This window comes from Gluconobacter cerinus, assembly GCF_025961355.1.
In the GTDB taxonomy this organism is placed as follows: domain Bacteria; phylum Pseudomonadota; class Alphaproteobacteria; order Acetobacterales; family Acetobacteraceae; genus Gluconobacter; species Gluconobacter cerinus.
Map to the genome: position 1 here is coordinate 1,777,861 of NZ_JAOQNM010000001.1, position 179,640 is coordinate 1,957,500.

160 protein-coding genes, 3 tRNA genes, 1 other RNA gene and 1 riboswitch (2 of these 165 cut by a window edge) are annotated in these 179,640 nt (G+C 56.3%); of the genes, 92 read left to right on the forward strand and 72 right to left on the reverse strand.

The window, feature by feature from the left end; genetic code table 11:
* The 5 genes in view from bioD to M2305_RS08225 are tightly spaced (each overlapping or abutting the next) and all read right to left on the reverse strand, a layout consistent with a single transcriptional unit that may run on beyond the window.
* Positions 1 to 373, reverse strand: partial view of a dethiobiotin synthase gene (gene bioD / locus M2305_RS08205; protein ID WP_264649085.1) — the 5' portion only. It extends 278 nt beyond the left edge of the window; only the first 373 of its 651 coding nucleotides appear in the window; its start codon is at positions 371 to 373; its stop codon lies off the left edge, out of view.
* Positions 370 to 1,140 carry a methyltransferase domain-containing protein gene (locus tag M2305_RS08210; RefSeq protein ID WP_264649086.1) on the reverse strand — a complete coding sequence of 257 codons (771 nt, stop codon included), beginning with the start codon at positions 1,138 to 1,140 and terminating at the stop codon, positions 370 to 372. The genes bioD and M2305_RS08210 overlap by 4 nt, the downstream gene beginning before the upstream one ends.
* Positions 1,133 to 1,759, reverse strand: coding sequence for an alpha/beta hydrolase family protein (locus M2305_RS08215; protein WP_264649087.1), 627 nt, complete (start codon positions 1,757 to 1,759; stop codon positions 1,133 to 1,135). Before M2305_RS08215 ends, M2305_RS08210 begins: the two co-directional genes overlap by 8 nt.
* Positions 1,756 to 2,937 carry an aminotransferase class I/II-fold pyridoxal phosphate-dependent enzyme gene (locus M2305_RS08220; protein WP_264649088.1) on the reverse strand — a complete coding sequence of 394 codons (1,182 nt, stop codon included), beginning with the start codon at positions 2,935 to 2,937 and terminating at the stop codon, positions 1,756 to 1,758. The genes M2305_RS08215 and M2305_RS08220 overlap by 4 nt, the downstream gene beginning before the upstream one ends.
* The gene (locus M2305_RS08225; protein WP_408871466.1) at positions 2,934 to 4,253 is read right to left on the reverse strand and encodes an adenosylmethionine--8-amino-7-oxononanoate transaminase; all 1,320 of its coding nucleotides are present in this window, start codon (positions 4,251 to 4,253) and stop codon (positions 2,934 to 2,936) included. The genes M2305_RS08220 and M2305_RS08225 overlap by 4 nt, the downstream gene beginning before the upstream one ends.
* Before the next feature lie 159 nt (positions 4,254 to 4,412).
* On the opposite strand from M2305_RS08225, the gene M2305_RS08230 reads away from it, so the two are divergent.
* Positions 4,413 to 4,616, forward strand: coding sequence for a hypothetical protein (locus M2305_RS08230; RefSeq protein ID WP_046900711.1), 204 nt, complete (start codon positions 4,413 to 4,415; stop codon positions 4,614 to 4,616).
* A gap of 6 nt (positions 4,617 to 4,622) precedes the next feature.
* On the opposite strand, the gene M2305_RS08235 is transcribed toward M2305_RS08230, so the two are convergent.
* A complete protein-coding gene (locus tag M2305_RS08235) occupies positions 4,623 to 6,077 on the reverse strand; it encodes a protein adenylyltransferase SelO (RefSeq protein ID WP_264649089.1) in 1,455 nt (484 codons plus the stop codon).
* A 343-nt stretch (positions 6,078 to 6,420) separates the two neighbouring features.
* Between M2305_RS08235 and M2305_RS08240 the strand changes: the two genes are divergently transcribed.
* The 6 genes from M2305_RS08240 (at position 6,421) to M2305_RS08265 (ending at position 17,379) form a co-directional block, all read left to right on the forward strand.
* A complete protein-coding gene (locus M2305_RS08240; RefSeq protein WP_408870819.1) occupies positions 6,421 to 8,643 on the forward strand; it encodes a peptidase domain-containing ABC transporter in 2,223 nt (740 codons plus the stop codon).
* A 3-nt stretch (positions 8,644 to 8,646) separates the two neighbouring features.
* Positions 8,647 to 10,104, forward strand: coding sequence for an HlyD family type I secretion periplasmic adaptor subunit (locus tag M2305_RS08245; RefSeq protein ID WP_198942053.1), 1,458 nt, complete (start codon positions 8,647 to 8,649; stop codon positions 10,102 to 10,104).
* 63 nt (positions 10,105 to 10,167) lie between these two features.
* Positions 10,168 to 11,940, forward strand: coding sequence for a tetratricopeptide repeat protein (locus tag M2305_RS08250; protein ID WP_264649090.1), 1,773 nt, complete (start codon positions 10,168 to 10,170; stop codon positions 11,938 to 11,940).
* Between the two features lie 6 nt (positions 11,941 to 11,946).
* Positions 11,947 to 14,901, forward strand: a complete 2,955-nt coding sequence (locus tag M2305_RS08255) for a glycosyltransferase (RefSeq protein WP_338085668.1) — start codon at positions 11,947 to 11,949, stop codon at positions 14,899 to 14,901.
* A gap of 172 nt (positions 14,902 to 15,073) precedes the next feature.
* A complete protein-coding gene (locus M2305_RS08260; RefSeq protein ID WP_264649091.1) occupies positions 15,074 to 15,997 on the forward strand; it encodes a hypothetical protein in 924 nt (307 codons plus the stop codon).
* A 146-nt stretch (positions 15,998 to 16,143) separates the two neighbouring features.
* Positions 16,144 to 17,379: a glycosyltransferase family 4 protein gene (locus tag M2305_RS08265; protein ID WP_264649092.1), complete on the forward strand. Its 1,236-nt coding sequence runs from the start codon at positions 16,144 to 16,146 to the stop codon at positions 17,377 to 17,379.
* A gap of 16 nt (positions 17,380 to 17,395) precedes the next feature.
* Here the strand turns inward: M2305_RS08265 and M2305_RS08270 are convergent, their stop codons facing one another.
* Entirely contained in the window at positions 17,396 to 18,532 is a 1,137-nt protein-coding gene (locus M2305_RS08270) for a glycosyltransferase family 32 protein (protein WP_264649093.1), read from the reverse strand.
* Between the two features lie 218 nt (positions 18,533 to 18,750).
* Between M2305_RS08270 and M2305_RS08275 the strand changes: the two genes are divergently transcribed.
* Positions 18,751 to 19,161 carry a hypothetical protein gene (locus M2305_RS08275; RefSeq protein ID WP_211506645.1) on the forward strand — a complete coding sequence of 137 codons (411 nt, stop codon included), beginning with the start codon at positions 18,751 to 18,753 and terminating at the stop codon, positions 19,159 to 19,161.
* A gap of 45 nt (positions 19,162 to 19,206) precedes the next feature.
* Here M2305_RS08275 and M2305_RS08280 read toward each other — a convergent pair whose 3' ends face one another.
* The 3 genes from M2305_RS08280 to M2305_RS08290 form a co-directional block, all read right to left on the reverse strand.
* A complete protein-coding gene (locus M2305_RS08280; RefSeq protein ID WP_264649094.1) occupies positions 19,207 to 20,433 on the reverse strand; it encodes a glycosyltransferase family 32 protein in 1,227 nt (408 codons plus the stop codon).
* A 163-nt stretch (positions 20,434 to 20,596) separates the two neighbouring features.
* A complete protein-coding gene (gene dps, locus M2305_RS08285) occupies positions 20,597 to 21,136 on the reverse strand; it encodes a DNA starvation/stationary phase protection protein Dps (RefSeq protein WP_046900719.1) in 540 nt (179 codons plus the stop codon).
* A gap of 59 nt (positions 21,137 to 21,195) precedes the next feature.
* Entirely contained in the window at positions 21,196 to 23,715 is a 2,520-nt protein-coding gene (locus M2305_RS08290; RefSeq protein ID WP_408871468.1) for a glycosyltransferase family 2 protein, read from the reverse strand.
* A gap of 266 nt (positions 23,716 to 23,981) precedes the next feature.
* On the opposite strand from M2305_RS08290, the gene pstC reads away from it, so the two are divergent.
* The 6 genes from pstC to M2305_RS08320 are packed head-to-tail and all read left to right on the forward strand — an operon-like array spanning position 23,982 to position 29,315.
* Positions 23,982 to 24,950 carry a phosphate ABC transporter permease subunit PstC gene (pstC, locus tag M2305_RS08295; RefSeq protein WP_046900721.1) on the forward strand — a complete coding sequence of 323 codons (969 nt, stop codon included), beginning with the start codon at positions 23,982 to 23,984 and terminating at the stop codon, positions 24,948 to 24,950.
* On the forward strand, positions 24,947 to 25,819 hold the full coding sequence (gene pstA / locus M2305_RS08300) for a phosphate ABC transporter permease PstA (protein WP_211511124.1): 873 nt from the start codon (positions 24,947 to 24,949) through the stop codon (positions 25,817 to 25,819). The genes pstC and pstA overlap by 4 nt, the downstream gene beginning before the upstream one ends.
* Before the next feature lie 17 nt (positions 25,820 to 25,836).
* Positions 25,837 to 26,607 (forward strand): phosphate ABC transporter ATP-binding protein PstB, encoded by a 771-nt coding sequence (gene pstB, locus M2305_RS08305; protein ID WP_283092261.1) that lies wholly within the window; start codon positions 25,837 to 25,839, stop codon positions 26,605 to 26,607.
* A 6-nt stretch (positions 26,608 to 26,613) separates the two neighbouring features.
* Positions 26,614 to 27,333: a phosphate signaling complex protein PhoU gene (phoU, locus tag M2305_RS08310; RefSeq protein WP_086633432.1), complete on the forward strand. Its 720-nt coding sequence runs from the start codon at positions 26,614 to 26,616 to the stop codon at positions 27,331 to 27,333.
* The gene (locus M2305_RS08315) at positions 27,330 to 28,052 is read left to right on the forward strand and encodes a response regulator (protein ID WP_046900725.1); all 723 of its coding nucleotides are present in this window, start codon (positions 27,330 to 27,332) and stop codon (positions 28,050 to 28,052) included. The genes phoU and M2305_RS08315 overlap by 4 nt, the downstream gene beginning before the upstream one ends.
* A 3-nt stretch (positions 28,053 to 28,055) precedes the next feature.
* A complete protein-coding gene (locus M2305_RS08320) occupies positions 28,056 to 29,315 on the forward strand; it encodes a sensor histidine kinase (RefSeq protein ID WP_215766709.1) in 1,260 nt (419 codons plus the stop codon).
* A 61-nt stretch (positions 29,316 to 29,376) separates the two neighbouring features.
* Here the strand turns inward: M2305_RS08320 and M2305_RS08325 are convergent, their stop codons facing one another.
* Complete coding sequence (locus M2305_RS08325) at positions 29,377 to 30,792, reverse strand: amino acid permease (protein ID WP_264649096.1); 1,416 nt, start codon at positions 30,790 to 30,792, stop codon at positions 29,377 to 29,379.
* A 169-nt stretch (positions 30,793 to 30,961) separates the two neighbouring features.
* A complete protein-coding gene (locus tag M2305_RS08330) occupies positions 30,962 to 32,203 on the reverse strand; it encodes a transglycosylase SLT domain-containing protein (RefSeq protein ID WP_264649097.1) in 1,242 nt (413 codons plus the stop codon).
* Between the two features lie 63 nt (positions 32,204 to 32,266).
* Here M2305_RS08330 and M2305_RS08335 point away from each other — a divergent pair, with 63 nt between their 5' ends.
* Genes M2305_RS08335 through M2305_RS08355 form a run of 5 tightly spaced genes read left to right on the forward strand, consistent with a single transcriptional unit; the run spans position 32,267 to position 37,528 of the window.
* Positions 32,267 to 32,740, forward strand: a complete 474-nt coding sequence (locus tag M2305_RS08335; RefSeq protein WP_046900729.1) for a flagellar basal body-associated FliL family protein — start codon at positions 32,267 to 32,269, stop codon at positions 32,738 to 32,740.
* On the forward strand, positions 32,740 to 33,846 hold the full coding sequence (gene fliM / locus M2305_RS08340; protein WP_244974386.1) for a flagellar motor switch protein FliM: 1,107 nt from the start codon (positions 32,740 to 32,742) through the stop codon (positions 33,844 to 33,846). Before M2305_RS08335 ends, fliM begins: the two co-directional genes overlap by 1 nt.
* An 18-nt stretch (positions 33,847 to 33,864) precedes the next feature.
* Positions 33,865 to 34,368 carry a DUF6468 domain-containing protein gene (locus M2305_RS08345; RefSeq protein ID WP_264649098.1) on the forward strand — a complete coding sequence of 168 codons (504 nt, stop codon included), beginning with the start codon at positions 33,865 to 33,867 and terminating at the stop codon, positions 34,366 to 34,368.
* Between the two features lie 5 nt (positions 34,369 to 34,373).
* On the forward strand, positions 34,374 to 35,093 hold the full coding sequence (locus M2305_RS08350) for a MotE family protein (protein ID WP_264649099.1): 720 nt from the start codon (positions 34,374 to 34,376) through the stop codon (positions 35,091 to 35,093).
* Positions 35,093 to 37,528: a hypothetical protein gene (locus M2305_RS08355; protein WP_264649100.1), complete on the forward strand. Its 2,436-nt coding sequence runs from the start codon at positions 35,093 to 35,095 to the stop codon at positions 37,526 to 37,528. The genes M2305_RS08350 and M2305_RS08355 overlap by 1 nt, the downstream gene beginning before the upstream one ends.
* Before the next feature lie 5 nt (positions 37,529 to 37,533).
* Here the strand turns inward: M2305_RS08355 and M2305_RS08360 are convergent, their stop codons facing one another.
* Positions 37,534 to 38,190 carry a TetR/AcrR family transcriptional regulator gene (locus tag M2305_RS08360; protein WP_232309175.1) on the reverse strand — a complete coding sequence of 219 codons (657 nt, stop codon included), beginning with the start codon at positions 38,188 to 38,190 and terminating at the stop codon, positions 37,534 to 37,536.
* Between the two features lie 115 nt (positions 38,191 to 38,305).
* Here M2305_RS08360 and M2305_RS08365 point away from each other — a divergent pair, with 115 nt between their 5' ends.
* The 5 genes from M2305_RS08365 (at position 38,306) to M2305_RS08385 (ending at position 47,073) form a co-directional block, all read left to right on the forward strand.
* Positions 38,306 to 39,514 (forward strand): efflux RND transporter periplasmic adaptor subunit, encoded by a 1,209-nt coding sequence (locus M2305_RS08365; RefSeq protein ID WP_264649101.1) that lies wholly within the window; start codon positions 38,306 to 38,308, stop codon positions 39,512 to 39,514.
* A 6-nt stretch (positions 39,515 to 39,520) separates the two neighbouring features.
* Entirely contained in the window at positions 39,521 to 42,697 is a 3,177-nt protein-coding gene (locus tag M2305_RS08370) for an efflux RND transporter permease subunit (protein WP_264649102.1), read from the forward strand.
* A complete protein-coding gene (locus M2305_RS08375; RefSeq protein ID WP_264649103.1) occupies positions 42,694 to 44,148 on the forward strand; it encodes an efflux transporter outer membrane subunit in 1,455 nt (484 codons plus the stop codon). The genes M2305_RS08370 and M2305_RS08375 overlap by 4 nt, the downstream gene beginning before the upstream one ends.
* A 12-nt stretch (positions 44,149 to 44,160) precedes the next feature.
* Entirely contained in the window at positions 44,161 to 44,502 is a 342-nt protein-coding gene (locus tag M2305_RS08380) for a hypothetical protein (RefSeq protein ID WP_046900735.1), read from the forward strand.
* A 354-nt stretch (positions 44,503 to 44,856) separates the two neighbouring features.
* On the forward strand, positions 44,857 to 47,073 hold the full coding sequence (locus M2305_RS08385) for a TonB-dependent receptor (protein WP_211498681.1): 2,217 nt from the start codon (positions 44,857 to 44,859) through the stop codon (positions 47,071 to 47,073).
* Positions 47,074 to 47,137: 64 nt separating this feature from the next.
* Here M2305_RS08385 and pnuC read toward each other — a convergent pair whose 3' ends face one another.
* Genes pnuC through M2305_RS08400 form a run of 3 tightly spaced genes read right to left on the reverse strand, consistent with a single transcriptional unit; the run spans position 47,138 to position 51,211 of the window.
* The gene (gene pnuC, locus M2305_RS08390; RefSeq protein WP_086633420.1) at positions 47,138 to 47,698 is read right to left on the reverse strand and encodes a nicotinamide riboside transporter PnuC; all 561 of its coding nucleotides are present in this window, start codon (positions 47,696 to 47,698) and stop codon (positions 47,138 to 47,140) included.
* Entirely contained in the window at positions 47,689 to 48,831 is a 1,143-nt protein-coding gene (locus M2305_RS08395) for a phosphotransferase enzyme family protein (RefSeq protein WP_264649104.1), read from the reverse strand. The genes pnuC and M2305_RS08395 overlap by 10 nt, the downstream gene beginning before the upstream one ends.
* 4 nt (positions 48,832 to 48,835) lie before the next feature.
* Entirely contained in the window at positions 48,836 to 51,211 is a 2,376-nt protein-coding gene (locus M2305_RS08400) for a TonB-dependent receptor (RefSeq protein WP_264649955.1), read from the reverse strand.
* An 83-nt stretch (positions 51,212 to 51,294) separates the two neighbouring features.
* A riboswitch (TPP riboswitch) is annotated at positions 51,295 to 51,427 on the reverse strand.
* A 138-nt stretch (positions 51,428 to 51,565) separates the two neighbouring features.
* Here M2305_RS08400 and M2305_RS08405 point away from each other — a divergent pair.
* From M2305_RS08405 to M2305_RS08415, 3 genes are all read left to right on the forward strand, one after another.
* Entirely contained in the window at positions 51,566 to 53,647 is a 2,082-nt protein-coding gene (locus tag M2305_RS08405; RefSeq protein WP_264649105.1) for a S46 family peptidase, read from the forward strand.
* A 118-nt stretch (positions 53,648 to 53,765) separates the two neighbouring features.
* The gene (locus M2305_RS08410; protein ID WP_211508271.1) at positions 53,766 to 54,995 is read left to right on the forward strand and encodes an MFS transporter; all 1,230 of its coding nucleotides are present in this window, start codon (positions 53,766 to 53,768) and stop codon (positions 54,993 to 54,995) included.
* Positions 54,992 to 55,573: a YdcF family protein gene (locus M2305_RS08415; RefSeq protein ID WP_264649106.1), complete on the forward strand. Its 582-nt coding sequence runs from the start codon at positions 54,992 to 54,994 to the stop codon at positions 55,571 to 55,573. Before M2305_RS08410 ends, M2305_RS08415 begins: the two co-directional genes overlap by 4 nt.
* Here M2305_RS08415 and M2305_RS08420 read toward each other — a convergent pair.
* Positions 55,567 to 56,826 (reverse strand): AGE family epimerase/isomerase, encoded by a 1,260-nt coding sequence (locus tag M2305_RS08420; protein ID WP_264649107.1) that lies wholly within the window; start codon positions 56,824 to 56,826, stop codon positions 55,567 to 55,569. The genes M2305_RS08415 and M2305_RS08420 overlap by 7 nt on opposite strands.
* Before the next feature lie 161 nt (positions 56,827 to 56,987).
* Here M2305_RS08420 and rpe point away from each other — a divergent pair, with 161 nt between their 5' ends.
* The 4 genes from rpe (at position 56,988) to M2305_RS08440 (ending at position 61,790) form a co-directional block, all read left to right on the forward strand.
* Complete coding sequence (gene rpe / locus M2305_RS08425; protein ID WP_264649108.1) at positions 56,988 to 57,662, forward strand: ribulose-phosphate 3-epimerase; 675 nt, start codon at positions 56,988 to 56,990, stop codon at positions 57,660 to 57,662.
* On the forward strand, positions 57,662 to 59,329 hold the full coding sequence (locus tag M2305_RS08430) for a heparinase II/III family protein (protein ID WP_264649109.1): 1,668 nt from the start codon (positions 57,662 to 57,664) through the stop codon (positions 59,327 to 59,329). Before rpe ends, M2305_RS08430 begins: the two co-directional genes overlap by 1 nt.
* A 10-nt stretch (positions 59,330 to 59,339) precedes the next feature.
* The gene (locus M2305_RS08435; protein ID WP_264649110.1) at positions 59,340 to 60,458 is read left to right on the forward strand and encodes a glycosyltransferase family 4 protein; all 1,119 of its coding nucleotides are present in this window, start codon (positions 59,340 to 59,342) and stop codon (positions 60,456 to 60,458) included.
* 105 nt (positions 60,459 to 60,563) lie between these two features.
* A complete protein-coding gene (locus M2305_RS08440) occupies positions 60,564 to 61,790 on the forward strand; it encodes an SMP-30/gluconolactonase/LRE family protein (RefSeq protein ID WP_264649111.1) in 1,227 nt (408 codons plus the stop codon).
* A gap of 19 nt (positions 61,791 to 61,809) precedes the next feature.
* On the opposite strand, the gene M2305_RS08445 is transcribed toward M2305_RS08440, so the two are convergent.
* The 4 genes from M2305_RS08445 to tyrS all read right to left on the reverse strand — a co-directional run bounded on the left by M2305_RS08445 (position 61,810) and on the right by tyrS (position 65,412).
* On the reverse strand, positions 61,810 to 62,415 hold the full coding sequence (locus M2305_RS08445) for a response regulator transcription factor (protein WP_211500537.1): 606 nt from the start codon (positions 62,413 to 62,415) through the stop codon (positions 61,810 to 61,812).
* Positions 62,412 to 63,536 carry a sensor histidine kinase gene (locus tag M2305_RS08450; RefSeq protein WP_264649112.1) on the reverse strand — a complete coding sequence of 375 codons (1,125 nt, stop codon included), beginning with the start codon at positions 63,534 to 63,536 and terminating at the stop codon, positions 62,412 to 62,414. Before M2305_RS08450 ends, M2305_RS08445 begins: the two co-directional genes overlap by 4 nt.
* Positions 63,533 to 64,078, reverse strand: coding sequence for a hypothetical protein (locus tag M2305_RS08455; RefSeq protein WP_264649113.1), 546 nt, complete (start codon positions 64,076 to 64,078; stop codon positions 63,533 to 63,535). The genes M2305_RS08450 and M2305_RS08455 overlap by 4 nt, the downstream gene beginning before the upstream one ends.
* 83 nt (positions 64,079 to 64,161) lie before the next feature.
* Positions 64,162 to 65,412: a tyrosine--tRNA ligase gene (gene tyrS, locus M2305_RS08460; protein ID WP_211498592.1), complete on the reverse strand. Its 1,251-nt coding sequence runs from the start codon at positions 65,410 to 65,412 to the stop codon at positions 64,162 to 64,164.
* A gap of 189 nt (positions 65,413 to 65,601) precedes the next feature.
* Between tyrS and M2305_RS08465 the strand changes: the two genes are divergently transcribed.
* Positions 65,602 to 68,391 (forward strand): TonB-dependent receptor domain-containing protein, encoded by a 2,790-nt coding sequence (locus M2305_RS08465; RefSeq protein ID WP_264649114.1) that lies wholly within the window; start codon positions 65,602 to 65,604, stop codon positions 68,389 to 68,391.
* A 114-nt stretch (positions 68,392 to 68,505) separates the two neighbouring features.
* On the opposite strand, the gene M2305_RS08470 is transcribed toward M2305_RS08465, so the two are convergent.
* The 6 genes from M2305_RS08470 to M2305_RS08495 form a co-directional block, all read right to left on the reverse strand.
* Positions 68,506 to 70,725, reverse strand: coding sequence for a pyrroloquinoline quinone-dependent dehydrogenase (locus M2305_RS08470; protein ID WP_264649115.1), 2,220 nt, complete (start codon positions 70,723 to 70,725; stop codon positions 68,506 to 68,508).
* Positions 70,725 to 71,105, reverse strand: coding sequence for a glycerol dehydrogenase (locus M2305_RS08475; RefSeq protein ID WP_264649116.1), 381 nt, complete (start codon positions 71,103 to 71,105; stop codon positions 70,725 to 70,727). The genes M2305_RS08470 and M2305_RS08475 overlap by 1 nt, the downstream gene beginning before the upstream one ends.
* 87 nt (positions 71,106 to 71,192) lie before the next feature.
* On the reverse strand, positions 71,193 to 72,749 hold the full coding sequence (locus tag M2305_RS08480; RefSeq protein WP_264649117.1) for a carbohydrate porin: 1,557 nt from the start codon (positions 72,747 to 72,749) through the stop codon (positions 71,193 to 71,195).
* Between the two features lie 279 nt (positions 72,750 to 73,028).
* Positions 73,029 to 74,447, reverse strand: a complete 1,419-nt coding sequence (locus M2305_RS08485; protein ID WP_264649118.1) for an ABC transporter permease — start codon at positions 74,445 to 74,447, stop codon at positions 73,029 to 73,031.
* Positions 74,448 to 74,449: 2 nt separating this feature from the next.
* The gene (locus M2305_RS08490) at positions 74,450 to 75,319 is read right to left on the reverse strand and encodes an ABC transporter ATP-binding protein (RefSeq protein WP_264649119.1); all 870 of its coding nucleotides are present in this window, start codon (positions 75,317 to 75,319) and stop codon (positions 74,450 to 74,452) included.
* Positions 75,320 to 75,423: 104 nt separating this feature from the next.
* A complete protein-coding gene (locus tag M2305_RS08495; RefSeq protein WP_064274695.1) occupies positions 75,424 to 76,089 on the reverse strand; it encodes an alpha/beta hydrolase in 666 nt (221 codons plus the stop codon).
* Between the two features lie 137 nt (positions 76,090 to 76,226).
* On the opposite strand from M2305_RS08495, the gene M2305_RS08500 reads away from it, so the two are divergent.
* Positions 76,227 to 77,318, forward strand: coding sequence for a cysteine desulfurase family protein (locus tag M2305_RS08500; protein WP_264649120.1), 1,092 nt, complete (start codon positions 76,227 to 76,229; stop codon positions 77,316 to 77,318).
* Here the strand turns inward: M2305_RS08500 and M2305_RS08505 are convergent.
* Positions 77,315 to 77,479 carry a hypothetical protein gene (locus tag M2305_RS08505; RefSeq protein WP_203547852.1) on the reverse strand — a complete coding sequence of 55 codons (165 nt, stop codon included), beginning with the start codon at positions 77,477 to 77,479 and terminating at the stop codon, positions 77,315 to 77,317. The genes M2305_RS08500 and M2305_RS08505 overlap by 4 nt on opposite strands.
* A gap of 93 nt (positions 77,480 to 77,572) precedes the next feature.
* Between M2305_RS08505 and M2305_RS08510 the strand changes: the two genes are divergently transcribed.
* Genes M2305_RS08510 through M2305_RS08525 form a run of 4 tightly spaced genes read left to right on the forward strand, consistent with a single transcriptional unit; the run spans position 77,573 to position 80,800 of the window.
* Complete coding sequence (locus tag M2305_RS08510) at positions 77,573 to 78,721, forward strand: cysteine desulfurase family protein (RefSeq protein ID WP_264649121.1); 1,149 nt, start codon at positions 77,573 to 77,575, stop codon at positions 78,719 to 78,721.
* A gap of 17 nt (positions 78,722 to 78,738) precedes the next feature.
* Complete coding sequence (locus M2305_RS08515) at positions 78,739 to 79,053, forward strand: ferredoxin family 2Fe-2S iron-sulfur cluster binding protein (protein WP_046900759.1); 315 nt, start codon at positions 78,739 to 78,741, stop codon at positions 79,051 to 79,053.
* A gap of 5 nt (positions 79,054 to 79,058) precedes the next feature.
* On the forward strand, positions 79,059 to 80,141 hold the full coding sequence (gene mnmA / locus M2305_RS08520; protein ID WP_046900760.1) for a tRNA 2-thiouridine(34) synthase MnmA: 1,083 nt from the start codon (positions 79,059 to 79,061) through the stop codon (positions 80,139 to 80,141).
* A gap of 2 nt (positions 80,142 to 80,143) precedes the next feature.
* Positions 80,144 to 80,800 carry a glutathione S-transferase family protein gene (locus tag M2305_RS08525; RefSeq protein ID WP_211498583.1) on the forward strand — a complete coding sequence of 219 codons (657 nt, stop codon included), beginning with the start codon at positions 80,144 to 80,146 and terminating at the stop codon, positions 80,798 to 80,800.
* Between the two features lie 14 nt (positions 80,801 to 80,814).
* On the opposite strand, the gene M2305_RS08530 is transcribed toward M2305_RS08525, so the two are convergent.
* A complete protein-coding gene (locus M2305_RS08530) occupies positions 80,815 to 81,003 on the reverse strand; it encodes a hypothetical protein (RefSeq protein WP_046900762.1) in 189 nt (62 codons plus the stop codon).
* Between the two features lie 181 nt (positions 81,004 to 81,184).
* Between M2305_RS08530 and M2305_RS08535 the strand changes: the two genes are divergently transcribed.
* From M2305_RS08535 to M2305_RS08545, 3 genes are all read left to right on the forward strand, one after another.
* Positions 81,185 to 82,270 (forward strand): DNA topoisomerase IB, encoded by a 1,086-nt coding sequence (locus M2305_RS08535; RefSeq protein ID WP_264649122.1) that lies wholly within the window; start codon positions 81,185 to 81,187, stop codon positions 82,268 to 82,270.
* Between the two features lie 149 nt (positions 82,271 to 82,419).
* Positions 82,420 to 83,673 carry a cation:proton antiporter gene (locus tag M2305_RS08540; protein ID WP_046900764.1) on the forward strand — a complete coding sequence of 418 codons (1,254 nt, stop codon included), beginning with the start codon at positions 82,420 to 82,422 and terminating at the stop codon, positions 83,671 to 83,673.
* 60 nt (positions 83,674 to 83,733) lie between these two features.
* On the forward strand, positions 83,734 to 84,198 hold the full coding sequence (locus tag M2305_RS08545) for a hypothetical protein (RefSeq protein WP_232309178.1): 465 nt from the start codon (positions 83,734 to 83,736) through the stop codon (positions 84,196 to 84,198).
* 17 nt (positions 84,199 to 84,215) lie between these two features.
* Here M2305_RS08545 and M2305_RS08550 read toward each other — a convergent pair whose 3' ends face one another.
* Both M2305_RS08550 and M2305_RS08555 read right to left on the reverse strand, forming a co-directional pair.
* Complete coding sequence (locus tag M2305_RS08550; RefSeq protein WP_264649123.1) at positions 84,216 to 85,160, reverse strand: SMP-30/gluconolactonase/LRE family protein; 945 nt, start codon at positions 85,158 to 85,160, stop codon at positions 84,216 to 84,218.
* A 140-nt stretch (positions 85,161 to 85,300) separates the two neighbouring features.
* Entirely contained in the window at positions 85,301 to 86,233 is a 933-nt protein-coding gene (locus M2305_RS08555) for a hydrogen peroxide-inducible genes activator (protein WP_086633398.1), read from the reverse strand.
* Between the two features lie 145 nt (positions 86,234 to 86,378).
* Here M2305_RS08555 and M2305_RS08560 point away from each other — a divergent pair, with 145 nt between their 5' ends.
* The 6 genes from M2305_RS08560 (at position 86,379) to M2305_RS08585 (ending at position 91,887) form a co-directional block, all read left to right on the forward strand.
* Positions 86,379 to 87,110, forward strand: a complete 732-nt coding sequence (locus M2305_RS08560; protein WP_211508288.1) for an SDR family oxidoreductase — start codon at positions 86,379 to 86,381, stop codon at positions 87,108 to 87,110.
* A gap of 119 nt (positions 87,111 to 87,229) precedes the next feature.
* Positions 87,230 to 88,354: an adenosine deaminase gene (gene add / locus M2305_RS08565; RefSeq protein ID WP_264649124.1), complete on the forward strand. Its 1,125-nt coding sequence runs from the start codon at positions 87,230 to 87,232 to the stop codon at positions 88,352 to 88,354.
* A gap of 167 nt (positions 88,355 to 88,521) precedes the next feature.
* The gene (ahpC, locus tag M2305_RS08570) at positions 88,522 to 89,085 is read left to right on the forward strand and encodes an alkyl hydroperoxide reductase subunit C (protein WP_046900770.1); all 564 of its coding nucleotides are present in this window, start codon (positions 88,522 to 88,524) and stop codon (positions 89,083 to 89,085) included.
* 98 nt (positions 89,086 to 89,183) lie between these two features.
* Positions 89,184 to 90,746: an alkyl hydroperoxide reductase subunit F gene (gene ahpF, locus M2305_RS08575; RefSeq protein ID WP_264649125.1), complete on the forward strand. Its 1,563-nt coding sequence runs from the start codon at positions 89,184 to 89,186 to the stop codon at positions 90,744 to 90,746.
* A gap of 35 nt (positions 90,747 to 90,781) precedes the next feature.
* On the forward strand, positions 90,782 to 91,444 hold the full coding sequence (locus M2305_RS08580; protein WP_264649126.1) for a LysE family translocator: 663 nt from the start codon (positions 90,782 to 90,784) through the stop codon (positions 91,442 to 91,444).
* 110 nt (positions 91,445 to 91,554) lie between these two features.
* Entirely contained in the window at positions 91,555 to 91,887 is a 333-nt protein-coding gene (locus M2305_RS08585; protein WP_064274707.1) for a YegP family protein, read from the forward strand.
* Positions 91,888 to 91,950: 63 nt separating this feature from the next.
* On the opposite strand, the gene M2305_RS08590 is transcribed toward M2305_RS08585, so the two are convergent.
* Positions 91,951 to 93,054, reverse strand: coding sequence for a helix-turn-helix transcriptional regulator (locus tag M2305_RS08590; protein WP_264649127.1), 1,104 nt, complete (start codon positions 93,052 to 93,054; stop codon positions 91,951 to 91,953).
* Positions 93,055 to 93,182: 128 nt separating this feature from the next.
* Here M2305_RS08590 and M2305_RS08595 point away from each other — a divergent pair, with 128 nt between their 5' ends.
* The gene (locus tag M2305_RS08595; RefSeq protein WP_264649128.1) at positions 93,183 to 94,868 is read left to right on the forward strand and encodes a Hint domain-containing protein; all 1,686 of its coding nucleotides are present in this window, start codon (positions 93,183 to 93,185) and stop codon (positions 94,866 to 94,868) included.
* A gap of 58 nt (positions 94,869 to 94,926) precedes the next feature.
* Here M2305_RS08595 and acnA read toward each other — a convergent pair whose 3' ends face one another.
* Both acnA and M2305_RS08605 read right to left on the reverse strand, forming a co-directional pair.
* Positions 94,927 to 97,617 (reverse strand): aconitate hydratase AcnA, encoded by a 2,691-nt coding sequence (gene acnA, locus M2305_RS08600; RefSeq protein WP_264649129.1) that lies wholly within the window; start codon positions 97,615 to 97,617, stop codon positions 94,927 to 94,929.
* 32 nt (positions 97,618 to 97,649) lie between these two features.
* Positions 97,650 to 98,672, reverse strand: a complete 1,023-nt coding sequence (locus M2305_RS08605; protein WP_264649130.1) for an isocitrate/isopropylmalate dehydrogenase family protein — start codon at positions 98,670 to 98,672, stop codon at positions 97,650 to 97,652.
* 107 nt (positions 98,673 to 98,779) lie between these two features.
* On the opposite strand from M2305_RS08605, the gene M2305_RS08610 reads away from it, so the two are divergent.
* Positions 98,780 to 99,712: a LysR family transcriptional regulator gene (locus M2305_RS08610; RefSeq protein ID WP_264649131.1), complete on the forward strand. Its 933-nt coding sequence runs from the start codon at positions 98,780 to 98,782 to the stop codon at positions 99,710 to 99,712.
* Here M2305_RS08610 and M2305_RS08615 read toward each other — a convergent pair.
* Positions 99,709 to 100,791, reverse strand: coding sequence for a zinc-binding metallopeptidase family protein (locus M2305_RS08615; protein ID WP_264649132.1), 1,083 nt, complete (start codon positions 100,789 to 100,791; stop codon positions 99,709 to 99,711). The two genes, M2305_RS08610 and M2305_RS08615, sit on opposite strands and share 4 nt — an antisense overlap.
* A 39-nt stretch (positions 100,792 to 100,830) precedes the next feature.
* Positions 100,831 to 101,679 (reverse strand): transglutaminase family protein, encoded by an 849-nt coding sequence (locus tag M2305_RS08620; protein WP_264649133.1) that lies wholly within the window; start codon positions 101,677 to 101,679, stop codon positions 100,831 to 100,833.
* 261 nt (positions 101,680 to 101,940) lie between these two features.
* On the opposite strand from M2305_RS08620, the gene M2305_RS08625 reads away from it, so the two are divergent.
* Complete coding sequence (locus M2305_RS08625) at positions 101,941 to 103,413, forward strand: circularly permuted type 2 ATP-grasp protein (protein ID WP_202207186.1); 1,473 nt, start codon at positions 101,941 to 101,943, stop codon at positions 103,411 to 103,413.
* A gap of 26 nt (positions 103,414 to 103,439) precedes the next feature.
* Positions 103,440 to 104,438: an alpha-E domain-containing protein gene (locus tag M2305_RS08630; RefSeq protein ID WP_264649956.1), complete on the forward strand. Its 999-nt coding sequence runs from the start codon at positions 103,440 to 103,442 to the stop codon at positions 104,436 to 104,438.
* Between the two features lie 76 nt (positions 104,439 to 104,514).
* On the opposite strand, the gene M2305_RS08635 is transcribed toward M2305_RS08630, so the two are convergent.
* The 8 genes from M2305_RS08635 to M2305_RS08665 all read right to left on the reverse strand — a co-directional run bounded on the left by M2305_RS08635 (position 104,515) and on the right by M2305_RS08665 (position 110,607).
* Positions 104,515 to 105,423 (reverse strand): hypothetical protein, encoded by a 909-nt coding sequence (locus M2305_RS08635; RefSeq protein WP_264649134.1) that lies wholly within the window; start codon positions 105,421 to 105,423, stop codon positions 104,515 to 104,517.
* 540 nt (positions 105,424 to 105,963) lie between these two features.
* Positions 105,964 to 106,428, reverse strand: a complete 465-nt coding sequence (locus M2305_RS16295) for a DUF6538 domain-containing protein (RefSeq protein ID WP_338085669.1) — start codon at positions 106,426 to 106,428, stop codon at positions 105,964 to 105,966.
* Positions 106,429 to 106,522: 94 nt separating this feature from the next.
* A tRNA-Leu gene (locus tag M2305_RS08640) sits at positions 106,523 to 106,608 on the reverse strand.
* Positions 106,609 to 106,615: 7 nt separating this feature from the next.
* Positions 106,616 to 107,299 carry a M48 family metallopeptidase gene (locus M2305_RS08645; RefSeq protein WP_264649135.1) on the reverse strand — a complete coding sequence of 228 codons (684 nt, stop codon included), beginning with the start codon at positions 107,297 to 107,299 and terminating at the stop codon, positions 106,616 to 106,618.
* Between the two features lie 4 nt (positions 107,300 to 107,303).
* Positions 107,304 to 107,792, reverse strand: a complete 489-nt coding sequence (locus M2305_RS08650) for a YcgN family cysteine cluster protein (protein ID WP_046900785.1) — start codon at positions 107,790 to 107,792, stop codon at positions 107,304 to 107,306.
* The gene (locus M2305_RS08655; protein WP_211509020.1) at positions 107,789 to 108,220 is read right to left on the reverse strand and encodes a hypothetical protein; all 432 of its coding nucleotides are present in this window, start codon (positions 108,218 to 108,220) and stop codon (positions 107,789 to 107,791) included. The genes M2305_RS08650 and M2305_RS08655 overlap by 4 nt, the downstream gene beginning before the upstream one ends.
* Positions 108,217 to 109,404 (reverse strand): extracellular solute-binding protein, encoded by a 1,188-nt coding sequence (locus M2305_RS08660; RefSeq protein ID WP_249196953.1) that lies wholly within the window; start codon positions 109,402 to 109,404, stop codon positions 108,217 to 108,219. Before M2305_RS08660 ends, M2305_RS08655 begins: the two co-directional genes overlap by 4 nt.
* Positions 109,405 to 109,446: 42 nt before the next feature.
* Positions 109,447 to 110,607, reverse strand: coding sequence for an ABC transporter ATP-binding protein (locus M2305_RS08665; protein ID WP_264649136.1), 1,161 nt, complete (start codon positions 110,605 to 110,607; stop codon positions 109,447 to 109,449).
* An 86-nt stretch (positions 110,608 to 110,693) separates the two neighbouring features.
* On the opposite strand from M2305_RS08665, the gene M2305_RS08670 reads away from it, so the two are divergent.
* From M2305_RS08670 to M2305_RS08720, 11 genes are all read left to right on the forward strand, one after another.
* Positions 110,694 to 110,972, forward strand: a complete 279-nt coding sequence (locus tag M2305_RS08670) for a hypothetical protein (RefSeq protein WP_046900788.1) — start codon at positions 110,694 to 110,696, stop codon at positions 110,970 to 110,972.
* Positions 110,973 to 111,054: 82 nt separating this feature from the next.
* A complete protein-coding gene (locus M2305_RS08675; RefSeq protein WP_046900789.1) occupies positions 111,055 to 111,489 on the forward strand; it encodes a hypothetical protein in 435 nt (144 codons plus the stop codon).
* Positions 111,490 to 111,660: 171 nt separating this feature from the next.
* The gene (locus tag M2305_RS08680; protein ID WP_007284708.1) at positions 111,661 to 111,855 is read left to right on the forward strand and encodes a DUF1656 domain-containing protein; all 195 of its coding nucleotides are present in this window, start codon (positions 111,661 to 111,663) and stop codon (positions 111,853 to 111,855) included.
* 12 nt (positions 111,856 to 111,867) lie between these two features.
* Positions 111,868 to 112,779 (forward strand): HlyD family secretion protein, encoded by a 912-nt coding sequence (locus M2305_RS08685; RefSeq protein ID WP_046900790.1) that lies wholly within the window; start codon positions 111,868 to 111,870, stop codon positions 112,777 to 112,779.
* A 1-nt stretch (position 112,780) separates the two neighbouring features.
* Positions 112,781 to 114,286 carry an efflux transporter outer membrane subunit gene (locus M2305_RS08690; RefSeq protein WP_211498695.1) on the forward strand — a complete coding sequence of 502 codons (1,506 nt, stop codon included), beginning with the start codon at positions 112,781 to 112,783 and terminating at the stop codon, positions 114,284 to 114,286.
* Between the two features lie 50 nt (positions 114,287 to 114,336).
* Entirely contained in the window at positions 114,337 to 115,305 is a 969-nt protein-coding gene (locus M2305_RS08695; protein WP_264649137.1) for an alpha/beta hydrolase, read from the forward strand.
* 49 nt (positions 115,306 to 115,354) lie between these two features.
* The gene (locus M2305_RS08700; RefSeq protein ID WP_167386127.1) at positions 115,355 to 115,513 is read left to right on the forward strand and encodes a hypothetical protein; all 159 of its coding nucleotides are present in this window, start codon (positions 115,355 to 115,357) and stop codon (positions 115,511 to 115,513) included.
* A complete protein-coding gene (locus tag M2305_RS08705) occupies positions 115,510 to 116,421 on the forward strand; it encodes a DnaJ C-terminal domain-containing protein (protein ID WP_099211842.1) in 912 nt (303 codons plus the stop codon). Before M2305_RS08700 ends, M2305_RS08705 begins: the two co-directional genes overlap by 4 nt.
* Before the next feature lie 2 nt (positions 116,422 to 116,423).
* A complete protein-coding gene (locus tag M2305_RS08710) occupies positions 116,424 to 116,573 on the forward strand; it encodes a hypothetical protein (protein ID WP_167386128.1) in 150 nt (49 codons plus the stop codon).
* 34 nt (positions 116,574 to 116,607) lie between these two features.
* Positions 116,608 to 118,116: a peptide MFS transporter gene (locus M2305_RS08715; RefSeq protein WP_264649138.1), complete on the forward strand. Its 1,509-nt coding sequence runs from the start codon at positions 116,608 to 116,610 to the stop codon at positions 118,114 to 118,116.
* Between the two features lie 194 nt (positions 118,117 to 118,310).
* A complete protein-coding gene (locus M2305_RS08720) occupies positions 118,311 to 119,858 on the forward strand; it encodes a carbohydrate porin (protein ID WP_046901006.1) in 1,548 nt (515 codons plus the stop codon).
* A gap of 83 nt (positions 119,859 to 119,941) precedes the next feature.
* On the opposite strand, the gene M2305_RS08725 is transcribed toward M2305_RS08720, so the two are convergent.
* Entirely contained in the window at positions 119,942 to 122,191 is a 2,250-nt protein-coding gene (locus tag M2305_RS08725) for a TonB-dependent receptor (protein ID WP_264649139.1), read from the reverse strand.
* 170 nt (positions 122,192 to 122,361) lie between these two features.
* Positions 122,362 to 123,930, reverse strand: coding sequence for a carbohydrate porin (locus M2305_RS08730; RefSeq protein ID WP_086633364.1), 1,569 nt, complete (start codon positions 123,928 to 123,930; stop codon positions 122,362 to 122,364).
* Positions 123,931 to 124,230: 300 nt separating this feature from the next.
* On the opposite strand from M2305_RS08730, the gene M2305_RS08735 reads away from it, so the two are divergent.
* Entirely contained in the window at positions 124,231 to 124,887 is a 657-nt protein-coding gene (locus tag M2305_RS08735) for a POTRA domain-containing protein (RefSeq protein ID WP_264649140.1), read from the forward strand.
* A 13-nt stretch (positions 124,888 to 124,900) separates the two neighbouring features.
* Here M2305_RS08735 and M2305_RS08740 read toward each other — a convergent pair whose 3' ends face one another.
* Genes M2305_RS08740 through M2305_RS08750 form a run of 3 tightly spaced genes read right to left on the reverse strand, consistent with a single transcriptional unit; the run spans position 124,901 to position 127,498 of the window.
* Complete coding sequence (locus M2305_RS08740; protein ID WP_099211850.1) at positions 124,901 to 125,509, reverse strand: DUF1643 domain-containing protein; 609 nt, start codon at positions 125,507 to 125,509, stop codon at positions 124,901 to 124,903.
* Positions 125,510 to 125,535: 26 nt separating this feature from the next.
* Complete coding sequence (locus tag M2305_RS08745; RefSeq protein ID WP_211498701.1) at positions 125,536 to 126,081, reverse strand: peroxiredoxin; 546 nt, start codon at positions 126,079 to 126,081, stop codon at positions 125,536 to 125,538.
* Between the two features lie 31 nt (positions 126,082 to 126,112).
* On the reverse strand, positions 126,113 to 127,498 hold the full coding sequence (locus M2305_RS08750; RefSeq protein ID WP_211501639.1) for a lytic transglycosylase domain-containing protein: 1,386 nt from the start codon (positions 127,496 to 127,498) through the stop codon (positions 126,113 to 126,115).
* Between the two features lie 209 nt (positions 127,499 to 127,707).
* Between M2305_RS08750 and M2305_RS08755 the strand changes: the two genes are divergently transcribed.
* The 3 genes from M2305_RS08755 (at position 127,708) to M2305_RS08765 (ending at position 129,670) form a co-directional block, all read left to right on the forward strand.
* Positions 127,708 to 128,589: an ABC transporter permease gene (locus tag M2305_RS08755; RefSeq protein ID WP_046900800.1), complete on the forward strand. Its 882-nt coding sequence runs from the start codon at positions 127,708 to 127,710 to the stop codon at positions 128,587 to 128,589.
* A 1-nt stretch (position 128,590) separates the two neighbouring features.
* The gene (locus M2305_RS08760) at positions 128,591 to 129,373 is read left to right on the forward strand and encodes an ABC transporter ATP-binding protein (protein ID WP_046900801.1); all 783 of its coding nucleotides are present in this window, start codon (positions 128,591 to 128,593) and stop codon (positions 129,371 to 129,373) included.
* A gap of 78 nt (positions 129,374 to 129,451) precedes the next feature.
* Positions 129,452 to 129,670 (forward strand): hypothetical protein, encoded by a 219-nt coding sequence (locus tag M2305_RS08765; RefSeq protein ID WP_046900802.1) that lies wholly within the window; start codon positions 129,452 to 129,454, stop codon positions 129,668 to 129,670.
* A 34-nt stretch (positions 129,671 to 129,704) separates the two neighbouring features.
* Here M2305_RS08765 and M2305_RS08770 read toward each other — a convergent pair whose 3' ends face one another.
* From M2305_RS08770 to ssrA, 3 genes are all read right to left on the reverse strand, one after another.
* On the reverse strand, positions 129,705 to 130,097 hold the full coding sequence (locus tag M2305_RS08770; RefSeq protein WP_046900803.1) for a VOC family protein: 393 nt from the start codon (positions 130,095 to 130,097) through the stop codon (positions 129,705 to 129,707).
* Positions 130,098 to 130,197: 100 nt separating this feature from the next.
* Entirely contained in the window at positions 130,198 to 130,770 is a 573-nt protein-coding gene (locus M2305_RS08775; RefSeq protein ID WP_046900804.1) for an SspB family protein, read from the reverse strand.
* 91 nt (positions 130,771 to 130,861) lie between these two features.
* Positions 130,862 to 131,187: a transfer-messenger RNA gene (ssrA, locus tag M2305_RS08780) on the reverse strand.
* Positions 131,188 to 131,270: 83 nt separating this feature from the next.
* Here ssrA and thyX point away from each other — a divergent pair.
* Positions 131,271 to 132,182: an FAD-dependent thymidylate synthase gene (gene thyX, locus M2305_RS08785; RefSeq protein WP_046900805.1), complete on the forward strand. Its 912-nt coding sequence runs from the start codon at positions 131,271 to 131,273 to the stop codon at positions 132,180 to 132,182.
* A gap of 480 nt (positions 132,183 to 132,662) precedes the next feature.
* Here the strand turns inward: thyX and M2305_RS08790 are convergent.
* The 3 genes from M2305_RS08790 to M2305_RS08800 all read right to left on the reverse strand — a co-directional run bounded on the left by M2305_RS08790 (position 132,663) and on the right by M2305_RS08800 (position 134,151).
* Positions 132,663 to 132,737: transfer RNA gene (locus M2305_RS08790), tRNA-Thr, on the reverse strand.
* Between the two features lie 68 nt (positions 132,738 to 132,805).
* Positions 132,806 to 132,964, reverse strand: a complete 159-nt coding sequence (locus tag M2305_RS08795) for a hypothetical protein (RefSeq protein ID WP_167386129.1) — start codon at positions 132,962 to 132,964, stop codon at positions 132,806 to 132,808.
* Positions 132,961 to 134,151, reverse strand: a complete 1,191-nt coding sequence (locus tag M2305_RS08800; RefSeq protein WP_264649141.1) for an Mrp/NBP35 family ATP-binding protein — start codon at positions 134,149 to 134,151, stop codon at positions 132,961 to 132,963. Before M2305_RS08800 ends, M2305_RS08795 begins: the two co-directional genes overlap by 4 nt.
* Before the next feature lie 117 nt (positions 134,152 to 134,268).
* Between M2305_RS08800 and M2305_RS08805 the strand changes: the two genes are divergently transcribed.
* From M2305_RS08805 to M2305_RS08820, 4 genes are all read left to right on the forward strand, one after another.
* Positions 134,269 to 135,804, forward strand: a complete 1,536-nt coding sequence (locus M2305_RS08805; RefSeq protein WP_211498703.1) for a Do family serine endopeptidase — start codon at positions 134,269 to 134,271, stop codon at positions 135,802 to 135,804.
* 30 nt (positions 135,805 to 135,834) lie between these two features.
* A complete protein-coding gene (locus M2305_RS08810; RefSeq protein ID WP_264649142.1) occupies positions 135,835 to 136,587 on the forward strand; it encodes a glycosyltransferase family 25 protein in 753 nt (250 codons plus the stop codon).
* Between the two features lie 45 nt (positions 136,588 to 136,632).
* Positions 136,633 to 137,703 carry an FUSC family protein gene (locus tag M2305_RS08815; RefSeq protein ID WP_249195447.1) on the forward strand — a complete coding sequence of 357 codons (1,071 nt, stop codon included), beginning with the start codon at positions 136,633 to 136,635 and terminating at the stop codon, positions 137,701 to 137,703.
* A 123-nt stretch (positions 137,704 to 137,826) separates the two neighbouring features.
* The gene (locus M2305_RS08820) at positions 137,827 to 139,284 is read left to right on the forward strand and encodes a mannitol dehydrogenase family protein (RefSeq protein WP_264649143.1); all 1,458 of its coding nucleotides are present in this window, start codon (positions 137,827 to 137,829) and stop codon (positions 139,282 to 139,284) included.
* 80 nt (positions 139,285 to 139,364) lie between these two features.
* On the opposite strand, the gene M2305_RS08825 is transcribed toward M2305_RS08820, so the two are convergent.
* On the reverse strand, positions 139,365 to 140,249 hold the full coding sequence (locus M2305_RS08825) for a LysR substrate-binding domain-containing protein (RefSeq protein ID WP_264649144.1): 885 nt from the start codon (positions 140,247 to 140,249) through the stop codon (positions 139,365 to 139,367).
* Positions 140,250 to 140,356: 107 nt separating this feature from the next.
* On the opposite strand from M2305_RS08825, the gene M2305_RS08830 reads away from it, so the two are divergent.
* Positions 140,357 to 141,427, forward strand: a complete 1,071-nt coding sequence (locus tag M2305_RS08830; protein ID WP_264649145.1) for a YeiH family protein — start codon at positions 140,357 to 140,359, stop codon at positions 141,425 to 141,427.
* Here M2305_RS08830 and M2305_RS08835 read toward each other — a convergent pair.
* The gene (locus tag M2305_RS08835; RefSeq protein ID WP_046900812.1) at positions 141,424 to 142,254 is read right to left on the reverse strand and encodes a TerB family tellurite resistance protein; all 831 of its coding nucleotides are present in this window, start codon (positions 142,252 to 142,254) and stop codon (positions 141,424 to 141,426) included. The two genes, M2305_RS08830 and M2305_RS08835, sit on opposite strands and share 4 nt — an antisense overlap.
* 107 nt (positions 142,255 to 142,361) lie before the next feature.
* Here M2305_RS08835 and M2305_RS08840 point away from each other — a divergent pair, with 107 nt between their 5' ends.
* Positions 142,362 to 142,730: a hypothetical protein gene (locus M2305_RS08840; protein WP_046900813.1), complete on the forward strand. Its 369-nt coding sequence runs from the start codon at positions 142,362 to 142,364 to the stop codon at positions 142,728 to 142,730.
* Positions 142,731 to 142,735: 5 nt separating this feature from the next.
* Here M2305_RS08840 and M2305_RS08845 read toward each other — a convergent pair whose 3' ends face one another.
* Both M2305_RS08845 and queG read right to left on the reverse strand, forming a co-directional pair.
* On the reverse strand, positions 142,736 to 142,960 hold the full coding sequence (locus M2305_RS08845; protein WP_099211866.1) for a ribbon-helix-helix domain-containing protein: 225 nt from the start codon (positions 142,958 to 142,960) through the stop codon (positions 142,736 to 142,738).
* Positions 142,957 to 144,021: a tRNA epoxyqueuosine(34) reductase QueG gene (gene queG, locus M2305_RS08850; protein ID WP_264649146.1), complete on the reverse strand. Its 1,065-nt coding sequence runs from the start codon at positions 144,019 to 144,021 to the stop codon at positions 142,957 to 142,959. Before queG ends, M2305_RS08845 begins: the two co-directional genes overlap by 4 nt.
* Positions 144,022 to 144,130: 109 nt before the next feature.
* On the opposite strand from queG, the gene M2305_RS08855 reads away from it, so the two are divergent.
* The 4 genes from M2305_RS08855 to M2305_RS08870 all read left to right on the forward strand — a co-directional run bounded on the left by M2305_RS08855 (position 144,131) and on the right by M2305_RS08870 (position 148,482).
* Positions 144,131 to 145,039: a PhzF family phenazine biosynthesis protein gene (locus M2305_RS08855; RefSeq protein WP_264649147.1), complete on the forward strand. Its 909-nt coding sequence runs from the start codon at positions 144,131 to 144,133 to the stop codon at positions 145,037 to 145,039.
* A 75-nt stretch (positions 145,040 to 145,114) separates the two neighbouring features.
* On the forward strand, positions 145,115 to 146,659 hold the full coding sequence (locus M2305_RS08860) for an adenosine deaminase family protein (RefSeq protein ID WP_264649148.1): 1,545 nt from the start codon (positions 145,115 to 145,117) through the stop codon (positions 146,657 to 146,659).
* Positions 146,656 to 147,747 (forward strand): purine nucleoside permease, encoded by a 1,092-nt coding sequence (locus M2305_RS08865; protein ID WP_264649149.1) that lies wholly within the window; start codon positions 146,656 to 146,658, stop codon positions 147,745 to 147,747. Before M2305_RS08860 ends, M2305_RS08865 begins: the two co-directional genes overlap by 4 nt.
* Before the next feature lie 126 nt (positions 147,748 to 147,873).
* Entirely contained in the window at positions 147,874 to 148,482 is a 609-nt protein-coding gene (locus M2305_RS08870) for a nitroreductase family protein (RefSeq protein ID WP_264649150.1), read from the forward strand.
* A 50-nt stretch (positions 148,483 to 148,532) separates the two neighbouring features.
* Here M2305_RS08870 and M2305_RS08875 read toward each other — a convergent pair whose 3' ends face one another.
* From M2305_RS08875 to mazG, 7 genes are all read right to left on the reverse strand, one after another.
* Positions 148,533 to 149,591, reverse strand: a complete 1,059-nt coding sequence (locus tag M2305_RS08875; RefSeq protein ID WP_264649151.1) for a purine-nucleoside phosphorylase — start codon at positions 149,589 to 149,591, stop codon at positions 148,533 to 148,535.
* 67 nt (positions 149,592 to 149,658) lie between these two features.
* The gene (gene tgt, locus M2305_RS08880; RefSeq protein ID WP_264649152.1) at positions 149,659 to 150,825 is read right to left on the reverse strand and encodes a tRNA guanosine(34) transglycosylase Tgt; all 1,167 of its coding nucleotides are present in this window, start codon (positions 150,823 to 150,825) and stop codon (positions 149,659 to 149,661) included.
* Positions 150,822 to 151,865, reverse strand: coding sequence for a tRNA preQ1(34) S-adenosylmethionine ribosyltransferase-isomerase QueA (gene queA, locus M2305_RS08885; RefSeq protein WP_264649153.1), 1,044 nt, complete (start codon positions 151,863 to 151,865; stop codon positions 150,822 to 150,824). Before queA ends, tgt begins: the two co-directional genes overlap by 4 nt.
* Positions 151,866 to 151,979: 114 nt before the next feature.
* Positions 151,980 to 152,471, reverse strand: coding sequence for an OsmC family protein (locus M2305_RS08890; protein WP_264649154.1), 492 nt, complete (start codon positions 152,469 to 152,471; stop codon positions 151,980 to 151,982).
* A 54-nt stretch (positions 152,472 to 152,525) separates the two neighbouring features.
* On the reverse strand, positions 152,526 to 154,955 hold the full coding sequence (locus M2305_RS08895; RefSeq protein WP_264649155.1) for a membrane-bound PQQ-dependent dehydrogenase, glucose/quinate/shikimate family: 2,430 nt from the start codon (positions 154,953 to 154,955) through the stop codon (positions 152,526 to 152,528).
* Positions 154,956 to 155,052: 97 nt separating this feature from the next.
* The gene (locus tag M2305_RS08900; protein ID WP_264649156.1) at positions 155,053 to 155,841 is read right to left on the reverse strand and encodes an SDR family oxidoreductase; all 789 of its coding nucleotides are present in this window, start codon (positions 155,839 to 155,841) and stop codon (positions 155,053 to 155,055) included.
* A gap of 53 nt (positions 155,842 to 155,894) precedes the next feature.
* Positions 155,895 to 156,680: a nucleoside triphosphate pyrophosphohydrolase gene (gene mazG / locus M2305_RS08905; RefSeq protein WP_264649157.1), complete on the reverse strand. Its 786-nt coding sequence runs from the start codon at positions 156,678 to 156,680 to the stop codon at positions 155,895 to 155,897.
* Between the two features lie 187 nt (positions 156,681 to 156,867).
* Between mazG and argC the strand changes: the two genes are divergently transcribed.
* The 7 genes from argC to M2305_RS08940 all read left to right on the forward strand — a co-directional run bounded on the left by argC (position 156,868) and on the right by M2305_RS08940 (position 164,144).
* Positions 156,868 to 157,773 (forward strand): N-acetyl-gamma-glutamyl-phosphate reductase, encoded by a 906-nt coding sequence (gene argC / locus M2305_RS08910; RefSeq protein ID WP_264649158.1) that lies wholly within the window; start codon positions 156,868 to 156,870, stop codon positions 157,771 to 157,773.
* A 75-nt stretch (positions 157,774 to 157,848) separates the two neighbouring features.
* Positions 157,849 to 157,932: transfer RNA gene (locus M2305_RS08915), tRNA-Leu, on the forward strand.
* Positions 157,933 to 157,987: 55 nt separating this feature from the next.
* Complete coding sequence (locus tag M2305_RS08920; protein ID WP_264649159.1) at positions 157,988 to 159,145, forward strand: phosphoserine transaminase; 1,158 nt, start codon at positions 157,988 to 157,990, stop codon at positions 159,143 to 159,145.
* Positions 159,142 to 160,281, forward strand: a complete 1,140-nt coding sequence (locus M2305_RS08925) for an ATP phosphoribosyltransferase regulatory subunit (protein ID WP_099211890.1) — start codon at positions 159,142 to 159,144, stop codon at positions 160,279 to 160,281. The genes M2305_RS08920 and M2305_RS08925 overlap by 4 nt, the downstream gene beginning before the upstream one ends.
* Positions 160,282 to 160,334: 53 nt before the next feature.
* Entirely contained in the window at positions 160,335 to 161,624 is a 1,290-nt protein-coding gene (locus M2305_RS08930; RefSeq protein WP_046900827.1) for an adenylosuccinate synthase, read from the forward strand.
* A 91-nt stretch (positions 161,625 to 161,715) separates the two neighbouring features.
* Positions 161,716 to 163,686: a protein kinase domain-containing protein gene (locus M2305_RS08935; protein ID WP_264649160.1), complete on the forward strand. Its 1,971-nt coding sequence runs from the start codon at positions 161,716 to 161,718 to the stop codon at positions 163,684 to 163,686.
* Positions 163,683 to 164,144, forward strand: coding sequence for a hypothetical protein (locus M2305_RS08940; protein ID WP_211497385.1), 462 nt, complete (start codon positions 163,683 to 163,685; stop codon positions 164,142 to 164,144). Before M2305_RS08935 ends, M2305_RS08940 begins: the two co-directional genes overlap by 4 nt.
* 14 nt (positions 164,145 to 164,158) lie before the next feature.
* On the opposite strand, the gene ftsY is transcribed toward M2305_RS08940, so the two are convergent.
* A complete protein-coding gene (gene ftsY / locus M2305_RS08945) occupies positions 164,159 to 165,124 on the reverse strand; it encodes a signal recognition particle-docking protein FtsY (protein WP_046900830.1) in 966 nt (321 codons plus the stop codon).
* Between the two features lie 450 nt (positions 165,125 to 165,574).
* On the opposite strand from ftsY, the gene M2305_RS08950 reads away from it, so the two are divergent.
* Positions 165,575 to 165,760, forward strand: a complete 186-nt coding sequence (locus tag M2305_RS08950; RefSeq protein ID WP_264649161.1) for a hypothetical protein — start codon at positions 165,575 to 165,577, stop codon at positions 165,758 to 165,760.
* Here M2305_RS08950 and M2305_RS08955 read toward each other — a convergent pair.
* Together M2305_RS08955 and dapF are read right to left on the reverse strand one after the other, a co-directional pair.
* Positions 165,757 to 166,962: a MiaB/RimO family radical SAM methylthiotransferase gene (locus tag M2305_RS08955; protein WP_264649162.1), complete on the reverse strand. Its 1,206-nt coding sequence runs from the start codon at positions 166,960 to 166,962 to the stop codon at positions 165,757 to 165,759. The genes M2305_RS08950 and M2305_RS08955 overlap by 4 nt on opposite strands.
* A complete protein-coding gene (dapF, locus tag M2305_RS08960; RefSeq protein ID WP_099212028.1) occupies positions 166,959 to 167,732 on the reverse strand; it encodes a diaminopimelate epimerase in 774 nt (257 codons plus the stop codon). The genes M2305_RS08955 and dapF overlap by 4 nt, the downstream gene beginning before the upstream one ends.
* An 86-nt stretch (positions 167,733 to 167,818) precedes the next feature.
* Here dapF and M2305_RS08965 point away from each other — a divergent pair, with 86 nt between their 5' ends.
* Both M2305_RS08965 and M2305_RS08970 read left to right on the forward strand, forming a co-directional pair.
* Entirely contained in the window at positions 167,819 to 168,469 is a 651-nt protein-coding gene (locus M2305_RS08965) for a class I SAM-dependent methyltransferase (RefSeq protein WP_174694804.1), read from the forward strand.
* Between the two features lie 124 nt (positions 168,470 to 168,593).
* On the forward strand, positions 168,594 to 170,417 hold the full coding sequence (locus M2305_RS08970; protein ID WP_174694805.1) for a DEAD/DEAH box helicase: 1,824 nt from the start codon (positions 168,594 to 168,596) through the stop codon (positions 170,415 to 170,417).
* Between the two features lie 63 nt (positions 170,418 to 170,480).
* Here the strand turns inward: M2305_RS08970 and M2305_RS08975 are convergent, their stop codons facing one another.
* Together M2305_RS08975 and M2305_RS08980 are read right to left on the reverse strand one after the other, a co-directional pair.
* Entirely contained in the window at positions 170,481 to 171,359 is an 879-nt protein-coding gene (locus M2305_RS08975; protein WP_086633337.1) for a PPK2 family polyphosphate kinase, read from the reverse strand.
* Positions 171,349 to 172,104, reverse strand: a complete 756-nt coding sequence (locus M2305_RS08980; RefSeq protein WP_099211920.1) for an SDR family NAD(P)-dependent oxidoreductase — start codon at positions 172,102 to 172,104, stop codon at positions 171,349 to 171,351. Before M2305_RS08980 ends, M2305_RS08975 begins: the two co-directional genes overlap by 11 nt.
* Before the next feature lie 70 nt (positions 172,105 to 172,174).
* Between M2305_RS08980 and M2305_RS08985 the strand changes: the two genes are divergently transcribed.
* The 4 genes from M2305_RS08985 (at position 172,175) to M2305_RS09000 (ending at position 175,559) form a co-directional block, all read left to right on the forward strand.
* Positions 172,175 to 172,759, forward strand: coding sequence for a YqgE/AlgH family protein (locus M2305_RS08985; protein WP_046900835.1), 585 nt, complete (start codon positions 172,175 to 172,177; stop codon positions 172,757 to 172,759).
* 50 nt (positions 172,760 to 172,809) lie between these two features.
* Complete coding sequence (grxB, locus tag M2305_RS08990; RefSeq protein WP_264649163.1) at positions 172,810 to 173,466, forward strand: glutaredoxin 2; 657 nt, start codon at positions 172,810 to 172,812, stop codon at positions 173,464 to 173,466.
* A gap of 124 nt (positions 173,467 to 173,590) precedes the next feature.
* The gene (locus M2305_RS08995; RefSeq protein WP_264649164.1) at positions 173,591 to 174,982 is read left to right on the forward strand and encodes a M20/M25/M40 family metallo-hydrolase; all 1,392 of its coding nucleotides are present in this window, start codon (positions 173,591 to 173,593) and stop codon (positions 174,980 to 174,982) included.
* Positions 174,983 to 174,998: 16 nt separating this feature from the next.
* Positions 174,999 to 175,559 (forward strand): hypothetical protein, encoded by a 561-nt coding sequence (locus M2305_RS09000; RefSeq protein WP_264649165.1) that lies wholly within the window; start codon positions 174,999 to 175,001, stop codon positions 175,557 to 175,559.
* Here M2305_RS09000 and M2305_RS09005 read toward each other — a convergent pair.
* Positions 175,556 to 177,757, reverse strand: a complete 2,202-nt coding sequence (locus M2305_RS09005) for a S9 family peptidase (RefSeq protein ID WP_264649166.1) — start codon at positions 177,755 to 177,757, stop codon at positions 175,556 to 175,558. The genes M2305_RS09000 and M2305_RS09005 overlap by 4 nt on opposite strands.
* Before the next feature lie 186 nt (positions 177,758 to 177,943).
* Between M2305_RS09005 and M2305_RS09010 the strand changes: the two genes are divergently transcribed.
* A complete protein-coding gene (locus M2305_RS09010; RefSeq protein ID WP_215751030.1) occupies positions 177,944 to 179,023 on the forward strand; it encodes an aldo/keto reductase in 1,080 nt (359 codons plus the stop codon).
* Positions 179,024 to 179,112: 89 nt separating this feature from the next.
* Positions 179,113 to 179,640, forward strand: the 5' end (the start) of a protein-coding gene (gene clpB / locus M2305_RS09015; RefSeq protein ID WP_264649167.1) for an ATP-dependent chaperone ClpB. Its footprint extends 2,073 nt past the window's final position; only the first 528 of its 2,601 coding nucleotides appear in the window; it begins with the start codon at positions 179,113 to 179,115; its stop codon lies off the right edge, out of view.

Genomic DNA, 179,640 nt, shown 5'->3' on the forward strand with positions numbered 1-179,640 from the left:
GTCGCTGCATGAGATCAATCATCATCATGTCGCTTCGGACGGGCACCATCAGGCCGCCCGCACCCTCAACGACAAGGGGCGCTTTGACGGCGGGAAGAACAAGACGTCCGGGATTGATTGTAACGTTTTCCAGCGCCGCCGCTGCGTAGGGCGCGAGAGGGGCCTGAAGAGCATAGGCTGGAGGAATAATCCGATCAGGCGGAAGGACAGCCAGAGCTTTGACGGTAGAGGTATCGCCTGCTTCGTCAGAAAGACCCGTTTGAAGCGGCTTCCAGTACGTCGCAGTCCAGGCTTTCGTCAGGATCGCACTGACAAGCGTCTTGCCGATTTCGGTGTCCGTACCGGTGACGAACACACCGCGAAAGCTGTTCATGGCATATCCTTCCTGAAAATTCCGATCCCCAAGGCGTAGGTGACGCTGGTGTGCTCTTTGTCAAAACAGGACATGGCGCGCCTGAGTGCGTGTACTCCCGCAGGAGTGCTTCCTTTGCTAGGGAGAGACGCGCCGATCTGCTGTAATCTGCGGAGGAATGTTCTGGCGTTTGGGACCGGATCTTGCATGTTTGCGGTATGCCATTGGCCGTGCCCTCCAGAGGGCCATTCCTGCTGAAGCATGGGGGCGCCGGGATAGGATGGAACGCCGCACGGGGCGTCTGTCTTCTGGCAAGCTGAGCGCCACTCTTTCAAGCTCCCCTCAAGGAGCGTTGCAATCATCAGAGTGCCACCCGGCGCCAGTAAGCGGCAAAGACGTTCGAGCCCCTTGCTGCGGTTTTCAAACCATTGGAAGCACAGGCTCGATGCGATCAGGTCAAATGGTCCCGTCGCATCCGGGCGCTCTCCATCCATGACCTTGAAGGCGATGTTCTTCTGCCCGTGAAGGCGCGATCTGGCGCGTGCGAGCATAGTCGGGGCGAGATCGGTGGCGAGAATAGCGCCGTTGGGGAAGTCTCTGGAGAGATGCTCTGTGAGGAAACCCGTGCCACACCCGAATTCGAGAATATGGGCAGGCTGAGTCTCGGTCAGGTCAGCGACAATTCGTTCGGCCAGAAAAGCGGCGCAACGGCGCTGGATATCTGCCGCAGCGTCATAGTCCTCCGCCTCATCAAAACGGGTGACGATCTGGCGTTTGCGCTCATCCATGCTGTTCGACCTGACGCAGCACAAAATCAGCACAGAGTTCAGGCTGTTCGAGAGGCAGCAGATGGCCGCCTTCAACCCTTTTACCTGGAACACTGAAACCTGCCTGGGCAGGAGGGAACGGATCTGACAGTCCTGTCATCCAGTGAAGCTGGTTCCCCCAGCGGGTCGCTGCATTGCGTTCATCGTTCTGAATCAGGTGTTCCAGACCCTGATTCAGAACGGCCGTCACGGGATCTGACGGAATGGGTTTGTCCGTTCCGCATCTCTGGCGGAAATCGTTCAGGACCGTTTTAGGGGAGCGTTGCAGCTGGCGCTTCATTCTTTCCAGAACGCGAAGGGGCACGCCTTCCGGAAAATCGTTGCTCTCAGAAAACCGTCCAAACCCATTGAACATTATGAGCCCCAGGCATCCGGGAAGATCCTGTCCCAACAGGTCCAGTGTTCCTGCGGAATGGCCGATCGCCAGATAAGGTTGCTCCGGTTTAGGGGCTGCGTAATGGCATCCGAAATATCCCTTATCCACGACGGACGCTTTGAGGCTGGGAAGGCGCTGAAGCATTGGGTCCCAGAAAGACGCGTCAAATCCCCAGCCATGAACGAGATAAAGGGAGACAGTCATGGCGTGTGCTCACATGCCAGCCGGGTAACGGCCTCGCCCAATTGAGTAATCTGTGAGTCTGTCAGTCCAGCGTGCAGGGCCAGACGCAATCGTGCCGTTCCCTGAGGCACGGTTGGGGGTCGAATGGCTACGGTGAGAAAACCTTCGTTTTCCAATGCCCTGGCAACATCAAGCGCTCGTTGGGATTCACCGATCAGGACCGGCACAATCTGCGTAGACGACTCTGCTGTCGAAAGACCAGCCGCGTTCAAAATCGTTCGAAGGTGGCCTGACTGACCCAGCAGTGTCTGCCGTTCACGATCCATCGTCGGAATAATGTCTAGTGCGGCATCAATGGCTCCCAAGACAGCCGGCGGAAGGGCCGTACTATAGATAAAGCCTGAAGCGTGATTGAGCAGATAGTCACAGAGAGGCCTGGAGCCCGCGATATAAGCTCCCATTCCCCCAAGGGCTTTGCTGCATGTGCCCATTGTCAGATCAGCCAAACCGCCGGAAAGCCCATGCCCATGGGCTCCAAGAACGCCCGTGGCATGGGCTTCATCAACATACAGGAACGCATCGTAGAGATCGGCCAGAGCGCGCAGGGCGGGAATGTCTGCGCGGTCCCCATCCATGGAAAACACGCTCTCTGTTACGATCATCCGCAAGCCAGGCTCGGTGGCTTCCCGTTTGAGCAGTGTCTCCAGATGCGCAAGATCATTGTGGCGAAAACGATGCTGTCGGACGCCCGCTGCTGCACATCCGTGATGGAGGCTGGCATGGTTCAGCCGGTCAGCAAAAACCAGCATGGGATGACCAGTCCGAGCGGTCGAAAGGGCGCACAGGGCAGGGACCACCGAGGCATTGGCTTGCCAGCCCGATGCAAAGAGCAGCGCGGCCTCATATCCTTTGAAGCGCGCCATCTTCTGCTCGACAGCCTGATGGATTTCCAACGTTCCACTCACAAGACGGGACGCCCGTGCCCCCGTTCCAAAGCGCAAAGCCCAGTCAGAGGCACGTTCTTTGAGCAGCGGGTGGTCGGCAAGGCCCAGATAATCATTTGAGGACACATCAATCATGCGACGGCTGTCTCGCAGGATGGTCTGTCCGTCCCGTGTGACCGGACGCAGTGTTCGCCGTGTTCCCGCAGTCTCGCGGTCGTGAAGAGCGGATGTGAAATGGGCGTCAAACAGGCTCATGCGTTGTTCCGGAGAACAGTGACAATGCTGGCTGTCAGAAGAGACAGATCTTCCTCGCTAATCGTGAATGCTGGCGTCAGATACACAATGTTCCGGAAGGGGCGGATCCATGTCCCTTGGTTCACGAACGCGCGGCGCAGGACGTCAGGGTCTGCAATGTTTTCCAGTTCTACCACGCCGATTGCACCTAGCACGCGAACATCTTTCACGCCTGGAAGTCCGCGGCATGGTTCCAGCTCCCGATGGAGTTGAGCTGAGATGCGAGCAACCTGTTCCAGTCTGGGTTCCTGTTCGAACAGATCCAGTGACGCATTCGCCACGGCGCAGGCCAGTGGGTTGGCCATGAACGTCGGCCCGTGCATGAGAGCCTTGCCAGCTTCCGTGGAGAGAAACGCTTCGAAAACGCCTCGTCTCGCCACGGTTGCAGCCAGGGCCATCGTCCCGCCGGTCAGGGCCTTGGAGAGAGCAATAATATCGGGGACGATCTCAGCCTGCTCGCAGGCGAACATCGTTCCGGTTCGGCCAAAACCGGTAAAAATTTCATCCAGAATGAGCAGAAGGCCGTATCGGTCACACATGCTGCGAAGGCGCTGCAGAACGTCCGGGCTATGAAGCAGCATGCCGCCTGCCCCCTGAACCAGCGGCTCCGTGACGATGGCGGCTACTGTATGCCCTTCAGCGTCCAGCAGGGCTTCAAGTCTGGCCGTGCTGTCATCATCAATTGGAAGGTCCGCAAGGATCTGGCGGGGAAGAACGCCCGCGAAAAGGCTGTGCATGCCCTCTTCCGGGTCGCAGATGGACATCATGCCCAGTGTGTCCCCGTGATAGCCGCCCCGGAAAGACAGCATCTTTGTCCGGCCATGCGTGCCACGGTTGATGTGATACTGAACTGCCATCTTGACGGCGACTTCCATCGCCACCGAGCCGGAATCTGTAAAAAACGTGCGTTCAAGATCGCCGGGCAGAAGTTCAGCCAGACGTGCTGCCAGACGCCGGGCCGGTTCGTGAACCATGCCCCCGAACATTACATGAGGCATGTCGCTGGCCTGCCGAACCAGTGCCTGCTGAATGTGAGGGTGGCTATAGCCATGGCAGGCAGTCCACCAGGCAGCGACTCCATCCACGAGTTCGCGCCCGTCTGACAGCGTAATCCGGCTTCCGGACGTGCGGATGGCTTCCACAGGAAAAGGAGCCGTCTGCATCTGGGTGTAGGGCAGCCAGAGATGGGGAAGGTCGGCAGCGGACCGGTTCGCCCCGGCGGATGATGATTTGCAGGACATGCCAGCGTTTTCCCGCATGGCTGGAGGCAAGTCCATCCCCCCGGTCATGATGCTGTCACAGGTTATCATAAAAAGGTCACGCTCTAACGGGAAACGATCTGGCATGAACCCCGTTATTGCAGCGCCCTGGCTGGTGTCAGTGGCGTGGAAAGATAGGTTCTTCCTGGGGCGGAAGGGCAACTGAGGTCAAGACTGATGCTGAATTCCAAGGTTATTCATGTGAACGGCGTGTTTCTGGGCACGGCCATCATGAATCGTGGGATGGATACTCTCCGGTTCTACGCAACGCATGAAAGCGTACGCGCACTTCACAACACCTGCATGCCGGATCTTCTGGCTCTGTACTGTCAGGTCAGACGCCTGTTCAACAACAGTCGCCTGACATTTCAGCCAGCCTGAAGATTTTCAGGTCCCACAGAACGTATTGCGGACATGTTCGTTCGAGGTTGGTGGCAGATCGAGCCCATCATCGGCGTCCTCGAACGGGCGAGCGAGAGCCGCGGCGAGCTGGTGGAAGAGGGTATAATCCCCTGTTAGTGCGGCTTTGATGGCTGCTTCAATCCGGTGATTACGGGGAATAATGCGAGGATTGCTTACCTGCATGAGCGCAAAACGCGCGTCAGCCGTTTGATCTTCCGTATCCAGTCTTTCTTTCCAGCTTTGTAGCCACGCAGTGGCAGCTTCCCTGTCTTTGAACTGAGTCAGAAAAGCTGTGGCGTCGTCTGTGCGGGCCACGGTGTTCAGGTGCCGGAACGTGAGCGTAAAGTCCGCCTCGTCACGATGCATCATGGTTAAAAGACGGGAGATAAGGGTCGTATCCGTCCGACCTTCCGAGAACAGGCCGAGCTTTCGACGCCATCCGGAAAGATAAGCCTCCCCGAAAATGCTGTCGAAACGGCTCAGCGTGTCTGTCGCAAGGCTGACTGCGTGATCAGTATCAGCATCAATACATGGCAAAAGTGCTTCCGCCAGACGACCTAAATTCCATAGCGCCATATCCGGCTGTTGCCCGTAGGCATACCGGCCATTCTGATCAATGAAGCTGAAGACTTTTCCGGGGTCGTAGCCATCAAGGAAGGCGCAGGGGCCAAAGTCGATCGTTTCTCCGGCAATGGACATGTTGTCGGTGTTCATGACGCCATGAATAAATCCGACCAGCATCCATTGGGCAATCAGCCGAGCCTGGCGGTCAATGACAGCATTTAAAAGCGCCAAGGCTCGGTTGGGGCTGTCTGCTAGCTCAGGATAGAGTCGTTCGATGACATGATCTACGAGGAGCGTCAGGCCCTCCCGATCCTGGCGTGCAGCGAAGAACTGGAATGTCCCGACCCTGACGTGCGTAGAGGCGACCCGTGCAATTACGCCCCCCGGCATAAGCGTCTCTCGAATGACGTTCTCACCTGTCGTAAGGGCTGCAAGCGCACGTGTTGTGGGAATGCCGAGTGCGGCCATGGCCTCGCTGACCAGGTATTCCCGTAAAACAGGCCCCAAAGCCGCATGGCCGTCTCCCCGACGGGAAAATGGCGTAGGGCCTGATCCCTTGAGGTGCAGATCCCACACTTTGCCCTGTTTGTCCGTCAGTTCTCCGACCAGCATTGCGCGGCCGTCCCCGAGCGAAGGAACAAAATGCCCGAATTGATGCCCGGCATAGGCCATCGCGACTGGTGACGCTCCGTCAGGGCGCTGACCCTGGCTCAGGAAAGCAAGACCCTCTTTCTGGTGAAGCCAGTGACTATCGAGCCCGAGACGTGTGGCGAGCGGTTCGTTAAGGGCAACCAGTTGCGGATTACGAAAGGGGCGGGGGGCCAATGCGCTCGAAAAGCGCTCGGGCAGGGAGGCATAATGCCGGGAGATCTGCATGCAACATCCTTGTGTGCCCGTGTGACAGAGCTTCGAGAGATAGGTTTCCTGATGGAGAAAGAAAAGAAATCAAGAAATTTTCCGGTCACTCATTGTTCGGAAAACATGGGCATCCGGATGCAAAGATGTGAGGTCACAACAGTTCAACCAACAGTTGTTGGTTTTATCTTTATGTAAACCTAAGCAGATTCGATCTGGGAGTGACTGTATTTTGTAAAGATTTTTCCGTTCGCGAAGACAGGGGGAGGTGACGGAAAAGACAGTATTCTCTATTCATGAAATATGAACGGGCATTTCTGCCTTTGATGCCGCCTGTGCGGGACCACAGCATAGAGGACGTTTCGTGGATCAAACCCAGCGCGTGTCTGGCCCCGGAAGGGACGTAAGCCCGGCAGTCATCCGACTATATGCCGCTTTGGCTGCAGCCCGGTTTCATGGGCTTGAACTCGATATCCGAGATTTTGCTGCGGAGCCTGGGGAGAACACACCGTCTCCCGCATCTCTTGCGCGCTGGCTGAACGAACAGGGCGCGGTTGCCAAGGGAATGCGTCTGAAGTGGCGCTACCTTTTGCGCCTGCAGAATTCTCCTCCTGTTGTTCTGATGTTCAAGGACGGCTCGGCCGGCCTCATGGTGGCGACAAACCCTGAAAAAGGCGTTGTCTGGCTCCGTGATCCGATGGGAGGGGATGGCGACACGCCAATCCCGGTAGATGAGCTCCGTCTGTCGCAGGTTTGGACAGGCGATGTGCTTCTCGTAAAGCGCCGTCGTGATGAATCCGAGGCTGATGCCCGGTTTGATCTGCTCTGGTTTGCCAAGATGGCAATGCGAGAGAAGAAGATCCTTCGGGACATCGCTTTTGCATCCATGATCCTGAGTATTCTTCAGATCTTCCCGGCTCTGATTGTCATGCAGGTGTTGGATCGCGTCGTAAATTACCATTCCATGGCGACGCTGGTCTCGTTGTCGTCTTTTGTGTTGATTCTGACGTTCTACGAAATTCTTCTGACGTATGCGCGGCGGGAACTGTCTCTTGTCCTCTCGTCCCGGCTGGATGCAAGAATTTCGCTGCACGCTTACAATCGTCTGCTTGCCCTGCCGCTTGAATTCTATGAACGCGAGCAGACGGGTGAAATTCTGGGACGCTTTGTTGCGGTCTTCAAAGTCCGTGACTTTCTCACTGGCCAGTTGATGTCCACAATGCTGGACCTCTTCACACTGGTTGTGATTCTTCCGGTTCTTTTCTTGCTGAGTTCGACACTAGCTTGGCTGACGCTCGCTTCTGCAGGTTGTATCGGCCTGATCGTGGTTCTTTTCCTGCCTGCTGTGACGCGTGTTATGGGGCGGCAGATCCGCGCTGAGATGAGTCGTGGATCGACCCTCTATGAAACGGTCGCTGGTATTCGAACCGTCAAGACCCTTGCGCTGGAATCGACCCGTCGCGAAGAGTGGGATCAGAAAACGGCTGAGGTGGTTCGCTGGAAGCTGGCAGCGGGACGTATGTCCAACTGGCCGCAGACGCTTGTCATGCCGTTTGATGCGTTCATCAACCGTGGTGTGATCCTTGTTGGTGCGTATCTTGTGCTAACCAATGCAAGCAACATGCAGGCCGGTTCACTGGCAGGCTTCATGATGCTGGGTGGACGTGTCGCAGCCCCTCTGGTGGGGCTGGCGAAGTTGATGGAAGCCATCAATGAAGTAACGGTCTCGCTGGTTGAGGCGGGTGCAGTGCTTAACCAGCCGACCGAAACGAAGGCTCTGACGACAGGAATGCGGCCCCGGATCAAGGGTGCCCTCTCCTTCATGGACGTCAACTTCTCCTATCCGGGGTCGACTACGAAGGCTCTGGATAATGTAGCGTTCGAAGTTCCTGCCGGCACCATGCTTGGGCTGGTGGGACGTTCAGGTTCGGGTAAATCGACCGTTACCCGTCTCTTGCAGGGTGTCAGCCGCAATTATACCGGGTATCTGCGTCTGGACGGTGTAGACCTGCGTGAAATCAATCTGACCCATCTGCGCCGTTCTTTCGGTGTGGTTCTGCAGGATAACTTCCTGTTCCGTGGAACAGTGCGTGATAACATCACAGCAGGCCGCCCAGGCCTGACGATTGACGATGTCGTTCGTGCTGCTCGTCTTGCAGGAGCCGAGGAATTTATCGAAAGAATGCCGGCCGGGTATGATACCTGGATTGAAGAAGGCTCCACCAATATCTCTGGTGGTCAGCGACAGAGACTGGCGATTGCCCGTGCTGTCATTTGTGATCCGAAACTGATGATTCTGGACGAAGCAACGTCGGCGCTCGATCCGGAATCCGAAGCGCTGGTGAATGCCAATCTTCAGCGGATTGGTAAGGGGCGCACGATGGTGATCGTCTCCCATCGCCTTTCTTCCCTTGTGAACTGCCATCAGATCGCTGTGATGGACAGAGGCAAGCTCATGGATATCGCACCGCATCATGTTCTTCTGGAACGCTGCGAAATCTATCGCACGCTCTGGATGCAGCAGAACCGTCATATGAATGCTTCGGCGTCTCCAGATGATGCAGACCAACTGGCCGAAGGAGAATAAGACATGAGCTCCTCCGACATGATCCCGAACAACGACCAGTCTCCTGAAGAGAATGGTAGTGAAAACTACACCAGCCATGTTCCGCGGACGGCAACAGATCCGTTTGCTCCGCAGGGCATGCCTATTGCGCTGCTGGAGTTTCATTCTCCGACGGCTGGCTTGGTCAATCTGCCCGCCACGGCATCTGCACGTTACACAATTTGGCTGATTGGAGGCCTGTTCCTCGCGTGTCTGGCCGGAATGGCTTTGTTTCCGCTCAATCGAATTGTCAGCACGACGGGACGTCTGGTTTCTACCCAGCCGACCATTGTTGTTCAGCCACTGGAAACGTCGATTGTTCACTCGATTGATGTTCAGGTCGGCGATTTTGTGAAGAAAGGCCAGGTGCTCGCACATCTGGACCCGACCATCACGAAAGCTGACATGACCAATATGGCCGAGCAGCGAGATTCATATCAGGCTGAACTGGATCGTCTGAAAGCAGAAGCTGACGATCAGGACTACCATGTTGATACGTCAAACCCTGCATCTGTTCGGCAGGGTGCAGCTTTCCTGCGTCGTCGCAATGAATATCGCGCCCATATCCAGAATTACGATCAACAGATCGCTGGCTTGCAAAGCGATATGCAGGGATACCGTGCCAACGCAGCCATGTATGCCAGCAAGATGCGGGTCGCCGATGAAGTTCTGAAAATGCGGCAGCATGAGCAGGCGGATCAGGTTGGATCACGTCTCTCCACGCTTGCCGCGCAGAACGACATGATGGAAGCAGAGCGGGCCGAAATTTCTGCCCAGCAGAACGCCAATTCTGCCGAAAACAAGCTTGCAGCCATGCGGGCGGAACGCGACAGCTACATCGAGAACTGGAAGGCGCAGGTCTACACGACCCTGACCGAGACCCAGCATCATCTTGATGAATACAACAGCTCCTACGAGAAAGCGCGTCTGCGGCAGGACCTGATTCTGCTGAAGGCACCGGAAGATGGCGTTGTCCTTACGATTGCAAAGGCATCCATTGGCTCTGTCCTTCAGTCGGCTGGTCAGTTCATGACGCTTGTCCCCACGGGGTATGGCGTTGAAATGGAATCTGTGGTTCGCGCCTCTGACGCGGCCTTCATCAAAATCGGTGATCATGCTCTCGTAAAGTTTGCTGCATTTCCTTTCACCCAATATGGCGGTGCTGAGGCAACTGTGCGGGTTATCAGCGCAGACTCCTTCGATAAGTCCAGCGCTGGAGCGGGAGGTGATGCCAGTGCGGTTTCCGGTGGCGCCAGTGATGAGGTCTATTACCGGGTCCGTCTCCGGATTGATCGTTACACGCTCCACGGGCAGCCAGATTTCTTCCATCCGGCACCTGGTGTTCCGACGACAGCTGATATCGACGTTGGAAAGCGGACCATTCTCCAATACCTCTTCAGTCGTCTAACACCGACCCTGACAGAAGGTATGAGAGAGCCATAAGGCTGAGAAAACGCCCGGCCAGTCCGGGCGTTTTACATTTTTGCCGTACCCGAGTTGAGCAACATGACATTCAAGCGCCGCATTACGTCTCTCCTCTCTTCCAAAGGAAAGCTGGAGCAGGCGATCCATTTGATGGAGACGGGGGAAACCGTTCGTGGTTTCGCTCTGTTGAGCCGTATGGCAGCTCAAGGCGACATGGAGGCGTCCTTTCGCGTCGGGCGGGCCTATCTGGACGGAGCTGGTGTTCCACCCAGTCTGGAAGAAGGTGCTCGCTGGATTCTGGGCGCTGCAGAAGCCGGTCATGTCGAAGCGACTTTTGTGCTGGCCACGCTTTATACCGTTGGTCTTCCCGAAGGCTTCGAAATTCGGGCACAAACGGCAGGACTGGATCTTTCTGCCCGGCCCGTCTCAGGAGAAAGGCACCCTGATTTTCATCAGGGCCGTCACTGGGCACAGGTCGCCGCAGATGCGGGTTCGGCCGATGCTCAAGCTTTGCTGGGCTATATTCTCACGAATGGCCCGGAAGACCTGCGTGATCTTCCTCGTGCTCGTGCTTTGTACGAACAGTCTGCTGCAGCCGGATGCTCTCAGGGCCATCTGGGGCTGGCACTGGCTATTTTACATTCAGCAGAGACGGAGGATGCCCGGAAGATTGCGGCATCCCATTTGAAAGAGGCAACCAAGGGCGGTTTAGGCACTGCCTTCGACATTCTTGGTCGCATGAGTGAGGCCGGTGCAGGTGTTCCACAGGATATGGGGGCTGCTGCGCGCTATTACCGTCAGGCTGCTGAGCGCAACATCGTCGGCGCACAGGCACGCTATGGCCTGTTTTTGTTGGAAGGCGTTGGCGTTGAGCTGCACTATGGGCGGGCTGAAACGTGGTTGCGCCGTGCTGCCCTGAATGGAGATGCAGAGTCTGCTGCGCTCTTGGGGGACCTTTATGCCAAGGGCGGAGAGCTGCCACCCAATCTTATGGAGGCGGCGAGCTGGTATCGGCTGGCTGCAGAGCAGAAACACGGTGGGGCAGCTCGCGCCCTTGGATTGCTTTACCTGACTGGGAATGGTGTCCACCGAGACCCGGATGTGGCGACGCACTGGTTTCGTGTAGCCTCAGAATCAGGAGACCATCATGCCGATGCAGATTTCGGGAATCTGATTTTGACGGGCGCGTCAGCGACAGATGATCAGAAGCAGGCCCTTAAGGAACGTTTCGAGCGCGCTGCCGAAAAGGGTGATCTGGTTGGTGCCTTTAATCTGGGCGTATGCTTTGCAGAAGGGGTCGGCAGCACGCAGGATGTAGCGGAAGCAGCCCGCTGGATGCAGAAAGCCACGGATGGCGTTGTGAATGCGCAGTTCTGGTACGGACGGATGTTGTTGGAAGGGCGTGGCGTTCAGCCCGACCCGACACAGGCAATGCACTGGATGGAAAAAGCTGCCGATGCAGGGATGGCTGAAGCTCAGGTCGCCGTTGCGCAGCTTCTGGTCACGGGGCAAATCAATGGTCGGCGTGACCATGCGCGGGCTTTGAGTCTTTACCAGGCAGCAGCAGACAGCGGAAATACAGACGCAATGTTCTCATTGGCTGCAATGTATGGCGGCGGTCATGACGTTGAAGAGAACCGGCCAGACGCACAGAAATGGTTTCGAAAGGCGGCCCAGCGGGGAAATGGCCTGGCGCAGCTGATGTTGGGCCGATATCTGGTGCGTGGCATTGCGGGTGTGACGGATCTCGTTGAGGGACGGAGCTGGCTGGAACGCGCCAAGGCTCAGGGCATTCAGGACGCTGAAGCCGAACTTATTAATCTCGATGATGCCCGCGCCGACGAGGACGATTGATTTTACGTGTCTTCTGACAAAGAGCGCCCGGATCTGACCGGTACGACCTCCCGCGCGGCTTTTGGTGGGTACGGTCACGAAGTTACAGATCAGGAAAGGGCAGAGTGGCGGGACGTCATGAACGCCCGGGCGCAGACGGCTTTCAGACGTGGTCAGGAGGCAATGCAGACCGGGCGTTTGCAGGATGGCCTCTTCTGGCTCGAACGGGCCGAGCGCATGACCCGTCAGAGCCCAAATGTGACATGGGCTCTGGCGCTGGCTTATTTGCAGGTAGGCCGGGTCGCTGAATGTCTCATTCGTATGGAGCAGTTGTATCACGTCTTTGGACTGCGTGAGGCTGCCTTCCTGTCAGTCGTGTGTCTGGTCAGACAAAACCGGACAGAAGAAGCGGCGTCCCGTATGGGGCAAACCCTGTCACGTTTTCACATCCTGCCAGAGCTTCGGGAGCTTGCGACGCAGCTTTCGATACAGAGTGGACTGGCGGGCTGGTGCACGGCTTCAAATGGCGGTTGGGTCGACGTTCACGCATCTGGAATTTGCCGTGTTCTGCTAGATGGCGTGGCCGTTGGGCGCGGGGTCAGTGGGCGTCACACTCTACCTTACGGGTGGCAGAAGGGCCGCCGTCTGGAGGTTCGGTCAGGTCGAAAGCATGTTCTAGGCAGTCCGATCGACATTCAGGCATTAACGCGCTGTGAGTCTCTTGTGCAGGCAACAGCCAACGGTCTGGACGGTTGGATATGGTATCCGGCCGAGCCTGATCATGTGCCGTCCCTTCGACTTTGGGACGGAGACGTTTTGCAGGTTCCGGCCCCGGCGACGAACGTGGATAGTGACGTTCCCCTTTCAAGGCCTCGTGTCTTTGCCATTCCAAGGAATGCGCTGCCAGCTGGGGATAACGGCCTTCTGATGGTCGAGGATGAACATGGGAGGCCGTTGTTCGGTGCACCAGTTGATCCGATGATTGGACAGCTTCTGGAAGGAGATAATAATCTTCCAGCGCGCTTGTCCCCCACTCCGGTTGTGCCGTGGAACCATCGTCCGGCTTATGATCGGGTAAGCCCCGGATGCGCGATTGTCATTCCGGTCTATCGTGACAAAGCGGGGACGCTCTCCTGTTTGCAAAGTGTATTGAAAACCGTCCCTGCGGATGTTGATGTCATTGTGGTGGACGATGCCACACCAGAGCCTGCCTTGGCTGCGGCGTTGGATGATCTTGCTTTAAAAGGGCAGATTACTCTTATCCGCCACGCCAGAAATCTTGGTTTCCCCACCTCCGCGAATGATGGAATGCGGGCAGGGGCCGGCCGGGATATTATTCTCCTAAACAGCGATACCATTGTGTTTCCCGGATGGGTCGAGCGTTTGCGCGCTCGTCTGACCACGACGGATGTTGGCACACTGACACCCTTTTCGAACGATGCCAGTATCCTGTCCTATCCGGCAGTTGACCAGACGAACGACGTTCCTGACAAAGCTGAGGCCAGAGAGCTAGATCGTTTGTGCGCGCGTCAGTTTTCCACGGATGCCGCCCAGATAGACCTTCCGACAGGCAATGGCTTTTGCATGGCTATTACGGCGGACTGTCTGGCTGAAACAGGCTTATTTCGCGAAGATCTGTTTGGCCAAGGATACGGGGAGGAAAACGACTTTTGCCTGCGAGCGTCGGCTCTGGGTTTTCGTCATTTTCCTGCACCTGATGTGTATGTCGCCCATGTGGGGTCAGTGTCTTTCGGAAGCAGCCGCAAGGCGCTGATGGCGCGAAATCTTGATATTTTGAATGCCCTGCATCCCGGATATGATGCCGTAGTTGCTGCTTTTCTGAAGTCTGACCCGCTTTTGGAGCTCCGCAGAACGCTGGATGTGGATCGTCTGGCGCAACGCCGAGGTAACCGGCCGTCAATTTTACTTATTCAACATGATGCTGGCGGTGGCGTAGGGCGTGCCGTTCATCACAGAGCAGTCGACTTTGAGCGGCAGGGCCTCTTGCCTCTCGGGTTGCGGCCGACGGAGCAGGGCTGCCTGCTAGAGTGTTTGTCGGACGAGACGGAGACTTTTCCCAATCTGAAATTCAAGCTGCCGGAAGAGCTTCCATTTCTTGTGGATGTCCTGTCTCGGCTTGGTGTGCAGAAAGTGGAGTGGCACCATCTTGTCGGTCATGCGCCCTGCATTCGAACGCTGCATCACGCGCTGAACGTTCCGTATGATATCTTCATTCATGATCATATCTGGTTCTGTCCCCGTATTTCGCTTCTCAATGGGGAAGGTCGATATTGCGGGGAACCGGATGTCGCTGGATGTGAAGCCTGTGTCTCACGCTGGGGAAGCTATCTTGGGGAAAATATCACCGTCCCCGAGTTGATTGAGCGATCTGACCGGGAGTTTCGTGGCGCAGGGCAATTACTGGTGCCGTCACGAGATACGGCACAGCGCCTGTCACGCCATTTTCCTGGTATGGATTTCCGTGTCACACCCCTGGAAGACGATGTCGCTCGGCTGGCCAATCTGCCTGCGAAGACAATGATTGTGCCGGGCCGCCCATTGCGAATCTGTATTGTCGGTGGGTTGAGTCAATGGAAGGGCTATGACGTTGTTCTGGCAATGGCCCATCATGTTGCAAGAATGCCCGTCCAGATCGAGTTGATACTTGTAGGACATACGCCAGATGATGAAGCTTTAATTGCAGCTGGCGTCAAAGTTACAGGAGAGTACCGGGAGGATGAGGCTGTCAGCCTTGTTCAGAAGCAATATGCCGATATAGGCCTTATTCCTTCTATTGCGCCTGAAACCTGGTGCTATGCACTGGGGTTATTATGGAAAAGCGGCTTGTCTGTGGTGTGCTTCGATATCGGTGCGCAGTCAGAGCGTGTGAAACGTAGTGGTCGCGGGGGCGTCATGCCCTTGGGTATGCCTGTTGAGTTAATGCTGGCTTTTATTTTGCGTTGCTGGCGCGAGGGAAGTTGAGATGAACGGGTTTACGCTTCGACTGGAAAGAGTAAAATATAAAACAGGAACAGAGCAGATCATCCTTCCTGAAGACAGCTCATAGACTGGTCCTCCAGTTATGGAGTGTCTGGTGTAGCGCGGACCTGAAGATTTTTTTCCTCCCGATAGACGGGAACAAGTGGAGTAGGGAATGTCAAAGACGGCTGAAGCACCGACGCAGAATCGGGTCATTGACCTCAAGGCTGGTGCTCACATGATGGTGCTGGATGCAGGTATCTTCTGCATCTTCCATGCCGCCGGGCAACCTGCACCGGGTCCTGCCGGTCTGCCTGGCGTCCGTATCTCCCGCGCACCCGGGACGCCCGCTGGCATCGTAACAGTCAGCACCTTTGAGGAAGATGGCTGGATCGGTGCATCCAATGGTGCTGCTCTGGTCCGCGTGACGCGTGGCCCTGCTGCTGTTCTGGTGACGACGTATCAGGAGCCGAATAGCCAGGCCGAAGCTCCCAAGATTCAGGTCGCTCAGCTCGCCGGTCCTACGTCGACAGCTCCTGCTGCTGTTGTTGCGGCCGAATCTGCAGTGGCTCCTGCACCGGCAGCAGCAGGCGTGGCAGAGATTTCTGCCCATGTTCAGCGTCAAGGCGACGTCGCTGCTCCGATCGGGGAATGGATGGGCACGCCGGGCAGTCAGGCGTGGATCGAAGGTTTTGCCATCGCTCCGAAAACCAGTATTCCGACGTCCGACATCGAGTATCAGGCTGTTCTCGGTAAGGGATGGCTCTCCCCTTGGTCCGAAGGCGGTCAGTACTGTGGTTCCCGTGGAATGGCACTGCCAATTCTCGGACTGCGTGTGCGGTTGAAGGGCGAGTCAGCGCAGACGCATCATGTGCGCCTGTCTTCCACGTTCACGGATGGCACACGTCTGGGCCCTGTAGACGGAACGGATGCACTTGAAGCAGACAGCCTTGCTCCGCTTGAGGCGTTCTTGCTTGAAATTATTCCGAATGATGCCGCCGAAGAGGCTTCGGTAAAGGCACCCTCAAAGGCCGCTGCGAGCAAGGCTACAAAAACAACCAAGGCGCCTGCCAAACGCAAGGCAAGCTCTGCAGACTGAATTGAGTAGAGGCTGTTCACTCCCCGGAGTGAGAACAGCCTCTACGGGCTCTTGCACATGACAAGGGTCGCTTCATACGGCACCTGAGGTCTTTTGTTATTTAGACCTCTTAGGGGCTAGATCTTCTCCAGCAGCCGGGATTTGGTGTGCGCTTCCTTTTTGTTCATCAGAATTTTCCCGGCCAGTTCTTACATTTCGTGCGTCACCTGCATGAGCAGGGTGGCCATGAAATTGTTTTCATTTCCGAGGCGAACGCGGGGGAGGTGCCTGGAGTCAGGCGTGTCATCTATCGGGTGCCTCGTTTGCCATCCTCATCCACGCATCCCCATCTCAGAGAATTTGAATACGGGATACTCCGAGCAGAAGCCGTTGCGACCGCTGCTAAAACCCTCAAGCAGTTAGGGTACGAGCCTGACATCATCATCGGGCACCACGGCTGGGGAGAGCTCCTGAACCTTGGAGATGTTTTTCCGGGGTGTCCGATACTCGGATATTTCGAGTTTTTCTATCACGCCGACCGGAACGATGTTGGGTTTGACCCTGAGTTTCCGTCCAGCCCGGACCTTGCGGCTGCGGTACGAATCAAGAATTCGATCAATCTACAAGCTCTTTCCCAGACCAATGGCTACGGTCAGACGCCAACGCAGTTTCAGCGATCAACTTATCCGGCTTGGGCACAGGAAAAAATTTCGCTTCTGCGCGAGGGTGTAAACCTCGATCTTTGCAAGCCAGAGCCACAAGCTCGGAAGCGCAATCTCGTCATTAATGGCGTCAAGATTGGTCCACGGGATGCTCTTATTACGTATGTCGCGCGTAATCTGGAGCCCTATCGCGGTTTTCACTCTGTAATGCGTGCCCTGCCTCGTATTCTTGCTGAACGTAAAGATGCTCATATCATCATGGTGGGCGGTGATCAGGTAAGCTATGGCGCTCCTCCGCCAGGGCGGGGAAGCTGGCGTGAAATCCTGCTCAAGGAACTTGAGGGCCAACTGGACCTCAGCAGAATCCACTTTGTGGGCAAGGTTGCCTATGACGACTTCCGAGCCCTGTTGAAGCGCTCAGATGCGCATCTATATCTGACATATCCATTCGTTGCGTCCTGGTCCCTGAGAGAGGCCATGGCAACGGGCTGTCCGATTGTTGGAAGTGATACAGCACCTGTCAGCGAGTTTATCACAGATGGCCTGACAGGGCGGCTAGTACCGTTCCTTGAGTCGGATCGTATTGCGGATGTGGTTCTGGAACTGCTCGAAGACCGCAAGCAGGCGCGTCGTCTGGGGCAGGATGCGCGCCGCTATGCTGAAGCTGAGTTGTGTCTACAGGGTTACCTGAAGCGCTATGACGCTCTGGTGCAGGAAATCGTCAGCGGGCACCACCGCTGACGATACAGTCAGTTTCTTACTGACTGTGCCAGGATGCGTTACCTTTATAATGCACCTCATACTCTTCAACGAAGTCATTGAAACGGGCTTGGTCATCTATCCGAAGCACGGGAAGCTGTGCCTTGAGTTCCAGGCTCTGGAAGAGCGCCCGGCTCACGGCACGGTTCAGAACGCCTGGGCCGGTCTTGAAGGCAATGTAGAGGCCGGGATGACGGAACATGTTGGCCCAAGCCGTCATCAGGGCATTGGCAATGACCGGATGCGAGGCAGTCGCTCCAAAAAAATCATTGTGGAGGACGTAGTTGTCGGTGGTGAACAGCTGACAAGTCGTTGGAATGGTGGCGAGGGCATTCCATTCTTCATCAGACTTGATGCGTAGGTCGGCATCAATCCACCAGCCGCCTTTTGCCAAAATGACGTGCAAGCGCAAGAGATCAGCGCCTTCTGCCGGGTGACGGACCTGCTGGAAAAGGTCGGATGCTTCCTTTCCGTAGTGGTCGTACAACCACTTGGTCGCTGTTTCCCGTGTGAAGATCGTAAAGCGATCTCCGAGCATGTTCTGATGGTATTCAATATTCTCGCTGATCTCTACCGGCGGGTTAGCGTCCCAGTACATGTAGAGGTGATGGGGTATTTGAGGCTGCGACTTTGGAAAGCCGTCTTCACCGAAAGAGCGGATCCAGCGGAGAGCGATTTCAAGATAGAGTCGATCGATTTCTTCGCCTGAGTGAAACTCCTCGAAGCAGTTTCCGATCAGTTTCAGGCTTTCATCGAAATTATTTTCACGCCAGGCCGCCCGAATTCCGCGGATATAATTTGCCTGCGGGAACGAATATTTTTCTAATTCAAGTATTTCTTCTTCAGGAAGCGTTTCACTGGCTTTGAGAAGGCATAGGAGCCGAACTTGTAGAAGTGATTGTGGTAAAGGATATTCTGTTTGGCTCTTGCTGTGCAGATCCAGGGCGCGTCTGTAGAAAAATGAAGCTTCTTTAACGTTGCTGTGGATATGGAGAATATTTGCGATGGCAAATGAATGCTCTACCGTATCTGCGCCATGTTTCTCGAAATATGCGAGGGCTTGTCCGTCACCTGCGAGGGTTGCCGCTGTGATGGACGGAGCATTATCGGATTCATGGTCAATATTCTGAGTCATCAATACCACTTGCGCGAATGTGTGAGCTAATCCGTAGCTTTGTCTCCTTGCAGATAGGACTACTCTGAAGCCAGGCGCAATAGGATCTTCAATTTGATTATATCTAAGACGTGCAACTCACATTTCCTGTGATCCTCAGGCATGCTATTTTCCAAACCCAATAAAATGGCGGCAATCCTCCGGAATGATAGATTCGGGGGCATCAGGGAGAAAATTTTATGTCTGGCGAAATGCTTCCTGGCCTTGCGGTCTTGGTTGAGGGCTGGGTCATCAAGAAAGATGCAACGCTGGCTCCTCAGCGCATGACCAGCGACGATATTCAAGATCTGGCCAAGGCGACCGTCGAAACCTTGAAAGAGCGTGCTCTGGGCGATGTGGAAAACGGCTGGGGCAGCTTGCAGACATTAACGGGTGGCTGGGTTGTGCAGCGCGAGCGAGGCAAAGTGCCCACCCCGTTGGGAAAAGAAGATTTTCGGAAGTTTGTGATGCTGGCGCTTGAGGGAATGGCTCAGCAATCTTCAGGCGCGTCTGTTCTGAGCGATGATGTCGATGACGTGTCTCTTGAAGATGAAGCACCGTCCCTGGATGCTTTTCGCTTTGCCAGAGAGCATCTCCAGCGCTGCCTGTGAAGGAAACCTGGCCCCGGAAGAATATCTTTCGGGGCCAGTAGGCCCTCAGGCTGTGTACCAGGAAGGCAGCTGGGTTTTGTAAGGTGTATCGAATTCTTCAATCATGTCGTTGAAGACGTGGTGGTCGAAGATTTCAATGGATTTTGCCGGTGTCCGGCCCTTGAGGGACCGATGGGCAATCCGGTTCAGTGCACGGTTAAAGATGCCTGGACCGGTTTTGTAGGCAATGAAAAGCCCTTGGTGCAGATAGCAGTTCCGATATAGGGACAGCAGGCAGTCCGTCAGGACGTCGCTGTTAGCAACAGATCCGAAAAAGTCATTATGAACGACTTGGTTGTGCGTGAGGAAGAAGGCTGAACCTTCCTTGCGCTCTGCCATGAACTGTAGCGCTGCATCGCTCTTCACGCGAATATCAGCATCTAGCCACCAGCCACCAAGGAGCTGGATGACGTGCACCCGTAGAAAATCAGCAGCCTCAGCTGGGTGGCGGGCACTCAGGAACAGTGTGCGGGCTTCAATCCCGTAATTGTCGTAAAGCCACTCAGCAGCTTCTTCCTTATCGAAGGTTTTGACTTCAAAGCTGGAGATCGCTTTGTGATAGTCAAAATTCTTCTGGATTTCTGCTGGCGGATTTTTATCCCAATAGAGAAACATCTTCCGTGGAATACGATTATAGATATCGTCGCCCTGCGGAGTTGCTGAAAATACAGATGGGGAGGCTCTAAGCGCGACTTCCAATGCGACAGAATCAACTTCTTCGCCCGTATGGAATTCGTCGTAAGCATTACCCATAATGTTCAGGGCATCACGTGGTGGCGTTCCACGCCAGGCGTGGGATGTCCCATCGATATAGTTTGCAAACGGGATATTCAGGCTGCGCAGCTCAGCGAGTTCATGTTGCGGAACAGGCTGGCCTGCCTTGAGCAGGCAGAGAAGTCGGACCTGCAAAAGGGATTGTGCCAAAGGATACTGCGTGGGAGACTTGGAGTGCAGTTCAAACGCACGGCCGTAATATGTTGCGGCTTCGGCTACGCTGCGGTTGGTGTGCAAAATATTGGCAAGCGCAAAAGCATGTTCAACAGTGTCTGCGCCATGCTGTGCGAGATATGCCGCAGCCTGAGGGTCCGGTAGTTCTGCTGAAGCGGGCGCCGGTGACGCTACAGGTTCTTCGGCGGCATTGGAAGGTGGCGTATCTTCTTCTCTCAAGGCTTCCCATTCGGACAGATCCCAAGCCGCGCTGTCTTGGTGTGTCGTTTGATCTTCGGAAGTCATGCCTATTGTCCCGCTTCAGGAAAGTCGTGATCAAGGCTCACCTCAGGCGGCGCCTTTTGTGCCTTTATTGGTAATCGCGATATTGTTGAGGGGCAAGTGCCACAATAAAAAACGGAGCGGCCCAAGACCGCTCCGTTTTCAGGCTCAGTAATGCAGGCGCGTATTAGGCGCGCTTGCCTTCGTGGTCACCATCACGCATCTGGCCGGTCGGTTCCTGCACGTGGGCTTCCAGGAACCACAGGTGCTTGTCCAGACCACGGGAAACCTCGGTGAAAAGGTCGGACGTGTCATCGTCGCCTGCTTCGTCCGTGATCTTGATGGCTTCACGCACGTTGTTTGCAACAGTGGCGTAGCGATCAATCAGAGCGGCAATATGGTCTGCAACCCGGTAGATGTCGGTCGGGTATGGCTTGCAAGATGAATTCTTGGAGACATCCTGCACAGTCCCATATGCCGTGCCACCGAGCTGCGTTGCACGCTCTGCTGTTGTGTCCACAAAATCGTCAATGCTGGTACGGAAGCCATCCAGCATTTCGTGGACACCGATGAACTGTGGTCCCTTGAGGTTCCAGTGTGCCTGCTTGGTGATCAGGGCAAGATCAATCAGATCGGCCAGACGGGCGTTAAGCGTTTCGATTGAAACGCTTTTCGTGTTGTCCGCTGTATCGTTCTGCGTGACATGGCGATTGGACTTGGTGGCCATGATAGGTCTCCTGCAAGAGGGTTCGTTATCCGGATAAACGCCGAAACCTCAATTTGGTTTCACAGTGTTTCCGGATCCACAAGATCGAAAAATGGCTGCTGATCTACTGTAAAGTAGCGAGGATATGACGGATCCCGTTCGAAAAGTGGATTGTCACTCCAACGAGCCAGCATGGTCTGGGTTTCATGAAAGAAGCGGGCTTCATGTTCCGGGCGATCATCGCTACCCCGGGACAGGCTTTCATGATGATAGGCCACCACTTCTGCAGAGAAGATGATTCGATAACCCGCATCACGAATTTTCAGGCAAAGATCGACGTCATTATAAGCGACTGTCAGTTCTTTTTCGTCGAAACCACCAATTTCATGAAAGACGTCTGACCGGACCAGCATCGCTGCTGCCGTGACGGCGGTGACTTCATGTGAAAGCATGGTGCGTCCAATGTAACCATATTCCGTCACTGGATCACCACGGTGAACATGAGCGCCTATGCCCGCTGGCCCGACGATCACGCCCGCATGCTGGATCGTATCGTTCGGATAGAGGAGCTTCGCGCCGACTGCTCCGATATCTGGCGCGGCGAGGGCTTCTCCGATGGCAATATGAAGCCAGTTGGAATGTTCAACGAAAACATCGTTGTTCATGAACATCAGATAGTCGGCGCTGGTCTGTTCAACAGCAAGGTTGTTGAGGCGTGAATAGTTAAAGGGTTCCTCAACTGTCAGGACTGACACACGCGGGTGCTTCTGTATCTCGCTGATGAAATCAATCGTTTCATCCTCGACTGACCAGTTGTTGACCAGAATGATATCAAAATTTTTGTATGCGGTTTTATTGAGGAGGGCATCAACACACTGACGCGTGGTTTCAACCTGATCTTTGAACGGAATGATAATGGTGACTTTTGGGGCTTTTTTTGTCAGCCACTCAACGCCATAGAGTGTAAGCCCACGGATTGAAGAGACTTTGGCTTTGATCTTTCGGCGTTTGAGATGGTCATGCACACACCGGACGCCTGCTTCGATGGCATAGGTCTTGTTGGCGACATTAACGGCTGTGGAATTGGGTGTTTTACGCCAGTGATAGAGAACTTCGGGAACGTGATGAATTTCTGAAGGGGACAGGATTTCCGTTGCCCGCAGAACGAAATCATGGTCCTGCGCGCCATCGTAGTCTGACTTCAGGTGGCCGATCTTACGCATGGTTTCTGCTTCAACCATCGTCAAATGACAGATGTAGTTGCAGCCCAGAAGATAACGATAATTGAAATCGGGTTTGAGGTTAGGTTCCAGGAAATATCCGGCCTGATCGATCTTGTCTTCGTCCGAATAAAGGAGCTTGGCCCCTGTCTCCAAAGCCGCATGAACCATCACTTCAACGGCGACATCGACCATGAGGTCATCATGGTCAAAAAAGACCACATAATCGCCTAGGGCCGCATCCATTCCGGCATTTGTTGCACCCGAAATGCCTGCATTTTTCGCGAGCGGCACAGCGCGGATGCGCTGGTCTGCTTTGCAGAACTGCTCAATGACGGCAGTCGTCTGTGCGCATTTCCCGGCATCATCAACGATGAGGAGTTCCCAATTCGAATAGGTCTGAGACAGGACTGAATTGAGGGCTGCTTCAAAGTCGCTTTTTAAGGGCCGATAGGTCGGACAAAGAATGGAAACCAGAGGTTCAGTGCGGGTGCTGCCCTGGAGTTGACGCTGTTTGGCGACGCGCTCTCTCAAAAGAGGGTAGTATTTATGTGCCCAGCGATTGTAATCGCCAAGGTTATAGCCGCGTCTCGGAACAAGATCCCTGACTTCCTGACGCAATTCAGAAAGCTTCCGGTGGAGCCCGTCTATGGTTCCCAGAAGGTCAACGAGGCGTGTTTCCAAAGCATCGTCAGCAAGGGACGTGATAAAAGGACTTCCGTTTAGCTCGGTCCGGTCCGGAAGGGTGACAACTTGGAATTTGTGCGGCGCGCTCCCCCGAAGCCGTTGAGGAATGGGAATTTCGAAACCGCAGTTCGGGTCGCATCCTAGAACGGCTGCGACATCTCCTCGATATCGGTCTGCTCTGGTTTGCGCCATTGGAACACCGTCAACAATGACGGAGATCATGCATCGACCGTGCTGCTCGGCGCCCGGCTTATCAGCACAGAGAATCCAGCCCCGAAGCGCGCCCTGCTTCACGCCATCAACAAAGCTTTGATACTGGGGTAGAAATTTTTCAGAAAAATGAATGGTGGCGGCCGGGGGCGCTTCAGGGGTCGCGGAGTCAGTTAATGGGAGAGCTGAGCGATCCGGAAACCGAATGGAAAATTCGTGACGTTTGCCGTCGATAAATTTTTCAGGGACGGAAAATTCGAACCCGACTTTTGACGTTGGGAGCTGAAGGGCAGCCTGAACATCTTGTCGCTCTTGATCGCATACGATCTGCATGACTTCTTGTTGGTCAATCAAGACGTGAAGCAGGACCAACCCTTGTCCACGACTATCTACTGCCCAGCCGCGAGCTTTGCCGTTCTCGAACTGATCAAGATGTCCAGTAAAAGGGCCGAACGTAGTTGGGAGTGATTGCTTCAACGCCACTGGATTCCTGCTCCGTTCTATGTCTTCGTATTTTACCGAAAGACAAAATTAAGGCCTACTTTCTGGCATGTTAAATCAATTGCCGAAATGGGTCTTGGTGATCTGATTTCGCATCGGGCGAAAAAAATGTGTCGCGAGTGACATAAATCTTTCATGCCCTGCCTGGTCCACGCCGGTTGTCCTTCTGGGTTGGGACGGCTAATGCACGGAAGTGGCGGCATCTGCCGTCAGTGTGCACCAGTTATCACAGCCAGAGCCTTTGACGCATGACACTTGCCCCAGCCAGGCAACCCGAAAAGGTTTCCGTTTCCGAACATACGGAAAAGCGGAGTAACGCAGATACCGCATTTCAGGCGGTGGTCGGTGGATGCTCTCTGCTGGTCCTGATTGTCCTCGGTGGCCTTGTTGTGTTGATGGGTGTTGGTGGGCAGGACGCTTTCAAGACATTCGGTCTTGGGTTCGCGTTTCGGGATGTCTGGAATCCAGTTTCCAACGAATATGGTGCCTGGGCTCCTCTGTTTGGTACAATCATCAGCACTTTGATTGGTGTGCTGATTGCGACGCCACTGGCATTCGGAACGGCCTTCTGGCTGACGGCCATCGCTCCTCCAAAAATTTCGGCGATTGTCGGAACGGCTGTTCAGCTTCTAGCTGCAGTGCCGTCCATCATCTTTGGTATGTGGGGCTTCTTTACGATCGTGCCTTTCATGGCGCGGCATGTGCAGCCCTTTATGATGCACCATTTCCGGCATGTTCCCGGCATCAATATGCTGATCCATGGTGCGCCTTTCGGAACCGGCCTGATGACGGCGGGTCTTGTTCTGGCCATGATGATCGCGCCTTTCATGACGGCGGTCATGCGGGATGTTTTTAGCGCCATGCCCGGTATGCTTCGTGAAAGCGCCTACGGGTTGGGAGCAACGCGCTGGGACGTGATGTGGAAGGTCGTCGTGCCCTGGTCCCGGTCGGGCATGATCGGCGCTATTGTTCTGGGTATGGGACGCGCTCTGGGTGAAACCATGGCCGTGACATTCGTGATCGGAAACGTGACAGCCGTCGGCTGGTCTTTGTTCGCCCCGCGAAGCACAGTGGCCTCTCTCATTGCACTGCAGTTTCCGGAAAGCCCGGCCGGGTCGCTTCGTTTGTCTTCTCTGCTGGCACTGGGTTTCATTCTCATGTTGCTGTCGTTTGCCAGTCTGTCTCTGGCCCGGATGCTGAGAGGGGATAGCAAATGAGCAATATGACTACGCTTTCTCCCGGCTGGGCTCCCAATCCTTGTGGCGCGCGTCGCCGCCGGAAAGATCGTGTCGCGACTATTCTTGGCATGATTGCGGCGGCCATTCTCGTGCTGGTTCTGACGTCCATTCTCTGGACGCTTCTGGCGCGCGGTATCGTTGGCCTGTCCGCGGGTGCTCTTTTCAAGCCCATGGGCCCACCAGGTTCTGGAGGCGGTCTGGCTAACGCTATTCTTGGTAGCGTGATTCAGACGGCGATGGCCCTTGCTATGGCCACCCCCCTAGGGCTGGGTTGCGGCATCTATCTGTCCGAGTATGGCTCCAAGCAGAACCGTTTTGCCTCGTGCGTACGCTTTGTTTCTGATGTGCTGATGTCTGTCCCGTCCATTCTTGTGGGACTGTTCGTCTATCAGGTTCTGGTGGCGCCGTTTGGGCACTTCTCTGCCTTTGCGGGCTCTGTGGCCCTCGCCATTCTTGCTGTGCCCATCATTGTGCGCACAACGGAAGATATGCTGCGTCTCGTGCCGGTCTCGATGCGCGAAGCCGGAGCGGCGCTGGGTGCAACGCGCTGGCGCGTTACCCTTTTTCTCTGTCTGCGTTCGGCTAAAACCGGCGTTTTGACAGGTATTCTTCTGGCTCTGGCCCGTGTGAGTGGTGAGACGGCTCCCCTGCTGTTTACATCACTCGGTAATCAGAACTGGTCTTTCAGCCTGAACCACCCCATGGCTAGCCTGCCGGTGACAATCTACCAGTATGCAGGTGCATCTTACGACGACTGGGTACAGCTTGCTTGGGCTGGTGCTCTTCTGGTGACACTGGGTGTTCTGGCCATCAATATTGCCGTTCGTTTTTCGGCCCGGCGCGGATGACTTTACAGGATTTCAAAATGAACGAGACCAAGCCGCAAGTGGCCCTCGCCGTTCGCAATCTGAACTTCTACTACGGGCAGAACCATGCCCTGCACGATATCAGCATCGACTTTCCCGCCCGGAAAGTGACGGCGATGATCGGCCCCAGCGGCTGTGGCAAATCCACGCTTCTGCGGATCTTCAACCGTATGTACGATCTCTATCCGGGACAGCGTGCAACGGGAGAGGTGATTTTCGACGGTCGCAATATTCTTGAAACCGGGCTGGACCTGAACATCCTGCGCGCGCGGATCGGAATGGTGTTCCAGAAGCCGACACCGTTCCCGATGTCGATCTATGATAACATCGCTTTCGGTGTGCGCCTCCATGAGCGCCTGAACAAGGCTGACATGGATGTGCGTGTGCAAGACGTGCTGACACGTGTTGCCCTATGGAACGAAGTGCGGGATCGCCTGAACGCGCCGGCTGCGGGTCTCTCGGGCGGTCAGCAGCAGAGGCTTTGTATCGCACGTTCCATTGCGACCCGCCCTGAAGTTCTGCTGTTGGACGAGCCGACGTCCGCGTTGGATCCGATCTCTACCGCACGTATTGAAGAACTGCTGGACGAGCTCAAGGAAGAGTTCACGATTGCGATCGTGACGCACAACATGCAGCAGGCAGCACGGTGTGCTGATCAGGTTGCTTTTTTCTACATGGGACGGCTGATTGAAGTGGACGCGGCAGACCGCATCTTCACCAATCCAAAGCAGCAGCAGACCCAGGACTACATCACCGGAAGATTTGGATAATCCGCCATGGCTGACAGATCTCATATCGTCAAAAGCTACGAGCAGGAGCTGGGTCAGCTCCGGTCCATGATGTCCCAAATGGGTGGCATCGTAGAAAATCAGGTCGCGTTGGCGCTTTCGGCCATCGCAGACCGGAATGAGGAAGCTGCCGATGCCGCAGCCCGTCAGGATCCGGACGTAGATGAGCTGGAACGAGAAGTCGAAAGTCTCGCCATTCGCCTCCTGGCCCTGCGAAGCCCGATGGCCAGCGATTTGCGTGAGATCGTTGCAGCACTGAAAATCACTGGCGATCTGGAACGTATCGGCGATTATGCCTCGTCCATCGCGCGTCGGTCTCTCCGTATTCGTGGCGCTGACGGGCAGATTTCGCTCTCAGGTCTGCGGAGCATGGGACGTCTGGTGCAGGACAATCTGCGCCGGTCTATCGATGCGATCACGCAGCAGGATTCCAACCGGGCCATGGAAGTCTGGCACGCCGACCGCGCGGTCGATGAGTACTACACCGCGCTGTTCCGTGAACTCGTAACGTACATGATGGAAGATCCGCGAAACATCCGTGCCTGCACGGAGCTTCTGTTTATTGCAAAAAATCTCGAACGGATTGGTGATCACGCCACCAATATCGCCGAGCGCGTGTTCTACGCAGTGACCGGAGACAACCTGCCAGCTGTTCGTCCGCGCGGTGCTCCAGCAACTGCCGATACTTCAGAACAGCCAGACCGGTGAGCGGAAGCACCCAAATCAGGGCAAAAGGCCTTATCCTCGTTGTCGAGGACGATCCTGCTTTGCTCCTGATGATGCGATATAATCTCGAGCAACGGGGTTATCGTGTCGAATCTGCGGCCGACGCTGAGACCGCACTTCAGTTCCTCGAAACGGCGCGTCCAGACGCTGCTGTTCTGGACTGGATGCTCCCGGGGATGTCGGGGCTTGATCTGTGCAGGCGTATTCGCAGCAACCCGATCCTGCGCGATCTTCCGGTTCTGCTGCTGACAGCGCGGTCAGGCGAGCAGGATGCGATCCGCGGGCTGGATACAGGCGCGGATGACTACCTGATCAAACCCTGTAGCGTTGACACTCTGGATGCCCGCCTGCGTGCTCTGCTGCGGCGACACCAGTCTTCTTACGACGTGCTATCTTTCGCGGATATTACGCTGGATCCTGAAACCCATCGGATTGAACGGGCAGGCCGTCTGCTGTCACTTGGGCCAACGGAATATCGTCTTCTGGATCTGCTGATCCGGAATCCCCGCAAGGTTTTCTCCCGGGAAGATCTTCTGCGGCGGATCTGGGGACAGAATATCCATGTGGAAATTCGCACGATCGACGTGCATATCCGCCGGCTTCGCAAGGCAATCAATGGCCCGAATGAGCCGGATCTGGTGCGCACTGTCAGGGCTGCGGGTTATGCTCTGGATGACGGTCCTGTCACGGATGGACTTTGACGGGTGAGGGCTGAAAGCCTGGCAGCCGTCTCTCATGAAGGTCTGCCTTTCTGGGCAGGTCTTGTTCTTGTGGGAGCCGCGGTTGCCGGGTGGGGATGTGCATTTCTGGCCTTCCGGCGACCGGCATTACCCCTGCCGGTACTGACGGAACATTCAGCCCTGCCATCCGCAGTGCCAACGTCCGAGACTGCGCTCCCTATCGAGATTTTCCCTGGCAGTGTTCTTCTGCTGGACCGTTTGGGGGCAGTTCTTCAGGCGAACGAAGAAGCACTCACACAGTTTGGCGATAGTGTTGGCGCTATTCTCCGTCACCCTGCCGCGCGTTCCGCTCTTTCGGCCGCATTGCGGGTTGCTTCTGACAGCGCAGATGACCTGCCTTCGATGTGCTCGACGACGTTTACGCTGGACGTTCCTGTCCCGCGTACGCTTCACCTGTCACTCAGACGAATTCCTGCCCAGCATGACCGGCATACACGCGTGCTTGTCATGCTGTCGGATCGGAGTGAAGCACAGGTTCTGGACAGGATGCGGATCGATTTCGTAGCCCATGCCAGTCATGAGCTCCGCACGCCTCTGGCCTCTCTGAGTGGCTTCATTGATGCCCTGCGCACCGGTGGAAGCAGCATGAATGAAGGGACGCGGCAGCAGTTTCTCGATATCATGGCCCAGCAGTCTGCTCGGCTGAAACGCCTGATTGATCGGCTGCTTTACCTGTCGCGCGTGCAGGCTCACGAACATCAGCGTCCCCGTGATCTGGTGGAAGTCGCGGATCTGATGGCCATTGTGCTTGGCGAAGTGGCGCCCCGGTTTGATGAGCCGGGATGTTCCCTGAACCTTGCCATTGAGGATGACCTGACGATCCGGGCCGATGAGGATGAGATGGTTCAGGTGCTTTTGAACCTGATCGAAAATGCCTTGCGATATGGCCGTGAAGAAGGGCGGCCGTTTGCTGTGACGCTGTTCGCCCGACGGGCCCCTGAACGGGATGACCGCTGGCCTGAAGAAGGGGGCGTCCTGCTTGGAGTGGAAGATAATGGTCGCGGCATGGAAGCGCATCATCTCCCGCGGCTGACAGAACGATTTTATCGGGTGGTGGACAAGGTGGAGCCTGCCAAGCAGGGCACGGGCCTCGGCTTGTCTATCGTTCGGCACATTCTTGATCGACACGGCGGGAGACTCAGGGTCGCGAGTGCGCCGGGGCGCGGTACGACGTGCCTTGTGTGGCTTCCGCCTGTGGGCGCATTGCCCGCCGAGAATTCCTGATTTCAACCTGAGCCCATAAAAAAAAGCGCCCCGGTAAGGAGCGCTTTTTTTTTAGTCGAACTCAGTGGGCTTTTCGGGTGCGCGCCAGAAGAAGCCATCCACCTACGAGGATAAGGCCGATGAGCGGAATGGCGCCAATGGTGATTGTGCCATCCGGATAGTCGAAAGCCATCATCAGAAGAACGAATGCCAGAAACCCCAGTGTTGCCCAGTTGGTATAGGGGGCACCAGGCATGGCAAAAGTTGTCGGAGCGATTTCGCCACGATTAATAGCTGATCGCAGGCGAAGCTGGCACAGCAGAATGAAACCCCACGTGCTGATGATTCCGATGGCCGAGAAGTTCAGAACCACTTCAAACACACGGGACGGGATCAGATAGTTCAGGCCAACGCCCACCAGATAGACAGAAAGCGTTGTCAGAATGCCCATGTAAGGCACGGAGCTCTTGTTCATCTTGGAGAGCATCTGAGGGCCAGATCCCCCAAGGGACAGAGCACGCAGGACGCGGCCCGTGGAGTACAGGCCTGAGTTGAGGCTGGACAGAGCCGCAGTCAGGACAACGATATTCATGATCGTGCCAACACCCGGAATTCCAAGTGCCTGAAAGAACGTCACGAACGGGCTGACGCCAGCATGATAGGCTGTCCATGGCAGCAGGCAGACGAGCAGGGCAACCGAGCCAACATAGAAGAGACCGATACGCCAGATGACGCTGTTCACAGCACGCGGCAGAATTTCACGCGCATCATGGCATTCGCCAGCGGCAGTGCCGATCAGTTCAATGGCCGAGTAGGCAAACACCACACCTTGCAGCAGCAGAAAAACTGGCATGATTCCATGTGGGAACAGGCCACCGTTCTCTGTGATCAGATGAAGGCCGGTGGTGTGCCCGGCCACTGGCATCCGGCTCCCGAGAATAAGGGTTCCCGCGATGAGGAATGCGGCAAGCGCCACGACCTTGATGAGCGAAAACCAGAACTCCATCTCACCGAAGTAGCGGACGCCAATCATGTTCATCGTGCCAACGATGCTGAGAGCGCCAAGAGCAAAAACCCATTGGGGGACGTCCACGAAAACGGCCCAGTAGTGCATGTAAAGGGCGACAGCGGTGATATCGACGATACCCGTCATGGCCCAGTTAAGGAATGAGAGCCAGCCCGCAGCATAAGCGGCTTTTTCGCCAAGAAATTCGCGGGCATAGGTCACGAAGCTACCGCTGGTCGGGCGGTACATGACCAGTTCTCCGAGGGCACGGAGAATCAAGAAAGAGAAAACGCCACAAACGGCATAGATCAGCGCAAGGGAAGGACCGGCAACCTGAAGGCGGGAGCCAGCACCAAGGAACAGTCCGGTTCCGATGGCGCCACCGATGGCGATCATCTGAACGTGTCGACGACCAAGATCCTTGTGATACCCTTCCTCGCTGATGACATCTTCCGATGGTGGAGTGTGATCGTGAGCAGGGCTGGTCGTCATCTGCGCATCCTGAGGGCCGGGATCGGCGTGGTGAATCAATGTCTGGACGTGGGTCACCTACACTTCGTGCGTGGCTGGTATGTCCAATCTGCATGGGAACATACGGCAAAGTCTGCCCATTGCCAACGAGCATTGAGTTTCCTTACGGAAATTAAGACTTTTGAGACATTTAATGTCCGGGTGGGACCGCCATGCAGGCCATTCCCTGGGCTGTCAGACTGCTACAGGCACTGGCCGCGCCAGCCCGACTGATGCCAGCAAGACGGGCTCTATAGAAGCGTGTCCCGTGCGACAAAGTAGGCTGGACCTGAATTTGCGAGGCCTGAAGCGGAGAGAATGCAGACTGGCGGGCCATATTCGCCGCAAACCGGGCTTGCCCGGGATTCGCGAAGGCTCCGACCTGGATACCCCAGTCTCCGTAAGTTCCAGGAGCGCGATAGCTGACGGCGGTGGGTGTCAGGCTTGCAGAGGAATGGGATGTTCGAGGTGGTGTGGGAATAACCGGCGCGGGCGGCAAAAGCGTGCTGGCCACGGTCGATTGTTCGACCGTGGCGGTCGGGGGTTCAAGTTGACGGTTGGGGGCCGACACCGGGGTACAGGCCATGCTCGGGTCATAGGCGGCGTCTGGGTCACACGGGCCGAGCGGGGGAAGGTCCGGCGGCATCGTATCTGATGGTACGGAAGTAATGTGCCGTCTGGACCAGGCTTTCTGGACGCTCTGTTGTGTTGAACCGTACTGCCCTGAAGGCTGCGCCATGGCCAGTTGTGTGCTGGTATCAGGCGCCTCTGCGACTTCCATGGGAGATGCGTTCAGTTGCTGTGACGACGCGTAGGCTGCCAGTGGACCCGTCATGGCGATCTGTGTGCCAAGATGCGGCGTGATACTTGCGATGTAATTGACAGTTTCGTTGGGGAGCGCCCGACCTTGATAGAGGTAATCCTCAAGGCGTTGTGGTCCGGCATTGTAAGCTACCAGAAATGCGGGAGCTCCGTATTTGCGAGACAGTATTTTGATATATCCGGTTCCCGCCATGATGTTGTCATGCGGCTCATACGGATCAGAACCCAGCCCGAACCGGCCCTGCATTTCAGCATAGGTCTGCGGCATGAGCTGCATCAGGCCCATGGCTCCGGCGCTGGACGTGATGGGTTGGCCATTCAGATACTGGTGTCCCCCCGATTCCTGGTGAATGACCGCTCTGATCCAGGCTTCGGGAATCGAGAAGCGACTGGCAGCCTGCTGAATGTATGGCCCCCAGGGATCACTGGCTGTGCCGGGGGCTTTGTAAGCGCCGTTTGCTGCATAATATCGATTGTAGGGCGAGGGTTGGGAGGCGCATCCGGCGAGCAGGATTCCCGTCAGGCAAAGGCTTCCAGCATACAGGGCAAGGGGCCTTTTCCGAGGCGTCATAAACCCAATGTTAATCTTTTGCTCAGATGATGCCGTTTGTCCGAAAGAGAAGGCAGACAGGCAGTGACGACGGAGACTCCGGAACTTGAGATCCCGGCGAAAGCTGGCGGAAAACGCAGGATTATCCTGATCGCAGCAGTGCTCTGTGCCATGCTGGCTGGAGGCGGCGTATTCGCCTGGCGGCATTTCCAACATCCTGCGTCCCGTCCCGTAAAAGCGGCGTCCCAGCCGATATCCTTGACACTCATTACCATCCCGACGCTGGTGTCCAACCTCGATACCGGAGATGGCAGGGCGCGTTATGTCCGGATCAGTGCGCGCCTTCAGGTTGAAGACAGCAAAGATACGGCAAAAATCGGGCCGCTCATGCCTCAGATACAGGATGCCTTCCAGACCTGCCTGCATGGGATGCGCCCGGACGAGCTAACCGGAGCGGGAATTTATCGTCTGCGGGAAACCATGTTGGCGCAGATTTCCAATATTCTTGCTCCCTTGTCCGTGCGTGATCTCTTCTTCGTGGAAGTGCTGGTGCAGTGATGCCAGACGCACAGAAGGCGACGTCGGAAGGTGATGCAAACGATGCGCCGATGCCACGTTTTGCCCTTTCAATGGATGATCTTGGTTTTTCAGAGGATGACGGTGCGGACCGGATTCTGAACCAGGACGAGATTGATAGTCTCTTCGGTAGCGACGCCCACGTGAGCGGTGGCGGCGAAGGAAGTGGTCTGGAAAAACTGCTGAGCACGTCGTTCGTCTCTTACGAGCGGCTCCCTATGCTTGAAGTGGTTTTTGACCGCCTCGTCCGGATCCTCACGACCAGCCTACGGAACTTCACCAGCGATAACGTTGAAGTCTCAATGGATCGCCTGGCCTCCCAAAGGTTTGGAGATTATCTGGAGAATGTTTCTGGGCAATCCATGTTCGCCGTCTTCAAAGCGGAGGAATGGGACAATTACGGGATTCTCGTTCTCAGTTCGTCCCTTGTTTACAGTGTCATTGATGCATTGCTGGGAGGGCGTGATCGTGTTCGTCCTCACGGCGATGGGGAGAGGCGCGCAGAAGGCCGACACCATACGGCGATCGAGCGCGCGCTGGTCGAGCCTCTGATCCGTGTGATCCTCTCGGATCTCTCCATGAGTTTTAGCCCTTTGTGTGCTGTGAATTTTCGTTTTGAACGGCTGGAACTGAATTCCCGCTTTGCGACTATTTCCCGGGCGGCAAATGGCGTGGTGTTGGCGCGATTTGGCATCGACATGGATGGGCGCGGCGGGGATGTGGATCTCATTCTGCCGCATGCAACGCTGGAGCCTGTTCGGGAAATTCTGCTGCAGCAGTTCATGGGTGAAAAGTTTGGCCATGACGGCATCTGGGAAAGTCATCTTGCCCAGGAGCTCTGGAATACGGACGTCACGCTCGATGCCGTCCTGGAAGAGCAGAGCATGAATCTTCAGGACATCATGTCCCTCTCGCCGGGCGAGATGCTGGTGCTGCGCCGTGATCCTGCGGCTCTCGTTCAGCTGCGCTGCGGTGGAAAAACGATTTTCCGGGGTCGGGTTGGCAAAAAGCAGGGTCATGTCGCGGTTCGTATTGAAGAAAATCTTATTGGCGGAGGGGCCGGTGATCGCCCTTCTGCGTACAGCTGAAAAGGCGGAGCAGTTTCCATGGACAGGTTCCAGATCGTACTTGAAGTTGCTCTGTCAGCCCTGCTGCTGATTACGATTTTCTACAGCCTTTATCTTGGCCGAGCGCTATCGGTCATCCGTCGAAACCGGGGAGAGCTGGATGCTCTGATTGCGAGTTTGCAAAGCAGTAGTCAGCAGGCTCAGTCTGGTATCGACCATCTGCGTCAGACAACTGAAATGGTTGGACGGTCGCTTGGTAAAACGGTGGAGAGCGGAAAGAGTCTCAAGCGTGAACTGACGATGCTTTGTGAACGATCAGAAGCTGTTGCTCAGGTCTTGGAAAAAACAGCCTCAATCGGTCGTCCCGCCAATTCGGAGCCTCTCAGGGAGGCAGACGCGCCGGATATGGAGGGCCCTCGTTTTTCTGCCCGTCTCAGGACAGATGAAGGACGATGGGGGTCACCCAGCACATTGAAAACGCCATCCGGTAAGACTGCGGCAGAGCGTGAGCTGCTGCGTGCCCTTCGTCAGAAGCAGGTGTAACGCTCATGCTCTTTCGCTTGCTGCACATTGCCTGTGGTTTGATGATTATTCTGCTGGGTGTGAAGGTTTACGATCTGGTTGGGTATGTCGATGCCTCAACGGATTCATCGTTGATGTCGTCTGCCATGGCGCAGCCGGCCGCGACGCAAGTTGCCCCTAAAGCTGCTGCTGACGAGGCTGCGAGCAAACGAGCCGATGCAGAGGACGGGAAGCCTGCTCAACAGAAGGCCTCCTCCTCGGACCTTTGCAAGTCAGGGGGCTGCCAGGGCGCATTGTCTCCGACAGGCACGGTGGACGCTATAACTCCTGACCCTACACTGAAAGCAGAGCTGGCTGCACGGCAGGAGGAACTGGATCGCAAAGCTGCGGCGTTGGAAGATCGGCAGCGACTGGTGGATGCGGCAGAAGAAGAGCTGCAACGTCGGATGACCGCACTCCAGACATCCCGTTCGCAGTTTGAAGAGACAGCACGACATTCAGACGAGCTTCTGAACCAGGATGCGGAAAGACTGGTCAGGATTTATGAGGCGATGAAGCCTGTCGATGCGGCCGCTATTTTCAATATTCTTGATCTGCGGGTTGGCGTGGGTCTTTTGAACCGTATGAGCCCGCGGAAGGCTTCAGCGATCATGGAAGCCATGTCTCCACAAAGAGCCATTCTGGCGACGCAGCTTCTTGCCAATGCTCATGCGCATCCAGGTATGCATATCGGGGATAACGGGTGATGTTGGCGCGGGGCTGCCTCTTCGCTCTGGCCATGCTGCTGCTCTCACAAAACGCAGTAGCTTTGCCGCCAGATGCAAGTGCGCTTCTTCCCTCAGGGTGGTCATTCCTGAACGATCCATCTCCACTTTTATCCAGCCAGGAAAAAGCTAGGGCGTCGGTCGGGCGTACGGATTTCAGTGCGCGGCCTGTCATGCAGGCGAATGAGGGCGTCGTCCCATCCGCAACTGGATTGTGGTTGCCTCTGGGGGAAATGACGCCCGTTGCCGCGTTTCAAAATGGCAGGCGTCTCCTAATCGTTGCTGCCGGTCGCCATGTCATCGACACCGCAGGGCTAACGAATGTTGCTCCATTCGAAGGTGTATCTGCTCGCATTATGGCGGATGTGACAGCTGTCAGCATCCTGTGTCCTGAAGGATCCAGTCCATTAATAAGACCCGTCGGGCATGGCTGGACGGTGTCTTTCGGACGTCAATCAACCCCATCCCCAGATGTTATGTTGTTAGGGCAAGATGAGGGTGCTCTGACCTTCACGCCGCCTCGGGAAGACGGGGCTCTATTTGTTGTCACGTTTCGAGACCCGGATTCGGGCCGGCGGCTGTTACTCGGTCTCTCACGGTCCGGTTCTGTCTCAGGTGTTTTGATCCGGCGGGGAGCAGGTTTTGAGGTTCGTCCTAGCCTGATGGGGTTGGTCATTGCCGCAGATGCCGATGCAATTGAGCTCAGGCAAAACGGAAAGCAGTTCTTTCTTGATAGAGTTGGCCCCACCCATACTCCGCTGCTTGCTGGAGGAAAAGTTGCTGCTTATGGGGCTTCGGATGCCGGGGTAGCGTTGGCTGGCAGCCCACCGGAAGGTTTGCGGGAGAGTGTGCGTCGCGCTCAAATTGCGGCGGCCATGGCATCAGCGGGCCAGCGTTTTGATGCGCGGATCCGGCTGGCACAGGCAGCGGCAAGGCTAGCTAATGGTGCGTTGGTTTCACAGGTTCTGCAGGTAGCACTGGAAGATCAGCCTGAAGGGAGCACCCGCAAAGATGTACGAAGGCTGAGACAAATTTCGGCTGTGCTAAATGGCCGCGCGGATCCGTCTCTGTTGTCAGAGGAAGAAGGGGCAACACCGGAGGATCAGTTTTGGCGAGGAATGGTACGCGCGCAGCTCCCCATTACGGGAAAAGGCCCTGATGTCGATGTACAGCGCACCCGCACGGCCAGGTTGATTGCGGCGGGACTACCTTCTGTATCGGGATATTCTCAGCCTTTGCGGCATCGTCTGCTGCCGATGGCTGCAGAGTGGGTTGCGCGGTATGGCACAGCAAAAGATCGGGGCGTTCTCTTATCTCTTCCCTCGGTACCGGAAACCGTTCTTGCACGTGCCTTAGCAGCAGTTGAGACACATGCGTTGGATGCAAGAGGGCAGCTTGAGACGCTCGCTCATGATCCTTCTCCTATGGTGTGGCCGATTGCCAGCGAAGCTGCTCTTCGCTTCGATCTTGAAAAAGATGCATCACCCGCGAAAGCAATTGGTGAACGTGTGGATGGTCTTATGCCTGCCTTTAGAATGGTTGGAAGGGAGCGTGAGGCACGACTGCTGAGTATTGATGCGTTCATCAAAGGGAAAGAATGGCGCGCCGCTCAACAGGGCGTGCAAGACGGGCAGGCTGTTTATGGGAAAGCTGGTTTTCCTGGTCATGACAGGTTGCTCGTTATTGCCCGTGGGTTCGCAGAACAGAAAGACATTCAAGCGAAGAGTGCTCTTGCTGAGGTCGAACTGTTGAAAGCAGCAATGACAATTGAGCCGAATGACCCGACATTACAGGCTTATTTTCTGAAGGCTCTGGAGCGTCGATATGCTGTGCTAGGCCTCCCGGAGGCTCAGCGGACGGTATTGCGTAGTCTTCTTCAGAACCAGCAGGGACCTGAACATCAGGATACTATGGTGAAGCTGGTTCGTCTGGATCTTGATGCGAAAGACCTGAGCGCTGCACTCCATGATTTACCGGCGGAAAACCCCGCCGATGTATCTGTGCTGCCGGGAGGTCAGCCAGAAGCATTAGAGGTATCGTTGCTTCGTGCTGAAGTCGCGCGTGAGCAACACGATTTGCCTAAAGCTGAGCGCTACCTCACAGGCCGGACAGAGACACAGGCATTGAAAATGCGTGCGCAGTTGATGGAGCAGGCGAAGGACTGGGTTGGCGCAGTTTCTGCTCTAAAACCTGTCATCGATGCAGCCTGGACAGGGCGTAAAGAGGCTTCAGCTCTGTCGCCGGATCTGGAAGCGTTGGTTCTGGAGCTGGCTGGCGATGCCTCAAGGGCCCATGATGATACCATCCTATCTGCTCTGAAAAGGCAGTATGGTTCTCTTATGGAGCGTTCGGCGTCCGCAGGGGTTTTTAAGCTTCTGGTTGGTGAAAGTTTGGCCAAGTTGCCTGCCGGTGGATAAGGCCCTTAGGTGCTATGCGCCTTGAGAAAGGTCTGTATGCCGTATGCGATGAACTGGACCAGGTTTTCGCCTTCTTTGGGCGGCTTGCAATGTGTCAGATGCGCCAGTAGCGGGCCACCCAGGGTCATGCTGAAAAGCAGATCTGCCGCTTCTTCAACGTTCTCGATATGGAGATGGCCGGCCTCGGCCTGTTTGGTCAGCCACTGCTGAACGGGGAGGGCCCGTCCGGAAAGATGAAACAGGTCTGTCACGATTTGTCGTACGGCAGGATTTCGCGTGGTTTCCGTGATGATGGACTTCAGAAGGCCAAGGCGCTCTTCATTTAGGAGTTGCTCCGCGAGGAGCGTCATCATCATCTGGAGCTGTTGGGGAAGAGGGTCTGTTTCAACCGGGGTATATGGAAGCGGAGCGAAAAGCCGCTCTATGATAAGGGTCTCGAAAAGAGATTTTTTAGACTCGAAAAACTGGTAGAGCGTCTTTTTGGACATTCCGGAGCATGCGGCAATGCTGTCCATGGACGCTGCATGATATCCATGAGTCGTGAGCATTGAACTTGCAGCATTCAGGATCCGCGTCTTGCGCTCTACGTCATCCACTGAACCGTTATGATCGCAGCACCGCAGCTTGCGGGTATCGGGTAGGGCGGAAGTGGGACTGTTCAAGATCAACTCCGGGATTATTCGTACCGGCCGAATTGACGTTCATCAAAGAAACCGGCTAGTTTCCGGAACAACTGGAAACTGCGTGGTTTCTGTATCACAGGATAGCGGCTGTATCATGCCTTCTTTTCAGAAAACATTTTGGATGTCGTCCGCGACTGTCGTCTTGGAGAAAGGTCAGATGCGCCGTCAGGCCAAAACAATGATCCCTTTGCTGGCAGCCGTGCCTTTCTTGGTTGCTGGCTGTCAGAAAAAAGCCGCCGCTCCGCAATTGCCGCCACAGCCTGTTGGCGTCATGACGCTGCAAACCCAGCCGGTTACGCTGGAGACGTCTCTTCCCGGCCGAACGGATGCCTATGAACAGGCGCAGATCCGTCCGCAGGTGAATGGTGTGATTGTCTCGCGTGACTTTGAGCAGGGTGCGGACGTCAAAAAAGGGCAGCAGCTGTTCCAGGTTTATATTGCGCCGTATCAGGCTGCTTATGACCAGGCCAAGGCCCAGCTCATGAATGCTCAGGCTGTTGCCACGCGCGCGGCTGGTCAGCTTCGTCGTTATGCGCCGCTGGTCAAGGCGCATGCTGTCAGCTCACAGGACTATGACAACACGCTTGCAACGGCCCGCGAAGCTGAAGCGCAGGTTGCTCAGGCGAAAGCCAATCTAGAGGCCGCCGAAGTCAACCTGAATTACACTCATGTCCGCGCCCCGATTGATGGCCGTATCGGCCGTACGCTTTACACGCCGGGTGCGTTGCTCACGGCAGGGCAGACGCAGCCGATCGCAGTCGTGACGCGGCTTGATCCGATTTATGTGGACGTCAATCTGGCGGCCTCTGATATGCTGCGTCTCAAGCATGAACTGGCAACGGGGCAGGTCGAGCGTAAAGGCGATGATGCCGCTGCTGTGGGTCTGAAGCTGGAAGATGATTCAGATTATCCCCAGCGCGGCAAGCTCCAGCTTTCGGAAGTCACGGTCGATCCTGCAACGGGAACGCTTGTCATGCGAGCTGTTTTCCCGAACCCGGATCATCTGCTTCTGCCGGGAATGTTTGTGCATGCCCATATCCGCGAAGGTATCGATCCGAACGGCATTCTGGTGCCGCAGGTGGCTGTCCAGCGTGACTCGAAGGGCAATCCTTTCGTGATGACCGTTGATGTCGAAAACAAGGTGCAGCAGCGCCCGATCCAGACGACCCGGACGATTGGAAAGGACTGGCTGGTGACGGGCGGCGTCAAGGCTGGCGACAAGATCATCGTAAACGGTCTGCAGAAGGTTCAGCCGGGTGCGAAGGTCGCACCTCAGGAAGTTCCTGCGGGAAAGGCTGAGTAACAGCACATGACGCTCTCACGCTTTTTCATTGATCGGCCGATCTTTGCATGGGTGATCGGGCTGATCATCATGCTGGTTGGTGGCGTTGCCATCACCCGCATGCCGATTGCCCAGTATCCCAGCATCGCACCGCCGCAGATCGCCATTTCTGTCATGTATCCGGGTGCTTCGGCGGAAACCGTGAATAACACGGTTGTCCGTCCGATTTTGCAGCAGATGTATGGTCTGGATCATCTCGAATATCTGTCTGCCTCGTCCTACGCGAGCGGACAGATGGAAATCGATCTGACCTTCGAGCAGGGCACCAATCCTGACATTGCTCAGGTTCAGGTTCAGAACAAGCTCCAGCTGGCGCAGCCGCGTCTGCCGTCTGAAGTGACAGCACAGGGTCTGGGTGTCACGAAGGCGACCAAGAACTTCATGATGGTTCTGGCCTTTATTTCCGAAGACGGAAGCATGTCCGGCCAGGACATTGCCGATTATGTGGCGTCCAATATCTCTGATCCGCTGTCGCGTGTGTCAGGTGTGGGCGATCACACACTGTTTGGCTCAGAATACGCGATGCGTATCTGGCTTGATCCGTCTCGGCTGTATAATTACGGCCTGACGGTCGGCGATGTGCAGTCCGCCATTCAGGCCCAGAATATTCAGGTTTCGTCCGGTGAGTTGGGCGGTTTGCCCGCTAAAAAAGGCATCGGATTTGACGCAACGGTTATTGGTCCGACGCGTCTGAGTTCGCCTGAAGAATTTAACAAAATTCTGCTCAAGGTTCAGCAGGACGGCAGTCAGGTTCGCCTGAGCGACGTGGCCCGTGTCGAGCTTGGTGCACAGAGTTACGCTCTCGGTTCCGTCTATAACGGTCATCCTGCATCTGCGATGGCTTTGAAGCTGGCGCCGGGCGCCAATCAGCTTCAGACGGAAGCCGCAGTCCGTAGCCGAATGACAGATCTGCAGCGCTATTTCCCGCATGGTCTGAAGCTGGTTTACCCGCTTGATACGGAGCCGTTCATTACGCTCTCTATCAAGGAAGTTATCGAGACGCTGGTTATCGCCATCATTCTCGTGTTCTTCGTGATGCTGATCTTCCTTCAGAACTTCCGTGCCACGCTGATCCCGACGATTGCTGTCCCGGTTGTTCTTCTGGGCACGTTCGGGCTGCTGTCCGTGATGGGATACAGCATCAATACGCTGACCATGCTGGCTATGGTTCTGGCTGTCGGTCTGCTCGTGGACGATGCGATCGTCGTTGTTGAAAACGTCGAGCGTGTGATGACGGATCAGGGCCTGTCTCCCAAGGAAGCTGCTCGCCAGTCCATGGATGAGATTTCCGGTGCCCTGATTGGCATCGTGCTGGTTCTGACGGCTGTGTTCCTGCCGATGGCCGCCTTCGGTGGTTCTACCGGTGTGATTTATCGCCAGTTCTCCATCACCATTGTTGCCGCCATGTGGTTGTCTGTTCTGGTGGCTATGGTTATGACGCCGGCACTCTGCGGGTCCATGCTGAAGCCTACCCATAAGGGCCATGAGCGTGGTCCGGCAGCTTGGTTCAATCGTAATTTTGACCGCCTGACCAATGGTTATCTGAGCGGTGTGAAGTGGCTGATCCGCGCGCCTGTTGTCAGCATGGTTGTCTTTCTGCTGCTGACCGCCGGTGTGGTGTTTCTGTTCAATCGTGTGCCTGGCGGGTTCCTGCCTGACGAAGATCAGGGGATCATCTTCGGGCAGGTCACGATGCGGAATAACGCAACGCAGGAGCAGACCGCTGCCGTCAACAAGAAGATCACGGATTACGTCCTGAAAAATTATGGGGACTACGTCCAGTCAGTCTTCACGATGAACGGCTTCAGTTTTGCCGGGCAGGGTCAGTCTGCGGGTGCATTCTTTATTCGAATGAAGCCGTGGGATCAGCGCCCCGGTGCTGCCCATACGACGATGACCGTGTCCCGTGAAATCATGATGCATTTCTGGATGGATCCGGATGCGCAGATCTTCGCAGTCAACCCCCCAGCCGTGATGGAACTGGGTAACGCTACCGGTTTCGATCTGGAACTTGAAGACACAGGCCATCTGGGTCACGCAGCACTGCTGGCTGCGCGTAATCAGGTGCTGATGGAAGCAGCTAAAAATCCGCTGCTTCAGGCTGTTCGTCCGCTCGGCATGGAAGATGCGCCGCAGTTCAAGCTGGACCTCAACCGTGAACGTGCAAACGCACTTGGGCTGACCAACGCTGACATCAACACGACGCTGGAAGGTGCTCTTGGCTCCATCTACGTCAACCAGTTCATGCGTGATGACCGTGTGAAGCAGGTCTATATTCAGGGTGAACCCTGGGCGCGTATGACGCCGGAAGATCTGAACCGCTGGTACGTCCGCAATACGACGGGCACGATGGTTCCGTTCAATGCCTTCGCTTCCGGTACGTGGGAAAGCGGCCCGCAGAAGGTCGAAGACTACAACGGCATGAACTCCTACGAGATTCAGGGGCAGCCTGCCGTTGGGTCCAGTTCCGGTCAGGCTATGAGCGAGATGGAAAAAATCCTCGCCAAGCTGCCACGTGGCATTGGGTATGAGTGGACGGGTCTGTCCTACGAGCAGCTTGCATCCAGTGGTTCAACGGGGCCGCTTTATGCTCTGGCCGCTATCGTGATCATGTTCTGTCTTGCCGCGCTTTATGAAAGCTGGGCCATTCCGTTTGCGGTGCTTCTGGTGCTGCCACTCGGTGTGCTCGGAGCGATTGCCGCAACGCTGGGCCGTGGCCTTTCCAACGACGTTTACTTCCAGGTTGGTCTGCTGACGACAGTTGGTCTGTCTGTGAAGAACGCGATCCTGATTGTGGAATTTGCCAAGGCTTTCTTTGAAGAAGGGCAGTCTCTGGAAGAGTCCGTGATTGAAGCCGGGCGTGAACGTCTGAGGCCAATTCTCATGACGTCCATTGCGTTCGTCTGCGGTGTGTTCCCACTTGCGATCGCAACGGGGGCAGGCTCTGCTGCACGTGTGGCCATCGGCACCTGCGTGGTTGGCGGCATGCTGTCTGCAACCTTGCTCGCGATTTACTTCGTGCCGGTATTCTTCGTGGTGGTTCTGCGTCTGTTCCGTGTGGTCCGGATCCGGGACCGGAAGGACGCTTATGCCCATCTGGATAATAAGGCGACACCTGCCATTGAAGGGGAGCACGGCGCATGAAGGCCCGTCTTGGATTTGCCGCGCTGCTGATGCTTTCCGGCTGCAACATGGCTCCCAGATATCATCAGCCGACGCAGGCTGTGCAGAATTCTTACCCGCAGGATACAGGCGCTAAGAACGTCTCTTCGGTGGCCAAATCCTATAATCTGGGATGGGAAGATTTCTTCACGGACCCTCGTCTGAAAGCTCTGGTCCAATTGGGGCTCAGGAATAACCGGGATTTAGCCGCTCAGGCAGCGGCTATCACGGTGGCTCGTGGGCAATATGAAATTCAGAACGCATCCCTGTTCCCGATCATCACGGCCGGCGGGCAGGGCATGTTCATGGCGCCGTCAAGCACGGCAGGCTTCTCTTTTGCGCCAGGGCTTGGGACGAGCGTTTCGACCCTGCGGCTTTATCAGACGTCCATCGGCTTCTCGTCTTACGAGGTGGATCTCTGGGGCCGTATTCGCAACCTGACGAAGCAGCAGGCCGAGACGGTTCTGAACAGTGTCGAGGGCGCCCGAAACGTTCTGATTACGACGGTCTCGCAGATTGGCACGACCTACATTCAGTGGCTTGCGGATCGGGAACAGCTTCGCGTTACACGCGACACCCTGAAGTCCCAGCGGGATACGCTGCGCCTGACGCAGCTTTCCTACGACAATGGCGAGACAGATGCCCTGACGCTTGCGCAGGTCAAGACGCAGGTCGAGCAGGCTTCTGCGTATGAGGCGCAGTATTTGCGTGCCGTAGCGGATGACGAGCATGGTCTTCAGGTTCTGGTGGGTGTGCCGTTGCCTGCCGATCTGCCGCCGCCAGCACCATTTGGTGCTCAGACGATGATCAGTGATCTGCCGGAAGGGTTGCCGTCGGATCTTCTGGCCCAACGCCCCGATATTGTCGCGGCGGAGCACACTCTGATTGGTGCCAATGCAAGTATTGGTGCGGCGCGAGCAGAGTTTTTCCCGAAGGTCACGCTGACGGCGTCTGAAGGGACAAGCTCCCTGCAGTTTCGCAAGCTGTTTACGCCGGGTGCCGAGACATGGTCGGTCTCGCCTTCCATCAGTCTGCCCATTTTCACCTGGGGGCAGAGTGAGGGAAATCTGCTGATGGCGAAGGGGCAAAAGCTCCAGTATGCCGCACAGTATGAGAAAACTGTGCAGACAGCCTTCCGGGAAGTGTCTGACGCGCTTACGGCACGTGAGACCTACACGGCGCAGCAGCAGCATATGCAGTCGCTCGTTGACCAGTCACAGAAGGCCTATGATCTGGCGAAGATGCGATATGATGCAGGGATCGACAGCTATCTGACGACGCTTGAGCAGCAGAGAACGCTTTATCAGGCTCAGCAGAATGCCATTCTGGTTCAGGCTGCCCGATTCCAGAATCTTGTCACGCTTTACCGTGCGCTTGGCGGTGGGTGGAGCCAGAAGACGGTTTCGCCTACAGTGCCCGCCGCAACGCACTGACCGGAGAGCATCATGCGCAGGATCCTGACTACCACTTTGGCCGTTCTAGCCCTGACGGGCACGGCTGTCGCGCAGGATGCCGATGGTGACGGGCCCAAGAAGCCGAGCATGCACGAGCTGTATCATAGCTCTTCGCTGCCCCGGAGCCATGCTGACTTCAGTCGCTTCAAGTATCGCCCGCCAGGAGACAAGGTGGTTGAACAGCCGGATGCGTTTCGGCTGCTTTTCCGCACCCGTGACGGCCAGCCGGATGGTTATGCCGAACGTCGTGGTGATGCCGTGATCTACTATGATCGGTATGGCAAAGTGACGCATGTCCAGCCGCTCGCGCCGGACGATGAAACGCCGAACTGATCTGTTTCTTCGACGACTGTTTTAGAAAGCCCCGCCCTGTTTTCAGGTGCGGGGCTTTTTTTTGTTCGCAAGGAAATACGGGCTTATTCCGCTTCGCTCGTGACGAGGTTTGTCGGAAATGAGAAACACTTCATCAAAAACTAGTTGAGAATGTTTCTCATTACCAATATAGGGGTTTCGAAATGTAAAGTTGTTTATCTGAATGAAGAGGTTCCGGTGACTGGTTCGCTGCGCACACACATCACGTCTCTTTCAGTTGCCGGTACGCTCCTGATGTCTTCGCAAGGCTATGCCGCTGCACCTGTGAAGCATGAGAAAAAACCAGATCGCAAACCGGAGTCATCAACGCGGCATCTGGAAGATACTGCGGGTGTTGAAGGGGCGGATGTCGAACATCTGACAGTTCAGGGGCATGGCTTTAACACCATGCATCAGTCTCTTGGGCTGTCCCGGATGCCGCAGGACGTGATGCACACGCCGCAGAACATCAATGTCGTGCCGCAGGCCCTGATGCAGCAGCAGAATGTCAAATCTCTTGATGAAGCTCTGAGAAATGTGCCGGGCGTAACAACGTCCATCGGGGAGGGCGCTGGCGGCATGAACGGGGATCAGTTCCTGATCCGCGGTTTTCAGGCCCAGAATGATATCTATGAAGATGGACTGCGGGACTTCGGTGTCTATTCCCGCGACTCATTCAATTTCGAAACTGTGTCCGTCATCAAGGGGCCGTCTTCCGAAGTGTTTGGGAATGGCACGACGGGCGGTGCCATCAATATGGTGACCAAAACTCCTGGTTTGAAAAATCACTATTCGGCTGATTTTTCAGGCGGTTCAGGCAGTTATTATCGCGGCACATTGGATGTGAACCAGAAAATCAATGACTCTACGGCCTTCCGTATTACGGGAATGGGCGATGAGCATAATGTTGTGGGACGAGATTATATCTTCTCTCATCGCTGGGGTGTTGCTCCGTCTCTTGCATTCGGGATTGGCAAGAGAACAACGCTTGTTCTGCAATACATGCACCAGCAGGAAAACTCCGTGCCTGATTTCGGTGTTCCGGTTGTCACGAAACCGGGGGCAAAGTACGGGCAGCCTATTACGGAATACGGTATCCGCCGGACGAACTGGTACGGCACGGATAACGACCAGAACGCCACAAATTCCAACATGGAAACAGCGCGATTCAGCTTCAAACTGAACAGGCATGTCACGTTCTATGATGATTTGCGGGGTGGTGAGTATTACCGGTCTTTCGCGGCTTCAAAAGCGACCTGCGATACGACGTGTGTGAACAACTACTTCAACGGGGATGCGTCAAAGGCGCTCGTTGCACGGTCCGGGCCAGTGGGTGCGGGGGCGGGCACAGGAACCGGCACCTACATGGCGCCGCTGCCGTATGAGCAAACGAGCTGGTCTGTGCAGAATGTCGGCTCAATGGTTGCCGACTTCCATACAAGCTTTCTCCGGCATCAGGTTGTTGCCGGGTTTGATGTCGAACGCGTCAATGATGTTCGCTCACAGTCGACGTATCTGAAGCCAAAACCGTATGCGAACCTCGTTAATCCGAAGGGAAATGTCGGCAATCTTGATCTGGTACCGGGTGATATGAACCCGGCCGGTCTTGTGTCTCTGGGGTCACTGGGGGCGAAGTCGCATAGCAATGGCTACGGGTTCGATACGGGTCTGTTCTTGTTCGATCAAATCTGGTTCACCAAGTGGCTTTCTGTGAAAGGGGGCTTCCGCTGGGATCGTTGGCAAACGAGCTACAACCTGACGGGAGGCAATGTCGCGAAGAACCCCGATCAGCATTTTCATGACGTGACGGGTGTGTTCAATCCGAATGCCAGCCTCGTTGTCACGCCGGACGACCATCAGACTTATTATTTTACCTGGGCCAATTCCACGACCCCGATGGGAATGTACGTCACCAATGGGTCTGTTCCCATCCGTCCGGGGACCAATTCTTTTGCCAGTCCTGAGAAGGCTCAGCTTTATGAACTTGGCGCCAAGTACAGCATTCTGCATGACCGGTTGGGTCTGACGGCCTCCTTGTTCCGTCTGGACAAAGGGAATGCATTGAACGCTGATCCCGTGACCGGTGAAATTCAGGGCTCTTCTGACCGGCAGCGTAATCAGGGTCTGGAATTGTCCGTCGGCGGTGTCATTCTGCCGGGCTGGAACGTGTCCGCGACCTATGCCCTTTATGATAGCAGCACGACGTCTTCTGCGACCAAGGCGAACCGCGGCAAGAATGTTCAGTATGTGCCACACAATCAGGCAACCCTCTGGTCAGCGTACAGCGCTTTCCCGGACAAGCCCTATAACCTGACAGTCGGTGGTGGGCTGACCTGGCGTGAGCATGTCTGGCTCGATACCGCCAATACTCTGCGTGCTCCGGCCAATCTGGACTTCAGTGCCATGATTTCCCATCGCTTTAACCGGCACTGGAAAATCTCCATGAATGGCTACAATCTTGCCAATAAACTCAATTACCAGAGCCTTTTCTCGAACCGTGCGACCCCCTCTGCAGGGCGTATGTTCCTGGGCGAAGTCAGCGTTGCGTATTGAGCGGCCAGGTTTTCGATTTGGAGCCAGCGCTTGGCGTAATGGGAAAACGCATTTTGTTTTCCCATTACGCTTGGGAGGCTTTTTGCCATTTGCGCAGTCCATGAACCGCCAGAACGACGAATATCGCGTAAAGGGCAGCTGTCGGGTAAAGGTCGCGACTGACGAACATGGCAACGTAAGCTGTGTCGATCACGATCCAGCAGGCCCAGCTGATCGTATGCCGCCGCGCAGCCCAGATCTGTGCAACCAGACTGTAACTGCTGAGCAGGGCATCAGCCACGGGGGTGGGATCGTCTGTAAAGCGAGCCAGACAGAAAGCCCACAGTCCGCCCCCAAGTGCGCCGATCAGAAGGCCAAAGAGTAACCCGCGTTCCGAAAGTGGCCGAATATGCAGGGTCTCATCCCCCTGCGCACCGTCTTTCATCCAGCGCCACCACCCATAGAGCAGGCAGCCACAGAATACGGCCTGAAGGCAGGCGTCGGCGTAAAGATGGGCTTTAAAAAACACCAACCCGTATAAGAGAGCGGCAAGAAGAGAGAGTGGCCAGCAAGCCATAGTGCGGCGTGCCGTCAGCCACACGCCGATGGCACTCAGAAGGGCCGCGATGAGTTCCGTCAGGGACATGCGGCAATGGCATCCAAAGTTTCGCGGAGCCAGTTCAGAAGGTGTTGACCGTCACGGCCTGCAAACCAGTGTGCATGCCCTAAAAGATAGTCTGCGTAGGCGACATGGGCTGATGCCTCATCCTGAACAAGCGTGCTGTAATACGCGACCTCAGATAATGCGAATTCGACATGAACAAGCGGCAGGAACGCAACGACCAGTTCGCGTTCTTGCGGAGTGAGGGGACGAACCCTGTGATAGCCCGCTAACAGGGCGCTCAGCTGGCTCCACGAGACAGCAAAGTGTGAGGACAGCCAAGAGATGGCAGTGCGCTCGATCGCCACTGCGAGATCGTACGCAGCGCAGGTGAGATCAGACATACCAAAATCAAAGATCCCGCAGATTTCGGCGTCTGGAGTGGCGGACGTCCAGAACTGGTTAGATGGATGCCAGTCTCCGTGTCCCCAACAGGGGATAATCTCTGTCAGGAGTGGTCGCAGTTTTGCGTGGAAAGGTTCCAGGATACGTAGGATCTGCTGCCAAGCCTCTGGATTGAGCGTCGTGTTGAGGCCCGGTTGAGACGCAGCCCAATGACGGAGGCCAGTCTCAAGATCGGGGTTGGTAATAGCGTTGAAGCTGGATAGCAAAAGCCGATCAGGCCGGGCGGGGGCGGCGTAATCTGTTGCAGCCAGATGAAGACGTGCGAGTGTGCCTCCTGCGGCATGCGCATGTTCTGAACAAAGAAACGGCTCCCAGGACTGAACATCTCGATAGAGATCCAAGCCGGGTAAGGGAGGGAAAACCTCATAAACCCAACCATGATCTGTCAGAGCGCAGTGTTGTTCCCGCGTTGTAAGCGCCGCAGTGACGGGTAAGCCATGGTGGCTAAGATGCGCCATGAAAGCATGTTCTTCCGTCAGGGCGTTCTGATCGCGCAAGCGTGGATCATGACGCTTCAGAAAAAGCATCGTGCCGTCGGTAAGGCTGATCAGGGCTGTCGCGGAGAACGGGCGTTGTCCATGCCACAGAACAGTTTCCGGAACGGCGGTAATGGAAAAAAACGCCAGAACACGTTTCGCCTCGGCGAGCGTTAGCGGCGGCCAATGCCGTTCGGCCTGCACACCCTTGACGCCGAACTGTCCGAGAGAGGTCACGAGTTCAGAAGCCTGTGGACGCTGTGAACAGAGCTGCGAAACCGCCGCCGATATAATAACTCGGGGCGCTTCCGCTGATCGTGCTGCCGTAAATGCCAGTCGTGTCCTTTGCGTTCAGGGTCGGGCTGGCAACGCCGGACAGGGAGCGCTCATTGGTGATGTTGATGAAGTTCAGGCGCAGGGTTGGCTTATGCAGGCGAGACAGATCACCGAAGCGATAGCCGACGGAAATATCGCCGGTCGTTCGGTCTGACATCCGCTCATCATTCATGAACGTTGCGTATTGGTGCCCCGTGTAATGCAGGGTGGCCACGCCGAAGATATGCCCGTCATCGTAGCTGATGCCAGCAGCGGCTTGAAGCGTCGGGCTGCGAACGGCGATTTTACCTTTGGTCGGCAGAAGATCGCCGCCGGAGGCAATGTTGTTATCAATGGTGGCGTGCAGATATTCGCCCGAGACGTAAGGGCTGAAGTGGTGCCAGGGGCGGAGGCCGATTTCCACATCCACACCGCGGGAGGTCTGGCCTCCGGCATTCATGGTCGTCTGGATGATGGAGCCGTTCTGGGAGGCCAGCGTTGAGATCTGGCGGTTGGTAAAGTTGTAGTTGAACAGCGTCAGGCTGCCGATGATCCATTGTCCCGTGCGGCGATATCCCAGTTCTTCGGAAATGGAATATTCGTTGCGGACGTCTGCGCTGCCTGTCGTCGCGAGTGCACCGGAGGTTGGGTCGTAGGTGTTGTAAAGTGCCGTCTGGTCCGGTGCGCGGAAATTGGTCGTGGCGTTGAAGAAAATCTGGTTCTGCTCATCAATGCGCCAGCGGACGCCAATACGCGGCAGAGGCTCCATGCTGTTGGACGCCACGCGATACTGAGGGCCGGGAACATTGTTCGTGCCAGCGCGGCTCATCATGACTGCCTTGAAACCCGCTTCGATGGTCAGACGATCATGCAGGAGCGAGATATGATCGCCCACATAAAGTGCGTTGGTCTGGGAAATGGTGTGGAAGCTGCCGCCCAGCAGTTTCTGCCCGTTCGCAAGATGGATCAGGCTACTGCTGTTTTCCGCCCAGATATCGCCTGAGGCGCCGGTGGCAGAAACGGTTGTGAAGGGCTGCTGCTCGTTGTCGTCTCCGTAATCGTACCAGTAACCGAGGACGAAATCGTTCCAGCCAGTTTTGTAATGCAGGGTTGAATTGAATCCGGAGCGATAACTGCGTTGCGTGTAGTTGGCACGCACGACAGCGGTTCCATCCTGTGCATTGGGCAGCGTGAGCGTGTCACTCAGGGGCTGAGTGCCGTTATAGAGACCGGTTTCCGTCAGTGTGGAGCCGCCCGGAACGTTTCCATAGGCGAACTGTGCGTAGGGTGTGACGTCCAGCGAAAGCTGATGCGTCAGATGCAGATGGACGGGTGCGCCTGCATAGAAGGTGCGTTCCGGCGCGCGCCACAGACGCCAGTAATTGACGGCATTGTCTGCGTTGGAGGCGTCATAATGGCCTGCAAGGTTGTTCGCGCCATGGATGCCATCGGCTTTCCAGCTTTCCATCGTGACCTGCGGATAATAGCTGGTGACGGTGGTGTTGAAGGAGCCAATGAGACTGGCGCGGTTGCCCTGGCCCCATTCCTTCAGGAATTTGAAATCGACATGCTGGCGTTTGTCCCGCCCCGGTCCGCGCCAGTTGTTGCTGGCGCTGTGGGAATAGGACACAAAGCCACGAATGCCGGAATTGCCGATGTTGCCCGTTTCAAGGCGAATGAATTCGCGATTGGTGTCAAAGGAGCCATAGGAGACGCTGGCGAAACCCCCGGCCTTCTGTGACGGATCGAGAAAGGACAGGCTCATCAGCCCCCCAGCGGCGTTCAGGACAGGGCTGTCCAGATCGGCCGACCCTTGGGCAAGTGCGACCTGACTATAATTCTCGCTGTCAGCGAACTGGCTCGGATATCCGGAATAATAGGCGACATCGTTCAGTGGTGTGCCTTCAAGCACATAGCCGATGGCATCATTGTTCAAGCCGCGAACGGTCAGGTTGGTGTTGGGCGAAAAGCCGAATGGGTCGGATGTGGCAACATTCGCACCGGGCAGCATGGAGGCGAGCTGATAGGCCGTCACCATTGGGGGCTGCTTGTCCATGTAGTCACGGCTGACTGTGCTGATAGAGCGCACGCTGTTTTCCGGTCGGATCAGTCCGCCGCCGGGCTGATGTCCGGGTGCGCTGTCAGAAACGCGGTGGACAGTAATGTGCTCGGCCTTCGGGGCGATGGACGCAGGCGGGGTAAGGGCTGTGGTGTCCGCCGCGCGCACTGTACCGGCACAAACGGTCAGGCCGAGCAGGAAGACAGGAACCTGGCGGGATTTGCGCGCAAATACGGTGGTCATCATGGTGCTGTCCCGCCTGCAATACTGCGATCCCCACATGCGCAGCGTGGACGACGAGAGACACCGAAAATCCAGTCTGTGGATCTGTCAGTAGCCACCATCCCTCCGCCAGCATGAACTGGATCAGGTTCTATGGGTCACTGCGCTGGTATGGCTTTAAAGCGCATACCCTCAGCAGTCTCTCAGCCCTTTGTCAGGGCACCCCAAGGTGAAGAAGCACTCCTTCATGGGCTGCGAGAGAATGTCAATAAATTCCGTAAGGCGTGGGGGGATCAAAATTTCGTCGGGAGGGATGGAGCGGCGATGCAGAGCAGGATAGAGTATTGTTATAAGATAACATTTTTAGGATCTGTCATGCGTGTTGTGAAGCGCTTGTTGCCTGCTCTGCTGATTGCCAGCACGGCCCTTGGTTCAGCTCAGGCCGAGGAAGGAATGTGGACGTTCGACCATCTGCCAGCCCGTCAGTTGAAGCAGCAATATGGCTTCGAGCCTTCGGCTGAATGGATCAACCACGTCATTCAGTCTTCAGCACGTCTGGCAGAGGGATGCTCGGCGTCTTTTGTCTCTGGTGATGGATTGGTGATGACAAATCATCATTGTGCCAATACCTGCCTGACCGACCTATCGGACAAGACGCACGATTATTTTCATGATGGTTTTTCGGCGGCAGATGTTTCCAAAGAGCCGCAATGTCCGGGTATGGAGCTGGATCGTCTGGATCAGGTGAAAGACGTGACAGGCCGTGTCGCTGATATGACCTCAGGCAAGCACGGTGCGGATTATGCAAAGGCGCTTCAGGCTGCCAGTAGCGTTCTGACGAAGGAATGTGCGGGCGGAGATGCAACACACTGGCGGTGTGATGTCGTGACGCTCTATCACGGTGGTCAAACTGCGCTCTATCGCTATCGTCGGTATCAGGATGTGCGTCTTGTGATGGCGCCGGATCAGGATATCGCATTCTTTGGCGGCGATCCGGACAATTTTACCTTCCCACGGTATGATATCGACCTGTCGATGTTGCGGGTGTTTGAGGACGGTAAGCCGGTCCACACACCTTTCTTCAAGTTTGATCCGAAAGGGCCAAAAGCAGGAGAGCTGGTGTTCACGTCTGGTAATCCGGGGCGAACGCAGCGGTCTCTTCCGGCCAGTGCATTGACGTTCCAGCGGGACGTTATCCTGCCAACCATCATTGGGGTGTATTCTACCAGTGAAGGGGCGCTCTGGCAGTATTCACGTGAAAGCAAGGAACATCTGATTGAAGCGCAAAATACGCTGTTCGGCGTTCAGAACGGCCTGAAATCTCTGTCGGGCACCGTGAAGGCTCTGCGGGAACCCGGCGTGATGGAAAAACGTGAAGCGGAAGATCGCGCTCTTCAGGCCTGGATTGATGCGGATGCCGAACGCCGCAAAATCTATGGCGAGCCGTTCAAAAAAGTGGAGGCTGCACTGGCCATACAGCGCCAGTCTTACGTCCATGACTTTGCCATTGCCCGTACAGTTCATGGCCTGCTGGGTGATGCTGTCATGCTGGTATCAGCCGCGCAGGAGAGACAGAAGCCGGATGCCGAGCGTCGTGCGGGCTACCACGATGCCGAACTGGCTGAACTTGAAGCTGAAATTTCTGCCAAAGTGCCCGTGCATGTCGATCTGGAAACCATGACGCTGGCTCTGGGCATGACCACGATGCGTCAGATGCTGGGTGAGGATGATGCTGCCGTGCATCTGGTTCTCGGCACAAAAAGCCCGGATGAACGCGCTGCGGAGCTGATGCAGGGAACGAAGCTTGCTGATCCTGCGCAGCGCCTTGCGTTGTATAAGGGCGGTGCAAAGGCCATTCAGGCTTCTACGGACCCGATGATTGTTCTAGCCCGTCAGTTGCAGCCGGTTCTGGATGTGATCCGCAATCGAAGCCGTGATCAGATCGAAGCACCAATGCATGAAGCCCAGGGTGCGATTGCCCGTGCCCAGTTTGCGCGCGCGCAGGCAGAAGGACAGGCAGATACGCTTTATCCGGATGCTACATTCTCACCAAGACTGTCTTACGGCACCGTCAAAGGTTGGCAGGATGGTGCCAAGACGGTTGCGCCCTTCACAAATTTTGCCGGGATGTACAAACATGCGACCGGGAGCGATCCGTTCCGCCTTCCGCAGGTCTGGCTTGATGCGAAGCCTCATCTGACACTGTCCACGAATCTCGATTTTGTTTCGACGAATGATATTGTGGGTGGAAATTCAGGCTCCCCGGTCATTAACCGGCAGGGCGATGTGGTGGGCCTGATTTTCGACGGTAATCTCGATAGTCTGGCTGGCGATCTTTATTACGATGGCGAGCGCAATAGAGCGGTTTCGACGGATACGAGCGCTATCATGGCTGCACTCAAGACCGTCTATCATGCCGATGCCCTTGCTCAGGAACTGGAACAGGGACACCTGTAATCATGATGTGAGGGTCATTCCTGCGGAATAACCCTCGACATCCAATGTAAGATTCCTGACAGTGGGTGGATGCCAGTCTGTCCGTCTTCCTGTTGTTTTCAGCCTGGAGTGTCCCCTGATGCTGGGTGACACTTTCCGCTCTCTGGGGCGGCGCAATTATCGTGTCTGGGTCTGGGGAGCACTGTTCTCCAACATCGGAACATGGATGCAGTTCACGACGCAGGACTGGCTTGTTCTCACTGAATTGACCCATCACGATGCCATGGCCATTGGCATCGTGATGGCCCTCCAGCTTGCTCCACCTCTTTTGCTTATGCTCTGGACCGGACTGATTGCAGACCGGGTTGAGAAGCATCGATTTCTGCTTTTTACCCAAGGTGCTTTGGGTGTGCTGGCTGTTGCACTAGGCCTTCTCGTCGTTACGGGATCGGTTCGTCTCTGGCAGGTGGATCTGTTTGCTTTCCTGAGTGGCTGTGTCGCCGCGTTTGACAGTCCTGTTCGTCAGACATTTGTCGGTGAGTTGGTGGGAGAGACTGACCTTCCAAATGCCGTGGCCATCAATTCCATGTCTTATAACGCTGGACGGATGATCGGGCCTGCGGTGGCAGGGTTCTGTATTGCGGAAATTGGTTCAGGCTGGTCGTTTGTTTTAAACGGGCTTTCGTTTTTCGGCGTCATGGGCTCTTTGCTCTTTATTCGCCGTGAAGACCTGTTTCGGCATGCCAGGGCGAGAGAAACCGAGCGCAATGCCCTGACCAGCGGATTGCGCTATGTCTGGGCGCGCGAAGACCTTCGGACGATTCTGATTATGTTGTTCATTATCGGAGCATTTGGTCTCAATTTCCCGATCTTTATTGCAACCATGGCAGTTGGTGTGTTTCACGTCGGCGCGCATGGCTATGGAATTCTGAATTCGGCCATGGCTGTTGGCACCATTCTGGGTGGCTTTCTGGCAGCAGGCCGTAAAAAGGCAGATTTTGACGTTCTGCTGAATGGTTCATTGATTTTTGGTGTGGGTTGCCTGTTGGGAGCATTGGCTCCGACATACTGGCTTTTTGCCTGCACGTTGCTTATTACCGGCGTATCATCTCTGACATTTACAGCCACCAGTAACAGCTTCATGCAGCTTTCGAGCGACCCATCCATGCGAGGGCGCGTGCTGGCCATCCGGTTTGCTGTTTTTGCGGGATCATCCCCATTCGGTGCCCCTGTTGTGGGATGGGTTGCCAATTATTTTGGACCGCGGTGGTCCCTGGGGGTCGGAGCGCTGTCGGGCTTTTTGGCGGCAGTGGTGGCGTTGTTATACATCCTGCGCATGCGGGAGCAGCAGGGCGAGAAGCACTCGTGACCGTTCGCTGGGGAAAGCGGATTGCGGCAGCGGCGTTGGCTGGCGGTATTGTATGTACGATTTGGTGTGCATGCGTTGCCGTAACGGGTATGCGTGCTTCTGCCAGCCCCGCAGAAATGGGCGTCATTTTCGGCACAGCCGTCACGGATGCGGGCGTGCCAAAGCCAGCTTTGCAGGACCGTTTGGAAACCGGATTGTCACTCTGGAAGGAAAAGCGCGTTCGGGAACTGATGGTGAGTGGAGCTGTAGAAACTGCCAATCATCAAGATGAAGCTGAAATCATGGCGCACTGGCTGGAAAATCACGGTGTTCCGGCAGAAGCGATCATTGTTGATTCACAGGGAAATAATACCTGGCTGACGGCTCTGCATGTTGCGCAGGAAGCGCCGGAAGGGGCAGTCGTCGTTTCGCAGTGGTTTCATATTATGCGGGCAGAATGGGCATTGCGGCATGCTGGCGTGAAAGATGTGTCAGGCGCGTATCCAAAAGTCTTTCGGCTGCCAGAGCTCTACTATCTGTTCCGGGAGGCCGTGGCGCTCCCGGTTTACTGGGTGACGAAACCGACCCCTGCTCAGTAGGGCACACCTATCTGTTCGATCGCTGTTGCGAGTGACGGAGCCAAGGGCATCATCGGTGCCAGCGTGGACTGGTAGGCATGGTAAAGGTCGCCTTTACCTTTGTAGATATGTTCTGTCGGCTCGCCTTCTGGGCTCACTTCGTTGAACCAGCTGCCAAAATCCCGATCAATCAGGGTTGTGTCGATATAATCCCAGATCGTGCGATACCAGTGCTCGTAATGGGGATTTCCCGTGCGCTTATACAGGTTGATTGCCGCCGTCAGAGCTTCTGCATGAGCCCAATGGACGCGGGAAGGCACATGGGATTTGTGATCCCAGTCAATTGTGTAAACCATTCCGGGAAGACCATCGACGTTCCAGCCTGACTTCATTCCGGTCTCGAAGAGCGCCTGTGCATCATGAAGCATCCAGCCCGGGGCTGTTTCGCCTCTGCGGAGTAGAGCTGCCTCCAGTTTCACTATCAGGTGAGACCATTCGACAAAATGACCCGGTGTCATGCCGTAGGGGCGTAGATCGTCCGTAGGTTTGTCTTCATGATAATTCTGCAGCAGATCCCAATTTCGGTTGAAGTGCTCGGGCATTGCGAAGCCCTGTTGTGGGGCCAGTTCATGCACAAACCGGGTGACGATCCGCAGCGCGCGGCGCAACCACTTCACATCACCTGTAACATCCGCAAGAGCCATGAAGGCTTCTGTGGAATGCATGTTACTGTTGGCCCCGCGATAGTTTTCTTCGTCTGACCAGTCGTCTGCGAAGCTCTCGCGCATGACGCCTTCGTCTTCAGACCAGAAATGCGTCTCGATCTGATGGATGGCATCCTTGAGAAGTGCGTTTGCACCTTCCACACCGATCAGAACAGCAGAGGACGCGGCAAGTGCGACGAACGCATGCAGATAGGCCTGCTTGCGCTCATGAGGCTGATCCGCGAAGTGGTTCCAGCCTCCGTGCTGTTGGTCCCGAAAGGATGTCATGAGCGCATTCACGCCATGTGCGACGAGCGGCGCGCTTCCTGGAATGCCCTGGAGTTCCGCAGTCGCATAAGCGTGAACGCACCGTGCAGTCAGGGTTGCTTCTGCCTTGGCGCCTTCAGGAAGGTGACCTTCCATATCCAGTCCTGCGAAACCCCCGTCGATACAACCTTCCTTGCTGAAATCCAGCAACCGACGGCCCTGCATTTCGAGCCAGGCCCGGTGAGATGGTCGGCGGATCCAGGCGTCTCTACTAAGCAGAATAGGGGAGAGGCGATCGGTCATAAAAACTCCATACTACGGTGGTAGTAGTCAGACAGTCTGATGAGGACGCATCAGCAGCGGTTGGGTTCCTGAGAGCCTCGTCGGCGGTACTCGCTCACGAACGCGCGGGGATGTGCGGAACTGTCTTGCGTCTGGAGGTTGCTTTGCCGATACATAACAACATGACAGAACGATCCCCGATCATTGTCGCCCCCAGCCTGCTGGCTGCCGACTTCGCCCGTCTTGGAGATGAGATTGCATCCATCTCCCGCGCGCCCTGGTTACATCTGGATGTAATGGACGGTCATTTCGTGCCGAATATCTCGTTCGGTCCTGGGGTGATCTCGGCCTTGCGAAAGCATACCGATGCGAAGTTCGACGTGCATCTGATGATCGATCCAGTGGATCCGTATCTGGAAGCAACAGCCAAGGCTGGCGCGGATCACATTACGGTGCACGTGGAAAACGCCCCCCATATTCACCGGACGCTTCAGACCATCCGTGCGCTTGGTTGCCGCCCGGGAATTGCGATCTGTCCGGGGACGCCGCCAGAAGCACTGTCAGAGGTGCTTGATCTGGTAGACATTATTCTGGTCATGACAGTGAATCCCGGGTTTGGCGGCCAGAGCTTTCTGGAGAGCCAGTTACCAAAAATCCGAATCCTGTCGCGCATGATTGAAGACAGTGGCCGTGATATCGTGCTGGCGGTTGATGGCGGCATTGACCCAGTCACGGCACCAAAAGTGGTGGCTGCCGGTGCGCGGATGCTGGTGGCAGGGTCTGCCGTCTTTGGTAAGCCGGACCGTGATTCAGCCATTCATGCACTTGAAGGCCCGTTCAAGGAAGACAGCGCCTGATGCCCATTCGTCGCTGGATTCAGGACGCACGACTTTCACTCGCACGACTGCCCGTTGGTGGCGGAACTTCAGAGGGACCGGTTTATATTTATCGTGACCCGTGGAAAGGGGACGCCGAGCAGGGCGCTCGCCTTGTCGCGGGTCGCTTTCGGTTTGAGCGGCAGGACTACGATCTGCCGCGCGGAAAGTGGGAACGTGGCCCTTGGCCGGAACCTGCAAAACGGTGGCTGCAAAGTTTTGCATGGCTACGGGATCTGCGCGCATTAGGCAGTGACGATGCCCGTATGACGGCCCGCGCGCTTGTCGCGGACTGGGTATCGCATCCTCCAACGGATCCGTTGGTCAAGGATGCCTGCGTAACAGGTGCGCGCCTCTCATCCTGGCTGGCAAACCACGAATTCTGCCTGGCTTCGGCGGACCGTAAACTTCAGCAAAAAATCATGGATCGGATGTTGGTAGAGGGACGGACCATTGCCGCCCTTTTGCCGCTGGAACCGCAAGGCTGGCGCGGGCTGACGGCCTTGCGTGGCCTGCTTGCTGCGGCTCTGGCTATGCCGGATCACAGCGGGTTCATGACGCGCTTCCTGCGTTACCTTCCAGCGGAAATTGAACGTCTGATTCTTTCCGATGGGACGGTTGCTGAGCGGTCTCCGGAAGCACAATATCAGACGGCGCGTGAGCTTGCAGAAATGTCCGTCATGTTCCGCACAGCGCATTCGAGCGTGCCGCCCTTTATTGATGTGGCCCTAGACAGAGTCTGTCCGGTGTTGCGTGCCATGCGTCATGGTGATGGTGGTCTGGCTGTTTTTAATGGTTCCAACGAGCGTTACAGCGCGATGGTGGAAGATGTTCTGGCGCAGGGATCAAGGCAGAAGCTGATTGCGCCCGCCATGCATCAGGGGAAATTTACCCGGCTGGCTCTCGGAAAGTCTCTGCTGATTGTGGATAGCGGTGCGCCTCCACCGACCAGTTATGATCAGGCAGCGCATGCTGGCACGTTGTCTTTCGAGTTTTCAAACCAGCGGCATCGTCTTTTCGTTAATTGCGGCAGTGCGCAGGTGGGGGCATGGGCGCAGGCGCTGAGGGCCAGTGCAGCGCATACGGTTCTGGTCGCGGATGGTCTGTCGTCCTCAGACTTCGGGCCTGACGGACATGTCACGCGGCGTCCGGCGCATGTCACCTGCGAGCACCAAAGCAGTGGGGAAGCCCATTGGCTGGATCTGTCTCATGACGGGTATCATCCGCCGCTTGGAATGAAGTGGACGCGACGTCTTTACCTTGGGGCGGACGGAGAAGACCTGCGCGGGCAGGAAGTGCTTGAAGGTGAGCGCGAAACGCCGTTCGCCCTGCGGTTCCATATTCATCCGGACGTACATGTCACACGGGACGACGAAGATATCATTCTTCAGGTGGGCGGCATGATCTGGCGCTTCCGTCAGAAGGGCGGCATGCTACTGCTCGAAGATGACGTCTATCTGGCGCGCGGCCGGCGTGAAAAGACCAAGCAGATCGTTATCGCTTCTCTCAGGCGCGTTGTTCCTACGGCGGAAGAGACAGCCGAGAATGGTGGAGAAGCGCAGGAAAGTGCCAAACCTGCGGCACCCTCAAAACCACTTCAGGTTGTCTCCCAGACAGTCACCTGGCTTCTGGAACGTATCCCGGAATAAAGGTGCTGTTGTGAAAATCCTTGAAATCACAAATGTTGATTTCTCCCTCCGCCAGTTCCTGTTTCCATTAATGAAGGCGCTTCGTGCCGCCGGGCATGAGGTTCAGGGGGCCTGTGCGGAAGGTCCACATCTGGCGCCAGTACGGGCAGACGGGTTTGTCGTTCATGCCGTGCCGATGGCGCGGTCATTTTCACCGGTTGCGCAGCTTCGCGCATTTGTCGCGCTGATCCGGCTTATTCGCCGGGAGAAGCCGGACGTCGTGCATGGACATATGCCTATCAGTGGCATTCTGGCGCGGTTTGCTGCGCGTCTTTGTGGTGTCAGGATCATTGCCTACACCTGTCATGGCTTCCTGTTCAATCAACCTGGATCTTTGGCACGCCGGTTGCTCTCCGTTGTTCTGGAATGGGCTGCAGGTCGGATCACGGATCTGTACATGACCGTCTCTGTTGAAGAGGCACGGGACGCACGACGCCTGCACCTGAATGCGCATCCTGTTGCTATTGGTAATGGCCGTGACCCCAAGCGCTATCATGCCAACCCCTTGGTGCGAGCCCGTATCCGTAGGGAGTTGGGTGTTCCGGAAGATCGCCCCGTGGTTATCGTGGTTTCGCGACTGGTGCGCCACAAAGGCCATCCCGAACTTCTGCGAGCCATGGAAGATGTGCCAGGAGCTGAACTCTGGGTTGTGGGGGAACGGCTGCCATCTGATCATGGCGATGCCCTCGGGCCCGCGTTTGACAGAGCCAGACAGCTTTTGGGCCCGCGGTTGCGGATGCTGGGTTATCGGGAAGATGTGCCAGATCTTCTTGCCGCCGCAGACGTGTTTGCGCTTCCAAGCCACTTTGAAGGGCTTCCCATGTCCGTCATTGAAGCGATGCTGACGGAATTGCCTGTGGTGGCGACCAATGTTCGCGGTCCACGAGAACAGGTCGTGGATGGACAGACCGGCTTTCTGGTGCCTCCCGGCCTCTCTGCGCCATTGGCCCGGGCGTTGAGAACAGTGACACAGGATCTGCCTCTGGCGCGCGCTATGGGAGAGCGCGGGCGTCAGCGCGCAGTTGCGTCCTATAGCGAAAAACGGATCATGGACCTCGTGGTACGTCTGATCGAGGCTGAAGCGCGGTAGACGTTTTTCTCGAAATTCTCTGGTATTTCCTGGTTATTCCGAAATTTTGATTTTCGCCTTTTAGGATAACAACGAGAATAGGCACGTTCTATTTGGAGAGGGACGATGTCTGACGAAACGAGTGTTCAGACTGACGGGAATAGCCGGTCAGGTGTTCTTCTGGCGCGCCGCGCGGTTCTATCGGGGGCGGCGGGGCTGGTCTGTCTTGGTGCCGCCAAAGCCAAAGCGACTCAGCCTCAGGGGGCAGTAGAGCCGCCGAGTGTTATCAGCCAGCCACCTAGAGTGTGGGGCGAGAAAGCAGGCCCCAGTTATCTGCCCGATCCTGACGTGATTGCAATTGATCCCTCGTTCCGTGATTTGACGTATTTCGCGGCCCCCATTCGTCGCGTGTGGGATCAGGGCGGTTGGCTGGAAGGCCCTGCATGGAGCAGTGAAGGGCGCTTTCTGGTTCTCAGTGATGTTATTCGCTCCCGTGCGCTACGCTATATTTGGGAAACCGGAGAAATCACGGATTTTCGCCCCGATGGCTATGCAGCCAATGGGAACTGTTTTGATTTCGATGGTCGGCTTGTTGTCTGTGAAGATTTTTTCCGGCGCGTCGTGCGGTGGGAGCACGACGGAAGTGTTAAGGTTCTCGCGGATAAGTTCGAAGGGAAAGGGTTAAATTCCCCCAACGATGTTGTGCCTCACCCCGACGGGAGCTTGTGGTTCACGGACCCCGGTTACGGCACGAATATTACGGAAGGTCATGCGGATGAACCCGGGGGGCCCACCAATCCGGACGGAAAAATTCGCTGGAATATTGGCCGTGAACTGACGGGTGAAATTGGCGGGACCAAACGACAGAGTGACCATGTCTTTCGCATCGCCCCGGATGGAACGCTTCAGGCTGTTTTGCAGGAAAAGGATCTACTTGATCCGAACGGGCTGTGTTTTTCTCCCGACTACAAAAAGCTTTACGTCGTTTCGACGCCTAAAGGGCCGGGGCAGAAATCGGGTGGCGATCAGGCCATCCATGTCTATGACGTGAATGGCAGCAGCCTTACCAACGGGCGTATTTTTGCGGACATGAAGCTGAATGGTGCGCAGATGAACCCGGATGGCATTCGTGTGGATGTATTCGGGAACTTGTGGTGTGGCGCGTCGGGGCCACTCGGCTTGTGCGGGGTGTTCGTTTTTAATCCGGCGGGCAAGCTCATTGGTCGGCTTCGCTTACCGCAGGGGTGCTCAAACCTGACGTTCGGTGGCCCGAAACGCGACCATCTGTTCATGTGTGCAGCCGGGTCATTGTTTGTGCTGCAGGTTGGCGTGCAGGGATTTGCGCCCTCCTGAACCGTCGTTGCGGCTGGGGTTAGAGCCAGCCGTTCTGCCGGGCGACGCGCCCGGCTTCAATCCGGTTACGGGCATCGAGTTTCTGAACAATTTCCGAGAAGTAGTTACGGACTGTCCCGGCGGACAGGGAGAGCTCTTCGGCAATCTCCTTGTTCGTGCGCCCGGCTTCAGCCAGACGGAGCATAGACCGTTCGCGGTCTGACAACGGGTCGGGCAGGGCATCCCAGACAGATTCTGCCAGATCTGATGCAATGGCCCGTCCCCCGGAAGCGACTTTCCGAATAGCGTCTGCAAGTTGCGTAATCGGGGCATCCTTGAGCATGTATCCCCGCACGCCTGCCTGAAGGGCACGGCGCAGATATCCGGCACGGCCAAAGGTCGTCACGATCATGACACGGCTTGGAAGGCCCTGCTCCCGAATTTTTTCTGCCAGTTCAATGCCTGTCATGTTCGGCATTTCGATGTCTGTGATGATGACATCCGGGCGCAGGTCGGCCGCGAGCTGGAGCGCCCGTTGTCCATCTGGTGCGCGCCCCACGATCTGAATGTCTTCTTCAAGGCCAAGAAGCGCTTCAAAAGCATCCAGAAGCATGGCTTGGTCTTCGGCCAGAATAAGGCGGATCATGGGGTAATACTCGCTGTGAGTCGGAGGCCGCTGGAGGTATGGCTTAGCATTAAGGAACCACCCGCAGCAGCAAGACGTGTTCTCATGCCACGAAGGCCGTTCCCTTCCTGCGGAGGAGCCGGAGACCGGCCTGACTGCTGGGCGCCATCATCTTCAATGCGAATGGCACAGGGTTGCCCCCCAGCATCACAGTCAAAACTGATGGTGCAATGTCGCGCACCGGAATGACGGATCACATTCGTGACGGCCTCTCGCAATGCCATCGCGAGAACGCTGCTTTGTGGGTGATCTTCGAGACGTTCAGCGTGATGGATGGTCAGACTGATGGACGCTGCTTCAAGCGCCTTGCGGGCGCGCTCCAACTCATGCTGAAGGGACGCACCATTCATGCCGGTGACGGCCTCGCGGACTTCTTTCAAAGACGTCCGGGCAATCTGCGTGATGTCCTGAAGTTCCCGCTGTGCGCGGTCAGGGTGCGTTTCGAACAGGCGGTTGGCTAACTCGGCTTTGACTGAAATGACCGTCAGGGAATGGCCCAGAAGATCATGTACGTCCCGGGCGATACGCTCGCGCTCTGCTGTGGCGGCCAGAGTCCGGATTTCGTGTTGTGCCTTGCGGAGTTGCAGGTTTTGCAGGCCCAGCTTCCACTGCATCCACGTCCCGATATAGGTGATGATGCTAAAGAAGGCTCCGATGCTCGCGTGGAGCATGGATTTGTCCTGAAGCCAGACAAACGCGAACAGGGCGATCTGCAAACATACAATTGTCAGGACAGCTTGCCGCATCTGCCTGAAACAGGCGCACATGGCGGTGGCATAAATATTGAAGACCAGCCAGTCGCCCTGCGTCCATGCGGTCGCAAAGCCGATAAGGGCCGTGAAGATAATCTCTGGCAGCCCATAATACCGGTCATTGCGGTAAGGTGCGAAATACAGCAGCAGGAAAATGCCTGTTGCCCCAGCAGAAAACAGGGCTGCCGGGAGGGTAGGTGCTCCATGGATCAACCAGGGAATAGGGTAGATCAGAAGATAAACGAGATAAGAGACCCGATACCGGTTGAAGCTCGGCCAGTTGTCTTCCTTGTTTCCAGGAAGCGGGATGAAGGTCTCTATTTCTGTCATGAGGGCAAGGCGTTCTTCGGCAGAAAGGACAGGGTTCCGGAATTGCGCAGACGGATAACGGCACCGACCCAGATGGCCAGAGCAGTTCCAAAGCCTGCGACTTCAAGATGTAGCGGTTCTGGCAGCAGGAAAGAAAGAGCTGACACGCTGACAATCACAAAACCCATGATGACGTGAATGGGTTCGTGCATCGCGCGGCCCATAGGGATGTACGAAAGGCCAATAATGCATCCGAGCAGCGGGTAAAGCAGTTCCGGATGATGCGTGCTGCGGACGGAGGTAATCATTACAGTAATGGCAATGATGCGCATGATCTTTACACGGCGCAGCAGGGCCGCGTCCCAAATGCGCTCGGGGCGACACTGGATCAGGTCGCGTCTGGTAAACCCGGCAAGCAGGACTAGCGTGATGACAGCGATCGGGATGGCCATGGCCATTGTGGAGACATGCGCTGCCATGGCACCGCGTGCTGCCCAGACGACGGCGAACAGCAGTCCGGCGGCATCGGTGGAAAGAGCTTTCCAGTTTTTCTGATTTGTCACGACCGCGGACTCCACTGTTTCGGAAAGATTATGACACAAGCCATGATCCGAAACAGTGAAGGACGTCATGACATCTGTCAGATTCAGACCGGACGGATAAGAATGTGCTTCTTCTTGCCGGACGAGACCTTCAGCGTGCCTTCGCGTAAATCCTCAAGGGTGAAGGTCTGGTTTTCATCGGAAATGACGACGTCATTGACGCGGCCACCACCGCCACGGATCAGCCTACGGGCCTCCCCACCACTGGCGGCCAGTCCAGCCTCCTGAAATACGCGGAACGCCGGAAGACCTTCGGCCAGCATATTGGCGGGAAGATCGATTTCCGGAAGAGCGGCCGTTGTGGAGCCCTGTTCGAAGACCTTGCGGGCCGTCTCGGCTGCCTCTTCCGCAGCCGTGCGTCCGTGACAGATAGCCGTGGCTTCCGTGGCAAGGATCTTCTTGGCTTCGTTGATGTCTGCCCCTTCAAGGGCGCCCAGACGTTCGCATTCTTCCACAGGTAGATCCGTGAAGAGTTTGAGGAAGCGGCCGACATCGGCGTCTTCCGTGTTGCGCCAGAACTGCCAGTAGTCAAAGACCGAGCGCTTCTCGGCACGGAGCCATGTGGCGCCCTGTGCAGACTTGCCCATCTTTACGCCGGACGACGTGGTGACGAGAGGCGTGGTGAGACCAAACACCTGCTTGCCATCAGTACGACGTGTTAAATCGATACCGGCAACAATGTTGCCCCACTGGTCCGAACCGCCCATCTGAAGCACCGCACCATGGCGACGGTTCAATTCACGGAAGTCGTAGGACTGAAGGATGGAATAGTTGAACTCCAGGAACGTCAGGCCCTGCTCACGGTCCAGACGCTGCTTCACGCTCTCGAAAGACAGCATACGGCTGATGGAGAAATGAACGCCGACGTCCTGTAGCAGGTTGATGTAGGACAGTTTGTCCAGCCATTCCGCATTGTTGGCGAGGATTGCACCGCTGGATGGGTCTTCATCGCTGAAGGTGATGAACTGACGCAGGGACTGCTCAATGCCAGCGATGTTGTGCGCGATGGTCTCGTTCGTCATGAGCGAACGGGCTTCGTCACGGAAAGACGGATCACCAATCTTTGCCGTGCCGCCACCCATCAGGGCAATCGGGCGATGACCATGCTTCTGCAACAGGCGCAGCGCCATAATGGACATGGCATTGCCGACATGCAGGGAGTCTGCAGTTGGGTCGAAGCCTACATAGGCAGTAATCGGTCCAGCCAACATGGCTTCATCGAGGGCGTCGAGGTCGGTGCACTGGAAAATCAGGCCGCGTGCCTGGGCTTCGAGAAGGAACGGACTCTTTGGCATGGATCGGTCTTGCTGCTGCGCTGTCGGAAAAGGGGAAGGTCTGTCTATCATAACATCGCGCAAAGCACGACCGTGTGCCCCATGACACTGGACGCAACAGGATGGTCATTGTTTGTCGCTTGAATGACGGCACCGTCGGTCACTAGAGATATGTTATATCGTAACATAATGTCTGAGTGTGTATCCTCCATGTCTGTCCGCCCTTTTCGGAAAGCTGTTCGTCCTTTTTATCCGGCTCTGATTGGCAGCATGATGTGGAGCCCTGTCGTCTTTGCAGATGACCGGACAGAGACCCTCAAGTCCTCGAAGTCCGAGGATATTGTTGTAACGGGATCTTATCTTGGAGGGGCAGGGAACAAGACCGCCAATCCGGTTCAGATCATTTCTGCGAAGGATATTCAGAAAACTTCGGCCATTTCTCTTGGAGACTATCTGACACGTCTGCCCTCTGTCGGCTCATCAGGAACACCCAATACCCGCACGAACGGCGGTGGGGGTGTGTCCTGCACAGACCTGCGCAATCTGGGGCAGGGGCGTGTTCTGATCCTCATTGATGGCAAGCGCACGGCGATGAATGCTGGCTCGGAATGTGTGGATCTCAATGCCATCCCCGTGCAGCAGATCGACCGGATCGAAATCCTGAAGGATGGGGGGTCCGAGCTTTATGGAGCGGATGCTGTCTCAGGCGTCATCAATATCCGCCTGAGACATGATCTGACGGGAGGAAACCTGACGATCAAGGGCGGCATCACACAATATGGAGACAGTCGATCCGGGCTGATTTCTGGTTACAAGGGCTTCAATTTCGATCATGGCCGCGGCAACGTCACCCTGTTTGGTCAGTACGATACGACTGGACCGATTTCTTCACGGGGTCGACGATGGGCTGCGCTGCCGCAGAACGACAATCCGGCTTCTGGAGCGCCAGGTTTTGGCTCCTCCATTATCCCATCAGGCGTGGCGTTTAACCCGGTGACAGGCAAGCGCATGGTCCCTGACGGCAATGGCAGTTTTCGGGCCTTTCAGTCTTCGGATCTGTATAACTTCGCTGAAGGCTCAATGCTCCAGAACTATCATCAGAATGCGGCCTTGTCTGGTGATGCCCATTACGATCTGAACTCACACATCACGCTGTATTCCAACGTTCGTTACAGTCACACTACGGCGTCCCGGCAGCTTTCCCCATCTCCTGTGCAAGGGAGCATCCCGCCTTCCAGTCTTCCGTCTTCCTGGATCATTCCAGCGGATAGCCCTGATAATCCATGGGGTAAGGATTACGCTGTGACGAAGCGGATGGAAGATGTCGGATACCGGCAAAATGACTTTGCTGTGGATACCTGGACGGTCATTGGTGGTGCCAAAGGACGCATTGTCGGGGACTGGCAGTATGATGCCTCCATGACTTACGGCGTCAGTCAGTTGACGGCACAGACGCAGAATATGGTCAACTATCGCCACCTGCTGGAAACGACCGGCACGGAGCAGCTCGATCCGTCCAGTTCGTCGAGTGCGGTGCGATATAATCCGGATATCTGTGTGGCAGCGTCAGGATGCGTTCTGCAAAATCCGTTCGCGCCGTATTCGGAGCAAGCCGCGAATTACGTCCGGTTTACGCAGCGCGATCACGCTGATTACCAGATGCGAGATATCAATCTGCGCTTTCATAACAATCATGTTCTGAGCCTGCCATACCGTCACGGCGGTCAGATCGGTCTCGCATTCGGGATGGAACACCGGAGCGAGCAGCTTAGCTACAAGCCTGATCCCGTTGTGGAGCGTGGGGACTCAACGGGCGCAACCACGGCTTATACGGGTGGCGGTTTTCATGTGACGGAAGGGTATGTCGAAGGGAAAATCCCGCTTCTCGAACATGCTTTTCTGGCCCGGGATCTGACTGTGGATCTTCAGGGCCGTATCTCGGCCTATAATACATTCGGCACGACGAAGAACTGGAAGGTGGGGCTGCACTGGGCGCCTGTTCAGGACATAGCTTTCCGCGCGACGCTGGGAACGTCCTACCGGCAGCCAAGCATCTACAGTCTCTACGGTGGTCGGACGCTGAGCTATCCGTCTGCGTCCGATCCATGCAGCCAGGCGGGAGCTTACGGTGCGCGGGCTGGGACGGTTCGGGCAAGGTGCCTGTCTGAAGGGATCAACCCCGAGACGTTCAGTTCGGCGTTCGTGGGGCAATTGCCCACCCTGTCGGGCGGAAATGCGGCTCTAAAGCCAGAAACGGGCCGTACCTATACAATCGGAACAGTCGTCACACCCCACTGGGTGCCGCATCTCTCGCTATCCGTAGAATACTGGCACTATACGTTGCAGAACATGATTTCAGCACCGGGCACGCAGTATATTCTGGACGGATGCTACACGGGAACGGAGCCCCAGCTTTGCTCGCTGGTTTCGCCACGGTCCACAAGCGGGCAGCTTACGGCGATTTCTGCCGTTCAGCAGAATCTTGGTGGCCTGCGGACGAACGGTCTGGATATCGACCTGACATACCGGATGCGTCTGGGGCGGCAGGATAGTCTGTCTCTGTCCGAAAATTATCAGCAGTTGATCGGGTATTTCCAGCAGTACACACCCGGTGGGGCATGGCGGAATTACACGGGGCGACTGCTCTATCTGTCTGGCAGCGGGATGCCGCGTGAGCGGAGCTACACTACGGTCAGCTGGCAGCATGGCGCATTCAGCCTGACCTACATGGTGCAGTATATTGGCGGGATGCACTGGAATGACGGCACGAACGATCTGGCACCGCAGACGGCGGGGCGTACGCGCTCACCGGGCGTTTTCCTTCAGGATGTGACGGTGGGATATCGGGCAGGACGCTGGGCGGTCAATACGGGCATCAACAACCTGTTCAACAGGCAACCGCCTTTCGTGGTGGACGGGGCTTCCAATACGGCTGTGGCGCAATATTCGGGCTTTGTTCCGGGCCGCTACGTGTTTGCGCAGGCAGGTGTGGATTTCTGAAAAACATAAAAGAGAGGCGTCCGCGTGTGACGCCTCTCTCGTTTCAGTCCGGGTATTCAGTCTGGACTGACCTGCCCATACTCAGTTGTACAGGCAGGGGTTTGCGTAAGTTTTTCAGTGCTTGATGGCATCTGGCAGAGCGTAAACCACAAGCTGGTCCGTAACCGGTGTCATCATGAAGTGATGTCCCCCTGCCATGATGGCAACGTACTGATGTCCGTTGGCTTCGTAGGTCATCGGGTTGGCCTGACCGCCACCCGGGAGCACCGCGCTCCACACGACCTTACCGGTGTGCTCGTCAATGGCACGGATCTGGTTATCCGTAGCCGCTGCAATGAACACCAGACCACCAGCCGTCACGACAGAACCGCCATTGTTCGGTGTTCCAATCTCCCAGGGAAGGCCTGTCGGCAGACCCCATGGACCATTGGCACGCGCTGTTCCCAGTGGATGCTGCCACAGCACTTTCTGACCGTGCTTCATGTCGATCGCCGTGATCATCCCGTAAGGCGGCCGATGGCACAGCATCTTGGTGAACGGGTCCCAGAAAGGGGCAATGGCGATCGCATAAGGTGTGCCTTCCATCGGGCCATTCCCTTCAGCCGCCCCGGCACCCGGTTTATAATGCGGATCATCAATCGGCATCAGCTTCAGCGCATCTGCTTTCCGGCGGGTGATGAGCTGGGCATACATTGGTGATGCATTCCAGTTGGCAATCAGGATGCCGGTGTTTGGGTCGTAGGACATGGAGCCCCAGTCACTGCCTCCATTGTTGCCGGGATACATGATCCAGGGTTTGTCCAGACTTGGGGCCGTGAACTCACCGTCATAATGCGCGCTGCGGAATTTGATCCGGCAGTAGAGCTGATCGATCGGAGACATGCCCCACATGTCTTTTTCGCGAAGCTCTGGCATCCGAAGGGCAGGCATGCCGACAGACCAGGGCTGCGTCGGCGCGCGGCTGTCACCGGGCACATGTCCTGCTGGAGCAGGGCGCTCCTCCACGGGCAGGATTGGCTTGCCCGTCCTGCGGTCCAACACAAAAGTCTGGCCACGTTTGGTTGGAACAATCAGAGCCGGAGCCAGCATGCCGTCTGGCCCCCGAAGGTCCATCATTGTGACCTGAGAACCCATGTCATAATCCCAGACATCCTTGCGGGTCGTCTGATAGACCCAGCGTGGTGAGCCTGTCTTGACATCGAGCGCAACGATCGACGTAGAAATGGCATTTTCTGCCGGACTACGCAGCCCGCTGTAGTAGTCGCCACCAGCATTGCCAGTCGGGACGTACACAAGGCCCTGTGCATTATCTCCGGTCATGGCCGCCCATGAGTTCGGCGTACCGCGGCTATAGTGGCGATTGCCCGTTGGCTGGCTGTGATCGTCAGGATTGCCAACATCCCAGGCCCAGACGAACTTGCCGCTTTCAGCATCGTAACCACGGATCACACCAGACGGTGCCCAACGACGCTGACCATCCAGCACTTCATGATTGACGACGACAATACCGTTAACCACAGGCGGCGGAGCCGTTATGGCCACGAAGCCGGGGACGGATTCACCCATGCCCTGCATCAGATTGATCTGTCCATTATGGCCAAACGCGGGGCAGAATTCACCTGTTGCCGCATCGACGGCCACGAGGCGCATATCCAGTGTGCCTTCAATGATGCGGTTGTGGCAGGGCTGACCCTCTGGCACGACAGCAGAAGTGAAATACGTCACACCCTTGCAGGCTGCCGTGTAGGGGATGGACTCGTATTTGACGTTCAGATTACGGCGCCAGATCTCTTTTCCAGTCACCGGGTCCAGCTTCATCATGTCGTTCTGAGCTGAGCACATGTAGAGGCCGTCACCCACCTTGATGGGTGTGGTTTCAGCCGCCCATTTGTTGGTCTGGCCCGGACGTGGATAGCTGCCCGTATGATAGGTGAATGCAACCTTCAGGTTGTTGACCGTCTCGGGGGTCAGTTCTGTCAGAGGCGAATAGCGCGTTTGGTTATCGTCACGGCCATAGGCCGGCCAGTCTCCATGCGCCGGGCTTGCACTCTGCTGGGGTGCCATGGATGGAATTTCGGAAATGTCGATTGATCCGATATCCGGCAGGTTTGCAGCATTGACGCCCGGAGCCTGCGGGGCATACGGAGAGGGTCCGGCAAAATAGCTTGAATCCGCCGGTGTGTTTTCCTTGGGTTCGTCGGCGTTGCCCGGGCCGGGAATAGTCGCCGAAGGTGGCCCCCCAGAGCCTGCGGGAGCGAACTGAGCGTGTGCTGCGAGAGGTGAACAGGCGAGCGCGAGGCCTGCGGCTGTTGCGAGAAGGTGAGACCGACGCATCAGACGGCTCCTCTGAGTGTACGGCGGGATTCCAGGCGGCGAAGGACCGGAATGGTCAGGACCACCAGAATGCCAAGAATGGTCGGACCGAAAGCGCGCGGCAGAAGGTCAATCGGGCTGACCCCGACTTCCCACAAGGACCAGACCCATGTGTAGGCCAGGGCGCCGAGGTACAGGAACGCGCCGAGCGTGCGGCCCATCACCATGAACACCCCGCTGGCAACCAGCACGATCCCGCAAATGACGTAGTAAACAGAGCCGCCCAGCATCGCGAGGTCAGCCCCCATGATGACAAAGATCAGGCCCACAAGAAGAATAACGACCCCCAGAAGCAGCGTCAGCCACTCCGTCAGAGGCTTCGTGCCGTTACGGACAGGCATGGACGTGTTCTCCGGTAAGGGATGTGCTGTTTCTGCCGCAAGAATTGATTTTGGAATGATTCATGATCCCGGTTTCCATATGTGGTCTCAGAAAGTAATTCCGGTTTCGAAATCCAGTATCAGTGGATTTTTGTACCGGTTGGTCCCGCCTGTGCTCCAGATGTACTGGGCACCAGGGCGGATCAGCAGCCATGGTGTGGGGCGCCATCCGTAGTTCAGTTCGATGGCGTGTTCGCCACTTGGGCGGTAAAGACCGGTGGCGCCATTTTTCTGAAGTTCGGCGACCCAGTTGGCCATCTTGGCGTTCACCCAGAGGAACTTCATGCCGAGGCTAACTGTGTCATCGGGGCGATTTTTGAACGTGCCTTTGCGTGTCAGGCCCCAGTCGACGAAGTATGGTGCGATGGCCGTTCTTGGATCACCCCAGGTGAAGGACGCAAAAAACGATGTGCCGCGATGCGCATCCCCTGCGTCGCGCTGGATCATGCGATCGAACTGGAACCATCCGCCAAAGCGTCCCCTGACTTTCGCTGTTGGCGCACTAACTAGATAGTTACTTGGAATTTCAAACATTCCATATTGGGAGTACACATTGTTGACCTGTGACGTATCCCAGTATCCGCCGATCTTGACGTTGGTCTGCAGGGGGCCACTGTAATCGTCTTTTCCGCCCTGATGCCAGACAAGCTGGAAGGGCAGAAAGGTACCGGTGGCGCCGTGCAGGTTCATCTTCCACCCGTTATGGGTGTTTCCAATTGTCGGATCAGCAGAATAGACGCCAAACTGAATGGAATAATGGTTGTTTCCGGCAGGGTAGAATTTCACCCATGCTCCGGGGTGGGCCGTTGGATAGTATCCATAGCCTGAGTTGTAAGCGATGGACTGTGGCATGCCGCAGATGGCATTGGTCTGGAACTGACAGTAGTTGTTCATGCCCCAGTATATGGACCATGTTTCGAAGTCGGTTTCAGAGTTGATTTCGCCGATCGTCGTTGAAACGTAGCGGTTCCAGTTCATCTCCCAGGACAGCAGAGACAAACGCACTGTGGGAGAGCCATAGATTTCCTGCGGACTGTTCAGCGCAGGAAGTTTTGCACCAAGGCCCTGTCCCGCGCGGGACGTCACGATGAAGTGGAACAGGCCGATGCTGTAGCCTGTGAGCTTCTTGAGATCGAAATCAAAATTCAGGCCGATTTCGTGTGCGTACCTCACATTCTGGGACTTGCCCCCCATCGGGTTGCCAGCAGAATCCTGAAAATAATGGCCCGTGATGTTCATGCCCTTGTCTGTCAGCCATGGGCGCCAGCCGCCCCAGTCCCCGGTCATGGTGCTTTGCTTCATCCAGTCATGCAGACTGGCGGGAAGAAAGGACTGATCCGTTGTTATCGGCTGGGCAAAGTCGTTCACGCCAGGTTGGGATGGTGTGACGGTTACGGGCTTGGGAGCAGGACGGATTGTCTTGATACGGCTTTTTGCATTGCTCCTGTAGCGAAGGGCAGCATGTTCCGAGGTTGTTCGCTCATCCTCGGATACGGTTGCGGTGGAAGATTGCGCCCGTGCAGTGCCTGTGGTGAAGGCAAATCCTGACGTAATGGCGCAGACCAGTCCCAGCGATTTGACCCATTGTCTCTCGAACGGCTGCATATTCTCAACGGCCGGGCGGGCCGTGTCCCAACTCTGCTTAAGTAACGGACCGTTCCGTTACATGAACATGAATCTATCTCACGAGACGGACGAGGCCTGGGAATGACAAAGAAGAGAGAAGTTTTACAGACGCTCTTTCTGTGATTTCGAAGAAAGGGTTCTATTTGTTTTCATTAATGTTTTTCTTGGAAAGACCGCCAAAATCCATTTGAGCGGTCATAATCCGAAAGCAGGATCACGCTTGCGTGTCCCCCGCGTAAGCCCTGCCTGGTGAAGGTCTTATTCGGTTTCGTAGGGCCAGTCTGCCTTGCTGAGACTGCGAGGCGCAAGGACATAGGCCACGCAGCCCAGAGCTATGGAAAGTCCTGCAATTACGCCCGCAATGCGTGTCCCCATAATGAATGGGTTGCAGGTTTGCAGAAGGAAGATTGGAATGAAATTGAAGGCATAAACAACGCCCTTCCAAGGATTTCCGCTCACCAGAAAAGGAAGAGCCCCGCAGAGGGCAAAGCCAAGCGCCAGCCCCATAAATTCCAGACTGAACACCAGAGTGTCGCGCAGGGCGAATGATGTAATCAGGGCGTATGGAATGATCAGGCTGAGAACACGCAGTGGTATCGTGACGGACAGGCGGGAAAGCTTTGCCGAAAAGACAGACCGGACAAAGGAAAGACGGTCGCCAAAACGCCCGGTAATCAGCAGGAGAGGCCAATGCTGCCGTTGGGTAAGCCAGTTGTCGCTAACGGCGATCATCGCGCCTGCGCTGAAGACAAGGGGCTTCCAGCATGCTGCGAAACTCTTGTGAGTGAAGAGCGACATTCCCATTGCCGATATGGACATCAGAACAGGAATGAACAGGCAGCTTAGCAGGATGTCAGTTTTGAGTGTCAGAGGTGAGGTCGGTGCCAGCAGCATCTGGCGAAGCTGATAGAATGTGATGGGTTTGCGGACCCGTATCTTTGCTTTGCCAGAAGGAAACTCCGGCAGCGCGTCTTTCAAAGACGCAGAAGCGTCGAGAGCATGCGGAGTAGCTGGAGCACCGTGAAGGCGGTTGGGCAGGGAGAGAATACTGACGATCATGACCAGCAAAAGACAAACATCTGCTGGAATGGTGAGGATGGGTGGACGCGTCAGAAGCCATAGGCTGGCATTTGAGAGGAGGAGGAGGCCGAATTGCCCCAATATCAGGATGCCTCCTGCCAGACCGATCAGAAAGCGTAGTTTCTGGGACTGGCCTTGGGGCGGGACGTACCACTGCAGCAGTGTAGGGATTGAATTGAACAGCACAAAGAAGAGGGCGTCGTGGAACGGAATGGGCGCGAAACTCAGGGCCGTGCTGAGCAGTAAGACGGACACGACATCCACGATGCAGACTGCTCTTGCTTCCGCTAAAGCCAGCCCGGGAATAGCAGGAGCCTGAGCTGCACCGATCTGTCTTGTAGCATGTAGTTGCAGGCAGTTCTGGATGAACATGGATGTGAGGATGAGACTGACAACATTGGCGTGCGACAGAGCCTGCTCAAATGTCTCATGCGTCAGAAGCCTGTGCAGCCTCCGAAGATCCATTAAGGACGTAAACAGAAAGAACCCAACTGAAATCAGCAGGTAGTTTGCCCGAAGGAATACGGGGCTGGCGTAGAGTTGCAGGGCTCGCCAGAGGTCAGACCATTCCTGCCGGGTGAGGGAGAGGCTGCCCATGGTCAATGCTCCCGCGGAGCCGTGATTTCAAGAAAGGCGTCTTCAAAATCGGGAATGGAAACGGATGTTCCCTCAGGAAGGGCGAGGTCCTCGGTCCACCCATGAGCAAGAATGCCGCTCTCGCGCTGCCCGAGTATCTGGCATGGCAGAGTGTGCAGTACTTCCGGAGTGCTGTGATCGAGCCACCGGGTCTGTGTTCGGAAAATTTCGGCAGACACATCCAGAACAAGATGGCCTTGCCGAACAAACAGCAGGCGTGAGCACAGACGTTCGAGATCTGACAGAATATGTGATGAAATCAGAATACTGGCGCCAACGCGCGTTGCATAACTGCCCAGCAGATTCATGAAATCCCGCCGGGCATGAGGATCGAGGCTGGCGACAGGCTCATCCAATACGAGGAAATCGGGCTCGTGCCGCATGGCCAGAAGAATAGCCAGACGCTGTTTCTGGCCGCCCGAGAGGTTGCGAACAATCTTTTTGAAATCCAGATCGGCCCATTGCAGCAGGATGGGATCAATAGGGGGCAGATCGCCGTAAAACGCTCCGATATAATCAATCAGTCGACCAACACTGAACGCTGTAAATCCACTCATGGTCTGGGGGACAAACCCGGTACGGGCCCGGAGGTCTCGCGGCAGCGAGAGAACACTTTGGCCAAAGATGTCTACAGAACCCTGATCGGGGATCAGAAATCCCATGAGGCAGCCGATAAGGGTGGATTTTCCGGCACCATTGCGCCCGAGTAGAGCTACGGTTTCACCGGGTTCGACTGTAAAGGAAACGTGGTCGAGCGCAGTGAAGCTGCCGAAGCGTTTTGTGAGATCCGTCACACGGACGGGTAAGGTCGGGGGGGCGGGCCGGATTGTCATGCAATAAACGTTGCACAATGTTACTGAACCGACAAACAAAAAAATAGCCTGCGATCCGGACAGGAAAGCAGGCTATTTTTATAGTCCTGGTTGAAGAACCGGGATCAGTCGGCGGCCAGTGCGAGAGCCTTGCGGCCACGCATGGTCATGACGTGATCTTCCAGTGCTTCTCCGACGCGCTCAGCCTGCTTGGCGAAAATGTGGTCGGCATCGTCGAAGATACGATAATCGACCGTCACATTCTTCTGCGTGTTGAGCTTGTCGACCAGCTTGCGGATGCCTGGCTCGGGAGCCATTTCGTCCTTGCCGCCAGCGATCATCAGACCACTACACGGACAAGGTGCAAGGAAGCCGAAGTCATAATCATTGGCTGGAGGCGCAACGCTGATCCAGCCACTGATTTCCGGGCGGCGCATCAGAAGTTGCATGCCGACGAACGCCCCGAACGAGTATCCGGCGATCCACAGTTCGCTGGAGTTCGGGTTGACCATCTGCATCCAGTCAAGTGCTGCAGCTGCATCGGAGATTTCTCCGATACCGCCATCGTAACGCCCCTGGGAGCGGCCGACGCCGCGCGAGTTGTAGCGCATGACCGAGAAGCCCATCTTCTCGAAGTGGCGATACATCGTGTACGTAATACGATTATTCATGGTGCCGCCGTGAAGCGGGTGTGGGTGCAGCACCAGGGCGAGGGGAGCGTTTGGTTCGCTGGAGTGGTGGTAACGACCCTCAAGCCGGCCATCTGGGCCGGCGAACATCACTTCAGGCATGAATACTCTCGCTCTATGTCCGGCAGGATTACGGCCCTGCCTTCCGGTGGGCGTCTGTATATCGAGTTGAAAGCCAGAATTTCCACCAAAATCGACTCGGGATTGCGATTCCTGCAACTCTGCACGATCTAGAGAACATGACGAACGCATCTGCTCCGACCTATCTTGACGCCAATGCAACCGAGCCTCTGCGCCCCGCAGCGAGGGAGGCTGTGCTGTCCGGTCTGCTGCTGTCCGGCAATCCGTCTTCGGTCCACGCGGAAGGGCGCGAAGCCAGGCGATGTCTTGAAGATGCCCGTAGTCGTATCAGTGCGGGTTTCGGGCGGATTTCCGGGACCTGTGTGTTCACGTCAGGTGGCACGGAGGCTGACGCAATGGCCATTCATGCGTTCGGTCAGGGGCGTCGGATCCTGATCGGTGCAACCGAGCATGATGCCGTTCGTAAGGCCGCCCCGAATGCGGACGTTATTCCGGTGAATGACCAGGGCATTCTGGACCTTGAAACTCTCCGTCAGCGTCTCGCGGATGGGGCACCAACACTTGTCTGTGTCATGGCCGCCAATAACGAGACAGGGGTTTTGTCGCCACTGGAGGAGGTGGCTGCACTCTGCCGCGACTCGGGCGCACATCTGCATGTGGATGCGGTTCAGAGCGCTGGGCGACTGCTTTTCAGCCTGACTGAGTGCAGCGTTGCTCTCTCGGGGCACAAGATGGGCGGACCAAAAGGCGCAGGTGCGTTGCTGCTGCCATGGGATGAACCGCTTGATGCCCTGATGGTGGGCGGTGGTCAGGAGCGCGGTCGGCGAGGAGGAACGCAGTCTTTGCCAGCTATTCTGGGCATGGCTGCTGCTTTTGATGAGGCGCAGGCCCAGGACTGGTCCGCTATTGAGGCACTGCGGGAGCGCGTCGAACAGGTGGCGATGGCAGCGGGAGCCCGTGTTGCCGGGCGTGAGGTCGCTCGCCTGCCAAACACAAGCTGCCTGATCCTCGACGGGGTTGCCGCACAGGTACAGCTCATGACGCTGGATCTGGAAGGATTTTGTGTTTCTGCTGGTTCGGCATGCTCTTCTGGAAAGGTTGCGGCATCTCATGTTCTGACGGCGATGGGAGAGACAGCCGGGGCCTCTCAGGCAATACGAGTATCGTTGCCGTGGAATGTGAGGACAGAACAGGTTGATGCGTTTTGCGATGCCTATGAGCGTATGGCGCGTCGTTTGAGCAAACGTTAAGGCGCGCTCATGTGGTCATTTTCCAGCCTGAGTTTCCGGGCCTGCTCTTCCAGAAGGGCGCTGCGGGCGTTGATCCATCGGCCTAAAGGAGAAATGAGGCTGAGGAGTAGAATACCGAAGGCGATGGCAAACAGTGTGCTGCCAAGGGGGATCGCGTCCATGGGGCATCCTCTGCCTGAAACAGGGTTCGAGGCTGAAAAGCCCATCTATATCTGGAACCGTAACGATCTGTGTTGGTCAGTGGAAGGTATAGCGTGATTTATCTGGACTATTTTTCCACAACGCCCTGCGCCCCTGAGGTTGTGAAAGCCATGCTGCCCTGGTTCGCGGAGGATTTTGGTAATCCACACAGTGTCCATGGCCCAGGTCAGAAAGCGGCGCAGGCTGTCGATGCAGCTCGCCAGACTATCGCTGACCTGATCGGGGCTGAAGCCCGGGAGCTCGTTTTTACGTCTGGAGCCACGGAAGCAAACAATCTTGCCATCAAGGGAGCCGCTCGCCACCTGAAGCGCATGGGCAATGAGCGTCGTCGCGTCATTACTGTCTCTACTGAGCATAAATGCGTTCTGGAATCCGTTCGGGATCTGGAGACTGAAGGCTTTGACCCTCTTATCCTGGGAGTGGACGGGCAAGGGCGTGTTGATCCCGAGGCTCTGCGGGAGGCACTGTCGGTGCCGACACTGCTTGTCAGCATCATGACGGCAAATAATGAGACGGGCATCCTGCAGGACATTCCACTCCTGTCACGAATCGCCCATGAGGCTGGGGCGTTGTTTCACACTGACATGGCGCAGATGGCCGGGAAGTTGCCTGTTTCACTGGATAATATCGATCTAGCGTCTTTTTCCGCGCACAAAATGTATGGCCCCAAGGGGATCGGTGCCCTGTATGTGCGGCGTCGGCCCCGTGTGCGACTACAGCCACTCTTTTCGGGGGGAGGGCAGGAACGGGCCTTTCGTTCAGGCACGTTGCCCACCCCTCTTGTCGTAGGGTTCGGGAAAGCTGCGGAGCTGGCGAAACGAAGATTGGATACGGATATTTTGCAGATTTCCGCCCTGCGGGATGATCTGTGGCGCCAGATTGAAACGGCACTTCCAGGATGTGAGCTGAATGGACGTGCAGTCTCGCGCCTGCCGGGTGCGCTGAATTTCTGTCTGCCGGAAGGCGTGCGGGCGACGGACATCCTTGAACGGGTCCCGGAAGTTGCCATGTCTACGGGGTCAGCTTGCTCGGCCGCAGAAATTACCCCCTCTTATGTGCTGACGGCGATGGGACTTTCTGCAGAGAAAGCATCGCGGTGCTTGCGCCTGTCGGTCGGACGCTCTACCTCCAAGCCCGGTATTGACCGTGCGGCGGCTCTTTTGATCGAGGCTGTCCGTACCTGCCAACCTTCAAGAGACTGAAACAAGACGGACAGCCCATGCCCAAGATGACCTTTATCGAACGTGACGGTTCCCGCCGTGAAGTTGACGCGCCTGTCGGCCTGTCGGTGCTGGAAATCGCTCACAAGCATGACATTGACCTCGAAGGCGCCTGCGAAGGCTCTCTGGCCTGTGCGACGTGCCATGTCGTGGTGGACCCGGAATGGGCTGGCAAGCTGTCCGAGCCGACCGACGATGAAGAAGACATGCTGGATCTGGCCTTCGGCCTTGAGCAGACATCCCGTCTGGGCTGCCAGATTGTCATGACCGAAGACCTGGATGGCCTGACCGTTCAGCTGCCAAAGGCGGGCTGAAGACCATGCGTATCCTCGTTGCCATGTCAGGAGGCGTGGACAGCTCCGTAGTGGCCGCGCTGCTCAAAAGGCAGGGCCACGAGGTGATCGGCGCGACCCTCCAGCTTTACGATCACGGTCAGGCGTCCAAGCCGGGCGCCTGCTGTGCCGGGCGGGACATCATGGATGCCCGCGCCGTGGCGGATAAGCTGGATTTCCCGCATTACGTCATTGATGCGGAAAGCCGCTTCCGGGACAGCGTGATTGAGAACTTCGCGGATGCGTATGCGCGTGGGGAAACTCCCGTGCCATGCGTGGCCTGCAATCAGGGCGTGAAGTTCACGGATCTTCTGGGCATGGCCCGCGATCTGGGCTGTGAAGCGATGGCGACCGGACATTACGTCCGGCGTGTTGAAGGTCCGTCTGGTGCTGAAATGCATCGCCCCGTTGATGCAGAGCGGGACCAGACCTGGTTCCTGTTCGCGACGACGAAAGACCAGCTTGATTACCTGCGCTTCCCGCTTGGCGAGATGCCGGACAAGGCGCATGTGCGTGAACTGGCACAGGAGCTTGGGCTGGAAATCGCAGCCAAGCCGGACAGTCAGGACATCTGCTTCGTCCCAAGCGGGTCTTACGTTGATATCGTGGAAAAGCTTCGTCCTGAAATTCGGGGTGAAGGCGAGATCGTGGATGAACAGGGCAAGGTCCTTGGGCATCATGAAGGCGTTGCGCGCTATACGGTTGGGCAGAGCAAGCGGCTGGGAGACATCCATACAGCCGTTGGCGAACGCCAGATGGTAACGCGGATTGATGTGCCAAAGCGCCGGATTGTTGTTGGGCCTCGCGTTCAGGCGACCGAAGTTGAGACGCGCAAGGCGATCCGTCTGCGGGACATGAACTGGCTGATTGATGCTCCGCCGGAAGGTGTCTCCTGTGGCGTGCAGATCCGTGCTCGGGAGAAGCTCCGGGATGCGGTTGTGAAGCCTCTTGAAAATGGTGGCGCGCTAGTCGAACTGCTGGAGCCAGCCATGCCGGCCCCGGGGCAGGCCTGTGTTCTGTATGATGGGAGCCGTGTTCTGGGCGGCGGGTTTATTCTGGCGGGAGCGTAAGCATGGCAGGGACACTTCTGATCGGGTCGCGGCGGTATTCGTCTTGGTCTTTGCGTGGCTGGCTGGCCGTCAAGCTGGCGAAGCTGGATGTGGAAGAGAAGGTCATTGCTCTCAAGGGCGGTGGCAAGACTACGGAAATCCACGCACTGTCGCCCAACAAGCTGGTACCGTATTTGCAACATGATGGCGCGCATGTTTGGGAAAGTCTGGCCATCTGCGAATACTGTGCCGAGTACGAGCCCGCTCTTTGGCCGCAGGACCGTGTGGTGCGTGCTCATGCCCGCAGCATCAGCGCCCAAATGCACGCCGGTTTCCGCCCAATCCGGCAGAATTGCCCGATGGATGTGGAGCGTGTTCCAGCGCCTTTGTCAGAAATCAGCGAAGACCTGGCCAAGGATGTTGCTCTGTTAAGCGAGACCCTGAAGGGGGCACTTCTGCGCTCCGGCACGGCCACGCCGTATCTGTTCGGGGACGTCCTGACGGTGGCTGACTGCATGTATGCGCCCGTCGCTATCCGGATTCACACGTATCAACTTAATGTTGACCCCGTTGTGAAAGCTTGGGTTCAGAGCATGTTGCACCATCCGCTCATGAAGGAATGGTACAGCCTTGCGGATGCAGAGCCTCCTGAGTGGCGACTAAGTTACGAAGACAAGTAAGGGTCTGGCTTCGTTCAGTGGTGAACGAAGCCCATTCCAGTTTGTAGGGCGGTGCGAAACACATCAGACCAGATGCTGTTACCGCCGCCACGGCCTCCACCAGGGCCACTGCCCGTCTGATTGAACGACGGAGCGTCGTTGCTGTCGGCAGTTTCCGACATGTCTGACGGTGCATGCGATGCGCAACTTGCGAGCAGGAGCATACTGCATCCCAACAACAGTCGTTTCACATCTGTATTCCCTACCCGTAATGTCCTTCTTGTAAGTCACCTGTGGAAAAGCAGGTGTCATGTCAGGAAGTATCAGGAAGCGTAAGCAGATCTGACGAAACTCCGGTTCCAGCCGCACGCTGTTACAGTTGGACGGACAGGGAACCGCGAAACCGTGACAGCAAGACTTTCACCTGAGCAGAAACAGGCCCGGCGCGCGGGTCTGCATTATGTGGACAGGACGGAACCGGGAATTACCCGCAGACGAGCCGGCAAAGGTTTCGCCTATTACGATCCTGCCGGGGAGCGCATCACGGACCAGAGCGTTATCGGGCGCCTGAAACGCCTGGGAATTCCTCCGGCTTATCGCGATGTGTGGATCTGTGCTGATCCCGATGGTCATCTGCAAGCTGTTGGTACAGATGCGCGGGGGCGGTTGCAGTATCGCTATCATCCCAAATGGCGGGAAACCCGGGACGTCGCCAAGTTCGGTCGAATGCTTGTCTTCAGTGAGCATCTGCCTGCCTTGAGAGCGCAGGTGGCAAAGGACCTGGCGCGAAAGAAGCTGGACCGGGACCGCGTTCTGGCCGCGATTGTCTTCATCATGGAACGGACGATGGCCCGGATCGGAAATGACCGGTACGCGCGTGAAAACCGTAGTTATGGCCTGACGACGCTGCGGCACCGGCATGTTGATGTGACCGGAAAGCACGTCACGCTTGATTTCCGGGCCAAACATGGAATTGAGCAGCATCTGGATTTGTCTGACGCTCGACTGGCGCGGCTTGTGTCACGCCTCGAAGATCTGCCGGGGCAACGTCTCTTCCAGTATCTGGATGAAAACGGTGAACGCCACGATGTGCACTCACAGGATGTGAACGACTACCTTCAGACCATCACTGGTGAAGACATTACGGCCAAAGACTTTCGCACTTGGGCTGCCACGCAACTGGCTGCCGTCACGCTCTGTGCCTTCAGCGGCTACGATACGAAAGCGAAAGCCAAAAAGCAGGTTGTGGAAGCCGTGAAGTCCGTGGCTGCCCGGCTTGGAAATACGCCTGCGGTCTGTAGAAAGAGTTATATTAATCCGTGCGTGGTGGATGGGCATCTGGACGGGACTTTGAGGGCCGCGTTTCAGAAGCGGGCGCAGGATGTTCTGGATATGCCGGAGCATGGATTATCGGCTGAAGAAGCAGCGGTGACGGGCTTCCTGGCAAACCGTTTGCCGCATCTTCGAAATAACGGCACATCAAAGTCCTGAACCGCAGTATGTTGAAATCTTTCGCAGGAAACTCTGCCTGTTACAGAAGCTTCTGTTTCTGACGGACCGTATAAAAATGCGTCGCAACGGAATTGATGGCTGGCGACGGAAGGTCAGTGCATGATGCACTGTCAGGAGGAGAAGAACGGATGAACTCGCTGGGTCTCTTTGCCTTGCTGATGCTGGGAGCAACGTGTTTCGGGGTTTTGAACGAGCGCCTTTTCAAGCTCCCCCTGACCATCGGTATTCTCCTGATTTCCATGGTCATTTCGATGCTGATCATGCTGATCAATCCTCTGGTGCCAGGCTACGACCTTCAGCACATTCCCCGGACCCTTCTCGGGCAGGTCAATCTTCCAGAAACGCTTCTGGAAGGGGCGCTGTCCTTCCTTCTTTTTGCCGGGGCCATGCAGGTTAATCTCGGGCTGCTGCTCTCCCGCGGAAAGGCTGTGGCTGCACTGGCTATCTTGGGAACGGTATTGGCCGTGGGGCTATTGGCAGGCGCAGCATGGTTAGTCTTTCCGCTGCTGGGCATGAATGTTCCCTTCAGCTGGTGTGTCGTTCTGGGGGCTATTCTCGCGCCGACGGATCCGGTTTCTGTCGTGGGAATGTTGCGTCGGTTGGGTTTGCCAGAAGCTCTTCAGGCCACCTTTGCAGGAGAAAGCCTGTTCAACGATGGCGTAGGCATTGTGATGTACGGGACCGTCATCGGTCTCGCGACTGGAGAGGTCCATAGCGTTGCAATGACGGACTTTATCGTTCGTTTTCTTGTGGAAGCGGTCGGTGGTGGTGTGCTGGGAGGTGTGCTGGGCTGGGTCGCCCTGAAAATCATTCGGGGCGTGCAGGACATGCAGATTGATCTGCTGGCTTCCCTGGCCTTGGCAACGGGCACTTACAGCCTTGCCAGTTCTTTGCACATGTCCGGCCCGATTGCCGTGGTTGTGGCAGGGATGTGGCTGGCGACCGATACAGGCAAGCGTGCAATACCAGAGCATTCCCGCCAGGAGCTCACCACGTTCTGGGGGCTTATCGACGAAATCCTGAACGCTTTGCTGTTTCTGCTGATCGGATTTGAGCTTCTCGAAATTACTCCACATCTGCCCAACCTTGTGGCGACACTCATCATCATTCCACTGTCCGTGATTGTTCGCGGACTGAGTGTGTTCCTGTCCACAATGCCGGTTCACCTGAAAAAAGGTGAGCGTGGCAGAGCTCTCGGTGTTTTGACCTGGGGTGGGCTTCGGGGCGGGATTTCCGTGGCATTGGCCCTGGGTTTGCCCCCGGGGGAACTTAGGGAGACGCTACTGCCGGTTTGCTATGGGGTGGTGGTCTTTACAATCATCGTGCAGGGACTGACGATGGAGAAGGTGGTCAATCGGCTTTACCCGAAAGCCACCAGTTGAGTGTATGCCTGCTGAGAGATTTTGGCAGACTGACAAATGGATCGGCAGGAGTGCGGTAAAATGGTGACTTTAAAGCGGGTGATGGGTCTACTAATCGTGACGGGTGCCGTCATGGGTGTGTCCGGGAATGCATTTGCCGCCAAGGGGTTCCCGGGACAGGCAGGATGCTGGGCCGCTCTTCCGGGTGAAGACGAGCGACCGGAAGTGACGTGTCGGAGCTTCACGGAAGATTTGCTGAAAAGTCTTGAGAAAGCTACGCCTGCACAGGTGACGTCTATTCTGGGTGTTCCAGGCAAGGACCATAAGCCCACCTATTTCGAGAGCGCGAACAAAACGCCCGGAGCCTATAATGGCTACGTTGAGCTGACATACACGGCCGGACACGTCTCGGATCTGTCTGCTGTTTTGACGCAGGTTCAGCCGAACGGCATGGCAAGTGACGAGAAGGATTATCAGTGGGGCGTCAGTAAGGCTGGTTGCTCCGATTTTCCGGGAAGCAAGAAAGCCTGCGATACGTCCAACTAAAGAGCGGCGCTCTGGATTTAGTCTCTCAGATCCAGAGCCACCAGTTTTTCGCGGCAGGTAATGAAGAGGCGCCTGCTCTCCGGGCCGCCAAATGTGCAGTTTGTTGGTGACCACGGAAGAGGGATGGACCCAAGCGTACAGCCTGAAGCGTCGATAACGTAAATCCCATTATCTGCGGTGGTCCACACCCATCCGCGACGGTCTACGGCCAAGCCATCAGGGACGCCATTTTCAGTGCTATAGAAGGGGCGTTTACCCGTCAGCTTTCCATGGCGGCCGACATCAAACGCATGAATGTGACAGCCTTGACCGCCAATTTTTCTGGATGTGTCCGTTACGTATAGGGTTTTCCTGTCTGGCGAAAATGCCAGAGCGTCAGGCTGATCGAGATCAGCCATGCGCGTCAGATCCCCAGTTTTTCGATCGTATCTATACACGCTGCGATGGGGAAGTTCTGGTGCCGCAATATACCCTTCTCTTGCAGAGTGGATGCCGAAGATTGGGTCGGTGAACCAGAGGGTATGGTTGGGGCCAGTGATAATGGCGTTTGGGGCGTTAAGGCGGCCGCCCTGATAGTGCGTGACGAGGGGTAGGGTTTCCTGACCGTCCTGTGAAAGACTGATGCAGCGACGTCCCTGTTCGCAATGCACCAGCGTGCCATCCGGGAGGAGGGCATTGCCGTTGATGAACCACGTGGGATCAATAATGGTGTGGACATGGCCGTCTGGGTGCCATGCCATCACTCTGCGTGAGATGACATCTGACCAGATGAGCCTGTCGCGGTCCTGATCCCAGACCGGGCTGTCGCCCAGCGTTGTTCCCTCGTGGAGCAGCAGAAGCGGAATATCGAAATCCAGAACCGCAGCGAGTGCCGGGTCATCAATCCGGATGCCTGGAAGAGGGCCTGATGTTTCTGGTGCACCCGGCAACCGCAGGAATGTACCAATCAGAGCGTTCTTCACGCGGCGCGTCTTTTGTCGATACGCATTGCGACTTTCTCAGCCATATTTGTGGCGCAGGCCTACAGCAGTGTTTGGCTTCCCGGGATAAAGCCGTCCGGAAAACGCGTTATTTTACAAAAACGCCGCGATGTTCACGGGGTTCATGCCGGATACATTTTGCATCCTTCGGGGGTGGCCTGCCGTAGAAAGATGCCAAGTTCCCGGAATGTGCTGGCACGTGGATCTGAGGCGCGCCACACGAGGCCGATTGTCCGACTTGCTTCGGGTTCGGAAAGGGGGCGGACGGTAATGAGGTTCTCAAAATCCATCCGGTTGCGCAGAGCAAGCCGGGGAATGAGCGAGAAGCCTTCGCCTGCACCAATCATGTGCCAGAGCATCTCCAGGCTTGTGGCCAGTCTGGTTTCGCGCTGTCTGGGAATGGTTGGGCAGATGGACAGCGCCTGATCGCGAAGACAATGGCCGTCTTCCAGTAACAGAAGATCAGGTCGACCCAGCTGTTTCAGGGAGATCCTGTTCTTGCCAGCCAGTTCGTGCGTGACTGGAAAAACCCCCAGAAAAGCCTCTTCGAAAAGAGGAAGGGCTTCCAGTGCCTCCGACGGAGCAGGCAGCGCCATCAGAGCCAGATCGAGTTCGTTGTTTCGCAGAGACTGGACCAGCGTATCCGTCGTTCCTTCTGTCAGGCGCAGATTCAGGTTCGGATAGGACTGTCGCAAATGGGGGAGCGTGCCGGGGATATAGTACGGGCCAAGCGTCGGGATGACGCCCAGACGCAGGATGCCATCCAGGGGGCTGGTGCGCGTCCGTGCGACTTCCAGAAGATTCCGGGCTGCCGTTAAAACTTCACGGCCAAGCGCAATCAGGCGCTCTCCATCAGGTGTGGGGGCGACATGCCTGCGCGAGCGCTCGAACAGCGTAACGTCGAGAAGCTGCTCCAGCTTACGGACCTGCTCTGAAAGGCCCGCCTGGCTCACACCACAGCGTTCTGCCGCGCGGGAGAAATTGCGCAGGTCATCCACTGCCACGACATATTCGATGTCCCGAAGGGACAGGCCGGAAAGGGGAACGTAACTCATGAATTATAGATAATACCGAACAACAAAATATGGAAGTGCGGTTTTTCCTATATTTGCATGAAAGCGTCATCGGCCTTGGCAAGACACATCTGCTGACGAAGCGTATAAGGTTTCAAAGAATTTCCACAGCAAGGATGAAGACTCCATGACACAGCGCGCTGCTCTCGTGACCGGTGGTTCCCGTGGTATCGGGGCCGCAATCGCCCTTCGTCTCGCCACAGACGGATATGACGTTGCGATCTCTTATGCCAGCAACGAAAAGGCTGCTGCGGATATCGTCAGCAAGATTGAAGCCAAGGGCCGCAAGGCTGTTGCCATCAGGGCCAATGGCGGAACAGCGGAAGGTAACCGCGCTGTTGTCACGAAGGCCGTGGAAACATTTGGTCGGCTGGATGCACTCGTCTGTAACGCCGGGATTTATCCTTACGGGCCGATCGATCAGATGACTGTTGAGCAGATCGATCAGGTGCTGAACCTGAATGTTCGTGCCGTTATGATCGAGACGATGGAAGCTGTGAAACATCTGGGGCAGGGTGGCCGCCTGATTTACATCGGCTCTGCTTTCGGTGCCCGCGCACCTTTCCCGGGTATTTCCCTTTACTCCGCCACCAAGGCGGCTCTGGAAGGCTTTGCCCGCGGCGTAGCGCGTGATGTTGGGCCAAAGGGGATTACCGTTAATGTGGTCGAGCCAGGTCCGATTGATACGGATCTGAACCCAGCCGACGGCGAAGGTGCGGCCCTGATCAGCAGTTTCACCGCGACGAATTCCTACGGCAAGGTTGCTGATATTGCGGATTTCGTAGGCTTCCTTGCAAGCCCTGCTGCCTCTTACATTACGGGCGCGTCCCTCCCGGTAGATGGCGGTCTGACGGCCTGATCTAAATTAACGTGCGGTCTATCCTGTTTTCTCTCCTTGTTATCGGAGCGGATGCGCAACATTCTCCCTGCGAAAGTCGTGGGCAGGGGGATGCCGCGTAAACGCTAAAGGAAAACAGGATGACGTTCGGGCGCAGGTTCTTTCTGGCAAATACAATGTTGTTTTCAGCCAGTATCGCTTTGACCGGGCGTGCATCGGCTGTGGCAGCTTCAGATGGAGCGGGCGATGACCTGACCCGCTTCATCTATGCAATGCCAAAAGCCGAAATGCATGTGCATATTGAAGGCACGCTTGAGCCGGAAATGAAGTTTCGTCTGGCCCAGCGCAATGGTGTCTCCCTGCCGTACAGCACGGTTGAAGACATGCGGGCCAGTTATAACTTCCACGATCTTCAGAGCTTTCTGAAGATTTTCTACGAGGGCAAAACCGTTCTGCTCAAGGAGCAGGATTTCTATGACCTTACATATGCCTATCTGACCAAAGCAGCCTCCCAGAATGTGCTGTATGCGGAGATATTCTTCGATCCGCAGATGCATACAGATCGTGGCATTCCGTTCGCTACGGTTATGAATGGCCTCACGCGGGCGCAGGCTGATGGCCGCCGCAATCTGAAGATCGACTCCCAGCTTGTTCTTTGCTTCGAGCGGGAACTGACGGCTGAGTCTGCCATGAAGACGCTGGAGGCAGCGCTTCCGTACCGTCAGCATATTGTCGGCATTGGGTTGGACTCTGACGAGAAGAACAATCCCCCTGACAAATTCCGGGAGGTGTTTGCCCGTGCCCGTAAAGCCGGTTTTCACCTGACGATGCATTGTGACCTGAACCAGCTCGATACGCATGAACACATCCGGCAGGTGCTGGAAGACATTCAGGCAGACCGCATTGATCATGGCGGCAATATTCTGGAGCGTCCGGATCTGGTGGCTGTGGCAAAACGCAGAGGCACAGCGTTTACTGTTTGCCCGGTTGCCTGTGGCTGGCTGCGGGAAAATGGTGAAAACATCAACATCATTCGCGGAATGCTGGATCAGGGTCTGAAAGTTACGGTCGCGTCTGATGATCCCGCCTACATGAAGAGCAATTATGTGGCGGAGAGCCTTGTCGTGGCGCAGGGCGATGGCGCGTTGAGCAAAGACGATCTTCTGACGCTGGCGCGAAACAGTTTTGAGGCCGCCTGGATCAGTCCGGCGCAGCGCAAAATCTATCTGGGCAAGCTGGAAGCCTTTCGTCGTCAGTGGGCTTGAAGGACTGGTCAGTGGGGCTGATATGAAATAGGTAGTGGTGATGAGGGTTTGATCTCTGTTCGGTTTGACCGATCAATCATATTGACAGGAACTGTTTCCTGACCTTCTCATTTTGTGGGACATAGGTTCCGCAACCTAACACGAGCGACAAAGCAGGAGACCTTCTGATGGTTCGCATTAACTCCACACTGGCCCCGTTCTCGACCGATGCATTCCGCAACGGCGAATTCCTGACGGTCACGGATGCAGACGTCCGTGGCAAGTGGTCCGTCTTCTTCTTCTATCCGGCAGACTTCACGTTCGTCTGCCCGACGGAACTCGAAGATCTGGCCGACAATCAGGCCGCTTTCGACAAGCTGGGCGTTGAAATCTATTCCGTTTCCACGGACAAGCATTTCACGCACAAGGCTTGGCACGACACGTCCCCGGCTATTGGCAAGATCAAGTACACCATGCTGGGCGACCCGACGGGTGTGATCTCCCGCAACTTCGGTGTTCTGATCGAAGAAGCTGGCCTGGCTGATCGCGGCACGTTCCTGCTCGATCCGGAAGGCAAGGTTCAGTACATCGAAATCACGGCTGGTGGCGTTGGCCGCTCTGCAACGGAACTGCTGGAGAAGATCCAGGCTGCACAGTATGTCGCCACGCATCCGGGTGAAGTCTGCCCGGCCAAGTGGAAGGAAGGCGGCGAAACGCTGAAGCCTTCTCTCGACCTCGTCGGCAAGATCTGATTTTGCCGGGTGAGGCGGGATCGCCTCACCATTCCCTGTCCCTTCATCGGGACAGGGCTCTTCAAGATTTCACCAATTTTAAATTGCTGGAGAAAACGATGCTTCAGGACGACCTGAAAACCCAGATGCGCGCCTATATGGAATATCTGCGCAGTGACGTCGTGCTGGAAGCTACCCTTGGCACCGACGAGCGCTCCGCCGAAGTGCGTGGATTGCTGGAAGACATGGCCAGCCTGTCCAACAAGGTGACGTTCTCCGACGCCGGAACTGCTTCCCGCCGCCCATCTTTCCTGATTCGCCGGGCCGGTTCGGTTGAAGCCGTGACATTCGCTGGCCTCCCGATGGGGCATGAGTTTACCTCGCTGGTCTTGGCGCTGCTTCAGGTCAGCGGTCATCCGCCCAAGATCGACGCTGATCTTGGCGAGCAGATCAAAGCGCTGGACGGAGATTTCCATTTCGAGACCTATTTCTCCCAGTCCTGCCAGAATTGCCCGGATGTGGTGCAGGCGCTGAACGCCATGAGCGTCCTGAATCCAAAAATCCATCACGTCGCGATTGATGGGGCGGATTTTCAGGAAGAAGTCGAACGCCTTGGCATTCGGTCTGTGCCGCAGGTCTATCTGAATGGGCAGCCATTTGCCTCTGGTCGCATGGAAGTCGCGGATATTCTGGCAAAGCTGGATGCGTCTTCTGTTGAGCGTGCGGCTGCCAAGCTGAACGACGTTGCACCATTTGATGTTCTGGTACTGGGCGCGGGCCCGGCGGGTGCATCCGCAGCGATTTATGCTGCACGTAAAGGCTTGCGGACGGGCCTCGTTGCGGACCGTTTCGGTGGTCAGGTGATGGATACGGCTGGCATCGAGAACTTCATTTCCGTCAAGGAAACAGAAGGCCCACAGCTATCTGCTGCGCTTGAAGCCCATGTGCGCCAGTACGACGTGCAGATCATCGCGTCCCAGAAAGCAGCAAAACTTGTTCCGGCGGCTCAGATTGGTGGATTGCATGAGATCGCTCTGGAAAGTGGGGCGAGCCTGCATTCCAAGACGGTTATTCTGGCAACCGGTGCATGGTGGCGCCAGCTAGGTGTTCCGGGTGAAGAGGAATATCGCACCAAGGGCGTGGCCTACTGCCCACATTGCGATGGCCCGTTCTACAAGGGGCGCCCTGTTGTTGTGACGGGCGGCGGCAATAGCGGTGTTGAAGCTGCAATTGATCTGGCAAATATCGTCTCACACGTTACGCTTTTGCAGCGCGGTGCGCATCTGAAGGCGGATAAGGTGTTGCAGGATAAGTTGCTGAGCCTGCCCAATGTCACGGTTCTGATGAGTGCGCTCACCACGAAGATCGAAGGTGATGGCAAGGAAGTCACGGGCCTGACTTACAGCGACGCTGATGGCGGATTGCACCACATCAAGACGGACGGCGTATTCGTTCAGATCGGTCTGCTGCCGAATACGGACTGGTTGAAGGGGACCTTGGATCTGAGCCCGTATGGTGAGATCGTGATCAACGATCATTGCGCAACATCAGTGCCGGGTATCTACGCTGCGGGTGATGCGACGACAGTGCCGTATAAGCAGATTGTCATTGCCATGGGTGAGGGCGCAAAGGCCTCCCTGTCTGCCTTTGACTACCTGATCCGCTTGCCTGTGCAGGCATAATTGGTGAGGCCTTGGGGAGAAGGAAAAGGATGTATATGGTTCAGGCCATGCATCCTTATCTGCTTCCCCTCCTTGCCTTCGCACTGACTGCCGCCGTTTTCACCATTACGCCGGGCTTGGATACCGCCATGACCCTCCGAACGGCCACGACGTCTGGATGGAAAGCCGGGCTGGCAGCCGTTCTGGGAATTTGTCTTGGGCTTGGCGTCTGGGGCCTGGGAGCAGCTTTTGGCCTGACCGCTCTTTTGGCGGCATCAGAGACGGCATTCACAGCCGTCAAATGGGCGGGCGCGCTTTATCTGGGATGGATAGGCATCAAGCTGCTTCTACATCCCCGATCATCCTTGTCGAAAGAAGAGGCTGAAGCAGCCGTTGAGCAGCCGACGAACCGTCCTGAGGCAGGACTGGCCTTTCGGCGCGGTTTGCTGAGCAATCTGCTGAACCCGAAGGTTGGCGTCTTTTACATGACGTTTATGCCGCAGTTCATTCCACCCCATGTCAACGTGCGCGAATTTTCGCTTCTGCTAACCGCCATCCAGGCGTTGCTGTCTTTTGCATGGCTTGGACTGCTGGTCGCCTTGACCATTCCCCTTGGACGCTTTCTGTCCAGCCCGACTGTCGTACGACGTATGGACCGTCTAACCGGCAGTGTTTTTTTGCTGTTCAGTCTTAAGCTGGCACTTGCCCGTCGGGCTTGAGAGCAGACTCGATTTTTCAGCACTTTTTGTGGCAGGCTCAGAGCAGCAGGTCTTCTTGAATCTGGTATGCGGGGTCTGCTGATGAATGCTGTTCTGAAAGGAGCTCGATCATGAGTGCAAAATTTGAACTCTATACCGACACTGCTGGCGAATATCGTTTCCGCCTGAAAGCAGCTAACGGAGAGAATATTCTTGCCAGTGAAGGGTACAAGCAAAAAGCCAGTGCGGTGAATGGTATTGCTTCCGTTCAGAAGCATGCCCCTGACGACGCCCATTATGAGCGTAAGATTTCAGCGTCTGGAAAGCCATTCTTCAATCTGAAGGCTTCAAACGGGCAGGTGATTGGTAGCAGTCAGGCTTACAGCAGTGAAAGTGCGCGGAATGCCGGGATTGAATCCGTTAAGAAAAATGCACCGTCAGCTGTGACAGTGGATGCTGTATAAGAAGATCTGTTAATCTGCCTCTGCATCATTTTAGTACTATTGATGCAGGGGTGTGTAATAAAACTAGGCTATAAAGCTGATATTCTTAACAAAAGCCGTAAGTTGGCTCTGGCTATTGACGCCTAACCTGACAAAAATATCTTTGACCATCTGTCGGGCAGTTCCTTCGGTGATATTCATTTTCAAAGAAGAGTCCTTAATGGAATTTCCATTCGCGATCAGGCAGGCAATTTTTGATTGAGACGCTGTAAGGAAAAGGTTGCTCAAAATAGCTTCCGTTTCAGAATTGACTCTGTGAATGGAAAAAATAACCATTCTTGTTTGTTCCATTTTGGATGAAACATTTATTACTTTTGCAAAAAAAATCTTATCTGTTTCGGTTTTTATTTTTATGGGATTGTGAATATCGCCGGATCCAGAGAGAAGGCGAGAAAATTTACTGTTGCCATCAGAGCTTTTCACTTGGATCGTGTTGTTTTTTATAAAAATTCCATCGGATTCCATCCGGATTAGGTTGTTGTTCGCATATACAATTTTATTTTCTGAATTAATCAGAGCAATTCCAAACGGCATTTCTTTGAAGGAATTCTCAAATATTTCATGAAAATTCTTGCTCTTGTTAAAGGAGATTCCGGTTCCAACTGCTTGAATAATGTGCGGAATTATTCGTGTCAGGTTTTGCTTGATGATTGCGCTTGATTGTATTGTTAATCCGTCTGGAGACTGTACAGACAGTAGAAACCTATTCCCATTTTCAGTTTTGAACATGGCATGATGTATTCTTCGAACACCAAATTCCCTTAAAAATTCCATGTAAAACGGTATTTTGTCGATTTGTTTGTCAGATAAGAAGCTATCATCAACATACAGGAAGTCATTCTCTATTTTTTTTCTTGTATAGACAGACAGAGGTGATTTGTTTCGCCAGTGATTGTAATATAATTCTTCTGTTTTCGGATCTTGATTCGAGCCAAACCGCCATTCAGACATATCTTCGTCTAATGGAATTAAAGATGCGCCGCCAAAACTGCTATCTGTGCAGTATTTTGCTATATTTACTAAGGATTCATTCCATTCAGAACGGTCTTCAATAGTTTTGTAGATATTTTTTGTAATAAAAATATGATTTTCCATTTGATGGATTCTTTCTTTTGAAGCCGGAATCATCAGACAAAAATATTCAAAAAAAAGCAAACATCCACTACCATATGGGAGTGGTGGCCAAAATTCTCATGCTTCAAAAAAACAGGCGCGGTGAGTTGCAGATCTCATCTGGCTAGAGGCAGGAGAAAACAATGGTAGCGTCAGTAATTTTTACCCCAACAGGGGGTAGCCAGTCTGTCGTCAGTGCACAGAATGGCGTAGTAACTATAGATAATTCTGGAAAAATATCTGGGGCGGCATTTTATACTGGCCTTCCTGTTCCAGATGCAAGTCAAGCAACAACAGGAAGTGTTATTGTAGATAATAATTCTGTTGTAACTGCCTCAAATTGGACAATTGGAACTGCATCCGAAAGTGCAGCAGTCACAGTGAGTGGAGGGGGATCTCTATCTCTCGATAACTCAGTTTCGATCACTAGTGGATCGAAGATAATTATTGGTAATGGCGGCACTGTAGTCCTTGGTGGTTATGCTACCACAACAACAGGCCTTATCCAGTTCGACGAAGGCGGCGGTGGAACGCTTGAAATTGCAGCAGGAACAACGCCAAGTATTATTAGTTACATTACGAATATTAAAGAAAATGATACAATCATTCTCAGCGGCCTGACGGCAGACGGCTATACGTATGAGAACGGCGTTTATACACTGACCAATCAAGGCGTACCCATTTCCGGAACATCTTCATTCCAACTCCCGGCAGCGAATGAAGGAACGACCTTCACGGTTTCGACGATCAACGGCAAAACTTATCTGAGAACACTGGTTGTCGTGTGCTTTTTACGGGGATCAATGGTCCGCACTGCACAGGGAGAGGTCGCTGTTGAAGATATCTGCATTGGCGATGAAGTTACCGTTTATGACTGGCTGGCGCAGGCCGAAGTAAATCGTCCGGTCGTGTGGGTTGGAACCAAAAAGGCCTTTGTCTGCCCAGGATTGCCTGATGACAAAGCCGGTTATCCGGTGCGTGTTCTCAAGGATGCCATCTCAGATGGTGTTCCCTATGAAGACCTATTGATCACTGCTGAGCATTGCCTGTTCTTCGACGGTAAATTCGTACCTGTGCGGATGCTCGTAAACGGTCGCTCCATTTTTTACGACAAGAGCATCACGTCTTACGACTATTACCATGTAGAGACGGAGCAGCACTCTGTTATCACCGCGAATGGCGTTCTTACAGAGAGCTATTTGGATACAGGAAATCGTCGCTCATTTGCTCAAAGCGGCAATGTCGTCGCCTTGGGTGGCCGTGCTAAAACATGGGCTGAAGACGGTAATGCGCCGCTGGATGTCAGGCGCGAGTTTGTGGAGCCGCTATTCCACCAGTTTGATGCGCGTGCCAGCAAGGTCTGCTCAGAGACGGTTTCCGAAGATGCACCTCTTACGGACGATGCCGATCTTCACCTGGTGACGGACACCGGCACGGTTATTCGCAAGACCCGTGAAGCCAATGACCGTGTCATGTTCATGATCCCTGCCAACGTTAAAAGCGTGCGGATTGTCTCCAGAACCAGCCGCCCGAGTGACGTTATCGGCCCGTTTGTAGATGACCGACGCAACCTCGGCGTTCTGATTGGTGATATCACTCTGTTTGAAGAGAGCCGTACTCACCGGATTACAGCTCATCTTAAGACTGAGACGCTGGAAGGCTGGAGCAATCCGGAGAAGGGTAACATGCGCTGGACAGCCGGTCGTGGCCTTCTGCCGCTTGGTAGCCGTCCTTCCAATAGCATTGCCATTCTTGCTCTGCAGATCAAAGCTGGCGGACCGTACAAACTTGCCGCTCAGAACAACGCAGGTCTGTCTCTTACAGCCTGAAGCCCGGTATTTTCCTGCTTTGGCTCTGTCCCCTTGTCGGGGGCAGAGCCTTTTTTGTTCAGGCCGCAGCCATACCGCGCAGGACGTAAGGCAGGATGCCGCCATGGCGATAGTAATCTGCCTCGTCCACCGTATCGATGCGACACAGGAGGGGAACGTTTTCCTGTGTGCCATCGCAACGGGTGATGGTCATAACCAATGTTTTGCGAGGAGTCAGATCACTGATGCCCGCAATATTGATGGTCTCGGTTCCATCCAGATTCAGTGTCTTGCGCGTCGTTCCAGGTTCGAACGTCAGTGGCAGAACGCCCATTCCCACAAGATTTGAACGGTGAATGCGCTCAAAGCTCTCGGCGATGACGGCTTTGACACCAAGGAGACGCGTGCCTTTCGCGGCCCAGTCGCGGGATGAGCCCATGCCGTATTCCTTGCCGCCGAACACGACAAGAGGTGTTCCTTCGTCAGCGTAGCGCGTGGCCGCATCATAGATGGACATGAGTGCCCCGTCCGGCTGATGACGTGTCATGCCACCTTCGGTACCCGGCGCCATTTCATTGCGGATACGGATATTGGCGAAGGTGCCGCGGACCATCACGCGGTCATTGCCGCGGCGTGACCCATAGGAATTAAAGTCTTTAACCGCGACCTGATGTTCCTGAAGATATTCGCCCGCTGGAGAGGACGTCGCGATGGAGCCGGCAGGCGAGATGTGATCGGTGGTGATGTTGTCACCAAGCAGCGCCAGAACGCGTGCGCCTGAAATGTCACTCGTTGTCTGTGGGTCAGCTGTCAGGCCAGAAAAATATGGTGGATCCTGCACATATGTGGAGCCAGGCTGCCATTTGAATGTGGCTGAATCACTGGCTGTTCCCAGCGCCTGCCATTCCGGCGTGCCTTCCGTGATACGACCATACCGCTCAACGAAGGCATCCCGGGTAACCGCGGACCCAACCAGTTCTGCAACATCATGGTTGGAGGGCCAGAGATCCTTCAGATAGACGGCCTTGCCGCCCGGCGTGTGACCCAGAACGGCTGTCGTAATGTCCTGACGCATCGTCCCGAGCAGTGCGTAAGCAACCACAAGTGGCGGGCTTGCAAGGTAGTTCGCGCGAACATTAGGTGAAATACGGCCTTCAAAGTTCCGGTTGCCGGACAGGACGGATGTCGCCACGAGGTTATGTCCCTCAATGGCATCAACTATCGGCTGGGCCAACGGACCTGAGTTTCCGATGCAGGTCGTGCAGCCATATCCAACGGTTTCAAAGCCCAAGGCATCCAGATCTGCCGTTAGGCCTGCACGATCCAGATAATCGGTCACAACCTGCGACCCTGGCGCGAGCGAGGTTTTGACCCATGGCTTGGGCTTGAGGCCGAATGCACGTGCCTTACGGGCAACCAGTCCTGCGGCAATCAGAACGGCCGGATTGGACGTGTTGGTGCAGGATGTAATGGCCGCGATAACGACCGAACCATGTTCCAGCGCGTAATCCGTTCCAGCGACCGGAGCGGTGACGATGGTATTTTCCGGTTTGACGCCGAGAGTCTCCGTCAGGGCCTGTTCAAAAGCTTCAGAGGCAGAGCGCAGTTCTACACGGTCTTGCGGACGCTTCGGTCCTGCGAGGGACGGCGTAACGGTGCTGAGATCCAGTGAGAGTGTGGAGGAAAAGACCGGTTCTGGCGTGGACGCATCACGGAACATGCCCTGCGCCCGCAGATAGGCCTCGACAAGTGCAATACGGTGTTCGTCGCGGCCGGTCTGGCGCAGGTAATCCAGTGCCAGCGCATCGACCGGGAAGAAGCCGCAGGTTGCGCCGTATTCCGGAGCCATATTGGCAATGGTCGCGCGGTCTGCGACAGGCAGGTGGTCCAGTGCGGGGCCATAGAACTCGACAAATTTGCCGACAACGCCCTTGGCGCGCAGCATCTGCGTGATGGTCAGGACGAGGTCTGTAGCTGTGGTGCCTTCGGGAAGTTTGCCGTCCAAACGAAAGCCGACGACATCCGGAATGAGCATGGAAATTGGCTGGCCGAGCATCGCGGCTTCGGCTTCAATGCCACCAACGCCCCAGCCCAGAACACCTAGTCCATTGACCATGGTGGTATGGGAATCCGTGCCATACAGCGTGTCCGGATAGGCGTAGGTCACGCCATCAATCGTGCTGGTCCAGACAACCTGGGACAGATATTCCAGATTGACCTGATGACAGATGCCTGCACCCGGCGGCACAACGCGGAACTGGTCGAATGCCTGCTGGCCCCAGCGGAGAAACGCATAACGTTCGCCATTCCGCTCGAATTCCAGAGAAACGTTCTGTTGAAGGGCATCGGCACGTCCTGCCACGTCGACCATGACGGAATGGTCGATCACAAGATCAACCGGCACAAGCGGGTTGACCTTCCGCGGGTCTCCATTGAGCGCCAGAATACCATCGCGCATGGCGGCCAGATCGACGACAGCTGGAACGCCTGTAAAATCCTGCATCAGAATGCGGGATGGCTTGAACGGCACTTCCTGCGTTGAACCCGCGTATTGCAGCCAGCCTGCAATGGCCTGAGCATCTTCAGCTTTGTAGCTCGTGCCGTCCGTGAAACGCAGGACGTTTTCGAGCAGAACCTTGAGGCTGATGGGAAGGCGGGAAATGTCCCCGATTTTCTCCGCGGCCACGGGAAGGGAGAAATAGCGATAGGTCTGTCCGTCAACGGACAGGTCGCGCTGGCTGCCCAGAAGATCGCGTCCAACCTGTTTCATGATGTGTGTTCCCTGCTGGTCGTGTCGTCTGTTCAGTGAATGGCGCGCAGGAGGGCCTGCGTGACGTCTTCTGTTGTGGCCGTGCCGCCAAGATCGCGGGTGCGGATATTGTCTGTCGTCAGGATCTGCTTCATGCCGGCATCAAGGCGGGCGGACAGGTCCTGACGTCCCACATGAGCCAGCATCATGCTGGCTGCCATCATCAGTGCGAGCGGATTAGCAATGCCCTGGCCTGCAATGTCGGGTGCCGATCCATGAACGGCTTCAAAAACAGCCATTTTCTCACCAATGTTCGCGCCTGGTGCCATGCCCAAGCCGCCGACAAGCCCCGCAGCCAGATCAGACAGGATATCGCCAAAAAGATTGGTCGTGACGAGGACGTCGTAATTTTCTGGCTTGATGACAAGTTCCATCGCGCAGGCATCGACAATGCGCTCTTCAAGCTCCACGCGGCCTTCATATTCTGCGGCTACGCGGCGGCCTTCATGCAGAAAGATGCCGCTCAGGATCTTGAGGATATTGGCCTTGTGAACCAGCGTAACCTTCTTGCGGCCGTTCTTCACAGCGTATTCGAATGCAAATCTTACGATCCGGTTACATTCCGCTCTCGTGTTGAATCCGGCGCCGTATGCCACAGCTTCCGGATCGTCCCCAACGCGCATGTAGTGTTCCATGGCGGCGTAAAGGCCCTCAACGTTTTCCCGGATCACGACCAGATCGACGTTCTCATAACGACCGCCTGGCACGATTGTCTGCGTCGGACGAACATTCGCATACAGATCGAACTGCTGACGAAGTGTCACATTGATGGAGCGGAAGCCTTTTCCAACAGGCGTTGTCAACGGGCCTTTCAGCACCAGGCCCGTACGGGCGATGCTTGCCAGCGTCGCATCAGGCAGGGCGCTTCCCAGGCTCTCCAGAGCGCCCATGCCTGCGCTCTGATGGTCCCAGACAAAAGGCGCTCCCAGAGCATCAAGCACTTTCGTGACAGACGCCATGATTTCTGGTCCGATACCATCACCGGCGAGCAGGGTAGCGGGGATCTTGTCGGTCATGGGAGCGTCCTGTCTGTCCGTATGTGAGAAGGCGTGCGGACTTTAGAGAGGAAAACTGTTAGATCCAATATTTCCATACAGGTTTCATCATACCTTAAAGGTATCGCATGGTTGAGCTCCGTCATTTCCGCGCCGTTGTTGCTATCGCGGAGGAAGGCACCCTGACCCGGGCCGCAGAACGGCTGGGGATTCAGCAGCCTCCTCTGACGCGGATGTTGCGCTCCTGTGAAGAAACCATGGGTGTTCAACTTTTTGAGCGTCATGCCAAAGGGATGCGCCTGACGGCTGCCGGACGCAGCATGCTCAAAGGGGCTTATGACATTCTCGACCGTGTGGACGAGACGGTTGAAGATGTCCGTCGTGTCGTGCGGGGCGAGAGCGGGGAGCTATCTGTCGGTTTCACCAATTCCGCGATGTGCCATCCCAGTTTACCAGCCGTTTTGGGGTATTTTCGCGAAAGCTGGCCGGATGTAACGCTTGGCCTGACAGAGGGAAATTCAAGTCAGTTGCTCGGCGCCTTGCGAGACGATCTGGTGGACGTCGCGTTTGTCCGTGCGTCCATCCCGGATGTTTCGGACGTTATGGTGGAGTTAATTCTGGAAGAGCCTATGGTTGTGGCTGTGCCCAAAGCACATCCTCTTGCGGTCAACCCTCCTCCAGAGGGGTTGAGGCTGGCTGATCTGGAGAATGAAGACTTCATTCTTTATCAAAGCCAATACAACAACGGTCTGTATAAGACGATCGTGGATGCCTGCCTCGGGGCAGGTTTTATGCCCAATATCCGGCAGAAAGGACCGCAACTCATGGCGGCCCTTAGTCTTGTCGCCGGGGGGCTGGGGATTTCGGTCGTTCCCCATTCCATGCAGCAGCACCATGCGGGGCAGATTACCTATATTCCGCTTTCGTCCCGCACGGCGCTGACCGCGCCGGTTTATCTTGTGTTCAGGTCTGTCCGTATGACGGGAGCCAAACTGTACTTCATCCATCAGGCTCGGCAGATGCGCACGCGCCAATTCGGGACAGGAAAGGCGGTTTCCTAGCCGAGCGCCTGTGTCTCCCGGATCAGCGAGTGAATAAACGCCAGCTTTTCCCGCACCCCGGACGTCAGCACGAAGGGATAAAAATCTGAGAGGCCCATGGAGCGGTTAAGGCTGTTAACCGCTGATGTCAGGGGGACCCAGGCCTCCATGATTTCGTCAAATGTGGACGTCAGATACGGATCGTTTCCGGGGCCGTTGGTTGAGAGGGGTGATGCATCCGGCAGAACGGGGTGAATGGTCACGCCATAGGCCCATGCGGTCTCCAGAGTGGAAACGATATGGAGGTAATGGGCCCATGTTTCTGCAAAATCTTCCCAAGGATGGGACGTCGCATACATGCTGACATGCCGTTCCCGCCAGTCTTCCGGCGGTGGGTTGTTGTAATGATTTTGCAGGGCCTCCTGATAGTCCTGCTGGTCATCGCCGAACACTGCGCGGCAACTCTCCAGACGCCCTGCATCCCGGACCAGAACATTCCAGTAATAGTGTCCGATTTCGTGCCGGAAATGGCCGAGAAGCGTGCGGTAATACTCGCCCATCTCTACCCGCATCCGCTCGCGTTCAGCGTCATCCGCTTCTCGGATGGCTAAAGTAATCAGGCCGTTGTTATGGCCGGTCATAATGGGAGCAGAGCCGTCTGCGGCATCATCCAGGAAATCAAATGCCAAGCCGTTATGAGGGTCTTCCCAACGGCTCCGGATTGGAAGTTTGAGGCGAAGCAGCGTGTAAAACAGCCGATGTTTGGCGATTTCTATCTTCCGCCAGCGTTCGAGATTTTTCGGATTGTCGAGATTGGGAATTGTCCGGTTGAAGCGGCAGGCAAAGCAGATGGCGGCCCTGCCGGATCTGTCTGGCGTCGTCAGCCAGTTGCAGGCGTCATAGGCATGGTTCGCACAGTAGACGAGCTCTGCATGCTGGACCTGTTCTTCCACGGGGTGCCAGCGGCCCGTTCCGGTCGGTTCCAGCGCAGTCAGCGTTGCCAAACCGGGAAGATAGCCCACGGGATGATGGCAGGATTCACACGCAATATTTTCGAAATACAGAGCCTGCTGGCAGCACTGACATGAGAAAAGCTTCACTGTTTCGGCACCTTATTGCAGCTCTTGCGAAGCATGATGTCAGGTATTGGTCTCTCTGTGCAAATGTTGTGCTTCCATCAAGACATCAAACCGCGCCTGACAGTGATCCAGAAGCCCGGAAACAGGCGCAGCCTCTTCCGGTGTCGCCGAAACGGCGAGGGGAATATGGTTCTGGGCTGTGACCAGACCCGAAGTCGTGTCGAATCCGAACCATCCTGATTCCGGCACCCAGATTTCAGCCCAGGCGTGCAAGTCGCAGGTCAAGGTCTGGCTGCCTGTATCCAATGGCTTTGGCTGAATCAGGTATCCAGAGACAAACCGAGCTGCGAAGCCCAACCTGCGCGCGAAAGCAATCATTAACCACGCACTATCCCGGCAGGAGCCCGTCAGGCGGGAGAGAGTCTCAGCTGGAGCCCAGGTGCCGGGCTCCATACGGGTCTTATAGTGCAGCGAGTGTGCCAGTCTGCGATTGAGCCAGATCAGGCGAGCCAGATCTGTTTCTCCCGCTGAAAGGAATTGACCGTCAAGAAAGCCGTCCAGCAGGTCTGGCTCAGACGTAGCCACTCTGTAGGCGGGATTGTCGGGTGTTTGTGAAAGCGGCTGACCACCCTTCTGAAAGGGGTCATACGGCGTGATATCCAGAGTCATACGGACTTCGATATCGAAGTGGGAGACCTGCTCGGCAAAGATGGCTTCGGCAACCGTATTTTCGTGTGCGTCCAACCGCCACGCTATCTGACCTTCGCCAGGACCGACGTTCAGGGCGTAGGTCAGGACAGGGTTGCGTGCGTTAACGGGCGGCCGCAGCCGGATGGTCTGAGGGCCCAGGAAGACGGGACGGTCATAGCGATAGGACGTGTGGTGGCGAAGCGTCACGAGCGTGTTCATTGTGGCAGATTTCCGCGATCCACTCTCATGACCTGATGTTCCCTGCTCCCCTGGTGTCCCGTTAGCTCGGGATTATCCTTCCTTTATCGTAACAGGAAGAACGGCAACGGCAACTCTCTTGATATATTCTGGGAAAAACAAAACTGCTCGCTGCTTTTATTGCTTGGCAAACAGAAGGGAGTTGATAGGTTAATAAATAATCGTAATGATCCGGCCGGGTATGGTTCATACAGCTGTCGGGTAAGGAAACGGGGCAAACAGATGAGGTCCAACGTCTTGCAATCCCAGGTCCAGGAAGCCGGCATTTTCTCCGCTTATCTCAAGCCCGCGTTTTTCTGTGAACTGATGAACCGGGGAGAGGCGTTACCTGAGGCCCTGCAACTGGTTCAGGAAAGGCTGTCCCAGTTCGACATCAAGGAACTCCGCCACCGTACATCCAATGCGGAAACCCAGTTGTACCGTCTTGGTATCACCTTCACGGTTTACTCTGACCGGGAGGCCATTGACCGGGTTTTACCTTTTGATGTGATCCCCCGCGTTCTGACTGCTGACGAATGGGCGTTTATCGAAAAAGGCGTGCAGCAGCGCGTCAAGGCGATCAATCTTTTCCTGTGGGACATCTATCATGATCGCAAGATCCTGCAGGACGGTATTATTCCCGCGGATCTGGTTCTGAAAAATGCCAATTACTGTCAAGCTATGGTCGGCGTGGATGTCCCGGGTGGCGTGTATGTCCATATTAATGGAACGGATCTGATCCGCGATCGCAGCGGGCAGTTCCTCGTTCTGGAAGACAACGCCAGAACCCCGTCAGGCGTGTCATACGTCATTGAAAACCGACACATGATGCTGCGGTTGATGCCGGATCTGGCATCAGGGATGCCTCTTCGTTCGGTAGAGGATTATGGGCTGCGTCTGCATCGGGCGCTTTGCGATGTCGCTCCGGAAGGCGTAACCAACCCGCAGGTCGTTCTCTTGTCTCCCGGGATCTATAACTCAGCCTATTTCGAGCATGTCTTTCTGGCACGCGAGATGGGTGTTCCTCTTGTTGAGGGGCGCGATCTCCTCGTTGAAAACAATCATGTTTACATGCGAACTGTCGCCGGGCTCCGACCTGTGCATTCGATCTACAGACGCATTGATGACGCTTTCCTGGACCCGCTGGCTTTCAATCCGGAAAGTCTTCTGGGCGTTCCGGGACTGGTGGAAGCTTACCGTCAAGGCAACGTGACGATTGCCAACGCTCTCGGGACCGGCGTTGCGGACGATAAGGCCGTGTACGCGTATATGCCGCGGATTATCCGGTACTATCTGGAAGAAGAACCCATTCTGGGAAGCGTTGAAACGCACATCTGCGCTGAGCCAGAAGGGCTGGCCTTTACTTTGGCCAATCTGGAGAAGCTTGTCGTCAAACCTGTCGGAGAGTCCGGAGGCTATGGGCTTCTGATAGGGCCACACGCAACGGAGAGCGAACTTGAGGAATTCAGGCGCCGACTGACGGAGAACCCTTCCAATTACATCAGCCAGCCCGTGATCGATCTTTCGGTGACGCCAACCCTGTGTGACGCAGGCGTTGAGGCGCGGCATGTTGACCTGCGTCCCTTCGCACTAACCGGAAAAACGACATGGGTGCTTCCGGGGGGCTTATCGCGTGTGGCTCTCCGTAAAGGATCTCTGGTTGTTAATTCCTCCCAGGGCGGAGGATCGAAGGATACATGGGTGATGTCCGTATGACACAGCTTTCCCCAACGGCATCAGGCATGCTTCCCGGCCTGAATACCCTTCTGTCCCGGTATGCCGAAAGCATGATGTGGCTGGCGCGCTACATGGAGCGGATTGAAAATCTGGCACGTCTGATTGAGGTGACCGAGGCGTTCGTACGAGGCCCGGACGGACGGACGTCCTGGGATACAATCGTTCAGATCAATTCAGACGAAGAGCGGTTCAGCGCTCTTTATCCAGCGGCTACAGAGCAGGATTATCTACAGTTTTACATTACAGATGTTGCAAATTCGAGTTCCATCAAGGCGATGGCCAACTCTGTTCGTGAAAATGCCCGCTCGGTTCGTCCATTGATTTCCACAGAAATGTGGATGCAGTTGAACGTCTTCACACGTTGGGTCCTTGATCTTCAGGCGTCCGATATCCGCAGGACTGGCCTTTCTGCGTTGTGTAATCGCATCAAGCAGGACTGCCAGACCCATATGGGCGTAACCGAAGGCACATTATATCGCGATCAAGCATGGCTCTTCTACCTTCTGGGGCGGCATATGGAGCGGAGTGACCAGATCACCCGTCTCATAGATACGCGATATCATACGCTGCTTCCCCAGGAAGAAGTCGGCTCTGAAATCGATACGACACAGTGGGCATCTGTTCTGCGATCTGCGGCTGCATATCACGCATTTCGACGCTTGCAGCCGGTCACGACAACGCCAGCAAATGTGGTCGGATTTCTACTGAAGAACGAAGGATTTCCCCGGTCTCTTGCCTTGAATTTACGGCAGACTGATAGCGTTCTGGGCGCATTGTCCACGCACTACAATCTGCGCAAGCAATGCTATGCCGTACAGGAACGTCTGGCCGACCTACGCGCAAGCCTCGAAGATCAAACGGCAGAAGAGATCATTATTCGTGGGCTGCATGAATATATGCACTGGATTCAGGGGCAGATAGAAACAATCCAGACGGAACTGGTGACTGCTTACTGGCCCCCAGCAGCTACGCAGCACGTGTCGGATGCCAGTGTCGCGCAATAAAACAGGAAGGGGCTGATCGCTCAAATAGGGGAAGAAGTGGGAATCCTTCTTCTCGGGCATTGAGGATAAATATGAATTACTTATTGAGATCCATATTATGGATGAAGAAATTTACAACTTCTGAAACCAGTTTCTTCGAATCCTGCCGCCAGTAAACCCCTACGTTGAGGGTAATATCGGAAAGGTCCTCGATGTTTTTATTTTCTTCAAATTTGTATTTTACTGATTTTAAATAGGATATCGTAGACATTCCTATGGTCTCAGGATTGTCTATCAAGCTGGATGCACCAATGATTGAATTTAGTTCAATCAGGTTTTTCGGTGTTTTTAAGCCATTATATTCGAGAATAGAGTCGAATCTATCGCGCATAGCTGTTCCACGAATGGGTAGAACCCATACTTTTGATTGAAAGCTATCCCAGTTTCTAACTATTTCTTTCATTGAATAGGCGCGATCTTTATCGATAATAACACATTTATCTTGGATGAGATATTTGTAGTTAATCCTGTCATCTATTATGTCATTATAAGCACTGGCAAAAATTATATCTGTTCTTCCTTTCAAAAGAGAAGAAAAGAGGTGTTCTCTTGATCCATAGTTTACTGTAAAATTTACATTCTTGGATGAAACTATAGACAAGATACATTTCATCATCTCTGAAATAATAGAGTTTGATTGGAATGATATATTTACATAGTTTTTTTCGTTATATATATTGTCTATATCGATAATCATCCTATCTATTTCTTTTTCAATTAAAATGCTAGATTCTACAACACGTTTTGCAATCTCATTGGGTATAAGTCCATGTATAGTTCTTGAAAAAAGTGTTTTACCAATAATTTTTTCAAATTCTATGCACGTTTTGGATATTGCTGCGGGTGTTAAAGACATCACTTCGGACGTTTTTTTTAAGTTTTGTATTTTATAAATATGTTTTATTACGTTTAAATGACGAATTTTAATGTTGGATTTTCTATTCATTTAAATTCTTCCCACGAATTTTAAGAATTATTGAATATTTACCGCGTGCTATCGAGTGGATCGCTTTGTTTTTCTGGGCTCATTCTTTGTTGCAATAAGAAATATTCATCTCTTTTTCTGGGGCGCTTTCTTATTTCGTGGACGAAGATCAATAGCATTTCTTAAAAGTGTGGATATCAACTTTTTTTTGACATACAAAATATTATCTATTTTTTCGGATTTTTAACTAATTTTACCGATTGAGAAAAATGTAGAATTAAAACGGATAAATATAATATTCCGAAAATATCATACATATTTTAATAATTGTAATTGATTTAAGGTGTATTTATCTGTGGGTTTTAATTTTCATTAAAAAATATATTCGATTTTAAAATTTACAATTAATTAAATTAAAAATAAAACCATTGCGTAAGCTTAGTTTCTCTTGGTTTTGATTTTTCAGAAGAATGATGCATTCGAAAAACCCTTGATGAGTACCCTTACTTTTTTAACTCAGGGGTTATTCGCAGTGGGGGGGAAGGACCGGACAAGCCATGTTCAGAGCTTCTTTTGTCCTCGCCCAGCTTGTGAATGATGTCGGTCAGGGCTTGATTTCGGGACTAATCTTCTCAAGCACGCTGGAAACCCGCTGATGGTCTTCCATTCGTGCCAGAAGGTGCTCTCGGCATTCATGGTTTTAGAGCGAGCCTTGAGAGCCTGAATCTCACTGTCGTCTGGACAATGGACTGGAACAGGTCCTGCTGAACAGGATGCAGCCAGAGCCTCCTGAAAGGTCTCAACCGCCTTGTTGAGCGAGGATATTTTTCCCGATGAAGACATGGCCAGACTGATGCACTCGAAAAGCTGAGAGGTCAGTCCATACATGGCACAGGCACGAGTTCTGGCAAGATTTCTGTCGAGGGTTTCCAGAGAGTGCCAGATTTCCCGTTTCCCCAGAGCAGGCCGAAAACGAACGGGAATCCCGCGTCTGAAATGGAAACCGGATTGCAGACGAATCAGCACAACAGGGCTCGTTTTGTAGAAGCCCTTTGTAGAAGAATGGGGGCTCCGGGTTGTTGGAAACCCTAAAAGCCGTTTATTTTCAATAACTTATATGTGGTGCGAGCTGCGGGACTCGAACCCGCACGCCCTTACGGACTCGAGATTTTAAGTCTCGTGCGTCTACCATTCCGCCAAGCTCGCACACGCCTCATGCTGCTCGCAGCAGGGCGGTCCCGTTTTGGCTCAGCCAGCGCTCTGCTGCAAGACGTCCCGTGCGTCCATTTGTGCAAAATCTGTCAACAAGGCCCCAAAAAGCAGCGCTATGATCAAAATGTTGAAGATGAGCGAGTTCATGGATCACGACGTAATCTCGAATTTCCAGCGGCGTCATGACCAGACGCCAGCTCAACATGATGCGTCCTTTTCGGGTGCAACTGCCCCAGCGAGACCGGACTTCACGCAAATCGACACGGGACGGCACAAGCTCCATTCTTTTACTGTGAAGTGCAACAGCCTTTGAGAGGCTCTCTTTGGCCAGGCTGTGCAGAAAATCCCTTACGCGACGTTCGGTATGAGCCGCATCTCCGCTGACATGAAGGCCATCTGAATCCAGCCATGTGCCACGACGGGCATCTGGCTCGTGCAGAATGGGAATTGGTAATCCTTCGATCATGACCTCGTGCCCGTCAGCCAGCACGCGTTTTTCAGGCAGAGCAGCGAGAGAGGACGTAATCCAGTCCATATGCTGATGGACGAACGCAAGACCCTGCCGCTGGCTGATGCGCTCCGGCATTGTAACAACAACACTGCCGTCTTGAGCATCAATGCGGAGGGTCATGCGGCGTGCACGAGGCGAACGTCTCCATACGAGAGGGACGGTCGGCGGAAGCATGGGGTTAGCCGGAGCGCTTTCTGGAAATGCACGCGGGTGCATTCGCAGGCCACTCACCGGGCCATGCGGTAATGTAATTCTCCAATGGGCCCGCGCGGCGCTCACTCACACAGCGCCCCCCTGCCGAAGCACCGGCAAGCAGAACGCTGTCCTGCGTCCCGGAGCGCAGAGGGTGCCATTCTGGAAGATCGAACCCGTCTCGCAGCAATCGATAAGCACAGCTTGGTGGAAGCCAGTCGATCTCAGCCAAGAGTTCAGGCGTTAGAGTAACGCAGTCCGGCACCTTACGATGGCGCTTCGGATAATCTGTGCAACGGCAGGTCTGTGTGTCCAGAAGCCGGCAGGCAACGGTCGTGTAAACGATCTCGTCTGTATCTTCGTCGCGGAGCTTGTTCAGGCAGCAACGCCCACATCCGTCACAAAGGGATTCCCATTGCTCGGACGTCATCTGATCTAGCGGCGTGGTTTGCCAGAAAGGAGAAACTGAAGTCATGGCCGATCCAGTATCACACAGCCGAGGCACAACAGAACCGCTATTGTCAGGGAAAGCAGGGCCGCGGGTAAAAGTAGGGGAAGCCATATTAATTTCAGGCGGGTCGTCAGATCTGCTCCCAGGCCGATTGCTGCGCGTGTTGTTCCGATGGGCAGTCCAAGTAACGTGGCTCCGAACGGCATCATAACGGCTGGGGAAATCAGAACACCCTGGAGGATGTCATAATGTCGGCCGACAAAGCTCAGTCCAGCGCGATGAAGTTCAGGAAGCGCAAAAGCGAGAGCAGGGCCAGGCAGTAAAATCAGCAAACCAAGAAGGCGTACGTGTCTGGCTGGCAGAAGACGCATCAGCAGCGTGATGACACCACAGCCAATGAGAAGGCCAAGTATAATGGCGGGCAAGTGAAGCCGCATGGAAATGGCCATCATGGCTTGCTGCTGCCGTACCAGTCCTGAAACCGCTGCTCCAGCTGGTCGCCGTATTTCGTCCAGAACGCGTCGTTGACGGACAAAGCTGTTCCTCTCGGATCGAGGACGCTTTCAGGCATGTCGTTCAGGTGTGGAGACTGAGTGTGCAGTTGGATCAGGGTTTTTTGGGCTGTCGTCGTCGGGTTGTTAGCCGGGATTGCCCAATAGAGTGCCGTGCTGAGAGTTTGCTCTGGCTGCGCGACAAAAAGAGAAGCCGCGGGTCCCGCTTTGACTTTCATGCTGACGCTGGAAATTTCCGTCATGGGAGCGCTGGTCATGAGCGCACTGCTTTGCTCCATAATCCGGGCTGCATCATCGGGTGTTTTCCACCACACAATATAGGGTCGAAGCAGATCCAGCTTGTGGAACGCACGACTAACACCCGCGGGCGTGGACAGCGCAGTATAAATGTCACGCGCGTCTATACCGTCCGCAAGCAGGGCAATTTCCAGCGTTGTACGTGCGCCCAGATAAAGACCGCGGCGTCCTGGATGACGTGCAACGTCCCAGAAGTCTTTCCAGTCAGGTGCGGCAGGTAGTCGTGAACGATCCCATGCGAGCGCCATGATCGTCTGGCCTCCGGGCAGGCCACATCCCTGAGTGCCATCCAGCGGGTGAACCCAACCTTTCTGACAGGCATCTGCAAGCTGGCTGCCGTTTAACAGGATAGCAGCCCAGCTTGGGTTCGATGAATGAACGCCCGCGTCCAGCGTGCTGTATTGGCCGTCCCATTCAACCTGCTTCAGCGACTTGTCAGTTGTGATCAGGGCATTCGCAGTCACTGCACCTTCAGGAATGGCCCAGCCAGGGGCGGGAGGAGCAGGTTTGGCTGCACGACGATGTTTTGTGGAGTGGTGTGTAACCGCTCGTTTATGCGCGTGTGCCGAGGCTTCGGATGGCGAGAACACAGAAGCGACACTTTGGCCGACATGGGAGAAGAAATCCCCGATGTCATCGGAAGGGCGGGTGCTGCTTGCGGATGTGGCGTGCGCGTGCATGTTGGCAGGCAGAACCTGTATCGCAAGCAGGCCCACCAGAAATGCTGCAGGACGCATGATACGACCGAGACCCGCCCGGCATCGTGCCGGGAGCGTATGTCGCAGAAAGAAAGCGGGCCGGGTCAGAATGGTGTCCTCAATCAGCATGAAGAAGTCAGGCGCCGATGCCTGACCGAATGCGGCGGCACTTTAATACAGGTCGGCACGAAGCGGAAAGGCCGTTGCATGGCCGGCTGGCCAGGCGAGCTGAACGGCGGCTCCGGCGCGTGGCAGCTTCTGGGCCTGAAGGGGCGGACGTCGGAGCTCAATCTCGGTACCATCCGGGCAGCGCACCCGCATTCTGATATGATCGCCAAGATGAACGCTGTCCGTCAGTGCGCCGCGAACAGGTGGCGCTTCCTCATCATCAAGACCAAGAGACTGGCTGCCGAAAAATGGCGAGATCCGATCCGGGCGAACGCAGACCAGGCAGGCGTGACCTTCTTGAAGCGTATGGTCGGATGCGAGAGCTTCCACAATGCCGCCGCAGGCAAGTTGAACGCGCGCGACGTCATCCGCAATATCCAGAACCTGCCCGGTCAAGGCATTGGCTTCACCAAAGAGTGTCGCCACTCCAACGTCTGATGGGCGATCATACAGTTCAGCCGCTGTTCCGCACTGAAGCAACGCCTCTTCATTAAAGAGGGCGATCTGCCCTCCTGCGCGTAGTGCGTCTTCCTTGCGCGTGACGCTTTGCAAAACGCTGAGATTTCGCGCGCGCGACAGTTTCGACAGCAGAGACGCGATGCGTCGACCAGCGTGGATGTCCAGACCACCGTATGGGTTGTCGAGCAAAAGAATGGTTGGGGCAGTTACGAGTGCGCGGGCCAGCATTGCACGGAAGGTTTGCTCTGGATTGAGGTCCTGCGGAGAGAGATTTCCCAGCCCATCCAGTCCCAGAAGAGACATCATGCGACCCGCACCCGCATCGGCTTCTGCGCGGCTTTGTCCTTGGGCGCGCAGTGCGAAAACGATGTTACTGCGCGTATCGAGGTGAGGAAACAGCGGATCTCGGGTGCTGATCAGCACAATGCTGCGTTGCCCAGCGGGACGGGATGTAACATCCGTTTCCTGTACAAGGACGCGCCCGCCCATGGGGGGAGAAAAACCTGAGATCAGATCCAGTAGGCCAGATAATGCGGCTTCATCAGTTCCATAGGCGGTAACCGTTTCCCCCTCGGAAACCGTGAGGTCAAACGCTTCTCCCCGTAGACCAGCGCGTAAAGCTTCAAGCCGGAGAGCCGGAGCCAGGCGTGTGGCGGGCTTCTTGCGGCGTATGGGAGATGGTGGGGCGCCGGGTGGGCGGGACATGCAACCTCTGATAATGCTTTTGCGTTTGAAGCCAGATACCGGGCCTGATTCCCAGGTCCCTATTTGATTGCAATGAGGGTTTGAACATGAGCCGCGATACCGTCAAGAAGAACATCGAAGCTGCAGCCGAGACAACGCAGGACCAGATCGAGACGCTGCGCAAGCAGGTTGAGCAGATCCTGAACGACTATGTTAACCCGGCTCTGCTTCAGGCAGCGGACCGTACAGAGCATGCCGTTGCAAATGCCCGCAAAATCACAGATCATGAAATTGAAAATGTATCGACGCGTGTGCAGTCGCGGCCCATCGCCGCTATTCTGATTTCCGCTGTGGTCGGTTTCCTGGCGGGCCGTTTCTCCAAGTAATCGGCACGTGACCTTTCAGGCGGGAGGCAGGCCATTCACAGACCTGCGCCCGTCCTGTTAGAAATAAAGGCAACGATCCTCCATGAAGCCCATCGAACTCGGTCAGGAAGTCCTTTCCGCCCAAGGCCAGATTCTCTCCCGCTCCGCCATGCGAATCGGTCGGAGAGTTGCATGCGCGCTTGTTGCCGTTGTCTTCCTGCTGTTCGCAGCCATCTCTTTTCACGGCTTTCTGTGGGCGTTCTTCATTAGCGTTGCGGGTCTGAGCTACGTCAAAGCCAGTCTGTGCGTTATCGGCGTTGATCTGTTCTTCGTGCTGATTTTTGCAGTTCTTGCAGCATGGTCGATCCCGGACGTTGTGGAGATCGAGGCGCGTATTCGTCGCGACCGCAAGTTGGTCGAACTGAAGCAGTCTGTTGCCATTACAGCCGTTACTGGTCTTCTGCTGGGGCCAATTGGCCGTTTTACGGGCAAAAGCTTCCTGTCCATTCTGAAGAGTTTCTTCAGTCATTCCAAATAAGACATTTTATGACTGATTTTTGTCAAAGCCATCTGGCCAGTTGTAGGTTAATGGCGTAAGCACTTCGCCTGTGCCGTGATTACGCCCTTGGGGGAGTCGTCACGGACTTGCGAGGAGTCCCGTGGAAAGTTCGTCGAACAGTCCGTTAGTTGGCACCAAGGTCACAGCCTGATGCTTACGGAAGTCAATCTCTTCGGCGTCTTTGTCGCACCCCTCTCAATTTACGCCGTTGCAGCAGTGTTTGTAACACTTCTGTTGAGAAGCATTCTGTGGCGAACCGGTGCTCTGAGCTGGTTCTGGCACGTCGCCCTCTTTGAAATAGCGCTCTATGTCTGTGTTCTCTGTCTACTCATCCTTTACGTCTAGGAGGGGTCGGCTATGAACTGGACCCGCAGTGTGATCCGCGTTCTGCTGACTCTGATTGTCCTGGCAATGGCCATTGGCCTCGGTCGGACCATGTGGGACATTTACGTTCTGGCACCATGGACGCGCGATGGTCGTGTTCGTGTTTACGTCGTAGATGCAGCCCCTGAAGTTTCCGGAACCGTTGTTTCCGTTCCCGTCGTGGATAACCAGTTTGTCCATCGCGGTGATCCGCTTTTCGTTCTCGATCCCGTTCGCTTCCGCCTCGATATTGACGCTGCCCGTGCCCGCCTTGCCGGTGCGGACGAAGACCTCAAGCTGAGATCTTCTGATGCCAAGCGTCGTATGGGCCTCGGTGGCATTGTGTCTGCCGAAGAGCAGGAAGACTTCAACTCGAACGTTGAAACCCAACGCGCCAAAGTCAACGCAGCAAAAGCCGAACTAAATACGGCACTGCTGAACCTTCAGCGTTCCACGGTTTATTCGCCTGTTGACGGGTATATCACCAACCTGAATCTTCGCGTCGGTGATTATGCCCATGCTGGTCAGCCTGGTCTCGCAGTGATTGATGCTCACAGTTACTGGATCAACGGATACTTCGAAGAAACCAAGATGCATGGTGTGCATGTTGGTGACGCAGCCCGTGTCAAACTCATGGGTTACAAGCAGATCCTGCCTGCCCACGTAGTCAGCATTGGTCGTGGTATTAACGACCGTAACGGCGTGTCAGACCGTCTTGGTCTGCCAGACGTGAACCCGATTTTCACGTGGGTCCGTCTTGCGCAGCGTATCCCGGTTCGTCTGGAACTGGATAACGTTCCGCCGGAAATCACTCTCGCGGCCGGCATGACCGCAACCGTCACGATTGGGCGCGAAACGCCGGGCGCCCGTGGCAAGTTGACCACCTGGCTGCAGAACCATCTCTGACATGTCACGCAAGCTTCTGACCCTCGCTCTCAGCACCTGTCTGTCACTTACGGCCTGCACCGTCGGGCCGAACTTCAAGCCAGACAAGATTAAGGTGCCTGACACTTTTGTCGAGCAGCCACAATCGGTGACGGCAGCCGAGATCGCGCGGACCGAAGCAGACATGAAGGACTGGTGGGCCCAGTTCCATGATCCGATGCTGAACGAGCTGATCGAGGCCGCGGTCAAGGGCAACTATGATCTGCAGATTGCCTCTCAGCACATCATTTCGGAACGGGCTGTCCGGCGGCAGGCTCAGGCAGCGTGGTATCCGCAGCTCGATGCAGCTATGGGCGGTGGCGATGACCGGTATTCCATCAATGTCGATAACTGGCCATTGCGCCCTGGAAATCCGGCAAACCGGCCTCAGGCGTCTGTCCTGACCTATGGTGCTCGCGCCAGCTGGGAAATCGATCTGTTCGGGCATATTTCCCGGCAGGTCGAGGAGCGTAAGCGGCTCGTTGAGGAATCTCTGGAAAACCGTCGCGCCATTCTGTTGTCGCTGCTGTCCGAGGTCGCATCAGACTACGTGACGTTGCGCGGTATTCAGGAACGGCTTGCAGTTACGGAACACAGCATCGATGTGGCGCAGCGTTCCCGCGAACTGACTGAAAAGCTTTATACGCACGGCCTGGGTAATACGCTGGCTGTAGCGCAGGCACAGACGGAAGAGCATCTCGAGCGCTCGCGTCTTGCTCCACTGCATTCGCAGGAAGAGCGCCTGATTCACGCCATTTCCATTCTGCTGGGTGAGATGCCCGGCAAGCTGGAGGAAGAGCTGGACGTGCGGCGCCCTCTGCCGTCTGTTCCCGCGTTCCCGGCGTCCCTGCCGTCCATCGTCTTGGCAAATCGCCCGGATATTCGGGCGACGGAAGCGCATTACGCAGCGGACATGGCTCAGGTGGGTGTAGCGGTTGCCAATCTCTATCCGAAGTTCATGATCCCGCTGACGTTCAATCCGAACGCTTCTGCCGCCTATCAGGCGTTTCAGATGGGCGGCATGGCCTGGAGCTTCATGATGATGGCTTCGCTGCCCATCATTCATGGCGGTCGTTATACAGCAGAAATTGCTCAGGCTCGTGCAGAAGCCGAGGCGAGCCGTCTGGTGTATCGTAAAACCGTGCTGAAGGCCTTCGCTGAAGTTGAAGATTCAATGGGTGACTGGCGCCATGACAATGAGCTTGTCACGCAGCTTGAAGAGGCCGCGACGGATTCCGGTCTTGCCCGTGACCGAGCGCAGAAGCTGTTTAGCGCCGGTCTGACCGGGTATCTGAATGTCCTGACGACTGAGCAGACAGCACTTTCTGCTCAGGATCAGGCAGTTGTAGGACGCATGGCCCGTCTGCGTGACGCCATTTCGCTTTATACGGCGATGGGTGCGGGCTGGCAGGGCCGTCAGCTCACCGATACGCGTCTGCCGATTGAAGTTGGAAAGCAAAACGCGCTGGTACGGGCCTTTACGCGCTAGGACAGGATTGGCTCGCAACAGGGCAAGAACAGTTTGAACGGAGTCCTGCCATGATGCCTGTCTTTCTGCGATCATTTGCTCTGATGGCTGCTGTTATGTTGGGAACTGGTCTTTCTCAGGCAGCAACCGAGCGTGATCTTGAAGCGCCCGGCCCCCTTGGACCGTTATCTGGCACTTATCTTGACGCGGGGAAAACAGCGCCCGTTCTTCTGCTCGTCCCTGGCTCTGGCCCCACAGACAGAAACGGGGATTCAGCGTCTGGCCTCAAGCCGGGAACACTGAAGCTGTTAGCTGAGGGACTAGCTGGTCGGGGCATTTCAACGGTTCGCGTTGATAAGCGTGGTATGTTTGGAAGTGCACGAGCTGTCGCGAACGGGAACCACGTTACCATTCAGGACTACGCGACGGACGTTCAGAACTGGATCTCTGTCATTCGCAAAGAAACGGGGACGCGTTGCGTCTGGCTTGGTGGACATAGTGAAGGCGCATTAGTCGTACTTGCTGCATCTCAGCATAGCCAGGGTGTCTGTGGTTTGATCCTGTTGTCAGGGCAGGGGCGACCAATGGGTGAACTCATCCGAGCACAGCTCCACGCCAATCCGCGCGCGCACACGGTTCTTCCACAAATTGATAGCACCATTGATGCTCTTGAAGCAGGCCACCGTGTTGACCCGCTAACATTACATCCCGGTTTACAGGCTTTGTTCAACGCGGACGTGCAGGGATACCTGATTGATGTCATGCGTTATGATCCCGCTGCGCTTCTGAGGGCGTATCATGGCTCCGTTCTGCTGGTGCAGGGTGGAAAGGATCATCAGATCAGCCCGACAGAAGATCTGCCTTTGCTACAGGCTGCTGACCCTCGCGCGACGACTGTTTATCTGCCCTCTGCAAGTCACTTTCTGACGGACATGCCGGGTGTTGATTCCAAAACCATGACCGGAGCTGGCCTTCCTTCTTTCGGCCCTCTTGATCCAGATCTGGTGCCGCATGTCGCGGAGTTTGTCCTCGGTCATTGACCCGAAGCGATCAACGTCACACATCTGAAAGTAATGGAGGAATAAACCAATGGCACAGGATGGTCACCCGGCTGAGGATTACCTCAGACCAAAGCTGGACAGTCTGATTGAAGAAGGTGTGAGCGCGGGATTTTCGCGTGATGTCGTACTTGCCGTACTGATTGATCTTCTGGATGACGGCGCAGCAGATGATGCGGAGTTGAGATGAAAGACCCTTATTCAGTTCTTGGGGTTTCCAAGACGGCCACGGACAAGGAAATCCGCAGCGCATACAGGAAACTGGCCAAGCAGTACCATCCGGACCACAACCCCGACAGCAAGGACGCGGAAGAGCGGTTCAAGGCTGTAGGTCAGGCGTATAACATCGTCGGGGACAAGGAAAAGCGTGCGCGCTTTGACCGTGGCGAGATTGATGCCGAAGGGCAGGAGCGCGGCCCGTTTGGCGGCGGTGGCTTCGGTGGCGGCGGCCCGGGAGCCGGGGCACATGGCTTCCAGGGAAATTTCAATCAGGAAGATCTGGGCGCGTTCTTCTCCGACATGTTTGGTGGCGGCGGATTCAGTGGGGACTTCCAGCCCGGGGGTGCGGCAGGACGTCGGGCCACGAAGGGCTCTGACCGCCGTTTTTCGGTGACCATCACCTTTGAACAGTCCGTTCTTGGGACGTCTCTGGATCTGGCTTTGGGCGAGGGCGGCCATACGGAAGTTCGTATTCCGCCGGGTGTCGAAGAAGGACAGACCCTGCGTGTACGGGGCAAGGGCGCGCCAGGTCGTCCGGGGATGGATGGTCAGCCGGGTGTTCCAGGTGATGCGCTGCTGACGATTTCGGTCACGCCAGACAAGCGTTACGTCCGTGATGGTCGTAATCTGCGCATGACCCAGAATGTCGATCTCAAGACAGCTGTTCTGGGCGGGAAAGTGACCGTGGCGACACCGAAGGGCGACGTCGCGGTGAAGGTGCCCAAACATTCCGACAGTGGGAAAGTTCTCCGTCTTGCCGGTCGTGGTATTGGCGCTGACAAAAAGAACCCCGCAGGTGACCTGTTCGTGACGTTGCAGGTGCATATCGGGACGGTTTCTCCTGAACTGGAAGCCTTCTTCGCTGAGCAGGAGGCCTGATCATGGGAATGATCCGTCGCGCAAAAGCACGTATTCCAGACTGGCCATGGCGTCAGATTATTGGTGGCATTTTCGCCATCATCTTTGTGGTTGTGCTGAGCGTGATCGGATCCCATGCCCTCATCCTCGCCGGGGAGTGGCATTTGCCTTAAGATAAAGCCCGTCTTTGTTTCTGACGGGTTTTTCATGACCTCTTATTCTACACTTGCCTCCGGGCAACCGCTGGCGACGACACGTCGTCGCGCCTTTACCGTTGTGCTGGCAATCGAGCTGTGGGAACGGTTCGGCTATTACGGCATGCAGGCAGTTCTGACGCTGTTCATGGTCCAGCAGCTTCGAATGGCCGATACCACGGCCAATCTGATGCTGGGGGCCTTCTCCGCCCTGACCTACATCACGCCTGTTCTTGGTGGCGTGCTGGGAGATCGTTTTCTCGGCACGCGGCGCACTATGGTTATGGGAGCCATCTCTCTTGCCATCGGCTACGCCTGCCTTGCCGCTTCTCTGACATCACCGACATTGCTCCTGCTGGCCATGGCGCTGATTTCCACAGGAAACGGCCTTTTTAAGCCGAATGCGGGTAATCTGGTTCGCCGGATTTATGAAGGGGATAATGCCGCCCTCGATGCGGCGTTCACCCTCTATTACATGTCCGTCAATGTGGGCTCCACGGTGTCGATGCTGCTGACACCGTGGCTACAGGTTCACTATGGCGCCCCCGTTGCTTTCGCGACCTGTTCGGTCGGGTTGGTGATTGGTTTGCTCTATTATGTGTGGCGTTCGGGATGGCTTGCCCAGACAGCCAGTCCTTTGGAAAAAGAGCGCGTGCCTGCCAGCCGTTTTGCTCTTGTGGGGCTCGGCCTTCTTGCGTTGACCGTTTTCAACGCCTGGATCATGAGCAGCGACGGCCTTGCCCGGATCTGCATTTTTGCTGCCGCTGTGTTGCTGTTCCTGTCCTGGGTTGTCCTGTACGTCCGTGCACCGGGAGAAGAACGACCAGGTTTGCGGCTCACATACATGCTGTGCCTGCAGGGAACGATTTATCTCGTCTTTTATCAGCAGATGATCACGTCCTTGACGTTGTTCGCACTACGAGATGTCTCGGGCGACTTCAGCATCGGCGGCGTAACGCTTTTCCATATGTCGGCCGGCCAGTTTCAGGCGCTCAATCCGATCTGGATCATGGCGATCAGCCCACTACTGGCGATTTTGTACAATCGGCTGGGCGCACAGGGGCGGGACCTGTCGCTGGCTCGAAAAATGCTGATTGGCTACGTGATGGTGGCTATGGCTTTCGCGGTTTGGTGGCTCTCTGCCGTCGGAACGACAGGTTTGGTTTCCCCCTGGATTATGGTCGCGGGCTACGGACTTCTGTCTTTCGCCGAGTTGCTGACAAATGGTTTGGGTCTGGCGATTGTGGCCCGCTATACGCCCGCGCGTCTAAGTGGCTTCATGATGGGCGCACTTTATCTGCTGTGGGGCATTGCGATGTATGTGGGCAGTGTCATCGCCAACCGGGCGGCCATGCCTGCCGATATGGCAGCTTCCGCGGGAAATGCCCTGTATGCCAGTTTGTTCCGGACGTTGTGTGAAGTGGCGGTTGTTGTGGTGGTGATTCTGGTCTGCCTGGAGCCTTTGACACGCCGTTGGGACCGAGAACACATAACTGTGAACAGGAAACTTTCGCCGAATTGAACCATGTGAAGGTTTTGTAATTCGGGAGAAAACCTAGGAAAAAGATTAGACATGATCTGAAGTGATGCGGCGGAAGTGTCGCATTACGAAAACAACCGTCTTCCTCTCTCTATTCCGGACCGGCATCGGCCTGTATGGGAAAGTCATTCATGATTTCCGGTTACAGGCGACGTGAGAAGGAGACGCGGGAAAAGATGCAGAGGTTTAAAAGCGGTTTGACGAAGGCTCTGGGGGCGGCCTGTCTTTTGAGCACGACGCTCTCCACACCCCAGATTGCATACGCCGAGACGGCTTCTGCATCTGATCAGGGAAAACCTGGTCAGCCTCGCGCCCATAACAGTGCAGGGCACCCGGTTCTTCGCACCCGGTCCATCCAGCCGACCCCTCTGCTGGTCAAACCCGCTCCGACCCCGTCGCACCTCGCGGACGTGCAGCCTTCAGATACGACAGAAAACCGCTTCTTCCCGGCCAGCTTCCATGACTGGCTGACGCAGAGCACCATGACCGGTGACTGGGGCGGATATCGCACCTGGCTTACGGAAAAAGGGATCAACATCGGTGGTCACTTCCTGCAGGACAGTGCAGGAAATCCGATGGGTGGTAAGGCCAAGACCGTTCGTTATGCGGATGAATTCGGTCTTAACATCGATCTCGATCTGAAGCGTCTGACCGGCTGGAACCTTGGCCTGTTCCATTTCCTCAGTACTGCCCGTCAGGGGCTGGGTATCGGTGCCAAGCTTCCGGCGCTGGATAGCCCGCAGCAGATCTTTGGATCTGGTGAGACCGTGCGTCTGACCCGTCTTTCGTGGGAGATGCCGTGGAACCGGTATGTTTCTACCGAAGTCGGCGAAATCAACACTGAGAATGATTTTGAGCAGTCGTCCATGTACTGGGGCATGAGCCAGTACTGCCAGTTTGAGTCCAACGCCATCTGCGGTATGCCGCAGTCTGTCGCAATGAACTCGGGCTACGGATATTACCCGACGGCGCATCCGGGTGCCTGGGTGAAGTTCTACCCTGCCGGAAACAATCATTACCTGATCCAGTTCGGTGCGTATTCGGTCGATCCGACCATCGCCAACACCCATAATGGCTGGAAAATGAACCTTCATGGTGCAACGGGGACGTACGTTCCGTTTCAGCTTGGATGGCATCAGGGCGGTAAGGACGATTACAGCGGCCCGCTTCAGACCAACATCAAGATTGGTGGCTACTGGGACTCTTCGCAGGTCAAGAACGTCTATGGCCAGCTTGGCACATTCGGTGTTCCGACAGAGTATCTGATTTCAGCGCCGACCCAGCAGGTTCGTGGCCGTTTTGGTGGCTGGTTCCAGTTCGACCGTATGCTGGAACGTGACAAGGCTGATCCGAACCGTGGAACATCGTTCTTCGGATCTTTCACTTGGGGTGATCCCCGCACCGCGATTGCACCTTACTTTATTACGTGGGGCATCACACGTAAGGGGACCTTCCCGAGCCGACCCAATGATACGATCAGCCTTGGCATGAAGATGCTGTGGGTGAACCCGAAGCTGACGATCTGGGCGCGACAGATGCAGGCTGCCGGGGCAACAAACCTGTTCAAGCCCTCTGAAGAGCATGCCATTGAATTGAACTATGGCTGGCGCCCGACCCCGTGGCTCGTGATCCGTCCTGGTGCGCAGTATCTTATGCATCCCGGGGGCACCAACCGCTACAAGAATGCTCTGCTGCTTGATTTTGAGACGGGCATTACCTTCTGATTTCTCTGGCAAAAGCCAGACATGCAAAACGCGCCACCCGATCAAGGTGGCGCGTTTTTTTGTGCCTGTAATCTGATGTGAAATCAGAGGTCAGTCGTGAAGGAGAACTTGAATGTCCGGGGCAGGCCTTCAAGCAGATAGCCGTTGAAGGACGAAGACCAGTAGCGCGTGTTGGCGATGTTATCGACGCCAAAGCGCAAAGTGACAGGCTTGTGGTACGTCGTGAACGTATAGCGTGCTGCCAGATCAAAGCGCGTCCAGACGGGCAGATGCAGGGTATTGGCTGTGTTAACCCACTGCTTGCCTGTATTGACGACGCGCCCGACGACCGTGGCCCCCTTCAGGAACGGGAGATCGTATTCCAGATTGCCGTTGATCGTATAATTTGGAATGCCGATCGCTGAATTGCCATTCTGCAGGCCGCCAGCCGTGTGGCGCAGGTCTGCATCAATCAGCGTGCCGCCGCCATTGAATCTCAGTCCCGGCAGGATTTCTCCATTCACGGTGAGTTCGATGCCACGGTTCCGTTGCAGGCCGTCCTGTTTGTAAACGGAATACCCCGTGCCTTCGATCGGCACATTATAAGAATTGGGGCGTGAAATCTGATAAAAAGCCAGAGCAGCGCTGAAGCGACCAATGTCGTACTTGGCACCGATTTCATACTGGGCAGACTTATATGGCGGGAAAATCTGTCCGACGTTCTGGGCACTCGCAGGGGCGGTATCACCCTGAGACATGCCCTCAATCCGGTTGAAGTAAATGGACGTCTGACGCGTCGGGTGAATGACAAGCCCGACAACAGGCGTAATCGCATCCTGATTATACGGAGTGCTTAACGAGCCTCGGCCGGTTGTGCTGTAGTTGTACCCGTTGATCATCATGTTCTGGTAACGGAAGCCCCCGGTAAGGGCGACGCGGCCATTCAGGAAAGACATCGTGTCCGAGAAAAACAGGCTGTACAGGCGTGTCCAGTTTGTCGTCTGCGGGTCGTTTAAAACACCCCCAACGAAAGTCTGAGCCGGGGAGGCAAACTGCGGTGTCTTGTAAATGTTTGTGGTCGGAGAGGTCAGGGCCATCGCGTAGGCCGCAGCTGAATCTTCCCAGAGCGCAGAGCCACCGGCATTGACTTCGTGCTTGATGAAGCCTGTTCGGAAGTGTGCACGAACGCCGGCGCGGGTGCTCTCATTCGTCTGATTGTAAGGCACGTACATGCTGCCCGCAGTTGCAGCGCCGGTGGCTGCATCCGTTAGGGTCGGGCTGGAATAGTTGCCCTTCTCATTCGCGTTCAGGGCACCAAAGGCCCCATACAGGGTCACATTTTTGGAGAGATCATGCTCAATGTTCAGCATGCCAAAAATGTAGTTCAGGTCATTATACGCCCATTTCTGACCGAAATTGTGAGACGGGGCGACCGGGCGCGGAACGCTGGTGACAGATGAACTCAGCATCAGCCCAGGGCGGCCACCATCAACGCCCTGATTCTGATAGTTCATGTCCATCGAAATACGTGTGCTGTTATCGCGGCTGTGCCAGTCAAAATCAGCCCCCAGAGCGGTGGAGTGCCGGTATTCATTATTGATGGAATCTTCGCCGGACTGTCCCGCCACGTTCAGGCGAACACCGAACTCCTTCTCCGTTCCAAAACGGCGACCCACGTCAATGCTGCCGCCTCCCATGGCGCTGCTCGTGTAGTCTCCCGTCAGGCGGGTGATGGGGGCATCCGTCGCATGTTTGAACATCAGGTTGATGTTGCCGCCAATAGCAGACCCACTCGGTGCAGCGCCGTTCAGGAACGCGCTGGCGCCGTTGAGAACCTGAACACTGTCGTAGAGCTGGGGTGAAACAAGCTGCCGGGGCGTGATACCGTAAAGACCATTGATGGCCACGTCATCACCGTTGACGGCAAAACCGCGGATGACAAACATTTCCGAGAAGTTGCCGTATCCATACGTCGTGCGAACGGATGGATCATTTTCCAGAACCTGTCCAAGCGTCTGGGACTGCTGGTTCAGGATCATGCTGGAAGAATAACTGCGAATGTTGAAAGGCACGTCCAGGCCCTTCTTGTTTCCCAGTGCACCAAGCTGTCCGCCACTCGTGACTTCCATCTGGTTCCGGCGCTTGGCCTTTACGATGATTTCTTCATCGGTCGGCGCGGATGATTTGGCCGCGCTGGGCGCTGCCGCAGCCTTGTTGGCCGCGACCTGAGTCCGGTTCGGCAAGGGACTTGCTGCATAGGCGAAAGCGGGAAGGGTTGTTCCGGCAAGAAGCAGGCAGGCCAGGTGCCTGCGATGGCGAGCAGGTCTGGGGCGGGAAAGCAGATATGCGCGCACGGAAAGAAGCCTCGATTGGAGGGGAAGATGTGCGCTACATACGGTAATGAGAATTAATCTCAAATAAATCAATGTAACTTAATATGACTGCGTCTGTGTGTGGGATGCGGGCATAAAAAAAGCGAAGCCTTTTTCGGGCTTCGCTTTGTCGTGGTTGGTTCGTCGCTAGTTCAGAGCACAACGGTGAACTGAACCCCCAGCACAGCGGCATCACGAAATGTCGTCGTCGCGCTGGGGCGTTGGATGTATTGGAAGTCGGGCTGGATCGCCATCGCACGGGCCACATGCGCGCTATAAAACAGTTCGTACACGTTCTCATGGCTCTGCGGGCCATAGACTGTGCCCCACTGGTTGTCCTGATAGGGCAGGTTGAGCTGCTTGGAGGATTCCTGCTGCAAGGCTGCCGTGGTGCTCATGTCGAAGTGCTGCCACATGGCGCCGACAGTATCGAGCGGACGGCCCCACGCTTTGCCCGTATCAATCATGCCGACCCATGTATGGTCTCGCATGGCGACGGTCTTGCCGTCACTGTACATGGCGCCCGCCATAAGGATCAGACCGTTGGTATCACCGGGCCCGTTGCGCATCAGCATCTGATCCATGATCAGCCACGCACTGTTTCGCCCGGCTTCATAGCGGCGAGGTAGGCCGGTCTGCTGCCACGAGTTCCCGTGAATGTCTTCGTACAGGTTCAGATAGCGTGAATTGTCGTAGGAATATCCAAGCTCGTAATGACCAACGAGATGGTTTTTCCCAAAACGGGGAATCCAGCCGATTTCGACAGGCGTAGAGAACTTCCCCAGCCCCGATTGCGCCCAGGACCAACCGGAAATGCCGCCGTTGTAAGCATGCGGGCTTACGGCGAAGAGGCCACCCATAATGTATGTATTGGCCGTTGGCATGACCCGGGCAATGGCTGCAAGGTTACCGGACGGCCAGTCGCGGTTGCCTTCCGTGTACTTATTTGGTGCTGGATTTCCGCAGACGGCGACGTTCATGAAGTCGCAGAAAAGTGGCGAGGCAGCAAAGAAAGAACCGACCGGAATCCAGCCAGCGCTGATGTCGATACGGTTATGGTAGAAGGATGCCTCTCCATACATCGACACGAGATGCGCTACGACGTTGCCACGTGCACCATAGATTTCCTGCACGGGCGCAATGGAATCCCCGAACATCCGGGAAACGTTCTGGCCATGTCCGTTGACGATCAGCGTATGCGTCCAGAAGTTTTTGATACCGGCCATTTTGTCCCAGTCGATATCCACTTCGACGCCGACCTGCCCCGTATCCGAATAGGCGCGGTCTTTACCGCCCGTCACATTGCCGGCGAATTCTTCGTTAACTGCAGCGAGGAGATGAATGCCATGATTGACAAGCCATGGCTGGATGCCGCCCCAGTCTCCGAAGAAATGCTGTGATCCCATTGGGGCTGCGAAAAACGCCCCCGGATCTTCAACTTCGTCAGGAGTGCCAGCGCTGCGTACGCCGCGCATGTTGTTTTGCAGGATGGGAACGCGTCGCCCTGTATCCATAGGGTGTGACGTCAGTTCGGATTTGCTGTTGCCTGCCGAGGGTTCCGCCGACGGGCCTGCCGTCGGGGTTGAACCTGAAGGCGAGGCCGACTGACCCCAAGCTTGGCCTGGCGCAAAAGCCAGTGTCGAGGCAGACAGGAGTCCCAGAAAAACGGTTCGCAGATGTCCGGAACGAAAAAGGCGAGCGTGATCAGTCAGCACGACCATAAGGCAGCGAATCTCTCTTCTGTCTGATGATGGCGAACAGGAAGACGGTCTTCTTCGAAGACTTTCCCACAGGGTGGGGCGAAGAAAATGAATTCCAATTTATGGAGTGAGAGGTGGTGTGTCGCAGACCGCCCGACCCGCTGTCAATGCGTGCAAGGGAACTAAAGTGGTTTGGTCTTTGACCATGAGAAGTGTGACATTGTGTGGATGGAGACCATCATGGTCCAGATAAAGGGCAACTCCCGGAGCATTATGGCGTAAGACAATCTCTTGATTTTTTGTTTTTTTACAGGAGGCAGCATGAGGTTCTCTCGTTCCATGCTGACACGTGCAGGAGTGGGTCTTGCCGTGGGAGCGATTTTAACGACCGGTTCGGTTCTGGCCGAGCCCGCTACAGGTCCAGTCGCTCCCCCACCTGTTCCCGCTCTCGATTCCCCTCTTCAACTGGGCTCGGTGTCTGTGGAGGGGAACAAGCGTGTTCCGTCTGCAGATATTCTCGCAGCATTCGGCTATCACGATGGCCAGAACGTCACACGTGCGAAACTGGCAGACGCACAGAAACAGGTCGCGACGCTGTATCAGTCACGCGGCGTTGGGGCGGACCTTGGTGAGCAGTTGCATATCTCCGCCAACAAGGTGGATGTGAAGCTGCTGATGCGGGAGCACGATCAAAGGACTGCCGAGGTTGGCGCTGCGGGACTGATTGTGGATAAGGTCGCTTTCGAGGGGAACCGAAAAGTACCAACGCCTGCTCTGGCAGCAGCAACCACCCTTCAGGATGGCGCAGCGATCTCGGATCAGGCTTTGGCAGCGGACGAAGTGGCGATCGAGAAGGTCTATCGGGAAAACAAGCTCGGCGCTCAGATCCAGCCACAGGTTGTTTATCCGAACCATGACAATCATCTGGTTCTGGTCTGGCAGATCCGTGAGCAGAGCCCGCGCTCAGACGGGGAATAACCAGCCTGAAGAATTAGGTCAGGGTCTCTGGATCCAATGACTGGGGGGTCAGGACACCCGGAAGATAAAGCGGGTGCTCTGGCCGTCCTGTCTTGCTCAATCTTAATGCCGTCACCTTCACGCCATGGTGCGCCAGCATCCGGGCTACTGCAGTGCCGCGAGGCCTAAGTGCTTTGGCCTGAGGGGCACCGTAAGCCAGCACGACAAGATCTGCGGCCTTCGCCATTTCAAGAAGATGCCTGTCGTTGTCTGGTCCAATGGGATCATCGACTTCCAGAAGGCGTTTTTGATCCGTGCAGCGATAGGCAAAACTGTTGCCGACGAAAATTCCACCGTAACCCCATGCACGCGCATAGCGCTGGCATTTGGCGACCGTTCGGTCGTCCCCGAGTTCTGTGGCGACTGAAGGGTTCATCATCAGCCACATGACCATGGGCTTCGTCTCGTCCCATACGCGCTTCAAGGTGTAACGGTAACAGTCGCCCGGGCCGTCGTAGAGGGCTGTACTGATGACGTCTTCCGAAAGCCGAAGTGGCCGTGAATCACCAACATGATGCTGCCCAAAAAGGTCAGCAGGCTCCCCTCCGCTCTGGAACGGTGTGGAGCGGGAAGGGCGCGACATAGAAGATATTCCGATATTTGGTAAGCTTAGTGGGCAGCCTGAAGCGCCTTGACGGCAGCCAGTGTGCGCTCGACATGGCCATCCGGGGACATGGACGCATAGGAGAGGGCAACATGCCCATCCGGCGCAATCACGTAAGAGGTGCGGCTGGCCATATGCAGAAGAGGCATCTTGGCCTTGTAGGAATTGGTGATGGTCCCGTCAGGATCCGCGGCAACGGGAAATGCGCTCCGGCATTCACTGACGGAGAAACGGGTCAACTTGTCGATCGGGTCCATGGAGATCCCGATAACCGTTGCGCCCATCGCCTTGAATTCGGGAACAGCCTCGGCGAATTCGTGCGCCTCGATGGTGCAGCCTTTAGTGAAGGCGGCAGGGTAAAAATAAAGGACGACCGGACCCGTTTTTAAGGCCTCGGCCAGATGGTAGCTGAACTCATGTCCTGCCATGCTCGCCTTGGCCGTGAAGTCTGGAGCATGGGCCCCTGATTCCAGAGCAGCGTGAGCTGGAGAGGGGAGGGTGCCAATCATGGCAAGGGCACAGAAAGCAGAAATTGGCAGAAAGCGACGCATAGGATGTGCTCTGTTCCCTGAAAGTAACGGTTTAGAATGCGCCGGGCGGAACCACGACGCATGGTGAACCGTGCGGCAGACGGTGACAGGCCGCAAGAGCATTTTCATGTGTCAGGCCGGTCAGGCGGGCACGATAGAGGTGTCCTTTGCCTGTTTTGACGCTGGCAACCTGTGTTCTCGCAGACGCGACAACTGCTCCGCCCTGACTATGAGCCTGAGACGCGGCTGAAGTGGCCTGTCCGGAATTGGCAAACGCGCCGACCTGAATGGCCCATGTTTTGGGGCCACTCGTTTCCTGTGGTGCAGCAATAGTGGCGTGATGCATTGTCGGTGCAGGGGAAGACAGTCGGTACTGCTGTCGTGAAGCAGGCATGACGGCCATGATCGGCTGGGGCTGCAAATGGTGCCCCATCGGAATTTCCTGCGCCGTGACCTGGCTGTCGGCCAGTTCGGTATCCATGCTGTTTGCGACGGGTGGGTGATAGGCCACTTTCTGCACAGTGGGAGCTGGTGATGTGATACCCCGCGCTGCCCACGCTGCGCTGACACTGTTTGGTTCTACCGGTGCGGCAGAGGCTACGACAACAGGCGCTGCGGGAGCGGCGGATGTTTCGGACACGGTCTCATCCGAAGACGAACTATCGTCAGATGAACTGTCTGCTGATGAATCCTTGTGAGACCAGGCTGCCCGGATCGACTGGCTGGCAGGAGTGGTGGGTGCAGTATTTTCTGCGACCTGAATCTGGGCGTTTGGATCATGCTGGGAGACCAAAAGGTCTGCGGCCGACCGGTTGTGAGGCGTTACGCCTGCGATGCGTGGACCGATTGCTGCCACATAGCGGCGTGTCTCGCGCGGCAGCGGACGTCCGCGGCGCAGGTAGCTGTCGAGGCTTCCAGGGCCATCGTTGTAGGCAGCAAGAAATCCCGGAGAACCATAGATTTCGTACATCTGCCGAAGATATGCCGTGCCTGCAAGAATGTTATCATGCGGATCAAACGGGTCGTCGCCGAGGCCGTATTGTTGGCGCATGTCATCATAAGTTGGCGGCATAAGCTGTAACAGGCCCATGGCACCCGGCGTCGAAGTGATGAAATTGCCATTATGGTCGTAAAGGTGGCCGCCGGACTCCTGCTGCATGACCGCCCGGATCCACGCTTCTGGAATATCAAACCGAGCAGACGCCTCTTGAATGTATGGCCCCCATGGATCGCTGGGTGGGCCCGGCGGAGCGTAATAGGATTTCGCGTGAGCGCGATATTTCGCGGCTTCCTGAGAGACCGGAACCTGAGAGGTCGAACTCATGTCTGGTGTACCGGCGCAGGCCGCGAGAAGGCCGATCAGACCAAGTGCCAGACCGGAACGGAGAGCGGTCAAAGGGCGAAGAGTGGTCTGGAACGGCACGGCGGGTCTGGGCATCGGGGCAGGGTACCTGACAAGGGAAGAACTGTCGCAACCCCCAGACAATACACAGGGATTACGGCAAAACTAGGAAAAATGACGAAAGGTTTACGTTTGTCGCCTACTTTTTCGCTTTGAAGCTGTTCGACGAGAGATGGTGAAAGGGTGCTTCTTCATCAAGGGGAAGACTGCTTGCGGGAACAGAGTCTATCGGCTAGGCGAACCAGATGAACTCATCTTCCCCGGCCCCTAAAGAGCCAGAGATGCAACGGCTACCGAAGCATGATCTGAGCCCGCTGAAGTTCGACCAGCGTCGTGGGAGCCCCGCTGCCCGGGCCTGGGATGATTTTCGCGGAGCCTGCAAGCTCTGGCGTCTGGGCGTTATGCTGGGGTGGTTGGACATCAAGCTTCGCTATCGCGGATCGGCGTTGGGTCCATTCTGGCTGACTATCACATCCGCTATCATGGTTGCATCCATGGGCGTTCTGTACAGTCGCCTTTTTCATCAGGATATGAAGGTTTACCTGCCGTTTCTGGCGCTCTCCCTGACGCTTTGGCAAACGGGGTTATCGAGCCTTCTTCAGGAATCCTGCACCAGTTTTCTGGATGCAGAAAGCATCATACGCTCCAGTCGTCTTCCTTTGCTGCTTCAGGCCATTCGGGTTGTGGTCCGTAATGCGATCGTCTTTGCTCACAACATCATAGTGCCTGTGGGTGTTTTCGCGATCTACCATGTCTGGCCGGGGTCTACGGCGTTGTTGGCGCTTCCTTCACTCCTGCTATGGGGACTGGACGGATTTGCGGCTTGTATGCTGCTGGGCTCGCTCTGTGCGAGGTTTCGGGATGTGCCACCGATTATCGGGGCGCTCCTTCAGATCGTGTTCTACGTGACGCCTGTCATCTGGCAGCCGCAGCAGCTGGCGGGGAAAGCGCGGTATCTTCTGTACAATCCGTTTTATGCTCTGCTGGAAGTCGTTCGTGCTCCGTTGTTAGGGCACATTCCTTCGATCGGCGTCTGGCTTGTGGCTCTGCTGACGAGTGCTGTCTTCTGGGTTATCGCGATATGGGCTTTCGTCCGTGTGCGCTCACGGCTGGTATTCTGGATCTGACATGACGCATATCCGCCTTGAGAATCTCTCCCTGTCGTTTCCGGTTCTGCACGGGGCTTCTCGCTCTCTGAAAAAAACCCTGCTGGCACGCGCCAAGGCCACCGTCACGAAGCCTGCATCTGTTGGCGGAAGAATGCGTCTCGGTGCAGTCGCCTCGGACGCCGTGCTCGTGCAGGCGCTGTCAGGGCTGACATTTCAGATCAATGGAGGTGAGCGCATCGGCCTGATCGGCCATAACGGCGCTGGCAAAACAACGCTCCTGCGTGTGCTGGCCGGGATCTATGAAACAGATGACGGTTATCTGGATATCGAGGGCGACAGTCATGCGCTCATTGATCCGCAGTCTGGCATGAACCCGGAGTTAAGTGGGCGCGAAAACCTCAATCTCTTTGCATGTCGCATTGGTTTGCCCAAAGGGCAGCTTCCAGCTTTGGAAGCCGACGTCGAAGCCTTTGCGGAGCTGGGACCGTTTTTTGATCTGCCCGTTCGACTCTACTCGTCCGGGATGAGCATTCGGCTTGGATTTGCTCTGGCTACGGTTCCCCGTCCGCGCATTCTCCTGATGGACGAATGGTTCATGGCGGGCGACCAGCGCTTTCAGGAAAAGGCGAAGGAACGGATGGCAGGCATGGTTGATGCCGCTGAAATTCTGGTCGTGACATCGCATTCCCTGCCTGTGCTCAAGCAGTGGTGTACGCGCATCCTCTGGATGGAAGAGGGGCAAATCCGCATGGATGGTCCGACGGACACTGTGCTTGAGGCATATGAGGCCTCACTGGCCTGAGGTCAGCTGTTATTTGGTCTGGTCTCAAGGGTGCGGTAGGATCAACTTCGAGTTTGACCATCACCATGGAGACTAATCATGTCTTATGCCGCTATTGATGCAGCCCGCGTTGCCAAAGCTGCAAAGTCTGCCCTTCAGACACTTGCTACCGTCAAGGAGCAGTCAGAAGCTCATCAGCGTAAGACGCTCATGATCGAGCGGATCGAAGCCCTCGCCACGGCTGCAGCTGAAACCAAAGATTGCAATGCGATTACCCTAACATCCGAAGAATTCTGGATGATCTCCAAAAATTGGTAAAAGCCAGCAGGACAGGCGGGTCAAGACCCGCCTGTTAGCCTTGGTAAGAGGCAATTTCCACAAGGTTGCCGTCCGGGTCCCGGCAATAGACCGAGGTGATTGGACCTAGCGCGCCCAGGCGCGAAACCGGACCTTCCACAACGACAACACCGCATTTTTCGAGATGCCGCACAACATCGTCGCTTGAGATAGCTGTTGTGAAGCAAAGGTCGGATGTGCCGGGCTGCGCGCCCTCGGCCGTTTCCCAACCCTCCGATCCTTCAGGGCGAAGATTGATCTTCTGGCCGCCGAAGCAGAGAGCAACACGGTTATTACGGCCGTATTCCTCAATATCCATGCCCAGAACCCGCTGGTACCAGGATGCCGAAACAGTTCTGTCCCGTACGGTCAGAACGATATGGTCAAGGCGATCAACGGTAAAGCGCATGATGGTCCCTCAAGAAAACGGCGCCCGATGGTCCTGATATTATCATCAGGACGTAGAAACCGTCAGGCCTCGGTGCCCTGTTCGGGCGGGAAAGAATAGCTCAGGTTGGTGGGCGCTTGCGGAATGCCGCTAGGCTGACGACCTCGGCATCTTTCTTCTCTTCCTGAGGAGGCTCTTCGATCGTCACCTCGGGGTGGTGCGCCGGATCGATATCATCTGGCTCTACCGCACCTTCAGGAATCTCGATGTCTTCGTCGTCATCGACCATGCTGCTGACGAAGCGCAGCGCCATCCGGATATGTGGATCTGCAAAGGCCGTAATGGCGGCAACCGGGATGACAAGGATGCTGCCAACGCCCCCGAACGACAGACCAACGGAAATGACATTCTTTTCGCGATCCAGCGCCAGATCCCAGAACTGGTGCTGAAGAACGATCGTCATTTCTTCGGGATACTGGGCGCGGAGACGGGACGGGATGATCACGTCCGGACGATTGGTGCGGAAGGTCAGGTAGAAATGGTGAGCACCGGGAAGTCCCTCAGCCGCAACGTGCTCAATGGCGCGCAGCATGACTTCACGATAGGCGTCTTCCACCCAGTCGTCATAGGGAAGAAGGCTTTCGGGCAGGTCGTGCTCAAGGCCGTCCTGGCCGGTGTGATCGTCGTCGCTCATGGTCGCAGGCCTGATGTTTCAGTCAATCAGGTCAGGGATGCGACAGACCAGCCAGAATGGCAAGACGTTTTGCACAAAAGGAAAAATGAGGTGGGAGGGCTTCTGTTGCCCGGTGCCCTCCCGAACCGCGCTTATCGCTTATGCAGCGACAGCGAGCACCTCAGAGTTATCATTGGCACTTGTAAGTTTAGCCCGATGACGGTGGTACAATACCGGGCAAAAGATAAGTCTTTACCATGCGCGTCGAGCCTGTTTCGTCCCCACAGATCCCTCTTGTAGAGAGATTTTTCCTGGTGGAGACGCCGGGCACTGCCCCCGGGTCCACAACACTTATTTCACTTACCGTTTATCGCCATAGCCGGGGACGAACCCCTTGCACTGCTGAACATAGGAGTGCTGTTGCCGTCCTGCAAGGGGAAAAGACGAAGCGCATGATGATGCCCCCCGGACTCGTCTCTTGCGGTGGCGGGAGATGTTTCGTCATGCTAGAGCCGCGGCCTATGGCACTGACATCCGAACAGCGCGCTGAGATCGAAGCTCAGCGCAACGAGCCCCAGCTGACCTCCCGCCCGACCGTTCCGGCGATGGAGAAACTTCTTTTCACGCCCATCGAGGTGCTGGATCATGGTTTCCTGCGCGTCGTCGATTATATGGGCGATGATGGAGCCGTCGTTCAGGCTGCCCGGGTGTCTTATGGGCGTGGCACCAAGAAGGTGTCTGAAGATGCCGGACTGATCCGCTATCTTATGCGTCATCGGCATTCGACGCCGTTCGAGATGTGCGAAATCAAGTTCCACGTGAAGCTTCCGGTTTTCGTGGCACGGCAGTGGATTCGTCATCGCATGGCGAGCGTGAACGAATATTCCGCGCGCTATTCGATTCTCGACCGTGAGTTCTATCTGCCAGCTCTGGATCAGGTTGCATCGCAGAGCGCCTCGAACCGTCAGGGACGTAGCGAAGCTCTTGATCCGGAAACGGCGGAGCGCGTGCTTGAGATTCTGCGTCGTGATGCCAGCCAGTGCTACGACGATTATGAATCGATGCTGGACCCGGAGGGCACTGGCCTGGCCCGTGAACTGGCGCGCATGAACCTGACGCTGAACACCTATACCCAGTGGTACTGGAAGATCGATCTGCACAATCTGATGCACTTCCTCGCCCTGCGCGCAGATCCGCATGCGCAGTACGAGATTCGTGTTTACGCAGAAAAGATGATTGAGCTCCTGCATGCCTGGGTGCCGGCAACGGCTGCTGCATTCGAAGAATATCGTCGCGGAGCCTTCACGTTCTCAGCGGGGATGCTGAACGTGGTGCGCCGCCGTCTGGCGGGAGAGGCCGTGACACAGGAAACGTCCGGGCTTTCCAAGCGCGAATGGATCGAGATGAACGACATTCTCGAACCAGAAGCCTGAGATAACCGAAAATCGTGAACGATTTTGACAAGCTCCTGCGAGAAGCTCCTTCCGTGCAAAGTGAAACTTCGGCTGAAATAGAGCCGCAGTTACCACGGATCTGGCCTTGGGCGATTCTTGCAGGGCTGCTCATTCTTGCGTCCGTGTGCATCCACATTTTCTGGCCTGCACCGGCACATAAGCATATGGCCCTTTGCAAAAAGGGCCTGACTGAACACTGCTATAAAATTGACCCCACCGCCGAAAATTGAGTTCGTATTTCGGTGAGTAAAATGGTCGGTGGATTTCCTGTTTTCCGGAATCGCTGTTTCTGAACGGATTCTACGGAGAACGAATGTGGAATCACGTCAGACTCACATTTCGTAGATCTTAATCAACAAACTTATCCACAGGGTTTGAACCCCCAAAGAGGGGGGGCAACGGCGTGCACGATTCTTTTTGGAGAATCGCGTAGAACGCTTGATTTTCTGGGAAAAATCGTGGTGCCGGGTGAGGGATTTGAACCCCCGACCTTCGGTTTACAAAACCGCTGCACTACCACTGTGCTAACCCGGCATCCACAGCCCGGCTTTTTCCACGCCGAGACCCCTTTGGTCAAGCTCCTGAGTGTCGATTCTGTAATTTTATCGTGTCGCAGGGGTCATGAGGCTCGGTGGCGGGGGGAGATGGGAGGAGTTATTCGTGAAGCCGTAGCCATCTGAAGAAAGCCCATGATGGACTACAGGCGGCTTAGCACAAGCCGACAGAAGTAGTGCTGTTCCCAGCAGGAGAAGACGGGTCATGAGGAAGCCTTTTCATCAGAGTGGCTGAGGGCCTCGGCAATAGTCGTGGCGAGTGCCGTGTAGGCACGGGCAGCTTCGCTGTTAGGTGCCGAGAGGATAATGGGCGTGCCCTGATCACCGCTGGCCCGGATGTCAGCCAGCAGGGGAATTTCGCCGAGGAAAGGCACGCCAAGACGTTCGGCCTCTTCTCTGGCGCCACCGTGGCCGAAAAGCTCAGTGCGGTGATTACAATTGGGGCAGCAGAAATAGGACATGTTTTCCACAACGCCGAGGATGGGGGTTTCCATCCGTTCGAACATGGAGACGCCACGGCGCGCATCCAGCAGCGCAATGTCCTGAGGCGTGGAGACAATAACAGCCCCACCCTTGGCCATCTTGGCTCCAAGCTTCTGGGCCAGTGTCAGTTGGGCATCACCGGTTCCGGGCGGCATGTCTATGACAAGGACATCCAGATCTCCCCAGTCCACTTCTCCAAGGAACTGGGTGAGGGCGCCCATGACCATGGGGCCACGCCAGATCATGGCCTGATGCTCGTCCACCAGATAGCCGATGGACATACTTTTCAGCCCCCAGGCTTCAATGGGGATGATGCGGCCTTCAATAACTTCGGGGCGTGTATTGCGGCCAAGCATCCGCGGCAGGGACGGGCCGTAAATGTCTGCATCCAGCAGGCCGGTCCGGACACCGAGTTTGGCCAGTCCGGCGGCAAGGTTTACAGCGGTTGTGGACTTGCCAACGCCTCCCTTGCCGGACGCAACAGCGACGACGGCTTTTACGCCCGGCAAAAGCGTCTCTGGAGCATGACGGCTGGACGCATTCTGCCGTTTGCCGCCCAGATTGAACGGCCGGTGACCGCCCCCCGCTGTGGGAGCCGGTGCGTTGGCCGGTGGTGGCGTTGTAGCGCGATGAGCCGTCAGGGAAATTGTTGCTCCCGTCAAACCTGGAATGCGCGCGATCTCTGCTTCAACCTGAGGTCTGATCGGCTCCATGCGCGACACGTTGTCCCGCGAGGTGGCAAGGGTCACGTGCGCATGTCCATCGCGAACTGAAACCCCTTCCAGCGATGCAAAGGACAATACATTCGATCCAAGGCCAGTTTGTTCGTTGTTCAGAATCTCGGAAATGCGTTTCTCGGCATTGGCATGTGATTCGTCAGAAGAACTGGTCGGGGGGAGATGATCGGTCATGCCAAGACTCTTTTTTCTGGGGGAACGGCCTGTCAGGAAGGAGAAACAGCGTAGCATACGCCCCTCCTGAACTACAGGATGGTGACGAAGGACAGTCTTCTGCGTTAGCGTGTCACCATGAGCAGATTGACCGCCAGCCTTGCCCTGTCCTGCGCCGTTTCCCTGGCGCTGTCCGTTACCACGGTACAGGCCCAGACCGCCCCGCAGCCCTCTCCGGCACCCGTTCCAGCCCCGCGCTCCGTTCCGTCCAGCTTTGCGGATCTGGCAAATCGCCTTCTTCCGTCCGTGGTGAACGTCTCGACGTCTGCTGTGCTCAAGCCCGGTAAGGATGAAGACAAGGGGCCGGACTCCAGTGGTCCGGATGGGCCGCAGGTGCCGCAGTTCCCGCAGGGCTCACCGCTGGAAAAATTCTTTCACGACTACATGACGCATAAGCCGGCACCGAACCGCCCGCCGCGGCGGATGCAGGCTCTGGGATCAGGCTTTATTGTCGATCCGGCAGGTATCATCGTGACGAACAATCACGTCATTGAAGGCGCAGATCAGGTCTCGGTGACACTTCAGGATGGTACGGAACTGCCGGCTAAGATTGTAGGGCGTGACAGTCAGGTTGATCTGGCCGTTCTGGAAGTCAAACCGAAACATCCGCTACCGGCTGTTCCTTTAGGCCACAGCGATGCCGCCAGGATCGGAGACTGGGTGGTGGCCATTGGCAATCCGTTCGGCCTGAACGGCACAGTCACGGCAGGTATCATCTCGTCCCGCGGACGGAATGTCGAACACGGCCTGTATGATGACTATATCCAGACGGATGCAGCCATTAACCGGGGAAATTCAGGCGGCCCGCTCTTTAATCTTTCGGGCGAAGTCATTGGCATCAACACCTTGATCTATGGTGGGGCCGGGGGTGATTCTATCGGGATCGGCTTTGCCATCCCGGCGGATGACGCGCGTGGCATCATCGATCAGCTTCGCAAGACAGGTCATGTGTCACGCGGGTGGATGGGACTGAAGTTCCAGAATGTCTCCTACGACATTGCTGAGGATCTTGATTTCCACCAGGCGGACGGCACAGTCGGCAAGGGCGCTCTGGTATCTGAAGTGGGGCCGAAAAGTCCGGCAGCTCAGGCTGGCCTGCAGGTTGGTGACATCATCACTCGTGTGGGCAGTCAGGATGTGACGGGGCAGACCATGCCGCGCATCATTGCGTCCATTTTGCCTGGAACAAAGACAGAGCTGACCGTCTGGCATAAGGGCAGCATCAAGACGCTTCCGATCACGCTGGCACAGTCGCCAAACGCGCCAGATATGCCACCGTCCGACACGCATCAGCCAACGCATACGAAAGCAGCTTTTGGCGAGTTGGGTCTGGCGGTGCGTTCCATCGATGCAGAAATGCGCACCCAGTATGCTCTGACGGACGATCAGCGCGGCGTGCTGGTGGATCGGGTTGAACCGTCCAGCCCGGCCACATCTCGCGGGATTGCCGTTGGAAATGTGATTACGCAGGTTGGGCAGGATCAGATCGACACGCCGGATGCGTTTGCCAAAGCTGTGAGCCGCGCGCTGGAACAGAAGAAGAAAGAAGTTCTGCTGTTGGTGCAGGATGATGACGGGCTACGCTGGGTACCAGTTCCTTTTCTGGGGAACTGATCCGCTCAGCTTCTTAGGGTGTGAGGGGCGATGAAGAATTACGTCATCAGTCTTGCTTCCAGGCCAGACCGGCTTGCGCAGTTCAATGCCATAAATGCGCCGTTCCTCGACCAGATTACGGTTTTCCCTGCGACAGATAAAAATGATGTCAGCAAGCAGGCATGTGTTGATGCCGGCATCGTTTTAAATGATGCCGCTTATGACGATACGGCGCTTGCCGTCGCGATGTCGCATCTGAGGCTATGGCAGCTCTGCCGAGACATCGGGGAGCCCATTATGGTCATGGAGGATGACGTTCATCTGTCTCCAGATTTCTGGAAAGACCGAGAGCAGGCGCTGACCACCAATCCTGATTATGATTTTCTGGCTCTCGGGTTCAATACGGATTGGCCGTTGGAGGTGGCGTTTGTTCCGGGCTCCATGAAGGCGACAATCATTTTTGATGAAGAGCAGCCAAAGTTCTTAGAAGGGCGTGCGTTCTGTTACCCGCAACTCAGCGCCTTCGCAGGCTGCTGCTGCTACGTCATCACGCCGGCCTGCGCAAAATTCTTTATGGAAAATATCTTTCCGATAAAGGACGGGTATTACGCTCTGCGGTATTTTACATCTCCCGTTTGCCGGGAATTTACCCACATACGATGGACGAACGTTGGCATTGATGTTGCCATCAGCATGGTTCTGCAAGACGTCAGATCCTACGTGTGTCTCCCACCAATCGCCATTCCGGGGAATGACTGGTCCAGTTCTTCGTTTGAAAGAGGCGGACATCTGATCTCGCTCTGAAACGGGTGGACGGAAGAACCGGGAAGCTCTTAAAGCGCTCATGACATGATGAGTGCTCTAAAAAAAATCACACAGACCTGGCTGATGGTCCCGCCGAAGGGAAGCAGCTGGCGAGAGGTTCTGCGACCCGCCACGCGCCAGACCATTCGCGTTCTGGTTTCGATCGTCACAGCCTGGGTTGTGGGCATGACGCTCCATCTGCAGGAAACTATCTGGGCGCTCGTGACTGCGCTGATTGTTACGCAGTCCAGCATAACGCAGACAATGGCAACGGCCCGCGATCAGATTACCGGCACGCTGCTAGGCGCTGTCGCGGGGATCGTGGCGGTCTTGCTGGAAATGTGGACGGGTCTGCGGTGGCTGCCTTTCTGGATCGTTCTCGCGCCGTTGGCCTTTCTCGCAGCCGTTCAGACCAATCTGCGGTTTGCCTGTATCACCTTGATTATTGTGTATCTGTTTCCCAGCGAAGGCAGCCCGTTCCTGCCAATGGTGACGCGGCTGACGGCTATCATGATTGGTGTGGTCGTCTCTCTGGTGGTGTCCTTCGTGGTATTGCACAGCAGTGCCCGAAAGCAGGCTTTTCACACATCCAGCCGCATCCTGCGACGTCTGGACGGATTGCTGGAAGGCGCACTGGATCAGAAAACGGGCTGGCGGGAAATCGAAACCCGGAACGAAGCCTGTGTGGCCCTTCTGATCGAACTTGAAGGCGCAGTGGAAGAGGCCAGACGCGAGCGTTTCAGTGATCTGGAGAAGCGCGATCCTGTGCTTGCGGCACTTCCAAGGTTGATGCGGCGGCTCCTGAACGATACGATGCTGGTGGCTCGAGCAATCGCGACAGGCCGTGCAGCAGGGAATACAGGCCTTGTTCCACTCTACAAAAGCCTCAGCCACACGCTGAGAGCATTGGCTCATAGCTGTGAACAAAGATTTGTTCGCAAGCAGGACCGTCATCCGCATCAGCCGGAAGACAAGGACATTCTCGAACTTCTTCCACGGCTGGAAGAACAGACGCGGCCTGAAATGCGCTTCGTCATGTCTTTGTTCAAGGATGATCTGGAGCGCGCCGTAGGCGTTCTCATGCGGGACGATGCCAGTGCTGCCAAAGGGCTCTAGGCGCCATTTGATGGCGTTTCTTCGAAACCCGGTCGTGATCTCCCGCGTTTTCTGGAGAGCTCGGTGCATCTGCCCGGAAAACCGGCCCCCGTCAGAGGCTGGTCATTAGGAACGGAGAAATCCATGATTACGCACGAAACCCTCAAGTCTCTTCCCGCCGGTGTGCAGGCTCCGCCCTACGACATCAACGGGATAAAGCCAGGGATCGTGCATTTTGGTGTGGGCAATTTCTTTCGTGCCCATGAGGCATTCTATATTGAACAAATTCTCAAGGATGATCCCAACTGGGGCATCATTGGCGTCGGTCTGACGGGCGGTGATCGCTCAAAGAAAAAAGCTGAAGAATTCAAAAAGCAGGATTGCCTCTTCTCCCTGACGGAAACGGCACCGTCTGGCAAAAGCACTGTCCGCGTCATGGGCGCATTGCGGGACTATCTGCTGGCTCCGGCAGATCCGGAAGCCGTACTGAAGCACCTTTCAGACCCTACCATCCGGATTGTTTCCATGACGATCACCGAAGGTGGCTACAACATCAATGAATCGACGGGTGCGTTCGATCTTGAGAATGCGGCTGTTCAGCAGGATTTGAAGACGCCGGAAGCGCCGTCTACGATCTTCGGATATGTTGTGGAAGGACTGCGCCGTCGCCGGGATGCCGGGGGTAAGGCCTTTACGATCATGTCCTGCGATAATCTTCGGCACAATGGGAACGTCGCCCGCAAGGCGTTCCTGGGTTATGCAAAGGCGCGTGATCCGGAACTGGCTAAGTGGATTGAAGAAAACGCCACATTCCCCAATGGAATGGTGGATCGCATCACACCGACCGTGTCTTCAGAAATTGCCAAGCGCCTGAATGAGGCCAGTGGCCTGAGCGATGACCTTCCGCTCGTTGCTGAGGATTTCCATCAGTGGGTGCTGGAAGACAGCTTCGCTGACGGACGCCCGGCACTGGAGAAGGCCGGTGTCCAGTTCGTCGATGATGTGACGGACTACGAACATGTGAAGATCCGTATGCTGAATGCTGGCCACATCATGCTCTGCTTCCCTGCCGTTCTGGTCGGGTATGAAAATGTTGATGAGGCGGTTCGTGATGCGGATCTGCGGGGCAATCTGGAGAACTTCCTCAACAAGGATGTCATCCCGACCCTGGAAGCCCCGCCGGGCATGACGCTGGAAGGGTATCGTGACAGCGTGATCAGCCGCTTCTCCAATCCGGCGATGGCTGACCAGACCCTGCGAATTTCAGGGGATGGGTCCTCGAAAATTCAGGTCTTCTGGACGGAAACGGTGCGTCAGGCTCTTGAAGGCAAGCGGGATCTATCCCGAATTGCGTTTGGCATGGCAGCGTACCTTGAGATGCTGCGTGGGAAGAGCGAGAAGGGTGGAACCTACGAGCCGTTTGAGCCAACCTTCGGTGAGCAGCAGAAGGCACTCGCGAAAGCAGATGACTTTGAGAGCGCTCTGAAGCTTCCCGCTTTTGACGCCTGGCGTGATCTGGATAATGCGACGCTTGATGAGAAGGTTATCGCGCTGCGCAAGATCATTCGCGAGAAGGGCGTCAAAGCTGCACTGCCAGCCTGAAACCTGGCAGCCTGATAGATTTTTTAACCGCTTCTCTTTAGGGGGAAGCGGTTTTTTTATGGGCTGGTGCCCGCCCGTTTCTAGGTGCCGTTTTTCTGCGCCGAGATGATCTGCAAAAGAGCATCAGCGGCTTTGCTGCGATAGCGTTCTTTGTGTCGTAAACCGAAAAAGGTGCGGGGCCCAAGATCAAACGGAGCAGCATGAAGTTTTCCGCTGGCGAGGGATGGAGCAACCACAAGGGAAGAAAGAGCAGCCACTCCGGCGCCTGCCTCAACAGCTGTTCTTACGCTTTCGTTTGATGGCAGAACCAGACCTTCCTTCAGGGTATCAGGTTTTACGCCGACAGCCCGCAAACTGGCATCAAGCGATGAGCGTGTGCCCGAGCCATGCTCCCGCATGATCCAGGTCGCATTTTGCAGCCAGCCAGCATCCACATTTTTCGTTCCGAAAGGTTCGGCCTGTACGAGTTGCAGGCGATCTTCCGCAAGTGGCCACTGCGCGAGTGCTGGGTCATCCACGTTACCTTCGACAATTCCAAGATCCGATTGTCCCTCTCGCACATGCGCTGCGGCCTGCGTCGTATTGCCGATTTCAAGCGCAACGGTGACGTTGGGAAAGGCGGCGCGAAAGGCGACCAGTATTGGTGGCAGCCAGTAGGCTGCGATGGTCTGGCTGGCGACAACCCGAAGACTGCCGCGATTCAGCCCGCTGAGTTCATCTAGTGTGTTTTGCGCCGAAGCTGCGCTTGTGAGAACATTGCGGGCTTCTTCCAGAAAAATCTGGCCAGCATCCGTTAGAGCGATGCCTCGCCCCACGCGATGGAACAGCTTGATGCCATGCCGTTCTTCAAGGGCAGAAATTGCGGCTGAAGCAGTGGACTGCGTGACGTTCAGCGCTCGTGCAGCGGCCGTCATATGTTCGCGTTCGGCGACGCCAACGAAAATGCGTAACTGCTCTAGCGTCATGATCGTCCTCAATAGCAATCAATCGTTTTTAACGAATGAAATAACTTAATCAATTTGTTTTATTGATGATTTATGAGCGGATATCTGAAGGGCAGGAGAAAACGATCATGCCCCGATGTCTCGCTGTTCCGAAATTTCAGCCCGCTTATCGCACCCTGCCGGGAATAGGACTGTGCTTTGCGGTAAGTGCTGCTGCATCATTGATAGAAGCTGGTGAGCAGGTTTTTTTCGGCAAGGCATGGCTGGAGGCGCTCGTACTTGCGATTTTGACCGGAATGGCCGTGCGCAGCTTCTGGTTGCCGGGGGACAGATACCAAGCCGGCATTGCTTTCACTGCGCGCTATTTTCTGGAGATATCTGTTGTTCTGCTCGGAGCGTCAGTAAGTGCGGCAAACCTGCTGGCAGTCGGGCCTGTCCTGATTATTGGCATCATGGTGCTCGTGGCGACATCACTCATCATGAGCTTCGGTATCGGGCGGTTTATGGGGCTTCCGCCCCGCATGGCGCTGCTCATTGCCTGCGGCAACTCGATCTGTGGAAACTCTGCAATTGCAGCCGTGGCGCCTGTTATTCGAGCAGACGGAAAAGACGTCGCCGCGGCGATTGCCTTCACCGCAGTGTTCGGCGTTCTCACGGTGTTGGGACTGCCATGTCTTGGCTTATTCTCAGGTATGAGTGGCAGTATGTTCGGCGCATTCGCTGGACTGACGGTCTATGCCGTCCCGCAGGTCGTCGCTGCCACGGCCCCGCTCGGTACCATTGCTGTGCAGACAGGCATGATCGTCAAACTGGTGCGCGTTCTGATGCTTGGGCCCGTGTGTCTCGGGCTTGGACTGGCTTCTCCCGTTTTCTTTTCCGAACATAAAAATGAGACGTCAGAAAATATAAACGCACCAGTCAGCAAAGGCGGAATTTTCCAGTTTGTGCCGTGGTTTATTCTGGGTTTTCTCGCGTTGATAGCCTGCCGCTCACTTGGGCGAATTCCGTCGTCACTTGGCGGCCCAATCAGTCACATCGCAACAATTCTGACGGTAATGTCCATGGCGGCTCTGGGCCTCGGTGTTGATGCCCGCAGCGTTGCGAACGCTGGCCTGAGGGTGACAGGAGCTGTCATCCTGTCACTCCTGGGATTGGGCGCCATCAGCTACGGTATGCTGGTATGGCTTCACTTCGGTTAAAGTTGACGGTCCCGCTTGATGCGGTCCCATGCCGCATTGATCCGGGCTACGCGTTCCTGCGCACGCTTGCGCTCCAGATCCGTCATGGGTTTCTGGGCAATAACATCCGGATGGTACTCGCGGATAAGCGTTCGCCACCGCACGCGGACTTCCTTGTCAGACGCTGTACGTGTGATGCCGAGAACACGATAGGCATCCGGCTCGCCGGTGCTGGCAGCACGGCTGTCGCCACTTTCTGCGCGCGTCCATGCTCCGGAAGACAGACCAAACGCACGATGGACACGCTGAAGAAAATCAATTTCTTTCGGATGGAGCTCTCTGGATGCTCCGGCATCTGCACGGGCAATCCGGAAAAGGGCCACCATCAGGTTCTCCAGCGGTGCCTTGTCGTCTCCGTAAGCTGAGCCCATCTCGCGGGCGTACATTTCAAAATCGTCCGTTCGCTCCCGTGCGCGGTCGAACAACATGCCAACTTCACGCGTATTATCGGGTGGAAACTGGAAGCAGGTTTTGAAAGCATTGATTTCGGAGCGATTGACCGGCCCGTCAACCTTCGCCAGCTTTGCGCACAGCGCCACAAGGCCAATGGCGTAAAGCTGGTCTTTTTTGCCCATGGCGGCTGCAATTTTTGCAGCCCCAAAAAACGCTGCACTGTTCGGGTCAGGACGACCCCGTGCAGGAAAGCGTTCGCTCCACCCCCCGGTGGAAGGATTAAGCAGAGAGCCACTGTCGGCGGCATGCCCAAGGGCTGCTCCCATCAGTGCCCCGAACGGGCCGCCGACTGCGAAGCCAGCAACACCACCGAACATTTTGCCCCAGATAGCCATATCGACAATCTAGCATGGTCCCGGAAACCGGCAAATGACAGATCGGACATGTACCCTTCACAGAAAGAACTGGATCTCCCGCAGGCTTCGGGTGTTGAAGGAGCATCATGAAAAACAAGGTCACCCCAGTTATGTCCGATCAGACGCAGCATCTCCCCGTCGCTCAGCCTTCGTCGGCGGACGACTATGAGGAGAAGATGCAGGCCCTGATTCGCAAACTCCCTGAATGGATGCAGAAGACCCTGAGCTGGCTACGGGAGCCAGAGCGTAAATGGATTCGTATTCCGGCCGGTATTCTGTTCATGCTCGGAGGCTGCATGGCGTTCTTACCCGTTCTGGGTGTGTGGATGATTCCTGTAGGCATTCTGCTGCTTTCCGAAGATATTCCGTTCTTTCGTCGTTTGATGGAGAAAGCTCTGAACTGGATCCAGAGAAAGCACCCTGACTGGATGGATCTTCCTCCGAACGCGAAGTGATCCGATCAGTCGTCGCCCGTTTTCCGCGCATCCATGAGAGCTGCAACACGGAGAGCTGAAGCCAGGGGGCGGTCTGGTGTGCGTTTGGCGTCAATCGACGCAACGAGGGCTGCAAAGCTCAAGGCCCGCTCCGTAGCCATCTGATCCAGGACTGCCCAGAATTCTGGTTCAAGCGCGACGGAAGTCCGATGTCCTGAGAGCGAAAGGCTGCGTTTGACGAGGTCACTCATGTCAGGCGTTCCAGCGCCCAGCGGGCCGTTTCGGCAATATCGGGATCAGGGTCAGACTGAAGAGCCTGCGCTGAGGGTACGAGGGCAGGATCGTCCGAGTTGCCGATTGCGATCAGAACATTCCGGACAAACCGGTTGCGGCCAATGCGCTTGACGGGTGATCCCGAAAAAAGCGTGCGGAAAGCTGCGTCATCGAGGGCTGCAAGTTCTGCAAGTTTTGGCTCGATCAATTCCGGTCGGGCCTGAAGCTTGATGTGGCGGGACGCCTCGGCAAAGCGGTTCCACGGGCAGGCGGAAATGCAGTCATCGCAGCCATAGATGTGGTTGCCCATTTTTTCCCGAAGGTCATGCGGAATCGGTCCCTTGTGTTCGATGGTCAGGTACGAAATGCACCGCCGGGCATCCATGCGATAGGGGCCGAGGAAAGCATCTGTCGGGCAGGCCGTCAGGCAGCTTGTGCAGGTGCCGCAGCTTCCGCCTTTTGGCTCGGACGGGCTTAAATCCAGCGTCGTGTAGATTTCTCCCAGCAAAAGCCAAGAACCGTGAGTGCGGGAGACCAGACAGGTATGCTTGCCCTGCCAGCCCAGATGCGCCTTTTCCGCCAGAGCGCGTTCCGAAACCGGGGCCGTGTCGACGAAGACCTTCACCTGCGTGGTCTCATCGCCCAGCTTCACGACGAACTGCGCCAGATGTTTCATCATCCCTTTGATGACGTCATGATAGTCCCGATTACGGGCATAGACGGAGATATTGCCCCGATCCGGCTTACGCAGCGTCGCGTCCGGGTCTTCGGCGGGTGCGTAACAGACTGCGAGGGAAATGACGCTGCGGGCTTCAGGCCAGAGGGCCTGCGGGTGGCTGCGCTGTTCGATGCGCGTTTCCATCCATTCCATCGTCCCATGATGGCCTTGGGCAACAAAAGCGCGCAGTCCCTCTTCCACATCCGGGCCAAGCTCCGCCGTGCAGAAACCTACGGCATCAAACCCCAGATGCTGGGCGTGGTCCTCGATCCGTTCCTCAAGGGAACGTCCGGGGCGGGAAGGGAATGGGCGTGATGTCATGCGCTCAGCAGATGGATGGAAAGCAGAATCAGCAGTTTACGCCATCTTTCCCCCAAGGGGCCAATCAGACATGATGGGATGTCTTCATTCTCCGATGAGAGAACCGGTTATGCGTCGTTCCTATGTCACCCTGGATGTTTTCACGGACCAGCTTTTCGGGGGCAATCCTCTGGCTGTCGTGCTGGATGCAGCGGGGCTTTCCACCGAACAGATGCAGAAGATTGCCATTGAATTCGGCTATTCCGAGACAACCTTCGTGCTGCCTGCGGTAGAGGCGGGTCATACGGCGCATGTCCGTATCTTCACGCCAGCCGGAGAGCTGCCATTCGCTGGTCATCCGAATATCGGCACCGCTTTTGCCTTGGCGCGACAGGCCGAAGCGCAGGGGCGTGAGCTGCCGGAAACGTTTTTGTTTGAAGAAAAGGCCGGCCTGGTTCCTGTGCGGCTGGAGCGTGAGAACGGACGGGTCGTTCGGGCGGAACTCATGGCGCCGGAAGCCATGACACGCCGGAGCCGGATGATTCCTGAAAATGCAGCTGCGTGTCTGGGGCTTGAGCCGGAAGATATTCGCACAGAGCATCATGCACCGCAGGTTGTTTCGGTCGGGCTGCCGTTCCTGATTGTTGAGCTTGCGTCCCGTGATGCCTTGCGTCGCGCCCATGGCGATCTTGCCGCGCATCGCAGGCTCCTCGCCTCCAACGGGATCAGCTCCGTGTATGCCTACACGCGCGGTGTGGGGGAAAGCGCCTTTGAAAAAGGCAGCGACATTCAGGGGCGGATGTTCTCGCCGCTGGATGGTATTGCCGAGGATCCCGCAACGGGGAGTGCCACAGTCGCGGCCGTCGCGTTCCTGTCTGCGCTGGAGAATGGAGCCGATCTGTCCCTGACCTTCACGCAGGGCGTGGACATGGGACGGCCAAGCCTTCTGGACGCCAGAACAGAAGCGGGCAAGGCTTACGTCGCCGGTTCCTGTGTCCCTGTCATGGATGGATTTTTCACTTTGGAAAGCGAAGTCTGAGAACGGTCTGTTGCAGAGTTTATAACGGTCTGAAAATGTCTTGTCAGGGGCGTGGGCAGTCGGCATCGTGCCACCATGCGATGCACCCTCCCTTCCGTTCTTGTAGCGGCTGCCCTCTCCCTGACGGCCCTGTCTCCTCTGGCAAGGGCCGAAGCTCCGTCTGCTGTTGAGCAGACTTACAACACCGTTCGAAATGATCCGGTTCGGCTTGGTCTGTTTCTGCGGGCCTTTCCAAAAGGCGCAGATCTGCACAATCATCTCGTAGGGGCGATCTACGCAGAAAACATGCTGAACTGGGCGGCCCAGGATGGCTTGTGCGTCTCTCTCAAAAGCCTTGAGATCCTCAGTCATGCATGTCCGCATCCGAAAGAGGGTGAGATGCCGGCAACGGCTCTGGCTGGAAATCCGGATGCTGAAAGTCGCCTGATTGATGCCATGTCCATGCGGGATTTCACGCCGTCTCCGGCTGACCGCTCAGGGCATGACCACTTCTTCGCAGCTTTCAGGCACTTTGGGTCGATCGATGCGGCCCATCAGGGCGATATGTTGGCAGAGGCCATGGATCGTGCCGCCCACGATCATATTACCTATATCGAGCCCATGATTTCACCGGCTCTTCCCTCGATGATCCGTGCTGGCTTCAAACATCCGATGAGTGGTGACGATTTCGCCGCTGCTCATAAAGCGCTGGAGCCGGAGATTTCTGCTCTTGTGACGCAGGCCCGTCAGGAAACGGATGCCATGGACAAGCAGGCACAAACGGTTCTGAAATGCGGCACGCCCGAGGCTCATCCGGGTTGCAGCGTGAATGTTCATTACCTTTTCCAGGTTCTTCGTACGCTGCCGCCCCAGGCAGTCTATGCCCAGCTTGATGCCGGATATGCGGTCGTTAAGGCCGATCCCCGATTTGTCGGCCTCAATATTGTGGCGCCGGAAGATGATGCCATCGCCATGCGGGATTACAGCCTGCATATGCGGATGTTCCAGTTTCTGTCGCAGGTCTATCCGGGTGTGAACCTCAGCCTTCATGCCGGTGAACTCACTGGCAAGCTCGTTCCGCCGGAAGGCCTGAAGCATCACATTCGGGAAGCCATCGAAATCGCTGGTGCCAAGCGCATCGGCCATGGCGTCGATATCGCATCGGAAGATGATGTTACCGGGCTGCTGTCCGAGATGGCTAAGAAGCACGTCATGGTGGAAATCAACCTGACGAGTAATGACGAGATCCTGAACGTGAAGGGCGCTGAACACCCGCTGCCGCTCTACCGCCGGGCCGGGGTTCCCGTTGCGCTCTCAACGGATGACGAAGGCGTCTCCCGTGGTGATCTGACGCAGGAATATGTACGGGCCGCTCAAACCTACAATCTGAGCTATGCGGACCTGAAACAGATGTCCCGGACGGGTCTGGAATATGCGTTTATTCCGGGGCAGAGCCTTTGGGACAACCATCAGGTCGGCAAGCCTGTAGCGGCCTGCCAGACCGTGTCTTCATCTCAGCCTGAGAGCGGCCCTTGTGCCGATCTGTTGAAAACCAGCGAGAAAGCCCGCCTTCAGTGGCAGCTTGAATCGCGGTTTGTCGCCTTTGAAACTTCCGCTCCACACGAAAGCCTCTATCAATGAACCGCCTGAAAACTCTTCTCGGGGCCACTGCCCTGTCAGTTCTTGCTATTTCAGGCAGCGTCTCCAACGCCTCTGCCAAGAGCCGGCCCATTCCCGTCCGTGTGGTGGTGGTCACGACATTTGAGCTTGGCAAGGACACGGGCGACACGCCGGGCGAGTACCAGAATTGGGTTGAGAAACTCCCGCTCTCGCAGGAAATTCCTGCGCCCGGTACGGATCATGATGTTATGCACTACAACCCGGAACTGCATGTTCTGGGTATTGCGTCCGGGGAAGGGCCGGAGCACATGGCATCGGCCATCACGGCGCTCGTCCTTGATCCGCGGTTTGACCTGAAACACGCCTATTTCGTGTTGGCCGGAATTGGCGGTGTTGATCCGAAGTTCGGTACGGTCGGCTCTGCAATCTGGGCGCCACGCGTGATTAATGGCGGTCTGTCGCATCTGATTGATCCGCGGGAAATTCCGAAATCCTGGCCGGATGGGTTTACGCCGGTTCAGGGCAGTCTCCCGGATGAGAAGCCGCGTCCGCCTTTGCATTCTGTCAGCGGGGATATGGTTTACACGTTTAACCCGCAGTTCGTGCAGTGGGCCTATGGCCTGACGAAGAATATGATGCTGCCCGACACGCCGGGCCTTCAGGCCTCCCGCGCGCGTTACAAGGGTTATCCGGAAGCGCTGAAGGCACCGTCTGTCATGGTCGGCGACACCATTTCAGGCGAGACCTTCTGGGTTGGCGAGAAGATGAATGCCTGGGCCGAGCGCTGGGTGCGCTACTGGACCGACAATCAGGGAACATTGGCCACGACGGCAGAAGAAGACGTTGCGTTCTGTCAGGCGCTTGCCGCACAGGCAAAGGCGGGTCGAGTAGATCCCCAGCGTGCTCTGATCCTGCGGACGACAAGCAATTTTGACATGCAGTATCCGGGCCAGACAGCGGCTGAATTGCTGGCCGAAGAAGCACACGAAGGCAGCTATTCAGCGTTTATTCCATCTGTTGAGGCAGCCTACACGGTTGGCAGTGTCGTTGTGCGCGAGTTGGCCACGCATTGGGACAAATACGAGAAAACCATGCCCGGTGCAGAATAACGACCTGTTCCTGTGTTGAAAGGAAAATGCTCGCCAGATTGAACTGGCGGGCATTTTTTGCGTGTATGCGCTTAAGACATAGTTTGTCGTGAACAGAACGCTTTAGCTTCGATTGATTGGATTCCCATGACTCTCGACGTTTCTTCCGCCATTCTTCAGCGCCGTGCGACCAAGCATTTCGATGCCGCGCACATCATGCCGGAGAAAGACCTCGAAACCATTCTTGGTCTGGCGCGCCGGATGCCGACGGCATTCAATATCCAGAACTGGCGCTTTGTGGCTCTCAAGGACCCGGAGTTGCGCAAGCAGGTTCGTGCCGTCTCGTGGGATCAGGCTCAGGTGACGGATGCCTCTGCCTTGATCGTCCTGTGTGCGGACATCAAGGCATGGGAAAAGTCGCCGGAGCGATACTGGGAAAATGCCCCTGACGCCGTCCGGGAGTACATGGTTGGCGCCATCGACCAGTATTACCGGGGTCGAGAGCAGGTGCAGCGGGATGAGGGGATGCGGTCCTGTGGCATGGCTGCTGCTGCCATCATGCTGGTGGCCGAGAGCATAGGATATGGAACCTGCCCGATGGATGGTTTTGACTTCGATGCCGTCGGCAAGCTCATCAACCTGCCCGAAGACCATGAGATCGTCATGTTCGTGGCCATCGGAAAGGCTGCGTCTGCTCCGAAGCCATCGGGCGGGGCGCTTCCAGCCTCCGAAATAATGATCGAAAACCGGTTCTGATAAAAATTGGCTCTGGACGGTGCTGCTGCATTGTCCAGAGCCTGACGGCCTTAATTCTGGCCGGGAATATGCGTCCGGTATGTTGCCCAATGTGCGATCAGTTCATGGACAACCGGCTCACCGGCACGCTCGTTGTTGTCGAAAGCCAGTTTCTGGCCGGGCGCTTCGTCCCCGATGCTCTCGGTGATCGGCACGCCTGGGGGCGGCATGTCAAAATTGCTCCCTGAGCGCAGAACCATGACGCGGTTCAGATCGACATATCCCAGACGGGCCAATGTCCGCATATCAAGCTGATAGGTCTGGCTTTCCTCATTGGTCATGACGAACTGGCCCTGATCCTTCGTCCAGAGCTTGACCCATTTTTCCGCCCACTCGTTGCGGGAAGGGCCATGCCAGTAACGAAGCGCTCCAAGCGTCTCACCCATAATGAGCATTGGCGGCTTCTGGGCGTTGGGGAAGCCTTTCCAGGCCTTCCGGCGCTCGGCAATGGCAGGGTCGTCTGCCATTGGAGTGTTTTTGCTCAGGTTGAAGGCCCAGTTCGCCAGACCCTGATTGAGCGGATACGCCTTGCTGAGTTCCGCCACATCCGTGACAGAGCCATAATGGTTTGCGTTGGCTGGCAGCGTGTCCGGCTTGTCCGCCCCGATGGCGTACAGACCATACGGCCAGCCTTTCGGAACGGTGCGGTCATCGATTTCCCGCAATGCGTCTCCATCGACAACCCAGCGTGCCCAGGCCGCACTGCCAACGGACGCGACATTCGGGTTTACGCCGGAAATGCCGGTGAAAATCCAGTAGGTGTGCGTCAGATCGTAATGCGGGTCGAGCGCAAGCGCGTGCAGGTCAATGCTGCCGCTTTTCAGGGCGATGCCGTAAACGCCATCTGCATTGCGGCGGAGCTTTTCCTGTACGCCGCGAATGGGGCGTTCTTCATCAAGATGAAGACGCTCCACCCAGTCCTGATATTCGCCAGGTTCATCGCCCTTGTCCGCGCCGACTTCCCAGTTGGCGACAACAAGAACCTTGATTTCTTCCTTATGGGGCGCAGCCAAAGCACTGCCCGCACAGAGAAGCCCGGCAAGAGCCAGGCCTGCATTAAAGCGTTTCAAATCCGTATTCCCCAAAGCCGAAGGTCGTTGGGGAAACACATTATTGGAACAGGATCAGAATGAAAACTTACAAAGCGAGAGAGGGCATGGGCCATTCATCTTCGGTCCAGTCTCCTTTGGACCAGTCCTCGCGCAGTTTGATCGCCAGTTCGTTCAGCGTACCATCCACGATGGCGGCCCGGATCTGCCGCATCAGACGCTGGTAGTAGGCCAGATTGTGCCATGTCAGCAGCATCGGGCCGAGCATCTCACCAGCACGGAACAGGTGATGCAGATAGGCGCGGGTGTAACGGCCAGCCATCGGGCTGTCGTCATGCGGTGTCAGCGGGCGCGTGTCTTCGGCAAAGCGGGCGTTGCGCAGGTTGATGTAGCCGCGCTCCGTATAGGCTCGCGCCGTGCGGCCAGCACGCGAGGGCATCACGCAGTCGAACATGTCCACACCACGCATGACCGACCCCAGCAGATCGTCCGGCGTGCCAACGCCCATCAGGTAGCGCGCCTTGTCCTGCGGAAGCATGGGCGTTGTGAAATCAAGGGTCGAGAACATGAGTTCCTGACCTTCACCCACAGCCAGACCACCAATCGCATAACCTTCAAAGCCGATCTCCGTCAGCGCCTTGATGGAATATTCGCGCAGGTCGCGCTCGGTGCCACCTTGTACGATGCCGAACTGGCCATAGCCCTCACGTGCCACGAATGCCTCACGTGAGCGTGCCGCCCAGCGCATGGAGAGTTCCATGGATTTGCGGAGCGCTTCCGGCGTGGCGGGGAGGGCCGGGCACTCATCGAACGCCATGCTGATCGTGGCGTCCAGCTTGTACTGGATGTCCGTCGAGATCTCCGGCGACAGGCGATGCTTGCTGCCATCAATATGGGACTGGAAGGTCACCCCGTCCTGATCGAGCTTGCGCAGTGCACCGAGAGACATGACCTGAAACCCGCCGGAATCCGTCAGGATCGGGCCAGACCAGTCCATCATTTTGTGCAAACCGCCCAGCTTCTGCACACGGTCTGCCGTAGGGCGCAGCATCAGATGGTAGGTGTTGCCCAGAACAATGCCTGCGCCCGTGGAGCGAACGGCATCCATGGTCATGCCCTTCACGGTGCCAACTGTACCAACTGGCATGAAGGTCGGGGTCGGGACGGTGCCGTGACGGGTATGCAGATGGCCGGCGCGGGCCTGTCCGCAGGTTGCTTCCGGAACCCACGTCATTTTTGTGGCCTGTTCGGTCATGGTGCTCGCTCCAGAAGGCAGGCATCGCCATAGGAATAGAACCTCAGTCCGTTGGCGATGGCGTAGGCATAGGCCTCACGCATGGTGTCGGTGCCGCTGAACGCGCAGACCAGCATGAAGAGCGTCGAGCGCGGCAGATGGAAATTGGTCATGAGCAGGTCCACCGCCTTGAAGCGATAGCCCGGCTTAATGAAAATGGACGTCTCGCCGCGCCAGGGCTGAACTGTACCATCGTCCTGCGCCGCACTTTCCAGGAGGCGGAGAGACGTGGTTCCGACAGCAACAACACGGCCACCGCGGGCGCGTGTTTCATTGATGGCTTGCGCCGTCTCTGCATCGATCTCGCCCCATTCCGCATGCATGCGATGCTCGGCAATGGAGGATCGGACGGGCAGGAACGTGCCAGCGCCGACATGCAGCGTCAGGGTTCGGCGCTGGATGCCTTTTGCGTCGAGCGCGGCCAGAAGGTCTGGCGTGAAATGCAGTCCAGCGGTGGGTGCCGCAACAGCACCGCGATGCTCGGAAAAGATCGTCCGGTAATCGCTGTCATCCTGCACGGTCGGCCCGAAAGGACGGTCGATATAGGGCGGCAGGGCCAATGCTCCCACGCGCTCTAGGAATGCGTCGAACGCATCCCCCTCGACGGAAAAGCGGATGCTGACGGCACCATCGCCTTCATTTTCCACAACGGATGCCGTGACCGGATCATCGCCAAAGCTCAGCGTATCGTTCGGTTTCAGCTTGCGGGAGTTGCGGGCGAGGGCATGCCAGCTTCCGTCAGCCAGAATCCGGTCCAGCGTGATGCCGATTTTCGCCTCACCGCGCGTGGCGGAAAGCTGGGCACGGATGACGGCTGTATTGTTGGCAATCAGCAGATCGCCTTCCCGCAGCAGGCCAGGCAGATCGCGTATGATCCGAAGATCGGGCGCTGCTCCCGAACGCACATGCAGCAGCTTTGCGCTGTCACGCGGTCTGGCGGGTTCGGTCGCAATATGGTCGCGGGGCAGTTCGAAATCGAACGTGGCGAGTTCATCCGTCATGGGATGCTCTCTAGCAGGTTCAGCCAACATGAAAACGCCGGACCAGCCGGCCCGGGGCATCTTTTCGGTCAAAAGGCGATTTTTTTGGCGTCAAGCCGTCGATGAGGATGCGTTTCAGGTGTCCTGTTCGCCCTCATGAACGATAATAGGCTCGTTCATGACCGGAAAATTGACCGATCGTGCGATGAAGCACATGTCGTGCGCCTTGTGGTGCAGGTCCAGTGCTTTCTCGACGTCTGACGTAGGGGACAGGGTGACGTGGGGATGAAGCGTTACGGACATGAACTGCCCCGCGCCGGTGCGTTCTTCTTCTTCCATTTCGCCTGTAGCCTGGTCTTCGTATGCCGTGACGACGATGCCTGCTTGCGCACAGAGCCCCAGAAACCAGAGTTTGTGACAGGCTGACAGGGATGCCAGAAGCAGCTCTTCAGGATTCCATCGGGTAGGGTCTCCGCGAAAAGAAGGGTCGGATGATCCTTCAATCGTGGGCTTGCCAGGCGCCATAATATCGTAATCGCGCGTGTAGCCGCGGGCAGAGGATGTGCCGGTTCCCGTATTGCCGGTCCAGACAACTTTCACGGAATAAGTGTGCTGTTTTCCGGCCATGGTTAATCCTGCCTCCTGCTGTCTTCCTGCCCTGACGGCAGGAAGACAGTATGTTCATGGGGCTTTGGGTAATGCAAAGGCCACGACTTCATCGCTGTTGCGCGTTTTCAGGCCGCCGTGGCCACCTACAGCCAGCACGACATATTGTCGGCCGTCTTCGCCCATATAGGTCAGCGGCGTGGCATTGCCGCCGGCATCCAGTTCCGTCTTGAAGAGGGTATGGCCGTCATGCCCATCAAGAACATGGAAGCTTTGATCGGCCAGAGCGCCCATGAACACCAGACCATTCGGCGTGGTCACGCTGCCGCCCATGGAGAAGACACTGGTGGGGAGGCCGACGGGCATCCGCAGCATGTTCGTCGGCCCAACATTCTTCGTTGTGCCCAAAGCCCGCTCCCAGATGGCCCGACGGTGAACAAGATCAATCGCCTGCATCTTGCCCCATGGGGGTGCCAGGCATGGAGCGCCAAACGGGCCAAGCCATGGCTTCACGACGGCCGCGAAGGGCAGGCCATGCTGTGGGTTGTTTGTGAAAACAGGTTCTGGATAAGGCTGTGCCCAGTCATGCCAGGATTTGTAGAGCCCTTTGGCAAGAGCTTTTTCCTGCGGCACCAGCGTCATCAGGAACGGAATGAACGTGGTGTTGATATACATGACACCGTGCGTCGGATCGATGGTGCCCCCATACCAGTCTGCCACGCCATCAAACGCTGGAAAGCCCACGGTTCCCTGCTGGCTCGGCGGTGTGAAAAGGCCCTTGTCCCGCATGGAGCGGAAGGCAATGCGGCAGAACATCTGATCGTATGGGGTCGCGCCCCACATGTCGTCTTCTGTCAGATTAGGGCGGCGCAGATTGGGCATGTCGACGGACAGTGGCTGCGTCGGCGAATAGTGCTCGCCCGGTGTGTCCCCGGCAGGTACGGGTGTTTCCTGAACGCGATAGAATGGAGCACCGGTACGCCGGTCCAGCACGAAGAGTTCGCCCTGCTTGGTTGTTTGTACCAGTGCGGGCGTCAGGGTGCCGTGGGCATCTGGCAGATCCACGAGAGAGGGGCCGACCGGGAGGTCAAAATCCCACAGATCATGATGCACGGTCTGGAAATGCCAGCGCTCTTCACCCGTCGTGATATCCAACGCGACAAGGGAGCTGTCATACTTCTCGTCAAAGCTCCGGCGCTTGCCACCGAAATAGTCAGGCGTGGCAATCCCGAGCGGGACGTAAACCATGTTCAGCGCGGCATCGGCCGTATAGACGCCCCAGCCATTGGCGGTGCCGCGGGTAAAGACTTCGCCCGGATTCAGGGGTTTGTTGGTCGGTGTGCGGCCCATGTCCCAGGCCCAGGCCAGTTGGCCCGTAATGGCGTCAAAGCCACGAATAACGCCGGAGGGCTCGCCAACCGTCTGATCATCATAAACCCAGCCACTCGTCATGATGCGGTTATGCAGCACCATGGGTGGGGAGGTGATGAAGTGAAAGCCGGGTGGAATAGCTCCCATCCCACCCCGGAGATCCACAACGCCATGATCGCCAAAGCTTTCGCAGAGTTTTCCCGTGTCTGCATCGACTTCAAACAGGGTTGGAGGGGAGCTGGAATTTGTTGAGACGATGCGATGGGCACAGTCCGTTCCGGGCGCATTGACGTAGGATACGCCACGGCAGGCCTGATAGATGTTCTTGCCGAATTCCCCACCCGGCGAATATCGCCAGATTTCCTTTCCGGATGTTGCATCCAGCGCCACGACATCTCGGTGTGGTGTGCAGAAAAACAGCCGGTTGCCGATCTTGATAGGTGTCGCTTCAAAGCTGAATTCCCGTCCGCGGGAGTTTTCGCCAGCGCGTGGGAGATCTTTGCTGTGATAGACCCACGCCACTTTCAAGTCGTGTGCGTTGGCGGCATTGATCTGGGTGGGCATGGCAAAGCGGTCTCCGGCCGGAGTGCCACCATAGAACTGCCAGTCATTGGCAGCCTGCTGGTCCGCGCCCGGAAGGGCCGCACCGGTCTCACCGGGGAACGGATTGAACTGCTGGTCGCGTGAGGCGGTAATGTGCCAGCCGCAGGCAAACACGAAGACAAACAGTGCCGCGCAGAATGCCATGCCGCCTGCGACAACCGGTGTGCTGACAGAGCGACGCTCCGTGCCCTGGAGCAGTCGTCCCGTAATCCATGGACTGAACACCCACAGGCCCATCCCCGCTGGCAGGGCGAGAGGCGGAAGAAGGCGCCAGCCATCAAGGCCAACGCGCCCTAATGCCCAGACAAGCGTATAAAGTAGGAGGGCGGCATAAACTGCGGACGCGCCGGGATGCAGCCGCATCATCAGAATGCCGGACACTACCATGAGGACGCCTGCGACGGCGTAGTAGAAAGAGCCTCCCAGCCCAATCAGCCAGAAACCGGGCAAGGCCAGACCCAAGCCGAGCAGAACGAGTAAGATGCCAGTTACAAGGGGCAGGAACGAACTGCGTCGAGGCGTAGGCGGCATGGAATTTTCCTTCGGGGTAACCGAAAGGATTAATCCCGCACGGGGGAGCGCAGTTTCCTAAAAAAGAAAATAGGGCGCTCTTTTACTCAAGACTGTTTCAGATTGACTTCAGTGCGCCACCATCAACACGGATCATGCTGCCGGTTATATAGGCAGCAGCCGTACTGGTGAGGAAAGCCGCGGTCGCGCCGAACTCTTCAACAGTCCCGTAACGTCTAACGGGGATATTGCGGGCCTTTTCTTCCTGAACGGTCTCCGGTGTTTTGCCCGTCTTGCGAGCTTCAGCCTCTGCCAGGAAATGGGTTCGATCTGTTGTGATATGGCCGGGCAGAAGCATGTTGACCGTCACGCCATGGGGCGCCACTTCCGTCGCAAGTGTTTTGGACCAGCCCGCGAGTGCCGAGCGTAATGTGACAGAGACGCCGAGCCTGATATTTGGCTCAACCACAACAGCCGAAGCGATGGTGAGGATGCGCCCCCACCGGCGCTCCTTCATACCGGGCAGTACCGCATCCGTAATCCTGAACAGGCTCAGAACCATGGTTTCAAACTGCTGTTTCCATGTGTTTCCGGAGATGCCCTCGACACCTGATGGAGAGGGGCCGCCGGTATTGTTTACCAGAATGGAAATATCCGGGTGCTGCGTACGGATGGCCTGAACGAATTCTTCGACAGAGGCGCTGTCCGACAGATCAACCGGCAGTGTAGCCGTCTGAACGCCGTGCTGAGTGGCAATCGCGGTTGCCGCGTCTGTCAGTCTGTCACTGGCGCGTGCAGCCAGAAGGATATGGACCCCTTCTGCGGCCAGAGCCTCCGCGACACCTTTGCCCAGGCCGGAAGAGGCGCCAAGGACAAGAGCTTTGCGGCCGGAAATCTGGAGGTCCATATCAAAGTATCCTTAGGGGCAATGTAGAGTTGAGGAATGTGAGCGGGTAACGATCAGCGCATCCCCGGCTGTTTCTTGACCGTCTGCCAAAGCGTTTCCAGCGTTTCCAGATTTTGCTCGCCCATTGTTTTACCCACAGAGGCCAGGCTGGCTTCCATGGCTTCGAAACGGCGCGTGAACTTCCGGTTGCTGCGACGTAATGCGGCTTCCGGGTCAATGCCCAGCTTGCGTGCCAGACTGGCGACAGTGAACAGGACATCCCCAAGTTCGTCTTCGATCCGGTCGCGGTCTCCGTCCAGTTCAGCTTTAAGTTCGCCGATCTCCTCCTGGACCTTTTCCAGCACGCCCGACGCCTCATCCCAGTCGAATCCGACGCGCGCCGCTCGGCGGCACAGCTTGGCGGCTCTGACCAGGGCAGGCAGATGTTGGGCCACACCAGCGAGTGCGCCATATTCTGCTTTCGCGTGGCGCTCGGTTTCTTTCGTGCGTTCCCACAGGTCTTCGTCGTGTTCTACATGGCTGAAGATGTTGGGATGACGGCGGACCATCTTGTCAGCGATCTTTTCAGCAACGGTTTCGAAGTCAAATTGGCCCTTTTCTTCAGCCATTTGAGCTTGGAATACGACTTGTAGCAGCAGATCCCCGAGTTCATCCGGCAAGGAATCACTGTCATCCCGGGCGATGGCATCCATCACCTCATACGCTTCTTCTATGGCGAAGGGCGCAATGGTTTCGGGTGTCTGTGCCACGTCCCACGGGCAACCGCTCTGCGGGTCGCGCAGGCGCTTCATGATGTCCAGAAGGCGGTCAATCTGACGGACGGGGTGGGTCTGGGTCATAACAGCTCCTGGGTAATGATCTGGCGTCTGGCCTGACCCAAAAGCATACTCTTTCGTTGCACAGACAGAAAGCACAGAGCGCACGAACCGCTCTCACGGGATGACAGCATCAAGGGTAACGCGATAAGAAGGCCAGCCCGGCTGCTTGGACAGGCCGGACATTTTTTGCAGACCGGATTTTAAATACATGGCCAGGATCTTTATCGACGGAGAAGCAGGGACCACGGGGCTGGGCATCCGCCAGCGTATCGAGGCCCTGCCGGAAAGTTACGGTTTCGAACTGCTATCGATTGATCCGGCTCTGCGAAAAGATGCTGAGGCACGGCGTGCCCTGCTGGCGCAGGCGGATATTGCCATTCTCTGTCTGCCAGACGATGCCGCGCGTGAAACTGTTGCTCTGGCAGAGGGTCTGAACGTCCGTATTCTGGATGCCAGTACGGCGCACCGGATTGCCGATGGCTGGGTTTATGGTCTGCCGGAACTGGATGAAGATCAGGGCACCCTGATACGCGGTGCGACCCATGTTGCGAATCCTGGCTGTTATCCAACGGGTGCAATTGCGCTTTTGCGGCCGCTGGTTCGCGCTGGACTTGTCCCAGCCGACCACTCCATCTCCATCAATGCCGTATCGGGTTACAGTGGGGCAGGGCGCTCCGCGATCGAGGCGCATGAACGGGATGGCGGCCCGGCATTCTTTCTTTATGGGCTGACGCTGGAGCACAAGCATCTTCCAGAAATTCAGCACTATTCCGGCCTGACGCGCCAGCCGGTGTTCGTGCCGTCTGTAGGGCACTTTCCGCAGGGCATGATTGTGTCCATTCCGCTTCACCTTGCGGATTTGCCCGGCCATCCGACGCCGCGCGATCTGGAGGCGACGCTTGAAAAAGCTTATCGCGGGTGTGACCATGTCCGAGTTGTGCCGTCTGAACCCAAACTCCTGGCAGATGCGCTGGCCAATACGGACAACATGGAGCTCCGTGTGCACGGCAATGCGCAGGGAGAAAAAGTGCTTCTGACCGCGCGTCTCGACAATCTGGGTAAAGGAGCCTCTGGCGCTGCGATCCAGAATCTGCTTTTGATGCTGGGTCTCTGATTTTCCACGGTTTGGGATTTTTTTTTCACGGTCTGGTCCTTTGCTCAGGAATGCACTAGGGTCTGGGCCGTTCGCGCGAGAGTGGCGGAACGGTAGACGCAGTCGGCTCAAAATCGACCGCCGAAAGGCATGGGGGTTCGAATCCCCCCTCTCGCACCACAAACCGGGCGCACCAGTCTGGCTGCACCCGAGGACCGTTTAGCCCGGAACGAGCATGTCCAAGCCGACTGTCAGACCTTCCCGCCCGTTCTTTTCCTCTGGTCCGTGCGCAAAACGCCCTGGCTGGTCCCTCTCGGCTCTGGATCAGGCCCTGCTGGGACGGTCACATCGTGCCCCTGAAGGCCGTGCGCGCCTGAAGGAAGTCATCACCCGCTCAAAAAATATCCTAGGCATTCCCGCAGACTGGCGTCTGGCTGTCGTTCCGGCTTCGGACACCGGTGCGGTTGAGATGATTCTCTGGGCGATTGCCGGTGAGCGCGGCATGGATGTGCTGTCTTTTGAAAGCTTTTCCGGAACATGGGCGCAGGATCTGCGGGACGTTCTGAAAATCGAAGATCTCCGCGTGCTGGACGCGCCTTATGGAGAGCTTCCTGATCTGGCGGCTGTGGACTGGTCCCGCGATGTCGTTTTGACCTGGAACGGTACAACGTCAGGCGTTCGCATTCCGAATGCAGAGGCTATTCCCGTCGAGCATGACGGTTTGATCATCTGTGATGCAACATCCGCTGCTTTCGCCATGGACCTTCCGTGGGATCGTCTGGATGTTGTCACCTGGTCCTGGCAGAAGGCCCTCGGCGGTGAAGCTGCTCACGGCATGGTGGCCATCAGCCCCCGTGCTGCCGCTCGTCTGACAGAGGCCTCCCCACGTCCGCTGCCCAAAATTTTCCGTTTGACGGGAAAGAAGGGCCTTCTGGAGGCTGTGTTCGAAGGGGATACCATCAACACGCCCTCCATGCTGTGCGTCGAAGATGCGCTGGATGGTTTGCGGTGGGCAGAATCTGCGGGTGGTCTCCCTGCTCTCAAGGCACGCTCGCAAGCCAGTTTGGCCGTCGTAGCGGAATGGGTTGAAAAGACGGATTGGGTGTCGTTCTTGGCGTCTGATCCCGCAACGCGGTCCTGCACGTCAATTTGCCTCAAAATCGTAGCGCCCTGGTTCGAGGCACTGTCGCCTGAAGCCCGGGCCAAGGCCGTCAAGCACCTGACCGGGCTGGTCGCACAGGAAGGTGCAGGCTATGACCTCGCGTCTTATCGAGATGCCCCTGCTGGTTTGCGGATCTGGGGAGGAGCCACCGTTGATGCAGCGGATATTCAGGCTCTCCTACCGTGGCTGGACTGGGCGTATGAGTGCACGCGCGAGGAGTTTGCTGCATGAGCCTGTATTCCGAGACCCCGAGCGCTGCCCTTCTGCCGTCCGGCTTCTCCGACCTTCTGCCGGGTGAAGCTGAAGCTGAGGCGCGGGGTATTGCCTGCGTCATGGAAGCCTTTTCCCGGCATGGTTATGAGCGTGTACGCCCGCCCATGCTGGAGTTTGAAACCTCTCTTCTGAACGGTTCAGGTGGTGCGCTCTCCACTCAGACGTTCCGTCTGATGGACCCAAGCTCTCATCGTATGATGGCCCTGCGGCCAGACATGACGACGCAGATTGCCCGTATCGCCAGTGTCCGCCTTCAGGATGCACCGCGCCCGCTGCGTCTCTCCTATTCCGGAAGCTGTATTGTCATCGGCACGCCAGGACGTGAAGCTGACCGTCAGGTTTCCCAGGCTGGTATCGAACTGATTGGTCCGGATTCCGCACAGGCTGATGCTGAAGTAGTGGCGCTGGGCGCCAGAGCACTTGAGGAGTTGGGCATCAAGGGTGTGTCCTTCGACCTCTCGATGCCAGCTCTGGCTCTGGGCCTGATCGAGACTGCCATTCCTGAAGCGGACCGGGAAGATCTGATCCAGGCGCTGAACCGCAAGGATGCAGCATCTGTTGCTGAACTTGGCGGCTCAATCGCGGACACTCTGGCGGTTATGCTTCAGGCCGCAGGTCCTGCCAGTCGCGCGCTTGATCTGCTCGCTTCTCTCGATTTTCCGGCGTCCGTCCGTCCGCATTTCGAGCGTCTGGTTGCCTCCGTTGCCGCTATTCGCGAGCGCGCACCGTCCTTGCGTCTGACGGTAGATCCCGTCGATTTCCGGGGATGGCAGTATCATACCGGGCTATGCATCACGGTCTTTTCCACCACCTCGCGTGAAGAACTGGGTCGTGGTGGACGGTATATTGCGGGTCAGGAGCCAGCCTGTGGTTTGACGTTGCGTCCGCAGGCGCTGTTGCGTGCGGCTCCTGTGCCTCCGTCCCGTCCGCGGTGCTATGTGCCCGTTCGGCTGGAGGATGAGGCCATGGCAGCCCTCCATGCTCAAGGTTTTGCGACGGTTTCTGCACTTGAAGTAGATGCAGAGCCTGATGCCGAAGCGCGCCATCTGCGCTGCACCCATGTCTGGCGGAATGGCGCAGCGCACGCGCTCTGACCCCCAGTTTTTTCTAATTTCTGCTCTGCATACCAAGTCGAGGAAGCCAGCTCATGTCCAACGTCACCGTGATCGGAACCCAGTGGGGGGACGAGGGTAAAGGCAAGATCGTGGACTGGCTTGCCAGCCGCGCTGATATCGTTGTCCGTTTCCAGGGTGGTCACAACGCCGGTCATACGCTGGTTGTCGGCGATCAGGTCTACAAGCTGTCACTGCTGCCGTCGGGTCTCGTGCGTGGCCAGATTGGCGTGATCGGCAATGGAGTCGTCATTGATCCGAAGGCGCTGATGTCTGAAATTGACCGCGTAACGGCGCAGGGCCTGAAGGTCACCCCGGAAACGCTGTGGATTGCTGAGAATGCTCCGCTGATCCTGCCGGTACATGGTGCGCTGGATCGTGCGCGTGAAGCTGCTCGCGGTGATCGCAAGATCGGCACGACTGGCCGCGGTATCGGCCCGGCTTACGAAGACAAGGTTGCACGCCGTGCCATTCGCGTCTGTGATCTGGCCGAGCCGGAGACACTGGACTGGAAGCTGGACGAAGTGCTTCTGCATCACAACACGCTGCTGGCGGGTCTGGGTGCTGAGACCTTCACAAAGGAAGAGCTCAAGGACTTCCTGACGGAATTCACACCGCGTCTGATGTCTTTCGCATGCCCGGTCTGGGACCGTCTGGACGAAGCACGTCGTGCTGGCCGTCGTATCCTGTTTGAAGGTGCGCAGGCCGTCATGCTGGACGTCGATCACGGCACCTATCCGTTCGTGACGAGCTCCAACACGGTTGCTGCGGTTGCTGCGTCTGGCAGTGGTGTCAGCCCGTCTTCCATTGGTTTCGTTCTGGGTATTGCCAAGGCGTACACAACCCGCGTGGGCGAAGGGCCGTTCCCGAGCGAACTGTTCGATGATGTTGGTCGCACGATCGGTGAGCGTGGTCATGAGTTCGGCACGGTCACTGGCCGTCCCCGTCGTTGTGGCTGGTTCGATGCTGTCATGCTGCGTCGTGCCGCCCGCGTTGGCGGCGTGACGGGCATTGCGCTCACGAAGCTGGACGTGCTCGACGGTCTGGAAGAAATTTCGATCTGCGTTGGCTATGAACTGGACGGCAAGAAGATCGACACCTTCCCATCCGCACCCGGTGCGCAGGCCCGTGTGAAGCCGATCTACGAGACGATGCCGGGCTGGCAGGAAACCACTGCTGGTGCGCGTTCGTGGGGCGAGCTGCCAGCGCAGGCCATCAAGTATGTGCGCCGGATCGAGGAACTGATCGAAGCGCCGGTGACGCTGCTGTCCACGAGCCCGGAACGTGACGACACGATCCTGATGCGCGATCCGTTCGAGGACTGATCTTCTTTTCCTGCGAGACTCTCCAGTCCGTTAACGAAGCCTCAATTCCTGTCCGGCATAAAGTGTCAGACAGGATTTTGACGGAACGGACATGGATTACACTCAGGGAGATGACAGCCCGGAACTGCTGATCGCAGACCGCTATCTGGTGAATACGAGCCAGAAACAACCTGATCTCAGCGGCTGTCCTGCCTGGGTGGCTCAAGACATTACGGCCACAGGTTCAACCTGGCTGGCTCTGGCACCGTCCATGCCATCTCCCCATTTCTCCGATCTTATGTTTTTCCGACATGAGAGTGTCATCGGCCTGCATGCCCATGAATATCATGCAGGCTCGCTCTGGGTGCTATGTCCGCACCCTCCCGGACCGTCCCTGAAAGACAATCTTGGCGTCTGGTCTGAAAGCCAGATCATTGATGGGGTTATTCGCCCTATTGCCGATGCTCTTGAGAAGCTTTCATCCATGGGGCTGACCTGTCGTGGCATTCGTCCGGATAATCTGTTTGTTGGACAGGGGCTTCATCAGGTGGTGGTTGGCCCGCTTGGGGTTGCCTGCAATGCAGAAGCGCAGCCTGTCCTGTTTGAACCGTTGTCTTCGGCAGTTTGTCATCCAACGGCCCGTGGGGCAGGGACGATTGCCTGCGACATCTTCTCATTGGGTGTACTGGTTCTCTCCCTTTGCATCGGGGAACTGCCTCTGAGGGGGGTGTCAGATAAAGAAATTCTGCAACGACGTTTTGAGGTGGGTTCTGCCGAGGCCTACATGCAGGGGCATAACGTTCCCGCAGGTCTGGTCTCCCTTCTGAAGGCCATGCTTTCGGACAGGCCCGAAAACAGACCTTCTCCCAATGACCTTATTACCATTGCGCCGAGCAAGTTGTTTTCAATCCGGCCCGATATTCCCGCGCGCTCGCCTCTGGTCATTGGCGGTGTGGAGGTCAGAACGCCACAGGCACTGGCATGGTATGCCGGGACATATCCCAATGAGTTCCTGTCTCTGCTTCAGCGAAAAATTGTCAGCCAATGGTTGCATCGCGAACTGGAACTGTCGGTCATGTCCAGCCTGATCGAACAGGCTGGAATTGCGTTTTTGCCATCTAGCGGAAACAAAGCCGTAGATCCGACGACAATGGTTGTGACACGGGCCATTGCCATTCTGGACTCTGCCGCTCCAATGTTCTGGGCCGGACACTGGTTCTGGCCATCCGCCATTCCTCATATGTTGGCGTGTGCCGAAGCCGGACGGTTCCCGCCTGAAGAGCAGCGCAATATTCGTGGGATAGCGGGCTTCCTGATGACGAGCCCAGAAGTGTTTGATGTTCCTTCGCTGCCCGCATTGCAGGCAAAGCAGATCAATGATCTCGCGACTGATGCCCGGCGAACAGGTGCAAAGGGAATGGAGCAGATCCGTCGTGTACCTTACGACGTGAATGTCTATCAGCCCTGCCTGTCTTCTCGTTGCCTGAAAGAACGGATCTCGTTGTCAGCGGGTCTGTTGCAATGGCTGGATAGGCACGTTTCGGAACAGGAGCTTTCTGCCGACGACCTGGGGCGTTCAGGTTTTCTGGACGAGCAGATGCGGACTTTTCTGGAAAGTCATTGCGCGCGCCAGGGGGTCATCCCACTTGCGCAGTCCCAGAAAGCGGGTCTTCCGTCCTGGCTTTCGGATCTGACATTGATGGCTGCGGCCCAGCGCCGTTTCGACAAGACACCCCTCAGTGCTGTGGCAAAGCGGGCGCTTTCCTTGCTGGAAAACGAGCTTAAGCAGTGGCGAAGCAAAACGACGAGAGCAAAGCGTCGTGCCCGGCTTTTTCAGCTGGCCGAAACGGGAAATCTTACGAAGTTTCTTGATAACGTCACTGACCCTGCGGGTTTGCAGTATGATCGCAAGCTGGCTCGGCAGGCTGAAGCAGAGATTGCACATCTTGAGAAAGTTCTGGAGCAGGAGCCTGTCCGCAAAGCTGTCCATGAAAAACAGGCCCGCAATGCTGGAGAGTTCTTCTCACTCTTGATCGGGATTGCTGTCGCGATGACCAGTATCTGGCTGGAGTTTTGTGAATGACCCGCCAGTCAGTGCGTTTGCGCGTGACGGAGGCGAGTTTCAAATGGTGGCACGGCCTCATTCTTGGCCTGCTTTTGGCATATGTGCCGGGCAGTCTGCTTGTGGGCGGTGTTCTGCTGCTGCCCCTGATCGTGCTTCGATTCATCGATCCGGATGCTGATCGGCAGCGGATCATGATTGTTCTGTTTTATCTGGGGGCTGTCATGGTTCATCCCTTGAGGGAAGCATGGTTGTCACATGGGGATTGGGAGGCCTGTACCCAGCAAATTATGCAGCCAATGCTGCTTGTGATGGACTGGATGGCCGTTGGTGTGGCGTGGCTGGTCGCTGAAGCGTCTGCAATTGGTGCCAGACTTTGGTATGCGGATTATGTTCGCAGAGAGCGCAGGGGCATCGAAAAGAAGATCGACGCCCTGCGAGAGGAATGGCTGACTTCAGACGGTGAGAGGCAGCCCTGAAAGGGCCGGTTTCTTCAATCTTCCGGGGTTTCTTCTTCTGAGGGGCTCTCGACAAGCCGGGAGGCAAGATCTCCCGTAGCTCCACCCACAAGACCGCGTGCATAATCCTGAGCTGAGAACGGGCGCAGGTCTTCGGCCTGTTCGCCGACACCGACCATGTGCACGGGCAGTTTGAACTGTTCTGCCAGTGCAACCACAATTCCACCGCGGGCAGAACCGTCCAGCTTGGTCACGATCAGGCCTGTCACATTCACCAGCTCACGGAATACCCGCACCTGCTCAATGGCGTTCTGACCGGTCGTTGCATCCAGCACCAGCAATACGGAATGCGGGGCGGTTGGGTCGAATTTCTGCATGACGCGGATGATCTTGGCCAGCTCTTCCATGAGCGCGCCCTTATTATGCAGGCGGCCGGCCGTATCGATGAAGAGAAGGTCTTTGCCCTCTTCCGTCGCGCGTTTGATGCCGTCATAGGCAAGACCGGCAGCATCAGCTCCGTGTTTGCCCGCTATAACGGGCACATCTGAGCGTTGCCCCCAGACCTGAAGCTGTTCGACAGCCGCAGCACGGAAGGTATCTCCCGCCACGAGCATGACGGACTTGCCTTCTTCACTGTAATGGCGGGCCATTTTTCCGATGGTTGTGGTCTTGCCTACACCGTTGACGCCCACCACGAGAACGACATGTGGCTTCTTCTTCGGATCAGGTTCAAACGGGATCGCAACGGGCTCCAGAACCCGTGCAATCTCTTCGGCCAGGGCGTCGCGAATTTCGTCACTTGTGACGTCCTTGCCAAAACGGGAGCTGCGAAAGCTCTCGATGACACGCTCTGCCACGACAGGCCCCAGATCTGCCGCGATCAGTTCGTCTTCGAGTTCTTCAAGAGCAGCATCGTCCAGCTTGCGATGCGTGAACACAGCTCCGAGACGTGAGCTCGAGCGTGAAAGACCCTGTTTGAGTCGTGAGAAAAATCCAGCCATTTACGGGAGTTCGGACAGGTCAGGCCCAACGTCAAGTCTGTAGCGTCGATTTCCTGAGAGTAAACGGGCTGTTGGGCGGTTGTTTCACACATCGACAGTCCGAAAGCGTTCCAGTTTCTGTGGGGGCGTATGGTTCTTCACCCCGGTTTTATGGGGTGAAGCTAAGAGGGATGTCTGGTGTTTGGTCTTTGGAAGAAGACCAAACTCTACCTGAGTGACAGAAGAGGGTTTCCCTCCGACGATCTCCGCTCGCAACGTCAGCGGTGAATTCGGTATAACGATCATACCTACCCATCATTTGAATGTTTAGGCTGCTGCTTTTATCATCGATTTTGCGTCCGAGTTTCGTCTGGTCGTTTGGCATCCTTGCAGATCGAGGGCTTGGTATGGCGGTTTGCAGGACTGCTGCTTGAAGGATACCCACTGGCCTGCGCTCCACAGGAACGCAGCTTGAATACTGGCTTTCGCTTTCCCAAAAACCTGCAACTTGGAGCGAACGTCTTCAATGCGCATGCGCAAGCGCCACAATATGCGTATAACTACCGCCTGACACCGGGGTCTGCTGCGCAGAGCGGCGCAACACGGCATTTACTGGAGCCAGTTTCTGCCCGCTTTGCCCTGACCGCAGGTTTTTAGGCAGGGCTGCGTCCCAGAAGATGCCCTTCTGAGACACTGTAGATCGACAGGGGAATAATGCTCCCTCTGACTGCGGAGGAGGCATCGGCTGCGAAGCGCACGGGCGCAAATTCCGGCGAGTGGCCTCGGTCAGGTGTCTCGATCAGGACGTTCACAGTCTGACCCACAAATTTTTCAAGAAACGTATCGCGGTTTGCCTCGCCAACAGCTCTCAGCTGGGCTGCTCTGGCCTGACGTTCTCCGTTCGGTACGGCGGGCATTCGGGCGGCGGGTGTGCCAGGGCGTTCACTGTAGGGAAAGACATGCAGGAACGGGATAGCCTGCTCTTCGATGAAGGAGAGGGTTTCGTTGAAAAGCGTGTCTGTTTCTGTCGGGAAGCCCGCGATGAGATCTGCACCAACACCAATATTCGGGCGGAGTGTGCGAGCATGCTGGAGCATGGACGCGACCTGCGTGGTGGTGTGTCGGCGTTTCATGCGCTTGAGGATCAGGTCGGAACCAGCCTGAAGAGACAGATGCAAATGTGGCATCAGGCGGGGCTCGTTTTCCAGAAGCCACCAGAGGTCCCGATCTCCCGTTTTCGGATCAAGAATGACAGGGTCGATGGACGACAGGCGCAGACGTTCGATGGCGGGAACGTCCTGCAGGAGCGTCCGGCACATCCGGCCCAGACCTTCGCCATCTATGCCTTGCCATGAAGCAATATCAACACCCGTGAGAACGATTTCACGATGTCCGGCCTCAGTCAGGGCGCGGGCTCTCGAAATAGCTTCCGTTGTGGGGGTGGAGCGGGAGTCTCCCCGGCCATAGGGAATGATGCAGAACGTGCAGCGATGATCGCATCCCTGCTGGACCTGAAGCAGAGCACGGGCATGCCGTGATGGCGGAAGGCCAGGCTTGTTGTCACCCCATGTGGTGGGCTTGAGCTTGTCAGCGTTGGGCACGACCCGCACTACGCCGGGCAGCTCCATCCAGCGCTTGGCGTCAATTTCCGACGCGCAGCCTGTCACGACGATTTTTGCATCCGGGCGCTCGCGGTGAGCGCGGCGGATGGCCTGCCTCGCCTGTCGCTCGGCTGTGGTCGTAACGGCGCATGTATTGACGATGATGGTGTCATCCTGCCCACGGGCGTGATGCGCCATGCCGTCGCTCTCATGCGCGTTGAGACGGCAGCCGAATGTCAGGACAGAAGGGGCAGTCACGGTAGCTTGCCATGGAAAACGGTTGTGGCCGGCCCGGTCATCAGGACGTCTCCGTTTTCCTGCCAGGTGATTTGCAGGTCTCCACCGTCCATGGTCACGAGGCAGGTCCGGTCTGCCAGGCCTCGGCGCACGGCGTTCACCACGGCAGCGCAGGCTCCTGAGCCGCAAGCCAGCGTCAAACCCGCACCGCGTTCCCAGACGCGCAGGCGCATGTGGCCGGGCGTGATGAGATCCGCAAATCCGATATTGGCGCGCTGCGGGAAGAGCGGAGATTTCTCGAGAGAGGGGCCGAGGTCTTCTGCGCGCGATACGTCGCCGAAAACGGTCGCATGAGGATTTCCCATGGAGCAGGCGGCTGCATCATGCAGGGGCAGGTGAAGTGTGTCGCAATCCTTGGACAGCGGCACGTCCTGCCAGCCCGTTCGGGGAGCGCCCATATTCACCGTGATGCGATCGCCATCCTGGGACGTAAGGAGAAGTCCAGCGCGGGTCTGGAGAACGGGATTGTTACCAACGAGACTGGCAACACACCGCGATGCATTGCCGCAGGCGCCGGATTCCGACCCATCAGCATTGAAGAAACGGACCAGAACATCCGCACCTTCCAAGGTTGGGGCAGAGAGCAGGACGAGCTGGTCGCAGCCGATGCCGAAGCGTCTGTCGCACAGGTGCCGGATGGTGGCTTCGTCAAGGGCGGGGTCGGTTTCGCGGCCATCAATGACGATGAAATCATTGCCCAGGCCGTGCATCTTGGTGAAAGAAAGGGTCATGATGGTGCCTCCCTATAGAGCATCCTGCGGGTTGACGCACGAGGAACATACCCTCATTTCGACAGGTCAGTCAGGAGGAGATGGATATGAGCGGCACGGAACAGGTTGAAGGTTTTCACGCAGCGGCGTTTACGCGCGTCAATAATGAACCGGATACGATCTTCTATGCGCAGCGTCTTCCGGATTCGCTGATGGATATGGGTGCACGTACGGCGGTTGCAGCACTTTATCAGACCTCTCTTCCCGTTGGGGGCACGGTTCTGGATCTGATGGCGGGGTCACTCAGCCATTACCCGGAAGAGGCTAGGTTTCAGGATGCCATCGGACTGGGAGCGTCCAAGGCTGCGCTGGACACCAATCCTGTGCTGACGACACGGATCGTACAGGATCTGAACGCAGACCCCATCCTGCCGTTCGAAGACGACACAATCGACGCCATAACGCTGTGTGACGGGGTGGCATACCTGACGCAGCCGTTGAAAGTCCTGACGGAAGCCCTTCGTGTTCTGAAGGAAGGGGCTCCTCTGATTGTCACATTCTCAGATCAGTTTCATCAGCAGAAAGCTGTTGCAATGTGGCAGGCTCTGGAGCCAGAAGACCGCGCACGTCTTGTCAGTGTTCTTCTTTCGAAGGCTGGTTTTGGGGAGCTCGACACAGGTGAAGTCGTTCCTCCGGAAGATCTGACGGCATGGCGTGACACGGTTCGGGCGGTTGTCGGGCGGAAGCCCAGAGGCTGATTTTGCCTGATTCGCAGGTTCGGATGCGTTACTTCTGGCATTTATGCTCGGAAGTCTTTATGCAGCGGCATCCCAGCCGCCGCTTTTTGCCGTCGGCGTGACGTTTGCCGAGTGTTCATTAAATATGCCTTTCCCCGATACTCATCCTGCCCTTCTGCGCGCCCTGACGGCGCGTGGCTACGAACAGCCCACTCCCGTTCAGGAAGCAGTTCTGCAGCCAGGGCTGGAGGATCGTGATCTTCTGGTTTCCGCCCAGACGGGTTCAGGCAAGACCGTAGCTTTTGGTCTGGCTATTGCGCCGACGCTGCTTGGTGAGGCTGATCGCCTCCCGCCGTCGCCACAGCCGCTGGCTCTGGTTATTGCCCCGACGCGTGAACTGGCCCTTCAGGTCCAGTCCGAACTTGAGTGGCTCTATGCCGAGACCGGCGCTCGTATCGCGAGCTGCATTGGTGGCACGGATGCCCGCCGTGAAGCCCGCGACCTCAGCCGTGGCGCCCACATCGTTGTGGGAACGCCAGGCCGCCTTTGTGATCATCAGTCCCGTGGTTCCCTTGACCTGTCCGGTCTGCGCTGCGTCATTCTCGACGAAGCTGACGAAATGCTGGACATGGGCTTCCGTGACGAGCTTGAGCAGCTTCTGGATGCGTCCCCATCCGAGCGTCGCACCCTGCTGTTCTCGGCAACGATTGCGCGCGAAATCGCGTCTCTTGCCAAGCGCTTCCAGAAAGATGCCAAGCGCATCGATACGGTTTCCGGCGCCAAGCAGCATTCTGATATCACCTACCGTTGCGTCGTAACGGCTCCGCAGGAAATCGAGCGCTCCCTCGTGAACGTTCTGCGTTTCTACGAAAGCCCGACGGCCATGGTGTTCTGCAACACCCGTATGATGGTTGGTCAGGTGCAGGCTGCTCTTCTGGAGCGTGGCTTCGCCTCTGTCGCCATTTCCGGTGAGATGGGTCAGAACGAGCGTAGCCGTGCGATCGAGAGCCTCCGCTCCGGTCAGGCCCGCGTCTGTGTCGCGACTGACGTTGCTGCCCGTGGAATTGACGTGCCAGCGCTGAACCTCGTGATTCACGCCAGCATCCCGACTGCTTCTGAAACCCTGCTGCACCGTTCTGGCCGTACCGGCCGTGCGGGCCGTAAGGGCACCAGTGTGCTGATGGTGCCGATGAACCAGCGCCGTCGTGCTGAGCGTCTGCTGGAAATGGCACGCGTGAAGGCCGAATGGGAAGCCGTTCCTACGGCTGACGCGATTGCCGCTCAGGACACGAAACGCCTGCTGGACGATCCGATCCTTGCCAACGCATCCGAAGAGACGACGGATGAGCTGGTTCTAAAGCTGGCTGAAACCTACGACGCGAAGAAGCTCGCAGCAGCGCTGGTGCAGATGTACCGTGCTCGCCTGCCGAACGTTGAGCAGATCCGTGCGATGTCCGTCGAAGCTCCACAGAGCCGTGGCGATCGTCCGGAACGCGCACCGCGTGAAGAGCGCATCGTGTCGGGCGAATGGTTCAAGATGAGCGTCGGTCGTACAGAGCGCGCTGATCCGAAGTGGCTGATCCCGCTGATCTGCCGTCTTGGTAACGTTCAGAAGCGTGACATCGGCAGCATCCGCATCGAGCAGGATCAGACCTATTTCCAGATCACGGATGAGAGCGTCGAGCGCTTCAAGTCCTGTGTGGCTGGCGCTGAGCCTGACGAAGTGACGATCGAGCCGTCTGCTGAGCCTGCCGGTGGCAGCAGCTATGGTTCCCGTGGTCGTAACCCCGGCGAAGGCAAGCGCTTTGGTCGGTCCGGCGGTGGCGCTGGTGGCGGCTTCAAGGGCGGCCCACGCGGTGGCGGTGCTGGCGGCGGTTACAAGGGCCGTGGCGGTTCCGGTTTCGGTCGTCCGAAGCCGGGCGCTGGTGGTTCGTCAGGTGAAGGTGCGAGCCGCAAGCGTCGTTCCTGATTTCTGATTTCACGTCAGAATTGAAAACCCCCGCCGGAGCGATCCGGCGGGGGTTTTTCTTTGTTAGGTCCTGGAAGACCCTTCTGCGAGAAGGGCATCACGGGCAGCCCTCAATGTGTCGGAGAGCTTTTCTTCGGGTACTTTGAGGTGAAGTTTTTCCATGGTTTCCAGCAGGGCCTCGGCGACCATCAAGCGGGCTGCCCATTTATGGTCAGCAGGGATGATGTGCCAGGGGGCTTCCGGAGTGGACGTTGCCTGAATGGCAGCCTCGTAAGCTTTGGTGTAATCCGGCCACTTCTCACGCTCGGCTAGATCCGACGGAGAAAATTTCCAGCGCTTCTCGGGTTGGGTCAGGCGTTTGAGAATACGTTTCTTCTGCTCGTCCGCAGAGATATGCAGAAAGAGCTTCAGGATGATGACGTTCTGGTGCGTCAGGTAGCTTTCGAAGTGCCGGATGTCAGCCAGTCTCCGGTCCCAGAAGCCGGGCTCATCCGGGTTGAGCCCGCGTGCTCTGACGATATCCGGATGGACACGTGCGATCAGAACATCCTCATAGTGGCTGCGATTAAAAACCGCGATTTCGCCTCGGGCTGGCGCCATCAGATGCACACGCCAGAGGTCATCACGCTTTTCTGCTGCGCCGGCGGGTGTCTTGAAGGATGTGACGTGAAAGCCCTGTGGGTTCAGACCGGAAAAGGCATGGCGGATAGCGCCATCCTTTCCTGCCGTGTCCATCCCTTGCAGCACGACCAGAATACCGTGAGACCCGTGGGCCGCCAGACGCCCCTGCAGAATAGCCATCCGGTCCACGCAGTCCCGGATGCGGGTATGGGCACTTTTCTTGTCGTGTCCAATCCGGTCATCGGTTCTGAAGTCGGTCAGTTTGAACTTCGTGCCGTCCGTAATTGTGAGGCGCGAGGGAATACCGCTTTCAGCCGACATGACGGTTCACCGCAAGGCCACCAGAAGCCTGACAGACAGGCATGATCTCCATTGTGTTAACGTTCACGTGCCACGGCAGGCCCACGAGCCAGGAGACTGTTTCTGCGATGTCCTGCGGTGTCAGGGGCGTGGTGTCTTTGTAGACAGCGGCTGCCTTGTCGTCGTCCTTGAGGCGAACAGAGCTGAATTCGCTTCCGCCACACAGGCCCGGTTCAATATCCGTGACGCGGATGCGCTTGCCCAGAAGATCCGTTCGCAGGTTCTGGCTGAACTGCCGCACAAACGCCTTCGTGGCGCCATAGACATTCCCGCCAGTGTAGGGGTAGAGGCCCGCAGTGCTGCCGAGCATGATGACATATCCGGAGTTGCGCTCGACCATTCCGGGCAGCAGTGCATGGGTCATTTCCACCAGACCGGAGACGTTGGTGGCGATCATCGTCTCCCAGTTATCGATCTTGGCTTCCTGTGCTGGCTCCATACCGAGTGCAAGGCCTGCGTTGTTGACCAGAACGTCCACGGTTCGCCAGTTTTCTGGCAGGCTGTCTGGCAGTGCGCGGAGTGCGTCGCGGTCCGTCATGTCCAGAGGGAAGGGGAGAAGATTGTCTCCGAGTTCGGCTTTCAGGGCCTCAAGACGTTCTGCCCGTCTTCCTGTGGCGATGACGCGATGACCATCCTGTACGAGGCGTGTGGCGATGGCGTGTCCGAAGCCGGCAGTGGCACCGGTCACGAGAACGGTAAGGGACATGAAGACCTCCATAAAACTCTCGACATGGGAACGCTTGCAAAGAGGCACGAGATGCACCCATTTGTAGAGAATGAAGAAAACACTCGCCGGACAGAATGACAACCTGACAGGCATGCTCCTGGTTGCGGCGCCGCAACTGGCGGAGACAGTCTTCGCCCAGAGCGTGATCTATCTCTGTGCTCACTCCCCCGAAGACGGGGCGATGGGGCTGATTATCAACCGTCGTCTGGCCCAGCCGGGTTTGGATGATCTTTTTGCGCAGCTCGGAATCGAGCCAAACCCTCCGGAACGCCGGATTGCCGTCTGTATGGGTGGCCCTGTCGATCATTCACACGGGTTTGTTCTGCATTCGACCGACTGGAACGGAGAGGGCAGCCTGGGCGTCAATGATCAGGCGACGTTGACGGCCAGTCTGGATGTGCTGCGGGAGCTTGCTGCGGGGCAGGGCCCCAAGCGGGCATTGATGGCCATTGGCCATGCATCCTGGGCACCGGGTCAGCTTGAAGAAGAGATCCTGAGGGATAGTTCATGGCTGGTTGCGCCGGCCAGTGATGAGATTGTCTTTGGCATGGATCATTCGAAAAAATGGGGAAAGGCATTGGCGGCCATCAATATTGATCCGCTGCTGCTCTCCTCCGCTATGGGTGAAGCCTGACCGATTTATTCGGAGCAACGACTTTTGACAGACATGAGGATTTTCAGATCATGAATCAGACAACCCGTATCCTTCACGTTTATGAGCATTGCCCGTTTTGCGTGAAGGCCATGATGATTTTTGGCCTGAAAAACATCCCGTTCGAGAAGCGTATTTTCCTGAATGACGACGAAGCTGGCCCGATCAGTATGGTTGGGAGAAAGGTTGTCCCTATTCTGGAGGAGAACGGTCGATACATGCCGGAGAGCATGGATATCGTCTCCCATATTGATGGAGTTGGCGCGCCGGTTCTGAACGGACCGGTTCGCGAGGACATTGCAGACTGGCTGCGTGCAAGCAGCAAGGCCACGTATCGGCTCTTCCTGCCGCGCGCAGTTTGCGCACCCTTGCCTGAATTCGCGACAACGTCTTCCCGGGCGGGCTTTATTCGTCGCAAGGAAGAATCTACCGGCCCGTTCTGGGCAATTCTGGCAGATGGCTCAAATGAAATTGCAGAGCTGAACGCATTGCTGGAAGAGCTCGAACCTCTGATCCAGTCTCCTGAAGCCGTGAATGGCACACTTTCCACAGACGATATTCATCTGTTTGCCCAGCTTCACAGCATGTCACTCATCAAAGGACTGCGTTACCCGCTCGGGGTTGAGGCTTACCGTCAGGCCATGTCTGAAAAATCTGGTGTGAGCCTGCTGGATGGGTTTGCGGCCTGAGGAAAGTCCATTGCAGGATATCTTGAAACCGTCTCGTCAGATGGATGGAAATGTCCTGCAACGCACTGGCTAGGCATCTACTGTCCGTATGGTTACGATTTCGCATCTGATGCAGGAGAAGACGATGCGGAATACGATTGGCGCAGGATTGTTACTGGCCCTGATGAGCGGGAGCGCGCTTGCCGCAGCTCCCCAGCATCATGACGCCGCAACGCAGGCCCTGAACCTTGCTGAGCAGGCCATAGCCCTGCGATCTGTTGCGGGGCCAGCCAACCAGACACCACAGGTCGCAGCCCTTTTCCGGGAGGCTCTGGTTAAGGGAGGTTTTGCGCCTGCGGATGTGACGATCACGCCCTACAAGGATACGGCGTATCTGATTGCCCGTTGGCCTGGCCGTGATTCGTCTCTCAAACCGCTGGTGATTTCCGGCCATATGGATGTGGTTGAAGCCAAGGCGTCTGACTGGACGCATGATCCTTTCAAACCACAGATTGAAAATGGCTATCTTCTAGGCCGTGGCTCAACGGACATGAAGCTGGATGATACACTGGCTATTTCTGCTCTGCTGGAGCTGAAAAAAGAAGGGTACGTGCCCCGCCGGGATATCATCATCGAGTTCTCGGGAGATGAAGAAACGACGATGGCAACTGGCGCCATCATCGCTGACAAGTTGTCCAATGTCGAACTTGTTCTGAACATGGATGGGGCTAATGGCACGTTGGATGAAAAGACGGGGAAGCCAGATTACTTCACATGGGAAGGTGCGGAAAAAACCTACGCTGATTTCCGTCTGACCGTGACGAACCCCGGTGGTCACTCTTCGGAGCCGAGATCCGTCAATGCCATTGATGAGCTGAGTGCCGATCTTCTGCGGATCCAGCAACATCGCTTCAAACCGGAAGTGAATGACCTGAGCCGTAGTTTCTTTGTCAACGCGGCCCGCTGGCAAAAGCCTGATATTGCGGCGGCCATGAAGGCGTTCGCCGCCAATCCAGCCAATGAAAAGGCCATTGCCACGCTATCGGCTGACCCGTCCTTGGTGGGGCGGATTGGCACAACCTGTGTGGTCACGATGATTGAAGGCGGTCATGCGCTCAATGCGCTGCCGCAGAGGGCGACGGCTAATATCAATTGTCGCATCTTTCCAGGGCATTCCCGGGCTTCGATCATGGCTGAACTGCGCGACGCGGCGCAGGACCCGGGTATGAAGATTCAAGACGCGACAGAAGGGTCTGTTGAAACTGCTGCTTCTCCCATGCGGCCTGATGTGGTGCATGCGATTGATGCCTCCATTCATGCGGTTTATCCGGATGTGCCGGTCTTTGCAGCCATGTCATCCGGAGCGAGCGACAGCATGTGGTTTCGCTCTCATGGTGTTCCCAGCTATGGCATCAGCCCGATCTTCATCAAGAATTCAGACTCTTTCATGCATGGACTGAATGAACGGACGCCGGTTTCCGCCGTTGCTCCCGCAATGGATGCGCTTCTGGTTTTGATTCCGGAGCTGTCTCACTAAGAGGGAAGCTTTGTAGATGCGGAGTGTTGCTGTCCGTTTGGGCGTGGTTCTGGCGGGAGCGACAATGGCTCATGTCGCGATGGGGCGGCCCATTTCTGAACAAAATCAGCTTTCCGGGCGGTACAGTATGCATTTCCAAAACGGTGATGTGTCGGGTGATACCTATTGGAGCGACAATGTTCTGGAGGTTGTGCCCGTCAGCGCAGAGGCGGTTTATCTTCGAATAGAAACACAGTTCTTCAATGGGCACATGTGTTCCCTGTCAGGCATCGGCCGCATGGAGGGGGAGGCTCTGGTGTATCAGGAACCGCCCTTCATGGCAGGCGAGAAGCCCTGTCGCCTGACGGTTCGCCGGACTGGGAAAGATGTTGTTTTGCAGGATGCTGACAGTGCCTGTCGGGTTGGGCATTGTGGCGCGCGAGGATCGTTTAATGGGCAGACCTTCCCACTCTCCAGCCATCGCGCCATTACTTATTTGCCCAGGCTCAAAGCATCGCGGGAATATCAGGCCGCGTTGAAAGCCTGGGCTGCCTCTCCGAACCATTCGGATCATGCAACCCAGGCAGATCAACCTTAGGGCTTTAAAGCATCACCCAGGAACTCTGCACGACGCTGGCTTACGCGCGCGCGCAAGAGTGGATCAGGCAGCATATGCGTTCCGGGGAGCAGGAGGAGATCGTAAGGTTTCCCGGCTTTCAGAAGGGCCTGTGTCAGCTTCATGGTATTTTCAAAGTACACGTTGTCGTCTGTCAGGCCGTGCATGACCAGAAGGGGGCGTTTCAGGCCATCCGCATAGGTTAGGACGTTGCTTTTGCGATATCCTTCCGGGTCGTTCTGCGGGGTGTTCAGGTAGCGTTCGGTATAGGCGGTGTCGTAATCGGCGAAATCGACAGGGGGTGCACCTGCAACGCCGACTTTGAAGACGTCCGGACGGCGGATGGTGGCCATTGCCGTGAAGTAGCCCCCGAAAGACCAGCCATAAACACCCACCCGTGACAGATCGAGTTCAGCGTAGGTTTTGCCCAGCCCCTGCAAGCCATCGATCTGGTCCTGAAGGGGAGCATCGATCAGGTTGCCTTTGATGGCACGCTCAAAGTCATGATCCCGGCTCGGAGTGCCGCGTCCATCCAGCGTGACAACGACATAGCCCTGATTGGCGAGGCACTGGTCTTCCAGAAAGCTCGACGGTGTATCATGCACCAGCTTTACGCCGGGGCCGCCATAGACGGACAACACGACCGGATAGTGATGGCCCTTCTGGAAATGCTCTGGCCGGATGATCGCGGCATCGAGTTGTCGTTCCCCGGCCGTTGTGAACTGTACGTGGACGGGAAGGTGAGGGGGCTGCGCAATACCCGGGAGGCTGGCCAGGATTTTCCCTTTTGCGTCCCGCAGAAGAGTGCGCCGAGTTCCGTCAGCGGCGGCAAACGCATCGACCAGCAGGCGATGGGTACCATTGGTGAAATGGACATTGTGGATGCCCGGTTCCGTGATGACCGGAGTGATCTTGCCGTCCGCGAGTGAAATCCGGACGACCTCGTTATCAATTCGGTTCGGACGTACCGTCACGACAACGCTGTTGCTGTCTGCGTCGTAATCATTGAACGCGACGTAAGGCAGGGTATCGGGCGTCAACACCCGCTTCAGGGACCCATCTGCGGCGTGATGTTCAAGCTGCCACGTTTTTCCGCGCTCCGAGGCCCAAAGGAAACCCTGTTGGCCATTCAGTACGACGGGTAAGGCATGGCTGCCACCGGCGTCTCGTGGATCAAGATTGAGCCACGCCTTGTCGCTTTCTGCGAGGAGGAGCGTTGTTTTGCCTGTCGCTGGATCAACAGACAGAACCTGTTCCTGCGTCTGTTCCCGGTTGAGCAGAACAAGGAACAGGCCACCGTTTTTCCGCCAGACCGCACGTGCCATGTAGGGCCATGCTTCATGATCCCAGCCAATCCAGCGAACGTCTCCGCCTTTGATGCTGGTGAGACCAAAACGTGTTCGTGCATTGGGTGTGCCGGCGCGCGGATAACGGAACTCGACCGGAGCCGCCTGCGGCGTCTCTGGATTGGTGATGTAATGTTTTTCGACGTTGCCTGAATCAGCTTCTTCGAAAAGCACGGTCTGACTGTCCGGAGACCACCAGGCGCCATCCGGGCGCTCCAGTTCTTCTGCTGCGGCAAATTCGGCCAACCCATTGGTCAGCGTTTCTGTGCCTGTAGTGGTCAGCCGTGTTTCGGCGCCCGTTACCAGATTGACCGCGTAAAGGTCGTTGTCCCGCACTGCGGCAATGGTCTGTCCGTCCGGGGAAAGGCGGGGCGCGATCCAGTTGCCATCAACGGAAGATACCCGGCCGTCATCAGCTGCAATGCGGATGAGGCGTCCACCCTGAGATGCCAGGATCGTGCCGCCATCTTCGCTCATCTGATAGTCGGTGATGCCAGACATGGACTGGCGGGCCCGCTCTCGCCGGGCTTTCTCCTCAACGGACAAGTGCTCTGGGCCCGCTTCCGGGGCTGCAAGTTCATGCAGGGAGTGGTCAGGCAGATCGTAGCGAAACAGATGCAGGCGTGTGTCGAACGGGCCAGAACGCAGGAAGAGCACCGAATGTCCATCCGGTGTCACTTCTGATCGTGTGGGCAGACCCAGCGTTCCGTTTCGTGTTTTGGCAAGATCGAGCATGCATGATGCAGGTTCGGAGGCCATGGCCGGTAAGGCGGGAAGCAGGGAAGACAGGAACGCGCAGGACAGCAGGGCTCTGCGGAGACGGAATGACGGCATGGCGGCTCCGGGACAGGAAAAGTTTTGACATCAATCATGGACTGACCTGTCGTTCCTGAACAGAGTGCATGAGCATGAGAAGTCGCCTAGCTCACGATGATGAGAGCGGGGCCGATTTTACCGGGACTGATCCACCGTTGAGGTGTTGTGTGTCATGGTCTGTCTCAGAAGAGGAACCTGATGGATATGCAGTATCGTCAGCTAGGTCGCTCCGGCCTGAAAATTTCCGCACTCAATTTTGGCTCTGTGACGTTCGGAGGGCAGGGTGATTTCGCTTCCACCGGCAATGTTGACGTCTCAGAGGCCACACGAATGGTGGATCTCTGCGTCGAGCATGGCGTCAACATGTTTGATACGGCCGATGGTTATTCGGGTGGAGAAGCTGAAGAAATCCTTGGTCGTGTTCTGAAAGGCAGAAGCCGGGAACTGCTTGTGACCAGCAAAGTCCGGTTTCCGACGGGCAAAGGGCCGAACGAAGAGGGCCTGTCGCGGCATCATATTCTGAATGCCTGTGAGGATAGCCTGCGTCGTTTAGGGCGAGACCATATTGATCTCTATTATCTGCATGAATGGGATGGTCTGACGCCGGTTGAAGAGACGCTGGAGGCACTTCAGACGCTTCGGGACCAGGGCAAGATCCGCTATGCGGGACTTTCCAATTTTGCTGGCTGGCAGGCCATGAAGCTTCTGTCTGCCGCGGAGCGGGACCGTCTCATCACACCGGTTTCCGAACAGATCTATTATTCTCTGGAAGCACGGGATGCGGAATATGAGCTTCTGCCACTCGCTGTGGATCAAGGACTGGGCGTCCAGATCTGGAGCCCGCTGGCCTGTGGGCTGCTGACGGGCAAATATCGTCGCGGGAAGACGGCGCCTGCGGATAGCCGCCGTATTTCGGGTTGGCCAGAACCGGAAGTCCGCAATATCGAAAAACTCTACGATACGGTTGAAGTGTTGGTGGAGATCGCAGAGGAACATGATGTCTCGCCTGCACGCGTTGCGCTGGCGTGGTTGCTGCACAAACCGGGTGTGACGTCCGTAGTAATTGGAGCCCGTAAGGAAACCCAGTTGCTGGATAATCTTGCTGCGGCATCATTGCGTCTGACAAAGGCACAAGTCGCACGGCTTGATGATGTCAGTGCGCCGGATCTGATTTATCCTTACTGGCACCAGCAGCGGAATGCGTTTGGCAGGTTGTCAGAGGCCGACATGGTCTTGCACGGGCCAGCGAAACGTCATCGGGATGCCCTTGAAACAAAAAAATGAGTGCCTAAATATTCATCACAGGTCGTCGCCTTCGGGGGCGACCGAGACACCATATGCCGCCGATACGGGGCATGAGAGGACATATTAGAATGGACATTCAGAAATTTACTGAGCGAAGCCAGGGTTTCCTTCAGGCTGCACAGACTATTGCCCTTCGAGACTACCATCAGCAGTTGACGCCGGAGCATCTTCTCAAGGCCCTGCTGGATGATGATCAGGGGGCTGCATCCGGCCTTATTCGGGCTGCGGGTGGTGATCCAAAAGTTGTTCAGACTGCCAATGACGCAGCACTTTCCAAGCTTCCGAAGGTTCAGGGCGGCGGTGCAGGTCAGCCGCAAGCTACGCCTGATTTCGTAAGGCTGTTGGATTCCGCTGAAGCCGCTGCAAAAGCCGCAGGTGACAGCCACGTTGCGCAGGACCGCCTGCTCGTGGCCATTGCTGCGAGCGGATCTGCTGCGGGTAAAGCACTGGTTGAAGGAAAGGCCGATGCCTCCGCGCTGGAACGTGCCGTTGCACAGATCCGCAAGGGGCGGACAGTGACCAGCGCTTCCGCCGAGAATACGTTTGACGCGCTGAAGAAGTATGCACGTGATGTTACGGCGATCGCACAGGCTGGC

Bases quoted from the DNA above. Each gene is read 5' to 3' on its own strand.
- M2305_RS08410 (WP_211508271.1), top strand. From the start codon at position 53,766: ATGCTGGGTGACACTTTCCGCTCTCTGGGGCGGCGCAATTATCGTGTC.
- M2305_RS08490 (WP_264649119.1), bottom strand. From the start codon at position 75,319: ATGACAATCCGGCCCGCCCCCCCGACCTTACCCGTCCGTGTGACGGAT.
- M2305_RS08350 (WP_264649099.1), top strand. From the start codon at position 34,374: ATGCTCTTTCGCTTGCTGCACATTGCCTGTGGTTTGATGATTATTCTG.
- M2305_RS08475 (WP_264649116.1), bottom strand. From the start codon at position 71,105: ATGCCTGTCCGTAACGGCACGAAGCCTCTGACGGAGTGGCTGACGCTG.
- M2305_RS08740 (WP_099211850.1), bottom strand. From the start codon at position 125,509: ATGTCGCGCCCTTCCCGCTCCACACCGTTCCAGAGCGGAGGGGAGCCT.
- M2305_RS08445 (WP_211500537.1), bottom strand. From the start codon at position 62,415: ATGATCCGCCTTATTCTGGCCGAAGACCAAGCCATGCTTCTGGATGCT.
- M2305_RS08845 (WP_099211866.1), bottom strand. From the start codon at position 142,960: ATGAGTGACCTCGTCAAACGCAGCCTTTCGCTCTCAGGACATCGGACT.
- M2305_RS08620 (WP_264649133.1), bottom strand. From the start codon at position 101,679: ATGAACACGCTCGTGACGCTTCGCCACCACACGTCCTATCGCTATGAC.
- M2305_RS08935 (WP_264649160.1), top strand. From the start codon at position 161,716: ATGGATTACACTCAGGGAGATGACAGCCCGGAACTGCTGATCGCAGAC.
- M2305_RS08800 (WP_264649141.1), bottom strand. From the start codon at position 134,151: ATGACCGATCATCTCCCCCCGACCAGTTCTTCTGACGAATCACATGCC.
- M2305_RS08665 (WP_264649136.1), bottom strand. From the start codon at position 110,607: ATGTCCCGCCCACCCGGCGCCCCACCATCTCCCATACGCCGCAAGAAG.
- fliM (WP_244974386.1), top strand. From the start codon at position 32,740: ATGCCAGACGCACAGAAGGCGACGTCGGAAGGTGATGCAAACGATGCG.
- mnmA (WP_046900760.1), top strand. From the start codon at position 79,059: ATGCGTATCCTCGTTGCCATGTCAGGAGGCGTGGACAGCTCCGTAGTG.
- M2305_RS08215 (WP_264649087.1), bottom strand. From the start codon at position 1,759: ATGACTGTCTCCCTTTATCTCGTTCATGGCTGGGGATTTGACGCGTCT.
- M2305_RS08280 (WP_264649094.1), bottom strand. From the start codon at position 20,433: ATGACTTCCGAAGATCAAACGACACACCAAGACAGCGCGGCTTGGGAT.
- M2305_RS08715 (WP_264649138.1), top strand. From the start codon at position 116,608: ATGACCTCTTATTCTACACTTGCCTCCGGGCAACCGCTGGCGACGACA.
- M2305_RS09005 (WP_264649166.1), bottom strand. From the start codon at position 177,757: ATGCCGTCATTCCGTCTCCGCAGAGCCCTGCTGTCCTGCGCGTTCCTG.
- M2305_RS08595 (WP_264649128.1), top strand. From the start codon at position 93,183: ATGGTAGCGTCAGTAATTTTTACCCCAACAGGGGGTAGCCAGTCTGTC.
- M2305_RS08655 (WP_211509020.1), bottom strand. From the start codon at position 108,220: ATGATGGCCATTTCCATGCGGCTTCACTTGCCCGCCATTATACTTGGC.
- M2305_RS08645 (WP_264649135.1), bottom strand. From the start codon at position 107,299: ATGCTTCCGCCGACCGTCCCTCTCGTATGGAGACGTTCGCCTCGTGCA.
- pstC (WP_046900721.1), top strand. From the start codon at position 23,982: ATGACACTTGCCCCAGCCAGGCAACCCGAAAAGGTTTCCGTTTCCGAA.
- M2305_RS08480 (WP_264649117.1), bottom strand. From the start codon at position 72,749: ATGCAGCCGTTCGAGAGACAATGGGTCAAATCGCTGGGACTGGTCTGC.
- M2305_RS08500 (WP_264649120.1), top strand. From the start codon at position 76,227: ATGACGAACGCATCTGCTCCGACCTATCTTGACGCCAATGCAACCGAG.
- M2305_RS08995 (WP_264649164.1), top strand. From the start codon at position 173,591: ATGCGGAATACGATTGGCGCAGGATTGTTACTGGCCCTGATGAGCGGG.
- M2305_RS08890 (WP_264649154.1), bottom strand. From the start codon at position 152,471: ATGGCCGGAAAACAGCACACTTATTCCGTGAAAGTTGTCTGGACCGGC.
- M2305_RS08635 (WP_264649134.1), bottom strand. From the start codon at position 105,423: ATGAATAGAAAATCCAACATTAAAATTCGTCATTTAAACGTAATAAAA.
- M2305_RS08925 (WP_099211890.1), top strand. From the start codon at position 159,142: ATGAGCCTGTATTCCGAGACCCCGAGCGCTGCCCTTCTGCCGTCCGGC.
- M2305_RS08690 (WP_211498695.1), top strand. From the start codon at position 112,781: ATGTCACGCAAGCTTCTGACCCTCGCTCTCAGCACCTGTCTGTCACTT.
- pstB (WP_283092261.1), top strand. From the start codon at position 25,837: ATGAACGAGACCAAGCCGCAAGTGGCCCTCGCCGTTCGCAATCTGAAC.
- M2305_RS08440 (WP_264649111.1), top strand. From the start codon at position 60,564: ATGTCTGACGAAACGAGTGTTCAGACTGACGGGAATAGCCGGTCAGGT.
- M2305_RS08380 (WP_046900735.1), top strand. From the start codon at position 44,161: ATGCGCAGGATCCTGACTACCACTTTGGCCGTTCTAGCCCTGACGGGC.
- M2305_RS08700 (WP_167386127.1), top strand. From the start codon at position 115,355: ATGGCACAGGATGGTCACCCGGCTGAGGATTACCTCAGACCAAAGCTG.
- M2305_RS08625 (WP_202207186.1), top strand. From the start codon at position 101,941: ATGAGGTCCAACGTCTTGCAATCCCAGGTCCAGGAAGCCGGCATTTTC.
- M2305_RS08530 (WP_046900762.1), bottom strand. From the start codon at position 81,003: ATGCTCCTGCTCGCAAGTTGCGCATCGCATGCACCGTCAGACATGTCG.
- M2305_RS08355 (WP_264649100.1), top strand. From the start codon at position 35,093: ATGTTGGCGCGGGGCTGCCTCTTCGCTCTGGCCATGCTGCTGCTCTCA.
- phoU (WP_086633432.1), top strand. From the start codon at position 26,614: ATGGCTGACAGATCTCATATCGTCAAAAGCTACGAGCAGGAGCTGGGT.
- mazG (WP_264649157.1), bottom strand. From the start codon at position 156,680: ATGACCCAGACCCACCCCGTCCGTCAGATTGACCGCCTTCTGGACATC.
- M2305_RS08275 (WP_211506645.1), top strand. From the start codon at position 18,751: ATGTCTGGCGAAATGCTTCCTGGCCTTGCGGTCTTGGTTGAGGGCTGG.
- M2305_RS08750 (WP_211501639.1), bottom strand. From the start codon at position 127,498: ATGCCCAGACCCGCCGTGCCGTTCCAGACCACTCTTCGCCCTTTGACC.
- M2305_RS09010 (WP_215751030.1), top strand. From the start codon at position 177,944: ATGCAGTATCGTCAGCTAGGTCGCTCCGGCCTGAAAATTTCCGCACTC.
- M2305_RS08735 (WP_264649140.1), top strand. From the start codon at position 124,231: ATGAGGTTCTCTCGTTCCATGCTGACACGTGCAGGAGTGGGTCTTGCC.
- grxB (WP_264649163.1), top strand. From the start codon at position 172,810: ATGAATCAGACAACCCGTATCCTTCACGTTTATGAGCATTGCCCGTTT.
- tyrS (WP_211498592.1), bottom strand. From the start codon at position 65,412: ATGCCAAAGAGTCCGTTCCTTCTCGAAGCCCAGGCACGCGGCCTGATT.
- M2305_RS08840 (WP_046900813.1), top strand. From the start codon at position 142,362: ATGAAAAACAAGGTCACCCCAGTTATGTCCGATCAGACGCAGCATCTC.
- M2305_RS08540 (WP_046900764.1), top strand. From the start codon at position 82,420: ATGAACTCGCTGGGTCTCTTTGCCTTGCTGATGCTGGGAGCAACGTGT.
- dps (WP_046900719.1), bottom strand. From the start codon at position 21,136: ATGGCCACCAAGTCCAATCGCCATGTCACGCAGAACGATACAGCGGAC.
- M2305_RS08980 (WP_099211920.1), bottom strand. From the start codon at position 172,104: ATGTCCCTTACCGTTCTCGTGACCGGTGCCACTGCCGGCTTCGGACAC.
- M2305_RS08260 (WP_264649091.1), top strand. From the start codon at position 15,074: ATGTCAAAGACGGCTGAAGCACCGACGCAGAATCGGGTCATTGACCTC.
- M2305_RS08930 (WP_046900827.1), top strand. From the start codon at position 160,335: ATGTCCAACGTCACCGTGATCGGAACCCAGTGGGGGGACGAGGGTAAA.
- M2305_RS08970 (WP_174694805.1), top strand. From the start codon at position 168,594: ATGCCTTTCCCCGATACTCATCCTGCCCTTCTGCGCGCCCTGACGGCG.
- M2305_RS08545 (WP_232309178.1), top strand. From the start codon at position 83,734: ATGGTGACTTTAAAGCGGGTGATGGGTCTACTAATCGTGACGGGTGCC.
- dapF (WP_099212028.1), bottom strand. From the start codon at position 167,732: ATGACCCTTTCTTTCACCAAGATGCACGGCCTGGGCAATGATTTCATC.
- M2305_RS08470 (WP_264649115.1), bottom strand. From the start codon at position 70,725: ATGCGTCGGTCTCACCTTCTCGCAACAGCCGCAGGCCTCGCGCTCGCC.
- M2305_RS08705 (WP_099211842.1), top strand. From the start codon at position 115,510: ATGAAAGACCCTTATTCAGTTCTTGGGGTTTCCAAGACGGCCACGGAC.
- M2305_RS08900 (WP_264649156.1), bottom strand. From the start codon at position 155,841: ATGGACCTCCAGATTTCCGGCCGCAAAGCTCTTGTCCTTGGCGCCTCT.
- M2305_RS08505 (WP_203547852.1), bottom strand. From the start codon at position 77,479: ATGGACGCGATCCCCCTTGGCAGCACACTGTTTGCCATCGCCTTCGGT.
- M2305_RS08855 (WP_264649147.1), top strand. From the start codon at position 144,131: ATGCGTCGTTCCTATGTCACCCTGGATGTTTTCACGGACCAGCTTTTC.
- M2305_RS08345 (WP_264649098.1), top strand. From the start codon at position 33,865: ATGGACAGGTTCCAGATCGTACTTGAAGTTGCTCTGTCAGCCCTGCTG.
- M2305_RS08330 (WP_264649097.1), bottom strand. From the start codon at position 32,203: ATGACGCCTCGGAAAAGGCCCCTTGCCCTGTATGCTGGAAGCCTTTGC.
- M2305_RS08585 (WP_064274707.1), top strand. From the start codon at position 91,555: ATGAGTGCAAAATTTGAACTCTATACCGACACTGCTGGCGAATATCGT.
- M2305_RS08810 (WP_264649142.1), top strand. From the start codon at position 135,835: ATGAAGAATTACGTCATCAGTCTTGCTTCCAGGCCAGACCGGCTTGCG.
- M2305_RS08250 (WP_264649090.1), top strand. From the start codon at position 10,168: ATGACATTCAAGCGCCGCATTACGTCTCTCCTCTCTTCCAAAGGAAAG.
- ahpC (WP_046900770.1), top strand. From the start codon at position 88,522: ATGGTTCGCATTAACTCCACACTGGCCCCGTTCTCGACCGATGCATTC.
- M2305_RS08580 (WP_264649126.1), top strand. From the start codon at position 90,782: ATGGTTCAGGCCATGCATCCTTATCTGCTTCCCCTCCTTGCCTTCGCA.
- M2305_RS08730 (WP_086633364.1), bottom strand. From the start codon at position 123,930: ATGGTCGTGCTGACTGATCACGCTCGCCTTTTTCGTTCCGGACATCTG.
- M2305_RS08325 (WP_264649096.1), bottom strand. From the start codon at position 30,792: ATGACGACCAGCCCTGCTCACGATCACACTCCACCATCGGAAGATGTC.
- M2305_RS08430 (WP_264649109.1), top strand. From the start codon at position 57,662: ATGCCCATTCGTCGCTGGATTCAGGACGCACGACTTTCACTCGCACGA.
- M2305_RS08555 (WP_086633398.1), bottom strand. From the start codon at position 86,233: ATGAGTTACGTTCCCCTTTCCGGCCTGTCCCTTCGGGACATCGAATAT.
- M2305_RS08400 (WP_264649955.1), bottom strand. From the start codon at position 51,211: ATGACCACCGTATTTGCGCGCAAATCCCGCCAGGTTCCTGTCTTCCTG.
- M2305_RS08450 (WP_264649112.1), bottom strand. From the start codon at position 63,536: ATGACAGAAATAGAGACCTTCATCCCGCTTCCTGGAAACAAGGAAGAC.
- M2305_RS08815 (WP_249195447.1), top strand. From the start codon at position 136,633: ATGATGAGTGCTCTAAAAAAAATCACACAGACCTGGCTGATGGTCCCG.
- M2305_RS08965 (WP_174694804.1), top strand. From the start codon at position 167,819: ATGAGCGGCACGGAACAGGTTGAAGGTTTTCACGCAGCGGCGTTTACG.
- M2305_RS08225 (WP_408871466.1), bottom strand. From the start codon at position 4,253: ATGGACTTGCCTCCAGCCATGCGGGAAAACGCTGGCATGTCCTGCAAA.
- M2305_RS08220 (WP_264649088.1), bottom strand. From the start codon at position 2,937: ATGAGCCTGTTTGACGCCCATTTCACATCCGCTCTTCACGACCGCGAG.
- M2305_RS08660 (WP_249196953.1), bottom strand. From the start codon at position 109,404: ATGCTGATTGAGGACACCATTCTGACCCGGCCCGCTTTCTTTCTGCGA.
- M2305_RS08485 (WP_264649118.1), bottom strand. From the start codon at position 74,447: ATGGGCAGCCTCTCCCTCACCCGGCAGGAATGGTCTGACCTCTGGCGA.
- M2305_RS08745 (WP_211498701.1), bottom strand. From the start codon at position 126,081: ATGCGTCGCTTTCTGCCAATTTCTGCTTTCTGTGCCCTTGCCATGATT.
- M2305_RS08495 (WP_064274695.1), bottom strand. From the start codon at position 76,089: ATGCCTGAAGTGATGTTCGCCGGCCCAGATGGCCGGCTTGAGGGTCGT.
- M2305_RS08230 (WP_046900711.1), top strand. From the start codon at position 4,413: ATGCTGAATTCCAAGGTTATTCATGTGAACGGCGTGTTTCTGGGCACG.
- M2305_RS08860 (WP_264649148.1), top strand. From the start codon at position 145,115: ATGCGATGCACCCTCCCTTCCGTTCTTGTAGCGGCTGCCCTCTCCCTG.
- M2305_RS08795 (WP_167386129.1), bottom strand. From the start codon at position 132,964: ATGACCCGTCTTCTCCTGCTGGGAACAGCACTACTTCTGTCGGCTTGT.
- M2305_RS08895 (WP_264649155.1), bottom strand. From the start codon at position 154,955: ATGCCGCCTACGCCTCGACGCAGTTCGTTCCTGCCCCTTGTAACTGGC.
- M2305_RS08405 (WP_264649105.1), top strand. From the start codon at position 51,566: ATGCGTGTTGTGAAGCGCTTGTTGCCTGCTCTGCTGATTGCCAGCACG.
- M2305_RS08775 (WP_046900804.1), bottom strand. From the start codon at position 130,770: ATGAGCGACGACGATCACACCGGCCAGGACGGCCTTGAGCACGACCTG.
- M2305_RS08770 (WP_046900803.1), bottom strand. From the start codon at position 130,097: ATGCGCTTTACCGTTGATCGCCTTGACCATATCGTTCTGACCGTACGG.
- thyX (WP_046900805.1), top strand. From the start codon at position 131,271: ATGGCACTGACATCCGAACAGCGCGCTGAGATCGAAGCTCAGCGCAAC.
- M2305_RS08920 (WP_264649159.1), top strand. From the start codon at position 157,988: ATGTCCAAGCCGACTGTCAGACCTTCCCGCCCGTTCTTTTCCTCTGGT.
- M2305_RS08270 (WP_264649093.1), bottom strand. From the start codon at position 18,532: ATGACTCAGAATATTGACCATGAATCCGATAATGCTCCGTCCATCACA.
- M2305_RS08650 (WP_046900785.1), bottom strand. From the start codon at position 107,792: ATGACTTCAGTTTCTCCTTTCTGGCAAACCACGCCGCTAGATCAGATG.
- M2305_RS08805 (WP_211498703.1), top strand. From the start codon at position 134,269: ATGAGCAGATTGACCGCCAGCCTTGCCCTGTCCTGCGCCGTTTCCCTG.
- M2305_RS08465 (WP_264649114.1), top strand. From the start codon at position 65,602: ATGTCTGTCCGCCCTTTTCGGAAAGCTGTTCGTCCTTTTTATCCGGCT.
- M2305_RS08985 (WP_046900835.1), top strand. From the start codon at position 172,175: ATGAAGAAAACACTCGCCGGACAGAATGACAACCTGACAGGCATGCTC.
- argC (WP_264649158.1), top strand. From the start codon at position 156,868: ATGGCCAGGATCTTTATCGACGGAGAAGCAGGGACCACGGGGCTGGGC.
- add (WP_264649124.1), top strand. From the start codon at position 87,230: ATGACGTTCGGGCGCAGGTTCTTTCTGGCAAATACAATGTTGTTTTCA.
- M2305_RS08525 (WP_211498583.1), top strand. From the start codon at position 80,144: ATGGCAGGGACACTTCTGATCGGGTCGCGGCGGTATTCGTCTTGGTCT.
- M2305_RS08695 (WP_264649137.1), top strand. From the start codon at position 114,337: ATGATGCCTGTCTTTCTGCGATCATTTGCTCTGATGGCTGCTGTTATG.
- M2305_RS09000 (WP_264649165.1), top strand. From the start codon at position 174,999: ATGCGGAGTGTTGCTGTCCGTTTGGGCGTGGTTCTGGCGGGAGCGACA.
- queA (WP_264649153.1), bottom strand. From the start codon at position 151,865: ATGACGGATGAACTCGCCACGTTCGATTTCGAACTGCCCCGCGACCAT.
- M2305_RS08870 (WP_264649150.1), top strand. From the start codon at position 147,874: ATGACTCTCGACGTTTCTTCCGCCATTCTTCAGCGCCGTGCGACCAAG.
- M2305_RS08760 (WP_046900801.1), top strand. From the start codon at position 128,591: ATGACGCATATCCGCCTTGAGAATCTCTCCCTGTCGTTTCCGGTTCTG.
- M2305_RS08680 (WP_007284708.1), top strand. From the start codon at position 111,661: ATGCTTACGGAAGTCAATCTCTTCGGCGTCTTTGTCGCACCCCTCTCA.
- M2305_RS08830 (WP_264649145.1), top strand. From the start codon at position 140,357: ATGCCCCGATGTCTCGCTGTTCCGAAATTTCAGCCCGCTTATCGCACC.
- M2305_RS08670 (WP_046900788.1), top strand. From the start codon at position 110,694: ATGAGCCGCGATACCGTCAAGAAGAACATCGAAGCTGCAGCCGAGACA.
- M2305_RS08370 (WP_264649102.1), top strand. From the start codon at position 39,521: ATGACGCTCTCACGCTTTTTCATTGATCGGCCGATCTTTGCATGGGTG.
- ftsY (WP_046900830.1), bottom strand. From the start codon at position 165,124: ATGGCTGGATTTTTCTCACGACTCAAACAGGGTCTTTCACGCTCGAGC.
- M2305_RS08720 (WP_046901006.1), top strand. From the start codon at position 118,311: ATGCAGAGGTTTAAAAGCGGTTTGACGAAGGCTCTGGGGGCGGCCTGT.
- M2305_RS08210 (WP_264649086.1), bottom strand. From the start codon at position 1,140: ATGGATGAGCGCAAACGCCAGATCGTCACCCGTTTTGATGAGGCGGAG.
- rpe (WP_264649108.1), top strand. From the start codon at position 56,988: ATGACAGAACGATCCCCGATCATTGTCGCCCCCAGCCTGCTGGCTGCC.
- M2305_RS08630 (WP_264649956.1), top strand. From the start codon at position 103,440: ATGCTTCCCGGCCTGAATACCCTTCTGTCCCGGTATGCCGAAAGCATG.
- M2305_RS08835 (WP_046900812.1), bottom strand. From the start codon at position 142,254: ATGGCTATCTGGGGCAAAATGTTCGGTGGTGTTGCTGGCTTCGCAGTC.
- M2305_RS08675 (WP_046900789.1), top strand. From the start codon at position 111,055: ATGAAGCCCATCGAACTCGGTCAGGAAGTCCTTTCCGCCCAAGGCCAG.
- M2305_RS08515 (WP_046900759.1), top strand. From the start codon at position 78,739: ATGCCCAAGATGACCTTTATCGAACGTGACGGTTCCCGCCGTGAAGTT.
- M2305_RS08590 (WP_264649127.1), bottom strand. From the start codon at position 93,054: ATGATTCCGGCTTCAAAAGAAAGAATCCATCAAATGGAAAATCATATT.
- ahpF (WP_264649125.1), top strand. From the start codon at position 89,184: ATGCTTCAGGACGACCTGAAAACCCAGATGCGCGCCTATATGGAATAT.
- pnuC (WP_086633420.1), bottom strand. From the start codon at position 47,698: ATGTCCCTGACGGAACTCATCGCGGCCCTTCTGAGTGCCATCGGCGTG.
- M2305_RS08820 (WP_264649143.1), top strand. From the start codon at position 137,827: ATGATTACGCACGAAACCCTCAAGTCTCTTCCCGCCGGTGTGCAGGCT.
- M2305_RS08605 (WP_264649130.1), bottom strand. From the start codon at position 98,672: ATGACCGACAAGATCCCCGCTACCCTGCTCGCCGGTGATGGTATCGGA.
- M2305_RS08825 (WP_264649144.1), bottom strand. From the start codon at position 140,249: ATGACGCTAGAGCAGTTACGCATTTTCGTTGGCGTCGCCGAACGCGAA.
- M2305_RS08245 (WP_198942053.1), top strand. From the start codon at position 8,647: ATGAGCTCCTCCGACATGATCCCGAACAACGACCAGTCTCCTGAAGAG.
- M2305_RS08765 (WP_046900802.1), top strand. From the start codon at position 129,452: ATGTCTTATGCCGCTATTGATGCAGCCCGCGTTGCCAAAGCTGCAAAG.
- M2305_RS08685 (WP_046900790.1), top strand. From the start codon at position 111,868: ATGAACTGGACCCGCAGTGTGATCCGCGTTCTGCTGACTCTGATTGTC.
- queG (WP_264649146.1), bottom strand. From the start codon at position 144,021: ATGACATCACGCCCATTCCCTTCCCGCCCCGGACGTTCCCTTGAGGAA.
- M2305_RS08710 (WP_167386128.1), top strand. From the start codon at position 116,424: ATGGGAATGATCCGTCGCGCAAAAGCACGTATTCCAGACTGGCCATGG.
- M2305_RS08560 (WP_211508288.1), top strand. From the start codon at position 86,379: ATGACACAGCGCGCTGCTCTCGTGACCGGTGGTTCCCGTGGTATCGGG.
- M2305_RS08375 (WP_264649103.1), top strand. From the start codon at position 42,694: ATGAAGGCCCGTCTTGGATTTGCCGCGCTGCTGATGCTTTCCGGCTGC.
- M2305_RS08940 (WP_211497385.1), top strand. From the start codon at position 163,683: ATGACCCGCCAGTCAGTGCGTTTGCGCGTGACGGAGGCGAGTTTCAAA.
- pstA (WP_211511124.1), top strand. From the start codon at position 24,947: ATGAGCAATATGACTACGCTTTCTCCCGGCTGGGCTCCCAATCCTTGT.
- M2305_RS08865 (WP_264649149.1), top strand. From the start codon at position 146,656: ATGAACCGCCTGAAAACTCTTCTCGGGGCCACTGCCCTGTCAGTTCTT.
- M2305_RS08365 (WP_264649101.1), top strand. From the start codon at position 38,306: ATGCCTTCTTTTCAGAAAACATTTTGGATGTCGTCCGCGACTGTCGTC.
- M2305_RS08975 (WP_086633337.1), bottom strand. From the start codon at position 171,359: ATGTCGGCTGAAAGCGGTATTCCCTCGCGCCTCACAATTACGGACGGC.
- tgt (WP_264649152.1), bottom strand. From the start codon at position 150,825: ATGACCGAACAGGCCACAAAAATGACGTGGGTTCCGGAAGCAACCTGC.
- M2305_RS08610 (WP_264649131.1), top strand. From the start codon at position 98,780: ATGGTTGAGCTCCGTCATTTCCGCGCCGTTGTTGCTATCGCGGAGGAA.
- acnA (WP_264649129.1), bottom strand. From the start codon at position 97,617: ATGAAACAGGTTGGACGCGATCTTCTGGGCAGCCAGCGCGACCTGTCC.
- M2305_RS08420 (WP_264649107.1), bottom strand. From the start codon at position 56,826: ATGACCGATCGCCTCTCCCCTATTCTGCTTAGTAGAGACGCCTGGATC.
- M2305_RS08235 (WP_264649089.1), bottom strand. From the start codon at position 6,077: ATGCAGATCTCCCGGCATTATGCCTCCCTGCCCGAGCGCTTTTCGAGC.
- M2305_RS08755 (WP_046900800.1), top strand. From the start codon at position 127,708: ATGAACTCATCTTCCCCGGCCCCTAAAGAGCCAGAGATGCAACGGCTA.